We start from the raw sequence: 225,203 nt of genomic DNA on the forward strand, positions 1-225,203 counted from the left end.
AGGCGATGTCGATGGTGCCGCCGAGCAGACCCTGGATGACACCGTTATAGTCCGGCGACGGGAAAACCTGAACTTCGGAAACGCCGGTTGCAGCCTTGAGGCCATCGGCAACGCACTTGGTGTTGCGGATCTGGTCGGCTTCGTTTTCGGAACCGTCGAGACCGATGCGCAGAACCTTGACGTCCTGAGCCATGGCGGAACCGGCCAGAACGCCAAGGGCGACTGCCGAAAGAAGGACTTTCTTCAACATGGACTTTCTCCTGTTTCCCGGCAAGCCGGAGTTTGTTGTGAAGTATTCGGCCCTTGACGCGGGCGCAAACGATGCTGAGCGGTTCCTCAGAGCCCGGCGAGAGCGAGCGGTTCGGGGCCGGCAGATTGCTGCACCGGACGCGCGGCAAGCTGCGCGCCGGGAATGTTGATGCTGGTCGAGGTCATGGTCTCGTCGATGCCGGAGCCTTGAGAATCGGTTCCGTAAATCTCTGTAACGGCCGCAGCCGTCAGTTCGGCGGGCGTTCCGTCGAAGACGACGCGGCCCTGAGACATGCCGATGATGCGTTCGCAATAATTGCGCGCCGTATCCAGCGTATGCAGGTTGGTGATGACGGTGATGCCTTCGCGCTCATTGATGTCACGCAGCGCGTCCATCACGATCTTGGCGTTCAGCGGATCGAGCGAAGCAATCGGCTCATCGGCCAGCACCATCTTCGGAGACTGCATCAGCGCACGTGCAATGGCGACACGCTGCTGCTGGCCGCCGGAAAGCGTGCCCGCCGCCTGCATGGCCACATGTTCGATGCCCAGTCGCTCCAGCGCGGCGATCGCCATCAGCCGCTCTTCATGGGTGAAGATGTTGAAAAGGCTGAGCGCCGTCGAACGGTGATTGAGGCGGCCGAGCATGACATTGGTCAGCACGTCAAGGCGCGGCACCAGATTGAACTGCTGGAAGATCATGGCGCAGTCGCGCTGCCAGTTGCGGAGCGCCGCGCCCCTCAACGCCGAAACTTCCGTGTCGTTGAAATGAATGGAACCCGAGGAGGGGTCAACGAGGCGGTTGATCATGCGCAGCAGCGTCGATTTTCCCGCACCCGAGCGTCCGATCACGCCGACCATCTGACCTTGCGGTATCTCGACATCAACGGAATCGACCGCAGTGTGCTTGCCGAAACGGCGCGTGACTTGCTTCAGGTGAAAGCTCATTTCCCCGTCCAATCTTCTTTTGACGGGGTTCGACGTAACAGCGGCGCGTGAAGTGGGGATGTCAGTTTGATGAATAAAATATTACAGATTTCCCCGGGCTTGGCGTCCACCTGTTCGCCGACGAAGCTCTCGATAGGCATGTCAGGGCGTTGAAATTCGCCGGCATTTTAGAGTGTATCGACAAAAATCCCGGGGTTTCGCCCCGGGATTTGCACTTGCCTTGCCAGAGGTGAGATTTCACCCACCATATTTTGCAACGAAATCCTTGGCATCCAGGTTGCGGAAATCGTCGAGAGCGACGCGCAATGTTCCGTGATCCCAATCCCACCACTTCAGATCATCCATTTGCCGGCCCAGCTCCGTCGGGAAGCGTTCCCGGATCAGCCGTGCGGGTACGCCGCCGACAATGGTATAGGGCGCAACGTCTTTCGAGACGACCGCACCCGCCCCGATCACCGCGCCGTTCCCAACTGTGACGCCGGGCAGGATCGTTGCGCCATGGCCGATCCAGACATCGTGGCCGATCACCACGCGTTTGGCGCGGCGGGCGGCAAAGAAGTCCGTTTCATCCTCGGCGTCGTCCCAATAGCTGTGAGCGCGATAGGTGAAATGATGCAGCGTCGCCCGCTGCATCGGGTGATTGGTAGCGTTGATCCGGACGGAAGCGGCTATATTGACGAATTTGCCGATGGTGGCGCACCATATCGCACCATCCTGCATGACATAGGAGTAATCGCCCATCTCGACTTCCTCGATGCGGCAGCGTTCCGAGATTTCGGTGTAGCGGCCGATCGAGGAATTGGTGACGCGTGCGCTTTCGTGGATGACGGGTTCGAGACCGACTTTCACGCTCATGCTGCGGCCTTCCGGGGGGAGAATTGCGAAACGTCGAGAATTCGGTCGGCCACGGCTTCGCGCACTTCCTCATCATGGAAGATGCCGAGCAGCGCCGTGCCTTTTTCTTTTTTCTCCCGGATCATGTCCACCACAACGCGCCGGTTGGTGGTGTCGAGCGAAGCCGTCGGCTCATCGAGAAGCAGGATCGCATGATCGGTGATGAAACCGCGCGCGATGTTGACGCGCTGCTGCTCACCGCCTGAAAAGGTTGCCGGCGGCAGCGACCATAGTTCCCGCGGCAGGTTGAGCTTCGAAAGCAATGCCGCCGCCTGTTCGCGCGCATCCTCAGTGGCAACCTTGCGCGCCAGAAGCGGCTCGGCAACCACGTCGATGGCCGCGACACGCGGCACGGTGCGCAGGAACTGGCTGACATAACCGATGGTGCGGTGGCGGATATCGAGGATCTTGCGCGGGGAGGCATTGCCGATATCGACGATCTCACCCTCATGGCGGATGAGAATCTGCCCGCTGTCGATGGCGTAATTGCCATAGAGCATTTTCAGGATCGAGCTTTTGCCGATGCCCGAAGGACCGCCGAGCACGACACATTCGCCGCTGCAGACTGAGAAATTGACGTCGCGGACGACAGGCAGCTCGATGCCGTCGCGAAGATGCATGGTGAAGCTTTTGAAGACTTCCGAAACGATGAGAGGCGTCGTCATGGTGGGTTCTTTCTTCCTGCGCGTGATTTTATCCGAAAACCGGGGTCCACTTTTCGGAATCACGCGGCTAGACCTGCAAAATGGAGGAAACAAGCAGTTGCGTGTAGGGCTCGCGTGGATCGTCCAGCACGCGGTCGGTCAGGCCGTGCTCGATGACATCACCGCCCTTCATCACCATCATGCGGTGAGACAGCAGCCGCGCGACTGCGAGATCATGGGTGACGACGACAACGGCGAGACCGAGATCATTGACGAGGCCGCGGACCAGATCGAGCAGACGCGCCTGCACGGAGACATCGAGGCCACCGGTCGGCTCATCCATGAAGACGAGGCGTGGCGAGGTGACGAGGTTGCGGGCAATCTGCAGGCGCTGGCGCATCCCACCCGAGAAGGCGCGGGGCTGGTCGTCGATACGGTCGGTGCCGATTTCCACCCGCTCCAGCCATTCGCTGGCCGATTGCCTGATATTGCCGTAATGCCTGTTGCCGACAGCCATCAGTCGCTCGCCGACATTGGCGCCGGCCGAAACCGCCATGCGCAGTCCATCCGCCGGGTTCTGGTGCACGAAACCCCAGTCGGTCCGCATCAGAAAACGCCGTTCGGCCTCGCCCATATGGTAGAGATCACGCACCGAGCCGTCGCGCATGCGATATTCCACGCTGCCCGCCGTTGGCATGAGACGGGTGGAAATGCAGTTGAGAAGCGTGGTTTTGCCGGAGCCGGATTCGCCGACGATTGCCAGAACCTCGCCAGGATAAAGCTCAAAGGAGACGTTGCGGCAACCGGCGCGGTCGCCATAATACTTGGAAACGTCCCTGACTTTCAAAAGCGGTGCGTCGCTCATTCTGCGGCCTCCTTCACATCCGCCAGCAGATGGCCCTTGTGGCCATGGGCGCGGCGGTCCTCGCAATGGTCGGTATCGGAGCAGACGAACATCCGCCCGCCCTTGTCGTCCAGCACCACCTCGTCCAGATAGACATTCTCGCCACCGCACAGCGCGCAGGGCTTGTCAAAGCGCTGGATCTCGAACGGATGGTCCTCGAAATCGAGGCTGACGACGTCGGTATAGGGCGGCACGGCATAGATGCGTTTTTCGCGCCCGGCGCCGAACAGCTGCAATGCGTCCGAGAGATGCATTTTCGGATTATCGAATTTAGGGGTCGGGGATGGATCCATAACATAACGCCCGGCAACCTTCACCGGATAGGCGTAGGTGGTGGAGATGCGACCGTTGCGGGCGATGTCCTCGTAAAGCTTGACATGCATCAGGCCATATTCTTCCAGCGCGTGCATGACGCGGGTTTCGGTCTCGCGTGGCTCCAGGAAGCGCAAGGGCTCGGGAATCGGAACCTGATAGACCAGGACCTGGCCCGAATGCAGCTCCTCTTCTGGAATACGGTGCCGCGTCTGGATGATGGTCGCATCCTTCGTGCGGGTGGTGACGGCAACATTCGCCACCTTCTGGAAGAAGGCGCGAATGGAGACGGCGTTGGTGGTATCGTCGGCGCCCTGGTCGATGACCTTGAGTACATCGTCGGGACCGAGGATGGAGGCGGTCAGCTGCACGCCGCCGGTGCCCCAGCCATAGGGCATGGGCATTTCGCGGGAAGCGAAGGGGACCTGATAACCGGGAATGGCGATGGCTTTCAGGATCGCCCGGCGGATCATCCGCTTGGTCTGTTCGTCCAGATAGGCGAAGTTGTAGGCGGCCAGCCCGTCGTCAAATGAAACTTCTTTAAGCATTGCGCGTTAGCCTTGTGAAAAAAGGAGTACAAGCTCATGGAGATTGGAATTCTTGCAGCCGTGTTCTTTGCTGTCTTTGCAGCATCGACCGTCTTTTGCGCCCTTTGGTTTGGTGAGCAGGGCAGCCGCTGAGCTATTCGGCCGCATCGCCCATCCACTCCGCGCCATCGGCGTTGATCGCCTCGAAATCGGCACGCATTTTCCTGACCAGACCGAGTTCGGCCTGAAAATCTACGTAGTGCGGCAATTTCAGATGTTCGACGAAGCCTGTCGCCTGCACGTTGTCGGCATGTGAGATGACAAATTCCTCGTCCTGCGCGGGGGCGACGACATCCTCGCCGAATTCGCCCGCACGCAGCGCCCGGTCGACCAGCGACATGGCCATTGCCTTGCGCTCGCTCTGGCCAAACACCAGACCGTAACCGCGGGTGAATTGCGGCGGCACCTTAGCCGAGCCCTTGAACTGGTTCACCATCTGGCATTCGGTGACCTGGATGTCGCCGAGCGAAACGGAGAAGCCGAGTTCCGGCACGTCCAGTTCGATCTCCACCTCGCCGATGCGGATTTCGCCGACGAAGGGATGCGTGCGGCCGTAACCGCGTTGCGTCGAATAGGCGAGTGCGAGAAGGAAGCCCTCATCGCCGCGCGCCAGCGACTGCAGACGCAGGTCACGCGCCATCGGAAATTCCATCGGCTCCCGCGTCAGGTCGCCGGCAATATGATCATCAGGCATATCGCCGTCGCTTTCGATCAGCCCCTCCTCGGCCAGAATGTCGGAAACGCGCATGACATAATCAGGCTCGCCTTCCCGCTGGGTGGCGGTCTCGACGGCTTCGTCTTCCAAAAGAGTGGGGTCAAGCAGGCGATGGGTATAATCGAAGGTCGGCCCCAGCAATTGTCCGCCGGGCAAATCCTTGTAGGTTGCGGAAACGCGGCGCTGGACCGTCATGCCGGCGGTGTCCACCGGAACCGAATAACCGAAACGCGGTAGCGTGGTGCGGTAGGCGCGCAGCAGGAAGATGGCTTCGATCATGTCGCCGCGGGCCTGCTTGACGGCAAGGGCTGCAAGCGACTGATCATAAAGGGACGCTTCCGCCATTACACGGTCGACGGCGAGCGAAAGCTGCGAAACGATCTGCGCAACGGTCATCGCGGGCAGGTCGCGGTCTCCGCGCCGCTTGTCGGCCAGAAGCCGGTGGGCGTTGGCGATGGCGGTCTCTCCGCCTTTGACAGCAACATACATCCTATGCCTCCACGGGTTTGATGCGCGTCGTGCGCGGCAGGCAGACAAATCGGTCGGCGGATGTCAGGATGACGTCGACGCCGCGCGGGAAAGCGGCATTGTTTTCCGCCCACAGCCTCGGGAATATGTCCGGCAGGCCGGTGGGGCTGATGATGTTGACGTGGCGAATGCCGGGGCCAGAGAGCAGCAGTTCCCGTCCACCGTCCAGATCAGGCAACTCGACGATAAGCGTTGTGGAGCGGTCGGGATATTCCTGGCTGCCCTGGGCGAAGAGGCCGAAGGAGGCAATGGCGCTTCCCGCCTCGATGACGGCGAAATGCGCCGCGCTTTTTTCTTCCGTTGCCACTGCCCCGGTGTGAAATCCGATCCAGCCCGGCACCGCGGTTTTGCGCAGCGGGCCGCTCAGCCAGACCGGCGTATCATGGTCGCAAAGCGCCAGCAGAACCGCGCCTGTTGCAACGCCAAGCGGTAGCGGCGGGGCGACCGCCGTTTCGATGGTCTGCGGTGTGCCCGGACGGGCCATGCCGTCCATCAGCTTTTTGAAAATCCGTTGGGAATCGAAGACGGCGTCAGAAAAACCGCCGGTCAGTGCTTCGGCCTTGACGCTCATCAATCCTCTCCTCGAACCATGGTGAAGAAATCGACCCGGGTGGCGGCAGTTTCCTTGGTCGTGCGCTGTTTTTCCGCGGTCAGCCTTTTTTCGACCGGGGAAAGAAGCTCGGTCTCGATAAAGTCCCGCGTCGGGCTTTCCTGCCAGAGGGCGTCGAAAACGGCGGCATACCAGGCCTTCTTGCGGCCGGTGCCGAGAACATGGGCATGGCCGACGGTGCCGGATGCGAGCTTGATCGTTGCCCGGGTAACGGTGGTTTCGCCGAGATTAAAAGGTGCCCCGCCGCCGCCGATACGGCCCTTGACCATGACGAGGCCGATTTCCGGTCCGCGCACATTTTCCGTCTGGGGGCTGGCGTCCTGCCGGCTCCACACCGTTTCGAGTTCCAGAACGGTGGCGCGGGCAAGAAGGGCCGCCACTCGCTTTCTCTCCGCATGTATATTCGCAGCTTCGTTATTCATCGCTTGACCTCTAATGTCTATTGATATAGACAACTATACAATATAAGCTACAATTAACGTCGATGAATGACAAGCGTGTGACATGAGCCCTGCGGCAGCGATGAAAAGAAAGAACGGCGTGGCGCTCTGGCGGCAGATCGCCGACCGGATCAGAGGCGAGATCGCGGCAGGCGATCACGACGAAACCGGCATGTTGCCGCCGGAAATGGCGCTGGCTGAAAAATTCGGCGTCAACCGCCATACTGTGAGAAGCGCCATTGCCGCATTGGCCAGTGAAGGCATTCTCGAGCCAATGCAGGGGCGTGGCACGATGATCGCCCGCAAGGAGCGCCTGAGTTTTCCGATTTCACGGCGCACGCGATTTACGGAGGGCATTGGCGATCAGGTGAAGGAAATGGAGGCGCTGCTTCTGTCCCATACCACCGAGCCGGCCAATGCCGATCTGGCGGCGCGACTGCAAGTGCCATCAGGCGCGCCTCTCGTGCGCCTCGAAACGCTGCGCAAGGCGGATAACCGCCCTGTATCCCGCTCGACCACATGGTTCCCGGCCGACCGTTTTGCCGGAATAGGCGAGGCCTATCAGAAAAGCGGCTCGATCACGGCCGCTTTCCAGATGCTCGGCGTGGCGGATTACGTGCGCATTTCCACCGTCATCTCCGCCAGCCATGCGGATACGCAGGATCTGGCCGATCTCGAATTGTCGCCGGGCGCGATCCTGCTCGTCACCCAGGCGCTGAACGCCGATATGGATGGCGTGCCGGTGCAATACGCCATCAGCCGTTTTTCGGCCGATACGGTCGAATTCACGGTGGAAAATTGAGGTGAAAGCCGCGGCGGAAGCTTATTCCGTCTGCGATAGGCCCAGCACATCGAGCATCGAATAGAAGCCCGGCTTCTTGTCGAAGGCCCAGAGCGCTGCCACAATTGCCCCGCGTGCGAAGATGGAGCGGTCGCCGGCATAATGGGAAAGCTCCACGCGCTCTCCCTCTCCGGCGAAGATCACCGAATGTTCGCCAATTACGGAACCGCCGCGCAGCGTGGCGAAACCGATGGTGCCGGTCTCACGCGCGCCTGTATGCCCGTCGCGCACGCGAACGGAAGAGGCCGCGAGATCAACCTTGCGACCGGCCGCTGCTGCTTCGCCGAGCAGCAATGCAGTACCCGAAGGCGCATCCACCTTGTGCTTGTGGTGCATTTCAAGGATTTCGATATCCCAGTTCTGCGCATCCAGCGCCTGCGCCGCCTGCTGCGTCAAAACGCTGAGCAGGTTGACGCCGAGGCTCATATTGCCCGACTTGACGATGCGGGCATGGCGCGACGCCGCCTTGAATTTTTCCTCATCTTCCGATGAACAGCCCGTGGTTCCGATGACGTGCACGATGCGAGCCTGCGCGGCGAGGCCCGCAAAGGTGACGCTGGTTGCCGGAGAGGTGAAATCAATCACCCCTTCCGCATGCAGGAAGGCTTGCAAAGGATCGCTGGTGATCTCGACGCCGATCGGGCCAAGACCGGCGATCTCACCGGCGTCGCGGCCGACAAAAGCGGAGCCTTCGCGTGCGACGGCGGCATGCAGCTGAACGCCAGGGGTCTGGTGAATGAGGCGGATGAGCGCCTGTCCCATGCGGCCCGCCGCGCCGACCACCACAAGTTTCATGCCGCTGCTGCCCATGCTATCACTCACTTTTCATGTCGGGCGGATCGGAACCCGCCGGTATCGGATGTTGGATGTTTACGCAGCGACGTTAAAGACCGTCCGCCCGCTTCGCAAGCATCACATAAGAACAGCCCGAGCGATCAGGCTCTCCAGCGTCGCCCGTCCAGCGACAGGCCGAAATCGGATGGCGTTCTTGAATAGGTGGCGAGACCGGAAAGGGCGGCCTGCGGATGGGTGACGACGAAGGTCGGGATGGTCCGCATCAGCGCGCTGTGCGGCGCCTTGTCCTCGAAGGCGGCCCGGAACTCCGGGCTTTTCAGCGCCGGAACGATCTTCTGCGAAATGCCGCCGGCCAGATAGACGCCGCCCTTGGCCATGAAGATCAGCGCGAGATCGCCTGCCACCCGGCCGAGATAGGTGCTGAACAGCGAAAGTGTTTCTTTAGCCTGCGGGTTCTTGCCCGAAAGCCCGTGCGAGGTGATGTCGGCCGGATCGGAAAAGACGGGTTCGATGCCATCGGCTTTGCAGACGGCACGGTAAAGATTGACCAGCCCACGCCCGCAGAGGATCTGTTCGCCGGCGACGCGGCCTTCGATGGTTTCGATATGCGGGAAAACCGCATAGTCGCGCGCGCTTCTCGGGCCGATATCGATATGCCCGCCTTCGCCAGGCACCGGAAACCACATATGGCGGGCATAAACCAGTCCGGCAACACCAAGCCCTGTGCCTGGCCCAAGAACGACGCGCGAAGCCAGCACATCTTTTTTGCCGGAGCCGATGGCGTCGCGGTTATCGTCGTCCAGTGCTGCAATCGCGAGAGCCTGCGCTTCAAAGTCATTGATGACGATGACGTCCTTCAGGCCGAGATTGGCCAGCATGTCCTTCGGTTTGACAACCCAATGGCAGTTGGTGAGCGGAATCTCGTCACCTTCGATCGGGCCGGCAATCGCAAGAATGGTCGAGACCGGCTGAAGCGAGGTCTTGTCCAGAACCGCCTGCTGGATGGCGTCGTCGATCGTCGGATATTCCGCCGTCTTCACGGTGGTGAGGTGCACCGGTTCCGCAAAGGAATCGATCAGAATGGAAAAGCGGGCGTTGGTACCGCCGATGTCGCCAAGAAGGATCGGAAAGGACAGATATTCGGTATCGGACGTCTTCGGCATTGCCTGTTCCATTGTCGGAGTGTCAATTGGCGACGTGGAAGTCGATGAGGTTTTCTGCGGTGGCGCGGTTGAGCGCCATGGGAATGTCATAGACCGTGGCAAGCCGGGTCAGCGCCTTCACGTCAACATCGTGCGGCATGGCTGTCAGCGGATCGGTGAAGAAGATCAGCATGTCGACTTCGCCTGTCGCGATCATCGCGCCGATCTGCTGGTCACCGCCGAGGGGGCCGCTTTTGAGGCGAGTGACTTCAAGTCCGGGACAGGCTTCCTGTACCCGCCCGCCGGTTGTGCCGGTGGCGACGATCCTGAAACCGGCAAGCGCCTTCTGGTGATGACGGGCGAAATCCGCCATATCGTCCTTTTTCTCGTCGTGAGCGATGAGCGCGATACAGCGTTGTCCTTCCATGGTCCCAGCCTGTCCTCAAAGAATTAAATCGATTTGAAGCCTTCTATAACAGCTTGCCGCCATTTGAAAAGGGAAGCTGTTGAATGCCTCATTTCTGTTTCAGTTCAATGTCGGACGCTGGGTCGGAAGCGGAATATCCGAAGGCGGCTGCAGGGCGGGGGCGGCCTGAATGACCTGTTCCACGCTTTGCTGGCGCGCGGCCGGGGCCTGAACCGGCGCTGGAGAATAGGCCTGGGCGGCAATGCCCTGGCGGTTGGCGGAAGGGGCCGCAGCCACGGCAGCGCAGGCGGAAGGCAGGTCGGAGACCATGACCGGACGCGGTTTCACCGGCTTGGCATTGGGGTCCTTTTTCGGCGGCGCCCATGGTTCCTTGCTGAACCACCAGGCAAGCGACTTGTCGCAGCCGTCACCTTTGCCCACGGCCGCCTGCGGTTCGCAATTGGGCGCGCCGGGCGGGCATTCGAGGCGGATGTGGAAATGCTCGTCATGACCATAGATCGGCCTGATCTTGCCCATGAAGGTGCGGTCGCCGGTCCAGGTCTGGCAGAGTTTCTGCTTGATGGCCGGGTTGACGAAGACGCGCTCCACCTGCGGATAGCTTGCCGCCATCATCACCAGCCGGGCATTGAGCGGCGACCATTTGCGGTCATCGACCGTCAGGAACTTGCTCTTGTCCAGCATGGAAACGAAAGGCACCGTTTCGCGCTGCTCCACGGTCAGCCGGGGGGTGGGCATGGGTCGCCACCACACATCGACATCGAGGCCGATCTGGTGCGACGCATGGCCTGTCAGCATCGGGCCGCCACGCGGCTGGGAAATATCGCCGAGCAGCAATCCCGGCCAGCCGATCTTCTGGGCGTCCTGCGAAAATTGCTCGAGAAAAGAAATAAGCTGCGGCTGGCCCCAGCGCCGGTTGCGGGAAAGGCGCATGGCCTGCCAGCCGGGACCATCAGTCGGCATGGCGATGGCGCCGGACTGGCAGCCCTTGGCATAGGAGCCGATCGGCTGCGAGCCCGTGGCGGACGGCAGCGCCATATGGCCGAACACTTCTTTCGCGGGCCTGTCCTCGGCCGATGCGGTTTCCATCTGCAACTGCAGTGCGGAGACGACCGAAATCGCCAGCATGGCCGTCTTGAAAACTCTCGATGATCCCGCCGTCATATAGTCGTGCCCGTTCGATCAGATGATTCTCTTCCCCTCAGGATAAACTGGAACGGGATTTTGTTGAAACCATGTTTCGGCCACTGTCGCCAAAGCATGAGGATAAAGACGCCGATAAAGAGCTTGTGAGGCGGTGCATCTGTTTTTTGCCAATCTTTGTTTTATGCTCTCTCCAACAAACACGAAAACAGGGACATTCCCCCAATGATATTGGCACCACTGAAAGCCCGCTTTCTCATCGCTCTTGCGGCATCCGCCCTGCTGATACCGGCGGCGGCCTCCGCACAATCGGCCGATGTATGGCGAAAGGGGATTTCGACGGTCGGGGAACTGAAACATCCAGATGGCTTCGATCATTTTGACTATGTGAACACCAAGGCACCAAAAGGCGGCACGCTTCGCCTGTCGACGACGGGCACCTTCGACACGCTCAATCCGCTGCTCGCCAAGGGCGAGGCGGCAACGGGCCTTTCGCTGGTTTTCGATACATTGATGAAGTCGACGGAAGAGGAGCTGTCTGCCTCCTACGGCTTGCTGGCCGAGGGGGTGAGCTATCCCGACGATATTTCGAAGGCCACCTTCCGGCTGCGCGCGGAGGCCAAATGGGCTGATGGCAAGCCGGTGACGCCAGAGGATGTCGTCTTCAGCTTCGAAAAAGCGAAGGACCTCAGCCCGCAGCTTGCGACCTATTACATCCATGTCACCAAGGCAGAGGTGAGCGGCGAAAGGGACATCACCTTCACTTTCGATGAAAAGAACAATCGCGAATTGCCGCAGATCGTCGGCCAATTGCTGATCGTTCCCAAGCACTGGTGGGAAGCCGCCGGCCCGGACGGCAAGCCGCGCGACATCTCGCGCGGCACGCTGGAGCCGGTCATGGGCTCGGGCCCCTACAAGATTGCGTCAGTCTCTCCCGGCTCCACAATCACCTATGAACGCCGCGACGACTACTGGGGCAAGGACGTCAATGTGAATGTGGGGATGAATAATTTCAAAACCATCGCCTACACCTTCTTTGCCGATCAGGATGTGGACTTTCAGGCCTTCAAGTCCGGCACCGTCGATTTCCGGCAGGAAGCCTCCTCCAGCCGCTGGGTCACCGGTTATGATTTTCCGGCCGTCAAGGAGGGCCGCGTCAAGAAGGAAGAGCTGCCGAACATCTATCGTTCCGTCGGCATCATGCAGGCCTTCGTGCCGAACATGCGCAGGGAGAAGTTCCAGAACCCGAAACTGCGCAAGGCGCTCAATTACGCCTTTGATTTCGAGGAGCTGAACCGGACTCTGGCCTATGGTCAATTCCAGCGCATCAACAGCTTCTTCATGGGCAGTGAACTGGCCTCTTCCGGACTGCCGACCGGTCGCGAGCTGGAAATTCTGCAGGAGCTGAAGGATCAGGTTCCGCCGGAAGTCTTCACGACAGAATATCGCAACCCGGTCGCCGGTGATCCGGCCAAGCAGCGCGACAATCTGCGCGAGGCGGTCAAGCTGATGAAGGAGGCCGGTTACGAACTGCGCGGCAACCGCATGGTCAATGCGGCGAGCGGACAGCCGCTTGATATGGAGTTTCTGATCGATTCCGCCGGCATGGAAAGAACCATCCTGCCCTATGTCCAGAACCTGAAGAAGATCGGCATCAACGCGACGATCCGCACGGTCGACGCCTCGCAATATACCAACCGCACCCGCAGTTTCGATTATGACGTGATCGTCAAGCTCTGGGCGACCTCGGCGAACCCGGGTAACGAACAGGCGGATTTCTGGGGCTCGGCCGCCGCCGATCGGCAGGGATCCAATAATATTGCCGGAATCAAGAACCCGGCCGTTGATGCGTTGGTCAGGAAGGTCATATTCGCGCCCAACCGGGATGAGCAGGTGGCTGCGGCACGGGCGCTCGACCGGGTGCTGCTGGCCAACAGCTACGTCATACCGCAATTTTACCGTGGCGAGATGTTCATCGCTTACTGGAACACGCTCATTCGCCCGGAAAACCTGCCCGAATATGGTGTCGGTTTTCCTGATGCATGGTGGTCCAGCCAGGCCGGAAACTGACGCCGGCCTTGCTTTCGCGGCAAAGGCTTGATTCACATAGGGCGAGACGAATCGCTTAAAGCGCGCAGGCAGCGCTTTCAGGAAAGGACCGGGTTTGACAGAAACGAAAACCGCTGACGTATCGGCCGGGAGCAAGGGCTGATGGGCGCCTATATCCTCAGACGTCTGGCGCTGATGATCCCGACCATTATCGGCATTATGGGCATTTCGTTTCTTGTCATCCAGTTCGCGCCCGGCGGGCCGGTGGAACAGGTCGTCGCGCAGCTGACGGGGCAGGGCGACAGTGCTTCCGACCGTCTCTCCGGCGGCGGCGATCTTCTCGGCCAGTCCGGCGGCTTCGATGAAAGCGGCTCGAAATATCGCGGCGCGCAGGGGCTCGATCCGGAGCTGATCGCCAAGCTTGAGAAACAGTTCGGTTTCGACAAGCCGCCGCTCACCCGCTTTCTTGAGATGATGTGGAATTACATCCGCTTCGATTTCGGCGACAGCTTCTTCCGAAATTCCTCTGTCATCGATCTCATCATCGACAAGCTGCCGGTGTCGATGTCGCTCGGTTTCTGGATCCTGATCATTTCCTACATCATCTCCATTCCGCTCGGCATCAAGAAGGCCGTTTCCGATGGCTCGACTTTCGATGTCTGGACATCAGGCATCATCATCATCGGTTATGCGGTGCCGAGCTTCCTGTTCGGCATTCTTCTCATCGTTCTCTTCGCCGGCGGCTCGTTCTTCGACTGGTTCCCGCTGCGTGGTCTGGTGTCGGATAATTTCGCGCAGCTGAACTGGTGGCAGAAGATCATAGACTATTTCTGGCACCTGACCCTGCCGCTGATCGCGCTGTCGCTCTCGGCTTTTGCGACGACGACGCTTCTGACGAAGAATTCCTTCATTGACGAGATCAAGAAGCAATATGTCGTCACCGCCCGCGCCAAGGGTCTCACCGAACGCAGGGTTCTTTATGGCCATGTCTTCCGCAACGCGATGCTGATCGTGATCGCCGGTTTTCCGGGTGCCTTCATCTCGGCCTTCTTCACCGGTTCGCTGCTGATCGAGAATATCTTCTCGCTGGATGGCCTTGGCCGCCTTGGTTATCTGTCGGTCGTCAACCGTGACTATCCGATCGTGTTCGGCACACTCTTCATCTTCTCGCTGATGGGCCTCGTGGTCGGCCTGATTTCCGACCTGATCTATACATGGATCGATCCACGTATCGACTTCGAGCGGAGGGACGTGTGATGACACTTGCCCATACCGCAGAAACGGAAACGCTGGTGAAACCGAAGCGCCCGTGGTTTTCGCCAACCACCAAGCGCCGTTGGCAGAATTTCAAGGCAAACCGGCGCGGTTACTGGTCCTTCTGGCTGTTCCTGATCCTGTTTTTCCTGAGCCTGATCGCGGAATTCATCGCCAATGACAAACCCGTCCTCGCCTCCTACAAGGGTGAGATTCTGGTGCCGGTCATGGTCGATTATCCGGAGGAAAAATTCGGTGGGTTCCTGGCCCAGACCGACTACAAATCCTCCTTCATTCAGGATGAGATCAACGCCAATGGCTGGATGATCTGGCCGCCGATCCGTTATTCCTATCAGACGGTCAATTCCAATATTCCGCATTCCGCTCCCACCGCGCCCTTCTGGCTGATGGATGAAAAGGAACGGTGCTCGGCCTATCCGCAGGGCAATGCCGATCCCGGCTGCACGCTCGGCAATCTCAACTGGCTTGGAACGGACAATCAGGCGCGCGACGTCACGGCGCGGATGATCTACGGCTTCCGTATTTCCGTTCTTTTCGGCCTGACGCTCACCATCGCGTCCGCCCTCGTGGGGGTCACGGCCGGCGCCATTCAGGGTTACTTCGGCGGCTGGACGGATCTGCTTCTGCAGCGTTTCATCGAAATCTGGTCGTCAATGCCGGTGCTTTACATCCTGCTCATCATCGCGGCCATCCTGCCGCCGGGCTTCTTCGTGCTGCTCGGCATCATGCTGCTCTTTTCATGGGTTGGCTTCGTCGGCATCGTCCGGGCCGAATTCCTGCGTGCCAGAAACTTCGAATATGTCCGCGCCGCCCGCGCCCTTGGCGTCGGCAACTGGACGATCATGTTCCGGCATCTTCTGCCCAACGCCATGGTGGCAACGCTGACCTTCCTGCCCTTCATCCTGTCCGGTTCGATCACCACATTGACCTCACTCGATTTCCTCGGCTTCGGCATGCCGCCGGGATCGCCGTCGCTGGGCGAGATGATCGCGCAGGGCAAGAACAATCTTCAGGCGCCCTGGCTTGGTCTCACCGCCTTCTTCACCATGTCCATCATGCTCTCCCTCCTTATCTTCGTCGGCGAGGCGGTTAGAGACGCCTTCGACCCACGCAAGACGTTCCGGTGATCGCCATGACGGAAACAAATATTCAGCCGCTTCTCTCTGTCCGTGATCTCTCCGTCGCCTTCCATCAGGGCGGCGCGACCAGCATCGCCGTCGATCAGGTCTCCTTCGACCTGATGCCGGGCGAAGTCGTCGCCCTCGTTGGCGAATCCGGTTCCGGTAAGTCGGTCACGGCGAATTCCATCCTCAAATTGCTGCCCTATCCGGCAGCGAGCCATCCTTCGGGGAAAATCCTGTTCGACGGCAAGGATATGCTGACCCTGCCGGAACGTGCGCTTCGCGCCGTGCGCGGCAACGACATCACCATGATCTTTCAGGAACCGATGACCTCGCTCAACCCGCTCCACACCATCGAGCGGCAGATCGGTGAGATTCTGGAGCTGCATCAGGCGATTACGGGCGCGGAGGCGCGGGCGCGTACGCTGGAACTGTTGCTTCAAGTGGGCATTCGCGAACCGGAAAAGCGCCTGAAGGCCTATCCGCATGAATTGTCCGGCGGCCAGCGGCAGCGTGTGATGATCGCCATGGCGCTTGCCAACCGGCCGAAACTGCTCATCGCCGATGAACCCACGACGGCGCTTGACGTGACGGTTCAGGCCCAGATTCTCGAGCTGCTCGGTGATCTGAAAACGCAGCACGGCATGTCCATGCTGTTCATCACCCATGACCTCGGTATCGTCCGCAAATTTGCCGACCGCGTCTGCGTCATGACCAAGGGAAAGATCGTCGAGACCGGCACGGTGGAGCAGGTGTTTACCGATCCGCAACACGCCTATACCCGCCATCTTCTGGCTGCCGAACCGAAGGGTGAGCCGCCGCTTTCCGACGCCAGCAAACCCGTGGTCATGCAGGGCGACGATATCAAGGTCTGGTTCCCGATCAAGGCGGGGCTGATGCGTCGGGTGGTCGACCATGTGAAAGCGGTCGACGGTATCGATATCACCCTGCGTGCAGGCCAGACGGTGGGCGTGGTGGGCGAATCCGGCTCGGGCAAGACGACGCTCGGTTTGGCTCTCTCGCGGCTGATCGCGTCTGAGGGACGTATCAGCTTCATCGGCCAGTCGATCGACCACTATTCCTATGAAATGATGAAGCCGCTCAGAAACCGGCTGCAGGTGGTGTTTCAGGACCCTTACGGTTCGCTCAGCCCGCGCATGTCCGTAGGCGAGATCGTCGCCGAGGGCCTGAAAGTGCATGAGCGATCTCTTTCGGCCGACGAGCGCGATACCCGTGTGGCCACTGCGCTGGAAGAGGTCGGCCTCGATCCGGCCACCCGCTGGCGGTATCCGCATGAGTTTTCCGGAGGCCAGCGCCAGCGCATCGCCATTGCCCGCGCCATGGTGCTTAAACCCCGTTTCGTCATGCTGGATGAGCCGACATCCGCGCTCGACATGAGTGTGCAGGCGCAGGTGGTCGATCTCTTGCGCGATCTCCAGGCAAAGCACGAGCTGGCTTATCTCTTCATCAGCCACGATCTGAAGGTGGTGAAGGCGCTTGCCAACGACCTGATTGTCATGCGCCACGGCAAGGTGGTGGAGAGCGGTCCGGCGGCGGATATTTTCGCCAACCCGCAGCAGGACTATACCAAGGCGCTGCTGGCGGCGGCCTTCAATATCGAGGCGGTGAAAACGAAAGCGGTCAGCCAGTAGGGCGCGTCGAATTTTCCATTAAGGCAATGATTTTTCTGTTGCTTCGCGGAAAATGCCGACCCATGTTGCGATGGACGTGACATGGAAACGGATTGATTGCGATGGCAGCGGATGTGGTCGTTTTGGGAGCGGGGATCATCGGGGTCTCTGTCGCTTTGCAACTGGCCCGGAGGGGCAAATCGGTAGTGCTGGTGGACCTGCGCGGACCGGGCGAAGAGACCTCTTTCGGTAATGCGGGGCTGATCCAGAGAGAGGGCGTGGTACCTTATGGCTTCACGCACGACCTTGCGCTGCTGCTGCGCTATTCGCTGAACAACAGGATCGATGTCCGTTATAGGCCCTCTGCCCTGCCGAGAATGGCGCCTTTCCTCGGCCGTTACTGGTATAATTCCGCAGCCATGCGGCATGCCACGATCGCTCGCGCCTATACGCCGCTGATCGAACATTCAGTTTCCGAGCACAGCATCCTGATCGACGAGGCTAAGGCCGGCGATCTGATCGTGAAAAATGGCTGGATGCAGGCCTATAGGACCGCCGCAAGGCGGGACGCTGATTATGCCTTTGCCGAGCGTCTTTCGCGCGAGCACGGCATATCCCACACCAAACTCGATGCCGAAAAGCTGGCCGCGGCCGAACCGCATCTCAGCCGGGATTTCGTCGGCGGGCTGAAATGGGATGACCCGTGGTCGGTGCTTGATCCGCACGCGCTGACGCTTGCCTATGTCAAACTGTTTGAAAGCCTCGGCGGAACTTTTGTCCGGGGCGATGCCTTCACCCTCAGCCAAACGACAAGCGGCTGGACGGTGCGCACCGAGACCGGCGCAATCGAGGCCGAACATGCCGTCGTGGCGCTCGGTCCCTGGGCGGATACCGTCACGGAACGGCTGGGTTACCGTTTCCCGCTTGGCGTGAAGCGCGGCTATCACATGCATTATGCGCCCCAGGAGGGCACGAAGCTCAATAACTGGCTGATCGATGCCGAGCGTGGGTATTTCCTTGCGCCGATGCGCAAGGGTATCCGCCTGACGACGGGTGCGGAATTTGCCGAGCGCGATGCACCGAAATCTCCCGTGCAGATCGAGCGGGCGGAACGGGTGGCGCGCACCGTCTTTCCTCTTGGCGGCAGGCTGGATGCGGAACCGTGGATGGGCGCGCGGCCCTGCACGCCGGATATGATGCCGATCATCGGCAAGGCACCGCGTCATAAAACATTGTGGTTTGCTTTCGGACATGCCCATCACGGCCTCACGCTTGGGCCGATCACCGGCCGTGTGCTGGCGGAAACCATGCTGGGCGAAACGCCTGTTATCGCCATCGACGCCTATCGCCCGGAAAGGTTCAATCCCTGATAGCTAAATCCGCTGGCCTTCCGGGGACAGGCCACGTAACATGGTCAAGTGCAAAGGGGAAAAGGGGCAAACGTCATCATGGTGGCGAGGTTTCTCATCTATCAGCAGCAGGACGATTTTCGTTAGCGACCTTCGCTGCGCATGAAACGAGATGGAAACGGCTTGCTGGTGCATGATGGATGATATTGAAAACGCAAAGAAATTTTTCGCCGATAACCCCGATATCGAAATACTTGAAGCTTTCGTCATAGACGCGAATGGTGTGCCGCGCGGCAAGTGGATTCCGCGCGAACGGGCAATCGACGTTCTTGAAAAGGGAATGGCTATCCCCCGTTCCGTTTATGCGTTGGATATATGGGGGCGGGATGTGCATGCCGCAGGTCTTGCGGAGGGCACGGGCGATCCCGATGGTTTTTGCTTTCCCGTTCCCGGCACGCTGTCGCGGGTCACATGGCTTGGCAGGCCGACAGCACAGGTTCTGCTGGCGATGAAAAATCCGGATGGAACCGGTTTTTATGGCGATCCCCGGCACGTTCTGGCGCAGGTTCTGAGCGCTTATAAAAAGGCCGGCCTCACGCCGGTCGTGGCGACCGAACTCGAATTTTACCTGATCGATCCCGTCCGCTCTGCACTTGACCCGGTCCGTCCGCCGCATAGCCGCGAGGGCCGGTGGCATACGGGCCAGACACAGGTTCTGTCGATTTCCGAATTGCAGGATTTCGAGGATGTCTTCCATGACATTGCCACAGCCTGCCGGGCGCAGGGCGTTCTTGCCGATACGACGCTGCGCGAAAACGGCCCCGGACAATATGAAATCAATCTCAACCATGTGCCGGATGCCTTGCAGGCCGCCGATTTTGCCGTTTTCCTGAAGCGCATCGTCAAGGGCGTGGCGCGCCGGCACGATCTCGACGCGACCTTCATGGCCAAGCCTTACGGTTTGCAGGCCGGCAACGGCATGCATGTGCATTTTTCCGTTCTCGATAGGGACGGCAGGAACATCTACGCCGGGGAAAATGGCCCGTCGGATGCGCTGATGCATTCGGTTGGCGGCCTCTTGGAAAACATGGGGGAAAGCATGGCGATCTTCGCGCCCCATGCCAATTCCTATCGCCGGCTGACCCCCAGCGAACATGCGCCAACCTATGCCTCCTGGGGCATCGACAACCGCTCGGCGGCGGTGCGTGTCATCGTTGCCAGCAAGGCGGCGACGCGTATCGAACATCGCGTCGCCGGTGCCGATACCAATCCCTATCTCGTTGTCGCGATGATCCTGAGCGCCGCGCTTGCCGGCATGAAGGAGAAACGCCAACCCGGCGGCGCGATTGCCGGCGACAGCCACGCGATCAACCACGAGCCGCTGCCCACCAACTGGGACTATGCATTGCAGCGCTTCACGCGATCGAGCTTTGCCTATGCGACGCTCGGCCAGAAGTACCGGACGCTATTTTCCGCCTGCAAACAGCAGGAGCTTTCCGAATTTTCCCTGCGTGTAACCGACGTCGAATATGACGCCTATATCAGGACGGTGTGAGATGGCTGAGGTAACGAACATTCCCAATCCCGGCCACACATCCTCCTGGTACGCGGCCTCCGCCAATGTCAAATCCGTGCGGCCGACACTTGAAGGCGCGCTGGAAGCGGATGTCTGCGTCATCGGCGGCGGTTTCACCGGCATTTCCGCAGCGCTTGAACTCAGTGAGCGCGGCTATTCCGTCATCGTTCTTGAAGGTGTGCGGGTCGGCTTCGGCGCTTCGGGTCGCAATGGCGGCCAGATCGTCAACGGCTATAGCCGTGATCTCGAGACCATCGCCGGCCGTTACGGGCACGAAAAGGCGGTGAAGCTCGGAGAAATGTCGCTTGAAGGCGGCGCGATCATCCGCAGCCGCATCGCGAAATACGCCATCGACTGCGATCTTGTCGATGGCGGTTTCTTTGCCGCCTTTACGCCGAAACAGATCCGCGAAATGGAAGCTCACAAGGCCCATTGGGAAAAACACGGCCATGGCGGGCTCGAAATGGTCTCCAAGGCGGATGTCGGCCAGTATGTGAAGACGGACCGTTATGCCGGCGGTATGATCGACCGCCTCGGTGGCCACATCCACCCGCTCAATCTGGTGCAGGGGGAAGCGGCGGCGGCTGAAAGCCTCGGTGCTCGGATATTCGAAAATTCGCGGGTCATTGCGGTAGAGCAGGGGGAGAACCCCGTCGTGCGGACCGCGACGGGCAGTGTGAGGACGAAATATGTTCTCGTCTGCGGCAATGCCTATCTCGGCACATTGCTACCGGAAATCGGCGAGCGGATGATGCCCGTCTCAAGCCAGGTCATGGCGACGGAGCCGCTCGATGCCGACCTGATTGAGGAGCTTCTGCCCGCCGATTATTGCGTCGAGGATGCCAATTACATTCTCGATTATTACCGCCGCACCTCGGATAATCGCCTGCTCTATGGCGGCGGCATCGGTTATGGCGGCAGCGACCCTGCCGATCTGACGGGCGTGATCCGGCCGAACATGCTGAAGACCTTCCCGCAACTGGAAAAGACGAAGATCGACTTCGCCTGGAGCGGCAATTTCGCGCTGACCCTGACGCGCATCCCGCATATGGGCAGGCTCTCGGACAATATCTATTTTTCGCATGGCGACAGCGGCCATGGCGTCACGACCACGCATCTGCTTGGCAAGATATTGGGCGAGGCCGTTGCCGGTCACGCTGAACGTTTCGATATCTGGAGTTCGCTGCCGAACTATCCGTTCCCGGGCGGCAAGACGTTCCGCGTGCCGCTGACCGTGCTTGGTGCATGGTGGTACGGCATGCGCGACAGGCTCGGATTTTAGAACGTTACCGCCTTCAAACCGGAAAGTGCGTTCTTCGCAATATCCTCGGGTGTGGTGTCGATGCTGACGGTTACGACGCCCGGTTCGCCAGTCGGCACTTCCAGCGTGGCAAGCTGGGTCTGCAGCAGCGAAAGCGGCATGAAATGGCCCTTGCGTTCACCCATGCGCCGGCTGAGAAGTTCCAGGCTGCCATCCAGATAAACGAAGGCAAGCGGGCCGCCGGTAGCCTTGCGAAGCCGGTCGCGATAGATTTTCTTGAGCGCCGAGCAGGAAACGACGACACCGTTATTTTCGCTGCCCTTGCGCAGTTCCGCGCCGATCAGATCGAGCCAGGGCCAGCGATCTTCGTCAGTCAGGGGAATACCCTCGGACATTTTATCGACATTGGATTTAGGGTGAAGCTTGTCGCCCTCGATGAAGGCAATACCCAGTTTTTCCGCCAGTTCCTCTGCGACCGTGGACTTGCCAGAGCCGCTCACTCCCATCACGACAATTGCCTGTGTCACCCGAACCTCTGATATTTCTGTTTCGACGGTCAGCCCCTAACATGTGCGGCAGATATCGGGAATATAAAAATGCGGGGCTTGCCCATGTCAGTGCCCGGTTTTGCGGGCCGCGGCTTTTTCCAGCGCGGAAAAGCCGGTGTGAATCAGGATCGCCAGCGCCGCAACGATAAGCCCGCCCTGCAGAATGAAGGCGAGGTTGTTGGATTGCAGACCGGCAATGATCACTTCACCGAGCGTATGCGCCGCGACTGTCGAGCCGATGGTAGCGGTGGAAAGGCTGATGACCGCCGAAAGCCTGATGCCCGCCAGAATGGCCGGAAGGGCGAGCGGCAATTCCACTTTGAGAAGCCGTTGCCAGCCGGTCATGCCGCTGCCTCTCGCGGCATCCATCACGGTGGCGGGCAGGGTGGTCAGCCCTGTCAGCGTATTTTCGAAAACCGGCAGCAGCGCGTAGAGAAACAGCGCTATAAGCGTTGGTTTTTCGCCAAAACCGATTATCGGTACGGCAAGCGCCAGCACTGCCACGGGCGGAAAAGTCTGGCCGATATTGACGATGCTGCGCGAGAGCGGCAGGAAATCCGTCCCGAATGGCCGGGTGACGAGAACCGCAAGCGCGCCCGCCGTGAGTGTGGCGAGCCCGGTCGCAATTGCGACTGTGGTGAGATGCGACAGCGTCAGGGAAAAGAGATTTGCCTGCGTGTAGATTACCGGCGCATTGGCCTGCACGAGAGGGCGGAACAGGGGTGCGAAGATCTGCGGCACGGCAAGGAAGATGATCAGCGCCAGCGTCAGAAAACCGAGAGCAAGGAAGGATAATGCGTTTTTCATGGAATTCCGGCGGCACGCTGGAGGAGAACGTCACGCCGTACCCGGCCGGCGGGTTGCCCATTGTCTTTGACTATCGGCAAGGCGTCGCAGCCCGCCCATAACATTGCTGATAGGGCGTCGCGCTGGCTTGTATGTTCGTTGAGCGGTTCGCCCTCTGCGTTTCCCGGCTCCACGACATCGGCAACGGAGAGAACAGAAAGCAGTTTCAGGGCCCGTTCGTTTTCGCCGATCATGGTGGCGACGAAATCCGTCGCCGGTTTCAGCACGAGCTCAGCTGGTGGGCAGTCCTGCACGATCCGGCCCTTGTCCATCACGGCGATACGATCCGCCAGATGAAAAGCCTCGTCCATATCATGGGTGACAAGAACGACTGTGACGCCGAGCTTCTTCTGGATATCGAGAAGATCGTTCTGGGCCTTGGCGCGGATCACCGGGTCCAAGGCGCCGAAGGGCTCGTCCATCAGAAGAATGTTGGGTTCTGCGGCCAGCGCACGCGCCACGCCGACACGCTGCTGCTGACCGCCTGAGAGTTCATGTGGGAAACGGTCGGCATAGAGCGCGGGGTCAAGCTGGAAGAGGTGCATCAGCGCATCGATCTTGGCCGCGATGCGCTTGCGGTCCCAGCCGATCAGCTGCGGCACGGTCGCGATATTTTCGGCGACCGTCCGGTGCGGAAACAGGCCGTGGCCCTGAATGGCATAGCCTATCTGGCGGCGCAGTTTGAAGCCAGGTATCGTACTGACATCCTCTCCGTCGATCCGGATCATGCCGGAGGTTGGCTCCACCAGCCGGTTTATCATGCGCAGCAGGGTGGTTTTTCCCGACCCCGAGGTGCCGACGATGACGGTGACGGTGCGCGGCGCTACCGTTAGCGATACCTGATCCACGACGGTCGTATCGCCATATCGTTTCGTGATGGTGTCGATCTCGATCATGCCTTTTGCCTTCCGCCTGCGCTGAAGAGATTGCTGTCGATGAGGGCATCGAGGGTGATCGCGGCGGCAAAGCCGAGAAGAACGGTGGGCACGGTGCCAAGCAGCACGAGATCCATGGCCGTCTGCCCGATGCCCTGAAACACGAAAACGCCAAAACCGCCGCCGCCGATCAGGGCCGCGATCGTCGCCAGCCCGATATTCTGCACCAGCACGATGCGAATACCGGTGAGGATGACCGGCATGGCCAGCGGAAATTCCACCCGCAGCAGCCGTTGCACCGGTGTCATGCCAAGGCCGCGCGCCGCTTCCCGCACCGCCTGCGAAACCCCGGCAAGGCCGACCACCGTGTTGGAAACCACCGGCAGCAGCGAATAGAGAAACAGCGCCACGAAGGCGGGCGCCATGCCGATGCCGACAATGCCGATCTTCGCTGCACCCGGGACCGTGGCCGCGATCCATCCGAGCGGCGCGATCAGCAAACCGAAAAGGGCGATGGAGGGGATGGTCTGGACGATATTGAGGGTGTTCAGCACCCCCGCCCGCAGCCGTTCGACCTTGTAACAGAGGATGCCGAGCGGAATACCCGCGATGGTCGCCGCGATCAGCGAGCCGATGGCAAGCTCCACGTGCCGCAGGGCCTCGGTCCAGAATATATCGGCCCGGCCGGTATATTCCTTGATGATGGAGAGATCGTTCCAGAGGCCGCTTGCCAGCACCGCCGCAAGCGCGGCCATGGCCACCAGCAACAGTAAAATCCGAACGGCGGGCTTCGGCTGGAGACGCGCAATACAATCCGTGGTGAGCAGAGCCAATCCGGCAAATATCAGCCAGAAACCGCTGGCGGGCGAAACGCGGGCAAAGCCATTACCCTGCGGCGTGAGGAAAGACGCCGCCTGGCCGACAAAAACCGCCAGTGCAGCAAGGCCGGCCAGCGCGACTGTGAGCTTCAGTCGCGCGGGAAAGCGGAAAAATGCGATGAAAGCCGCAAGGAGAATGATGGTGGTGAGAACGGCGGCAGCCGCAGCCGGAAGGGCTTCGAAGACCGTTCTTGTTTCGCCCTGAACGATCCGGTTTGCGCGGAATGTCATGAAGGGCGATATAAAAAGCGCATAAAGAAGCAGGCACGAAATCAGTACGCCCACCTTGTCAGGCCATTTCGTCAAATCCAGCTTCCCTCCCCTGGGTTAGGGCGGGACCAGGAGAACGCTTCCGTTCCCGCAGCCCGCTGCAGCGCTGCGAGTGTTACTTGACGAAACCGTTCTTGGTCAGAAAGTCGAGCGCCACGGTCTTGGCCTGTTCGCCGCTCACCTGCACGCGGGCGTTCAAATCCTGCAGCGTTGCCAGATCGAGCTTTTCGAACACCGGTTTCAGCAGTTCCTCAATATTCGGGTGCTTTTTGAGAACCTCTTCGCGAATGATCGGTGCAGGCTGATAGACCGGCTGCACATGCTTGTCGTCCTCCAGCACCACAAGCCCGGAGGGGGCGATGCCGCCATCCGTGCCATAGACCATGGCTGCATTGGCGTTGTTCGTCTGGTTGGCGGCGGCGGCGATCGTGGCCGCGGTGTCGCCGCCGGAAAGCGTGATCAGCTGGTCAGGCTTCATGGTGAAGCCATAGGTGGTCTGAAATGCAGGCAGCGCAGCGGCGGAATTGACGAATTCGGAAGAAGCGGCAAGGACCACCTCGCCGCCGCCGGCAACATATTTGCCGAAGTCGGAAAGCGTCTTCAGATTGTTTTTGTCGGCGACATCCTTGCGCAGCGCAATTGCCCAGGTGTTGTTGGCCGGAGATGGTGTCAACCAGACGATCTTGTTGGCATCGTAATCGAGCGTTTTGGCCTCTTCATAACCCTTGGCGGCATCTTTCCAGAGTGGATCGTCCGCCTTGGAGAAAAAGAAGGCGGCGTTGCCGGTATATTCAGGATAAATGTCGATTTCGCCCGCGGTGATCGCTTTTCGCACAACCGGTGTGGCGCCAAGCTGGATGCGATCTGTCGTTTCGATCTTGTTCTGGTTCAGGATAGCGAGAATGATGTTGCCAAGAACGCCGCCCTCCGTGTCGATCTTCGACGACACCACCACCTGCGCCTGAGCGATGGAAACAGAAAAGGCAAGCGCAAGTCCGGCGCCCGTCAACGTCATCAAGCGGTTCATGAATGTTCCTCCGGTGGGTCAGCCTGCCGAACAGGCGAAAGATCGCCGCCGCAATTGCGGCGAAGTATCAACGACCGGAAAGAAAAAAGGTTGCACGCCATCCGCATTTTCGCGTCGATGGCTCCCGTCGGTGCCGATGGCCGCTTTCGTCAGGCTTCGTCGTCCCGCTTGCGCGCATCCTTGCCCATGACGAGCGGCATGAGAACGGAGAGGAAGAGAAGCCTGATGACGTGGTGGGAGCCGACATAGGCGGTATCGGCATGCATCATCACTGCCATCGCCGCCATGGTTTCCAGGCCACCCGGTGAATAGGCGATCATGACGGCATTGAGCGGGACGCCGGTCACACCGGAAATCATCCAGGCAATGCTGCCGGCAATCAGCATCACGGCGATTGTGACGACGAAACCCGCCAGAAAGCCTTTCCGCACGTCCATCAGCGAGACATTCGAAAAGCGTGTGCCGATAAGGCAACCGATCAGCACGTAAACCGGCAGGCTGAGCCAGGTGGGAACACCACCCTCGGTAAGGCCGGTAATGTGGGTGCTGATGGAAATGGCGACGCCGCCCAGCAGCAGTGCGGCCGGAAACTTCCAGCGCAGGAAAAGCCAGCCGGTCAGAAGCGAGGCGCCGGTGGTCAGCGCCAGCGTGAACAGGCCCATTGGCGGGTTGGTGACAAGCGGTTCCGTGCTGACGAGATCGAAATATTCCACGATCAGCGGCACGGAAAGTGTTAGCGCCAGCACCCGCACACTTTGCACGATGCTGACGGTTGCAAGGTCGCTTTTCGTCTCGGCACCAAGGCTGATGATATAGCTGAGATGACCGGGAGAGGCGCCCAGCATCGCCGTTGTCCGGTCGTAACCGAAGCCGTAATGCAGGATCCAGTAAGCGACATAGAGCATGATGACGACAGCGACGAGCACGACGACGAAGCTCACGGGCCAGGTCTTGGCGGCGTCTATCACGGAGGGCGTCACGCTCGTTCCCATCGAAATGCCGACGACGACGAAACAGGCATTGCGGATGAAAGCGGGAACGCCAAGCCTTATGCCGGCGAGCCCCGTGATCGTCACCGCAAGCGCCGGGCCGGACAGAAAGGGTGCCGGGATATCGATGAGGCTGGCGAGCAGCGCACCTATGCTGCCGATGAGCGCAGTAAGCGCAAATGTATGGAATTCAGGCTTGATGATCATTGCGACGCTGATTGGTTGCTTGAAAAAGCTCGTGACCAAATGCGCCGCTTCCGTTCGCGACGTCAACACGCGGGATCAAAAATATTATATTTCGCGCGTCTTCCATAAAAGAAAAGCCCGTGACCTCAAGGACACGGGCTATGACAATTGCCGAGGAGGAAATGGGATGATCAGGCAGCCGGAAGGGCAGCGACCTTCGGCATTTCCGTGTCCAGGCCAAGCAGGAAGTTGATCTGCGGCCGAGCCTTGACGAGATCATCGATCGAGTATTCCGCCAGAACGTCAAAAAACGCATTGAGCGCCTTGCGAAGCGCCGAGTTGAGGCCGCAGCTGTCCACAAGCGGACATTCCACAGCGCCATCTTCGAAGCATTCGGCCATGGCGAAGCTGTCTTCAGTCACTCTCACCACGTCGAACAGACTGATTTTTTCAGCGGGTTTGCCAAGGCGCACGCCGCCGTTACGGCCGCGCACGGTTTCCACCAGGCCCGCCTTGTTGAGCGGCTGCAGGATTTTGAACAGGAACAGCTCCGAAACGCCATAGGCTCTGGCGATCTCAGGAATGCGGCTCAGATGGCCTTCATTGGCGGCGCAATACATCAACATGCGAACGGCATAGTTGGTCTGTTTGGTCAAGCGCATGCTGGTCTCCTAACTCTCAATGTGGAGTTATATAGTCTCTTTTTCAGTTTAGAACAATTCCAGAAACTGAAAAAACTGGCACCCATCAGATATTTCTTAAACAGCCTTGTTGACCGTCCTGATGATTCATGAACAAACAAGTCAAGAATCGGAATGTAATGGAGGCATTCATAATGGCAAGCTTGAAATCATACTTTTCCGCTGCCGTTTTTTCAGGGCTGACGATCCTTTCCTTCGCGCCCGCCGCTCTGGCAGAGGGGGAGGTTAACGTCTATTCCTATCGCCAGCCTGAATTGATCCAGCCGCTGCTCGATGCCTTCACCAAAGAAACCGGCATAGAGGCGAATGTACTTTTCCTCGACAAGGGGCTGGTCGAACGCATCCAGGCCGAGGGTGTCAATTCACCCGCAGATGTGCTGCTGACGGTTGATATCGCCCGCCTCGTCGAGGCGAAGGAAGGCAAGGTTACCCAGCCGGTTCTGGGCGATCCCGTCATCGAAAAGGATATCCCCGCCAACCTGCGTGATCCCGAGGGCGAATGGTTTGGTCTCACGACGCGCGGTAGGGTTGTCTACGCTTCGAAGGAGCGGGTGTTCCAGAAGGACATCACCTATGAGGAACTTGCCGATCCCAAGTGGAAGGGCAAGATCTGCATTCGCGATGGCCAGCATTCTTATAATATCGCGCTGATCGCCTCGATGATCGCCCATCACGGCGTCGATTATACCCGCACGTGGCTGACGGGTCTGAAGAACAATCTCGCCCGCAAGCCTGATGGAACAGACCGCAGCCAGGCGAAATCGATCTTTTCCGGCGAGTGCGATATCGCGCTTGGCAATACCTATTATGTCGGCCTGATGTTGACCAATGATCGCGAGCCGGAAGAAAAGGAATGGGCGGGATCGGTGCGGGTGATCTTCCCCAATGCGGGTGATCGCGGCACACATGTGAATATTTCCGGCATGGCGCTGACGAAATACGCACCCAACAAGGACAACGCGCTGAAGCTCATGGAATTCCTGGCCTCTCGCGAGGCGCAGGAAATCTATGCCAAGCAGGTCTTCGAATATCCGGTGCTGCCCGGTGCCGAGCCTTCCGACGTGGTGAAGGGCTTCGGTCCCATCCATCCCGACAAGCTGCCGCTGACGGATATTGCCGCCCATCGCAAACAGGCGTCGGAGCTGGTGGATGAGGTGGGTTTCAACGACGGCCCGACCAACTGACGTCGTTTTCGCAATACCGGCGGGTCAGTTACCCGCCGGCTTGTTGTCCAGTGAAGCGTTGTAGTCGAGGATAGCCTTGCGCCTTTCCGGCGTTCCGGGATGGGTGGAGACAATGCTGGTGCCGCCCTTGTCGCCCAGTTTTTCTTCCAGCAGCGCGAAGAAGCGTTCGATGGCAGTGGGGTCAAGCCCGGCCTTGCGCATCAGTTCCACGGAGCGCTGATCCGCCTGCCGCTCGGCATCGCGCGAGTGCGATAGCGCCAGAAGGCCGCCGCCCTGGGTAAGAATGTCCTCCATGGCCGAACCGACATCGCCGGCAATCAGCATGACAAGACCGGCAACCCCGGCGGCGCGGTATAGCTGCCGCAGGCTGTGCTCATATTCGACATGGCCGATTTCATGGGCGAGAACCCCGGTGATCATCTGCCTGTCGTTGCCGGCCAGCTCCACCAGCTCGTCCGTCAATACCAGCGTGCCATCCGGCAGTGCAAAGGCATTGGGGCCGATGTAACCGCCCTTGCGGAAATTCAGCTTGTAGTCGTCAGGCGAACCTTCCGCATGGGCGGCGATCCGGGCAAATTCAGAGCGGATGGCGTCCTGCTCTTCCTGCGGAAGTTCGCTTGGAGAGAAGACTGCCTGGTCGAGGGCCTGCATGGTACTGGCAGACATGACCTGCGGAACGATCGGCGGGGTTACCGCGACCGCCAGTTCCACGAGTGCCGGAAGCGCCAGCTTGTAGGTGCCGTAAGCCAGAAGAACGGCTGCGGCGGTGATGCCGATCAGCCGCGGGCGAAACTGTTCCAGCCAGTGCACGAAACCGGATCGCTTGGTAATGTGCTGGCCAAGCAGCCGGTCCACGCCGTCATTGTCGCGGGTTTCGAACAGCGACCCGTCGGGAAAATGCAACTCCCGGGGGATGGTGCCGACCCGGTGGCTGATCTCGACCGTTTTTATCTCGGCCTGGGTTCTGACGTGGTTGTCCTTCGCATCGAGCACGAGAAGGACCGTGCCGCCAAGCTTCAGCCTGGCGGCACTGGAAAGGTTGGAGCGAGCGGCATGCCACTCGCCCGAAACGGTTTCTCCGGTGTCAGAAACCAAATTCGAAACCTTCCATATCCATATATTCGGCACTGACGGCGGCACCCGTTGCTTCCATCGAGGAGAGGACCTCGCCCACATCGCCGTTGAAACGGATTGCCGTGCGCTCCACGGTATAACGCGCTTCGCGCACCGCCGCCCACGGCCGCATCAGACCAAGGGTGAAAACGGTGACGATCAGGTTGGAGATGACGATCCAGAGATAGCGGCCGCGATGCAGGTCGCTGTGCAGGTCATGCTTTCCATCCAGCAGCATGGAGGAAATGACGACATTGCGAACGCCGGTGCGATAAACCACGCCGGCCAGGCCATAGACCAGAAATGCGCCGAAAACGCCCACATAGAGCGATGCGAGCGCCGTGGCCATGGCGGTAGTCTCGTCCTCGAGCATCGCACTGTTCGCCGCAAAGGCTGCAAGGCCGAAGAAGCCGACCACGATGCCGCCGATCACCACCATGATCGCGGGAATGATCCAGGCGCGATAGAGCTTGCCAATCTTGGGGTCGGCGCTGAAGGGGCGGTCGCCATAACGCAGGTTGCCGAAAATATAGCGGTTTGCCCAGCGGCTGGACAGCGGCGCCAGAATGCCGAAGGAGAAGAACGCAACGAGGCTGCCAAGCAGGATGGAGACAAAAGCGCCCCACGCCGTGCCGACAAAATCAAAACGCACATTGCGATAGCTCGTCACCCGCGCATTGAAACGAATGCTGCGCGTGATCAGCCATGGAAAGAAGATCATCAGCAGGATTGCCGGCACGAAGACCAGGAACGGATGGATAAGACCGATGAGCTGCGAGATGACGATGAAGGCAAAGGCGATCAGGCGGCCCTTGAAGATTTGCCCGCCGGTGGCGTGGTAGCCGAAAGCGCGGCCGGCCAGCACGGTGTTGCCGTTGAAATAACGCTTGCGGCGCACCTTCGCCCAAGCGGAATAAATGCCGATGGTGACGATCGTCAGGAGAATATTGACGATCCAGATTCCAAAATATTCCTTGGCATTTCCGCTGAACGAGCCGCGTTCGATTGCGCGCTGATCCACGCTGACAGAGATGTCACTCATAATGGTCCCTCATGGCATGCCCCTCTCCGGGCAGATTGAGTTGCAGGCTTCCCCGCTATCGTCGGTTTGGCGGCGTCCCCACGCCGCAACGGCTGTCTTACGCCATAACATCTTTAAGTGGAAATATTTTGAAGGAAAAACTTGATGATTTTGGTTTTCTTTTAATCAAAAAAGCCCCGCTGCAAAAACAGCGGGGCTTTTTTCCGATTGCCGGATTTTCGGCTTATTTCATCGTCGGCATGACGAATTCGGCACCCGACTTGATGCCCGACGGCCAGCGCGAGGTGATCGTCTTGGTCTTCGTCCAGAACTTGATCGAATCCGTGCCGTGCTGGTTGAGATCGCCGAAGCTCGAAGCCTTCCAGCCACCGAAGGAGTGATAGGCGAGCGGAACGGGGATCGGAACGTTGATGCCGATCATGCCGATGTTGACGCGGCTTGCGAAGTCGCGGGCAGCGTCGCCGTCACGGGTGTAGATCGCAACGCCGTTGCCGTACTCATGCTTCATCGGCAGTTCGAGCGCGTCTTCGTAATTCTTGGCGCGAACGACGGACAGAACCGGTCCGAAGATTTCGGTCTTGTAGATGTCCATGTCAGGGGTGACGTGGTCAAACAGGCAACCGCCGACGAAATAACCGTCTTCATAACCCTGCAGCTTGAAGTCGCGGCCATCGACCAGCAGCTTCGCGCCCTGTTCAACGCCGCTGTCAATCAGGCCCCTGACGCGCGTCTGCGCTTCCTTGGTAACGAGCGGGCCCATATCGGCCTTGTCGTCGGTATAGGGGCCGATCCTCAGGCTTTCGATCTGCGGGATGAGCTTTTCAACGAGGCGGTTTGCCGTCTCCTCGCCAACCGGAACCGCAACGGAAACAGCCATGCAGCGCTCGCCGGCCGAACCGTAACCGGCGCCCATCAATGCGTTCACGGCCTGATCGAGATCGGCATCCGGCATGATGATCATGTGGTTCTTCGCGCCGCCGAAGCACTGCGCGCGCTTGCCGTTCATGGCGGCGGTGCCGTAGACGTAACGGGCGATCGGCGTCGAGCCAACGAAGGAGACCGCGCCGATGTCAGGATCGGTCAGGATGGCGTCGACGGCACCCTTGTCACCGTTGACGACGTTGAGGATACCGGCCGGAAGACCGGCTTCGATCATCAGTTCGGCAAGGCGGATCGGCAGCGACGGATCGCGTTCAGATGGCTTCAGGATGAAGGCGTTGCCGCAGGCAATCGCCGGGGCGAACATCCACATCGGGATCATGCCGGGGAAGTTGAAGGGCGTGATGCCCGCGCCGATGCCGACCGGCTGGCGGATCGAATACATGTCGATGGCCGGGCCTGCGCCCTCGGTGAACTCACCCTTCTGCAGATGCGGAATGCCGCAGACAAATTCGCAGACTTCGAGGCCGCGGACGATATCGCCCTTGGAATCCTCGACGGTCTTGCCGTGCTCACTGGAGAGGAGCACCGCCAGCTCGTTCATGTCGCGGTTCAGAAGTTCGACGAACTTGAAGAAAACGCGGGCGCGGCGCTGCGGGTTGGTGGCGGCCCACTTGGGTTGCGCAGCCTTGGCGCTTTCCACGGCGGCGCGCAGCTCGGCTTCGCTCGCAAGTGCGACAGTCGCCTGCACTTCCCCCGTGGCCGGGTTGTAGACATTGGATGTGCGGCCGCTGGTGCCGGGCACATGCTTGCCGTTAATGAAATGACCGATTTCCTTCATGGGTTTTCCTCCAGAATGTGATGGCGCAGCATTACCTTTCGATTTGCACAAATCAATCGCCTGAAATAAGCATCCATTGTGCAAAAATGCACATAAGGAGAGTGCCGTGAACTGGGATGATGTGCGTTTGTTTCTAAGCGTGGCGCGAAGCGGGCAGTTTCTTTCCGCCGCCAGAAAGCTCGGCGTCAACCACGCCACCCTCAGCCGGCGGATTTCAGCACTTGAAGCGGCGATCGGCACGCAACTCTTCCTGCGAAGCACCAATGGCTGCGAGCTGACGGAGGAAGGCCAGCGTCTGCTTGCCGGGGCGGAGCGCATGGAAACTGAAATGCTGAACGCCCAGGCCAATCTCGGCCGCGTTGACACGGCAGTGGCGGGAACGGTGCGCATCGGCGCGCCAGATGGCCTCGGTGTTTCCTTCCTCGCGCCGCGACTTGGCCGGCTGACGGCGCGTTATCCCGATCTGAAAATCCAGCTCGTTCCGGTGCCGCGCTCTTTCTCCCTGTCACAGCGTGAGGCCGATATCGCCATCACCATCGAAAGGCCGGAGCAGGGCAGGCTGATGTTTTCAAAGCTCACCGATTATTCGCTGGGTCTCTACGCCTCGGCGGATTATCTGGCTGAATATGGAACGCCGGCGGATATTGAAGCGCTGAAGCGCCACCGGCGGATCGGTTATGTGGAAGACCTGATCTTCTCGCCCTCGCTGAATTTTACCGGCGAGATCATGCGTGACTGGGACGCCGCCTTTGAAATCTCGAGCGCTACCGGTCAGACCGAGGCAGTACGTTCAGGTGCGGGTATCGGCATCCTGCATAATTACATTGCCGGGCAATATCCCGAGCTTCTGCGGATCATGCCCCATCTCACCATCAGCCGATCCTACTGGACGGCCTATCACGAATCCGCCCGTCAATTGGTCCGGGTCCGAACGGTGGTCGATTTTCTCCAGGAACTCGTGGCCGAAGAGCGGCGCATCTTCACCTGATATCTGCATGCCGATATATTAGTACTATTAATTGTACCGACCCGGCCGTTCGGGGCTTGACAAAGGACGGCTGGTTGGACGACCAATGCAACCATTGGGAGATCGGAACTGACATGTCGACTATGATACGAAAGCTTTCGCCGACGGGCCTCGGCGTGGCCGTCATGCTGCTTGGAATGCTGCTTTTCGCGTTGAACGACGCCATGGGAAAATGGCTCGTCTCTACCTATAGTCAGGGTCAGGTGATCCTCATCCGCAGCGCCGCAGCGCTTGTCATCCTTGTTCCGATCGTCTGGAGAGCCGGCCTTTCCGGCCTCGTGAAAATCGAGCGGCCCGGCCTTCAGGTGGCGCGTGTCTTCTTCTCCACCGCAGAGCTTTTCTGTTTCTATTTCGCGGTCGCGTCTCTTCCGCTGGCCGACGTCATGACCTATTGGCTCGCGGCTCCGATTTACGTGGCGGCGCTCTCGCCGTTTCTGCTCGGAGAAAAGGTCGGCTGGCGTCGCTGGACGGCCATCGCCATCGGTTTTGTCGGTGTTCTCATCGCGCTCAAACCCAGCTCGGCAAGCCTCACCTCCGCCGCGCTCTTTTCCATCTTCGGCAGCGCCGCCTTCGCCTTCATGATGTTGTCCGGCCGCCAGCTGCGCAATACGCCCGATACGGTGCTCGCCTTCTGGCAGATCATTGGTGCGGCACTTGCGGGCATTGTCGCGGTGTTCCTCACGCCATCGGGCTGGCTGCCGGTTCAGTCCAGTTTCGATCTGGCCTTCCTCGGCCTGCTCGGTGTCGTCGCCATGGCGGCGCATGTGCTGGTCAACCGGGCGCTTAAACTCGCCGATGCCGCCACCGTCGCGCCGCTGCAATATACGCTGCTGCTCTGGGCGGTGATTTTCGGCTGGCTGTTCTTCGGTGATGTGCCGCAGACGAGTATCGTCGTCGGCGCGGGCCTGATTGTTCTTTCGGGTCTTTACATCTTCTTTCGCGAAAATACGCTCAAGCGTCGTCTTGACACCGCCGAAAGACTGGCTGCGGAGCAGGTTTGATCTTTGGTCACAATCACGGGACTTGACGAGGGCGTGATCTTCAGGGAGTAAGAAGGGGCCCTGCGATGATTTGTCTCGCAAGGGCAGAGGAAACAAAGGTGCCGGGCCCCTCTGGCGAGAGTTTTACGGCGCTCTCGCGATGTCGGTACCGCCTGCAAAAATTGGCCGGCGGATTAAAAACTATGAAAAACCTGAATGTGCTTCGCGCGCGTGCTTTCTGCGTGCGGCCTGACGCCCCGCGTCGGTCCGCAAACGCCCTCGTTTTGGGAGGTGACCGGACATGAGCGCCACCCAGAAAAAAACGCTTTCCTACTTCAAATGGGCTTTTATCGTCACCGTGGTCGGTCTGATCCTCGGCGGTTATCTCGGTTGGGAAATGACCGGAACGGTAGGCGGCACGGCGACGATCTTCTTCATCTGCGTCGTTCTGGCGGTGCTGGAAATTTCGCTCTCCTTCGACAACGCCATCGTCAACGCCAACAAGCTCAAGGATATGACGCCGGTCTGGCAGCACCGCTTCCTGACCTGGGGTATCCTGATTGCCGTTTTCGGCATGCGTATCGTCTTCCCGCTGCTCATCGTCGTCGTTGCCGCGAATGTCGGCCCGTGGACGGCAATCGTGATGGCGGCCACGCAGCCGGAACGTTACGCGGAAATCATGCAGGACGCCCATTTGCCGATTGCGGCATTCGGCGGCACCTTCCTGATGATGGTCGGCCTCAACTTCTTCTTCGACCATGAAAAGGACGTGCACTGGGTGCGCTGGATCGAAGAAAAGGCGGCGATCTATTCCTCTGTCAAGGGCATCGAGATCGCCTTCGTGCTTGTCGTCATGCTGGTCTTTTCCCGCATCATCGGCGCAAGCGATGATCCGGCGCTTGGTCCGGTCGCGGCCAACACCTTCTTCCATTCGGCGATCTGGGGTCTTTTGACCTTCCTGCTGGTGGAAGTCGTTGGCGGCATTCTCGACCGCAGCCAGGAAATGCTGGAAGGTGCAGCAAAGGGCGGCTTCGGCGCGTTTCTTTATCTCGAAGTGCTGGATGCCAGCTTCTCCTTCGATGGCGTGATCGGCGCTTTCGCGCTGACGCAAAACCTCTTCATCATCGCCATCGGTCTCGGCATCGGCGCCATGTACGTCCGTTCGATGACCATCATGCTGGTCGAGAAGGGAACACTGGCCGAATATCGCTACCTGGAACACGGCGCTTTCTACGCGATCCTTATCCTGTCCGTCATCATGTACGTGCAGACCATGGTGCATATACCCGAGGTCATCACGGGCCTTGGCGGTGCGGGCCTGATCGGTATCTCGCTCTGGTCGTCGATCCGCTATAACCGGCAGCAAAATGCCGATGCGGTCGATGCCGCACGCGGCGCGGAAATCTGATCCGCGATTGCCCTTGCCTTCCGCCGTCGTGGCGGAAGGCAGTTTTTAAGCATTAAATTCTTTTTTGCCTGTTTTTCTTGCGATTCATTCTTTGCGGAAAATTTCGCCATAATCAGAAGCTGCTCCTTAAGTCGCTGTTTTTACGAATATTTGTGCGCCGCAGCAAACTGGCACGCTTCCTGCATCTCATTCTGCAAGTCCAGAGGGGACATTATGGCTCGAAAACGGGTCAACAAACGCCGCCGCGCCGCGCGATCTTTCGGATCTGCGCCGTGCGGCGGTTTTGTTTGTGCGGGATGGTTCTTGAGTTTTTCGCTCTGTTGAATGAAAACGGTAGGACAACGACTGGAAGGGTCACGGCTTGCCTGCACAATTGTCGCCCACGGAGGCCTTGGGGCTCTGGCATCGTGTATCCACGGCGCAGGTCGTTGACGATCAGCCGGATTTGACCTTGCGTCAAACCGCCATCCTGCTGCAGATTTATCTCGTGCCGCCGCCGCACACTGTCCGGGGTCTTGCCGCCATGCTGGGGGTCACCAAGCCGGTCATTACCCGCGCGCTCGACAGTCTCGGCGCGCTCGGGCTGGTCGATCGGGTTCGGGATGAGCGGGACAGGCGCAATGTTGTGATAAAACGCACGGTGGCCGGTGCGCTTTATCTGGAAAAAATCGGCGATCTGATTATTGATCAGGCGCGCAAGATCTAACCTCTGGATGTGAAACCCATGATGCTCGACCGCCGCCTGAATGTCTTCCGCTCCGACCTCGCCGATGAAAAACTGCAGGGCGTGGTGCAGGCCGAACGTTTTGTCAGCGGCACGGCCGCCCAGATCGTGTTGCCGGTTACTGGCCTGCGGCCGACGCCCGATCTTGCCGCCGGCATCGATACCGAGTTGCTGTTTGGCGAAACCATCCGTGTTTTCGACAGGGCCAGCGGCTGGGCATGGGTGCAGGCGGATGCGGACGGGTATGCCGGTTACGTGCCGGAAACGGCGATCGGCGATGTCGTTGTCGCCACCCATAGGGTGATTGCACCGCGCACTTTTCTCTACCCAGCCGCTGAATTGCGCAAACCGCCGGTCGCAGCGCTGTCCATGGGTAGCCTGATCCGCATCGTCGGCGAAGCGGAGACGCGCGGCACCCGTTACCTGCTGACCGAAAAGGGCGAAGGCATCATCGCTGCCCATTGCCAGGTCGTCGACGCGGCGCTTGAGGAAGATTATGTGGCGGTGGCGCTGCGCTTTATCGAAACGCCCTATCTCTGGGGCGGCCGCTCCGGTTTTGGTATCGATTGTTCCGGCCTCGTGCAGCTTTCCATGGCCATGACGGGCCGGCGGGTCCTGCGCGATACCGACATGCAGGTGAAGTCGCTCGGCGTGGAAATAGAGCGGGATGAATTGCGGCGCGGCGATCTCGTCTTCTGGAAGGGTCATGTCGGCCTAATGGAAAACGAGGAAACGCTGCTCCATGCCAATGGCCATACGATGAATGTCGCACGCGAAAATCTCGATGCGGCCATCGAGCGCATTGGCTGGCTTTATGAAAAGCCAACTGCTTACCGCCGGTTGGAGGACTGAGACTGCGGCTTTCACGAAATTGTGCCTGCCACGCCCTTTGTGTGGAGGTCGCCGACAGCCTACATCGGTTGAATGATGGTACGGGACCGGCATCGATGAAGACAAGAACGGCGACACGATTGGCAGCGATCCTCACGGCGGCTTTGCTGAGCGCGTCGGCGCAGGCACAGACTGTTTTCCAGAACGGTTTTGCCCCCGCTCCGGATGCCTATGCAAACCTGCCCGGCGTCAAGGATCCGCGCACGCTGCAGCCAAAGGTCCGCTACAACTGCCATAGCGCACTCGGCGTGACCGGATATTCCCGAGGTCCCTACAGGGATGTTTTCGGCAGCCGTGGGCTTCCTGTTCAGGGATATCGCTGCACCGACGAAAACGGCATTTCCAGTTTCGGCGGCAGAAATCCCGTCTCCAAGGACTGGTATCCCGGCATAAACCCCGTAGACCCGACCTTTTGAAGCAGCATGTTTGAACACCGGACCGAAAACCCCATTGTGGTCTTCGGAAAATCGATGCGCGGGCGGTCGCGGCGGGCATTTGCCGGGCCAGTGCTCTGGACTTGTTGTCGCTTTTTCAGATAAATCTTTCCGCATGACAGGTTGATACCTGCCGGGGTGCGGAGTGACATCGGCTGTTCTGACCTTTGGCCGATATTGGGGAATGCGAGTATGACGAAGACCGATATAGCCACCCGTGTCCATAATCATACCTGGAAACTCGACCCGATCGTCCGCAGCCTGATTGATACGGATTTCTACAAGCTCTTGATGTTGCAGATGATCTGGAAGCTCTATCCGGAAGTCGACGCGACGTTTTCGCTGATCAACCGCACGAAGACAGTGCGGCTGGCGGAAGAGATCGACGAGATGGAGTTGCGCGAACAGCTGGATCATGCGCGCACCCTGCGTCTTTCCAAGAAAGAAAATATCTGGCTTGCGGGTAACACGTTTTACGGCCGCTCGCAGATTTTCGAGCCGGAATTCCTCTCCTGGCTTTCGAGCTATCAATTGCCGGAATACGAACTTTTCAAGCGCGACGGGCAATATGAGCTGAATTTTCATGGCCGCTGGATGGATACGACGCTCTGGGAAATCCCGGCGCTCGCGATCATCAACGAACTGCGCTCGCGCAGCGCCATGCGCTCGCTCGGTTATTTCACGCTTGATGTGCTTTATGCCCGCGCAAAGGCCAAGATGTGGGAGAAGGTCGAGCGGCTGCGGGAGCTGCCTGGCTTGCGCATTTCCGATTTCGGCACCCGCCGCCGCCACAGCTTCCTTTGGCAGCGCTGGTGCGTCGAGGCGCTGAAGGAAGGCATCGGGCCTGCTTTTACCGGTACGAGCAATGTTCTGCTCGCCATGGATTCCGATCTCGAAGCCGTGGGCACGAACGCGCATGAACTGCCGATGGTGGTCGCGGCGCTGGCGCAAACGAATGAGGAGCTGGCCGCAGCACCCTATCAGGTCCTGAAGGACTGGAACCGGCTGTACGGCGGCAACCTGCTGATCGTGCTGCCGGACGCCTTCGGAACCGCCGCATTCTTGCGCAATGCGCCGGAATGGGTGGCAGACTGGACGGGTTTCCGCCCCGACAGCGCGCCGCCGATCGAAGGCGGGGAAAAGATTATCGAGTGGTGGCAGAAGATGGGCCGCGACCCGCGCAAGAAGATGCTGATCTTCTCCGACGGTCTCGATGTCGACGCCATTATCGACACCTACAGGCACTTCGAAGGCCGCGTGCGCATGAGCTTCGGCTGGGGCACCAATCTGACGAATGATTTTGCCGGCTGCGCGCCGAAGACCATCGCCAGCCTCAAGCCGATCTCCATCGTCTGCAAGGTCAGCGACGCCAATGGCCGTCCGGCCGTGAAGCTCTCGGACAATCCGCAAAAGGCAACCGGCGACCCGGCCGAAGTGGAGCGTTACCTGAAGTTCTTTGGTGAAGAGGACCACAAGGAACAGAAGGTTCTGGTTTAAAGCTTTTCCAGGAAAAGTGGAGCCCGGTTTTCCGTCCGGAAAAGCTCTGAATTGAGAACGGGCGCTTCTGTTGAGGAAGCGCCCGTGGAAGCCTGACCTATCAGCAGATTACTTCGCGAACTGGTGTGCGATGTAATGGAAGAGTGCGCGGATACCCTGCGCCTCCCCACCGATCGATGAATGATGCCTCTCGCTCAGAGACCAGCCGTAAATATCGAAATGCGCCCAGCGTCTGGTATTGGTGACAAAACGCTTCAGGAACAGGGCGGCGGTGATTGATCCGCCCATGCCGCCCGAAGGCGCGTTGGTGATATCGGCCGCGCGTGAGCGGATATCCTTGTCGTAGCCCATATAAAGCGGCATGCGCCACAGCGGATCGTCCGTATCGATGCTGGCTTCGGCGATGTCATGCGCCAGATCCTCGTCATCGGTGTAGAAGGGCGGCAGATCCGGGCCGAGCGCGACGCGGGCAGCACCGGTCAGCGTCGCCATATCGATCATCAGGTCCGGCGCATCTTCGTCCGCATAGGCTAGTGTATCCGCCAGAACAAGACGGCCTTCGGCGTCGGTATTGTCGATCTGCACGGTGAGCCCTTTACGGCTGCGGTAGATGTCGCCGGGACGGAAGGCATTGGCGGAGATGGAGTTTTCGACAGCGGGCACGAGAACGCGAAGATCGACCGGCAGCTTCGCATCCATTATCATCAGCGCAAGACCGAGGACATTGGCCGCACCTCCCATATCCTTCTTCATCAGCGCCATGGAAGCGGCGGGTTTGATGTCGAGGCCGCCTGTATCGAAGCAGACGCCCTTGCCGACGAGGGTGAGGCGAGGATTGCCCTTCTTGCCCCAGTTCATCTCCAGAAGCCGCGGCGCGCTTTCGCTGGCCCGGCCGACGGCATGGATCAGTGGGAAGTTTTCCTTGAGCAGATCGTCGCCGGTGGTGACCTTCACCTTCGCCTTGTAATGGGCGGCAAGCGCACGGAAGGCGATTTCAAGCTCGTCCGGCCCCATATCGTTGGCCGGGACATTGATGAGGTCGCGCGCGAGGAAAACGCCGGCCAGAACGCGCTTGATCTCGCCGTCTTCCGCATCCTGCGGAATGAGAAGCTTTGCCCCGCTGGTCTTCGTGGTCTTGTATTTGTCGAAGCGATAGCTGCCGAGACCGAAGCCGAGAGCGAGGCGATTTGCCGTCAGCGGTGCGGTCTCGATGTGCCACTCGCCTTCCGGCAGCTCACGGGCGAGTTTCCCGGTGATGAAGGGAATTTCGGACGGATTGCTGCCGAGACCGAGAAGCACGCCGCCCAGCGAACCATCGGCGGAAGGAACGAGCAGGATGGCGCCTGCCTCTGCCTTGAAACCCGCCTTCTTTGCCCAGTCCAGCGCGACTGGGTCGATAGCACCCTGTTCGATATGGGCCGGCGTGACGGCGAAAACCGGCAATGTGCTGCCGGCCTTGGAGCTGAAGGGGGTCGGGCGTTCGATGAACTGATAGGGCGCCATTGTATGCTTCCGTAAATGTCGAGAATCGATGCGATTAACGCTCTGTTAGGGTTAACAGATTATTGCTTAAGCGAAAGTTGCGTCGTGTGAGTCTGTCGTGTGTCGGGCGCAAGATTGATCATTCTTGGGCGGGGGCGCTGCCATGACTGCATTTTCTTTAGGCAAGACGGGCCGGACAGGGTTGCTGCGGGGAGCATGTCTTGCCGCATTGGTTCTTGCGGTTTCAGGATGCGCGAGCACCAACAAGCCGGATCGCATGTCCACCGGCTCCATTCCCGCCGCCACACGCTCCTATGATCACATGAACATGGAGCAGCTTCGCCAGGCGGAAGAGAGCGCCGGCAAAGCCTATGAACGCAGCCCCAAGGATAAATCGGTGGGCATGAATTATGCCAGCGTGCTAATGATGACCGGCAAGAACACACAGGCTCTCGCCGTCATGCAGCAGATCGCCATCGCCAATCCGGCGGACCGTGATGTCCTTGCCGCCTATGGCAAGTCGCAGGCCGCCGCCGGCCAGCTGGAGCAGGCGCTTTCGACCATCCAGCGGGCACAGACGCCGGACCGGCCGGATTGGCGGCTATATTCCGCCGAGGGTGCCGTGCTTGATCAGCTTGGACGCTCGAACGAGGCACGTTCCCGATACAGGCAGGCGCTTGACCTGAAGCCGAACGATCCGAGCGTATTGTCCAACCTCGGCATGTCCTATGTCCTGTCGAGCGATCCGCGCACTGCCGAAACATATCTGCAATCGGCCATCGCCCAGCCGGGCGCCGATAGCCGTGTCCGCCAGAACCTCGCGCTCGTGGTCGGTCTTCAGGGCCGCTTTGCCGAGGCCGAACGCATCGCGGTTCAGGAACTCTCTGCGCAGCAGGCACAGGCGAACCTCACCTATCTGCGTGCGATGCTTTCGCAGCAGAACTCCTGGCAGCAGCTGGCGAAAAAAGACGGCAAACCGGCTGGTTGATGCGTTCGAGCATCCGCGTGCAGCGGCTGGCTGACAAGCAGTCGCCTCCGGGGCGCAAATATCGCCCCAAATCGCCTTGCGGTATTTTTCTATCAGAATGTGTCCAGAACGCGGATAATAGCCGGTCCAAGAATGACTGCGATCAGTACCGGCAGAAAAAAGACGATCATCGGCACAGTCAGTTTCGGTGGTAGCGCGGCAGCTTTTTTTTCGGCTTCATTCATGCGCTCATCGCGGCCTTCCTGTGCGAGAACGCGGAGCGCCTGGGCGAGCGGCGTGCCGTATCGCTCCGCCTGAATAAGCGCCTGTACCACGCTTTTGACGGTTTCGAGTTGGGTACGCGTGCCGAAATTCTCAAGAGCGACACGTCTGTCCTGAAGGAAAGATAATTCCGCCGTCGTCAACATCATTTCTTCCGCCAGTTCGGGTGACTGCTCGCCCATCTCTTCCGCCACGCGGCGCATGGCAGCTTCCATGGATACCCCGGATTCGATGCAGATCAGCATGAGGTCGAGCGCGTCCGGCCAGGCCCGCTTGATTGATGCCTGACGCTTGGTCATGCGATTTGATACGTAAATATTGGGAGCGTAAAAACCGATGTAACCGAAAAGAAGCACAGCCATTAGCCGGATGATAAACGCTTTGTCGGCGAGGTTTCCGAGAATGAAGATCCAAGTGAAGGCGATGGCCAGAAAAATAAACGGCAAGACGAACCGTGCGGCAAGGAACGTGTTGAACGCGTTTTGTGAACGAAGTCCGGCTGCCCGGAGCCGGTTCATTGTGTTCTTATCGGCCAGCGCTTCTTGCAGGTTGAATTTCTCGACGATGCGGCGGGCGGATTTGTTATTGTTGCCTCGCAGGGAGGTTTTGCCGTCTCTGGTGACGGTCGCCATGCGGTCGCGCTCGCGACTACGGATGAGGTCGCGTTCCGATGATACCGCTTTCATGCGCTTGGCGAAATCTTTCCGCTCAAAAACCGGCATAATGAGGGTATAGAAGGTCGCAAAAACAGCGAGCGTCACAAGAATAGCGATGATCGTTTGTGGGTCAGTCAGGCGAGAAAGAAGATTTCCTGTCATACCACGCCCCTAGATATCGAAATTGATCATTTGGCGCATGATGAATATTCCGATCAGCATCCAGATCGCGGATGCTCCGAGAATAATGTGGCCGCGCAAGTCGGTGAAAAGTACCGACAGATAGTCGGGCGATGTGAAATGCACCAGCAGCATGACGACGAAGGGCAGCGAGCCGATGATAACTGCGGAAGCCTTCGCCTCCATCGAAAGGGCATTTACCTTCGCGCGCATCTTCTTGCGGTCACGCAAGACCTTTGAAAGATTGGACAGCGCTTCCGAGAGGTTGCCGCCGGCTTGTGCTTGAATATTGATGACCGTGCCGAAAAAGCTTACCTCAAAAAGCGGCATGGTCAGCATCATACGCTCGATCCCCTGCGGGATCCCGATGCCGACCTGTTGCGCATCGACGACGCGCTGAAACTCCGTTTTCACCGGTTCCTGGCCGTCCGATGCGATCAGTCGTACCGCGTCGTTCAGCGGTAAGCCGGATTTGATCGACCTGCACATGACGTCAAGCGCATTTGGAAACTCTTCAAGAAATTTTTTCTGCCTGCGCTTGAGAATAAACGCCAACGCCCACCGTGGTACCCCCAGCGCCACGACAATTCCTATGAGCAGAGCGAGAAGCAACGACAGGCCGTAAAGAAGGGCCATGAGAGCGAAGAAAACAGCCGCGCCGGCGCTCAACAGATGGAATTGCCGAGCGGAAAGCACCAGCCCCGCCTGAACTAGTTTGTCGCGCAGGCCGATATTCTTCGCTTTTTTCGCCTTTTCATTCTGTTTCTTTTCCATTTCCCGCAGGTTGTCCTGCATGGATTTGCGGCGTTTGCTAAGTTCCTGGACCCGGTCTCGTGCAGCTTTGATGTTTGTATGATCCGTCTCGGCGGCCTGCACTCGCTTGAAGCGGTTGTTGGTCTTTTTTTCGACCTCTATCTGCTGGAAAAGAAAGGCATAGGCGAGCGCTCCTGCCGAGATGGCGACGAGTACGGCCAGTAATATTATTGTCGGGTCCATGGCAGTCACTTTCCCTTAGGATGTCTTTTCCATCTCATCGAGCGCGGTCGCCAGGCGTTTCTCTTCGCCGTAATAGCGTGCACGATCCCAGAAATGCGGCTTGCTGATACCGGTTGATACGTGTCTGCCGATCAGCTTACCCTGGGCATCCTCGCCTTCGATCTCGTACCGCATCAGATCCTGGGTAACGATGACGTCGCCTTCCATGCCGATCACTTCCGTGATCTGCGTTATCCGGCGCGAGCCGTCGCGAAGACGCGCGGCCTGAATGACGACATCGATTGAGCCTGAGATGATTTCGCGCACGGTCTTGGCCGGCAGGGTGAAGCCGCCCATGGCGATCATCGATTCGATACGGCTGAGGCATTCGCGCGGCGTATTGGCATGCAGCGTTCCCATCGAACCGTCATGGCCGGTGTTCATGGCCTGGAGCAGGTCAAAAACTTCCGGCCCGCGCACTTCACCGACGATGATGCGCTCAGGTCGCATGCGAAGGCAGTTCTTGACGAGATCGCGCATGGTGATCTCACCTTCCCCTTCGATATTCGGCGGACGCGTTTCGAGCCTCACCACATGCGGTTGCTGCAGCTGCAGTTCAGCGGTGTCTTCGCAGGTGATGACACGTTCATCCTTGTCGATGAAGCTCGTCAGGCAGTTAAGAAGTGTTGTCTTGCCTGAGCCGGTGCCGCCCGAGATGACGACGTTGCAGCGGACGCGACCGATGATCTTGAGCAATGTCGCGCCTTCGGGCGTGATCGCTCCGAAACGCACGAGCTGGTCGAGCGTCAGCTTGTCCCTCTTGAATTTTCGGATCGTCAGCGCCGGGCCATCGATGGCAAGCGGTGGCGCGATGACGTTGACGCGCGATCCGTCCGGCAGGCGCGCGTCGCATATCGGGCTCGACTCATCCACGCGGCGGCCGACCTGGCTGACGATGCGCTGGCAGATGGAGAGCAACTGTGCATTGTCCCGAAAGCGGATATCGGACTCGATCGTCTTGCCGCCGACTTCGATGAAGGTCTGGCCAGAGCCGTTGACCATGATATCGGCGATGTCGTCGCGTGCGAGAAGCGGCTCCAGCGGCCCGTAGCCCAGAACGTCATTGCAGATGTCTTCGAGCAATTCTTCCTGCTCGGCAATCGACATGGCGAAGTTCTTGATCGTGATGATATCGTTGACGATATCACGAATTTCCTCGCGCGCGCTTTCCGCGTCGAGCTTGGCGAGCTGCGAGAGATCGATCGTATCGATAAGGGCGGAAAATACCTGGCTCTTGGTATTATAGTAGTCTTCCGTGCGGGTGCGTTTTCTCTGCGCTGGCGGTGGGCTCGCCGCAGCCTGACGAGTGATGGGTGATTGGCCGGGCTCAAGAGTGTCAATTGCAAGAGAGCGAGGCTCAGACACCGTCGCCACCTGCATGGGCACAGGTGCAACAGGTTCCGGCTTCGTGCTTCTGGCTGGGCCTTCAGGCCCGCGTTTTCCGAACATCGGCGTTTCCGTCTAAGGACGCAGGCAGAAGACCTACTTGCGCTTGAGAATATTCTTCAGTTTTTCCAGGCCGCCGCGTTTGCTTTTGCGCAGAACGGAGCGGCCTGTGATGGTATGGGCGATCTGCGAGAAGGTTTCCGCCGTCTGGGATTTTTCATCCATCTCGCTGATCATGCGGCCGCTATTGGCGGCATTTCCGAACAATTGTGCGTCGAATGGAATGATCGCGATCGGCTCGATTTCCAGCGGCTCGAGGAAGTCCGCCGGCGCGATTTCCGGACGTTTGGGCATGCCGACCTGATTGAGAACGAGATGCGGCAATTTGTCGTTGGGTCTCAGTTTGATCAGCGCGTCGAAGAGATTCTTCGTATTGCGCAGATTTGCGAGATCGGGAACCGCCGTAATGATCACCTCGTCGGCTTCCGCAAGGACTGCCCGGGTCCAGTCGCACCATTGGTGTGGAAGATCGAGAACCGCAACGGGCGCACTGCGCTGCAAAACCTCGAGGATCGGCAGAAATGCCTGACGATCGAGATCATAGGTCCTGTCGAGAAGCGACGGTGCCGCGAGCAGCGACAGATGATCGGAACATTTGGTTAGCAGGCGGTCGAGAAACACCTCGTCCAGCCGCTCCGGCGAGAAGACCGCTTCAGCCATGCCCTGGGCCGGATCCTGATCGAAATCGATATTGGCAGTGCCATAGGCAAGATCCATATCCGCCAGAATGGTTTCGGTGGAGAAGAGGCTCGAAATACCGAAAGCGCAATTATGCGCAATGGTCGACGAACCCACGCCGCCCTTGGCGCCAATGAAAGCGATGTTGCGGCCCAGCGGCTCCGCTTCGGGATCGACGAAGATCGCGGCGATCGAAGCCAGGAGATCGGCCATATTGATCGGCGCGACGAGATATTCGGAAATGCCGTTGCGGATGAGATCGCGATAAAGTGTTATGTCGTTGTGTCGGCCGACGATGATGACACGCGTGGAGGGATCGCAAACCTCCGCCAGGGGCGCGAGATCGTTCAGCAACGAGGCGGTTGAGCTTGCCGTTTCAAGAATGATGAGATTGGGCGTGGGCGACGCGGAAAACATCGTGGCGGCCGCATTGATATCGCCCTTCGTCACCCGCAGGGTAACCTTGCTCATGCGCCGGTCGCTGGACAGTGCATCCATGACGGCCTGCATATTGTCGCTGACGCAGAAAGCGTGAACGGAAATGCGGGGCAGGGGCCGGAGGTGGTCCATATCGGCAGCGCGCAATGGCGGCTCGGCTTCGCCGCCGCCACTTGGCTTGATATCGTATTCTACAGCGCTCATGGTCTTTCCTGCCGTAACAATTGTTGGAGCCGCATCAATTCGGCGTCGCCGTTGTCTTGCCTTGTCGATAGTTGTCGATGACTACCGCGCGACGTTCCGCGTCGATTGCGCTCATACCGCGCGGACCGACCAGATCCATTGGATTGGCGATCTGCGCCGCGAGATTACTTTGGGAAGCGCACCCGAAATTGTACCAGTTCTTGTTTGCGAAGGTATTGTCTGACAGGTCCTCTGGCCATTGACCGCACTGGCCAGTCATGGCCGTAACGGCGACATAGCTCAGGCGGATAGGGGCGGCGTCGCCATTCGGGGAAGCGGCATAGCGCGTTTCCATGATCTTGCCCGGTGCCACACCCGCACCGGAAAGCGTCGAGCGAATCTGTTTCGCCATACGTGATGCGGCCGCTGAATTGGCCGATCCCGACGGGGTCTGAATATTAACGATACCAGTCGACATCGACGCATAATTCTGAGCAAAGCCGCGGACGTTATCCGTCATCGCCGTGGTCAGCCGGCTGTCGCTGGCCGAGACCGGAATGTCCAGCGAATGCTCCGCCTCCGACAGGGTGATCGGGTGGCGTGTGCGATAATCGTCGGGAATGGCGTTGGTGGTCATCGGATCGCGTGCGCAACCCTGTAACAGGCCGGCGGCAAGCGCGGCAATGACGACGAGGCCGGTCCTTCTTCCGGACTGGCAGGGGAAAAAGGAGGAATAGGTTTCCTTCATGACGTTTCCTGCCCTGACCGGGCTTACTGTGAAGAGGGGATTTTGTGTGCGTGTCGTCATTTGTAGATGAACCCCACTGACCCCTGATAGGGCGCCGCCTGAACCTGGTCCTTGCGGCCATAGACCTTGTTGACGCGGTTCATGAAATACATGGCGGCATCGTTTTCCGGGTTGAAGTTGTCATCCGGCCGGGCGATCTGGTTGCGGGCCACGGGCCGAACCAGATAAGGCGTTGCGATGATGACCAGCTCCGTTTCGTTGCGCAGGAAGTCCTTGCTGCGGAAAAGCGTGCCGAAAATCGGGATTTTTGACATACCCGGAAGCCCGGACATGGCCTGACGGATATTGTCCTGAACGAGCCCTGCGATCACGATCGAGCCACCAGAAGGAAGCTCGACCGTTGTGGATGTTTCCCGCTTGCGGACAGACATGTAGGTTGAGCCCGGAATGCCCCGACCGTAATTTCCGGTTACGACATTGCCTTCATAGGTCGGCTCGGACACATTCGTCTCGATCTTGAGACTTATCCTGCCGGGTGAAAGCACCACTGGCCTGAAGTTCAACGTGATACCGTAGTCGACTGTTTCCGTTTCGCGTTTGACGGTCGCGACGCCTGTTTCCTTGTCGAGCGAAACATCCTGTTCGGCAGCAATTCGAAAATCTCCGCCGACATAAAATTTAGCCTGCTCGCCGGAGATCGCCGTCAGGCTCGGTTCCGCCAATGTCCGCATCACCCCTGCCTGTTCCATGGCGTTGAGGTAAGAGGCAAATCTCAGTGAGCCGGAGCCTATAGCTCCGCTGGCTATGCGCGTCGCGCCGTCGATTGCGTTTCCGAGATTGGAAGGATTTGAGAACTCGAAACCGTTGTTGCTTGTCGAACTGCTGATGGAACCGTTGAAGCCCAGCTGCTTCAGCACCTGCCTGCTGACTTCGGCGACGGTCACCTTCAGTGTCACCTGATCCTCGCCCTCGATCGTCAGCATGTTGACGATCTGCGATACTTGGCGGTTTTCGGCAAAAATCGCGGCGTCACCCCCGTTGTCGCCGCCCGTCAGCGAGATATTGCGGGTGGTGGCTTCACCACCTTTCAAAAAGGCTTCGGCAAGCTGCACTGCGCGCGCGGAATCCTGCGGCGTGCGCACAGATCCGGTGAGAACGATGTTGTCGGAGACGATCTCGACTTTGATGTCGGATTCAGGAATGAAGCGACGAATATTGGCTTCAAGACCAACGATATCCCGCTCTACTTCCAGATCGAGGCTGACGATTTCACGCCCACCATCGCCGAAAATAAAGATATTTGTCTGTCCTACCGTTTTTCCGAAGAGATAGATCCGTCTGGACGTGCGCGTTACCGCATCGGCAAGGCTGGGATCGGCGACAAGAATGTCGTGCGCGTCCTCGGGCAGGTCGATGACCAGCGCCTTGTTGAGACCAAGCTTCAGGCGCTTGCGAATGCCTGATCCGCTCTCAGTAATGCGCACAATGCTCGCGCTTTGCGCCTCGGCTTCGCCGATACCCAAAAATTCGGATGAACGCTGGCCGGGAATGCCGGAAAAAGCCACGCAGAACGCAAGCCCGCCGAGCATCGACGAACGCAGGTGTTGTTTGAAACGCCTTGCCATGAACCCCTTGATCATTGTGATGCTCCTTGACCGCCCTTGACGATCGAGCCGGATTTGATCACCTGAATTTCGGGCTGCCCGGCGCCGCCATTGAGAAGATAATCAGCCGAAAGCGTGTCGTTTTCCTGCGCGTCGGCAACCGAGCGCAGAGCCAGCGTGAGACGATCCGCCATCTGTTGCGCCACGGTCATAATCTTGGCTTGGTCCGGCGTCAGTTCCAGTGTCGCGGTTGCGCCAACCACTGCCGACGTACCGTCTTCGCCTTCCTTGATCTGCTGGTCGATGGCCAGAACACGAACGTTATTCAAAACATTCTCGGTCAAAAAGTTACCGTTGTCGCCTTTGCGGACCATGATCACGTCAACACGGTCATTCGGCAGCACGAAACCGCCTGCCCCGGTTGAAACCGAAATCTCTGTCGAAACAGCGCGTTTGCCGGCGGGTAAAAGCGAGGACATGATGCGAGCGCTGGAATCGACGACTTTTTCCGGTCGGATCGGCTCACCCTCGAATAACGGGAGCCGTACGACGGCACCGGAAAGTTCGATGATTGCGTTCGGGCTTTTCGTTTCCGTTATGAAACTATCGACGACGTTGCCCTGTGGCCAGGGAGTCCAGCGCACTGAACTATCATTCAGGCGACTGCCGACCGGCAGGTTGACCGAGGAAACGAGAACGTTGACCGTCGGTTCTTTCTGGATGATCGTTTCTGCTTTTTCGATAACCTGCTTTGTGCCGGAAATTTTCATGGCGACAAGACCGGCAAGACCGGCGGCTACCAAAGCAACGGATAGAATGACGATACGCGACGGTTTCATGCTCGATCCTTGAAGGAATCAGATTCTTCTCCCCTCAGGATGACGCGCTATTGGTATAATTATGGTTAATATTGTGCGTGGATTTGTGGTTAACAGGCCTTTAATTTCGGCAATTACAGTATTCGCTCAGGAAAGACTGGCGATGGCAGCTTCTACGATCGGTGCGTTGCCATAGGTCAAAAAACCGGCGATGGCGATGCCGATCCCGTAGGGAATTTTTTTTGCTGCGAGCAAGGAATCGGGGAGGGGAATGCCGCTGGCCATGATTTCCTGCGAGCGCGACCGCAAGAGCAGAATGCCGAGAGTCAACAGGCCGCCAACGAAGGTCACCGAAAGTAAAAATTCTATGAGGGACGGGTTGAAGCCATACCATACTGCTGCGGCAGTCAATAGCTTGGCATCTCCTCCACCCATAACATTGGCTGCAAAGAGTGCGAAGCAGGCAAAAAACACGGCGGCGGCAGCTGCAAGGCTCATTGCAAAAGTCTGCCAGTCCATACCGGAAAAAGGCGCGATCAAAATGAATGACAGCAGCAAAATGAGCGATATCCGGTTGGGTATCGTCATGCTCAAGAGGTCTGTGAATGCCGCGAAGGCAAGGCAGAGCGGAAGCGTCAGAAAAATGGCGGCTATAACCACGAGGGAGACTCCCTTTTTACTCGGCCAATTCCAGGCGGATTGAAGACGAATCCGGGTATTCAGTATAATACGAAAATGCCGCTCACGGTTGAGCGGCATTCCCAATTCAGCGGTCGAAAACTATTAGAACGTCGTGTTTCGGGCCGTCTGCATCGTCGTACCGATGCCGTCAAAGAGTGCGTCGAGCTGCGTACCGACCATGCTTGCACCGCCTACGATTGCCACTGAAAGCAGAGCAGCGATCAGGCCGTATTCGATTGCAGTAGCACCGGATTCATCCTTGAGGAAACGAGCGAAAATCTTGGTCATAGGGTCTCTCCTAACTTGTGTTGGTTCAGCACGCCGACAACTGTTCTCCGTTGTTCGGTTGCGTTCAAACTACAGCCGAGCGATTTCCAAGCGCTTAAAAAAAACGATTAACTCAAAGTAAACGGCAGGATGAGTTTCTTTTGGTAAATAAAACAAAAAAGTATTGCCTGCATTTTTACATTTGCCGATAAACAAATATATTCAACTGCTGGCAGTTTGTCTTTTCCGACCAAGTTTCCTTGGGAAGAGGTGCAGATGTTCAGTTTTGAGGCGGGGCGGGGAGACGCGGCAATATCAATACATTACGCATGGTTACCATCCGCCTCGCGGATTTCTGCCATTTAACGCTTCATTCACTAAAACCGCGCATTCTGCGGAGCAATAAGTGCGGGTAGTGAGCAAGGACCAAACGCGTGTCATCCGGAAAACTGGCGAAAATTGTGGTCGGCTTGTCCGTCTTTCTATCAGGTTCGCTGCAGCCGGCTTTTGCTGAGGATGACATATTGCGTGTTTCGATGAATCACGCCCGTGTCCTTCGTCTCGACCGCGCCGTCAGCAAGGTTATTGTCGGCAACTCCAAGGTCGCCGATGCCACGGTTGCCGATGCCACCACGATTGTTCTGACGGGTCGCAGTTTCGGCACGACCAATCTCGTGCTTCTGGATGCCGACGGCAATCCAATCGTGGATGAACGCATTCTCGTCTCTATCGACGAGGGTAATACGGTGCGAGTTTTCCGCCAGACGGAGCGGACCGTTCTGTCCTGTACGCCGAACTGCGAGCAGCATTCGCAAAATAGTGGCGACAAAGACGCTCAGCCGTAACGAAGCATGTCACATCAGAGTTCTGTGCTGTAGAGAGAGGTCTTCCGAAGAGGACGAAGGCCGCTTGTCCCTGAGTGCCTGCAGCTTTTCTGGGAGTAGCTAAAAGCGAAAAAAGCAACACGCTTCCCGGCGTTTGCCGGTCGGCTATATGTTGCTGTTTTTTCGGCTAAGTTCTTGATCTGGCTAAGATCAAAAATGGAATGGTGCCCAGAAGAGGACTCGAACCTCCACACCCTTGCGAGTACCAGCACCTGAAGCTGGCGCGTCTACCAATTCCGCCATCTGGGCGACGGAGAGCGATGTACGAGGGCAGCCGCCCGGTGTCAACAGACTTTTTGAACTTTTATGACGATCATTGATTTTAAAGGGAAAAAACTTGGTTATGGCTGTTGAAACATGTCGCCGGGTCAGGTGTCGAGCCCTTCATGCTTCGTTCTGTCCACATGACCGAGGTCACGCTCCGGGTCGATGATGTCACGGATTCTCTGTTTGAGTTCTTTTGGGCCGGGAAAACCACCATCGCGTTTGCGTTCCCATATGATCGTGCCGTCCACGGAGATCTCGAACAGACCGCCGGTCGAGGGGATGAGGCTGACTTCGCCGATATCGGAAGCGAAGGTCTGCAGGATTTCCTGCGCCATCCAGCCGGCCCGAAGCAGCCAGTTGCACTGCGTGCAATAGCGGATGGTTATGCGGGGTTTGGTCTTGGTCATCCTCAGGTCTCCTTCATCGCCCGGCGACAATAATGTTCACGATAATGTCAACTATAATACTCATGTTTTTACCGGGCGCATGCTTGTTCTTATCATGCGGCTTTGCGAACAGAGAAGCTGTCGAAGGCTGAAACGTGGAGATCCTATGGCCCAGTTCGAGAATAATCGTCAGCGTCTTTTCGTTCCGGCGGTCGCACCGCTTTATAATGCGACGCATGATCTGGTAGAGACCATTCTGCGCGTCACGGCCGGGCTTCTTCTCGTCACCCATGGGTTCGGAAAGATCGTCAATCCTTTTGGTGCTGTCGGCATGGTGGAAAGCCTCGGCTTTTACCCCGGCGTCTTCTGGTCACCGCTGCTTGCCGCCACGGAATTTTTCGGCGGAATTCTGGTCGCTATCGGCCTGTTCACGCGGCCGGCATCCTTCGCGGCCATGATCGTCCTTCTGGTAACGGTTTATTTTCACGGCATCGTAAAGGCGGAAGGTCTGGGCGGGGCGGAAAAGTCGATCCTTTGGGCGGCGATTTTCCTGTTCTTCGCCGTTCGCGGCGGCAACCGGCATTCGGCAGACGCCAAGCTTGCGCGTGAATTCTAGGGCGTATCGCGTCAGATTATCCGCTATTGTCACAATGATGATGTAGCGGCTCTTGAGAATCGATTTTTCTCGTGGTGAAGCTGGATTCGATCGGCATTTCTTGCCGATTGAATCCTTTGTCGTCGCCACGAGGTTTTATGCGCGTTGCAATCATAGAAAACATGGCGGGTACGCCGCATGGGCAGCTCGGCGTCGCGCTGAAAGAAGCGGCGGCGGAAGTCCATATCATCCGCGCCTATGCGGGTGAGCCTCTCCCCAAGGATGCGGCCGATCATGATGCGCTTGTCGTTCTGGGCGGCGAACAGAACGCGCTCGATGATGCGCTTTATCCCTATCTTCCCGATCTTGCCCTTCTCATGAAAGCCTTTGGCGATGCGGGCAAGGCAGTCATGGGCGTCTGCCTTGGCAGCCAGTTGCTGGCGCGCGCCTATGGCGGAGAGAACATTCTCTCCGGCCCGCCGGAGTTCGGCTGGGAAGAGGTGTCCCTGACGGAAGAGGGCGTGTCCGATCCGCTATTGGCTGGGCTCGAAAAGACATTCCCCATTTTTCAGTGGCATTGCGATACATTTACGCTTCCGCCGGACGCCACGCGACTTGCGACCAATGGCGCGACGCGAAACCAGGCCTTTCGCATCGGCCGGGCGGTTTATGGCACACAATTCCATTTCGAAGCCTCCGCTGCCGTGGTTGACGGCTGGTGTCAGACGTTCCCCACTTCCGTCGAAAGAATGTCGCCGGGATGGCTGGAGAATTATCGCGACCATCGCAGCTTGCGCGCAGAAATGGCCGATGCAGCCGGGCTGGAAATTGCCCGAGCCTGGGTACGCCTCATCCAGAGCGGCGATTTTCCGTTGCGAAAGTGATCGAGGCCGAACAAAGTTGCAGCGGACGGACTATCGTGCGCAAGGAGGCGCAGAGATCATGTACAAATTCGAAATCTATCAGGACAAGGCCGGCGAATATCGTTTCCGCTTCAAGGCTTCCAACGGCGAAACGATGTTCTCCTCGGAAGGATACCAGGCGAAGGCATCGGCTATTCACGCGATCGAATCGATAAAGAGAAATTCTCCCGGTGCGGACACTGTCGATCTGACCGCCATGACGGCCTGAGCCGCGGCGCCGCGCGAGAACTCGAAACGTTTCGCCTGCCAGAAATGATGGGCGCATCGACAGGTGCCGACGTAAAGATAAGATTCAGTCTTTTTTGATAATCTTCCGTTAGCATTTGTATTTCGAGGTCTCCGGGCGGCATCAGAGTGCCCCCGATTTGTTTTGCGTACGGGTTCTCATGCGTTCATCGGCTGTGCCAGCACTTCTCTTCGGTTGCCTCCTGCTTGGAGGCTGCACGTCCAGTTCCGGGCCGGAAAGCCTGATGGCCGGCTTGCCTTCGAAGGAAACGACGAGTTCGGTCACGCCATCCGCGCCGGTGCCGCAGGCAGGCGTCGGCACCCAGGCCATCGCCGCCCAGCCGCGGCAGCAAGTTCTGGCATGGGGCGGGCCGGTGCCTGACGAACCCAAGGCCTTTTCCGCCGTCACCCCCAAAGCGTCCTTAACGCAGGATGCGCCTGAAATCCGTTTGCCGGTTCCGCCACAGGCGGCCGGAATGGTGCGGCCGGCGGAGCGCCCCACGATCAACCAGATGGAGCGTCCGGTGCAATTGGCCATGGCGGCGGCCCCGGCGGCAAGCGCCGGTGCTCAGATCCGTTCGCGCATTTTCCGCTCCAGCTTCAGTGATGCCAAGCCCATCAATTTCGGCAGGGTTCAGCCCCGTCATTTCCAGGTCCACGGGGTGGATGTATCCCGCTGGCAGGCCAATATAAACTGGCCGCAGCTGCGCACGCGCGGCGCGAATTTCGCCTTCATCAAGGCGACGGATGGTGGTGATCATCTTGATCCGATGTTCCGCACCAATTGGCAGCGCGCAAAGGAAGCGGGCATTCGCCGCGGCGCCTACCATTTCTTCTACTGGTGCCGCAACGCCAGCGAACAGGCGGACTGGTTCATTCGTAATGTACCGCGTGATCCGGACGCGCTGCCGCCCGTCATCGACGTGGAATATAACGGCGAATCGAGCTGCAAGATGCGCCATTCCCGCGAACGCGTGCTGGAAAAGATGCGGGTCTTCATGGACAAGCTTGAGCGCCATTACGGCCAGCGGCCGATCATTTATACGGCGCCCGATTTTTACAAGGATAACCTCCAGGGCGAATTCCAGGATTATCCCTTCTGGCTGCGCGCCGTCGCCCAGCATCCGTCGGTGGTTTATCCCGGTCGCAAGTGGCTGTTCTGGCAATATTCCGGTTCCGGCCTGTCGCATGGCGTCGATGGCCGTATCGATCTCAATGTCTTCAATGGCAGCGAAGACGCATGGCATCGCTGGGTGGATCGCCGCTCGAGCTGATGGTCAGCGCGCGAATTTTCGCGCGCCCGCAACACACAGCACCACAACCAGCGTCACGCCGATCATGGCCGGGCTCACCTCTTCGTGCAGCAGGGTGGCGGCAAGCGCGAGCCCGAAGAAGGGCTGAAGCAATTGCAGCTGCCCCACGGCGGCGATGCCGCCAAGGGCCAGCCCGCGATACCAGAAGATGAAGCCAATCAGCATGCTGAACAGGGAAACATAGGCAAGGCCAGCCCAGGCCTGCGGGTCTATGCCGGCAAGCGTTTCCGGCCCGCTGAAAAAGGCAAGCGGCAGCATCACCGGCAGGGAAAGAACCAGCGCCCAGGAAATGACCTGCCAGCCGCCCAGCTTGCGGGAAAGGGCAGCACCCTCCGCATAACCGAGCCCGCAGACGATGATTGCGCCGAGCATCAGAAGATCGCCGGCAAGCGATGCCTCGATCCCGGCGGCAAACGAATTCGAGAGCGAAAAACCCGCAACAAGCGCACTGCCGAGACAGGAAAAGAGCCAGAAGACCGGGCGTGGGCGTTCTCCGCCGCGCAGCACCGCAAAGATCGCGGTTGCGAGCGGCAGCAGCCCCACGAAAACGATGGAATGCGCCGAGGTGACGTGCCGCAGAGCAAGCGCGGTCAATAGCGGGAAACCCACCACGACACCAAGCGAGACGATGAAAAGCGATGTCAGGTCATTGCGCGCCGGGCGTTTTTGCCTGAACAGAAACAGCAGCGCCAGCGCCAGCAGGCCGGCAATGCTGGCGCGGGCGACGGTGAGGAACACGGGATCGAAACCCGTTACCGCGATGCGCGTCGCGGGCAGCGAACCGCTGAATATTACCACGCCTGTCAGGCCGCTCAGCCAGCCGCTCGTCGTCTTGTCCATCGTCAACTCCTGCGTTTTGCCTTTCATGATCCCGAATGGCTGGCGAAAACAGCGACAATCATATACAATTTCAACAAACTGTTATGGTTTCATGAGTGGTACGGTTGGAGAGAATCATGGATGGACAGGTCGCTGTTGGCACGCGCATAGAAAAGGTGATGGCAAGCGTTCGGCAACGCATCGCCTCGCGCAGCCTCGTGCCGGGCGCGCGTCTTCCATCGGTGCGGGCTCTGGCGAAGACCATGCAGGTGTCCACCTCCACCATCGTCGAGGCCTACGACCGGCTTGTGGCGGAGGGTACGATAAGCTCGCGCCCCGGCTCCGGTTTTTTCGTTTCAGGTCCGCTTGCACCCCTCTCGCTCGCCGATATCGAGCCGCAGCTCGACAGGGCGGTGGATCCCTTGTGGGTTTCGCGGCAGGCGCTGGATGAAAGTTCCGTTCTCGCCAAACCCGGTTGTGGCTGGCTTCCCGTATCGTGGATGCCGCAGGAGGCATTGAGGCGGGCCATGCGCGGGCTCGCCCGCGCCGACGCCGCCCTGCTGACGGATTATGGCAGCCCGATGGGACTGTTGCCGCTGCGCCAGCTTCTGTCGCGCCGGCTGGCCGAACACGGGGTGCAGGCGGGCGCCAGCCAGATCATGCTCACCGACTCCGGCACGCAGGCGATCGATCTTCTGTGCCGTTTCCTGCTGCAGCCGGGGGATACGGTTGTTGTTGATGACCCCTGTTATTTCAATTTCCACGCCCTCCTGCGGGCGCATCGGGTGAAGATCATCGGCGTACCCTATACGCCAACCGGACCGGATTTAGCGCTGTTCGAACAGGCGCTGAAAGACCATCAGCCCCGTCTTTATATCACCAATTCCGCGATCCATAATCCGACAGGTGCAAGGCTTTCCGCCGTTTCCGCCCATCGGATGCTGATGCTTGCCGAACAGGTGGGGCTAACCATCATCGAGGATGATATTTTTGCTGATTTCGAAACCCAGGCTGCGCCCCGGCTGGCGGCCTTCGATGGTCTGAACCGTGTCGTCCAGATAGGCAGTTTTTCAAAAACACTGTCGGCCTCCATACGGTGCGGTTTCATTGCAGCACCTGTCGCGTGGGTGGAAGCCCTGACCGATCTCAAGATCGCCACCGCTTTTGGCGGAACGCATTTTTCGGCGGCGCTGATCCTCTCGCTTTTGACCGATGGCAGTTACCGCAAGCATGTCGAGGCACTCAGGCAGCGTCTTGCGGCAGCGATGCCGGAGGTGGCGGCGCGTTTGAAATCGATCGGATGTGTGCCGTGGATCGAGCCGCAGGCGGGCATGTTTTTGTGGTGTCACCTGCCAGAGGGGAGCGATGCCGCCGATGTTGCGCGCCGGGCGCTTTCGCGGCAGGTGGTGCTAGCCCCCGGCAATGTGTTCAGCTCGTCGCAAAGTGCCTCCGGTTTCATGCGTTTCAATGTGTCGCAAATGGCAGATCCGCAGGTCATGACGGTGCTGGCGGAGGCACTTCAGCAAGGGCCCGAACCTCGTCGGTTGTAAGCGTTCTGGAAGGAATCGGAACAAAATCCCGTGAACGTCGTTTTCTCCGCAGAATGAAGAGGAGGAAATACCATGACATTCGATCCCAACAACCCGCGTCCGGACCGCGATCTTCGTCCGGAAGTGAATATCAGCAATGAACCGCGTGCCCGCACGTCGTCGTCCTGGGTGCCGTGGTTGGCGATCATCGTTGTCGTTCTGGTAGGCGTTTTCGCCTGGTCGCAGATGAGCGGCCCGACCACCGATCCGGCAACGACATCCTCCACCACGCCGCCTGCAGCAACGGATCAGGCACCGGCGCCGATGGCTCCGACCACTCCGGCAACACCGCCTGCGAACAATACCGCACCGGCAAGCCCGACTACCGGCGGCACGCAGACCCAGCCGTAATAGGCTTATTGATAGGATAAAACCGCCTGCCTCCGCGCAGGCGGTTTTTCCTTGCAAGAGTGACCGTCACCCGCCGTTAGAGCCTTTCCATCGCGGAAGGGTCGTTGGAAAGACGGGACCAGCGGCTAATGGACTCCTGTGCCAGTTGCGAGAGGGCAATGCTTCCGAAGCGCGACAGCAGAATGTTTTCCGCCTCTTTCATGGCGTCAAAAAGCGCCGTGTTGACGGCCTGTTCGATGACGCAGTTCGGATTGTCGCCTGCCAGCCCGATCGAGAACAGTTCCGGTGCGCCAAGCGCCCGGTAAATATCGAGCAGCGTGATTTCGCTGAGCGGCCGCGCCAGCACCCACCCGCCGCCATGGCCTTTTTCCGACGATACATAACCATGCTCGCGCAAGCCGGCCATGGTTCTGCGCACCACCACCGGATTGGTCTGAAGCATCGCCGCAATGCTCTCGGAGGTCGCGGCGCCCTCATGTTTTTCCATATGGATCAGAATATGCAGCACCCGTGAAAGGCGCGTGTCGTGTCTCATTGCCCAAACCCGTCTGTTTGCATCGACGCTATCACCTTCAAGATGACGTAACAATATAAGTTGCGTGACCATTGACTCTCAAAATCATGTAACAATATAAGTATCGTGAAATTAACGGGCACTTCCGCCTCCTCCTGAAACGATGGGTGCATCATGAAATTCGACGTCATCATAATCGGCGGCAGCTATGCCGGTCTCTCAGCCGCCCTGCAGCTTGGACGCGCCAGAAAAAACATTCTGATGGTGGATGCCGGTGAACGGAGAAACCGTTTCGCCAACCATTCCCACGGTTTTCTCGGCCAGGACGGCAAGGCGCCGGGCGAGATTATCGCCGAGGCGCGCCGCCAGATCGAATGTTACCCGACCATAAAATGGGCCGAAGGCAGGGTGACCGATGCCGAAGGCTCCTTTGGTGATTTTGCAATCGAGATCGATGGCAACCGCCGTGAGACTGCGGATCGGCTGATCCTCGCCATTGGTGTCACCGATGAATTGCCTGGTATCGCCGGGCTGAAGGAGCGTTGGGGCTCTTCAGTCTTCCATTGCCCCTATTGCCATGGTTACGAGCTCAATCAGGAAAAGATTGGCGTTATCGCCGCTTCACCTTTGGCCATTCACCACGCATTGATGCTTCCGGACTGGGGTGAGACGACCTTTTTCACCAACGGCATATTCGAGCCTGATGCGGACCAGCAAATGCTGTTGGCAGCGCGCGGCGTCCGGATGGAAACAACCGGCATTAGGGAAATTGCGGGGCATGCGGATGTCGTCCTGACAGATGGACGCAGCATTCCCTTGGCCGGCCTTTTCACCCAGCCGATATTGCGGATCACCGCCGACTGGATCGAAAAACTCGGCTGCGCGGTGGAGGAGGGACCGATGGGATCAACCATCGTCACAGACCCGATGAAACAGACTACCACACGCGGCATATTCGCCTGCGGCGATGTGGCAAGACCCGCCGGCTCGGTCGCCCTTGCGGTGGGTGACGGCGCGATGGCGGGCGCTGCGGCTCACCGGTCGATCCTCTTTCCGGAAATGCTCTAGGGTGAGACGAGGTTCAGCCAGCGGCCCGGAGGCATGCCGAAGGCATTTTTGAAATGCCGGGTGAAATGCGCCTGATCCGCAAAACCGCAGGCAAAGGCCGTTTCGGCAAGACCCGTACCTGCGCGCATCATGTCCTTGCATTTCTGCAGCCGCCGCATGATGAGATAACGGTGCGGGCTCGTGCCGAACAGGCAACGAAAGTGCCGGAAAAGCGTGAAGCGGTCGAGCCCGCTTATCCGTTCCAGTTCTTCAGAACCGACGGTGTCGGCGCTATTCTCCAGCAGATAGTCCCGGCATCGCAAAACCGCGATGCGGTCAATCCGCTTGATGGTTCTGGTGCTTCCGTCTGAATGTTTCCAGAGCAGATCCGCCAGTCTCGATTGCCAGTCGGTGAGAAGTAGATTGTCCGGTTCGCCTTCGAGATTGCCGAGTGCCTCGATGAGGCATTGCCGGAATTCTTCGTCCTCGATGATGGCATTTCGGGCAAAGGGCAGCGCGTTATATCCCGCCTCCGTCGTTTTTTCCGGCGGGAGGTAGAGCATTCGATAGTGCAGGCCCTCGTCAGTGCCCGCGCCGCCATCGTGAACCTCGTCGGGATGCAGGACGATGACATTTCCCGGCATGCTGAAATGCGATGTGCCACGATAGGAAAAGGTCTGGACGCCGGAAAGCGTGACGCCAATCGCATAAGTATCATGGCGATGCGGGGCATAGGCATTGCCGTGAAAACGCGCGTCTATGCGTTCGATGCCCTCGCTGGAGGGCGCCTGCACGATCCCTTCGAATTTGCACGAACGTTCAAGATCGCCGACGCCCCGAGGCGTTAGGGTCGCTTCTCTTTCGTAACCACAGCCAGATTGAGTTCGCATGTTTGATACCAAGATCGCCGTCATCCTTCGCGATGACCTTGCCGTGTGGCAAAAACTGAACGTTACCGCATTCCTCATGTCCGGGATCGTCGCCCAGACCAAGGAGATCATTGGAGAACCATACCGCGACGGGGCAGGCAACGTCTATAATCCCCTGTCCATCCAGCCTGTCGTCGTCATGGCCACGGATCAGGAGGCGCTGCGCAAAATCCACCAGCGATCCCTCGAGCGTGACGTCACGACATCGCTTTATATCGAGGAAATGTTCGCTACCGGGCACGACGTCGCCAATCGCCAGGTATTTTCGGAGTTTTCTCCTGACAACGCCAAGGTGGTCGGCATGGCGCTGAGGGCCGACAAGAAGATCGTCGACAAGATCACCAAGGGCGCGAAGCTGCACGGGTGATCGGACCCTAAAACGCAAAAGGGAGGCTGTGGGCCTCCCTTCAAGAACGATGGCAAGTGATTGCCGCTTATTCGTCGTTCATCTTCAGAGCGGCGATGAAGGCTTCCTGCGGAATTTCCACCTTGCCGAACTGGCGCATGCGCTTCTTGCCTTCCTTCTGCTTGTCCAGAAGCTTGCGTTTGCGCGTTGCGTCGCCGCCGTAGCACTTCGCCGTCACGTCCTTGCGCAGCGCGCGCACGGTTTCGCGGGCAATGACCTTGCCGCCGATGGCGGCCTGGATCGGAATCTGGAACATGTGCGGCGGAATGAGTTCCTTCAGCTTTTCGCACATGCCGCGTCCGCGCCGGTCGGCCGCCGAGCGGTGTACCAGCATGGACAGCGCATCCACCGGATCGCCGTTGACGAGGATCGACATCTTCACGAGGTCGCCTTCGCGGTAGTCGATGATGTTGTAATCGAACGAGGCGTAACCCTTGGAGATGGACTTCAGCCGGTCGTAGAAATCGAACACCACTTCGTTGAGCGGGAGTTCATAGGTGATCATCGCGCGGTTGCCGACATAGGTCAGCTCCGTCTGCAGGCCGCGCCGGTCCTGACAGAGTTTCAGGATGCCGCCGAGATATTCATCGGGCGTCAGGATCGTCGCCTTGATCCAAGGCTCGCGGATTTCCTTGATCTTCACAACGTCGGGCATGTCGGCCGGGTTGTGAAGTTCCTTTTCCGTGCCATCGGTCAGCGTCATTTCATAGACGACCGACGGGGCAGTGGCGACGAGATCGAGATTGAACTCGCGCTCGAGGCGTTCCTGAATGATTTCGAGATGCAGCAGGCCGAGGAAGCCGCAGCGGAAACCGAAGCCGAGGGCGGCGGACGATTCCATTTCGAAGGAGAAGGAGGCGTCGTTGAGACGAAGTTTGCCGACTGCTGCGCGCAGGTCTTCGAAGTCGGCCGCATCGACCGGGAAGAGACCGCAGAACACCACGGGCTGTGCTGGCTTGAAGCCGGGCAGGGCCTGCGCCGTCGGGCGCTTGTCGTCGGTGATGGTATCGCCGACGCGCGTATCGGCGACTTCCTTGATCGAGGCGGTGATGAAGCCGATCTCGCCGGGGCCGAGGCTGTCGACATTGACCATCTTCGGGGTCAGCACACCGACGCGCTCGATGCCGTATTTCGCGCCCGAACCCATCATGCGGATCTGCTGACCCTTGCTCAGCACGCCGTCGATGACGCGCACGAGAACCATGACGCCGAGATAGGTGTCGTACCAGCTATCAACCAGCAGCGCCTTCAGCGGCCCGTTTTCACCGACTTCGCTTTTCGGCGGCGGTAGGCGATTGACGATGGCTTCCAGAACATCGGGAATGCCAAGCCCGGTCTTCGCCGAAATCATCACGGCGTCGGACGCATCGATGCCGATCACCTCCTCGATCTGCTCCTTGATGCGGTCGGGTTCGGCCGCCGGCAGGTCGATCTTGTTGAGCACGGTGACCAACTCGTGATTATTGTCGATCGCCTGATAGACGTTCGCCAGCGTCTGGGCTTCGACGCCCTGCGATGCGTCGACCACCAGCAGCGAACCTTCACAGGCCGAAAGCGAGCGGGACACTTCGTAGGCGAAGTCGACGTGGCCGGGCGTGTCAATGAGGTTCAGCACATAGGTCTCACCGTTATTCGCCTTGTAGTGCAGGCGCACGGTCTGAGCCTTGATGGTGATGCCACGCTCGCGCTCGATATCCATCGAATCGAGAACCTGTTCCGACATGTCGCGTTCGGCAAGGCCGCCCGTCGACTGGATCAACCGGTCGGCCAGCGTCGATTTGCCGTGATCGATGTGGGCAACGATCGAGAAGTTGCGGATATGGTCCAGGGGCGTGCGGGTCGAATTTGTGCTCATGTCCCGCGCTATAGCAGGGGCTTCTCATGCCGCAAAGCGGGAATTTGGTTAAAAGCCTTTTAAAATGGGCTTTTTAGATCGCAAATTGCTCTGGCCAGTCGCGGCGGGTGGCAACCTGCCCTTCGGTGCGGAGCCTTGCAACGGCGGCAAGATCGATATCGGCGATGAGAAGGCTGCTTTGCGTCACCGCATCACTCTCGCTTTCCGCGATGATGCCGGATGCCGGCATGCCGTAATCCGAAGGCACATAAAGTGCGGCGCGGCCGCGATTTTCATCAACCGCAGGAGACCAAGGGGCCTCGCCCGCGGTGGGAGAGGAGAGGATGGCATATTGGTTTTCCAATGCCCGAGCCTGCGCACCAATCCGCACTCGATAGGCACCTGCCAGCGTGTCGGTGCAGCTGGGGGCGAGAACGAGTTCGACGCCAAGCTCCGCCAGCCTGCGGCCCAGCATCGGGAACTCGTTGTCGTAACAGATGAGAATGCCGAGCTTGCCGATCGGCGTCTCGAAGGCTTTCAGTCCCTCGACGCCCGCATGAATGTTCCACTGCTCCCGCTCGAAGCGGGTCATGATCTGCTTGTCCTGATAACCGATCAGCCCATCCGGGCCGAACAGCCATGCGCGGTTGCGGAACTTGTCGTCCGGGTCCTTCACTGGCGCGCTGCCCGGCTGGAAGAGGATTTGATGTTGCCGCGCCAGTTCCTCGCAAAGCTCCACCCAGGAAGGGATCAACGGCTGTATCTCTTCGATGGAACGATGCAGATCGGAACGCGCGTCGGGTGGCAATTGCCCGGTCAGCGCCATAGCCGAATATTCCGGCAACAGCAGCAGTTCGGCGCCTTTTTCCTTAGCCTCGCGGACGATGGCGGAAAGATGCGCGGCATAAGCCTCCCATGTCTCGATCAGTTCGATGGCATATTGGCTGGCGGCGAGGCGTGTCATTTGTCTCCATCTCCTGCACCGATGGTTTTCATCCAGAAGGACAGGGGTTTCGGGCTCTCGGCGCTCTCGTCGAGGTCCTGCCATGTGAAGCTGGTGCGCAGTTCAGGGTGATGGCGGTAACCGCGCTTTTCCCAGAAGGCATTGAGCGGCACGTAATCCGCCGGCCGGCGGGGATGGTCGGCAGGCCGCTCGACCGCGCAGAAGGTGCATCGGTTAAAGCCGAGCCTCTTTGCATGCGCCTCCCGCTCCTCGAAGAAGCGCACTCCAATGCCGTGACCGCGATAGCCGGGCAGCAGCACGCTTTCACCGAAATAAAATATCCGGTCCGGATCGTAGCCCGCTTCGGCAAACGGTGCTTTCACCTCATCGGTCTCTGCCGCCATCGGCATGCCGGTGGACATGCCGACCACTCTGGCGTCATCGAGCGCCAGCACGAAGACCGCGCCGTCCGTATCGGCATAGGTCGCGAGATATTTGCGCTCATAATCCAGCGAACCGTCATAGAGATAGGGAAAAGCGCGAAACACCTCGATCCGCAGGCGCGCGAGATCATCGAAATAGGGTGTGGCGTCAATGCCGGAAAGAGACTTGATTTCGACGGTCATGGGCATTTCACTTTCGGTTGCACTGGTTATACCGTCATGGAAAACCCGCGCAAGCATTGAACGGAGAAGACGATGACCGCTGCCGAGACCATCCGCGCCTATTACGAAGCCTTCAACCGTCAGGACATGGATGCCTTTCTGGCGCTTCTGCATGACGAGGTGGTGCACGACATCAATCAGGGCGAGCGCCAGACCGGCAAGGCCGCCTTCGCCTCCTTTATGGACCATATGAACCGCTGCTATAAGGAAAACCTCACCGATATGGTCATCATGGCGAGCGATGACGGCAAGCGTGTTTCCGCCGAATTCATCGTCAATGGTGAATATCTCAAGACCGATGAGGGATTGCCCGAGGCGAGTAGCCAGAAATACGTACTGCCGGCCGGCGCCTTCTTCGACCTGAAGGATGGAAAAGTTAGCCGAGTAACGAACTACTATAATCTGAACGACTGGATTGCCCAGGTCGGCGCTTAAGGCGTGATTTCTCGCCCGCAATCGGCGGGCAAGAGATAATCCTTGTTTCCATTATCATGGATATTGACTCCATCATACGAGAATGCAATTCTCGTATGATGGAAAACGAAGATCATATTCTTGAGCGCTCGATCGGTGAGCGGATCAAAACATTGCGGGCTGAAAACGGCCTAACGCTGGACAGGCTTGCGTCTGAATCCGGCGTCAGCCGCGCCATGATTTCCCGTATCGAGCGCGGGGAGGCGAGCCCAACCGCGTCGCTGCTTGCCCACATCTGCGCAGCCCTTGGTCTGTCGCTCTCAGGCTTTTTCGCCGAAAACGAAGAGGCTGTTTCCCCGCTGGTGAGAAAGCGTGACCAGCAGGTCTGGAAAGATCCCGAGACAGGCTATGTCCGCCGCGCCATTTCCCCGCCGCGTGTGGGTTCCGATGTCGATATCGTCGAGGTGGAATTTCCGGCTGGTGCGCGCGTCGGTTTCCCGCCGCATGCGGCAAGCCGTGGGATGACGCAATATGTCTGGCTTTTCGAAGGTGTGCTGGAAATGACAAGCGGCGGAGACGTTCACCGGCTGGAGCCCGGCGATTGCCTTTTCATGCCGGTGGGAGAAGGGCACGTCTTCCACAATCCTTCCGAAAAACCTGCCCGTTACGCCGTCGTGCTGGATCAAAGACAGCGCTGATTTCCCTACAGGAGTTCTTATGGCCACTATCCGCGTGTTGAACCGGGAAGGGACGATCGATGCCCTGCCTGAACTCTGCGAAGTCCTCGCCGCCTGCGTGAACGGCGGCGCGTCCGTCGGCTTCATGTTGCCCTTTTCCCCACAGGATGCTGAACCCTTCTGGCGATCCGTGGCGGAAACGACAGGCGAGGGTGCGACCATTCATGTGGCGGCGGAGGTGGATGGCAAGGTGGTGGGCACCGTGCAGGTCGGTCTTGCCTCGAAGCCCAATCAGCCGCATCGCGGTGATCTGATGAAGCTTCTCGTGCACCCATCCGCACGCGGCCTCGGACTTGCCCGTATGCTCATGCAAAAGGTGGAGGAGGAGGCGGTAAAACGTGGCCGTACCCTTCTGGTTCTGGATACGGCCACGGGTAGCGATGCCGAGGCGATTTATCCTCGCCTCGGCTGGGAACGGATCGGCGTTATTCCCGATTACGCGCTGTTTCCGGATGGTCGCTTTTGCGGCACCACCCTGTTCTACAAGCGGATCGGCTAGTTTTTTCAGACTTGCCGTCTCACTGGCCCGGCTTCAGCATACGGTTGAAGGCGGTAACAATCATCGCCTCCAATTGTGCGTGAATATCGGCGCGGTCCCGTGGTCCGGCCGGCTCGCAGATCGGGTCGCGCTCGCCGATGGATTTGAGGAACGCATCGGCATCCGGCTTGCACAGCGGCAGGAAGCTGAAATGATTGGCGTCATCCACCTGCTGGTAGGTTGCGCCGGGTACTTCGTCCGCGAGTTTATCCGCAAGCACAGCCGCGGGAATTTTGCCCTTGCTGCCGAGATTGATGAAGGTCAGCGGAATATCGATCTCTTTCAGACTGTCCGGTTTGAAGGCCAGCGCCAGGCCCGGATCGATCAGTACGGCGGAACGGATGCGGGGATCACGGTTCTGCTGCTCGAAACGGGCCTTGTCGAGGGTTCTGAGGTCAAGCTTCGGCACGTTGACCGGCTCATTATCGAGATAACCCCGGCCGCCAGCAAACCATTGGCAATCCATCATCGTGGCATGGTCTTCGCAATAGCGCGCATAGGCATCGAGATCGGCGCGCGCACCCGCAATCTCCATCGCCGCGCTGCCGCCCAGCGAAAAGCCGAGAACGCCGATCCTCTTCGTGTCGATCGCATTCGACCATTTGCCCTCTGCCGTCAAGGCCGTAACGATCGTGGAGAGATCGTCCGTTCGCTCCCAGATTTTCGGCGTATCGGCGGGCGTGGAATCGCCGCTGGTGGTGCCGGGATGGTTGGTTCCGGCGACAATGAAACCTTCGCTCGCAAGCTTTGCGGCGATCCATGCCATACCGGACACTCTTGAACCCGAGCCGTGGGACAGAAGTACAAGCGGCAGGCGACCCGGTTTCACCGCGCCATCCTTGAACACGGGCGTGCCTTGAAAAATCCGGTCCTCGCCGGAAAGCGTCTGTGTGCCCTTTCCGTCGGATGGATACCAGACAGTGACTGCAAGGTCCTTGCCGCGTGCCGGCGAATGGATGGTGGTTTCACTGGCGCCAACCACCCCGCCCGCAAAAACAGGCTGGGTGACGAGAGCGGAAAACAGTATGGTCGTGATGGTGCTGATAGGGCGCATGAAAACCTCGTGCGGTTGGGAAGAACGGGGTTCAATCTGCGCCGCCACATATTTTTCGCGTCCTTGATCACGTTAAAGGTCGTCCCGAAACGCGATCTGGTCCATGAACTGGCAATATAAGTCGTTGTGTTCCGGGGATATCATTCGTGCTGTTCATTCCGCTGCCTTTCGTCGTGGCGCTTCTGCTGGTCGTCATGTTCATCGTTTTCCTTCGAGGTGGAGACGATGTGCGGACCAACCGGGCCTTTCTGGCGCTGATCGTGCTTTGTGCCGTGCAATCCGTCCTTGTCGGCCTGCGCTGGGGGTATGGCGTCATCGAAACGCGTTATGTTCTGCCGATCCTCGCAGCCTGCCTGCCGCCGCTCGTCTACATTGCCTTTCGCGGACTGATGGGAGTGGCGGCGGAAAGCAGGAGAGTGATGCTCGCCAATCTCGTCCTGTCGCCTTTGCTCATTGTCATCATGGAATTCACCTTGCCGATGGCGATTGATCTTGCACTGATCGTCATCTTCGTCGGCCACGCCGTCGCCCTGCTTCTTCTTGGCAGAAAAGGGCCGGATGGGCTGGATGAGGCGCAATTCGCCAGCGTCGCCTCCGCGCACCGGGCGCTGATTATCGCTGCCTTAGCCCTGTGCGTTTCCGCCCTGTTCGATCTTCTGGTGTTTTTCGATTTCGAATGGGCGCACGGGCAAAATGTTGCAGCGCTCGTCAGCAATGCCAATCTTTTCGGACTGTTGTTGATTGGCCTCATGGCTGCGTTGGCCGGTGAAAGCAAAGCACCACAAACGGCCATGGATCCGGTCGCGGAATTGCCGCCGCCGCCGGAGCCATCCGAGCAGGACCGGGACATCATTGCAAGGGTCGATCGGCTGATGGCGGCGCAGGCGCTTTACCGTGATGAGAACCTCAACCTGTCGCGGCTTGCAAGACGCCTCGGGCTGCCGAGCCGGCAGATATCAGGCGCGATCAATCGCTCGCTCGGCGTCAATGTCTCGCAATATGTCAACCAGTTGCGCATCCGCGAAGCCTGCCGGCTGCTTGAGGAAACGGAGCAATCGGTAACCGCGATCATGTTGTCCTCGGGCTTTCAGACCAAATCCAACTTCAACCGCGAATTTCGCCGCGTCACCGGCATGAGCCCGGTTGACTGGCGGGAGCGTGAAGTGTGGAAACTGGTCTCACCAAACAAAACGGCCACCCGGCAGATGCCGGATGACCGTTTGAAGATCGTCGGGAAATGATGGGGATCAGAGCGTGCCGTTGCGCTGCTGGATCATCATGTAGGTGTCATAGGTATATTCGGCGATCTGCGCCCAGAGATAAGCGTCCTTCTTGAAGGCCTGCTGGCTTTCGTAGATCTTCTTGAAGCTCTCGTTCTTGGCCGAAATCTCCGCATAGGTGTCCTGCGCCGCCTTGTGGCAGACATCGAGGATTTCCTGGCTGAAGGGGCGAAGGATAGCGCCCTGCGCCACGAGTTCCTTCAGCGCCTTCGGATTGCGCGCATCGTAGCGTTCCAGCATGCTGGCGCTGCCGGCAGCGCAGGCGTCTTTCAGGATGCGCTTGTAATTTTCGGGCAGCTCATTGAACTTCTGCAGATTCACGAAGGCATGAACGGCCGGGCCGCCTTCCCACCATGCGGGGTAGTAGTAATATTTTGCGACCTTGTAGAAACCGAGCTTCTGGTCGTCATAGGGGCCGACAAATTCGGTAGCATCGATCGTGCCCTTTTCCAGCGCGGCATAGACGTCGCCGCCGGCGATCTGCTGCGGTGTCACGCCAACCTTCTGCATGACCTGGCCGGTGAGGCCGGCGATACGCATCTTCAGGCCTTTGAGGTCGTCGATGGTGTTGATTTCCTTACGGAACCAGCCGCCCATCTGGGCACCGGTATTGCCGAGCAGGATCGAGTAGATATTGTGCTGGGCAAGGAATTCATTGAGCAGCTCGTTGCCACCGGCCTGGTTGAACCAGGCATTCGTCTGGCGTGCGTTAAGGCCGAAGGGAACCGACGTTCCGAGCGCAAAGGTCGGATCCTTGCCGACGTAATAATAGGAGCAGGTATGCGCCATTTCGACGGTTCCGGCCGTCACCGCATCCGCTGCCTGCAGCGCCGGTACGATTTCACCGCCGGCGAAATGCTGAATGACGAAGTTGCCGCCGGAGGCTTCCTTGACATGATCTGCGACGATCTGGCCCGCGCCGAAAAGAATGTCGAGGCCCTTGGTGAAGGACGACGTCATGCGCCAGGTGATCTTGGGGTTTTCCTGTGCAATGGCCGGAGCGGCCAGCGCCGTTGCGGTAACACCGGCGCCAACGGCGCCCGCCTTGCGGATAAATGATCTGCGATCCATGTCGATAAGCCCTGATATGTCTGCATATTACAGGCGAACCGCACGGTACGCCTCCCGTCGGCTACTAAACATTTATCCCCGCGGCCATCAAGAGGGAATGTTTGAAACTTGCGTGATCTTACGCACGGCTTGGCAATTGTTGCTTGTACCGGCCTTTCGCTGTTCGGCGCGGCTGCGGCTAAGGCATGCTGCGCTTTAAGGCCGGGTCATCCATTGCGGGATTGTAAAACAGCGAAAGCGTCAGGCTTCTGGCGATGCGTTGCGCCGTTTCCATGAACCAGTCATGTGCCTCTTTGCTCGGCGCAATATCATCAAGCGTGGCGGAAAACAGCGTGAGCCACTGCGGAAAAAGCTCCGCCGACATGCCTTTTACCCCGAGATGGGCCTGCACGGGCTTGCCGCCATAACCGCCATTCTTGAAGGCGACGGCCGTCCAGAACTGTTTCATCCTGGCCATATGCTCCGGCCAGCGCCCGGCGAGTCGCGCATCAAAAACCGGGCCAAGCGTGGAGTGTTCAAGAACGCGGCCGTAGAATGTTTCCACCAGCAGGTCGATGAAACCGGCATCCACGCCGATTTCCGCCATGGCCTTTTCCGCCCTGTCCTGAATTTCCGCGCTGTGGGCGGCTCTCGCCGCAACGTCTTCCTGCATGGTGCTTCCTTTTCCGCGAATTTACCCCGCTGCGAGGCGGCCTGCAATGCGACCCTTTGCCTTATTAGAATTATTCTAAGATGACTTGATCTCGGCGCAGGGCGGATGTATTTAGAATTATTCTAAAAAGGTTTCAGCCATGTTTCGCAGTCTTTTTTCCCTGTCCAAACGCCCCTTTTCCTCTCTCGGCGAACAGGAAATCCTCGCACTCGCCATTTCGTCCGAAGAAGACGATTCCCGCATCTATCGTTCCTATGCCGATCACCTGCGCGCGCAATATCCGCAATCGGCCAAAGTCTTCGACGATATGGCGGAGGTCGAGCAGCAGCATCGAAATGTCCTGATCGACATGCATCGTCGCCGTTTCGGAGAGACGATCCCGCTGATCCGCCGAGAACATGTACGCGGTTTTTACGAGCGCACACCAGACTGGCTCGTGAAGAACCTGTCGCTCGAGAAAATCCGTGCCCAGGCCGAATTGATGGAAGCACAGGCGATCCGTTTTTACGATGAGGCCGTCAAGCGCACCAGCGACGCCAATACGCGCAAGTTGCTCGGCGATCTGGCCGAGGCGGAGCGGGGTCACGAAGAGATCGCGCAAATGCTGGAAGAAAAACATCTCGATGAAGATGGCAAGACCGAAGAGGCGGAAACCGCAAAGCGGCAGTTTCTTCTGACCTATGTGCAGCCGGGTCTTGCGGGATTGATGGATGGCTCCGTCTCGACGCTCGCGCCGATCTTTGCGGCCGCCTTCGCCACGCAGGATACCTGGCAGACTTTCCTGATCGGCCTTTCAGCCTCCGTCGGCGCTGGTATCTCCATGGGCTTCACCGAGGCGGCCCATGATGACGGCAAGCTTTCGGGTCGCGGTTCTCCGGTAAAGCGGGGTCTGGCCTCGGGCATCATGACGGCCATCGGCGGTCTCGGCCATGCCTTACCCTATCTCATCCCGCATTTCTGGACAGCAACGGCGATTGCGGCCGTCGTCGTTTTCGTGGAACTCTGGGCCATCGCCTTCATTCAGAACCGCTTCATGGAAACGCCGTTCCTGCGCGCGGTGTTTCAGGTGGTCCTCGGCGGCTCATTGGTGCTGGCGGCCGGCATTATCATCGGCAACGGATGAAAAAAGAAAGAGCCCGCGATGGCGGGCTCTCAATCTGTCAGACGTGGGCCAAGCGTCAGCGTAATGCGCCAACCAGAACGTCGCGACCATCTTCGATGGAGACCCAACGGCCCGTATTGAAGGACGCCTGCCGCTTCAGATAGGTATAGTTAGTATCGGTCCAGAGCTTCACATCGTCGGTGAGGTTGTCGAGAATATAGTCGCCATCAGTGGTGCGAAGCGTCAGCACCGCATGGCCTTCACCATCCGGTTTACGCACGACGGTGATCAGCAGATCGGCAACGGAAAAACCGCGCTCGACCAGTTTCTTGCGCTTCAGCAGCACGAAATCTTCGCAGTCACCGGCGGTCGTCGGATATTCCCAGACTTCGTCCTTGCCGTAGATTTCCTGGTCGGTCATCGCCACGATCGTGGTGTTGACGGACGTATTAACCTCGCGAATGACATCCCAGCCATAATCTGTGACGCGCGGGGGCGGTGTCGCCTTGCTGCGAATATTGCATTCGTCGGCGTATTTCTGACAGAACTCGTAATGTCCGATCGGCTGGGACGTGATCCCGCCCGTCACCATGGAAGGGCTTCCTTTGATTTCCGCCATGGCGGAGGCAGCAGTCATTAGCCCGGCAGCAACTGCAAACAGCAGAGCACGCGCCAGCGGTGCGTTCATCATGAAACCCGTCCCTTAATTCTTAACGAAAAGTTAAGAGGGATAGGGGGTTTGAGTCAATCTCTAGCAATCGGCGATGCGCAAGACTCGTTGAATATGGTTAAGAGCGTTGCGCAAATGCCTATATTGCAAGGGCTTTGACCGCCGCGAGCATCCGCTCGATATCCTGCGGCCGGGAAAGCCGGTGGTCTCCGTCGCGGATCAGCGTCAGCACGACGTCGTCGGCGGGAAGATGCTCGATGAGCTTCAGAGCATGCTGATAGGGAACATCGGGGTCGCGCATGCCCTGCAGAACATGAACCGGGCAGCCGGTCGTGATGATGCCGGTGAGCACCCGGTTCTGCTTTCCGTCTTCCATCAGCGCGCGGGTGAAGATGTTGGGCTCGGGGCTATACTCCGAATGTTCCTCGAAGTAACCCCGTTCTGCGAGAGAGGTCCTTTCCGCATCCGACAGGCTGGGCTCTATCAGTTCCTGCGTGAAATCCGGCGCAGGCGCAATGAGAACCAGACCGGCGACGGAGGGCGCGCCACCCGCCTTGCGCAGCTCCTCGACCATGCGCAACGCAATCCACCCGCCCATCGACGAGCCGACGAGAACGACGCGCGACGGCGCCTTTGCACGCACCACCGCAAGTGCCTCTTCGAGCCATCTCGAGATCGTGCCTTTGTTGAAATCACCGCCGGAAGCCCCGTGCCCGGAATAATCGAGCCGTAGGCAGGCAAGGCCGTTTTCCGCTGCAAAACGATCGAGCTCAACCGCCTTGGTTCCCGTCATGTCGGAGCGATAGCCGCCGAGCCAGACGAGCGTTGGTGCGTTCGGCTGGGATGTTGGGGAGCGATGGAGGAAAGCGATGTTGCGGGCGTCGTCACCCGCTCCTATATGCAGGAATTCAGCAGCTTGTTCGGTCATGTGTATGCAATTCTCCTGATTTTCGTGCAATATCGGCGGCGTATTTGCAAAAACCGTGGCAACAGGTGATCTTTTCGGGCAGATATGCTATTGACTTCGCCACGGCAATAACGACATTTCCGCCGCTTGTACCAAACAAGCTGTTTTTTGCTGACGTGATCCAGAAACAGATCAGGAGAATACGACCATTCGCAGACCTTTCAAAGCCGATGCCCCCGTCAAGGAGGGCCCGCGCTCCAACCGGGAAATTCGGGTTCCCAGAGTTCAGCTTATTGATGAAGAGGGCCAGAACCTCGGTAGCATGCCGACGGATCAGGCTTTGAAAATGGCGGAAGAGGCCGGTCTCGATCTCGTCGAGATTTCGCCGAACGCTGAACCGCCGGTATGCAAGATCCTCGATCTCGGCAAGCTTAAGTACTCGACCCAGAAAAAGGCCGCTGAAGCGCGCAAGAAACAGAAGATCGTCGAAGTTAAAGAAATCAAGATGCGCCCGAACATCGACACGCATGACTATGACGTGAAGATGAAGGCGATGGGCCGTTTCTTTGATGATGGCGACAAGGTGAAGGTAACGCTGAAGTTCCGCGGCCGCGAAATGGCCCACCAGGAACTCGGCATGAAGCTTCTCCTCCAGGTGAAGGAAGACACCCAGGCGATTGCCAAGGTTGAAGCCGAGCCGAAGCTGGAAGGCCGTCAGATGATGATGGTTCTCGCACCGAAATAATCTTTTTACGCGTTCACATCACTGGCGCGTATCCCACCGCAAGGGGAAATTCTCATTCCCCGTTGCGCTTTTAGCCGACTGCGGTTATAAGCGCGCGTCCGAACGGTCCGGCAGGGCATGCCGTGGCCGTTCCTGAATAGCTTGAAATAGGCCTCGTCTGCCTGTTTCGATACAAAAACGGAGTAGCAAAATGCCCAAGATGAAGACGAAGTCCGCTGCAAAGAAGCGGTTCAAGATCACCGCCACCGGCAAGGTTGTTGCAGCCGCCGCCGGTAAGCGCCACGGCATGATCAAGCGTACCAACAAGTTCATTCGCGACGCGCGTGGAACCATGGTTCTCGCCGAAGCTGACGGCAAGAAAGTCGTCAAGAACTACCTGCCGAACGGTCTCTGAGACTTTTCCGCACTTTTGGACACTTTAAGGAGATCATGACATGGCACGCGTAAAACGTGGCGTAACTTCCCGCGCCAAGCACACCAAGACACTCAAGGCAGCCAAGGGCTTCTACGGCCGCCGCAAGAACACCATCCGCGCAGCAAAGGCTGCCGTGGATCGTTCCAAGCAGTACGCTTACCGCGACCGCAAGGTCAACAAGCGCAACTTCCGCGCTCTGTGGATCCAGCGTATCAACGCTGCTGTTCGCGAATTCGGCCTGACCTATGGCCGCTTCATCGACGGCCTGAACAAGGCTGGCATCGAAGTCGACCGCAAGGTTCTGTCCGACATGGCTATCCATGAGCCGGCAGCATTCGGCGCGCTCGTCGAAGCAGCGAAGAAGGCGCTTGAGTACCTCAAGGATGCTGGTACGACCAACGAGTTTGAAACCGCTGTAAAGTAATTACGGCGCGGACAATCTGTTGTTCATTTGAAACCCGCGCCGGTCCTCCGGCGCGGGTTTTCGTTTTTTGGAATTCACGGCAGTTTCGGCAGAAGTGCGTAACGCTTTTACGCCGAGGTTGCCAAAAGGGTGGGGCATCCGGCTTTTGGCCGGCAGGCTCCATTGGGGGCAGAAAATGCTGGTTGCCGCAAGCGACGCGGAAAAGGCGAAGGGTTTCCACGTCCATCTGGAAGATAGCGATATCGCAGCCTTGATGCGGGCTTTGCTTAAAAGCGAGCGCCGTGTGCAGAAACTCGAACTTTCTTCGACGACCGTCTGGATCAAGCGCCAGGGCACGGAAACGCCGTCCTGGTGGATAAAGCTGCAGACCTTTCTCGCAAAGCTGCTCCCCTACACTTTTATGCGCCCGTCGCCTCCGCTCGATGGCGCCGGCCTGATGCGCCGTGAACTCGAAACGCTGCAGGCTTTCAAGGCCCGTGGTTTTCCTGTTCCGCCCATCATCTATTCTTCGCTGACGGCCGTTGTCCTGGGGGATGTCGGTCCCACCATCATGGAACGCATGGACGCGATAAAGACCGCGATGCCGGTGGAGCATGACGCCCTGCTGGTAAAATCCGCCGAGGCGCTCGGCGAACTGCATGCAGCAGGTCTTTGCCATGGACGTCCGCATGTGCGTGACTTCTTTCTCACAGAAGGCCGTGTCGGTTTCATGGATTTCGAGGAACGCCCGCAGGACGTCATGCCGCTTGAGACGGCGCAGGCCCGCGATATCTGGCTGCTGTTTCTGCAGGTCGCGACCCGCGCCTGCGATGCGCCGAAAACCTGTGATGCCGCCTTTGCCCGCTGGCGCGAAAACGCCCCGCCCAGGGCGCTGGAAGAATTGTGCCGTCTGACCGGCATTCTGGGGCGTTTTTTACCGGTTGCCCGGTTGATCGGGCGCGTGCGGATGGGTAGTGATCTGCGACGCTTTATCATGGCGACCGACTATTTGATGAATGCTGTGAACCCCGAAGCCGCTGTTAAAAATACCGGCAAGGCAGGAAAAGATGACTGAACTTGATACCTTGAAATCGCAATTGATGTCGGAGATCGCCACTGCTGCCGATGAGCCGGCCATCGAGGCCGTGCGTGTTTCCGCACTTGGCAAGAAAGGCTCGGTTTCGGAGCTTCTGAAGACGCTTGGCAGCATGACGCCGGAAGAGCGCCAGACCCGGGGCGCTGCCATCAACCAGCTCAAGACCGAAATCACCGACCTCATCGGCGAGCGTAAGAACGCGCTGAAGGACGCCGCCATTACCGCCCGGCTGAAAGCGGAAACGGTGGATGTCAGCCTGCCGGTTCGTCAGTCTCCGGCCGAGCGCGGTCGCATTCATCCCATAAGCCAGATCGTCGATGAAATTACTGCCATCTTCGCGGATATGGGGTTCTCGATCGCCGAAGGTCCTGACATCGAGACCGACTATTACAACTTCACGGCGCTGAATTTCCCCGAAGGCCATCCGGCCCGCGAAATGCACGACACCTTCTTCTTCCAGCCGGATGAAAACGGCGAGCGCAAGGTGCTGCGCACCCACACCTCGCCGGTGCAGATCCGCACCATGGAAAGTCAGAAGCCGCCGATCCGCATCGTCATTCCGGGCAAGACCTATCGTCAGGATTCCGATGCCACCCATTCGCCGATGTTCCATCAGGTCGAGGGCCTTGTCATCGACAAGAAGGCGCATGTCGGCAATCTGCGCTGGATTCTGGAAGAATTCTGCAAGACCTTCTTCGAGGTCGACAGTGTCGTCATGCGCTTTCGCCCGTCGTTCTTCCCCTTCACGGAGCCGAGCTTCGAGGTGGATATCCAGTGCGACCGTTCCGGCCCCATCGTCAAGTTCGGCGAAGGCAAGGACTGGATGGAAATCCTCGGCTGCGGCATGGTGCACCCGAACGTGCTGCGCGCCGGTGGGCTGGACCCGGATGAATATCAGGGCTTTGCCTGGGGCATGGGCCTCGACCGCATCGCCATGCTGAAATACGGCATGCCTGATCTGCGCGATTTCTTCAACGCCGATGTCCGCTGGATGAACCACTACGGCTTCCGCCCGCTCGACATGCCGACGCTGTTCGGCGGTTTGAGCGTTTAATCCGGTTAGCCAAGGAGCAAAGACATGAAATTCACTCTTTCCTGGCTGAAAGAGCATCTCGAAACGGATGCGACGCTGGACGAGATTTGCGAGCGGCTGACGGCGATTGGCCTCGAGGTCGAGGACGTCGATGACAAGGCGGCCTACAAGCCTTTCGTCATCGCCAAGGTCGTTTCCGCTGAAAAACATCCCGAGGCCGACCGCCTCAAGGTGCTGATGGTGGATGCTGGTGACGGCAAGCCGGTGCAGATCGTCTGCGGCGCGCCGAATGCACGCGCCGGCCTCGTTGGTGCGCTCGCTCGTCCCGGCATGTATGTTCCGGGCATCGATGTGACGTTGGCCGTCGGCAAGATTCGCGGCGTCGAAAGCCACGGCATGATGTGCTCCGAAAAGGAGCTCAACATTTCCGACGATCACGACGGCATCATCGATCTGCCTGAAGATGCGCCTGTCGGCACTTCCTTCGCATCCTATGCTGGCCTCGATGATCCGATCATCGAGATCAACCTCACGCCCAACCGTCCGGACTGCACTTCGATCTACGGCATCGCCCGCGATCTCGCCGCCTCCGGTCTGGGTAAGCTGAAGACGAAGCCTGCGCCGTCCTTCAAGGTTGAAGGCGCAACCCCCGTCGATGTGAAGCTGGAACTGGATGATGCGGCGCTTTGCCCCGGCTTTTCGCTGCGCATCGTGCGCGGCGTGAAGAATGGCCCCAGCCCGAAATGGATGCAGCAGCGCCTGATGGCGATCGGCCTGCGTCCTATCAATGCTCTCGTTGATATCACCAACTACATGACCTTCGATCAGGGCCGGCCGATGCACGTCTTCGACGCCGCCAAGGTCAAGGGCGATCTCACGGTTCGCCGTGCGAAAGAGGGTGAGACGATCCTCGCGCTCGACCAGCGTGAATACAAGCTCGGCCCGAACAATGTCGTCATTGCCGACGAAAAGGGCCTCGAGTCGATCGGCGGCATCATGGGCGGGGAGCATTCCGGCTGCGACGAAAACACCGTCGACGTGCTCATCGAGTCTGCTCTCTGGGATCCGATCAACATTGCCAAGACCGGCCGTTCGCTCGGCATCATCACCGATGCGCGTTATCGTTTCGAGCGTGGTGTCGATCCGGAATATATGGTTCCGGGTCTGGAGCGCACCACCGAACTGGTTCTGGCACTGTGCGGCGGCGTTGCCGGCGAAGCCCGCGTCGTTGGTTATAAGGGCCATCAGCCCAAGGTCGTCGATTTCCCGCTGGCGGAAGTCAAGCGCCTGACGGGTCTGGAAGTCTCCTCGCAGGAGAGCCTCGCCATTCTCAAGGGTCTTGGTTTCGGTGTCGAGGGAACGGGCGAGCGAGTCTCCGTGACCGTCCCCTCCTGGCGCCCTGATGTCGACGGCAAGGCCGATCTGGTTGAAGAAGTCATGCGCATCCATGGCGTCGACAATATCAAGCCGGAACCGCTTGAAAGCTTCGGCGCTGTCAACGGCCGTATCCTGACCACGCTGCAGATCCGCACCCGCACCGCGCGCCGAGCGCTGGCGAGCCGCGGCATGCTCGAAGCCGTCACCTGGTCCTTCATTCCGGAAGCGCAGGCGAAGCTTTTCGGCGGCGGTTCCCCGGCTCTGAAACTGGCCAACCCCATCGCGGCCGATATGTCGGACATGCGTCCTTCGCTGCTGCCGGGCCTTCTGACCGCAGCACAGCGCAATGCCGACAAGGGCTATGGTGACGTCGCGATCTTCGAGGTCTCCGGCACCTATGAGGGTGATACGCCGGAAACCCAGCGACGCGTGGCTGGCGGTGTTCGCCGTGGCACGGCCTCGCTCGCAGGCAGCGGCCGCATGTGGTCCAATGCTGTGAAGGGCGGCGGCAAGCCCGTGGATGTCTACGACGCCAAGGCCGATGCGCTGGCGGTGCTCGAAGCCTGCGGCCTGCCCATGGCCAATGTCCAGATTGAGGCCGGCGGCCCCGGCTGGTATCATCCCGGCCGCTCAGGCACCATCAAGATGGGTCCGAAGGTCGTGCTCGGCTATTTCGGCGAATTCCACCCGAAGACGCTGTCCGAGCTGGATGTTTCCGGCGCCTATTGCGGTTTCGAGATCTATCTCGACGCCATGCAGGAGCCGAAGAAGAAGGCGACCCGCACCAAGCCAGCACTTGAGCTTTCGCCCTTCCAGGCGGTCAAGCGTGACTTCGCCTTCGTGGTCGACAAGTCGGTAGAGGCAGGAGCCATCATCAAGGCCGCAACGAGCGCCGATCGCAAGCTGATCACCGGCGTTAATGTCTTCGATATTTTCGAAGGCGCATCGCTCGGCGAAAACCGCAAGTCGGTGGCCATCGAAGTCCAGATCCAGCCGGTCGACAAGACGCTGACCGATGAGGATTTCGAAGCGCTGACGGCCAAGATCGTCGGCAATGTCGAGAAGTCGACGGGCGGCGTTCTGCGCGCCTGAAAGCAGCTGACGAAATGATAAAAGCCGCGGCGGTTGCCGCGGCTTTTTGTTTTTAGCGATTGGCCAATCGCGTCATTCGTTCCGGATAACGTTCCCCCGCAACCTTTGTCGGAGAGAGCAATGCGCCGAGGCTGGCAACTTCGTCGGCCGTCAGCGCAACATCCGCTGCCGCCACGTTTTTCTCCAGATTGGCAATTTTCGTGGTGCCGGGGATAGGCACGATGAAATCGCCCTGCGCCATGACCCAGGCGAGCGCCAGTTGCCCTGCGGTAACGCCTTTCGCGGCCGCCATATCTTCCAGCAGCTGGATGAGGGCCAGATTGGCATCGAAGTTTTCGCTTTGGAAGCGCGGCAGGCTGCGGCGGAAATCGTCGGAGGCAAGCCCGTCGAGCGACTTCAGCGCGCCCGTCAAAGCGCCGCGCCCGAGCGGGCTGAAGGGTACGAAACCGATGCCCAGTTCGCGGCAGGTGTCCAGCACGCCATTTTCTTCGGGATCGCGGGTCCAAAGCGAATATTCGCTCTGAATGGCCGCAATCGGGTGAACGGCATGCGCCTTGCGAAGGGTCGCCGCACTCGCCTCGGAAAGGCCGAGCGCCTTCACCTTGCCTTCGCGCACCAGATCGGCCATTGCGCCGACCGTCTCTTCAATTGCCACGTCCGGATCGACGCGGTGTTGGTAATAGAGGTCGATGACATCGACACCCAGCCTTTTCAGTGAAGCTTCGGCGACGGCACGAACATTTGCCGGCGAACCGTCCACACCCTGGATCATCTCCGCCGAAGGTTTGCTGCCGTCGATGCGGAAGCCAAATTTGGTGGCGATGACCACCTGATCGCGATAGGGCTTCAAGGCCTTGCCAAGGAGGATTTCGTTTTTGAACGGCCCATAAACTTCTGCCGTATCGAACAACGTGACGCCAAGCTCGACGGCGCGATGCAACGTTGCGATAGAACTGCTTTCATCATTTGAAGGTCCATAAGCATGGCTCATGCCCATGCAGCCAAGGCCGAGTGCAGAAACGGAGAGGTCTTTTCCGAGAATTCTGTGTTTCATTTGCCTGTCCTTTGTCAGAGCGCGCCTTGAAAGCTATCCCGCAGTTTCCGACGGAGAATGTGTCCAAGACGTTTAATATACCCTTGGGAATGGGTACGGGTAAAACATACCGTCCGTCGGCGATAAAAATAATCGCTGCAAATCCGCTTGGGTTGTTCTATCATTTAGAACAATGAACCGTGTGCAACTCTCCCAACTGGCCGTTCTTGCCGCCGTTGCCGAAGGCCGCAGCTTTCGCAAGGCCGCCGCCGAATTGGCCATCGCGCCTTCTGCCGTCAGCCATGCGGTCTCGTCGCTGGAGGAAAGCCTTGGCCTGCGGCTGCTTCACCGCACCACCCGCAGCGTTTCTCCGACGGAGGAGGGTAAACTGCTGCTCGAAACGTTGGGACCGGCTCTTGCCGATATCGATACGGTCATCCAGACACTTGCCGAGCACGGCGGAAGGCCGGCGGGTCCTCTGCGTATCACCCTGCCTCGGCTTGCGGCCGAGGACCTTATCGTGCCCCGGCTGGGTGAGTTCTTGCGGCTCTATCCCGACATATCACTCGAAATCTCAACGGATGATCGCTTCGAAGATATCGTCGCGAAAGGCTTCGATGCCGGTCTGCGGCTCGGAGAGCACCTCGATGCGGATATGATTGCGGTGAAAGCGAGTGGTGCATGGCGCGGCGCGATTGTTGGCGCGCCCTCCTATTTCGCAGAAAACCCGCCGCCATCCGATCCGAGGGATCTCATCCGTCACCGCTGCATCCGCCGGCGTTTCGCGAGCGGCCTTATCTATCGCTGGGAACTGGAGAAGAATGGCAAGCCGCTGGTGGTGGATGTACAGGGACCGCTGATCCTGTCGGACCAGAGCCTCATTCGCCGGGCGGCAATAGATGGGGCAGGCCTTGCATTCGTTTTCGAACAGCGCGTAGAGGACGATATCAAAGAGGGCAGGTTAATCCGCGTGCTGGAGGATTGGTGCGCGCCCTTTGACGGTTTTTATATCTATTATCCCTCGCGCCGGCAGATGCGCCCGGCGCTGAGGGCTTTCGTAGATTTCTTCCGCTTCAGGGGTGATCAGAACTTGATGCGATAGCGGATATGGCCATCGCTTTTCACGTAGCTGTTATAGAGATTCTGGGCCCGGTGATTGTGCTCGTCCGTGTTCCAGTAAAGCCGTGACCAGCCTTTTTCGGCGCAGATGGCGATGAGATCGTCCATCAGCGCCCGACCTGTTCCCTTGCCGCGGATCGCGCCGTCGACGAACAGGTCTTCCAGATAGCAATCGGGTGTTTTGACCCAGGTGGAATCATGGAAGTGATGGATGGCGAAACCGGCCATCTTGTCACCGAGCAAAGCCACACGCATGGAAACACGCGAGGCTGGGTCGAGAATACGCGCCCAGGTATGCTCGGTCACGTCGTCGGCAAGGTGGACATCGTAGAAAGCGAGATAGTCGTTCCACAGGCGCAGCCATTCCGCCCGGTCACTCGGCTGTGCGTCACGAATTGTAAGATCCATGTCACGCACCCGCTTTATCGAGAAGAGCCATCATCTCGTCTGTCAGCTTCAGATCGACGGCGCGTTTGAAGCTCTCGAGCTGCGACAGGCTGGTGGCGCTGGCAATTGGAGCCGTCACGGCACTCTTCCGCAGCAGCCAGGCCAGTGCGATATCGGCGAGCTTGGCACCGGTTTCCACGGCAACCGCATCCATGGCCCCAAGAATGGCAAGGCCGCGTGTGTTGACGTAGTCGCCTACCCGGTAGCTGCGGGCAACGCCTTCGGTGTCGGCCTTGGCGCGATATTTGCCGGTGAGGAAACCGGCCGCAAGGCTGTAATAGTTGATCACCCCGATCTCTTGCCTGACGCAGAGATCGGCAAGCGGGCCTTCAAAGTCCGTGCGGTTGTAGAGATTATACTCCGGCTGCAGCACGTCGTAGCGTGGCAGATTGTTCTTTGCGGCCGTGTCCAGCGCGTCCTGAAGCTGGCTTGCGGAATAATTTGAGCAGCCGATGGCGCGGATTTTCCCCTGTTCCTTCAGCTTTGCGAAGGCGGCGAGCGTTTCCTCCAGCGGCACATCCGCATCCGGCTTGTGGGCGAGGTAGAGGTCGATATAGTCGGTCTGCAGCCGCTTCAGGGAAGCCTCGACGGCTTCCGCGATCCACCTGGCGCTGAGACCGGTCTTCTGGCCGCGATTGTCAAAACCGACCTTGGTGACGATCACCGCATCCTCACGCCTGACACTGGACTGCTTCAGCCATTTGCCGATGATGGCCTCGGACTCTCCGCCCACATGGCCATCCACCCAGGCGGAATAGACATCCGCCGTGTCGATGGCATTGAACCCGGCATCGAAAAAGGCGTCGAGCAGGGCAAAGGAAGTCTTCTCATCCGCTGTCCAGCCAAACACGTTGCCGCCGAAGACGATCGGGGCGATGGAGAGGCCGGTGCGGCCGAGACTTCGTTTTTCCACGGGAAATGCTCCTGTTGCTATCTTTATGGCAAGGTAGCAACTGCCTGCCGGCATAACCATTCAATTCCTTTGATGGCATTCATCAGGCAGCGGCAGGGTCTGCGAAAATCAGGCCTGAAAACCGCGATAATGGCTGGGCGGATGGCGATTGTGCTGTTGCCAGACACGCCGCAAATGCCGGGCGGAGGCAAAACCCGCCCTTTCCGCGATGGCTTCCATATCCAGGCGGCTGTTTGCGAGAATGTCGCGGGCGAGATTGACCCGCATCAGGTTGACATAGTCGATGACGCTGATGCCGGTATGCTCGCGAAACAGGCGCGACAGATGCCTTTCGCTGAGCGCGGCAATATCGGCCAGCCGCTCCAGCGACCAGTCCTGCGCCGGCTCGGCCATCACACGGTCCTGAACCCGGTGAATGGCGGGGTGGATGTGGTTGCGGCCGGTCATCCAGGGGGAGATTTGTGGATCGCTGCCGCTGCGCCTGAGATAGACCACCATGGTTTTGGCAATGCGGGCCGCAACGGCCGGGGATGTCAGCCGGGAAACCACATGCAGCATCAGGTCGATGCCGGTGGAAATACCGGCACTTGAGAAGCGGTTGCCATCCTCAACGAAAAGGCGGTTTTCGGCCACCTGCGACAGCGGCGCGATGCGGCGCAGCCCTTCAACGCAATCGGCATGAGTCGTGCAGTTTCGCCCGTCGAAAAGTCCCGCTTCCCCCGCCAGCAGCGCGCCGGAACAGATGGAAATGACTGTCGTATCGGCACGCACCGCGCGGCGCAGCCATGCCGCCAGCGCCTGCCGCTCTCGCTGTGTCTGCGGATCATTGTCGAAGCGTGACGTGCTGCCCGAGATCAGCAGGAAAGCATTTTCCGGCAAGGTCGCGGGCAAGCTCTCCAGCCCGGAAAGTCCAAGGCCGATGGAAGATTGTTGTTCGCCACTCGCAGCAATGTATCGGCAGTCGAAGTGGATGTCCCGCTGTTCCGCGTTGGCATAACGGATCACTTCGAGCGGACCGGCAATGTCCAGCAACAGCGCATGTGGCGGCACAAGCGTATAAAAGGGAATGATGCGCGTGCCGCCTCTATCCATCAGGCGGCCTCTTTGACGGTGGCCAATGCGTCATTGACGCTTACGATGCGCGCGAAGCGGCCAGCCAGCACCAGTTCGGTCCGTTTGCGGATATCGTCCGGGCTGAAGGTGGTGCCGGAAGCATGTGTCATCGGGAAAGTCAGCGTCGCTTCGGTGACGTAATCGACGCTGTAACCAAGATCGGAAGCGTGCCGCGTGGTGGTTTCGCAGCATTGCTCGGTGCGGATACCAGAGACGATCAGCCGGTTGATGCCCTTCTGTGTCAGCCAGATTTCGAGGCCGGTGCCGGCAAAAGCCGAATGGCGGTTCTTGTGAAAGGTGACATCAGGCGTGATCCGCACGCCATCCAGCGCCCGGATATAGCCACTGTCCTTTGAGAAGGCCTTGTCGCCATCGACATGGAAGATTTGAACGACTGGAATGCCCGCGGCTTTGGCGCCATCGATCAGCGCCTGCTGTTTCTCCAGATAGGCAGCCAAACCGCTTTCCTCGAAATAGGGGGCATGCCGAAAGGATTCCTGAACGTCGATGACCAGCAGTGCTGTATGGGAAGAGGACATTTCATGTATCTCCATTGGGTTCATGCATAGCATAATTACCTCTATAAAGCACGGAGAAAAGCAGATATCCCGACAAAGACAGGACAAATTCAGCCATCTTTGATCTATCGCGCACCTGCGGCTTGCCATGACGTGTGACGATGGTAAGTTTCCGTTGAATGGCAGAGCAGGAGAACGGAATGCTGCGCTTCGGAATAATCTCAACGGCGAAAATCGCTCAGGATCACGTCATTCCGGCGATACAGGATGCACAGAACTGCGTGGTCAGCGCCATAGCCAGCCGGGATCTCACCAGGGCGCGCGCGGTGGCGGATCGTTTTCCCGTGCCCCACGCCTTCGGTTCCTATGAGGAAATGCTGGCTTCCGATGTCATCGACGCGGTTTACATTCCGCTTCCGACATCGCAGCATGTGGAGTGGACCATCAAGGCCGCCGATGCCGGCAAACACGTTCTGTGCGAAAAGCCGATTGCACTGAAGGCAGAGGAGATCGACACCCTCATCGCCGCGCGCGACCGCAACCGCGTTGTCATCTCGGAGGCCTTCATGGTCACCTATGCGCCGGTCTGGGCCAAGGTGAAGGAGTTGCTGGCCTCGGGCGCGATCGGAACACTGAAGCATGTGCAGGGCGCTTTCAGCTATTTCAACCGCGATCCCGGCAATATGCGCAATATTCCCGAACTGGGTGGCGGGGCCTTGCCCGATATCGGCGTCTACCCCACCATCGTGACCCGCTTCGTCACCGGTGTGGAGCCGAGGCGCGTGCAGGCCACCGTCGAGCGCGACAAGGAATTTGGCACCGATATCTATTCCAGCGTCAGGGCCGATTTCGGCGGTTTCGAACTGAGTTTTTATCTGGCCACACAGCTTGCCGCCCGCCAGCTGATGGTTTTCCATGGCACTGACGGTTATATCGAGGTCAAATCTCCCTTCAACGCCAATCGCTGGGGTGCGGAAGAGATCGAGCTGACCAATCAGGCCCATAACCAGTCGCAAATCTTCCGGTTTCAGGATAGCCGCCAATATAAGCTGGAGGCGGAGGCCTTTGCCCGTGCTGCGAAGGGTGAGGGCGAAGTGGTCACGCTGGAAAGCTCGCGGAAGAACCAGCTTTTCATCGACGCCATTTACCGGGCGGCGGAAAAGGACGGGTGGGAAACGGTTTAATCCGACTTTTGCCGTTGCCTTTGAAGCCGCCAATAGCCGTAAAGCGCCAGCAACAGTGCTGCGAGTGCTGAAAAGGCAAGCGGGACGAGCGGCTGCACCAGCGGGTTGCGCCATTGCAGCAGGGCAAACAGCCCGACGCTGACGATACGCGAGGTAAGCGTGACGGCATTTGTCAGAAAGCTGTTCAGTGCGGCTGATGCCTCACCATTCGAACGGTTCAGCCGCCAGCTTGTTGCAAGCCCCGCTGCCGCGCCCGGCAAACGGGCGGCGAGCGGATCGACGCCGAGATAGAAAATAAGCAGACAGGTAACGGTGAGGTCAGTGGCCAGTCCGCAAATCTCGGTCAGCGCAAAGTGCGGAAGCCTCAAGGCCGTGGACTTTTAGAGGGTTGGCTGGGTGGAACGTGGGCGCTGCAGCACCAGAAGGCTGATAACGACACCCACGACACCGAAATTGTAACCGGCAAGCGCCAGAAGCAGCGACATCAGGGGCACGGCCGTGGAAGAAAGTGCAATCGCCACGCCATAGGCACCGATAATCATCATGCAGATGAAAACGATGCTGAAAACCGAACGCAACGCAACTGCGGTTACGCCGAGCACTGTGGCGGTAAGAAAAATCATGATGCCGCCTCCTCTTTGGTTGCCGGGCCTGGGACAGACGTAACGCTGTCTTCCCTAACGAACCCTTGTTTTCTCCTCCAATCCCCATTTTCCTAACTCGTTAGTTGAGGATATGGTTTCATCGCCGTTAAAATGGGCCGGGCCGGTGCCGGCATTTCCGAATCGACGGGTTTTGGTTACAAACGGGCATGAGCGATATCTTCTCCCACGCAGCATTGAGCAATCTTGCCGAGTTCTCGGTGTCCGAACTGTCGGGTTCCATCAAGCGCACGGTGGAGACGGCTTTCGAGCAGGTGCGGGTGCGCGGCGAGATTTCCGGCTATCGCGGTCCGCATTCTTCGGGTCATGCCTATTTCTCGCTGAAGGATGATCGCGCTCGCATCGATGCGGTGATCTGGAAAGGCACTTTCTCGCGGCTGAAGTTCCGTCCGGAAGAGGGCATGGAAGTCATTGCCACCGGCAAGGTCACCACCTTTCCCGGCTCCTCGAAATACCAGATCGTCATAGAAAGCCTCGAACCGGCAGGTGCCGGCGCGCTGATGGCGTTGCTCGAAGATCGCCGTCGACGTCTGGCGGCGGAAGGGTTGTTTGATGCGGAACGCAAGCGTCGCCTGCCGTTCATGCCGCGCGTCATCGGCGTCGTCACCTCGCCGACGGGTGCGGTTATTCGCGATATTCTTCACCGCATCTCGGATCGCTTTCCCGTGCATGTCGTCGTCTGGCCGGTCAAGGTGCAGGGCGAAGGTTCGGGCGAGGAAGTGGCGAACGCCATTCGCGGCTTCAATGCGCTTCAACCCGGTAGTGAAATTGCACGGCCGGATGTACTGATCGTCGCCCGTGGCGGCGGCAGTCTGGAAGACCTCTGGAGTTTCAACGACGAAATCGTCGTGCGTGCCGCTGCCGAGAGCAAAATCCCGCTGATTTCCGCCGTGGGGCATGAGACCGATACGACCTTGATCGATTATGCCGCCGATGTTCGCGCGCCGACGCCGACGGGGGCCGCCGAAATGGCTGTGCCGGTGCGGGCCGAGTTGGAAGCGCAGCTTTCCGGCCTTGCCGCGCGCCTTTCCGGCTCGGTATCGCGGCAGATGGACAATCGCCGTCAGGGCGTGCGGGCGCTGGTGCGGGCGCTGCCCTCGCTCGATCAGCTTCTCGCTTTGCCGCGCCGCCGGTTTGATGAGGCCGCGAGCGGTCTCGGGCGGGGACTGGAATTGACCACGCTGAACAAACGCCGCGCCTTCGAACGTTCAGCCTCGGGTCTCAGGCCGGAAACCCTGCTGAACGGTCTCAAACAGCACAGGCAGCGGATTACCGAGCGCATGCATCGGGCCGAGACCCTGGTTGAGCGCCGCCTGCTGCAGGGAAAAGGCCGTGTCGATGCCTTTGATTCTTCGCTGCGTTCGCTTCCCGCCCGGCTACTCGGCCAGCTGGAGCGGCAGAAGGAACGCATTGTCACTGCTGCACGCCGCGCCGATACAGCCGTGCTGCACCGCATGACGCAGAACCGCGCGGGCCTTGCCTCCCATGACCGCATTCTGCAATCGCTGTCGTATAAGAACGTGCTGAAGCGCGGTTATGCCGTCATCCGCGATGAGGAGAACCGGCCGCTGACCCGCGCTGCCACCATCGCGTCTGGTGCTGCGGTATCGATGGAATTTGCCGATGGCCGCGTTTCTGCCATCACAACGGGAGAGGGGACGCCGCCCCCGGATACGTCAACCGCGCCAAAAAAGAAGCCGGCAAAACCGGCTTCTTCTGGCCCAACGGATCAGGGCAACCTGTTCTGATCAGATCGACGCCGCATCCGAAAAGCGGCGGCTGACGGTGAAGGTCTTTTCGATATCGGGATGCAGCTCCATGCCGAGGCCGGGACCTGGCGGCACGGTGATCATGCCGTTTTTCACTTCCGGCAATGCGGTGACGAGATCGCGATACCAGGTCTTGTAGAAGGCTCGCACGCTTTCCTGCACCAGCGCATTCGGCGCATTAAGCGACAGATGCGTTGAGGCGCAGAGCACCACCGGGCCGGTGCAATCATGCGGCGCGACCGGCAGATGCCAGGCTTCCGCCATCGAAGCGATCTTGCGCGCTTCGGAAAGCCCGCCGCACCAGCTGATGTCAAGCATCACCACGCCGGCAGCACCTGTTTCCAGGAGATCGCGGAAGGCCCAGCGGGAACCGAGCGTCTCGGATGCGGAAATAGGTGCTGGCGAAACGGCGGCATAACGGGTCAGGCTTGAAAGGCTGTCCATCTTGATCGGGTCTTCATGCCAGAAGGTCTGGTAGGGGGTGAGCGCCTTGGCGATCTGCATCGCGGGCAGAAGCTGCCACATGGAGTGAAACTCCACCATGATATCCATCTTGTCGCCCACCGCCTTGCGGATTTTTTCGAAAGGCTCGAGCGCGCTTTTCAGGTCCGGCATCGAAATATATTGGCCACGTGTCTTTTCCGCCGCCGCATCGAAGGGCCAGATTTTCATGGCCGTGATGCCGTCTTCGAGCAACGAGTGGGCCAGCTCGTCGGCCCGGTGCAGGAAGCCGTTCAGATCGTCATAATCCTTGCCGCCGGAGAGGCCGTAATTGGCGGTCTGCTGGCCGGTCGCCTTCTTGATATATTCGGTGCCCGCGCAAGTATTGTAGGTGCGGATTTCCTTGCGACTGAAACCACCGAGAAGCTGGGCGATCGGCTGGTTGGTGGCCTTGCCGAAAATATCCCAGAGCGCGATATCGAAAGCGGAATTGCCGCGTACCTCCGCTCCCGACGAGCGGAAACCGAGATAACCGACGAGGTCCTGCGCCAGAAGATCGATCTGCAGCGGATCGCGGCCGATCACGCGGGGTGCGATATATTCGTGCACATAGGTTTCCACCGTCTCGGCGCCATAAAAGGTTTCGCCAAGCCCGGTAATGCCTTCATCCGTATGGACCAGAACCCAGAGCAAGTTTGCCCGTTCCGCCACGCGGACGGTCTCAAGTTTCGTAATTTTCATGAAGTGTCTCCTCCAGAGGCAAGTCGTGTTCCGTCTGGAACTGTGTTGAAAAAAATCAGGCGATGCCGGCCGCCAGAAGCGCGTGCACGCTTTCATCGAAATGCCGCGCCATCAGCGTTGAGGCCGTTTGCGGGTCTCCTGCGGCAATGGCCTGTCCGATGGCGATGTGAAGTTCACCTGCGGCATGGCGCTGCACGTCGGATGTGCGGCTTTTCCAGCCGATCGGCCACGTCTGGCGCGTCACATTCTGAAAGGCGCCGAGAATGAGTTCGAAAACCGGATTCTTGGAGGCTTTGGCAACGGCGAGGTGGAAGGCAAGATCGTGTTCCATGACCTTGTCGTTGTCGCCGAAATCCCGCTCCATATTGTTGGCATGGTCGAGAATGGTGAGCGCTTCCGCATCCGTTCGCCGCAGCGCTGCCAAAGTTACGGTTCTAACTTCGATCGTACGGCGCACATCGTAGATCTGCTGGATATTGATCTGTTCGGTGTGAATGCCATGTTCAAACATCAATGACATCGCACCATGATCCAGTGTCGCCACCGTGGCGCGCTTGCCGGCGCTGACATCGATCAGCCGCATCGCTGACAGAGACCTGAAGGCCTCGCGAACGACGGTACGGGAGACGCCGAGCTGCTGTGAGAGCGAAAGCTCGCTGGGGAGTTTCGCGCCGGGGGCAAGTTCGTTTTCCCTGATGTGGCGGGTGATCGCGCCGATCGTGCTGCTGACGAGGCCGGTTTCGTGGGAAATGGCGTTATACATTTTTCCTCCAACCTGTAGTACAGGTTTATGGAAAATTGCTTACAGGATTTTCTGGGGCGAAACAAGCGCCATCACGCGGCCATTGCGTGTTTGCCAGGCCCGGAAAACCTATTCTTCGAAATCTCGCAAAAACCGTTTCAGCAGTTGGTTCAGCGTCGCACGCTCTTCTTCGCTGAGGCCGGCAACCAGACGGTGCTGGTTTTCGACGTGAGCGCCGGCCGCTTCCTCGACAATGGCAAACCCCCGCTCCGTCAACGATATCAGGACGCTGCGCCGGTCATTCGGGTTGTGTATGCGCTCCACCAGCCCCGCTTTTTCAAGCTGGTCGATGCGGTTGGTCATGGTGCCGGAGCTTACCATCGCCATGGCAAGCAGATCGCCGGGGGAGAGCTGGTAGGGCGAACCGGAGCGCCGCAATGTCGCCAGAACATCGAAAGCGGAGGAGGAAAGCCCATGCCTCAGCAGCACCGCCTCCACCTCTCGACCGAGATGGGTGGTGAGACGGTTCAAGCGCCCGAGGAGCCCCATGGGACCGACGTCGAGATCGGGCCGCTCCCTGTGCCATTGCGCCAGAATGTGATCGACGCGGTCAAACGGTTCTTTGCTCATTCCCAAGGCATAACAACTGGTATCTTGACGTCAAGATAAAATCAGCTAGATTGCATTTATCTTGATATAGAGATTCTTGAGATGAAGAAAAATACGACCTATGCCGGCGATGTGCTGGTGACCGCCCTTGCCCCGGCCATCTGGGGAACCACCTATTTCGTCACGACGGAATTTTTACCGCAGGGATATCCCCTGCATGTCGCCATGCTGCGCGCATTGCCGGCCGGCGTGCTCCTGCTGCTTTTCGTGAGAAAGCTGCCGCAGGGCATCTGGTGGCCGCGCAGCTTCATTCTGGGGGCGCTGAATTTCTCGTTCTTCTGGGCGATGCTTTTCGTTTCAGCCTATCGGCTGCCGGGTGGCGTGGCGGCAACGGTGGGCGCGGTCCAGCCCCTGATCGTGATTGGCCTCTCCCGGCTGTTTCTCGCAGCGCCGGTTCGGCCGCTGGCCATCGCGGCCGGTTTTCTGGGTATTGTCGGTGTCGCTCTTCTGGTTCTGGCGCCGGGTGCTGCGCTGGATGGTATCGGGGTGGCAGCAGGTCTTGCCGGTGCCGTATCCATGGCTTTCGGAACGGTGCTGACCCGCAAATGGCGGCCGCCGGTGTCGAACCTCACATTTACCGCCTGGCAACTGACGGCGGGCGGTATCCTGCTGCTGCCGGTTGCCTATTTCCTGGAACCGGCCCTGCCGACACCGACAGCGGCCAATATTCTCGGCATGGCCTATCTGGGTCTTATCGGCGCCGCCTTGACCTATTTTCTGTGGTTCCGCGGGCTGACCCGTATCGAACCTCCCGCCGCCGCATCGCTCGGTTTTCTAAGCCCGGTCGTTGCAACCCTGCTCGGCTGGCTGGCGCTTGGCCAAAGCCTCACGCCAGCACAGATCGCAGGTTTCGTCGCGGTGCTTTTCAGCATCTGGCTCAGTCAGCGCAGCCAGTTGCCGAGATAGGTCCCGTCAGGCCCATTCGCCCTTGCGCATCACCGGAACCGTGGAGCCATCCGGCTTCACGCCATCAATGTCCACCTTGTCGGAGCCGATCATCCAGTCGATGTGGATCAGGCTGGAATTGCCGCCCTGCGCCGTGATCTGCTCCTGCGACAGCGAGGCGCCGTCAAGGAAGCATTTTGAATAGCACTGGCCGAGCGCGATGTGGCACGAGGCATTTTCATCGAACAGCGTGTTGTAGAACAGGATGCCGCTTGCCGAAATCGGTGAGGAATGCGGCACCAGCGCCACTTCTCCCAGACGCCGCGCGCCCTCATCGGTGTCGAGCACCTTGTTCAATACAGCTTCGCCCTTGGAAGCCTTGGCTTCGACGATGCGGCCGGCTTCGAACTTCACCTGGATATCGTCGATCAGCGTTCCCTGATGCGACAGCGGCTTGGTGCTGGAGACGTAACCATCCACGCGCAGCGCATGTGGTGTGGTGAACACTTCTTCAGTCGGGATATTCGGGTTGCAGGTCACACCATTCTTGGCGGTGGAGGCGCCGCCATGCCATTCGTGGCGGTCCGCGAGGCCTATCTTCACATCCGTGCCGGGGCCGGTGAAATGCAGCGAAGCGAAACGTTCGCCGTTCAGCCATGCCGAGCGCTTGGCGAGATTGGCGTTATGCTGCGCCCACGCCGCGACCGGATCGGCCAGATCCACCCGCGAGGCGGCGAAGATGGCGTCGGCAAGCCTGCGGACCGCTTCGTCTTCCGTCACATCAGGAAAGACCTGCTTTGCCCAAGACGGGTTGGGATAGGAGATGATGTTCCAGTTGATGTCGAAATTGGAAATCTTCTCCAGCGCCGGCTTGTAAGCCGTTGAGTTGGCCTTGTTGGCGCGCGCCACCTTGGCAGGGTCCTGTTCGGCCAGCAGCATGGGGTTGTCGCCGGCAATCGCCAGCCGCGCTGCGCCATTGGCATAAGCCTTTGCCATGCCCTCATAAAGCCAGCCGGAAGCCAGGTCGAAATTGGCGTCACTGGCGTGGCGATAGCGCGCAAGCGTGGTTTCTTCATCGGAATAAAAGGTGGTGACCAGTCCGCCACCTGCCAGATAGGCGTGTTTGGTCAAAAATCGCACCAGCGGCAGGGCTGCCAGCGGCGCTGTAATCACCAGATCCTGGTCCTTCTGCAATTGCAGGCCGACCTTGATGGCGACTTCGGCCAGTTTTTCGAGTTTGACGGGATCGATGGGAGAAACGGTCATGATCTGCCTTCGTCTATTTCAATCGGAGGCGCCGACCATAGCCCATTCCTCCCGAAAGCCAAATGCTTTCAGGCATGCCCTCCGGCACTTCAATCGGCGACCAGCGGTGCGGCGATGGCCTTCAGCGCCATTTGGGCATCGCGGGGCGAAAGCCTCACTTGCAGGCCACGCTGCCCGCCATTCATGTAGACATAATCATGCGTCATCGCCCCGGCCTCGATGGCCGTCGGCACCTGTTTTTTCTGCCCGAAAGGGCTGATGCCGCCGACATGGTAACCGGTGGCGCGCTCGGCATCGGCGGGCTTCATCATGCTGGCGGATTTACCTCCGAAGGCGGCGGCCAGCTTCTTCATGCTGACTTCACGATCCGAAGGGACGACGACGCAGACCGGCTTGCCATCCAGCTCTGCCATCAGCGTTTTCAACACCAGATGCGGTGGCTCACCGATCGCCTCGGCCGCCTGCAGACCGATGCGGTCTGCATTCGGATCGTAATCATAGGTGACAGTGGTGAAGGCAACGCCTGCCTTGGCCAGCATCTGGGTGGCGCGTGTTGTTTTGGACATGACAGGTTGCAGTCACGCAAAAAGGGTCTGGTAGGTTTCAGGCTTGAAACCGACAGTTATCTTGCCCTTCGCCTCCAGCACCGGACGCTTGATCATGGAGGGCTGCTCCAGCATCAGCGCGATAGCCTTCTCACGGTTCAGATCGGTCTTCTGGCCGTCGTCGAGTTTTTTGAAGGTTGTACCGGCGCGGTTGAGAACCGTTTCCCAGCCCGCGGCATCACACCATGTTTCCAGATGGGCGCGGTCGATGCCCGACGCCTTGTAGTCACGGAAAGAATGGTCGACGCCATGGGTCTCCAGCCAGCTTCTGGCCTTCTTCATCGTGTCGCAGTTCTTGATGCCGTAAATGATGATCGTCATGCTGCCAGCCTCTTTGCCTTCAAGCTCTCCGGCATAACAAAATATCCGCCTTATTCAACCCGCCCGCTGAAGTGCCCCTGCGCATTTGCCCCGTCGTGATGCTAAGTCATGCAAAATCGCAATGGCTGATATCCGAACGAGCGCGAGCAAAGCTGCATGGCTTCCCTGCTACATCATGAGTTGTAGAACGGGGCCGAAATGCCCATTATCTGGGCATCAAAGATGGAGAGAAAAATGCGTCAGGTTGCAAAGACATCGCGTAACTTCTTCGGTGAAACTTTCGCCGTTCTCGGTGCAGCGCTCTCGGTTTCGGCCGCTGTTCGCGCACATCGCAAGCCCGCCCGTGCCGATCTCGAAGCTCTCGGTATCGACGGTAAGGCTTTCGACAAGGTACAGCTCTAAGCTGGCCATTATCCGTTGCGAGGCGATACCGCCTCGCTTGCGCTCAGGATCGACAACCGGATCGGTTTTCGACGGGCGCGGTGGATACGCGGATGGCGCGAAAAGCGCCCCGGCTTCGCAAAACAAGGTTCCGTATAGCTTTCAACAGCGGATGCGGAAACGACTATCGGCGTGGGAAGTGCTATGCCACTTCGGGTGCATCTTACCGCATCGCCACCCTTTGCATCGGCCGTTTCGAAGGTCCGATCACTTTCCCCGGCAAATGTAACTGGCTTTCAGGCCGCTCATAACGGTCTGCTTTCGGCGAAAGTGCGAAGCGCTCGAGCAATTCATGCCGCGTTTCGCCATTGTGACTGAATACAAGTTCGAAGTTCCCCGCCAGCCAGCTATAGGGTTTCTCAACCTGCATCAGCTCGATTTTCCCGCAGCCGTAGATCATGGTGAGATGCGGTGTAAAAGACGATGCGGCGACATAGGGCAGGTTTGCTCGCCTAAGGGAGCGCTGCACTATCTTCGCCAGAGCCTTAAGCTCCTGCATCTCGCTGCCACTGCGTAGCACCAGACTGTTGCGATTGCCGAAGAGCGACGATCCATAGAATGTGATCGGAACGGGCCGCGCCTTGATTTCCCCGAGCGTCGCCTTCAGCCGATGTACCAGCCCGTGAGGCACGGTCTCAAAACATCCGACACAGAGCAGGGTTATATGCAGAAGCTCCGGCGGATAGGCCTCACGCTTCGTCCGCCCCGCAGCATGGCACGACGCATCGGCAAAAATTCGTTCCGCCAAGGCTGCCGGCGGTTTCACCATGATCAGGAGCTTGCTGCTTAATCGCGGATTGAAACGCCGTATTTTCTCCGACTCCCACCCTTCGAAGCAAAGCTGCTTTGAGCTTCCTTCCTCTGCCAACTCGAAACTCATGACGATGCTCCATGGCCTTTGCCAGGGCCGCGATATTACCATCACCGGTTAAAATTGAAAGAACAAAAAGAGAACAAAAGCTTTGTGACGTTTACCAGATACCGGGAAACAGCCGATAGCGCCTTTGACGGGCATATTCAGAATAACCGGGCAATTCGGCCTGCAGCAGGCGGTCTTCCAAGCCGGTACGGATGATTAGCAGCACGATGGCCAAAGCCGCGGGGAGCAGGGCTATCCAGGAACTCAATGCGAGCGGTATGCCAGTGAACATGCCGATTGCGGCCGTGTAACCGGGGTGGCGCACGATACGGTATGGGCCCGACGTGACCACCCGCTGCCCGCGCTCGCTTTGGATTCGGACCCCGGGCTCGAAGAACGGATTGACGGCCTGGGCCCAGGCCGTAACCGCAATACCGCCGACAAGCAGGATGTAGCCGAGCAGCACGACCCACAACGGCACGGCAGACCACTCCATCCGGCCGGCATCGAATGCCGCAACCGGGATTTCAGCAAAAAAAGCCAAAAGGATCACGGAGACCAGAATCAGGTCCCATTTCTTGGTACCCGGCTGGAACCGGCTGCGCGCGCGGAAAATGACCGGGTTCACACGCGCCAATACCAGCGCGGAAAGGCCAAAAGAAACGACGACGACCACGACGAAAATCCAGCCCGGGCACCAGTTGATCCTGCCCGCAGGCAGAAAGACTAAGGCCACCAGGCCGAGCGGCAAACTGATGGCGTACAGGATCGCGGCGGCGCGTGACATAGGCATCGGATCGGCATCGGATGTCATCGATGGGCTTCCTTCTTTTGTCCTCGATAGGACGAACGGCAGCCTGTCCTGGTGGACTGATTAACCCCTTAAAGCGGTGCGGGACCGGCGGTACTCTGCGAAAGACGGTCGAATACTGGCAAAAACGCGCAGAAAGTCAAACGCATAAGCGGTCTCGGGTCTAGCCGACCGCGCGACAGCTGCTTGCGGACCGGAATGGGCGATCCCTGTTTGGTGGTTCATTTTTTAGTCGCTTTCGGCAGTCGGTACGTCCCGTAATATCGGCCCCGCGCACATCTGGTTTCCGGCGGGATTCCGTCAGCAGCCATAAGGCAAACGGCTTCGGGTTGACATTCTACCTACTAGTTGGTAGGTAATTACTATGAAAAATCCACAAACCAAAGCGGATGAAATTCTTCGTTGCGCACGCTTCCTGATCATAAAGGGCGGCTACAACAGTTTCAGCTATGCCGATATTTCCGCTGTGGTCGGTATTCGCAATGCGAGCATTCACCACCATTTTCCCAGCAAGACCGATCTGGTCCAAAAACTGGTTGCGCAATACAGGCAGGAGGCGGAAGCCGGTATCGCCGAACTGGAACGAAACGTTTCCGACCCGCTCGAACAGCTTCGCGCCTATATCGGCTATTGGGAGGGCTGTATCGCCGAGGCCACTCATCCCTTCTGCGTCTGCGCTTTGCTCGCCAGTGAAATTCCGGTTCTGCCTGAAGCAGTCGCTCTTGAAGTGCGCGCGCATTTTCGAAGTCTCTCGGACTGGCTCACCACCGTTCTGGAACGCGGCGTTGCCCAAGGGCGCATCGCGCTGAGCGGAACTGCCAGAGCCAATGCTGAAATCTTCATGGCCACCGTGCACGGCGCGATGCTTTCCGCCCGTGCTCACGGTGATGCGACGACTTTTGGTGCAATAACCCGCCCCCTGCTGGAGCGCATGACCGCTTAAAATCGGAGCCTCGCGGGGAACGTGAAGGCGTGGCCCGGGCGGCATGCCACCGAAACAACAGACAGCATTAAGCTGGCAGATTTGTCGATGACAGTCTGCTTCCTGGACCACCCCGTCCTTTTGGACAAGAAAGGCAATCTCTCATGTTCGGAATTTCTCCGCTTGGCTGGATCCATACACTTGGAAGCCTGCCGGCCATTCCCGCCGCCATTTACATGTTTGCCCGCTACGGTCGAATCGTTCCGCGATCAGCGCCGGGCACCCTCTATCTTGTCTCCATGCTGATTGGAGCTGCGACGGTCTTCCTCGTCGCGCATCAGCCGATCAGCTATGGCGTTGGCGTCCTGACCATCCTTTTCCTGCTTGCAGGTTACGGCATCGAACGCGTTCTTGGTTCAACGCGCCTGGCCAGATATATTGAAACCATCTGTCTCAGCATCACTGCGTTTCTTTTGATGGTCCCGACGGCCAGCGAAATCCTGCGTCGTGTTCCGGACGGTCACCCTCTGGTTACGGACCTGAAATCACCGCTGCTTCTCGGTGTTCAGGCAGGGTTGCTGGCGATCCTCGTGGTCGGCCTGGCCGCCCAGATGATCTATCTCACACGACAAAACAGAAACGCCGCGAACTAGTCGCGGCGTCATCGTTTAAACTGCCTTCGACATGGCGGCGTTGCGGTAGCAACGCCACTGTGTCGATTATAGTCCTATTCCCACTCGATCGTGCCGGGCGGTTTGCTCGTCACGTCATAGACAACGCGATTGATGCCCCGCACTTCGTTGATGATGCGGGTTGCCGCGCGGCCGAGGAAATTCATGTCGTAGGGATAGAAATCCGCCGTCATGCCGTCTACCGAGGTCACGGCGCGCAGCGCGCAGACGAAGTCATAGGTGCGGTAATCGCCCATGACGCCGACGGTCTGCACCGGCAGCAGCACGGCAAAAGCCTGCCAGATGGTGTCGTAAAGACCAGCCTTGCGGATTTCATCGAGATAGATCGCATCGGCCTTGCGCAGAATATCGAGCTTCTCGCGGGTAATCGCGCCGGGGCAACGGATCGCCAGACCAGGACCTGGGAAGGGGTGGCGGCCGATGAAGCTGTCCGGCAGGCCGAGTTCACGGCCAAGCGCACGTACTTCGTCCTTGAAAAGTTCACGCAGCGGCTCCACGAGCTGCATGTTCATGCGCTCGGGAAGGCCGCCGACATTGTGGTGGCTCTTGATGGTGACAGAGGGGCCGCCGGAGAAGGAGACGCTCTCGATGACGTCAGGGTAAAGCGTGCCCTGTGCGAGGAAATTCGGAGCACCCTTGCCGTCGGCGGCGATCTTGGCCGCTTCGGCCTCGAAGACTTCGATAAACAGGCGGCCGATGGTCTTGCGCTTCGCTTCCGGATCGGAAACGCCCGAGAGTTCGCCGAGGAACAGATCGGCGGCGTCAACATGAACAAGCGGAATGTTGTAGTGGTCGCGGAACATGCCGACCACCTGCTCGCTTTCACCAAGCCGCATCAGGCCATGGTCGACGTAAACGCAGGTGAGCTGGTCACCGATCGCCTCATGGATGAGGATAGCCGCAACCGAAGAATCGACGCCGCCGGAGAGTGCGCAGAGCACGCGGCCGGTGCCGACCTGCTCGCGGATCTTGCGGATCATCTCGGCGCGATAAGCCGCCATCGTCCAGTCGGATTTAAGCCCGACGATCTTGTGCACGAAGTTGGAGAGCAGCTTGCCGCCGTCAGGGGTATGCACCACTTCCGGGTGGAACATGGTGGAGTAGTAGTGACGGGTCTCGTCCGCGGCGATGGCGAAAGGCGCGTTCTCGGAGGTTGCGATGACCTCGAAACCTTCCGGCAGCTTCGTTACACGGTCGCCATGGCTCATCCAGACGGGATAGCTCTTGCCCTGTTCCCAGAAGCCTTCAAAAAGCGGGCTTGCCTTCTTGATGTCGATATCGGCCCGGCCGAATTCCGCCGCATGGCCGCCCTCGACGACACCGCCGAGCTGCGTGCAGAGCGTCTGCTGGCCGTAGCAGATGCCGAGGATCGGAACCTTGCTGTCAAACACCGCCTGCGGCGCGCGCGGGCTTCCTTCCGCCGTCACGGATGCGGGGCCGCCGGAGAAGATCACGCCCTTGGGCTGAAGCTTCTCAAACGCCTCTGCGGCATTCTGAAACGGATGGATTTCGCAATAGACCCCGGCTTCGCGGATGCGGCGCGCAATCAGCTGCGTCACCTGGCTGCCGAAATCGATGATGAGAATGCTGTCGGGATGGGCTATCTGGGTCATGGCGAGCCTTTAAAGAAAATGGCGGCTTTAGGCAACCCGGAAGCGGGTGTCAAACAGCGGAAATTTGCGAAAATAGCAAGGTTTCACAGGGCGATCATACCGTCTTCAATGGCGCGGCAAAGCCCGTCGACGGCCTCCGCCAGCTTTTCGTCGATGATGTGCAGATATTCCATCCAGTCATCCACATGGTTCACATCCGCCTTGCCATCGGAAATACCACGCAGACCGGCGAGCGGTACGCCGAAGCGCTGGCAGGCACGGAGCACGGCGTAGGTTTCCATTTCCACCATGTCGGCGTTGATCGCCCCATAGGCCGCACCGGAAACCACGTTGGCGCCGGTAGAAAGACGTGCCTCGGCAATGCCGGGTATGAGGAAAGGCAATGGCACATCGGCCGGCAGGTCAAGAAAGGGCGTGCGACCCTTTTCGAAACCGAAGGCGGAGGCGTCCATATCGCGATACGAAACCGAAATCGCCTGATAGACGCCCGTTTGGTTCAGAGTGCGTGAACCGGCAGAGCCGAGAGAAACGACGAGGTCGGGCAAATGGTCTGCCGCATCGAGACCGGCAAGAACGGCCGTTACCGAAATCGCAGCCTCGACCGGGCCGACGCCGGTCATCAGCGGCGCAATGCGGGCCTGTAGATGGGGGCCGTATTCGGCGGAAGCCGCCATGACGAAAAGGACGGATTTATCCGCAACATGCAAAAGCCGGTAGCTCATCCGGTAATATCCTCGCGACCCTTTACCACCATCATGGTGCCGGTCATGGAGGCGATCAGCTTTGCCGGCCCGTCCGAAAGCGCATAAGCGCGGCCATCGGCGACGATCAGGTTGTTTCCGGGCTTGATGATTTCGCCACGAAACAGGAACCGTTCGCCGCGTCCGGGCGACATGAGGTTGACCTTGAACTCGATGGTCAGCAGCGAGGCCTCAGGCTCGATGATCGTATAGGCCGCATAGGTACAGGCCGTATCCAGACCGGCGGCGATGACGCCCGCATGTAATATGCCGTGCTGCTGCGTCAGCTTTTCATGAAAAGGCAGTTCGATTTCCACCAGCCGGTGTTCGATACGGGTGATCTCGGCGTTGATCGCCTGCACCACGCCCTGGCGCGCAAAGCTGCTTTCTATCCGCTGACGAAAATCGCCGGGATCCGTGATCTCCATGGCTTACCTGCCTGCCTTCTGCCCTGTCGCAGACTGACATGGCGCGTGGCGGCGGGCAAGGCAAGGGCTTGCAGCCGAATTAGTTCAGCATGCTGATGCTTGCGTTGAGCACCGTGGCAAAGGCGACCCACAGCGCATAGGGCGTAAAAAGCCACATCGATATGCGGTCACGGCGGTAGGTCAGCGCCATGAAGGCGATTATGCAGATCAGCATGGGGATGATGATGACGAGTGCGCCTGCCGGGCTCTGCATGCCGAAAAAGATCGGCGACCACAGGAAATTCAGTATCATCTGCGTGAACCAGAGGCGCATACGCGTCCCCATCGGCTTCCTGATCCAGGTGCGGGCGCCGGCAATGCCGATCAACACGTAAAGCGCCGTCCAGACCGGCCCGAAAATCCAGTTGGGTGGATTGAAGAATGGTTTCTGCAGCGATTGATACCATTCGCCCGGCACATTGTTGACGCCGATCAGCGCTCCAACGGCAACAACTGCAACTACGAAAACAATGTACACGGTAAGGTTTTTCATGACGCATCCAATGCGCCGACCATGCTTTTGTTCCCGTGCCTTTTCAGTATTTTAGCTGGAGAGACGCACGATATGCTGGTCCCATGCCACGTCGCTTCGCACGGTCTCGAAAAATCCGTCATAGGAAGAAACAGCAATGCCGTTCGCGGCAGGGGCGACGCCCGCGGCTTCCCGCACCGTCGTCTCGGATAAAACGCGCCCGGTTTTTGCATCCAGCGTCACGGCGGCGTTGCCGTTGGGCGATGTCAGGCCCACCAGCCCATCGCGCCGGTTGACGGCGATGGCCCCGACGTAATTGGCAAGGCGTATCGTCGTTTCCTGGGGCAAATCCACGAGGGACACATCCTCACCCTTCGAGAAATGACCGACAAGCGGCGGAAGGTCGTTGCGCGGCCCCTCATATTGGCAGGCAAACCAGATGCGCCCGTCATCGCCGAGATCCACATGGCGGGTGGAAAGCTGCCGCAGACGATCCGGCATTGCGTGTTTCTGAATCAACTGGCCGGTCGCCGTATCGAGAAGCACAAGAGAGGGCTGCATATTGTCGATATTGAGCTTGGTTCGTCCGAAATCCGGATGGGTCTCGATGCCGCCATTGGCGATCACCATCAGCCGCCCGTCATCGCTCACCGTCATGTCATGCGTGCCGATGCCATGCGCGTCATATTCGCCGATGCGGGCAAAGCCGTTGCGGGCGTCATAGAGCCCGATGACGCCACGATTGCCGTCGAAGTCGTTTTCGCTGGCATAAAGGATTGCGCCATCGGGTGAGAATTGCCCGTGGCCATAGAAATGACGGTTCTCCGGCGTGTGCATCACGATCGGCTCGTGACGCCGCGCGGGGTCGAAGGCCATGAAGAAGGTGCCGGGTCGGCGCGCAAAGGCCACTGTCATGCCGGTCGCGTGGCTCGTCGCCATTCCGTGGGCGCGGGCGGGAAGCGCGACGCGGTCGATGATCTCGCCGCGCTCGCTGATGGTCGCGATGCCGTAGGAGCCGTCACGGGCGCGAAAGGCTGAAGCGAAGACGGCATCGGCGCGTTCCAGCGCATGCAGCGAGCCGGGGGCAAGCGTGGCGAGGAAGGGAATGCCCGCCGCCTTGATGAAGCTTCGCCGGTCCATCAGCATCGGCTTTTTGCCTGAGATCATCGGCTCAGTCTCCGTCGGCGAAGGAAAAGCCGGAGCTGAGGCCGATTGCGCCGCCATATTGATCGTTCAGGCGGTAGATCAGGTCTTTGCCGTTGAGCAGCAGATAATCCACCTTGGCGCGCTGATCGTCCTGATCCAGCGCCTTTTGCACATCCGTATCGATGGTTCCGGCAACGCGGATCATCGATTTGGCGATGAAATCGATGGAGTTGACGATGGAGCGTTGGTCAGGCGGCACGAGTTCGACCATATCGGCGGTGTGCAGCAGGGTCTGAACCGCCTTGATGTTGGCTGAAATACTCTTCCAGGTCAGGCCGGAGCGCCAGTAAATGGCGGTGCGGGGAAATCTTGCCTTGTCCGGCCCCTTGTAGAAGGTTTCGATCCGCTGGTCGCGGATAGCCTCGGAGCCGTGGACGAGAATGCCGAGCAGGGCAACAAGCGCCTCGCGCTCGTCACGAAAGACGGGGTTGTCCGTACCGGGCTCAGTCCAGTTCTTCTGCGCGCCATCAGGCGTATTCCAGCTGTCGGAAAGTTCCGCCGCCACATTGGCGATATTGCCGGCGATGGCGGCGCCATAACGGCAGCGGAAATCACCCTTCCTGTCGAGCAGCTCTTCCGCTCCGGTTCCGTAAAGTACGAATTCGAGAGCGCCGAGCCCCTGCGCCGCAACGCTCTTGCCGCTCAGGCCTTCGGCACTGGTGACGCTTTCATCTTTTTCGGCGAGATAACGCTGCACCTGTTTCAGGCCCAGACTCTTCTTGTCGGGGTAATAAAGCACACGTTCGAAACGGTTCTTCTCGATGACAGGGCCGACACGCACGATCTCGATGGTCGACCAGCTCGAGACAGTATCGGCAAAAGCCGCCCGCGCTGCCGTCTCCGTCGTTTGGGACGGAGCGGCGCAAAACGCTTTCATACGGCCTTCCAGCGTCTCCGCCGATTGCCGGAAGTGGTCATAGCCGGGACGGATGAAACCGTTCACAGCCTTTTCCATGACACCCCGCACCTGCATGGGGTCAAGCGGCGGTGGCGGCATCAGTTCCACGTCCTGTGCCTTTGCCGGCTGATTGGCCAGAAGCAGCAGCACGGAAAAGAGGCCGGAGATTTTTCGCATGGCATTGTTCATCAAAGGGACTCCAGAAAGGCCAGCAAAGCCTGCCGGTCGGATTTTTGCAAGGCGGCAAAGGCGTCGCGCGCTTTCTGCGCTTCGCCGCCGTGCCACAATATCGCTTCCGGCAGGCTGCGCGCCCGGCCGTCGTGCAGGTAAAAACCGTTGCCATTGATCTTTTGTGTCAGGCCGATGCCCCAGAGCGGTTGGGTACGCCACTGCCGCCCGCTTGCTTCACCCACTTGCTGGCCGTCGGCAAGCTCCTCGCCCATGTCATGCACCAGAAAATCGGAATAGGGCCAGATCAGCTGGAAAGAATGCATGGGGTCGGCGGCATCGCGTCGGGTGACGAATTTCGGGGTATGGCAGGCGGTACAGCCGGAGGCATAGAAAAGCTGCTTCCCCTGCAGAACCACCCGATCATCGACATTGCGGCGGCGCGGTACGGCGAGGTTTTCGGTGTAGAAGGTCACGAGATCGAGAACCGGGTCGGGCGCTTCTACCGGCCCGAGCCTGGGCTGCACGCCGGTCGGCACGGCCAGACAGTCATTCTGGGCTTCAGTGCAATCGCCATAGGCGTTCGGCGCATCCGGCGTGGAAATGCCGATATCATGGGAGAAGGCGCTGGCGCTCTGGTCGCGCACGCTCGCATTCTGCGCTTTCCAGCCAAACCGTCCGAGTTTTATCTCGCCAGTGCGATGATCCTTGACCCATGCCGGACGCCCGGCAATGCCGTCGCCATTGTTGTCATCTGGGTCGGCGTTGGCCAGAATATCGGCCTCGGCAATGGCCTCGATCAGGCCAAGCCCAAGGGTAGGCATGGCAATGCGCGCCGAAAGCGTCGTGTCGGCGCCAAGCGGGCCATATTGCAGATTAGCCACGGCATAGTCGGGCTTGCCCAACATCACCACCTCGCCTCCCGGTAGTTGAACCGGCTTTTCCGTATAGGTGATGAGCGGTTTGCCTTCGGCGGCGAGGCCGGGAATGGCCAGGTTCTGAAGCTGCCGGCCATAGGTCTCGTCGGGAAAATTCAAGACCTGGTGGCTGGCAATGGCTTGTCGTTCGGCTTCATTGCGGGCCGGTCGCGCCAGCCGCAGGAAGAGGGAGGCGGCGTCTTCTCCGGCAAGGGGCGGTCGACCTCTGCCGTCCTTCAGATGGCAGGTCTGGCAGGAACGGGCATTAAAAAGCGGCCCCAGACCGTCCGAGGCCTGTGTGGAGGAGGGAGAAGAGACCCAGAGCTTCTGGAACAGCGCGTTGCCAAGCTTGAAATCCTGTTTCCGCTCCAGCGGCATTGTGGCGGAAGGATGCGAAAACGCGCCGCTGTCGGGTTTGCCGGTGCTGGTCGTTGCTCCGCCGGACATGGCCTCGAAAGGTTCCGGCCTGGTAAAATCCGTCGTTGGGGTGGTCACGGCCAGGACGCGGCCTCGATCTGTCTCCGTCAGATCGCTACGCAGCGGTTCGGCAAGCGCCATCGACGCCACAAGGCAGGCTGCCCCGGTTAAGAAGAACGGCTTAGGGGTCAGCGGCAGCAAAAATTGCATGACAACAGGGGCGATGGGGAGCAGCGGGCCGCAGCAATCTGCGGCCCGCTTTGCCGCTTATTTGAAGACGGCGTTCGGATTGTCGAGGCTCTCGGAGCCTTCAAGCTCGATCTTGCCGAGATCGAGCGCCGCTATGACGCGTTCGACAGTCTTCGTCTGGTCGAGAAGGCCATCGATGGCCGTCTGAACCACGGCGTTGCCTTCCTTGTTGCCTTCTCCGATCATCTGGTCATAGGCCTCAACGGTCTGGGCGCGCTTTTCCATCGCGTGCATGGCGTCGAGTGTCTTGTTCAGCTTCGCCAGCATCTCGTCGTTCAGTGCCTTGTCCTTGGCGCCGACCAGTTCAGACAGCGAGGCGCCCGTCATCTTCGTCCCGTCCACGCGGGTATAGTCGCCGGTATAGGCCGACGCGATGCCGATGGCGTCGTAAAGATGCGAATTATAGGTGTTGTCGGAGAAGCAATCATGCTCCTCTTCCGGATCATGCAGCAAAAGGCCGAGCTTCATGCGTTCGCCGGCCAGCTCACCATAGGAGAGTGAGCCCATGCCGGTGAGAATGGCGGTCAGGCCCGCTTTCGGGTCGGCTTCCACTGTCTTCGTGGCTTCGCCTTCCGGCGCCCAGACATCCACCATCTCCTGAAGATCCTTGATCAGCAGGGTCGAGGCGGATTTCAGGTAATCGGCCCGGCGGTCGCAATTGCCGTTCGTGCATTTCGCCTTGTCATAATCGGTATAGGGGCGGTTGCCCGCGCCCGGTCCGGTGCCGTTCAGGTCTTGACCCCAAAGCAGGAACTCGATGGCGTGGTAACCGGTCGTCACATTGGCTTCGACGTCGCCCGCCTCGTGCAGGCTTTCGATCAGCTCGGGGGTGATCTTGGAGGCGTCGACCTCTTCACCGCTGATCTTGATCTTCGGATTGGCGATGATGTTTGCCACGTAAAGCTCGTTCTCGTCGCTTTCCGTGCCGTAGGAACCGTCGACATAATCGATCAGGCCTTCATCCAGCGGCCAGGCGTTGACCTTGCCCTCCCAATCGTCGACGATCGGGTTGCCGAAACGATAGACTTCCGACTGCTGATAGGGAACACGCGCCTTGATCCAGGCTTCCCGGGCGGCCTTCAGGGTGTCTTCGCTCGGCGTCGCGATCAGCGCATCGATGGCCTTGTCCAGCGCCTTTGCCGTGGTCAGCGAATCCTCATATTTGGCATGCGCGACATCGGCATAATGCTTGACGACAGCGGCGGCGTCGGTCGCGGCGCGGGCGGGAAGCGCAGTGAAGGCCGCCGAGGCGGCCAGAAGCGCGAAGGACGCGCTGAGAATGGTTTTGCGGATCATGATCCCTCTCCTTCGGCAGGCGTGAAATGACTTCAGGCTGCGGCAAGCGAGTTCTGACCCAATCACAAACTTGTGTCAAACATTCTAGTTTAGAATGCTTTGAAACAAGATCGAGGGCTGTTTTTCAAGTAAAATCAGTGCTTGCAAAGATGGCGTTATGCTTTGCGTTTCATCAAGCAGAAGAAGAAGCCATCCGTATCTGTGGTTGCAGGCGTCAGCGTCACTGTCTTGCCGTCGGAAGAATGCGGCTTATTCGCATTGTCGCCAAAAATCGTCTGCCAGCGCTGCAACGCGGAGCCAATGGAGAATTCCGTATTTTCCTCGCAGAAACGTCTGACCTGCTGTTCGTTTTCTTCGGGCAGAACCGAGCAGGTAACATAAAGCAGCTCACCGCCCGGGCGCACGAAAACCTTGGCCTGCGAAAGCGCTTCGCCCTGCTGCTGCACGCGCTCTTCCAGATTGCGCGCCGTCAGCCGCCATTTGGTGTCGGGGCGACGCCGCCAGGTGCCGGTGCCGGTGCAGGGTGCATCCACCAGAACGCGGTCGAATTTTTCATGGAAGGGGACAAGTCCCGCAGCGCGGTCATGCACCTGCACATTGCGCGTGCCGGCCCGCTTCAGCCGCTCGATGATCGGCGCGAGCCGCTTGCGGTCGGCATCGAAGGCGTGGACCTGGCCCTTATTGTTCATGCTGGCGGCCATGGCCAGCGTCTTGCCGCCGCCGCCGGCGCAATAATCGAGGATCTGTTCGCCCTCATGGGCGCCGGCAAGATCGGCGACGATCTGCGATCCCTCGTCCTGCACTTCGAACCAGCCCTTCTGGAAGGACAGTTCGGCCGTCACATTCGGCAGGCGGGAAGGGCCTTCGCCAGCGGGGATGCGCACGCCCTGGCGGGCGATATGTGTGGCTTCCGCACCGCTTTCTTCCAGCGCCTTCAGCACCTTGTCGCGCGTCGCTTTCAAGGTATTGGCGCGCAGATCAAGCGTGGGCCGCTCGTTCAGCGCCTGCGCCTCGGCGAGCCAGCGCTCTCCGAAGGCCGTTTCGAGGGAAGATTGCACCCATTCGGGTATGTCGCCCTGAATATGGGCCGGTGCGTTAGCGAGGGAGCGGGAGAGAAAGGCCTGCTGCCTTTGTTCGTCCGGTGCGGCGGGGGCGAATTTGTCGCCGTCGAATTCTGTCGAAAGGTCCGAAAAGCTCTTGCCCCATTGGCGCAGCAGCACGGCGTAGCCGAGAGAGGTGGCGCTATCGTCATCCATCAGCCAGGCGTGCGACAGTTTCATGCGCAGCGCGTCATAGACGATGTTGCCGATTGCGGCCCTGTCGCCGGAACCGGCAAAACGATGGGCAAGGCCCCAATCTTTCAGAGCATCGGCGACGGGACGCCTGCGTCCCTCAATATCCGCCAATACTTCGATTGCTCCGGCCAAACGCCCGCCTAAACGCATTGTCTACCTCGTTCTTCTGATAAGCCCGGTTGGTAGACGCGAATGGCGGCGAGGGCAAGGCTCAATCGGCCTTGACGATCTCGTAGCAAACCTTGGCGGTGCCGGAGTTGATCATGCCGATGTTCTTGGCGGCCGCCTTGGAAAGATCGAGAACGCGACCCTTGATGAACGGCCCGCGGTCGTTGATGCGCACCACAACGGCCTTGCCGTTGCGGGCATTGGTCACCTTGACCTTGGTGCCGAACCGCAGCGAGCGGTGGGCGGCGGTCAGGTTGGCGGCGTTCATGCGCTCGCCAGAAGCAGTCTTGGAGGTCAACGCATACCACGATGCGCCTCCACAACCATTTGCCGCATTCGCCTGAAGAGGCGCAATGATGGAACAGGCGGCGATAGTTGCAGCGGTGAAAGTTATACGACGGATATTCAACAAACTGTGCTTCCCTGAAAATCGGCCCCGCGCCGATTGATTGTGCCCTTGCTAAACGGCCATGAACTGGCCTGAACGCCTTTTGATGCGAGATTGTAGGGCGAGGGAAAAATGGCGAAAAAAAGCTGATCTCAAATCACGAACTGTTACAGTCTGTAATATTCGTGATCGTTAGCCGGAAAGGCGTCGTCTGGCCATCCCTGTCACAATTCGGAAAAAATAATGCAGAATCAACGCTCAATGGAAATGTTGTTGCAAGTCACGGCTTCGTGAATCCACTTCACGAAATGTGAGTGAAATATTTTTCTAATGACTACGATTTTAGTGATTTTTGGATGGTTAATAAAGTCCTAATTAGCTGAAATAAGACGAAAACCATCCGCAAAAGCCGGATTGGAAGGATTTTTCATCGCTTTCGATGGGACCATTCTCAGCCTCGCCAGAGGCCGTTTTCCCACAATTGTTTCAGGGAGAGTCTGTACTCCGGAAAGCGGAAATCGAAGCCAAGATCGCGTATTCTGGCGTTCGAAACGCGCTTGTTCTCGCCATAGAAAGAGCGCGCCATCGGCGTCAGATCGGCGGTTTCAAAAGCCTGCTCGGGCGGCGGTTCCACGCCCATCAGCGTCGCTGCGAAGCTCACCACATCCTGCGGCGGGCAGGGTTCATCATCTGTCACGTTGAAGATACCGCGTTCGTTTTTTCGTGCCAGAAAGGCAAGTGCGGCACCGATATCCTCGACGCGGATGCGATTGAACACCTGGTCCTTCTTCACAAGCCGCCGCGCAGTTCCCTTTTCGAAATTCATGAAGGCATTACGTCCCGGGCCATAAATTCCGGACAGGCGCAGGACGGAAAGCGGCACATTCGCCTTTTGGGCTGCTTCAGTCCAGGCAGCCTCAGCGGCTACCCGTTCCACGGAGCGCGCGGAAACAGGGCGGCAGGGTGTCGTCTCGTCCACCCAGGCGCCGTGATGGTCGCCATAAACACCGACGGTGGAAAGATAAGCGACCCATGTCAGATTGGGCAGGAACTTTTTCAGATCGCCGCCCAGAAGCGCAAGCAACGGATCGCCATCCTTGCCCGGCGCGACGGATTGTACGAGATGCGTCACATTGCCCATGGCGGCGATGAGCTCGTCATTGAGATGGACCCCGTCAAAGAGGAACGGCGTCATGCCCGCTGTGGCGAGGCTTGCGAACTTGTCTTTGCTGCGTGTGGTGCCGGAAAGGCTTGCGGCCTCGGGTTTCAGCGCGTTTGCAATGGCCTTGCCCGAATATCCCGCGCCAAAAATCATCACATGCATGGTTCACGCCTCTGCCAGTTGCCATTCCATTTCCGCCTCCGGATCAGGCTCCGGGGCGCGACCGGCAGAGTATGTACGGAATTCGTCCCTGTCCATAAGCCGTGACAAAGCCCATGCGGCCATGCCGCGCACCTCGGGCGAAGGGTCAGTTTCCGCAAGCGCCTTGCATTGTTCCACGAATTGCCGGTCTGCGGAGTTTCCCGCCGCGATCAGCACATTGCGGATGAAGCGATTGCGGCCGATGCGCTTGACCGGTGAGCCGCTGAAGAAACTGCGAAACGCAGCGTCATCGAGCGTGAGCAGGAAGGCGATGGAAGGTTCCTTCAGATCCTCGCGCGCCTGCAGTTTCATCTCGGAGGCGCTGGCCGCGAATTTGTTCCACGGACAGGCGGCAAGGCAATCGTCGCAGCCATAGATGCGGTTGCCGATCATCGGGCGGAACTCGTGCGGGATCGGCCCCTTGTGCTCGATGGTGAGATAGGAGATGCAGCGGCGAGCGTCCAATTGATAGGGCGCGGGGAAGGCAGCCGTTGGACAGGCATCGAGACAGGCGCGGCAGGAACCGCAATGATCCTTTTCGGCCTCATCGAGACAGAGTTCGGCCGTGGTGAACATGCTGCCGAGAAACAGCCATGAGCCATGGGTGCGGCTTACTAGGTTTGTGTGCTTGCCCTGCCAGCCGAGACCGGCTGCGGCGGCGAGCGGCTTTTCCATCACAGGCGCGGTATCGACAAAGACCTTCACATCTTCGCCGGCGCGCGCGGCAAAACGGGTTGCGATCTCCTTCAACCGCCCCTTGATGATGTCGTGATAATCGCGGTTGCGGGCATAGACCGAAATGGCGGCCTTGTCCGGTTTGGAAAGCAGGTCGCGCGGATCTTCTTCCGGGCCGTAGTTCAGTCCGAACATGACGATGGAGCGCACGTCGCCCCACAGCGTTTTCGGCTCGGCACGCCGTGCTTCCGTTTCCTCCATCCACGCCATCGTGCCGTGATAGCCGTTGTCGAGAAACTGTCTCAGCCGTTCCGGCGCGAGCGGAATGCTGTCTGGGGCGGTGATGCGACAGAGATCGAAGCCGAGCGAAAGCGCTTCCTGACGAACGAAGTCCGTCAGTTTGTGCGCGCGTATCCGCTGCTTTTCGCTCGCGACGTCGATGGTCGTTTCTCCTGCGGGCTATTCTGCGGCATATATAGGCTGAGCCGCAGGCCACAGCAAACAACCAGCAGGACTGGAACTTAGAAATCCAGATCGGCGTAGTGGGAGGAGGGGGCAAGGCGCGGAATGCGCTCGCTCAGGAACGGCCGGAAGGACGGGCGCGATTTCAGCCGCTGATACCATTCTTTGGCAATCGGCGCTTCGAGCCAGTTGATCTCGCCGAGATAGTCCAGCACCGAAACGCCGGCGGCTGCGGCAAGGTCGGCATAGCTCAACCGATCGCCGGCGAGCCATGTGCGCGAACCGGCCAGCCATTCCAGATATTTGATATGCTGGCGGATATTGTTGCGGGCGGTGCGCAGCAGCTTGGAATCCGGCGGTCCGCCGCCCTGGGCCGCCGTCATCTGCAATTTATAGACCCGTTCCCGCACCAGCGGCCGGGTCACGTCATTTTCCATCTTCTGCAGAAACCACTCCGTCAGGCGGCGGATTTCCGCGCGCTGAAACGGGTCTTCCGCCAGAAGCCGGCGGTCGCGCTTCAGAACGCCATGCGTTTCGTCGAGAAATTCGGCAAGCACATAAGGCCCGCTCAGCGAGCGCATATTGTCATCGAGATAGACCGGCAGGGTGCCGGCCGGATTGAGCGCCAGAAACTCCCGCCGTCTTTCCCACGGCTGCTCCTCCACGAGATCGGTCTGGAACCCGTATTCCGCAAGGATCAGACGAACGAACCGGGATGCGGTCGACATCGGAGAGTGATAGAGAGTTGGCATCGGTACTCAATTTTTACGATTGGTTGTCATGATCGGCATTTGCCGGAAAACTTTTTCAGTTTCGCTTCATCAAGACGCTATAAGAGCTTGGCTACTTTAAAACAAGTTTAACGCAATTGCCTTCCATTGCCACTTCCCCCTGAAAAGAAGGATACCTCATGGGTGACCAATCGATCATCAGCGCGCTTCTGCTGGGCATTATCGAGGGTCTGACGGAGTTCATTCCCGTTTCCTCAACGGCACATGTGCTGCTGGCCGGGCATTTCCTCGGCTTCAAATCACCCGGCAACACCTTTGCCGTCCTCATTCAGCTCGGCGCGATCCTTGCGATTCTTCTCGTTTATTTTCAAAAGCTTATGTCTATAGCCTTGGCCCTGCCAACCAGCGCCAAGGCGCGTCGTTTCGTGCTGGCCGTCGCTCTCGCCTTTTTGCCGGCGGCGATAATCGGCGCCTTGGCGCATGATTTCATCAAGACCGTGCTGTTTGAAACGCCGATGCTCATCTGCGTGGTGCTGATCATCGGCGGCGTCATTTTGCTTGCGGTCGATCGCATGCCGCTGAAACCGAAATATACCGACATCATGGATTATCCGCCGTCGCTTGCCTTCAAGATCGGCCTCTTCCAGTGCCTTGCGATGATTCCCGGTACGTCGCGATCCGGCGCTACAATCGTCGGCTCGCTGCTGATGGGCACGGACAAGCGTTCCGCCGCCGAGTTTTCGTTCTTTCTGGCGATGCCGACCATGCTCGGCGCTTTCACGCTCGACCTTTACAAGAACCGCGATGCGCTGAGTTTTGATGACGGCGCGCTGATTGCCGTCGGTTTCATCGCCGCTTTTGTCTCGGGCCTCTTTGTTGTTCGCTCTCTGCTGGATTTTGTGTCGCGTCGGGGCTTTGCGCCCTTTGCCTGGTGGCGCATCGCCATCGGTTCGCTGGGGCTGATCGCGCTTCTGGTTTTCGGCTGAGCCGAGGACGGGAATAACCCTCGTCCGTAATGAACGAACAAAAACAGAAAAAGCGCCCCGGAGAACCGGCGGCGCTTTTTCTTTGAAACTTTTAAAGGCCGATCAGTTGGTGCTGATCGAAGCCGTTGCGCAGGGGTCGACGCCGTAGGCGGGAGCGCAACCGCTCTTGCCCGCTGCAACCGTTCCCGGCGCCATGAAAGAACCCGCCAGAACCACCAAAGCCGCACACGCAAAAAAGAGTGCGATAGATCTGCCCATTTTATTATTGCCTTTCAGACGTTCGTTCGCGCGGATCGTGCCGCCGTGTGTGAAGTGAGGGTTCGGGATATGTTTGGAATGTGGCGAATATCAATAAAGCAGCTTGTTGAATACCGGGTTAATGCGAAGTCTTTTCCACAGTTGCGCTTGTGCCACGCTTGCCTGTGGCGGCCGGACGGCCGTTAACTTTTACCCGGCTTTAGAAATCTGCCTTAGTTCATTCTACACCTCCCCTGCAGTTGAGGAGAAAATGCACGAATAGCGGTTTGGTTGCAATTGAATTGGGCAAAAACAAAAAGCGGGAATGGCTCCCGCTTTCGTTGAAATCGCTGGCGCTGCAGGCCTGAGTTTCAGGCCGCTTTACCTGCATTTGAGAACTGGCCGTGGGTGCGATATTGCACCATGTAGGATGGCAGGATGGAGGCGACGCGAACGGGGGTGATGCCGATACCCTCCAGCGTCAGGCCGTTCTTTTCCGCCTCGGCGGAGACGACATTGTCCTTTTTCAGCATGGTCACCTGATCGACCGTCAGCGGCGGCTTAATCAGCGGCACTAGCGAAGTGAGCTTGGCGATCGTTGAGGCGATACCGAAAGGCAGGTCGACAAAAGGACGCTGGCGGTACGTTGCGGCAAGAACCGCCTCAAGACAGTCGCGGAACGTCATCACGTCCTGGCCGCCGAGTTCGTAAATGGCGCCGGGCTTCAGCTTGCCATCGACGCCACGGGCGACGGCTTCGGCGACATCCTCGACATAGACCGGCTGGAATCTGGTTTTTCCGCCGCCGATCAGCGGCAGGAAGGGCATGCTGCGGGCCATCTTGGCGAATTTGTTGAAGAAATCGTCTTCCGGTCCGAAAATGATCGACGGGCGAAGGATCACGGCGCCCGGCAGGATGGAATGGATGGCGGCTTCGGCGCGGCCCTTGGTACGGCCATAACCGGTCGGCGAACCCGCTTCCGCACCGATGGCGGAAATATGCGTCAGCGTGGCGCCAGCATCGCGGGCCGCCTCGGCAATGGCTTTCGCACCGAATTCCTGAACGGCGTCAAAGGTGTTGCGACCGCTTTCGGTCAGGATGCCGACGCAATTGACCACATGATCAGCATCCTCCACGGCTTTGACGATGGAGTCGCGATAACGCAGGTTCGCCTGGGCAAAGGAAATCTGACCAACATTGCCGAGCGGCTGCAGGAAGCCGGCAAGATCAGGGCGACGTACGGCGACACGGATGCGATAACCGCGCTTCGCAAGTATCCGCACGACATGCCGCCCGACAAAACCCGAACCGCCAAAAACGGTGACGAGGGGTGGAAGGTTGGCCAAGGTCATGGGAGGCTCCTCAGAAGCTGTCGATAAAGCGTTTTTCAGTCTCTTAGCCCAAAGCCGCGCGCGCGTGAAGAGATGTTGTCGCAGGGCAGGGGCCGGTTTTGGAAATGCGGTTGACGCCCGTCAAATTCCTTCGACGATCACCATCTCCGCATCCGCGATTTCCTGGCGGATTTTGGCGGCTGCCTGATATTCGGGGGAGTTGTAGCAATCGATGGCGTGCTGAACTGACGGGAACTCTATGACGACATTGCGGGCACGGGCCTTGCCTTCCAGCTCGGTCAAGGCACCGCCACGGGCCAGGAAATTGGCACCGAACCGCTCGAAGGCGGGCTTTGCCGTCGTGACATAGTCCTTGTAGCGCTCACTGTCGCGTACATCGACGCGGGCGATCCAATATCCCTTTGCCATTTCATCTGCTCCTGTCGTTACTGATTGGCCGGAAAGCTGGCGCGCAGCATGTCATCAAGAATGGCACGGGCCGCCGCCTTCGGATCTTCCGCCCGAACGATCGGGCGGGCGACGACCAGATGGCTCGAGCCGGCCTTGATGGCGTCGTAGGGTGTCATCACCCGCTTCTGATCACCAAGATCTGCGCCGGCAGGGCGAATGCCGGGGGTAACGACGGCAAGATCCGGACCGAGAATTTCGCGCACGGCAGTCGATTCCTCTGCCGAACAGACGATGCCGCCCATGCCCGCCTCGCGCGCCTGTTCCGCCCGGCGCAGCACCAGCGAACGGGCGTCCGAGGCGTAACCGGCTTCGGCCAGATCAACGTCATCCATCGAGGTCAGCACGGTGACGCCCAGCAGGCAGAGGCCGGAACCTTCAGCAGCCTTCACTGCGGCGCGCATGGCTTTGGGGTAGGCATGCAGGGTCAGCATCGACATGCCCATGCGGGCGATGTTTTCGACACCGGAAGCGACCGTGTTGTCGATGTCGAGCAACTTCATGTCGAGAAAGACCTTCTTGCCGCTCTGCACAAGGTCACGCGCGAATTCGAGACCGCCGGCGAATACCAGCTGGTAACCGATCTTGTAGAACAGAACCTCATCGCCGATTTTCGAGACGATGTCTTCGGCCTGCTGCACAGTCGGAACATCCAGCCCGACGATGAGTTTTTCGCGCGCGGTCATTGTCTTATCCCTGCCATGTTTCCATTGCCGTCCAGTCGCATGTGGGGGACGCGGCTGCAAGTGAAAATTCGGCGATGGAAAAGTGGAAAAGATTGCCGCCGCCGGGCGGCTGGTCCTTACTGCGGCTGATGTCACGGCCTTCGATATGGCATTTCAGGAGCGTACCCACGCCACCATGACCAACAAAGGCGATCGGCTGCCGCGGATCGTGTCGCTCGAAAACGGCTTTGACGGCCCCGACAATCCGCGCCTGCGCATCGATTGCGCGCTCCCAGCCGTGAAAACTTTCTTCGGGGTTGGCGAAGAACCAGTCCGCCGCCTTCTCGAATTCCGGCGGTGGCAGGAAGCCGGTGGCAGACCGGTCATTTTCATGCATCGCCTCGACGATCTCTATCTCCGCTTGGGAGGTTTCGGCGAGGATGCGGGCGGTTTCGATCGCCTTGGTTTCGGCGCTGGAAACAATGCGGCGTAATGACCGCGCCCAGGGCAGGCGGCTCGCCTCCCGTGCCCGCTCGGCCCCTCTCTCCGAAAGCCCCCATTCGGGAACGGGAACATCCGCATCGATCTTGACCTGGGGATGGGTGATGTAGAGCGCATGCATGGCAATCGGTCCTCAAAGGCGATGGAAAGGGCAAATCAACACCCTAACTATTCGTCGCGACCGGGAAATGACGGCCTTGCCTATCCTGTCGAGCAATCAGGCCCGCGTATAGGTCCACAATTGCGCCGGCGGAATATTGCGCACGATAAAATCGAAATGGCGGATATGGTAGAGGTGCGGCTGCGCGACGATCGGGGAGATCGGACCGTAGGATATCTGCACGACGGGACGGCCGTGGGGCACGCGCTTCAGCAATTCGTCAAGAAGCTTGATACGGGCGGCCATGGGGAAATTCAGCATCGGCACGGCGGAGACGACGCTGTCGAACATCTGGCCCTTGTGCTCGCCAAGCGTCGCATCGAGATCGAAGGCGTCGCCATTGATGAAATTGACGCCCGGATAGCTCCTGAGCAGCTGATTGTAGAAATCGGTCGAATATTCGATGGCGGTCAGGTTCTCCGGCTTGATGCCGCGCGCCAGAATGGCCTTGGTGATGACGCCGGTGCCGGGGCCGAGTTCTAGAACCGGCAGGCCGGAATGGGGATTGATGACACTCGCCATTTTTTTCGCCGTGATGGACGATGTCGGCACAATGGCCCCGACTTTTTTCGGCTGGCTGACCATGCCCTTGAAAAAGCGGATTTCTTCCTCAAATTTCTGCTCAAGCCGTTGCTTCAGGTTAAGTGCCATAGTTCCCTCAGATGCTTTTGGTCATTATCAAAAAACTGTTACGTACTGTTGATCCCATTTGGCGCAAAAACAAGGCAAAATGTCGTAACTGGAAAAATTCGCTTCCGACGTGAAACCTTCTTCCACCGAATCAAAAAACGCCGGTGAAGCAGTTCCCCGGCGTTTTTGATGAAACTGATGAGAAATGCGCGTTTTCAAACGCGCATCGGCATCAGAACATAAAGCGCATCATCGCCAGCGGTATCGCGAACCAGCGTCGGCGAGCCGGCGTCGGCCAGCAGGAAAATCGCGTCTTCACCGGAAAGCTGCGAGGTGATGTCTAGGAGATATTTGGCATTGAAGCCGATTTCCATCGAATCGTTGTCATAACCGACGGCCACTTCTTCCGTCGCACTGCCCGAATCCGGGTTGTTGACGGTCAGCGTCAGCTGGCCGTTGGTGAGCGCGAGCTTGACGGCGCGGCCGCGCTCGGAAGAAATGGTCGAGACGCGGTCGACAGCCTGCGCGAAAGTCTGGCAATCGACGCGCATTTCCTTGTCATTGCCGGTCGGGATCACGCGCTGGTAATCGGGGAAGGTGCCGTCGATCAGCTTCGAGGTCAGAACGACCGAACCGATGGTCAGGCGGATTTTCGCATCCGAGACTTCGACGGTGACTTCCAGTTCCGGGTTGTCCATCAGCTTCTGCAGCTCGCCGACGGTCTTGCGCGGAATGATGATGCCAGGCATGCCTTCGGAACCGGAGGGCGCATCCACATCGGCGCGCGCCAGACGGTGACCGTCGGTGGCGACAGCGCGCAGCTTCAGGTCGCCATTGCTTTCAATGGTGTGGAAGAAAATGCCGTTCAGGTAATAACGCGTCTCTTCGGTCGAAATCGCAAACTGCGTCCGGTCGATCAGCATCTTCAGGTCGGTCGCCTTCAGTTTGAAGGTGTGGCTGAAGGTGCCGGCGGTCAGGTCGGGGAAATCCGTCTCCGGAAGGCATTGCAGCGAGAACTTCGAGCGGCCGGAGGCAACGGTCATCGAGGAGCCGTCCGGGTTGGTCGCCAGAAGCACCTCGGAACCGTCAGGCAGCTTGCGCACGATTTCATAAAGCAGGTGCGCCGGCACGGTGGTGGCGCCCGCCTGCTCCACCATGGCCGGGGTCGCTTCGGTGATTTCCAAATCGAGGTCGGTCGCCTTCATGTCCAGATTGGCGCCGGATGCGCGCAGGAGGACGTTGGACAGGATCGGGATCGTGTTGCGACGCTCGACAACCCGGTGGACGTGGTTCAGCGATTTCAGAAGGTTCGACCGCTCAAGAGTAATACGCATGGACGCTACCGCTTTCAACCGTTGCGAACCGGCCACCGCCGGATCGGCAAGAAGAGTCTTCACCGGCCGCAAAGCCGGACAATGTGGACGGGCAAAATGGCAGAGTTATTGCAGAAAATGCAAGAGCCGAGTGCGTCTGCCGCCGCTCATTTTGCTGCTATACAGCATGATCCACAGGCTTGAACCATCCATGGAGCTTGTTCGCCGGTTTTCTATTGCCCATAAAGAGGGAAAACCGGAGCGACCGGCCGGGAATGATCGGCCAGAATGATTGGAAGCCGTGTGACGGAAGAAATATCGAACAGCGACAACAGAGACAAGAAGAGCTTCAGGATCGGCACGGCCACCATTGCGGCACGACCGCTGGAGCCCGCCCTTTATCTCGTGGCCACGCCCATCGGCAATCTCGGTGATATCACCATTCGTGCGCTGGAAACGCTGGCCTCGGCCGATGTTCTCGCCTGCGAGGATACCCGCGTCACCCGCATCCTGCTCGAACGTTACGGTATCCGCACCCGCCCGCTCTCCTATCACGAGCACAATGCCAACGAAGCGGGACCGAAGCTCATCGCAGCTCTCGAGGCCGGAAAATCCGTGGCGCTGGTATCGGATGCCGGAACGCCGCTGGTTTCCGATCCCGGTTATCGCCTCGGTCAACTGGCGCTTGAAGCCGGGCATCGCGTCGTGCCGGTGCCGGGCGCTTCTGCGCCGCTTGCCGCCCTCGTCGGCTCGGGCATGCCGAGTGACGCCTTCCTGTTTGCAGGCTTTCTGCCTGTGAAAGATCGCGGCAAGCGCGACCGTTTTGCCGCGCTGGCGAAAATCCCCGCAACCCTGATCTTCTTTGAATCGCCGCATCGTATCGGTGCTTCCGTCAAAGTCGCGTCGGAGGTGCTCGGCCGCGACCGCCGCGCCGTGGTCTGCCGTGAACTGACCAAGACTTTCGAGGAATTCCGGCGTGGCACGCTCGGCGAGCTTGCGGATTATTATGATGGCGACCGGGTGGTGAAGGGCGAGATCGTGCTTCTGGTGGAGCCGCCCTCCTATGATGAGATACCCGATATCGAGGATGTCGAGAAGCTTCTGAAGGATCTCGTCGCCACCATGTCGGCCGCCAAGGCCGCGGGTGAAGCGGCGAAGCTGACGGGCCTGCCGCGCAAGGAGCTTTATCAAAGGCTGCTGGATATGAAGGAAACGGATGGCCGCTGACGGGCGAAGCAATGAAAGGCGCAAAGCCGAACGACGCGGCCATGCTGCGGAATATTGGGCGGCACTTTATCTGCTGCTGAAGGGATATCGCATCCTCGCCATTCGTTATCGCACCCGGCTGGGGGAAATAGACCTCATCGCCCGCAAGAAGGACCTCGTTGCCATCATCGAGGTCAAGGCGCGGTCCTCAGGAGCCGGTGCGGTTGATGCTGTCGGCTTCCATTCGCAGCAGCGCATCCGGGCGGCCGCCGATCTCTGGCTCGCCCGCCGCAAGGATGCCGCGCGGTTTTCACTGCGTTTCGATATTGTCGCGGTCCTGCCGCATCGCCTGCCGCAGCATTTCATCGACGCCTTTTGAGGGGAGGGAAACAATGTCCACCGAACGGGAAAAAATGGCCGCGGGCGAATGGTACAGCTGCATGGATACTGAGCTGGATATATTGCGCTGGCGGGCACGAAAGGCCGTCCACCAGCACAATACGATGCCGCCGGATGAGCGCGGGGCGATTGCACCGCTGCTGCGCACCCTCTTTAATTCTGTCGGGGAAGGCGCATTTCTTGAAGCGCCGTTTCATTGCGCTTACGGTTTCAACATTACGCTGGGCAAAAATGTTTATCTCAATGCCGGCTGCACCATTCTCGATTCCGCGAAGGTCGCGATAGGCGATGGCGCGATGCTCGGGCCTGCTGTGCAGATTTATTGTGCGGAACACCATCTGGACCCGGTGCCGCGGGCGCAAGGCATTGAAATCGCGAAGCCTGTGACGATCGGGCGAGATGTCTGGATCGGCGGCGGAGCGATCCTTCTGGCGGGCATCACCATTTGTGACGGCGCGATTGTCGGCGCCGGTTCGGTGGTGACGCGCAATGTGCCGCCGGGCGTGACGGTGGTGGGAAATCCGGCTCGGCCCATAAAGCGTATAGCCGACTGAGAGTTTCGCCAGCTGCTGTAATAAATCTGACATGGAACTGTCAAAGAGGCGTCATCGAACGCCTCTATTCGCATCCTCACCCCAATAAATGGTGGAGAGGATTTAGTAATGTTGAAGAAGATTTCCATGGCCGCAGTGGCCGTCAGCATTTCGGCGACGTCTTCCATGGCTGCTACCAACATCACCTGGTGGCATGGCATGGGCGGCCGTAACGGCGAAGTCATCAACGAAGTTTCGCAGAAGTTCAACGAAGCCCAGAAGGAATGCGCTCTGACGCCGGTTTCCAAGGGCTCCTATGAAGAAGCGCTGGCCAGCGGCATCGCTGCTTTCCGTTCGGGCGAACAGCCGAACATCCTCCAGGTTTTTGACGCTGGCGCTGCCACCATCATCAACGCCAAGGGCGCTGTCATTCCTGCCGAAGACCTCATCAATAACGCCGGCTACAAGTTCGACCGCGACGCCTTCATCAACGGCGTGCGTTATTTCTACGCTGCCGCTGACGGCAAGTTTGTCGGCATGCCGTTCAACTCCTCCGCTCCCATCATGTATGTCAACGACGAAGCCCTGAAGAAGGCCGGCGTCGAAGCCCCGAAGACCTGGGAAGAGTTCGAGAAGGTTGCGCCGAAGCTGAAGGAAGCCGGTTACATTCCTCTCGTTCAGTCGCAGCTGACCTGGCAGTTCACGGAGAACTTCTTCTCCCGTAACAACATCCAGTTCGCCACCAACAACAATGGTTACGACAGCGTCACTGACACCAAGCTCAAGGTCACCGACCCGAACCTCGTCATGATGTTCGACAAGCTGAAGGACTGGAAGGACAAGGGCCTGTTCGCCTATTATGGTGCCGGCTGGAACGACAACCAGAAGCCGTTCGAAGAAGGCAAAGTCGCTTTCTGGATCGGTTCTTCGGGCTCCTTCGGCGGCCTGCAGAAGACGGCGACCATGCCGTTCTCGGCAACCTTCCTTCCCTACTGGGGCTCCATCAAGGGCGCCGGCACCAACTCCTTCATCGGCGGTGCAGCTCTCTTTGCAATGTCGGGCAAGTCTGAAGCCGAAAATAAGTGCGTGGCTGACTTCTTCCAGTTCCTGACCTCGCCGGAAATCCAGGTCTTCTACCACAAGGCAACCGGTTACGTCGCCATCACCAAGGCCGCTTACGAAAAGGCCAAGGCTGAAGGCTACTACAAGGAAAAGCCGGTTGCGGAAGTCGGTATCCAGCAGCTGTCGCTGCCGGGCGGCGAATGGTCGAAGGGTTACCGCTTCGGTTTCTATCCGCAGATCCGCGCCGTCATGGAACGCGAATATAACCGCATCTTCTCCGGCGAAGTCACGCCGAAGGCTGCTTTCGAGATCATCGAGAAGGAAGGCAACGACATTCTCGCCCGTTTCGCCAAGACGGCCGGCTAATCGGCCCGTTTTAAACCAACGATAGTTGTCGAGCCTCCTTTCCGCCGGAAGGGAGGCTCGCTCTTGGATAAGGAAGCGAAAACGTGGCCTATACATCCTCACAACCGAGCCGATTTTCCGGCCGGTCCGCAAAGCCCGGAAAACCGCCGAAGGCTGCTGAAGCCGGCATGAAGCGCGTGCAGTTCTCCTCGTCCTTCGTGCCATATCTGTTTCTGGCGCCGCAGCTTGCGGTGATCTTCATCTTCTTCTATTGGCCGTCCGTTCAGGCCGTGCAATCTTCCTTTTTTATCGAAGACCCTTTCGGATTCGGCGCGTCCTTCGTGGGCTTCGCCAATTATTCGGATGCGATATTCAGCCCGGAATATCTCGGCATCGCTAAATTCACGGTTGTTTTCACCGTGTTGGTAACCTTCTTTTCGTTGGCGCTCGGCCTTCTGCTTGCGGTCAAGGCTGATGCGGTCATTCGCGGCAGTTCGACATACAAGACGGTGCTGATTTCCGTCTACGCCATCGCGCCGCCTGTCGCGGGTCTCATCGGCATGATGTTCTTCGATCAGCATATCGGCCCCTTCGTGAAGATGGCGGCGTTTCTCGGCTGGGACATGAAGGTCGGCCTCAATTATTTCGATACGGCGTTCGCCATGATCGTCGTCGCGGTCTGGAAGCAGATCCCCTACAACTTCATCTTCTTCCTGTCCGGTCTCCAGGGTGTGCCAGTCTCCGTGCGGGAAGCCGCCTCCATCGACTGCCGCTCCGGCTTTCGCCGGTTCTGGACGGTGATCATGCCGCTTCTGGCGCCCACGGCCTTCTTCCTGCTGATCATCAACATCACCTACGCGCTCTTCGACACATTCGGCGTCATCGACGTGATGGTGAAGGACAAGGCCGCCAACAACCCGATTACGCTGGTCTACAAGGTGTTTCTGGACGGTTTCCGCGGCAATGATATCGGCGGCTCGTCGGCCCAGTCCGTCATCCTGATGCTGGTCGTCTTTGTTCTCACCATCATCCAGTTCCGCTTCATCGAAAAGCGCATCCACTACAATTGAGGGAAAACCAATGTACAAGACAAAACCCCTCGATCATCTGGTGCTGATCATTGGCGCGCTGTTTCTGATCCTGCCTGTTATCGTTGCCTTCATGACGTCCACTCACACGGCGGCGGAAATCCACCGCAGCGGTCTGGCGATCGTTCCCGGCGACAATTTCATCGAGACCTACGAAAAGGTTCTGACCCAGAAGGGTGGTTTCACCGGACAGGTGACGGGCCTCAACATGGTGCTGAATTCGCTGATCCTCGGCATCGGTTTTGCTGTCGGCAAGATCGTCCTGTCGATGACGGCCGCCTATGCGATTGTCTATTTCCGCTTCCGTTTTGCAACGCTCGCCTTCTGGATCATTTTCACCACGCTGCTCCTTCCGCTGGAAGTGCGCATCATGCCCTCCTATGAGGTCATGAGCAAACTCGGTCTACTGAATTCCTACACCGGCCTCATCGTGCCGCTTCTGGCGTCTGCGACCGGAACCTTCTATTTCCGGCAGTTCTTCAAATCCATTCCGGAGGAATTGCTGGAAGCCGCCCGCATAGACGGTGCGGGTCCGGTCAAGTTCTTTATCGATGTGATCATCCCGCTTTCCCGTACCATGATGGCGGCGATCTTCATCATCATGTTCGTCTACGGTTGGAACCAGTATCTCTGGCCGATGCTGATGACGAATGACGAAAAATTCTTCACCCTGATGCGTGGCATCAAGTCGATCCTGCAGGTCTGGGTCGGTTCGCAAATTCCCGATTACAACGAAGCTTTCGCGCTTGCCGTTCTGGCCATGCTGCCGCCTGTGATGATCGTCGTGATCTTCCAGCGCTGGTTCATCAAGGGCCTCACCGAAAGCGACAAATAAGGAAACCGAAATGGCCGCGATAGAAATCAGTCAGGTCTGCAAAGACTATCATGGCGGCGTGCGCGCCGTGCATCACGTCGATATCGACATCAGGGACGGCGAGTTCATCGTGCTCGTCGGCCCCTCCGGCTGCGGCAAGTCCACGCTGCTGCGCATGGTCGCCGGGCTCGAGGACATCTCCGAAGGCACGGTGAAGATCGGCGACCGGGTGGTCAACCAGACCGATCCCGCCGATCGGGATATTGCCATGGTGTTCCAGAACTACGCGCTTTACCCGCATATGTCGGTGCGCGAGAACCTGGAATACGGGTTGAAGAACCGCAAGACACCGAAGGCGGAAATCGATGCGCGCGTGGCCGAAGCCGCGCGTATGCTGCAGCTTGAACCCTATCTGGAGCGCAAGCCGCGCGCCCTTTCCGGTGGCCAGCGGCAGCGTGTCGCCATGGGTCGCGCCATCGTGCGCAAACCGGCGGCTTTCCTGTTCGACGAGCCCCTGTCCAACCTCGATGCCAAGCTGCGCGTTTCCATGCGCGGCGAGATCAAGCGCCTGCAAAAGCGTCTCGGCACCACCTCTATTTACGTCACCCACGATCAGCTGGAGGCCATGACGCTGGCCGATCGTCTTGTTGTGCTGAATGGCGGCCGTATCGAACAGATCGGCGCGCCGCTTGATGTCTACCACACGCCCGCCTCCACCTTTGTCGCCAGCTTCATCGGCTCTCCCGCCATGAACCTGCTGAACGCCGAGTTGCATGGCGATAGCCTTGCCGTCGGTCCGGCACTCGTTGCGCTCAACGGTTTTGCACCCACCTCCGGCCCGATAACGGTGGGCATGCGGGCGGAAGATTTCCGCCTCGCTGCGGCAGGTGAACAGGGCTTCCCGCTTCGGGTCGATTATATCGAGGAACTGGGTTCGCAGCGTCTCATCCACGGCATGATCGGCGACCAGAGCCTGACAGTTGCTTTCCCGCCGGATGTCGAGGTTCCGTCCGCGCTCTCCGTGACGATCGCGCCGGAAAAACTGCATTTCTTCTCCAGCGAAACCGGCAAGCGCATTGCCGGCAAAGCGGAGCAGCTGGCGGCGCAGCCCGCGCAGATGGCGACGGCCTGAGCGCATCACAGAAATCGGCGCGATGAATAAAATTGCGCCGATTGTCAAAACCGCTTTGTTACGATCCCGATGATAGAAGACCTCCAATATTTCACGGGGGTTTTCTAATATGTCCTTCAAAATGATGTTCGCTGCCGCGGCAACCATGGCGGTCCGCACAATGCCGATATTGCCGGCCTATTTGCGTCGGTCAAAAGATGAGGCTGTCGTCAGCGCATCCTGCACCGATCTGCGGCTTCAGCCGGCCCCCATCAATCCGGACTGGATCATTTCCGGTAACCCCCAGGCGCGCGCGGCGGATCACTCCAGAAGCGGCGACCGTGCTTCCAGCACCGCCATGTGGGATTGCACGGCGGGGGAATTCCGCTGGTTCTTCGGCTGGGATGAAACCGTCTATATTCTGGAAGGCGAAGTGCATGTAACCGCGGAAGACGGTTCCATCAGCATCCTGCGGGTCGGCGATGTCGCCTATTTCCCTGCGGGAACATGGGCCACCTGGCGGGTGGATGATTATGTCCGCAAGGTCGCTTTCATGCGCCGCCCGTTCCCCAAGGCGCTGGCTCTCGCCTATCGCGTCAAGAACAAGCTGTTTGCCGGCCGTTCCTATAAGCTGGCGGCCTGAACCCATAAAACCTTCCGATGGGCGGGGCCGGTGCGGCGCCGCCAACGGAATTGTGAAGGTTCAATAAAACTCACACGAACCACCGCTTGCAGCAGTTGCCTTTGAATGGTCGCTGCCCTACATCTTCAGGGTTTTCTGAAGCGTTTCCGGGTCCCTCCCGGTACTGCAGGGAAGCTTGAAAAGGCGAGGCAATGGGCACGGCGGGCCGGGAAAGCGTCCGCATGCTGCAAGAGGAACATGCGCATGGCGAAGATCAAGAACGTCGCGATCCAGATGGATCATGTCTCCGGCATCAATATCGCCGGTGACTCCACCTTCGCCATGAGCCTCGAGGCGCAGGCACGCGGATACCGGCTGTTCCATTACACACCTGAGCGCCTTTCCATGCGCGATGGCAAGATTTACGCCACGGTGGAGCAGATGGAACTGCGCGACATCAAGGGCGACCATTTCTCCCTGTCGGAGCCGGAGCGTGTCGATCTCTCGACCATGGATGTCATCCATCTGCGTCAGGATCCGCCCTTCGACATGGCTTACATCACGTCCACCCACCTCTTGGAGCGCATTCACCCCAGAACGCTTGTCGTCAATGACCCCGCCTGGGTCCGTAACTCGCCGGAAAAGATTTTCGTCACCGAATTCGCCGATCTGATGCCGAAGACGTTGATCACCAAGGACGTGGAGGAAATCGCCCGCTTCCGCAATGAAATGGGCGATATCATTCTGAAGCCGCTTTATGGCAATGGCGGCGCGGGCGTCTTCCATTCCGCGCGCGACGACCGCAATTTCTCCTCGCTGCTGGAGATGTTCGGCCAGATGTTCCGCGAGCCCTACATTGCCCAGCAATATCTGCCTGACGTCCGAAAGGGCGACAAGCGAATCCTCCTGGTGGATGGCGAGCCGGTGGGCGCGATCAACCGCGTACCGGCGGAAAACGATGCCCGCTCCAACATGCATGCCGGTGGGCGGCCGGAACCGACGGAACTGACGGCGCGCGAGAAGGAAATCTGCCGCCGCATCGGTCCGGCCTTGCGCGAGCGCGGTTTCCTCTTCGTCGGCATCGACGTGATTGGCGACTATATGACAGAAATCAATGTCACCTCGCCGACCGGCATTCGTGAAGTGCGCAAATTCGGCGGCGCCGATGTCGCAAGCCTTTTGTGGGACGCGATCGAGAAAAAGCGCGAAGCTCAGGATTTCTGACGCGACCTGCTGCCGATCCAGCTTTGTTCCATGAGTGCAACTAGATACAACTAAAATACATCGTCAGCGGGAAATTGTTCGCTGGATGTTCTTGTTTTATTCTTCGCCCTGTGGCACGTTGCTTGCGGGTGGCCGCAACAGGGCATGAAGCTCTGGTGATGCGGCCGGTTTGCGGGGCAGGCCATGGTGGCAAGGGTCAATACGGTTGCATTTCAGGGCATAGAGGGTGTGCCCGTCGAGGTGCAGGTCATGGTCGCACCAGGAAAGGTCGGCATCCAGATTGTCGGCCTGCCAGACAAGGCGGTGGCCGAAAGTCGGGAGCGGGTGCAGGCCGCCCTGCATGCCTCGGGTCTGGCGCTGCCGGCGAAAAAAGTCACCGTCAATCTCGCGCCTGCGGATTTACCCAAGGAAGGATCGCATTTTGATCTTCCCATTGCGCTTGGCCTCATGGCTGCCTTGGGGGCGATACCGGCAGACGTGCTGGGACGTTATGTGGTTCTCGGCGAACTCAATCTTGATGGCACCATCGGTACGGTTTCGGGCGCCCTGCCGGCGGCTATCGGCGCCAATGCACTCGGCAAGGGGCTGATCTGCCCGGCTGAAAGCGGGCCGGAAGCGGCCTGGGCCGGAGCCAGTATCGATATTCTCGCCCCGCGCAGTCTCATTGCACTCGCCAATCATTTTCGCGGCACACAGCTTCTCGCGCGCCCGACGCCCGCCATCCGCGCCAATCCGGTTAATCTGCCTGATTTAGCTGACATCAAGGGACAGGAGAGTGCCCGGCGCGCGCTGGAGGTGGCCGCCGCTGGCGGCCATAATCTGCTGATGGTCGGCCCACCCGGTTCGGGTAAATCCATGCTCGCAGCCCGCTTGCCTTCCATCCTGCCCCCGCTGGAAGTGGCGGAGTTGCTGGAAGTGTCCATGGTCCATTCCATCGCCGGCCAATTGTCGGGTGGCAAGCTGTCGGACCGCAGGCCTTTCCGCACGCCGCACCATTCCGCCACCATGGCGGCGCTGATCGGCGGAGGGCTGCGTGCCAAACCGGGCGAAGCTTCGCTTGCCCATCACGGCGTTCTTTTTCTGGATGAGTTCCCGGAATTTTCGCCGCAGGTGCTGGATGCGCTTCGCCAGCCGCTGGAAACGGGCGAATGCATCATTGCGCGAGCCAATCACCGCGTCAGCTATCCGGCAGAAATCCAACTCGTTGCGGCCATGAACCCCTGCAGGTGCGGCATGGCGGGAGAGCCGGGTTTCAACTGCGCCCGAGGCCAGCGCTGTGTAACCGATTATCAGGCCCGCATTTCCGGACCGTTGCTAGACCGTATCGATATCCGCATCGACGTTCCCGCTGTCTCCGCCGCCGATCTCATTCGCCCCGTGGTGGCCGAGCCGAGTGCGGTGGTGGCCGCCCGGGTCGCCCGGGCACGCCTTGCGCAGCAGGAACGCTACGCGGCGGCGGGATTTGCCGCCATTCGCACGAACGCTCGCTGCACGACGACCCTGATAGAAAAATATGCCGAGCCGGATGCATCCGGGCTGCAATTGCTGCGCGATGCCGCCGAGCGGCTGAAGTTTTCCGCGCGCGGTTATCATCGCATTCTCAAGGTTGCCCGCACCCTGGCCGATCTGGATGGCAAGCAGACGGTTGGCCGCATCCATGTGGCGGAAGCTGTGTCCTATCGTATCGCAGGGGAAAGGCTTACGGCGGCGGCGTAAAAGGTCGCCCTTTGTGCTTTGCCTCAGAAACCATTGTGCCGCCAGCGGGGCCAGCGGCACATCGGGATATCCACTCACCGGATGCGGGATCGCACCGCACTCGAAAGCGTGGCTTAAAGCCCAAGGCCTTCGAAAAGCGCCGTCGAAAGGTAGCGTTCCGCAAAGGAAGGAATGATGACGACGATGTTCTTGCCGGCATTTTCCTCACGCGCACCAACCTTGATGGCCGCCGCCAGCGCCGCACCCGAGGAAATGCCGACAGGCACGCCTTCCAGCCTCGCCGCCAGACGTGCGATTTCGAAAGCCTCGTCATTGGTGACGGTGACGATCTCGTCATAAATGCCGGTGTCGAGGATGGCCGGGGCAAAACCGGCGCCGATGCCCTGAATCTTGTGGGGGCCGGGGTTGCCGCCGGAAAGAACGGGGCTGTCGGCGGGCTCGACGGCAATGACCTTCACTTCGGGCTTGCGCGATTTCAGCACCTGGCCCGTGCCGGTGATGGTGCCGCCGGTGCCAATGCCCGAGACGAGAATATCGACCGTGCCTTCGGTGTCGTTCCAGATTTCTTCCGCCGTCGTCTTGCGGTGAATATCGGGATTGGCAGGGTTTTCGAACTGCTGCGGAATGATGGCGTCGGGAAGGGTCTCGGCCAGTTCCTGCGCCTTGGCGATGGCGCCCTTCATGCCCTTCGGGCCTTCGGTCAACACCAGTTCGGCGCCGAGCAGGGCCAGCATTTTCCGGCGTTCAACCGACATGGTTTCAGGCATGGTCAGGATCAGCTTGTAGCCCTTCGCGGCGGCTGCAAAGGCGAGGGCAATGCCCGTGTTGCCGGAGGTCGGCTCCACCAGTGTGGTCTTGCCGGGGGTGATCTTGCCCTGCGCTTCCAGAGCTTCGATCATGGCGACGCCGATGCGGTCCTTCACGGAAGCGATGGGATTGAAAAATTCGAGCTTGGCGAGAAGGTTGGCCTTCACGCCCTTCTCCTTCGCCAGCTTGTCGAGCCGCACGATCGGCGTATCGCCGATTGTTTCCGTAATAGAGGAATAGACGCGTCCGCGTCCGGGCTTTCTGGCTTCGGGCATGATATTCTCCTGTGTAAAGACCGCAAGATTTGAGCGGCAGAATAGGAGCAATAGCTTTCTCAAGCTAGCGAACGTTCGTCCTAATATCCCTGAACTACAGGAATAATTTCACGATAAATCGCATAAATGCACGAATTTGTTTTACGTGCTGCGGATCGCGATCATGGTCGCCGTTCCCGCCAGAATACCCGCGGCCGTGCGGTTGAGGATCGTCAAGGCGCTCGGCCTTTTCAGGAGGTTACGCGCCTTGGCCGCAAGCAGGATATAAGGCAGGAGAACCGCCATCAGCACGACGAAGGTGATGGCGAGAAGTGTCGCATATTCCGAAGGGCCGATCATGCGGATATCGATCAGCGTCGGCACCAGCGCCACATAAAACAGCATGGTTTTCGGATTGCCAAGCGTGATCAGCAGGCCGGAGAGAAAGGACATCGGCATGCTGGTGCTTTTCTTGGCCTTGAGTTCCTGTGGCAGCAGGCCGGCGGTCCAAAGCTTCCAGGCGATATAGAGGAGATAGGCAGCGCCCGCGAATTTCAGCACCATGAAGGCTTCCTGAAAGGTTTGCGCAACGAAGGCGAGGCCCAGTATCACGCCGGTCAGGTAAATCATGTCGCCCAGCACCAGCCCGAGGCCCATGAAGAAGGTTTCCCGAAAGCCCGATCCCAGCGCCCGCGCCACGATCGCCGTCATGCCGGGGCCGGGAATGGCGGCGGCGATGAAGAGGGCTGTTGCATAGGCGAAAAGGGTCGTCAGCGTCATGATCGTGTTTCCCGGAAAATCCGCCAAATCCATAGCGAAATTGCCGGGCAAAGACAATCAGTCCACTCCCTCCGTCCTGCCGCGCCGGCAGAACACACGGTCTGATCAAGCGGGCTGCCCAGCGTGGCGGCCAAGCGGTGTGGCTAAACGCCGGTGGAGCCGAAACCGCCGGCGCCTCGCGCCGTCTCGGAGGTCTCCGTCACCTCGCTCACGATAACCTGGGTTACCGGCGCAATCACCATCTGCGCGATGCGCATGCCGCGTTCGATGACAAAAACGTCCTGGCCCAGATTGGCGAGAATGACTTTCACTTCGCCGCGATAATCGCTGTCCACCGTGCCGGGAGAGTTGAGGCAGGTGATGCCGTTCTTGATGGCGAGGCCGGAGCGGGGGCGGATTTGTGCCTCGTAGCCTTGCGGAACCTCGAAGATGAAACCGGTCGGGACCAGCGCGCGTTCACCCGGTTGCAGGGTAAGCGGTTCACCGGTGGGCACGGCAGCGCGCAGGTCCATGCCGGCGGCGCCACGGGTTTCGTAGGACGGCAATTCGAGGTCTGCGCCATTGGCGAGACGGACGAGCCGGAGAAGGGGGCTATTGTCATTTTGAACGGTCATGCGGCATTAGTTTGCCGAGATCGCGGCAAGGTCAATTGCAAATGCGGGCCTGAAACGCTAGATAGCCCGCAATTCCACAGGATTTGTCAGATGGCCGAAACACTTGCCGAGGCGGTCTCCCGCCGCCGCACCTTTGCTATTATCGCGCACCCGGACGCGGGTAAGACCACGCTTACCGAAAAACTGCTGCTGTTCGGCGGAGCGATCCAGCTTGCCGGTGAAGTGAAGGCAAAGAAGGACCGCATCCAGACCCGTTCGGACTGGATGAAGATCGAGCGCGAGCGCGGCATTTCGGTCGTCACCTCGGTCATGACCTTCGAATATAACGACCGGGTCTTCAATATTCTCGATACGCCCGGCCACGAGGACTTTGCCGACGACACCTATCGCACGCTGACGGCGGTGGATGCGGCAATCATGGTCATCGACGCCGCCAAGGGTATCGAGCCGCGCACGCTTAAGCTCTTCGAAGTCTGCCGTATGCGCGATATTCCGATCATCACCTTCATCAACAAGATGGACCGCGAAAGCCGCGACCCCTTCGAGATTCTGGATGAGGTCGAGGAGAAGCTCGCGCTCGATACCGCGCCCATCACCTGGCCGGTCGGTCGCGCCAAAACCTTCTGTGGTGCCTATAATCTCGCCGAAAATACCTTCCGCGGCAACGATACCCAGGTTGACGGACTGCCGGTCAACGGCCCGCAGGCGGTTGCCGATCGCCTGCCGGAAAATGAACGGCAGCTTTTTGTCGAGGAAACAGAGCTTGCGCTGGAAGCCTGCCGTCCTTTCGATCGTCAGGCGTTCCTCGAAGGCCACATGACGCCGGTGTTCTTCGGTTCGGCGCTGCGCAATTTCGGTGTGCGTGACCTCATCAATGCGCTCGGCGATTTCGCGCCGCCGCCGCGCGATCAGGTGGCGGATACCCGCACCGTACATGCGGCTGAAGAGAAAATGACGGCCTTTGTCTTCAAGATTCAGGCCAATATGGATCCGAACCACCGCGACCGTATCGCTTTCGCCCGCATCTGCTCCGGCAAGCTGGAGCGTGGCATGAAGGCGCGGCTTGCTCGCACCGGCAAGCAGATGGGGCTGACCGCGCCGCAATTCTTCTTCGCTTCGCAGCGCCAGCTGGCCGATACCGCCTTTGCGGGTGACGTGGTGGGCATCCCGAACCACGGCACGCTGCGCATCGGCGATACGCTGACCGAAGGTGAAAATCTTGTTTTCCAGGGCGTTCCGAACTTCTCGCCGGAAATCCTGCGGCGCGTACGTCTTGAGGACGCCATGAAGGCGAAGAAGCTGAAGGAAGCCCTGCAGCAGATGGCGGAAGAGGGCGTTGTGCAGCTCTTTTCGCCGGAAGACGGCTCTCCCGCCATCGTCGGCGTCGTCGGCGCGCTGCAGCTCGATGTGTTGAAGGAGCGCCTGATGGGCGAATACGGTCTGCCGGTCTCCTTCGAAATGTCGCGTTTTTCGGTCTGCCGCTGGATTTCTTCCGATCAGCCGGCGGAAATGGACAAGTTCCTCAACGTCAAACGCGGCGATATCGCTCGCGATCTGGACGGCGATCCGGTGTTTCTGGCGCAGGACGCCTTCTCGCTACGTTACGAATCCGAGCGTTTTCCGGCGATCAAGATGGTCGCGATCAAGGAATATCACGTCGCCAAGGCGGCGTGATATTAGCCGGATTGCACTTTGAATGCCAAGGGCTTAGTTTCCCCTGAAACGGGAAACTGGTCCGGCATCATGACGCTTTCAGGCAAACATATTCTCCTCATCATCTCCGGCGGCATCGCGGCCTATAAGAGCCTTGATCTCATCCGCCGCCTGAAAGAGCGCGGCGCGAAGGTGACGCCAGTGATGACGAAGGGCGCGCAGGAATTTGTCACCCCGCTTGCCGTCGGCGCACTGTCCGCCACCCATGTCTTCACAGAGCTCTTTTCCCGACAGGATGAACAGGATGTGGGCCATATCAGGCTGGCGCGCGACTGCGACCTCGTGCTGGTGGCTCCCGCCACAGCCGATCTGATGGCGAAGATGGCGCACGGTCTGGCAGATGATCTTGCCTCCACGATTCTTCTTGCGACGGATCGTAAGGTGCTGGTGGCTCCGGCGATGAACCCGAAAATGTGGTCTGCCAAACCGACGGTACGAAATGTCGAAACGCTGAAAAAAGACGGGGTGTTTTTCATCGGACCCATGGTCGGTGAGATGGCAGAGAAGGGCGAGGCTGGTTTTGGCCGTATGGCCGAGCCATTGCAGATCGTCGAAGCCGTCGCCGCACTGCTGGATGAGGGGCCAAAGCCCCTGAATGGCAAAACGGCGATCGTCACCTCCGGCCCCACGCACGAGCCGATCGATCCCGTGCGCTATATCGCCAACCGTTCCTCTGGCAAGCAGGGCCACGCCATTGCGGCGGCTCTGGCGGAGCTGGGAGCAAAGGTCACGCTGGTTTCCGGCCCCGTCACGATTGCGGATCCGGCAGGTGTTGAAACGGTGCATGTCGAGCGCGCCGAGGAGATGCGCGATGCGGTCATCTCGAGGCTGCCGGCGGATATCGCCGTCATGGTCGCCGCCGTCGCCGACTGGCGGGTGACGGGCTCATCGGAACAGAAGATCAAGAAGCAGCCGGGCGATGCGCCGCTGGCGCTGCAGCTGACGGAAAATCCCGATATTCTCAAAACCGTCGGCCATCATGAAAAGCGTCCGACGCTGGTGGTGGGTTTTGCCGCCGAAACGCAGGATATCGAGAAGAACGGCCGGGCGAAGCTGGAACGCAAGGGAGCGGATTATATCGTCGCTAACGATGTCTCGGCGCAAACCGGAATCATGGGCGGGGACCGCAACAGCGTGAAAATCATTTCAGCTGACGGTGTCGAGGCCTGGCCGGATCTCGACAAGACCGAAGTCGCAAAACGTCTGGCGGCACTGATCGCGGAGAAACTCGCATGAGCCTGTTCGATCGCAAGACATTCGACAGGGTGCTTGGCGAATGGCCGGGCGTCCGGTTCGTCGATCAATGGGATTCACATGTCGCCAAGGTGGGCGACAAGGTCTTTGCCGTGCTTGGTGAGCGGGAGGACTGGCGGCTGGTGGTGAAATGCTCGGAAGAGAGCTTCGAGATATTGACCTCACTCGAGGGCATCGCGCAGGCACCCTATTTTGCGAAACGCAAATGGGTGTCGATTGCCGATCATTCACCGCTCGAACAGGAGGAATTGGAGCACTATGTGCGCCGTTCCTACGAGCTTGTCGCGGCCGGCCTGACAAAAAAGCTGCGGGGCGAACTCGGCATCGTGATCGATACCGCGCCCCGTTTATAATTTACCGTCAGTTGACCTTCTTGTCCTTGCCAATGATCTGGCGGACACCTTCTTTGGTGAAAGGCTGCAGGAGCTGCGGCACAAACCCCTTTGCGATCTCACCCTTGATGCCGATATCGGTGGAAGAGGGCCGGTCGGGGTTGTGGTAGGACCCGAAAATGAGATCGAAGATGACGAGGTTTTCGCCGTAATTGGTGTTTCCTTCCGGAAGCTGCTTCGAATGGTGCCAGCGGTGCAGGCGCGGCGTGCTGAAGATATAATCGAGCAGCCCCGTTTTCATATCGACATTGCAATGGGTCAAAATACCGATGAAGGCGGTCACGGCGCCGAGCCACCAGAAAACCTGAAGCGGCGCACCCATGAAATAGAGCGGAATCTGGCTGAGCGCGATCTTGAACAGGGAGTCGGCCACATGAAACCGACCGGTATTGACGACCCAGAGCCGCACGACGCTGTGATGCAGGGCATGGAACCGCCAGAAGAATACCGTTTCATGCGCAATGCGGTGGGCCCAGTAGAGACCGAATTCGGCAATCGTCACCGCAAGCGCGACCTGGACGATCATTGGCAAATGGGAAGGCCACAGGTCGAACCGCATCGCCGCCAGCGGCTGCAGAACATTCGCGGCTACCATCGGGAAGATTGCCGCGGCGGCGGCAGCGAGTTGTACGAGCCCCTTCGTCAGAAGCGTGTGACCGATGCTGTTGATGGTCTCACCATCCCCCTCAAGCCATTCGACTTCATAGGGAATATAGCGCTCGAGGAGAAACAGGCTGAGAACCGCGCCCGCATAGACGGCGAGAAAGGCTGCGATCGGATGACTGCTCGCAAAAGCGAAATAGGACCCGACGAGGCCGCCGACGAACACCAGTGGCCAGGAGGTATAGGAAAGGGCTGCTTTTAGTACTTGCGCTTTTGCCATCAAAATCAAATCCTGTCCGGCGTATCCGTCTCTACCACCGGCGCACTTCCGCGCAGGCTTCCGAGCAACCCTTACCCGCACCAATCACCTGTCTTGGCTAGAGATCAGACCCTTATCGCTCCAATGCATTACACAAACATGGCACATAGCGGTACCGAAATGCTCAGCTCACCCTGATCGCAATATAGAGAAGCGTCAGCGCAATGACCCAGAGAGCGATCCGTCCCCATTTGGTGTGGCGCGCTTCCGCCTTGCCAATGGCTTCCGCCGTCTGCGCATCAAAACGCAGGCCATTCTCGCTCATATACATCAATTCGGAATGCAGCTTTTCCGTCTTGGCGGCAATCTCCGGTGCTGCCTCGGCAAGCTTGAGGGCGGCTTTCACGCCATCCTTCAGATCGGTGACGACACGTTTCGGTCCGAGATTGTCCCTGATCCAGCCGCCAACGACCGGGTCTGCCGCCTTCCACATGTTGAAGCGCGGATTGAGCATGCGCGACACGCCTTCCACCACCACCATGGTCTTTTGCAGCATGACGAGTTCCGGCCGCGTCTCCATGTCGAAAAGCTCGGTCACTTCGAACAGCAGGGTCAAAAGCTTGCCCATGGAGATCGTCTCGGCCGGCTGGCCGTGGATCGGTTCTCCAATGGCGCGGATCGCCTGCGCGAAACTGGCTTTGTCGTGGTGGCCCGGCACATAACCGGCCTCGAAATGCACCTCAGCCACCCGCATATAGTCGCGGGTAATGAAGCCGTAGAGGATTTCGGCAAGGAAGCGGCGTTCCTTTTTGCCAAGGCGTCCGGCAATGCCCATATCGACGGCAACGATCTCGCCCTCAGCATCCACGAAGAGATTGCCGGGATGCATGTCGGCGTGGAAGAAGCCATCGCGCAGCGTATGCCGCAGGAAGGACTGGATCAGCGTATCGGCGAGCTTGTTCAGGTCGTGGCCGGCGGCCTTCAGGCCCTCGATATCCGACATCTTGACACCGTCAATCCATTCCATGGTGACGACATCGCGACCGGTGCGCTCCCAATCCACCTCCGGAACACGGAAACCCGGATCGTCCTTGGTATTTTCGGCAAGTTCGGAAAGGGCGGCGGCCTCTAGCCGCAGATCCATCTCGATCTTGGTGGTCTGCTCCAGCGTGCGCGTCACCTCGACGGGGCGCAGGCGGCGGGCGGAGCGGACGAAACGCTGCTGCAGGTCGGCGATCAGATACATCGCCTCCAGATCGTTCTGGAAACGCTGGCGCACGCCGGGACGGATGACCTTGACGGCCATCTTGCGCGGCCCTTTTGGTGTATCCACCATTGCCGGGTGCACCTGGGCAATGGAAGCCGCGGCGATCGGATCGCCGAATTCCCTGTAGAGTTCAGACACCGACCGTCCGAGCGAGCCCTCGATATTGGCCTTCGCCGCAGCGGCCGGGAAAAAGGCCATGCGGTCCTGAAGGCTTGCGAGATCGTCGGCGAAGTCGGCGCCTACCACATCCGGCCGGGTGGCGAGAAACTGACCCATCTTCACATAGGAGGGCCCGAGCCGCTCCACAGCCACCGCCAGCCGGTCGCTGCGCTGCGCCCGTTTCGCCTTGCTGCGGGCGAATGGCTTCAGCAGCGCTTTCAATAATTGGGCGGGAGCAGGCAGGTCGTCGGACGGCAGGGCCAGCACGACGCCTTCGCGCACGAGAACCCAGCCAACCCTTGCGAGGCGGAAATATGCGCCCAAAGTACTCATGCTTATGCTTGTCTCCTGCTTTTACCGGCCATGGTCTTAAAGCTTCCAGCCGGAATGCAGGGCGGCGATGCCGCCGGTGTAATTGGTGTAGGTCACGCGGGAGAAGCCGGCGGTGCGGATCATCGTCGCGAAATCTTCCTGATTGGGGAATTTGCGGATCGATTCGACCAGATACTGATAGGGCTCGGCATCACCCGTGATCATCTTGCCGAATTGCGGAATGGCGTTGAACGACCAGGCGTCATAAACACGGTCGAGCAGCGGCATATCGACTTCGGAAAATTCCAGCACCAGCAGCCGCCCGCCACGCTTCAAGACACGGTGTGCCTCTTTCAGCGCGACATCGATGCGCGGCACATTGCGAATGCCAAACGCGATCGTATAGGCGTCGAAACTATTCGCCTCGAAGGGCAGCTCCTCGGCATTGGCCTCCACGAAGGTCAGATTGTCGGAAAGCTTCTTTTTTGCCGCGCGCTCCTCGCCGACGGCCAGCATCGAGCCGTTGATATCGAGAACGGTGGCATGCGCCAGACGGTTGGAGGCTTCGATGATACGGAAGGCGATATCGCCGGTGCCGCCCGCAACGTCCAGAATCTTGTAGGACGGGTCCTTGCGCGGCGAAAGCGAAGAGACCATCGCGTCCTTCCACAGCCGGTGCAGGCCAGCCGACATTACGTCATTCATGATGTCGTAGCGCTTGGCCACCTTATGGAAGACCTCGTTGACCAGCCCCTGCTTTTTGCCTTCGTCCACCTTGTGGAAGCCATAGGACGTTTCCATGCCGCCTTGGGCAGTGGTACGGGCGTCGGTCATCGTCTGTCTCCATATTTATTGCGTGGCGGACCATAGCGGAAACGCCATGGCAACGCTATCTGTTGCCGCATCGCCTGGGCGCGACATTTCGCGTGCACTGTATAGACCACATGGTCCTAACGATAAACTGTCGGATAAGCCAGATGCCAGAATTGCCAGAAGTCGAAACCGTCAGACGTGGCCTTGCACCTGCTATGGAAGGGGCAAGGGTCCGCAGGCTGCATCTCGGCCGCCCGGATCTGCGCTTTCCTTTCCCGGAGGATTTCGCGGGGCTGATCGAGGGCAAGACGATCATATCGCTCGGACGAAGGGCGAAATATCTTCTCATCGAGTTGGAAGACGGGCTGACGATCGTTTCCCATCTCGGCATGTCCGGTTCGTTTCGTATCGAGGCGGAAACGGATGAGGCTGACAAGACGCCCGGCGCGTTTCATCACGCCCGCTCGAAGGACGGCAAGCACGACCATGTCGTCTTTCATCTCGATCAAGGAGAAGAGCGTGTCTGCGTCATCTATAATGATCCGCGCCGCTTCGGCTTCATGCATCTGGTGGAGCGCAACAAGCTCGATCTTTACCCGGCCTTTGCCGAGCTTGGCCCGGAGCCGACAGGCAATGCGCTGAGCGCGGATTATCTGGCGAGCCGGTTTGAGGGCAAAAGCCAGCCCCTGAAAAGCACCCTGCTGGACCAGAAGGTCATCGCTGGCCTCGGCAATATCTATGTCTGTGAGGCGCTGTGGCGCGCGCATCTTTCGCCCCTGCGGGCCGCGGGAACGCTGGTGACGAAAGGTGGCAAGCCCAAAGCACAACTCGTCGATCTGACGGAGAAAATCCGCGATGTCATCGCCGACGCCATCGCCGCCGGCGGGTCCTCATTACGAGACCATATACAGACGGACGGAACGCTCGGTTATTTCCAGCATTCCTTTTCGGTCTATGATCAGGAAGGCCAGCCTTGCCGGACACCCGGCTGCGGGGGTACGGTTGAAAGGGTGGTGCAGGCCGGTCGTTCGACCTTTTATTGCGCCGCCTGCCAGAAGTAACGCTGTCGGAGTAACGGAGAAGGGGAGACTGCCGTGGAGTATGAAACGATACTGGTCGAGAAACGCGATGAGGTGGGTGTCATCACCCTCAACCGCCCCAAGGCGCTCAACGCCCTCAATTCGGTGCTTCTGAACGAGCTGCGGCACATTCTGTCTTCGTTTTCCGCCGATGATTCCATCGGTGCGATCATTATTACCGGTTCGGAAAAGGCATTTGCTGCTGGCGCCGACATCAAGGAAATGCAGGGGCTGGATTTCGTCGATGCCTATGTCGGCGATTTTCTCGGCGGCTGGGACGAGGTTGCTGCCACCCGCAAGCCTGTTATCGCCGCCGTTTCCGGTTTTGCGCTCGGCGGCGGCTGCGAACTGGCGATGATGTGCGATTTCATCATCGCTTCTGATACGGCGAAGTTCGGCCAGCCGGAAATCACCCTCGGCGTCATTCCGGGCATGGGCGGCTCGCAGCGGCTGACACGGGCAGTCGGCAAGGCAAAGGCCATGGACCTGGTTCTGACCGGCCGCATGATGGATGCAGCAGAAGCCGAGCGCGCCGGTCTCGTGTCGCGTGTTGTGCCGGCTGCAAATCTGATGGACGAGGCGGTGGAGGCGGCTACCCGCATAGCTTCCCTGTCGCGTGCCTCCGTGCTCATGGCCAAGGAAAGCGTCAATCGTTCCTTCGAGGTGCCGCTTTCAGAAGGTCTGAGATTTGAAAGACGCTCCTTCCAGTCGCTCTTTGCCACGGCGGACCAGAAGGAGGGCATGGCCGCCTTCGTGGAAAAGCGCAAACCCGCTTTCCGGAATCGCTAAGGATTCGGAATATCGGCGCTTTTAAGCGTTTTGCGCGTTGACGGGCGTAAGCTTTAGCGGTATATGCCCGCCCACGGTTAAGGAAAGCCATCCGGCTTGTCCGAAATTACTCCCGCATTCTTGGGTTACGTGAGGTCTTCTAACGACCCGATCCTATGGTTGCGGAATTTGGTTTGAATTCGAAGAGAGGCATACATGGCCAATACAACTTCGGCGAAAAAGGCGACCCGCAAGATCGCTCGCCGTACCGCAGTCAACAAGGCTCGCCGTTCGCGCGTTCGCGGCTTCATCCGCAAGGTCGAGGAAGCCATCGCTTCCGGTGATCTGGCAGTCGCCACCGAAGCTCTGAAGGCAGCTCAGCCCGAGATCCAGCGCGCCGCCACCCGGGGCGTTCTGCACGGCAACACCGCATCCCGCAAGGTGTCGCGTCTCGCACAGCGCGTTAAGGCTCTTTCCGCCTAATCCGGCTAATCACAAATAATTATTCAAAAAGCCTGGTCTTTTGACCGGGCTTTTTGTGATTCTAACTGCCCGTTAACCATTGCTGCCGTAACGTGACAAACGCATGTCAGATGGACGACAGGAAATTTGCAGTAAAAACAATAACTTGCTGGAGGTCTCTGGAAAACTCAGGGGCTTTCTCTACGGAAGTCGCGGCTAGTTTTGAGTCAAGAAGATTTTTATTTTTTTGCCAAAATCCGCTCTTAAAAATTGCCAAAATTGAATCTCATTGATTCATAAGCGATTCTGCTTCGCACCCTGTCGGTGATGCAAAACGGCCTTTGCGAGTCAATGGCCGATCTGAGTTTTTGCAGAAAAAACGCCATTGATCTCTCCCCACGATCCTGCCTAAATGCATTTCAACAAGGGGTGCGGATCTCAGTCCACAGATTATCTCGATGATCGTATCGACGATATTCACCTTCTTGCTGACGGGTCTTTCGAGGTCCGTTTTTTCAGGTCATGGAGCTTTTTGTGCCGTTTCGGTCTCCGGAACGGGCGGGGGTTTTTTGTCCTCAAGAATGCGCCTTAAGGTTGTAGCGAAAGGAGCGTTTTTAGCGTGTCGCAGGCCTCTCCATGAGGGGGAGGGAAATGGGATAACCGGCTCGCAAACAAGTAGTCGCCTTTGGCGTTCTTTCGAGGGGAACGCTTGGGGGCAGAAATAAACGAGGGGGATCCCTGACGGTCGATCTTTGATCGTCAGGCTATGATTGGCAATTTGAAAGGCGGCAATATGCAATTGAATTTGGCGATGGGTGCGGTGGCTGATGGGGACCGCGCACCAAAGACGCGTGATGCAGCTTGCTCAGATGCGGCAGGGGACAAATCGGCTATGACGCACGATGCGCTGTTTGAACGTTTTAGCGCGCGGCTCAAGGCACAGGTTGGTCCGGAGGTCTATGCAAGCTGGTTCGCACGGCTCAAACTCCATACCGTTTCGAAAAGCGTCGTCCGTTTTACCGTTCCGACGACCTTTCTGAAGTCCTGGATCAACAACCGTTACATGGACCTGATCACCAACCTCGTCCAGAGCGAGGATCCGGATGTGCTGAAGGTGGAGATTCTGGTCCGCTCGGCCAGCCGCCCGATCCGTCCGGCTCAGACCGAGGAGAGGGTGCAGCCCGTTGCGGAGGTTGGTGCGGCTCCGCGGAACAAGTCCTTTATACCGTCGCAGCCCGCCACGCCTGCCGCGCAGCCCGCGACTTCGCAGGCGACCCTGCGTCAGGGCGGTTCCGGGCCGTTGTTCGGCTCGCCGCTCGACACACGTTTCACTTTCGATACCTTTGTTGAAGGCTCATCTAACCGCGTCGCGCTTGCGGCGGCAAAGACGATCGCCGAAGCCGGTGCCGGCGCCGTGCGCTTCAACCCGCTGTTCATCCATGCGGGTGTTGGTCTCGGCAAGACGCATCTTCTGCAGGCAATCGCCAATGCCGCCATCGACAGCCCGCGCAATCCGCGCGTGGTCTATCTGACAGCTGAATATTTCATGTGGCGTTTTGCGACCGCAATCCGCGACAACGATGCCCTGACGCTGAAGGACACGCTACGCAATATCGACCTGCTCGTCATCGACGACATGCAGTTCCTGCAGGGCAAGATGATCCAGCATGAATTCTGCCACCTGCTGAACATGCTGCTCGACAGCGCCAAGCAGGTCGTGGTCGCTGCTGACCGTGCGCCATGGGAGCTGGAATCGCTCGATCCGCGTGTCCGTTCCCGTCTTCAGGGCGGCATGGCGATCGAGATCGAAGGTCCCGATTACGACATGCGCTACGAAATGCTCAACCGCCGCCTCGGCTCGGCGCGTCAGGACGATCCGTCTTTCGAGATTTCGGACGAAATCCTGACCCACGTTGCCAAAAGCGTGACGGCGAGCGGACGTGAACTGGAAGGCGCCTTTAACCAGCTGATGTTCCGTCGCTCTTTTGAGCCGAACCTCTCGGTTGACCGTGTCGATGAACTGCTGTCACATCTCGTCGGGACGGGTGAGGCCAAGCGCGTGCGCATCGAGGATATTCAGCGCATCGTCGCCAAGCACTATAATGTGTCGCGGCAGGAACTGGTGTCCAACCGTCGCACCCGCGTCATCGTCAAGCCGCGCCAGATCGCCATGTATCTGGCCAAGATGCTGACGCCGCGTTCTTTCCCCGAGATCGGTCGCCGTTTCGGCGGTCGCGATCACACCACGGTTCTGCATGCCGTGCGCAAGATCGAGGAACTGATTTCCGGTGACACCAAGCTTGGCCATGAGGTTGAGCTGCTGAAGCGCCTGATCAACGAAAACAACGCATAAAAAGAAGCGGCCTTCGGGCCGCTTCAGTCCGTTGGCAAGCCGCTCTCGTATTCGATGTCGTCCTCGGGACTGTCCCGAGGATCCAATCACGTATGGTAAAATCAATAGGTTGCAGATGCTCGGGATTGGCCAGAGCATGATGAAGGCAAGTTTTCAGACTTCGTCATCACCCTCAAGCGGCTTTCGGGCCGCTTTTTTATTGGTGTTTCGAGGCGTGTCGATGCTGTGGATCAGCAGGCGAGGTCGGCCACCACGGCATCCAGAATAAGCATGCCTGAAGGGGTGCAGCGCAGGCGGGAATTGCCGAGCCTTTCCACGAAACCATGCTGCAGAAGGAATTCCTCCTTCTCCGGGTCGAGATCGCGGCCGGAAAGGTCGCTCCAGCGGGCGAGATCGATGCCCTCGCGCAGGCGAAGGCCCATCAGCAGCAATTCGTCGGCCTGTTCGTCGACGCCGAGCAGTTCCTGATCGACCATGCCGTGGCCTTCCCGCTCAACGGTTTCGAGCCAGTTTTCCGGGTGGCGTTCGGTGGCGGTGGCGAGCTTGGAAGCGCCTCTCGTCAGGCGTCCATGCGCGCCGGGGCCAATGCCGGCGTAGTCACCATAACGCCAATAGGTGAGGTTGTGGCGGCTTTCGGCGCCGGGCCGGGCATGGTTGGAAACCTCATAGGCCGGCATGCCGTAACGCTCGGTGATTTCCTGGGTTGCCTCATAAAGCACGGCCGAATGTTCGCCATCGGGCACGATGAGCTTGCCGGCCTTGTGCAGGCCGTAAAAGGGCGTGCCTTCCTCGATTGTCAACTGGTAGAGCGACAGATGGTCGACCGCGTAGGAGACAGCCTCCTTCAGCTCCGCGTCCCATTCGGCCACCGTCTGGTTCGGGCGGGCATAGATGAGATCGAAGGACATACGCGGAAAAATCTCCCGCGCCAGCCGAATGGCTTTCAAGGCATCGGCAACATCATGCAGGCGGCCGAGGAACTTCAGGTCCCGGTCGTTGAGCGCCTGCACGCCGAGTGAGACACGATTGACGCCCGCCGCGCGATAACCGCGAAAACGTTCCGCCTCGACGCTGGAGGGATTGGCCTCCATGGTGATCTCGATACCATCGGGCACATGCCAGAAGCGCGCGACGCCATTGAGAAGTGCGCCGACCGTCTGCGGGTCCATCAGTGATGGCGTGCCACCACCCATGAAGATGCTGGTCACAACGCGCGGGCCGCTCAGCGTCCGCATATGTTCCATTTCACGGAGAAAGGCAGCCGTAAACCGTTCCTGATCCACCGGGCGGTGGCGGACATGGCTGTTGAAATCGCAATAGGGACATTTGGCCGCGCAGAAAGGCCAATGCAGATAGATCCCGAAACCGGGATCGCCCGTATCCGGCAGAAGCGATGCGCCGGGGGCAGAAAGTTGATGCTCCCCGACCATCGGGTTCATGCCTCCAGGCAGGTTTCTACGAATTTCTTGAAGGCACGGGCACGGTGCGACAGCGCAAAGGCATCGCCGTGTTTCCAGCCGTGTTTTTCATCCGAGCTCATCTCGCCGAATGTAGTGTCATAACCTTCGGGCTTAAAGATGGGATCATAACCGAAGCCGCTCGTTCCGCGCGGTGGCCAAACGACAGCGCCTTCCACCTCGCCACGGAAATATTCGACATGCCCGTCCGGCCAGGCAAGGCACAGCACACTGACAAAGCGGCCGGTGCGATCTTCCAGCTTCGATGCACCACGCTCGGCAAGCGCATCCTCGACCTTCTGCATCGCCATGGCGAAGTCGCGCGTGCCGTCGGCCGTCTCCGCCCAATTGGCGGTATAGACGCCAGGCGCACCGTCAAGCGCGTCGATGACCAGACCGGAATCGTCGGACAAAGCCGGAAGACCGGATGCCTTTGCGGAGGCAAGCGCCTTGATGGCGGCATTTTCCTCGAAGGTGGTGCCCGTCTCGTCCGGCTCCGAGAAATTCAGCTCCGCCGCCGATTTGGCGGAAAAGCCGAAAGGCCCGATCAGATCGGCGATTTCGGCGATCTTGCCCTTGTTATGGCTGGCGACGACGATCGTTCTGGTATCGAGCTTGCGCATCACGTTTTCCTGTCGGCTCAGGCGATGGCCTGTTTCTGAAGGGTGACCAGTTCGCTGCATCCGGCCTTGGCAAGACCGAGCAGCGTCAGGAATTCCTCCTCGGAGAAGGGCGCGCCTTCTGCCGTTCCCTGAACCTCGACGATGCCGCCGGAACCGGTGATGACGAAATTTGCATCGGTCTCGGCGGAGGAATCCTCGAGATAATCGAGATCGATCACCGGCTGGTTTGCGAAGATACCGCAGGAGATCGCCGCGATATGGTCCTTCAGAACCTTCTCGACCTTGATCATGTTGCGGGTTTCCATCCACTTCAGGCAATCGTGGAGCGCAATCCATGCGCCGGTGATGGAAGCGGTGCGGGTGCCGCCATCGGCCTGGATGACGTCGCAGTCGATGCTGATCTGGCGTTCGCCGAGTGCCTGCAGATCAACAACGGCGCGCAGCGAGCGGCCGATGAGGCGCTGGATTTCCTGCGTGCGGCCGCCCTGCTTGCCGGAGGCGGCTTCGCGCTTCATGCGCTCATGGGTGGAGCGCGGCAGCATGCCGTATTCGGCGGTGACCCAGCCCTTGCCGCTGTTGCGCAGCCATGGCGGCGTCTTTTCTTCCAGGCTTGCGGTGACGAGCACATGCGTGTCGCCGAATTTTACCAGACAGGAACCTTCGGCATGTTTCGAGAAATTGCGCTCGAAGGAAACCTTGCGCATCTGGTCGGTTTTTCTGCCTGAAGGCCGCATATGATCCACTCTCCATGTTGGTCCCTGCCTTCTAAGGCGCGCTCCGGGCTTTTGCAAAGCCAATTTCCATTTTGCCGCGGCGTTGCAACGCATTATATTGATGCGAGCTGGTTTGAACGACAAAGAACGGACGAAATGGGTTTTTCCGCACCGCTATCAAAAGATCAGGCATCATTGCTGGATGAACGGTCTCGGGAAATTTTCCGGCGCATCGTTGAAGGCTATCTCGATACGGGTGAGCCGCTCGGATCCCGCAGCCTGTCGCGGCTGTTGCCGATGTCGCTTTCGCCCGCCTCCGTCCGCAACGTCATGAGCGATCTTGAGGAACTCGGCCTCATCTATTCGCCGCATATCAGCGCCGGGCGCCTGCCCACCCAGACGGGGCTGCGCTTTTTCGTCGACGCCTTCATGCAGGTGGGTGATCTGCCCGCGGAAGAAAGGGCGAATATCGACCGTCAGATCGGGCCGGTCGCCGGCCACGAGCAGTCGTTGGAAGGGTTGTTGACCGAGGCAAGCCGCATGCTGTCAGGCATGTCGCGCGGCGCCGGCCTGGTGCTGACCGCCAAGAATGATGTCATCCTCAAACATGTGGAATTCATAAGGCTGGAGCCCACCAAGGCGCTCGCCGTGCTGGTCGGCGATCACAATCAGGTCGAAAACCGCATCATTGAATTGCCTGCCGGCATTTCGTCATCGCAATTGATCGAGGCGGCGAATTTCATCAATGCCCATCTGTCCGGCCAGACGCTGCAGGAATTGCGGACACAGTTCCAGAAGCAGCAGGCGGAACTGCAATCGGAACTCGGCACGCTGGCGCAGGATCTCATCGAGCGCGGTCTGGCCGTCTGGGCGGGTGACAATGAGGAGGGCAAGCTTGGCCGCCTCATCGTTCGCGGACGCTCCAACCTGCTGGAGGGTCTCGCCGGTGAAGAAGATATCGATCGGGTGCGCCTGCTGTTCGATGATCTGGAGCGCAAGGAAAACCTCATCGAAATCCTCAACCTCGCGGAAAGCGGCTCCGGGGTCAGGATTTTCATCGGCTCTGAAAACAAGCTGTTTTCGCTCTCCGGTTCTTCTCTGATCGTCGCGCCCTATCGCGATGAGGACAATCGCGTCGTGGGCGCGGTCGGCGTTATCGGCCCCACCAGGCTGAATTATGCCCGTATCGTGCCAATGGTGGATTATACTGCGCAGATCATGGCGCGCCTTTCCCGCAAGCAAAGATAGGACAAGCCCGCAAAGGTCAGAGAATGCGGCAAGCTTTTCGCCGCAAGCCTTGATTTTTGCCCGTCAAAGCTCGATATCGGGCGCAACCAACAATATTCAAATCTGGAGAACGTCATGACCGACGATACAAAAAAGCCCGGACCTGACGCGGACGTCGCGGAAGATTTTGTCGATCTTGCCCAGGCAGGTGAAGAACAGGCCGAAACGGCAGAACCCGATCCGGTCGAGCTGCTCAAGGCTGAGAACGCCGATCTGCGCGATAAATTCCTGCGACTTGCGGCCGAGATGGACAATCTTCGCCGTCGCACCGAACGCGATGTCAAGGATGCCAAGGCCTATTCCCTGGCAGGTTTTGCACGCGATATGCTCGCCGTTTCCGATAATCTTCGCCGTGCGCTCGAAGCCATTCCCGATGAGCTCAAGACCAATGGTGAAGCCGGTCTCAACGGCCTCATCGAAGGCGTCGAGATGACGGAACGTTCGATGCTGTCGACGCTGGAACGCCACGGCGTGAAGAAGATCGATGCCGAGGGCCAGAAGTTCGACCCGAATTTCCATCAGGCCATGTTCGAAATTCCGAATACGGCGGTTCCGAACAATACGGTGCTGCAGGTGGTCCAGGCTGGTTTCACCATCGGCGATCGCGTGCTGCGCCCCGCCATGGTCGGTGTCGCCAAGGGTGGCCCGAAGGTGGAGACAGCCGCCTCTGCCGAGCCGGGCACCTCGTCTCTCAATGAAAAAGACGCGTAAGGCATCTGTCTTTACGTCATAAAAAACGCGCCTTCAGGGCGCGTTTTTTATTGCCGTTAAACTGAGAGAGCCGGCCTGCGATCAAGCCGCCGTCGCCTGTTCCTGATTGAGGAAGGCGTAGATTGCCGTGTCAGAATCGGTCGCGCGCAGCTTGGCCACCAGCTCAGGGTCGCGCAGGGCGCGTGCAATTCTGGACAAAGCCTTCAGATGATCCGCGCCGGCGCCCTCGGGCGCAAGCAGCAGGAAGACCAGATCGACCGGCTGGTCGTCCAGCGCTTCGAAATCGACCGGCGTTTCAAGGCGTGCGAAAACGCCGGTGATCTGGTGAATACTGTTGAGCTTGCCATGCGGAATGGCAATGCCGTGGCCCACACCGGTGGAGCCGAGCTTCTCGCGCTGGAGGATGACGTCGAAAACTTCCCGTTCCGAGACTCCGGTAATTCTGGCTGCCTTTGCAGCCAGCTCCTGAAGCAATTGCTTTTTGGAATTCACCTTGAGGGCGGGAATAATCGCATCTTGTTGCAGCAAATCTGCCAACGCCATTCTCTTTTTCCTTCATGCCATCGAGACGATGCAGGAGGCAGATGCATTTTCGCGCTCTGCCTCCCACGTCTTGTCAGACTGTTCAGCTCTTGATCGTTTCCGCGTCGATCCAGCCAATATTGCCGTCATGACGCCGATAAACGATGTTGAGATATTCTTTGCCGGGGCTGCGGAAGAGCAGAACCGGTTCGTCGGTCATGTCGAGCGCCATCACGGCGCTGGCGACTGACATTGTCTTAATCTGTTTCGAACTCTCCGCCACAATGGTGGGTGCGTAATCTTCAGGAACCTCGTGGTCCTCATCGGGAACAGCATCCATCACCGTATAGGCGATTTCCTGCGACACGCCATTCAAACCACTGTGGTGGTCCTTCAGCTTGCGCTTGTAGCGACGCAGGCGCTTCTCGATCCGCTCGGCGGCGGCGTCGAAGCTGGCTTGCGGATCATTTGCCTGACCCGCCGCATGCAATACAACGCCCGTATCGAGATGCAGCTTGCAGTCGGCGGCAAAACGCGATCCGGACTTCTCCACGGTCACTTGGCCTGAATACCCCCCATCGAAGTATTTGGTAACTGCCAGACCTATATTGTCCTCGATCCGTTGACGGAAAGATTCACCGATCTCCATATGTTTACCAGATACACGCACACTCATGGAAATTTTCCTTTTTGTAGTGATTTGCGAGTACCAGCTTACGTCAAGCCGCGCGCGCATCCAAGCGTTTCGAAGACCTTAAAAAGCCTCCATTTGAATTTTACGCCCATGGACGGTGGAGATGAATCCGTTACAAATGACCTTGCTTACGTGTGCGGCGGGCTTCTAGCCCCTGGCGTGGCAAGAGTCAATGGTGCGGCAAAAAACCGCCCCAAACGTGAATGGGCTCGTTGCTCAGAAGGCGGAAAGCTTGGCCTGCGCCTTCTTTTCCCGACGCCTCTGCACGGAGGAGGGGATGTTCATCGCCTCGCGATATTTGGCGACCGTGCGGCGGGCGATATCGATGCCGCTCTTTTTCAGATTGTCGACGATGTCGTCGTCGGAAAGGACTGCCTCGGCGGCCTCCTGCGCGATCATGGCCTTGATGCGGTGACGCACCGCTTCCGCCGAATGGCTGTCTCCGCCTTCCACGGCGCTGATCGAGACGCTGAAGAAATATTTGAGCTCAAACAGACCGCGTGGCGTCAGCATGTATTTTTTGGACGTCACCCGGCTGACGGTGGATTCGTGCATCTTGATGGCGTCGGCCACCGTCTTGAGGTTCAGCGGGCGTAGCTGGTCGACACCATTGACGAGGAAGGCATCCTGCTGGCGCACGATTTCCGTCGCCACCTTCATGATTGTCCGGGCGCGCTGGTCTAGGCTGCGGGTCAGCCAATGGGCCGTCTGCATGCATTCGGCCAGAAAATCCTGATCCTCGCCCGCGCGCGCCTTATGTTTCGATACCTCGGCGAAGTAACTCTGGTTGATGAGCACGCGCGGCAGGGTCTCGGGGTTGATTTCCACCAGCCAGCCGCCGGTGGAGGAGGGGCGAACGATAATGTCGGGAACGATGGTCTCCGAAACCATCGAGTCGTAACCTGCGCCGGGGCGGGGGTTGAGCGTGCGGATTTCCGCCAGCATATCGAGCAGGTCTTCCTCATCGACGCCGCAGATTTTTTTCAAGGAGGCGAAGTCGCGTTTCGCCAGAAGTTCCAGATTATCGACGAAAGCCCGCATGGCCGGGTCTAGCCGATCCTTCTGGGCCAGCTGGATCGCCAGACATTCGCTCAGGGAACGGGAAAATACACCCGGTGGGTCGAAGCCCTGAAGCGTCTTCAGGACGTGCTCGACTGCCGACGGCGCCGCTCCCAGCCGTTCGGCGACATCATCGACGGCATCAGCCGCAATATAGCCGGTTTCATCGAGCTGGCCGATCAGCGCATCGGCGATCATCCGGTCCTCGGCGGCTGATATGGCGAGCGGCAATTGCTGATTGAGATGGTCGCCGAGGCTCTGTCTGGCCGCGACGAAATCATCGAGGTCATAACTTTCCCCGGACTCCTGACCGGGCATGGATTTCCATTGGCCGGCCAGTTCAGGCGCATCGGCTTTTCGGGGCTCAGCATCGTCGGGAAAGACGTTTTCGAAGCTGGTATCCAGTTGCTCGCCGAGATTTGCGGCGCGATCGCCATACCAATCGTCACTGTCTGATGTCACCGTGGCGGATCTCTCCGAGCCTTCGCTGTCCGCGTCGCCGAAACTCTCCGCCTCTACCGGGGCATCGCTGCTCAAATCGCCATCGTTTGCCGCAATTTCCAGCAATGGATTGCGCTCCACCTCCTGCGCGATGAACTGCGTCAGCTCGAAATGCGTCATCTGAAGCAGCTGGATGGACTGCATCAGTTGCGGTGTCATCACAAGAGACTGGTTTTGACGCAGCAAAAGGCTGGCAGACAATGCCATGGCGGACGCGAAACTCCCCTTACAGCTTCTCCATGGCCACAGTTTTCATAAATTTTGCGGAGGCGATGGAACTTGGCCCAAAAATTGCTTTTTTATCTTGTTTGGTCAAGCGTCAGGGCGAGGCGCGATGAAGAATCTTTCGCGCGCCGATCATGATGATTTTAGGTCGAAACGACCTAAAATCTTAAATCATGATCTAGATCATATAATTAGAGCGGGATTTCAAGCGAAAACCGCACACACTTTTCGCTATCCCGCTCTGGGTTCAAAGGCTAAAATTGTTGCCGAGATAGAGACGGCGTACATCCGGATTGTTGACGATATCGTCTGGACGCCCATGCGTCAGAACCTCGCCGGCATGGATGATGTAGGCGCGGTCGATGAGACCGAGCGTTTCACGGACGTTGTGGTCGGTCACGAGAACGCCGATGCCGCGCGCTGTCAGGTGTCTCACCAGATTCTGGATATCGCTGACAGAAATCGGATCAACGCCCGCGAAAGGTTCGTCGAGCAGCATGAAAGTCGGATCGGTCGCAAGAGCGCGCGCGATTTCCAGACGCCGCCGCTCGCCGCCCGAAAGCGCCACGGCAGGGGATTTGCGCAGCTGCGCGATGTGAAACTCTTCCAGCAGCTCATCAAGCTTGTGGTTGCGCTTGGCTGCGTCCGGCTCATGCACTTCCAGCACGGCGCGGATGTTTTCCTCAACCGTGAGGCCGCGGAAAATCGATGCTTCCTGCGGCAGATAACCGACGCCGAGACGGGCGCGACGATACATCGGCATGGTGGTGACATCATTGCCGTTGATGGCGATCTTGCCGGTATCGACAGGCACCAGGCCCGTGATCATATAAAAGCAGGTGGTTTTGCCGGCGCCGTTCGGGCCGAGCAGTCCCACGGCCTCGCCACGGCGCACGACCAGCGAAACGCCGTTGACGACGCGCCGCGTATTATAGGTCTTCGTCAGGCCATGCGCGATCAGCGTGCCCTGATAGGGGGTCTTGTCCGCCGGTGGGACCGCGTCCGCGGATCGGCTGCGTCCGCCGCCGAATATCTTTGAGATCGAGGGTATCTTCACGAGGAAAGACTACTGTTTTTTCTGGGATTTCGGATCAAGCATGATCCGAACAGGGCCGCCGCAGCTTTCGAGCTTGGCCTGTCCCGTATTCATCAGGACGGTCAGCTTGCAGCCGGTGAAGACATTCGTGCCCTCGGACAGCACGACCTGCTTGCCCGTGAGGATGAAGGTCTGCGCCGCCATGTCGAATTCGCCGTGATCGGCCGTCGCCTTCTGGGTCTCGGACGTCAGATAGACATTATTGTCGACGAAGATTTTTTCGATATTGGCGTCGCCGCTGGTGAGCGATGAACCCTCGCCCTTGTAGTTCACCGTCATCTTGCCGGCCTGAAGGGTGGTCGTTCCCTGCACCACCTTCACATTGCCGGTGAAATAGGCCTTGCGCTCCTGATCGCGAATCTCGAGCTGATCGCTTTCAATTGCGATCGGCTGGTCGCCGGAGAGCTTGACGCCCTGCATGTTGCTGGTGGTGTTCTGGGCGAAAGCCACAGTTGCAAGACACGAAAAAACAAGACCTGCGGCTGCGAGGCCGGCGGATTTGCCAAGGGAAACGGGACGGGAAATTTGCATCATCTGGACCGGGCTCTCACTTGCCTTCATTCTTGATATTGGATGCAGCGATACGTGCCCGTACCTGCCCCGAAAATGTAATTGTCTTGCCATTATCGGCGATGTCAATCGATTGCGCAACAATCGAGCCGTCGTTTGTTTTGATCGAAACCGGCTCCTGGCTGCTCATTTTCCCGGCCTTCAGATCGACATCCGCAGACTGGAACTTTGCTTGTATGCCATTGCTGAGATTGATGTCAAAAGGGGCGGTCATCTTCAGCTTGTTGGTGGCCCGGTCAAAAATGCCTTCATGGGCGATCACCTGGGCGATACCGTCATTCACCGGCACTGCGGCCAGAACCTTCTCAAGCGTCATCAGGTTGGGGTTGGCGATGTCCTGCAACGCACGGTCGGCGTTCATGGAATAATCGATCCCCTTCTCGTTGCGGCCCGCAACGGCAGGTTTTTCCATCACGATCTTGCCGTCTTCAATTCGCGCGCTCTCAAGCGAGACCTCATCGGGCGCCCAGGTTCGGATAACCGAGACGGCGATGAAGGCGAGCGAAACGATGGCTGCGCCGAGCGGCAGAATGATTTTCAGCCGTTTCACGCGCGCAGAATGCCTCAGCGCGGTGTTATAGGCACCGTTCTGGTCATTGGGCAGCGAGAATGCTGGCGCGGGTTCGCGGAGTCTTTCGAGCATAAGAGTGGGTCCGGAATGCTTCCCCGGCGCCATTCTGGCGCACAATCGAAGCTTGTGTCTCTATCTAAATGTCTTTGGCATGAGTGCTTTGTCCTGCCAATATGGTTTTTGTCTGGAGAGGTGCAAGGGAAATGCGAATTTTATCGTAATTCTGGTTTCCTTATTGTTTCCTTGCGGCTTCGCGTTAGAAGAACCATATGGCCTAAAGCGTAAAAGCGGATGACAGAGGTTTCTATGGACAATATGGCGATAGCGGATCGCAGGCGGTTGCGCCGCAAGCTGACTTTCTGGCGGATTGCGGCCGTTCTTCTGCTCGTCGCCGGCGCTTTCGGTCTCTACCGGTTTTTATGGGATGGACCGCAGCAAAGTGCGAAGCCCCATATTGCCCGCGTGGAGGTCTCCGGCCTGATCACCGATAATACCGAACTTCTCGAGCGGCTCGACAAGATCGCCAAGAGCGACAATGTCAAAGGGTTGATCGTGTCGATTTCCTCGCCAGGCGGCACCACCTATGGCGGTGAGCGCATCTTCAAGGCCATTCGAGGCGTGGCGGAAAAGAAGCCGGTTGTCTCGGATGTGCGCACGCTCGCCGCTTCCGCAGGTTACATGATCGCGTCCGCGGGTGATGTCATCGTTGCTGGCGAAACCTCGATCACCGGTTCGATCGGCGTCATCTTCCAGTATCCGCAGCTTGGCCAGCTGATGGAAAAGCTCGGCGTTTCGTTGCAGGAAATCAAGTCGTCGCCGATGAAGGCGGAGCCTTCGCCGTTCCACGAGGCGCCGGAAGAGGCAAAGTCGATGATCCGCGCCATGGTGATGGACAGCTATGGCTGGTTTGTCGACCTTGTGGCCGATCGCCGCAAGCTGCCGCGCGAAGACGTGCTGAAACTGGCGGATGGATCGATTTTCACCGGCAGACAGGCGCTCGCCAACAAGCTGGTCGATACGCTGGGCGGCGAAAAGGAAATTCGCACCTACTTCGAAACCCGTGGTGTTGCCAAGGATTTGCCGATCGTCGAATGGCGCGCGCCGTCGTCCCGTTCGCCTTTTTCGCTTTTCAGTGTTGCGCAAATAGCGAAGTTTCTGGGATATGACGATTTAATTCCCTTCGCAGGCCCCGGCCAGCTCGGTGCGGACAAGTTGTTTCTTGACGGTCTTGTTTCCGTTTGGCAGGTTGAGCCGCGTTAAAAATCCAATTCTTTCAGGGGGCAACCGTGATCAAGTCTGAACTGGTGCAGATCGTTGCTGCGCGTAACCCGCACCTTTATCACCGTGACGTGGAAAACATCGTCAATGCGGTGCTGGATGAAATCACCGATGCCCTGGCGGCAGGAAATCGTGTTGAGCTTCGTGGTTTCGGCGCATTTTCGGTCAAAAACCGTCCTTCGCGTTCCGGCCGGAACCCGCGCACGGGTGAGTCGGTTTTCGTCGAGGAAAAATGGGTGCCTTTCTTCAAGACAGGCAAGGAACTGCGTGAGCGCCTGAACCCCGGTATGGGCGACGAAGAGGACGATTGATCGTCCCTGCCGCCTGGCGACTGAAAAGGAGCCGGTGGAACGCCCGCTGCGATGGAGTATTGTCGGATGTCGAAAAAAATCATCAATCTCATCATCCTGCTTCCGCTGGCAGTCATCCTCGTCATTCTGTGCGTGGCCAACCGCCAGTCCGTGACGCTGGCGCTCAATCCGTTCCGGCCGGAAGACGGCGTTCTGTCCTTCACCGCGCCGTTTTTCGTCTTCCTGTTCCTGGCGGTGATTTTCGGCGTGTTGCTGGGATCGGCGGCCACCTGGTTTGCGCAGGGCAAACATCGCAAGCGTGCCCGTATCGAAGCCAAGGAGGCTGTGCGCTGGCATGATGAGGCGAACCGCCAGAAGGCGGCCGCCGCCGGACAGCTGCCGCAGGCGGGCCAACTCCCGGCAAAGTGATGGCGCCGACATTCGTTCCGGCTCTAGGCGAGCGGCGCATGGAATGCTATTTGCTGGCGCAATAAGACGCGGGCAAAAGCGGAAAGATTTCCATTGAAGAAAAAAGACAGCCGGCCGGGCAATCGTGTGCGAGCCGGGAACGAGAAAAAACAGGTTCATGCCGTAAAGCCGGCGCGTCGCGCGGATGCCGCGCCGAAAAAGCGCGAGCCGGATGCCGTGCGCAGCGTGCAGAAGGCCGCGCCGAAGGAAAAACCCGTCGTAGCGACCGCCGTTGAACAGGCCCCTGCGCGCGCACTTATGCAGCGCACCGGGGCGCTTCCCGCGGAACAGGTTCCGGTCATTCTGGAATCGAGCGGCGCGGGTGATTTTCATCTGATCGATAGCGGCAACGGCCTGAAGCTTGAACAATATGGCGATTACCGCATCGTCCGTCCCGAAGCGCAGGCTCTCTGGAAGCCTTCGATCCCCGACCGCGTATGGCAGAATGCCGATGCCGTCTTTACCGGCGATACCGATGAGGACGGCATGGGCCGCTGGCGCTTTCCGAAGGAAGCGCTCGGGGAGACATGGCCGCTGTCCTTGCTCGGGGTCGAATTTCTCGGCCGCTTCACGGCCTTCCGGCATGTTGGCGTCTTTCCCGAACAGATCGTGCATTGGGAATGGCTGAAACATGCCATCGAAACGGCCGACCGTCCGCTGAAAGTGCTGAACCTCTTCGGTTATACCGGTGTCGCCTCGCTGGTCGCGGCGGCTGCGGGTGCTGAAGTCACCCATGTCGACGCCTCCAAGAAAGCGATTGGCTGGGCGAAGGAGAACCAGGCGCTTGCCGGGCTCGAACAGGCACCGATCCGCTGGATTTGCGAAGACGCCATGAAGTTCATCCAGCGTGAGGAGCGCCGCGGCAACAGCTACGATATCATCCTCACCGACCCGCCGAAATTCGGCCGCGGCACCCATGGTGAAGTCTGGCAATTGTTCGACCATCTGCCGCTGATGCTGGATATCTGCCGCGAAATCCTCTCGCCCAAGGCGCTCGGCCTTGTGCTGACGGCCTATTCGATCCGGGCGAGCTTCTATTCGATGCATGAACTGATGCGCGAAACCATGCGCGGCGCCGGTGGCGTCGTCGCGTCAGGCGAGCTTGTCATTCGTGAAGCCGGGCTCGACGGCAAGACGCCGGGCCGCGTGCTTTCCACATCGCTGTTCAGCCGCTGGGAGCCGAAATGATGAAGGATATGCGTGAAAACACCGCGCGCCGGGTTGGACAGGTCAAGGAAGTGACCAGCCTTGCCAATCCCATCATCAAGGATATCAAGGCGCTCACCCAGAAAAAGGGCAGGGAAGAGACCGGCACCTTCATGGCTGAAGGCCTGAAGCTGGTCATCGACGCGCTCGAACTCGGCTGGACGATCAAGACGCTGGTTTATGCCAAGGCCGCCAAGGGCAAGCCGCTGGTGGAGCAGGCGGCGGTGAAGACGGTCGCCACGGGCGGGCTCGTGCTCGAAGTCAGCGAAAAGGTCATCGCCTCGATCACCCGCCGCGATAATCCGCAGATGGTTGTCGGCATTTTCGAACAGAAATGGAAGCCGCTGAAGGATATCCGCCCGGAAAAGGGCGAAACCTATATCGCGCTCGACCGGGTGCGTGATCCCGGCAATCTCGGCACCATTATCCGCACGGCGGATGCGGCGGGCGCTTCAGGCGTCATTCTCGTGGGTGATTGCACGGATCCGTTTTCGCTGGAAACGGTGCGCGCCACCATGGGTTCGGTCTTCGCCACGCCCGTTGCCCGCGCTTCGGTCGAAGAATTCCTGTCCTGGAAAAAATCGGCGCAGGTCAGCGTCGTCGCCACCCATCTGGCGGGTTCGGTTGATTATCGAAAGATCGATTATGCCGGAAAGCCGGTCGTGATCTTAATGGGTAACGAACAATCCGGCCTGCCGCCGGAACTCGCCGGGAAGGCCGACCAGCTGGCGCGCATTCCCCAACAGGGCCGCGCCGACAGCCTCAATCTCGCCATCGCAACCGCCGTCATGCTGTTTGAAGCACGGCGGCATCTCCTCGAACTCGCACCGGTGACGTAATGGCCAAAGCGGCATTGTTCTCGAAATTCGGTCCGGCCTTTGCGCTGATCGTTGCCGCACTGGTGCTGGACCAGATCGTCAAGCAGCTGGTCGAAGCCTATCTGCCGCTGCAGGAGATGGTTCCGGTTGCTCCGTTCCTGGCGCTGTACCGCACCTACAATCTCGGCGTGGCCTTTTCGATGCTGGAGGATATGCACGGCTGGTTCATCGTCAGCATGCGGCTCGTCATCGTGGTCTTCGTTCTTTGGCTGTGGCGCAAGACGGCGGCGGACCGCACCTTTGCCCATCTTGGTTTCGCCTTCATCATCGCAGGTGCTGCCGGCAATCTTCTCGACCGCTTTTTCTACGGTCACGTCATCGACTATATCCTGTTTTACACGCAGACATGGTCCTTCGCGGTTTTCAATCTGGCCGACAGTTTCATAACCATCGGCGCAGCCTGCGTCATTCTCGATGAGTTTTTGCACGCCCGGGCGGCTAAAAAGTAAAATTTTAAGGTTTCAGCCAAACATATCAAAACCGCTGCCGTGGTAGCGGTTGCCTATGAGCGAACTGGCAAGACTTCGACAGAAAGTTTCAGATGGCCTGGCCGCCACGGCGGCGCAGCCGGCGGATCGTGTCGATACGACAACGCACCATGCGGATGAAGAACATGTGACCGATGCCAGATCGATTGCGCTTTATGTCGCCGTTTCACTATCAGTTGGGGCTTTTTCCGCAGCCCTGATCGCGCTTGCGGTGCCCTATGCGGTTACCGTCGCGCTGGCAACCTTCTTTGGCGCAGTGCTTGTCGGTGTCCTCCTCTACGCGCTCTTCGGCGAATCCTCCCGGCATCCCGACGCACTGGTTGCAGATTCCGATCTCCGGATGCGGCAAACGCAAAACCGCTCGCTGATTGCCGAAATGCAGGAATTCATGGGCGATATCGTCGTGATCCGCGACATGAACCGGCGCATCGTTGAGGCGAACCGGGTCTTTCGTGAAATGACCGGCTGTGCGGCCCCCGAAGGGCTGAGCTGCGAGGAAATCGGCATCGCTTTCCGCCCGGGTGACAAGGTCCACGCCTATGATGTCGAGATCGCGACCCCGTTCGGTCAGCGCATCTTTTCCTGGCATGATGTCGTGACCCGCGATCTGGCAAGCAGCCGGCTTCTCATCAGCAGTATCGCCAGAGATGTGACCGAAGAGCGGCTTGCGCTCGGCGAGCGGGAAGCTGCCCGGTTGCGGGCCGAAAAGGCCGATGCCGAAAAGGCGAGGCTGCTTGCCACCGTAAGCCACGAAATCCGCCTGCCGCTTTCCGGCATGCTCGGCATGAACCATCTTCTGTCGCAGACGAAGCTCAATGAGGAGCAGCGCAATTATCTCGATGGCATGAAGCAGTCCGGCCAATCGCTGGTGCAGCTGGTCGAGGATCTGCTGGATTATTCGACGATGGAAGCGGGTCGCTTCAGGCTCAATCCGCGCGCGGAAAACCTGCGGCGGCTGATCGAGAGCATCGTTGAGATGCTGGCCCATCGGGCCCATGAAAAAGGCATAGAAATCACCTCCTTCGTTACGCCTGACGTGCCTGATCATCTCGATTTCGATCCGGCAAGGCTGCGTCAGGTCCTCTTCAATCTCCTCGGCAATGCCGTCAAATTCACGCGGGAAGGCGGCGTCGTCATCCGGGCGCGCATGGTCGACAGCGAATTGCACATCACTGTCGAAGATACCGGTCCGGGCATGAGCCAGGCCGAGCAGGCCCGTATTTTCGGTGAATTCGAACAGGCAGGCCCGCTGTCGCAGCGAAGCGCAGGCACAGGTCTCGGCCTTGCGATTTCCGCCCGTATCGTGCGGGAATTCGGCGGCAGCCTCACGGTTTCCAGCCGAAAGGGCAAGGGCAGCACTTTCAAACTGACGTTCCGGCCGGGCGGCGCACCCGCCGAAATGGCGGATCCCGGACGGCGTCATTGCCTGCGGCATACAAATGTCCTGCTCATCGCGCCAAAGGGCGTGGCGGCGGCGGTGACGATGGAGGCTATCGAAGCCTTCGGCGGTCAATGTACTCTCATCCACCAGTCTGAAGATCTTGAAAAGCTGCGGAAGGAGTCTGCCACCCGGGCGGATGATCTCACCGATATCATTGTCGACCGACGCATTTCGGCGCTGTTCAGGGACGCGCTCAAGGATTGGCCGCAACAGAATGTTCGCCGCACGCTGCTGGTCAGCCCGGAAGAACGGCCGTCGACCATGCATGTTTCCTTCGATGCCTGGTTGATCCGGCCGCTGCGCGAAAAATCGCTGATCGACGTCCTGTGCGGCCGTCTGCGCGGCATAGAGCGACGGGACGCGATCAACGACAACCATCCGGATGTGGGATTTTCGTCGCGGGTGGCGGAGGGTGCGAGCGGTATCGAGATACTCGTGGCCGAAGACGATGCCGTCAATCAGCGCATCGTCCGCGCCGTTCTGGAGAAAACCGGTTTTATCGTCCGTGTTGTCGAGAACTTTGAGGCGTTGCGGCAATCGTTGGAGCCAGGCGCATCCCGTTTGCCTGACCTCATCGTCTCCGATCTCAACATGCCGGGCGGCGAGGGGCTGGACGTGCTTCCCGACCTTCTCCATACGCTGAAGGGGGAAAGGAATATTCCCGTCATCGTGCTCAGCGGAGATACGAGTGACGCGACCGCCGAAATCCTGCTGAAGGCCGGTGCCGGCGCAGTTTTGACCAAGCCTGCCGACCCGCGACGGCTGGTAGAGGAAATCCGTCGGCTGCTCGAGGCGAAACGCCTGTTGCCATCATAACTTGACAGACTCGCGCTGGTGACATTTTGTCACTATTCTGTCGTCAATTAGTGATTTATGACAGGAAAATTCTTTGGTGGCGGAGCGATTCCCCATGGTTGCCGAAATCCTCAATCACGACATTTGTGAAAGCAATGTTGTCATTAGTCCTCGTCCCGAGACAGCTCAGGACAATGAGGGTCTTTTCGGTCGTATAGGCACGCTGGAAACACGGCTCGCCAGAAATGAACGCGAAATCGATGCGGCGCAATCCGTGCGTTACCGGGTTTTCGTCGAGGAAATGAAGGCGCGCCTTCCCGCAGATGCGATGCGCCGCAAGCGCGACATCGATGCCTGGGACAGCGTCTGCGATCATCTGCTGGTGCTCGACAAGGCGATCGAAGGCGACAGCGAAGACCAGATCGTCGGCACCTATCGTTTGCTGCGACAGGAAACGGCGCTCGCCAATAACGGCTTCTATTCCGCAAGCGAGTTCGACATTGCCGGGCTCGTTGCGCGCCATCCGGGCAAGCGCTTCATGGAGCTTGGCCGCTCCTGTGTGCTGCCGGAATATCGCACCAAGCGTACCGTCGAGCTTCTTTGGCAGGGCAATTGGGCCTATGCCGTGAAACACCGCATGGATGCCATGATCGGTTGCGCCTCCTTCCCCGGCGTGCAGCCGGAGGCCCATGCGCTTGCCTTGTCCTTCCTGCATCATAATTGCGTGGCCAAGGGCGAGTGGGCAGCTTCCGCCCTTCCCGAGCTTTATCATGAGATGGACCTCGTGCCGGCCGAGGCGCTCAACGCCCGCAAAGCGCTGAACGCCATGCCGCCGCTGATCAAGGGCTATATGCGTCTTGGCGCCATGTTCGGCTCCGGCGCGGTTGTTGACCATGCCTTCAACACGACGGACGTTCTCGTGGTCCTGCCCGTATCGTCCATCGCCGGCCGCTACATCAGCTATTATGGCGGCGAGACCGAGCGCATCAACGGCTGACCGGTTTTTGATCGGAACCTTTCGGGATGTTCCTGTGGGCAGCTGTTCGGTGCGTGTTGTGCAGGGGTGGGCATTGCCGCTAGTGTCGGCGCTCCTTTTCCGCAACACGATATGACATCGGCAGGCCATTGACGGACGTTCTGACAACCGCTTCCCTGATCTCGGAAGAGAGCCGCGCGACGGCCACTCCGATGATGGAGCAATATATCGAGATCAAGGCGAACAATCCCGGTTCGCTGCTGTTCTACCGCATGGGCGATTTTTACGAATTGTTCTTTGACGATGCGGTCGAAGCCTCCCGTTCGCTCGGCATCACGCTGACGAAACGCGGCCAGCACATGGGGCACGATATTCCCATGTGCGGCGTTCCCGTCCATGCGGCGGATGACTACCTGCAGAAGCTCATCCTGCGCGGCTATCGCGTCGCCGTCTGCGAACAGGTGGAAGACCCGGCCGAGGCGAAGAAGCGCGGATCGAAATCCGTGGTCAAACGTGATGTCGTGCGGCTTGTCACCCCCGGCACGCTGACCGAAGAAAAACTGCTGTCGCCGACGGAATCCAACTATCTGATGGCGCTCGCCCGTATTCGCGGCAGCGCCGAGGCGCAGTTTGCACTCGCCTGGATCGATATTTCCACCGGCGTCTTCCGTCTGGCGGAAACCACGCTGACCCGGCTTCTCGCCGATATCTGGCGCATTGATCCGCGGGAGTTGATTGTCGCCGACAGCCTGTTCCATGACGAGGAATTGCGACCGGTGTTTGATGTGCTCGGTCGTGTGGCCGTGCCGCAGCCGGCGATTCTTTTCGACAGCGCTACTGCGGAAGGGCGCATCGCCCGTTATTTCAACGTCTCGACGCTCGATGGTTTCGGCACGTTTTCGCGGGTGGAAATGGCCGCTGCCGCTGCGGCCGTCGCTTATGTCGAAAAAACCCAGATCGCCGAACGTCCGCCGCTTGGCGCGCCGGAGCGTGAAAGTGCGGCCTCCACCCTTTTCATCGACCCCGCCACCCGCGCCAATCTGGAACTGGTGAAGACGCTGTCAGGAGAAAGGGACGGATCGCTGCTGCATGCGCTTAACCGTACTGTCACGGGCGGCGGCGCACGGCTTCTGGCCGAGAGGCTGATGTCGCCTTTGACAGATCCGGAGAAGATCAATGCCCGCCTCGATGCGGTGGCCTATCTCATCGATGACGTGTCGCTCAGCGATGGCCTGCGCGATGCGCTGAAACAGGTTGCGGATATGCCGCGTGCGCTTTCGCGCCTTGCGCTGGAGCGCGGCGGCCCGCGCGATCTCGGTGCCATCAGGCAGGGGCTGGCTTCGGCCGAAAGGATAGCCGCGATTCTCGATCAGGGATTGTTGCCGGATGAGCTGGCGACGGCGCTCGCGGATTTGAATGCGCTGCCGAGTGGGCTGGAAGCCATGCTTGGCTCGATGCTGGCCGACGACCTGCCGCTTTTGAAGCGGGACGGCGGTTTCCTGCGCGATGGTGCCGATCCCGAACTCGATGAGGTGCGGGCGCTGCGCGACCAGTCGCGCCGTGTGATTGCCGGGCTGCAGCTGAAATATGCCGATGAGACCGGCATCAAGTCGCTCAAGATCAAGCACAACAATGTGCTTGGCTACTTCATCGAGGTCACGGCCGGCAACGCAGATGTGATGATGGCGACGGATGAGGCCAAGGCGCGCTTCATCCACCGTCAGACCATGGCAGGCGCCATGCGCTTCACCACCACCGAGCTTGCCGATCTTGAAAGCCGCATCGCCAACGCCGCAGCGCAGGCTCTGACCATGGAGCTGGAAGCCTTCGCGCGCATGGTCGAGGCTGTGGTGCAGCAGGCGGAAGCGATCAAGGCCGGTGCTTTCGCGCTCGCGACTATCGACGTCGCCTCAAGCCTTGCTTATCTCGCAACCGAACAGGCCTATTGCCGTCCGATCGTCGATGCCTCCATGACCTTCGCGATCAAGGGCGGGCGTCATCCGGTGGTGGAGCAGGCATTACGGCGGCAGTCGGCTGGACCGTTCATCGCCAACAATTGCGATCTGTCGGCCGTGAACGGCGGCAAGAATGGTGCGATCTGGCTGCTCACCGGCCCGAACATGGGCGGTAAATCGACCTTCCTGCGCCAGAATGCGCTGATCACCATCCTCGCGCAGATCGGCTCCTTCGTTCCGGCGGAGGCCGCCCATATCGGCGTCGTCGACCGGCTGTTTTCCCGCGTTGGTGCGTCAGACGATCTGGCGCGCGGCCGCTCGACCTTCATGGTGGAAATGGTGGAGACCGCCGCCATTCTCAATCAGGCGACGGATCGTTCGCTGGTCATTCTGGATGAAATCGGCCGTGGCACGGCGACCTTCGATGGACTCTCGATCGCCTGGGCGGCGGTGGAACATCTGCACGAGGTCAATCGTTGCCGTGGCCTCTTCGCCACCCATTTCCACGAGCTGACGGTGCTGTCGGAAAAGCTCGGCCGCCTTTCCAATGCCACGATGCGGGTGAAGGAGTGGGAAGGTGATGTCATCTTCCTGCACGAAGTCGGGCCGGGCGCTGCGGATCGTTCCTACGGTATTCAGGTGGCGCGGCTTGCGGGACTGCCGGCATCGGTGGTGGAGCGCGCCCGCGAGGTGCTGACGAAGCTCGAAGATGCCGACCGCAAGAACCCGGCCAGCCAGCTGATCGATGATCTGCCGCTGTTCCAGATCGCGGTTCGCCGCGAGGAAACCCGCAAGGCCGGATCATCGAAGGTGGAGGAGGCTCTGAAGGGCTTCAACCCCGACGAAATGACGCCGCGAGAGGCATTGGACGCGCTCTATGCGTTGAAGAAAGAACTTGGCAAGGCGTAAGGGATAGATTGCCTGTCCATCGCCTTTAAAACTCGCTATAGGACACTCCCATCGCAAGCGGTGGGATTATCCCACAGGACATGGATACCGGCATAAATGGCCATCAAGGACCTGGATTTTTCCGACATTCTCGATGTATCGGCGCTGAAGCGCGAATGCGACATCATCTTTAAGGAAGACGGCAAACGCACCGCCGATATCAGGTCCGACCTGTTGCCGATTTTCCGCAAGGCCAGCGCGGAAGGCCGGGAAAAGGCTAGAGAACTGCTGAAGGCCGATGGCAGCGGCATTGATTGCGCCCGGCGCATCTCCTGGCTTCAGGACCGATTGATCGAAATCCTCTATGATCTCGCCTGCCAATATGTCTATCCCAAGGATGCGCCGCAGATCGCGGTCGCGGCAGTCGGCGGTTACGGTCGCGGCACGCTGGCGCCTGGATCGGACATCGATCTCCTGTTCCTGCTGCCGGCCAAGAACACGCCTGACATGCACAAGGCCGTGGAGTTTGTGCTCTATCTCCTCTGGGACCTCGGCTTTAAGGTCGGCCACGCCACCCGCACGGTGGATGAATGCATCCGCCTGTCCAAATCCGACATGACCATTCGCACCGCCATTCTGGAAGTGCGGGCGATTTGCGGCAAGAAATCCCTGACCGATGATCTCGAAAAGCGTTTCGAGTCGGAAGTCGTCACCGGCACCGGCCCGGAATTCATCGCCGCCAAGCTTGCTGAACGCGACCAGCGCCACCGCAAGGCGGGCGATACGCGTTATCTGGTGGAACCGAACGTCAAGGAAGGCAAGGGTGGGTTGCGCGACCTGCACACGCTGTTCTGGATCGCCAAATATTATTACCACGTCCGCGATACGGCCGATCTGGTCAAGCTTGGCGTCCTGTCACGGCCGGAACTCCGGCTGTTCGAAAAGGCCGATGATTTTCTCTGGGCTGTCCGTTGCCAGATGCACTTCATCACCGGCAAGGCGGAAGAGCGCCTTTCTTTCGACATTCAGCGCGAAATCGCCGATGCGCTGGGTTACCAGCCGCGCCCGGGCCTTTCCGCCGTCGAGCGTTTCATGAAGCACTATTTCCTCGTGGCGAAAGATGTGGGCGACCTGACCCGCATTGTCTGCGCAGCACTTGAGGATCGCCAGGCGAAAGACGTGCCGGGCCTTTCCGGCGTTCTCAGCCGCTTCGCCCATCGTGTGCGCAAGATTCCCGGCTCGGTGGAATTTGTCGAGGACCGGGGGCGCATTGCGCTCGCCAAGCCTGATGTTTTCAAGAACGACCCGGTCAATCTGATCCGGCTCTTCCACATCGCCGATATCAATAATCTCGAACTGCACCCGGATGCGTTGCGCGTCGTCACCCGCTCGCTGTCGCTCATCAATGATGAGCTTCGCGAAAGCGAGGAGGCGAACCGGCTTTTCCTGTCGATCCTTACCTCGCGACGCGATCCGGCGCTGACGCTGCGGCGCATGAACGAGGCCGGCGTGCTCGGCAAGTTCATCCCCGAATTCGGCAAGATCGTCGCGATGATGCAGTTCAACATGTATCATCACTATACGGTGGACGAGCATCTGATCCGCTCCGTCGGCGTGTTATCGGAAGTGGACAAGGGAACGGCTGTCGACGCCCACCCGCTCGCCAACCAGCTGATGCCGAGCGTGGAGGAACGCGAGGCGCTTTATGTGGCCGTGCTGCTGCACGATGTCGCCAAGGGCCGGCAGGAGGATCACTCGATTGCTGGCGCGCGCGTGGCCCGCAAGCTTTGCCAGCGTTTCCGCCTCACAGGCAAGCAGACCGAAACTGTCGTCTGGCTGATCGAACAGCATCTTCTGATGTCCATGGTCGCCCAGACGCGTGACCTGCATGACCGCAAGACCATCACCGATTTCGCCGACAAGGTGCAATCCATGGAGCGGCTGAAGATGCTGCTCATCCTGACGGTCTGCGATATCCGCGCTGTTGGTCCAGGTGTCTGGAACGGCTGGAAGGGGCAGCTGCTGCGCTCGCTCTATTATGAGACCGAGTTGCTTCTGTCAGGCGGCTTCTCGGAAGTCTCCCGCAAGGAACGCGCGCAGATCGCCCGGCAGGCGCTTTACGACGCCCTTGACGACTGGGGCCAGAAGGCGCGGCGCAAATACACCAAGCTGCATTACGAGCCCTATCTGCTGACGGTGGCGCTGGAAGACCAGGTGCGACACACCCGCTTCATTCGCGAGGCCGACAAGCAGGAAAAGGCGCTGTCGACCATGGTGCGCACCCATTCCTTCCATGCCATCACGGAAATCACCGTGTTGGCGCCGGACCATCCGCGCCTGCTTTCGATCATCACCGGCGCCTGTGCGGCGGCCGGCGCCAATATCGCGGATGCGCAGATTTTCACCACCTCCGACGGGCGGGCGCTGGATACGATCCTGATCAATCGTGAATTTCCGATCGACGAAGATGAGACGCGGCGCGGCAACAATGTCGGCAAGCTTATCGAGGAGGTTCTCTCCGGCAAGCAGCGCCTTCCGGAAATGATCGCCACGCGGACCAAGAGCCGCAGGAAGAAAAGCGCTTTCACCATTCCGCCCTCGGTCATCATTTCCAACGGGCTGTCGAACAAGTTCACCGTCATCGAGGTTGAGTGCCTCGACCGGCCGGGACTTCTGGCTGATATGACGGCTGTCATTGCCGATCTGTCGCTTGATATTCACTCCGCCCGCATCACCACCTTCGGCGAAAAGGTCATCGACACCTTTTATGTGACCGATCTCTTCGGCCAGAAGGTGACGAACGACAACCGCCAGGCCAGCATTGCGCAGCGCCTGAAGGCCGTGATGAGCGAACAGGAAGACGAATTGCGTGACCGCATGCCGAACGGCATCATCGCCCATCCAGACGTGGCGGCCCTGCCTGCCGCGCGCACGGCAAAGGCTTGAAGCGCCCATGAGTCTGATCGGCAAGTTCGCCACCGTCGGCACCGCCACGCTCGGCAGCCGCATCTTCGGTTTCCTCCGCGAAACCCTGATGGCCGCCGCCGTCGGCACAGGCCCCGTGGCCGATGCCTTCAACGCCGCCTTTCGTTTTCCGAACACCTTCCGGCGACTTTTTGCCGAAGGCGCGTTCAATTCGGCCTTCGTGCCGCTTTTCGCCAAGGAAATCGAGGCAAATGGCATGGAGGGCGCAAGGCGCTTTTCCGAGGAGGTCTTCGGTGTTCTCTTCACCGTGCTCCTGGCGCTGACGATCCTGATGGAACTGTCGATGCCGTTCATCGTGCGCACCGTGATTGCACCGGGCTTCCTGGACGATCCGGTAAAATTCGACAACACCGTCCGGCTCGCGATCATCATGTTCCCCTATCTCGCCTGCATGTCTCTGGCGGCGATGATGGGCGGCATGCTGAACTCGCTGCACCGCTATTTTGCGGCCGCGATCGCGCCTGTGTTCCTCAACATCATCCTCATCGGCGTTCTCGCTCTGGCGTGGTGGAAGAATTACGATCCTCTGCAGGTGGGTTACGCCCTGTCCTGGGGTGTTATGGTGGCAGGGGTGGTGCAACTTGCCATCGTCTGGATCGCCGTGCGCAATGCCGGCATGCGCATAGGCTTCCGCAGGCCGCGGATGACCAAAAATGTGCAGCGGCTTCTGGTTCTTGCCCTGCCCGCCGCGATCACCGGCGGCATTACCCAGATCAATCTGCTGATCAACACCAATATCGCTTCTGCTGGTGAAGGGGTGATCTCCTCGCTTGCCTATGCGGACCGGATTTACCAGCTGCCGCTCGGTGTCGTCGGCATCGCGGTGGCCACCGTGCTCTTGCCGGAACTGGCGCGGGCTTTGCGTGGCGGCCATATGGTCGAGGCGGGAAGCCTGCAGAACCGCTCGGTGGAATTCGTGCTGTTTTTGACATTGCCCGCCGCCGCGGCCCTTCTCGTCATGGCGGAGCCCATCGTGCGTTTTCTTTACGAGCGCGGCAATTTCTCGCCCTCGGCCACCATCACCGTTGCGCAAATCCTCGGCATTTACGGTCTGGGCCTGCCGGCTTTCGTTCTGATCAAGGCCTTTATTCCCGGTTTCTTCGCTCGTGAGGATACCCGCACGCCGATGATCTTCGCGGCGATTTCCGTTGTCGTGAATGTCTCGCTGGCGCTGACGCTCTTCCCGCGCCTTGGCGGTCCCGGCATCGCCATTGCCGAAATCACTGCCGGCTGGGTCAATGCCGCTCTGCTGTTTGGCATGTTGTTGTGTCGCGGTCACTGGCATGTGGATATTCCACTGCTGACCCGCATTCCGCGTTTGCTGCTGGCCGCGGCCCTGATGGCCGGTTTCGTCCACTATGCGCTGACCTGGCTGACATTCGAGCTGTCTTCCGCCTCGTCCATTTTCATCCGGGCCGGCACCATTATGGCTCTCGTCTTCGCGGCCATGCTGGTTTATTTCGTGCTGGCTTTCGTTTCGGGTGGGGCCGATATCGGCATGGTGAAGAGAGCCATTCGCAAGCGCGGCAAAAAGAACGTCGAGACGGAGGCGGGCTGATGTCCTTTGCTGAAAACCGCCGCATCGCGCTCGTCACGCTTGTCGTGGATGACTACGGCCGGGCGAAGGCGTTTTATTGCGACGTTCTCGGGTTCGAATGCCTTTCCGATCAGCCGCTTGGCGACGGCAAACGGTGGCTGGTGGTGAAGCCGCAAGGGACCGAGGGCGGCGCCCTGCTGCTTGCCGAGGCGGATGGCGAGCAGCAAAGGCTTGCCATTGGCAACCAGACGGGCGGGCGTGTCGGGTTTTTCCTGCATACCGACAATTTCCAGCGCGATTACGAGACCATGCTTGCCCGTGGTGTGGGCTTTCTGGAGGAGCCGCGCCATGAGGTTTACGGCTCCGTTGCGGTCTTTGTTGACCCTTACGGAAATCGTTGGGATCTTCTGGAACCGCGCGGCTGACAAGCCCTGAAACCGCTTGATTGCGGGGGGCTGCGGGTGCATAAGCGCGCGTGCAATTCCAACCATGGGGCGGGGCCCTCCACAAGCCTTTTCGAGGACGACAATGAACGCATTCAAGCCGCTGGTTTTCTCGGGCGTCCAGCCGACCGGCAATCTGCATCTCGGCAATTATCTCGGCGCGATCCGCAAGTTCGTGGCGCTGCAGGAAGATAACGACTGCATCTATTGCGTCGTCGACATGCATGCCATCACCGCCCAGCTCGTTCACGCCGACCTGAAGGCGCAGACCCGCTCGATTGCGGCCGCCTTCATCGCAGCCGGTATCGACCCCGTGAAGCACATCGTCTTCAACCAGTCGGCCGTGCCGCAACATGCGGAACTGGCATGGGTGTTCAACTGCGTGGCGCGCATCGGCTGGATGGAGCGTATGACGCAGTTCAAGGACAAGTCCGGCAAGAATGCCGAGCAGGTCTCGCTCGGTCTGCTCGCCTATCCGAGCCTGATGGCCGCCGACATTCTCGTCTATCGCGCCACCCATGTTCCGGTCGGCGACGACCAGAAGCAGCATCTGGAACTCGCACGCGACATCGCCCAGAAATTCAACATCGATTTCAGCGATCATATCCGCAAGGCGGGGCTTGGGCTCGATATCACGGTCGGCGATGAGCCGGTGCACGCCTATTTCCCGATGGTGGAACCGCTGATCGGCGGTCCGGCACCGCGTGTGATGTCGTTGAAGGACGGCACCAAGAAGATGTCGAAGTCCGATCCCTCCGATCTGTCGCGCATTAATCTCATGGATGATGTCGATGCGATTTCGAAGAAGATCAGGAAGGCAAAGACCGACCCGGATGCGCTGCCGAGCGAAGTGGAAGGCCTGAAGGGCCGTCCCGAAGCCGAAAACCTCGTCGGTATCTATGCCGCCCTGTCCGACAGGACCAAGGCCGATGTGCTCTCGGAATTCGGCGGACAGCAGTTCTCGGCCTTCAAACCGGCCCTCGTCGAGCTTGCCGTCAATGTGCTGGCACCGGTCAATAATGAGATGCGCCGCCTTCTCGATGACCCGACCCATATCGACGCCATCCTCAGCCAAGGCGGCGAGCGGGCGCGTGCCATCGCCGAAAAGACGATGAACGAGGTGCGCGATATCATCGGCTTCCTGCGCTGACAGGTCGCTGCTGCGCGGATGCGGCGGGCGGTTTGCGCCTGCCGTGATTTGATATAATCTCCGCCCGAACCGTCGGGCGGTTTCTCGGATCACGGCGGACCTAGGGAGTGCAGAATGGTTTCAAAACGGCTGTCGCGTCTGGAAGGGCATCGTCGCAAGTTTCTCGCTGTTATCGATGACACACCGGAATGCGAAAGGGCCGTGCACTATGCCGGTCGTCGCGCCAAGAATTCCAATGGCGGGCTTGTGCTGCTCTACATGATCCCCGAAGGCGACTTCCAGCAATGGCTTGGTGTCGAGCAGATCATGCGGGCGGAAGCGCGGGAGGAGGCGGAAGCCACACTCGCCAAGATCGCCCAGAAGGTTCGTGAGACCATCGGCATCGAGCCCGAAGCTGTCATTCGTGAAGGCAGCGCCACCGAGCAGATCCACGGGCTGATCGAGGAAGACCGCGATATCGCGATTCTCGTTCTGGCGGCGGGATCGACTAAAGAAGGGCCGGGACCGCTCGTTTCCTCCATTGCCGGGCGAGGGGCAGCCTTCCCGATCCCCGTCACCGTGCTGCCGGATACGTTATCGGACGAGGAAATCGACGCACTCTGCTGACCCCGGGGCTCAGGCAAGATTTAGGGGCTGACGATTTCTTGAATGTAATTATCATGTCAGGGCTTGAAGTGAAGCTTCGCCGGGCGTATTTTTTGGAAGAATTCTAAATTACGGGGCGTGAACGGCGACCTCGAAGGAGAAGACGATGTTCATTCAGACGGAAGCCACGCCGAACCCCACCACGCTGAAGTTCCTGCCGGGCAAGGTGGTGCTGGAAAGCGGGACAGTGGAGTTTCTCAATCCTTCGCAGGCGCAGGCTTCGCCGCTGGCGGAGCGCCTCTTCACCATTCCGGGGGTTACCGGCGTTTATTTCGGTTTCGATTTCATCACCGTCACCAAGGACGGCGCGGAATGGCAGCACCTGAAGCCGGCCATTCTGGGCGCGATCATGGAGCACTTCATGTCTGGCCGCCCGATCATGGGCACGGCTATTGCGGCCGAAGTGTCGGATGAAGAAGGCGAGTTCTTCGAAGAGGGTGACGAAACCATCGTCGCGACCATCAAGGAACTGCTGGATACCCGCGTTCGCCCCGCCGTGGCGCAGGATGGCGGCGACATCACCTTCCGTGGTTTCCGCGACGGGACGGTGTTCCTGAACATGAAGGGCGCCTGCTCGGGCTGCCCGTCCTCCACCGCCACGCTGAAGCATGGCGTTCAGAACCTGCTTCGCCATTTCGTGCCGGAAGTGCGCGAAGTCGAAGCGGTATAATGCTGTAAAGCCAGGTCATGATTGTTCTCGCACTCGACACCTCAGGTGTGGATTGTTCCGCCTGCATCTATGACAGCATCTCAGACAGGGTGCTCGGAGAGGTCTGCGAAACGATCGGCAAGGGCCATGCCGAAAGGCTGATGGCCGTGATCGACGGGGCTCTGGAGCAGGCGCAACTGTCGCTCCAGAATGTCGAACGCATTGCCGTGACGATCGGGCCGGGGTCTTTCACCGGTATCCGTGTCGGTGTCGCCGCTGCGCGTGGTTTTGCCCTGTCGCTCGGCGTCGAGGCGATGGGTGTGACCACACTTGAGACGCTCGCCTTGCATCATCTGCTCGAAAATCCCGACCGGCCCGTGGCCGTCGGGCTCGATGCGAAACGCGGCGAAACCTATCTTCAGGCATTCGGCACGGACGGATCACCGCTCAACGAGGCGGCGCTTCTGTCTCTGGATGACGCCAGGGGTGTTCTTTCCGGTTTCAATGGTTCCGTCATCGGCTCCGCCGCGCCGCTGTTTGCAGGAGAGGAAAGCGGGTCCGGGCCGGATCATTTTCCGATTGCTTCCGTTGCCCGTGCTGGCGCGTGCAAGCAGGCAGGCCAGCCGAAACCCGCGCCGCTTTATCTGCGTGGACCGGATGCCCGGCCGCAGACCGGTTTTGCGCTGGCACGCCAGGACGTTGCCTGATACGGCATGCATGAGTGCATGTTTCTGATTCCCGATTTTTGTGATGTTTGACGACTATCTGACCTGGAAACCCTATTTCGAGATCGTGCCGATGCAGCATGAGGATTGCGCCGCGGTGTCGGATTTGCATGCCTTGCGCTTCCCGCGCCCGTGGAACGACGGGGAGTTCTCCGGACTATTGACGCAAGGGTCGGTTTTCGGCGCCGTCGCACGCCAGACCAACGCATTTTTCAGCAAGCCGCTTGGCGGTTTCGTGCTGGCGCGGGAAGTGGCGGGCGAGGCGGAAATCCTCACCGTTGCCGTGGCCGACAAGTTCGCACGCGCGGGTCTCGGCTGGCGTCTGATGCAGTCGGCGATCCGCGAGGCGATGATGCGTGGCGCTGAAACCATGTTTCTCGAGGTGGACAATAAGAATGTTTCCGCTCTCGGGCTCTACAGGAAGCTCGGCTTCAAAACCGTCGCGGAACGCAAGGCCTATTACACCGCCAAGGATGGAACGAAGTCGACGGCGCTTGTCATGCGTCGCGATCTTCGCTAGTTCCCTGCGACAGGCATTTTTTCGGCGAAAGCCGCAAACCGGAATTCTCAAAAGGCCAGAAGACGTGACAGACCTTTCGAAAACGCTGGAGGAGCTTTGTGCCGAGCGCGGCATGCGGATGACCGACCAACGCCGCGTCATCGCCCGTGTCCTTCAGGAATCTGCGGACCACCCCGATGTCGAGGAGCTTTACCGCCGTTCCTCCGCCGTGGATCCGCGCATCTCGATTTCCACCGTTTATAGAACGGTGAAGCTGTTCGAGGATGCCGGCATCATCGAGCGTCACGATTTTCGCGATGGCCGCTCGCGTTATGAAACCGTGCCCGAAGAGCATCACGATCATCTGATCGACCTGAAGAACGGTGTGGTCATCGAATTTCATTCGGCCGAGATCGAGGCCCTGCAGGAAAAGATCGCCCGCGAACACGGCTTCAAGCTCGTGGATCACCGGCTGGAACTTTACGGCGTGCCATTGAAGCCCGGCGAACACTGAGACGCCGGTGAGCAAGCGGGCGTTCCCATCATGATGTGGCTGCGGACAGCCTATATTGCGATCGTTCTCCTGATCGTCACGCTCGTCTTGCTGCCGCTGCAATTGCTGGGCCTTGCCTTCGACTGGCGGCTTCGCCGCCGCATTCCGCGCTTCTGGCACCGCATCGCCTGCCATGTTCTGGGCATCCGCGTTCACGTCCACGGGGATGTGGAGCGCGCGAAACCGTTGATGCTGGCGGTCAATCACGCCTCGTGGAAAGACATCCTCGTTTTGGGCAGCATTGCCGACGTGGTGTTCATCGCCAAGACGGAGGTGCGCGACTGGCCGGTCTTCGGCTGGCTAGCCCGTCTGCAGAAAAGCATCTTCGTGCAGCGCGAGCAGAAGCGCAGCACCGGCGCGCAGGTGAGCGAGATCGCCAGCCGCATGGCCGATGGCGAGATTGTCGTCCTGTTCCCCGAAGGCACCACCTCGGATGGCAACCGCATGCTCGCCGTCAAATCCTCGCTGTTCGGTGCGGCTTCCACTGCGGCTGAACAGGTTCCGGGCAAGCTCGTTTATGTGCAGCCGGTCGCCATCGCCTATACGCGGGTGCAGGGCATGGCCATGGGGCGTTACCACCGCGTCATTGCCGCCTGGCCGGGCAGCATCACGCTCGTGCCGCATCTGCTCGGCATCATCAGGGCCGGCGCCATTGATGTCGACGTGACATTCGGTGACAGCGTTGCGTTTCACAGCGCTGACAACCGCAAGCGACTGGCGACCGATGTTGCCGCCGCTATCCGCTCCATGCTGGCCTTCAGCCTGCGCGGCGGCTGGCGGAATTCGTGAGATCGTAGCTTTTCCGGCATTTTTCTGTTTAATCTGGCCGGGAAAAACACTAGATAGCCGCCATGACCCAGGAAACGCTTGGCCTTGACGCCACACCCATGATCGCCCCCGAGGGCTCGAACAACCGTAAGGTTTTCATCAAGACCTATGGCTGTCAGATGAATGTCTACGATTCCGTCCGCATGAGCGATGCGCTTGCGAAGGATGGTTACGTTCAGACGGAGGATATGGGCGAGGCGGATCTGGTTCTACTGAACACCTGTCATATCCGCGAAAAGGCGGCTGAAAAGGTCTATTCGGCGCTCGGCCGCCTGCGTGACATGAAAAAATCCCGCGAAGAGCAGGGCCGCGAATTCATGATTGGCGTTGCCGGTTGCGTGGCACAGGCGGAAGGCGAGGAAATCCTGCGCCGTGCGCCTGCCGTCGATGTCGTCATCGGCCCGCAGACCTATCATCGCCTGCCGGATGCGCTGAAGCGCGTACGCGGCGGCGAGCGCGTCATCGAAACCGAATACGCCGTCGAAGACAAGTTCGAGCATCTTCCGGTCGCCGAAAAGGCGACGCTGCGCACGCGCGGTGTCACGGCGTTTCTGACGGTGCAGGAAGGCTGCGACAAGTTCTGCACCTTCTGTGTCGTGCCCTATACGCGCGGTTCGGAAGTCTCGCGCCCCGTGCGCCAGATCGTCGATGAAGCGATGAAGCTCGTCGATGCCGGCGTGCGCGAAATCACACTGCTCGGCCAGAACGTGAATGCCTGGCAGGGCGAAGGCCCGAAGGGCGAGAAATGGGGCCTTGCCGAATTGCTGTATCGGCTGGCGGAAATTCCCGGGCTTGCGCGGCTTCGCTATACCACCAGCCATCCGCGCGACATGGATGACCGCCTGATCGGCGCGCATCGCGATCTGCGTATCCTCATGCCCTATCTGCACCTGCCGGTGCAGTCCGGTTCAGACCGCATTCTGAAAGTGATGAACCGCCGCCATACGGGTGAGGAATATATCCAGCTTATCGAAAAAATCCGCGCCGCCCGCCCTGATATTGCCATGTCGGGGGACTTTATTGTCGGTTTCCCCGGTGAGACGGATCGCGATTTCGAAGATACGATGGCGATGGTCGAGACGGTAAAATACGCGCAGGCCTTTTCGTTCAAATATTCCACCCGTCCCGGCACGCCGGGTGCCGATCTCACGGATCAGGTTGCGGAAGACGTGAAGGCTGAGCGGCTGGAGAGATTGCAGGCGCTGTTGCTGCGGCAGCAGAAGGAATTTGCGGAATCGCTGGTCGGAAAAACCATGGATGTGCTTCTGGAAAAGCCCGGCCGCATGCATGAGCAGTTGATAGGTCGCTCTCCTTGGCTGCAATCCGTGAATCTTGATGCAAAGACGTTGAAAATCGGTGACATTGTTAATGTACGAATCACCGCAACGGGTCCAAACAGCTTGTTTGCCGAGGTGGCAGGGAGTTAGAGTGGGGAGCCGACACTGATTGGGACAGGAGCCTGACCGCTTGAACGCACACGAATTGGTATCAAATTCATCGCGCCAGCCACGCCAAGCCGCGACCGACGCCAATCACTTCGTCCTCACGTTCGAGAATAACAGGATAGCGGGAGAGCTATTCGGTCAGTTCGATCAGAACCTGAAGCTCCTGGAGCAGCGCCTCAATATCGACGCCCGCCCGCGCGGCAATTCCGTTGCCATCACCGGCGATATGGTTGCTACCAACCAGGCCCGCCGGGCGCTGGATTTCCTTTACGAGCGCCTGCTCAAGGGCGGCACCGCCGAGGTTTCCGACGTGGAAGGCGCGATCCGCATGGCCATGGCCGCGGACGACCAGCTGACCTTGCCGACCATGGAGCGCAAGGCGAAGATTTCCATGGCGCAGATTTCCACCCGCAAGAAGACAATTGCTGCCCGCACCCCGACGCAGGATGTCTATATGCGGGCGCTGGAACAGTCCGAGCTGGTTTTCGGCGTCGGTCCCGCCGGCACCGGCAAGACCTATCTGGCAGTGGCGCATGCGGCCCAGCTTCTGGAGCGTGGCGCGGTCGACCGCATCATCCTCTCACGCCCCGCCGTCGAGGCAGGCGAGCGTCTGGGCTTCCTGCCCGGCGACATGAAGGAAAAGGTCGATCCGTATCTGCGCCCGCTTTATGACGCGCTTTATGACATGATGCCGGGTGACAAGGTGGAGCGCGCCATTCAGGCGGGTGTCATTGAAATCGCGCCGCTGGCCTTCATGCGCGGACGCACGCTCGCCAACGCCGCCGTCATTCTGGACGAAGCCCAAAACACCACGACGATGCAGATGAAGATGTTCCTGACCCGTCTTGGCGAAAACGGCCGCATGATCGTGACTGGTGACCCGAGCCAGGTGGATTTGCCGCGCGGCGTAAAATCCGGTCTTGTCGAGGCCCTGCAAATCCTCACCGATGTCGAAGGCGTGTCCGTCGTCCGCTTCAAGGATGTCGACGTCGTGCGTCATCCGATGGTGGCGCGCATCGTCCGGGCTTACGAATCCCACACGGCCGTGCCGGACGAAAGCCTCGTGAAGGGCGACTGACGCAAAGACAATGACAGCTCTGGATATTCAAATCAGCGTCGAGGCCGAAGGCTGGTCCTCGGAAGAGGACCTGCTTGCCTTTGCAACCAAAGTGCTGGATGCGGCGGTTGAGTTTTTGAAGCGGGAAGAGGAGCAACCCTTCCCGAAAATGCCCGTGGAACTTTCGCTGGTCTTCACCGACGATGAAAATATCCGGGAAATCAACGCCGAGTGGCGCGACAAGGACAAGGCGACCAATGTCTTGTCTTTCCCCGCTTTTCCGCTGGAACCGGGCGGTATGCCGGGCCCGATGCTGGGCGATATCGTCATCGCGCGCGAGACGGTTGAACGCGAGGCTCTTGAACTTGAGAAGAGTTTCGAGGATCATCTGACCCATCTTCTCGTCCACGGGTTCCTCCATTTGTTCGGTTATGACCACATGGACGAGGAAGAAGCGGAAGAAATGGAGTCGCTTGAGACTCGCATTTTGGCGGTGCTTGGCCTATCTGATCCCTACGCGGGTCAGGAACCGCTTTAAATATTGTCTGGAGCCATGAACGAACATTCTGCACGACCTGCCAATGAGGGCAGAGAAAACGGCGAGCAGTCCTCTTCGGAGGAGGGCAGTAGTCACTTACGTCACGACTACAATGCCAAGCCGAAATCGACCATCTGGTCACGCATCGCACGGTTGCTGAAACCATCCCAGGGCGAACGCCTGCGCGAGGATCTGACCGATGCACTGATGGACGACACCGAAATCGGTGCGGCCTTTTCGCCTGAAGAACGGGCGATGCTGAACAATATCCTCCGTTTCCGTGAGATCAGGGTCGAAGATATCATGATCCCGCGGGTCGATATCGATGGTCTCGACCAGAACATGACGATCGGCGACGCGCTGATCCTCTTCGAGGAAACCGGACGTTCCCGGATGCCGGTCTACGATGAGACGCTGGATAACCCGAAGGGTATGATCCACATTCGCGATCTGCTGGCCTATGTCGCCAAGCAGGCCCGCAACAAGCGCCGCGCCGGATCGCGAAGCGTCGCTTATGGCGAGGTGAAGGCGCCGCGCTCACCGCGGCCGAATTTCGATCTGGCTCGGGTGGATCTTGAGCAGACGGTCGCCGATGCCGGGCTGGTGCGCAAAATTCTATTCGCACCGCCCTCGATGCTCGCTTCCGATCTCTTGAAGACGATGCAGGCGCAGAGAACACAGCTTGCACTTGTTATCGACGAATATGGCGGCACGGACGGCCTCGTCAGCCACGAGGATATCGTTGAGATGGTCGTAGGCGATATCGATGACGAGCACGACAAGGACGAGGCGATGTTCTCGCGCCTTTCCGCCGATGTGCTTGTTGCCGATGCGCGTGCGGAACTCACCGAACTTGCCGAGGTGATCGGGCCGGAATTCGACGTGCGCGAACATCTCGAAGAAATCGACACGCTTGGCGGCCTCATCTTCTTTGCACTCGGCCGCATTCCGGCCAAGGGCGAGGTGGTTCGCGCGGTACCCGGTTTCGAGTTCCAGATTCTCGATGCGGATAGCCGGCGCATCAAGGGCGTTCGTATCGCCCGGGATCATGGCTCCGAAGGTGAGGATGACCGCGCTCCGGGCGAAGCCAACGGGGTCATTGCGCTGCCCGCGCCGGATGTTCGCCTCATCACGCACCAGCAGAACGCCGATTAGGAAAGGTGACGGGATGCCCCGTCACCTCCGCCACGCAGCAATTTGACAGTTCGGAGCGGCCAAAAGGCCGCACGGCGCTCTGGCTGCCATCCCTCCTGTGGACTGCGAATCTTTTTTCCTTTACGTCGAGTCTGAGGGGAAATTCCGTGGCTGCGGGCTTTTCCACATGCGCATAAACGGAGATGGCATGGAGCGTCTTGCAGGCAGGGTAATGCTGGCCGGCGGCATGAGCCGCGCAGTGATGGCGATTGCTGCAGGTGCGGTCGGGGCGCTTGCCTTGCCTCCATTCGGCTTTTTTGCGGCGCTATTTCTGTCTTTTACCCTGCTCGTCTGGCTCGTGGACGGCTGCACGGGAAAGCCCGGCGGCGGCCTCTTTAGCCGAATCCTGCCCGCTTTTGGCATCGGCTGGTGTTTCGGACTTGGCTATTTCGTGGCCGGCCTGTGGTGGTTGGGCAATGCGCTTCTGCTGGAAGCGGATGAATTCGCCTGGGCGCTGCCACTTGCCATCCTCGGTCTGCCGGCGTTTCTGGCGCTGTTTTACGGTTTTGCGGTTGCCGCCGCCAATCTCCTCTGGTCGGATGGCCTTGGCCGCATCGCGGCGCTTGCCGCCGCCTTCGGCCTTTCGGAATGGCTGCGCAGTTTTCTGGCGACCGGCTTTCCCTGGAACGCCATCGGTTACGGCATCATGCCCATCCCGATCATGATGCAGTCAGCGCATCTGCTCGGTCTTTTCAGTATCACGACGCTGGCGGTTTTCATCTTCGCTGCACCGGCGCTGATCGGTACGAAAAAAGGCATGGGACCGGGGCTGGCGCTGGCGGGTCTGCTGCTGGCCGCCCACTTCGGTTATGGCTTTTATCGCTTGCAGACGCCGGCGGAGATCCCGGCGGACGCCCTGACGGTGAGGATCGTTCAGCCTTCCATCGATCAGTCCCGCAAGATGTTGAACGACGACCGCGCCGAGATTTTCAGCGAGCATCTGCGGCTGACGGCCCTGCCGCCGGGCGCAGGGAAAAAACGCCCTGATATCATCGTCTGGCCGGAAACCTCCGTCCCGTTCATCCTGACGCAAAACCCGGATGCTCTGGCGGAAATCGCCAGAACGCTGGAGGATGGACAGGTGCTGTTCACCGGCGCTGTCAGAATGGAAGATCAGGGGGCCGGCCGACCGCCGCGTTATTATAATTCGGTCTATGCGATCGACAGCCAGGGCGAGATCATCGGTGCGACCGACAAGGTGCATCTGACCCCCTTCGGCGAATATGTCCCCTTTGAAGGCATCCTGCGGGAATTCGGTATCGACAATGTCATTGCCCTGCCGGGAGGTTTTTCCGCGGCCTCTTCGCGTACGCCGCTCACGCTGCCTTCGGGCAAGACCTTCTATCCATTGATCTGTTACGAGATCATTTTCCCGGGCGAGATGACGCCCGGGCTGGCCGGCTCGGCCGCCATCCTGAACGTGACGAATGATGGCTGGTTCGGTGATACGCCCGGCCCCTATCAGCATTTTCTGCAGGCGAGAGTACGGGCCGTTGAGACGGGCGTGCCGGTGATTCGCGGCGCCAATACCGGAATTTCTGCCGTCATCGATCCCTATGGCCGCATTATTGCAGGGCTGGACTACGGTCGGGTCGGAATTGTTGACGCCACTTTGAGTGGTGGGTCAAACGACGCATTTACCTACGACACACATCGGACGTATTTCTGGTTGATTTTTTCCATCTTGATAATCGTCGCGGTATTGCCTGCGTGGAGATTTGCGCGGCGCCAGAATTGACCGCGAACCCCCACAATTGCATAGTGAATACGTCAGTCGTAAAACAAGTTTAGCCGTTGTCGAAATACCGGCTCATTTCTTCGAATAGTACTGAAGCGAGATATCAACCCTTTCCGAGTGTCAGGACCGCATGATGACCGAGAATAAGAAAAAGCCTAACCCCATCGACATTCATGTCGGAAGCCGAATTCGCCTTCGCAGAACCATGCTCGGAATGAGTCAGGAGAAGCTGGGTGAAAGTCTTGGAATTACCTTTCAGCAAATCCAGAAATATGAAAAAGGCACCAACCGCGTCGGCGCTAGCCGCCTGCAGAATATTTCCGGGATCCTCAATGTACCGGTTTCCTTTTTTTTCGAAGATGCGCCCGGCGATCAGGTCGGCGGTACGACCGGCATGGCGGAAGCGTCGAGCTCCAATTACGTGGTCGACTTTCTGTCCTCGGCTGAAGGTTTGCAGCTGAACCGCGCATTCGTGAAGATCGCCGACCCCAAGGTTCGCCGTCGCCTCGTTGATCTCGTCAAGGCGCTCGCCGCCGAGGGCGATGCCGAGTAGAGCCTGGTCCGCACAGCGCAGAAAATTTCCGGCACGGGATGCCGGGCACTCAACGGTCCGCAAGGACCGTTTTTTTGTGCCGGATTGGAAAGGAATTCTCACATAAAGATATATTTATGTGGTTGTGTCCTTGTTTTTCGCGGCTGAAATGACTAACAAACTCCAAGACCGTTCTTTGAGGGGAATCCCGCATGCGTGCCAATTACCTGTTCACCAGCGAGTCCGTGGCCGAGGGTCATCCGGACAAGGTTTGTGATCGTATTTCTGATGAAATCGTGGATCTTATTTATCGTGAAGCGTCCAAGACGGGTGTCGATCCCTGGACCGTGCGCATCGCATGTGAAACGCTTGCGACGACCAACCGCGTTATTATTGCCGGTGAGGTTCGGGTTCCCGATACGCTTCTGAAAAAGGACAAGGACGGCAAGATCATCAAGGACGCCGCCGGCCATCCGGTCATCAACCCTTCGAAGTTCAAGTCCGCCGCCCGCAAGGCGATCCGTGACATCGGCTACGAGCAGGATGGTTTCCACTGGAAGACCGCCAAGATCGACGTTCTCCTGCACCCGCAGTCGGCAGATATCGCGCAGGGCGTGGACAATGCTTCCGACAAGCAGGGCGACGAGGGCGCCGGCGACCAGGGCATCATGTTCGGTTACGCCTGCAAGGAAACGCCGGATCTGATGCCGGCGCCGATCTATTATTCTCACCGTATCCTCCAGCTGCTCGCCACCGCCCGCAAGAGCGGCGAAGGCGAAGCGGCGAAACTTGGCCCCGACGCCAAGAGCCAGGTGACGGTTCGTTACGTCGACGGCAAGGCTTCGGAAGCCGTATCCATCGTTCTGTCCACGCAGCATCTCGATGCAAGCTGGGATTCGAAGAAGGTTCGCGCTGTTGTCGAGCCCTATATCCGCGAAGCTCTGGGCGACCTGAAGATCGCCGACGATTGCCAGTGGTATATCAACCCGACCGGTAAGTTCGTCATCGGCGGTCCCGATGGTGATGCGGGCCTCACCGGCCGCAAGATCATCGTCGACACCTATGGCGGCGCTGCCCCCCATGGTGGTGGCGCATTCTCCGGCAAGGACACGACCAAGGTTGACCGTTCCGCCGCCTATGCCGCCCGCTATCTTGCCAAGAACGTCGTGGCTGCCGGCCTTGCCGAGCGTTGCACAATCCAGATTTCCTACGCGATCGGCATCGCCCAGCCCCTGTCGATCTATGTCGATCTGCATGGCACCGGCAAGGTCAGCGAAGATCAGGTCGAGAACGCGATCCGTAAGGTCATGGACCTTTCGCCGTCGGGTATCCGCCGTCATCTCGATCTCAACAAGCCGATCTACGCCAAGACGTCCTCATACGGCCATTTCGGCCGCAAGGCCGGCCGTGACGGCTCCTTCTCCTGGGAGAAGCTCGATCTGGTGAAGCCGCTTAAGGAAGCTTTGAGCGCCTAACACTTGTTATTTGACGGCGATTGAGAGATACCGTCACCAACTTTTGTAACCCGCACAATGCCTCATGTGGCGCTGTGCGGGTTAAATCTATTTGTTCTTGAGAGTATGAGATGACGGAAGAACGGCGTTCGCGCGCAACGGAAGCGTTTTTTGGCAGACGCAAGGGCAAGCCCCTGCGCAATCAGCAAGTCGATACGATCGAGAACCTGCTGCCTTTGCTGAAAATCGATCTGGAAAGCGCTCCGCCGCAAAATCTCGCTGCTCTTTTTCCGGCGGATGTGCGATCGATCCGTCTGGAGATTGGTTTCGGCGGCGGCGAGCATCTCGCCCACCGCGCGGTTGAAAACCCTGAGACGGGTTTCATCGGGGTCGAGCCCTTCGTTAACTCCATGGCCAAACTGCTCGCCACCGTGCGCGAACGCGAGCTGATGAATATCCGGCTCTATGACGATGACGCGACGCAGCTGCTCGACTGGCTGCCGGAAGGGTCGATCGATCACATCGATCTGCTTTATCCCGATCCGTGGCCAAAGAAGAAACACTGGAAGCGCCGTTTTGTCTCGGACGTCAATCTCGCCCGTTTCCATCGCGTGTTGAAACTCGGCGGCAAATTCTGCTTTGCGTCGGATATCGATACATACGTCAACTGGACGCTGCAGCATTGCGCCCGGCATGGCGGTTTTGAGTGGACGGCGACGAGCGCTGACGACTGGCGCACGCCCTATGCCAACTGGCCGGGCACGCGTTACGAAAACAAGGCGAAAAGAGAAGGCCGCAGCTCGGCCTATCTCACCTTCATCCGTCGTTGAGCGATTGAGCCCTCAGAGGGCCGCATCCACTTCCGCTGCCAGCGGAATGGAAGGCTGGGCACCGGCACGCGTGCAGGCGAGCGAGCCTGCAACGGCGGCACGCTTCAGCGCCCTTTCGAAATCCATCCCCTGATCGAGGCTGGCGGCGAGATAACCGCAGAAGGTATCGCCCGCACCAACCGTATCGACCGGCTCGATCTTGAGGCCGGAAGCCCTGTAGACCTTGCCGTTGCGCATGGCGATCACGCCGTCTGCCCCAAGCGTCACGATCAATGTCTGGCCGGTCCTGTCGTGAAGGGTCTTGAGTTCGTTTTCCCGCTCGACGCTGGAGAGGCCATTCTTGCCGATCAGCAGCTCGAACTCGGTTTCATTGGCGATGACGATATCGGCAAGGCCAGCAAGACGCGGACCGTCTGCGGTCAGCGGCGCTGTGTTGATGACGGTGGTGATGCGCTTTGCCTTGGCGGCCGTCAGCGCCGCTTCGATGGCTGCGGCCGGTATCTCGAACTGCAGCATCAGAATATCGCCAGCGGCCATGTCGGATACGGTCTTTGCGGCATCGGAGGCGGAGACCTCGCCATTGGCGGCGGGAATGACCGAAATCATGTTCTCTCCGCCTTCACCGATCAGGATCACCGCCGTTCCCGTCGGGCCGGGCGCAGTCTTGACCAGAGACAGGTCGGTGCCAGCATCACGCAGTAATGTCAGCGCCGGTGCGGCAAAGGTATCATCGCCCGCAGCCCCTGCCATCTTGACTGCGGCGCCTGCACGCCGTGCGGCCAGCGCCTGATTGGCTCCCTTGCCGCCGGCGGCCGTGGAGAATGTCTCTCCCGTTACGGTTTCACCGGGCTTGGGCAGGCGTTTGGCGGTCGCGACGAGGTCCATGTTGATGGAGCCGAAAACAGTAATCATGGGGCGCTGGGTCCATATGAAATTTGAGCAAGGCGGCGACTTTGCCCGAGACGATCACTCGTCGTCAACTACCCGCAATTTGGCCGCACCGGCTCTGTTTTCGGCAAAGCGGCGCGCCTGCTCGATTTCACCATGCGGGGCGTCTTTTTCCGTTGGCGAGAAATCAAGTCCTTCGATCTTCTGGCCGCGTGCCAGCACCTTGTCCGAGGAGATGAGCATCATGTCGACGTCCTTCTGCGCCAGCCCGAAATGGGCCTGCAGCTTGCGCGTCCGGTCGTCCAGCCGCCGCACATCGTCCATCAGAAGGGCAACTTCACCCTGGATGAGATGCGCCTGCTCCCGCATGCGCTGATCCTTCAGCACGGACTGGATGACCTGCACCGACAGCATCAGAAGCGATGGCGAAACGATGACGACACGGGCGCGGTGAGCGCGCTGCACCAGATATTCGAAATGCTGGTGGATATCGGCGAAGATCGATTCGGACGGCACGAAGATGAAGGCGGTATCCTGTGTTTCGCCACGGATGAGGTATTTCTCGGCCACATCGCGAATATGCACTTCCATATCGCGGCGGAACTGCTGAACGGCAGCGCGTTTGGTTTCCGGTGTCTCATCCGCCTTGATGGCGTTCCATGCCTCCAGCGGAAACTTCGCGTCGATGACGAGCGGCGGCGCATTGTTCGGCATCTTGATGGTGCAGTCCGGCCGGTAACCGTTCGAAAGCGTCGGCTGAAGCTGGAAAGCGCCGGCGGGAAGGGCATCGGCGATCAGAATTTCCATGCGTGCCTGTCCAAAGGCGCCGCGCGTCTGCTTGTTGGAAAGGATGGCCTGCAGTCCGACCACGTCCTTGGCCAGATCCTGAATATTGCCCTGCGCGGCGTCGATCACCGCGAGGCGCTCCTGCAGTCGGCTCAGATTTTCATGGGTCGACCGGGTCTGTTCCGTCAGTGTTTCGCCAATGCGCTGCGACATGCCGTCGAGGCGCTGGTTGAGCGTCTGGCTCATCTCGGTCTGGCGGGTGCCGAGCGTTTCCGCCATGGCCGCGATACGGCCATGCAGTTCGGACTGTGTTTTCAGAAGATCGGAGATTTCACCGTCGGCTCCCGCTTTTTTCACGCGGTTTGTCGTGACCAGCCAGGTTGTGACCAGACCGAAAACCAGAGCCGCGAGCAGCGCGCCGAAGCTGATATCAACGGAGCCGGCCCGCAGCGCGGGATCAAGGAGAACGGAGAAATCTATACTCATGATTAAATCTAGCAGATTTCCAGTGATTCGGAAGATCAAAACAAGAACATTCCTGTGGCGGAAATGAGTCGGGCGGGGTGGATGCCCGAGGCGATTTGAACCTCGTGTTTTTTATTTCCTCCGCGCAAGAGATACGTTATGGGAAGCCATGACCATCAAACCGCTTATCATTTTGCCCGATCCCGTGCTGCGCCAGCAATCGAAGCCCATCGAAAAGGTGGATGCAGAGGTTCTGCGTCTTGCCGACGACATGCTCGAAACCATGTACGATGCGCCGGGTATCGGTCTTGCCGCTATCCAGATCGGCGTGGCGCGCCGCATGCTGGTGATCGACGTTGCGCGTGAAGGCGAGAAAAAGACCCCGATCGTCTTCATCAACCCGGAAATCCTCAAGGTGTCGGACGATGTCTCGACCTATGAGGAAGGCTGCCTCTCCATTCCCGACTACTACGCCGAGGTCGAGCGTCCCGCCTCGCTCACGGTGCAATATGTCGGCCGTGACGGCAAGCAGCAGACGGTCGAGGCGGATGGTCTGCTCGCTACCTGCCTGCAGCACGAGATCGATCACCTCAATGGTGTTCTGTTCATCGACCATATTTCGCGGCTGAAGCGCGACATGGTCATCAAGAAATTCACGAAAGCGGCCCGCGCAAAGATCTGATCCGTCCTCTCTGGACCGGAATGGACGACAGGGCAGGGGGCGATAATGGCTCTTCGCATCATATTTATGGGCACACCGGATTTTTCCGTTCCCACATTGCGTGCATTGGTGGAGGCGGGCCACGAGGTTGTCGCTGTCTACACCCAGCCGCCGCGTCCCGGTGGCCGCCGAGGTCTCGATCTGCAGAGGTCACCGGTGCATCAGGCTGCCGGACTGCTGGGGCTCCCGGTGTTTACGCCCGTGAATTTCAAGGCTGAGGAAGATCGTGAGCAGTTCCGGGAATTCAATGCTGATGTGGCGGTTGTCGTGGCTTACGGGCTGCTGCTGCCCGAAGCGATCCTCTCCGGTACGCGTCTCGGCTGTTACAATGGTCATGCCTCGCTACTGCCGCGCTGGCGCGGTGCTGCTCCCATCCAGCGGGCGATCATGGCCGGCGACCCCGAAACCGGCATGATGGTCATGAAAATGGAAAAGGGGCTCGATACCGGTCCCGTCGCGCTGACCGCGAAAGTCGCGATCGGCGATAACATGACGGCCGGCGAGCTGCATGACAGCCTGATGCTAACAGGCGCGCGGTTGATGCGGCAGGCGATGGAAAAGCTGGAAGCAGATGACCTGCCGCTCGTCACACAGGCGGAAGAGGGTGTTCTCTATGCTGCGAAGATCGACAAGGGCGAGACTCGCATCGATTTTTCTCGGCCCTCGCAGGATGTGCATAATCACATTCGCGGCCTTTCGCCGTTTCCCGGCGCATGGCTGGAAATGGACATTGGCGGCAAGACGGAGCGCGTGAAGGTTCTCGCCTCCGAACTGGCAAGCGGCATGGGAGAAGCGGGCGCAGCGCTCGACGATGCTCTGACCATTGCCTGCGGCAGCGGGGCCGTGCGGCTCACCCGCCTGCAGAAGGCGGGCGGCAAACCGATGTCGGCGGCCGATTTCGTGCGCGGCACCCCCGTTCCGGCCACAACGAGGCTCGGCTGATGCCACGTTTCCGCATGACCGTCGAATATGACGGTACGCCCTATTATGGCTGGCAGAGACAGGATAACGGCCCCTCGGTTCAGGGTGCGCTGGAGGCTGCGGTTCGCTCGCTGACGGGAGAGAGCGTCTCCATTCGCGGCGCCGGCCGCACCGATTCCGGTGTGCATGCCGTTGGGCAGGTTGTCCATGTCGATCTTTTGCGCGACTGGGAACCCTACAAGCTTCGCAACGCCCTCAATGCGCATCTCGCCATGGCGGGCGAAGCCGTGGCCGTTCTCGACGCCGCTTCCGTGACCGAGGATTTCGACGCCCGCTTTTCCGCCCTTCGTCGGCACTATCTCTACCGCATCATTTGCCGCAAGGCCCGGCTGGCGCTGGAGCACAAGCGGGCATGGTGGGTGTCGAAGGACCTCGACCATGAGCGCATGCATGAAGCCGCCCAGATGCTCGTCGGCCGGCATGATTTCACCACCTTCCGCTCGGTCCATTGCCAAGCGAACAGCCCCGTGCGCACGCTCGACCGGCTGGATGTGACGCGCAATGGCGATCTCATCGAGATACGCGCGACGGCGCAGAGCTTCCTTCATAACCAGATCCGCTCTTTCGCCGGCACGTTGAAACTGGCGGGCGAGGGCACGATGACACCGGAGGACGTGCGTGCCGCACTGGAGGCACGGGACCGCAAGGCCTGCGGCCCTGTCGCACCGCCGGACGGTCTTTATTTCATGCAGGTCGATTATCCCGACGTCATTCCGCCGCGCCGGCGCCCCGAAGTCGACGTGACCGAGGATGTGGACTGACGTTTAAGCTGTGCCAGTTCTCAGGCGGGATAGACACCGAGAAAACGCTGCAGCGCTTCCGATAGAAGCATGCCCGGCACCAGCAGCGTCATGACGATGGCCGAGACGAGCAGCGACTGATCGCGGATGAAAAACCGCACGATCCGCGAGAAGGCGAAGACCAGCGATAGAAGCAGTGCCAGCCAGAGAACGGCGATCAGTCCTTGCAGCGGCGGCAGGAAGAACGCGATCAGGATCAGAACCGCATAGGCATAGGAAAATGGCAGCGACAGCCAGTTCATGGTGGTGACGAGCGGCGCGAATTTTTCCCGAGCGCCGAAGGCGTATAGTAGCATGCCGATCAAAAGCAGCGGCACGATCCAGCAGATGGCCTCAACCATCGCCAGACGGAAGAAGAAGATGAACCCCGTTCCGGTGCCGGGCGGATAGCTGGCGAGGAAGGCTGCCCGCAGCCACAGCCAGGAAACCAGCATGGCGGGCAGGCACCAGAGGGCGGAATAGAAGGATCGCCACATGCCGCGCTCGGAGAGATCAAGATAACGCGCACCATTGTGGTCACCCAGCAGCAGAAGCCACAGGCCGGTCAGATAGAGCCTTATTTCACTTGCCGTCGGCATGGGCGAACCAGCGTTCGATAAAGGTCTCGTAAATGCGCGTCAGCGTTTCGAGATCGGCAACGGCCACGCGTTCATCGACCATATGCATGGTCTGCCCGACGAGGCCGAATTCCACGACAGGGCAATAATCCTTGATGAAGCGTGCATCGGATGTGCCGCCGGTGGTCGAAAGCTTCGGTTCCCTGCCGGTAACGGCTTCAACCGCGCCTGAGAGCGACGAGATAAGCGCATTGTTCCGCGTCAGGAAAACATGGGATGGCCGGTCGGCCCAGACGATCTCATATTTCACCGGCGCGCGGTCGGGGCGAAGCTCACCTTCGGCCGCAGCGGCGTCGAGGCGGCGGATGATCTCCGCGCGCAGGCTTTCTGCTGTCCAGGTGTCGTTGAAACGGATGTTGAAGGCCGCTGTCGCCCGCGCCGGGATCACATTGGTGGCGGCGTTGCCGGTGTCGACGGTCGTCACTTCCAGATTGGATGGCTGGAAATCATCCGTGCCGTGATCGAAGGGTGGATGCATCAGCGCATGGGTCAGCTGCAGCAGGCCGCGAATGGGGTTGTCGGCGAGATGGGGATAAGCGGCATGGCCCTGAACGCCATGGACGGTGATGCGGCCGGAAAGCGAACCCCGGCGGCCGATCTTGATCATGTCGCCAAGCTGGTCGGGATTGGTCGGCTCGCCCACCACACAGGCGTCCCACGTCTCGCCCTTGGCGGCGGCCCATTCCAGCAGCTTGGAGGTGCCGTTGATCGACGGGCCTTCCTCGTCTCCGGTGATCAGGAAGGAAACGGAACCCTTCGGCTCGCCGTGTTTTTCGATATGGCGGGCGATGGCGGCGACGAAACAGGCGATGCCGCCTTTCATGTCCACTGCACCGCGACCGAACATTTCGCCACCGGCGATTTCAGCCGAAAAGGGCGGATGGCTCCACGCCGCCTCGTCGCCCACGGGAACGACATCCGTATGGCCCGCAAACATCAGATGCGGACCCTCGGTGCCGAGCCGGGCATAGAGGTTTTCCACGTCAGGCGTTCCCGCCTCGCTTGCCACTATCTTGTCTACCTTGAAGCCGAGCGGCGAAAGCAGGGTGTCGAGCAAGGAAAGCGCGCCGCCTTCGGCAGGCGTCACCGAAGGGCAACGGATGAGGGCGGCGAGATTGGCAACGGGATCGGTCGTGGTCATGGCAGTCGCTTTATATCAGTCGCGCAGAAGCTCGTTGATGCCGGTCTTGGAGCGGGTCTTTTCATCGACGCGCTTGACGATCACGGCGCAATAGAGGCTCGGGCCCGGCTCGCCGTTCGGGAAAGGTTTGCCCGGCATGGTGCCGGCAACGACGACGGAATAGGGCGGCACTTCGCCATAGGTGATCTCGCCGGTGGCGCGATCGACGATCTTGGTGGACTTGCCGATGAAGACGCCCATGCCGAGAACCGCGCCTTCGCGCACGATGCAGCCTTCCACGACTTCCGAACGGGCGCCGATGAAGCAATTATCCTCGATGATGGTCGGGCCTGCCTGCAGCGGCTCCAGAACGCCGCCAATGCCGACGCCGCCGGAGAGATGCACATTCTTGCCGATCTGTGCGCAGGAGCCGACAGTCGCCCAGGTGTCGACCATCGTGCCTTCATCGACATAGGCGCCGAGATTGACGAAGGAGGGCATCAGAACGACGTTCTTGGCCACATAGGCGGAGCGGCGGACGACGGCGTTCGGCACGGCGCGGAAACCGGCGGCGCGGAACTGGTTTTCACCCCAGTTTTCGAACTTCGACGGCACCTTGTCCCACCAGCTGGATTCGCCCGGTCCGCCGGTGACGATCTCCATGTCGTTCAGACGGAAGGAGAGGAGCACGGCCTTTTTTAGCCACTGGTTCACCTTCCAGTTTCCATCCGCCTGCTTCTCAGCAACGCGTGCCTTGCCGCTATCGAGAAGTTGAAGAGATGTGTCCACGGCGTCGCGAACCTCGCCCTTCGTCGATACGTTCACGCTATCGCGGTTGTCGAACGCCGTTTCGATGATGGTTTCGAGGGAGGTGAGATCCGTAAGGCTCATGGAAAATTCCTTAAAGTCGCGTGGTGTTCATGGTCACGGATGGTACCGCGCCGCTGGAAGGCTTTGGTCATTTGATCTAAGGGAGTGTTGGAAAGGCGTCAATGTGATTTGGGTGATTTGGCGCGTCAGACGAAAGGCATGGAAATGACACGACTGAAAAACGGCAAGTTGCGGCGCAAGGACGGGGTATGGGACCCGTTGAAGCGCAGTGCTGTGGACAAGCAGCAGGCCGAGGTCGTTCAAAAAACACCGCAGTCGGACTCCCCGTCCTATCGCCTCGCCTATGTGGACATGGATTTTCTCTGCCGCGAGGAATTGCGCCCCGTCAGGTTGCAGCTTGAGCTTCTGAAGACGGAAATGGCACTCACCGAGCGCGGCATAAAATCCACCGTCGTCATGTTCGGCGGCGCGCGCATTCCCGAACCCGGCGGCGAAGCCTGGGCGGCGCGCAACGAGACGCAAAAGCGCAATCTGGAACAATCCTCCGTCTATTACGATGAGGCGCGCAAGTTTGCCCGTCTTTGCACCGCCTATGCCGCAAAATCGGATCACCTCGAATATGTCGTGGTCACCGGCGGCGGTCCGGGCGTCATGGAAGCGGGCAATCGTGGTGCGGCCGATGCGGGTGGCCCGTCCATCGGCCTTAATATCGTCCTGCCGCACGAGCAGGCGCCGAACCCCTATGTGACACCGGAGCTGAGCTTCAACTTCCACTATTTCGCCATTCGCAAGATGCATTTTCTGATGCGGGCGAAGGCCGTGGTGATCTTCCCCGGCGGCTTCGGCACGCTGGACGAATTGTTTGAAGCGTTGACCCTGATCCAGACGAAGCGCATGGAGCCAATTCCTCTCATCCTGTTCGGTGAGAAATTCTGGCGATCGGTGATCAATTTCGAGTTCCTGGCGGACTTCGGCACTATTGCACCTGAAGATATGAATCTTCTGCATTTTGCTGAAACGGCTGACGATGCATGGAGAATCATCTCGGCCCACTACGAACACTGATTATGCTTGGCGCGACGAAGTAATTTTAGGGCTTAATTAGCAATCTTCTTCTAATTTTGCCCCGTCGCGCTGCAGCGCACTGTCCCAAGGGGACGGGCCTCCATGACGGAGATTTATCATCCGTTGAAGTCAGCCTTTTCAGGCGGGCGATTTGATCGAGGCCAAAATGTTCAATTTCCAAGTGAAGTCGCTTGCGACCAAGCTGATCCTCGTAACCGGCTGCGCTATCACCACGGTTCTCGTTGCATCAAATTCCTTCCTCATTTCCCAGACGAGTGAGCGCGTGCACGCGCTGACCATGGATCAGGCCAATACCGAAGCGCGCGCCATCGCCAACGTCATCGCCGCTGATGTGGGTGAACTCGGCAGCGCCGCACGCTCCATGGCCGGTGTCATCGGCCGTGCGCATCAGGCGAAATCAATGGATCGCCCCGGCATCGTCAACATCCTGAAGGCCAATGTCGAGCAGAACGCCTTTGCCTTTGGCAGCTGGTTCTGTGAGCAGCTCGGCCTTTTTGACGGCCAGACGACGGAGATCGCCAACAGGCTCGATCTTGGCACCAATGCCACCGGCGCCTTCGCTCCTTACTGGTCGAAAACCCAGAAGGGCGAAATCCAGTTCTCGACGTTCAAGAATGATTATGCGGCGGAGTGGTATGCGCTTGCCGCCAAATCCGGCAAAGGCGCGATCACGCAGCCCTATCTCGCCGAAGGCACGGAAGTGCCGACGACGATGACGTCACTTGCCTATCCCGTCATGTCCGATGGCAAGATGATCGGTGTGGCTGGTGTCGATATCTCGTTGGCCTCGCTGTCGCAGAAGCTGCAGGCGCTGCATCCTTTCGAGACCGGCCGCGTGACGCTCGTTTCGCAGGGCGGCCAGTGGCTGGTGCCGCCGACACCCGAGCAGAACATGAAAGCCTATGACGGAGACGGTGCAAGCACCGTTCAGGCGGCAATCACGTCAGGCAAGCAGGGCCTCATTGAAAATCTCGGCGTTGATACGGACGCGCCCTATAACCGTCTCGTTTATCCCTTCGCCGTTCCCGGCCTCAACGCGACCTGGGTGGTGCTGGTGGATATTCCCCATCAGGCCCTGAACGCACCGGTTCAGGAACAGACCTACATGATGATCATCGGCGCGATTGTCATTCTCGCCGCGGTCATCACCGCGCTTTATTTCGCCGTGCGTTATTTTGTTCGCAATCCGCTTGCCTCGCTGGTCTCCGACGTCAGGACGCTGAGTGACGGTCGCTACGATGTGCCGGTTTCCGGACAGGAACGCCGGGATGAAACGGGCGCCGTGGCCACCGCGCTGGAAGGTTTCCGCGCGAAGCTTGCCGGCATCCGCGAGATGGAGGCTGAAGCCGATGCCCAGCGTGGTCACGCCGAGACGGAGCGCCAGCGATCCGAATTCGAGCGCAACGAGAACAGCCGCATGCAGCAGCACATTGTCGGCGTGCTGGGTGCAGGCCTCAATGCGCTTTCGCAGGGCAATCTCACCTACCGCATCGAGGACGAGTTCCCGGGCGAATATGCGAAGCTGCGCGAGGACTTCAACTCTGCGCTCGCCAGCCTCGAGGAAACCGTTTCCACGGTCAACGCAACCGTCGTCAGCATCGGCAACGGCACGGGTGAGATCACCCGCGCCGCCAGCGATCTTTCGCACCGCACGGAACAGCAGGCCGCAAGCCTGGAGGAAACCGCTGCCGCCCTCAATGAGTTGACCGCACAGGTCAATTCCAGTGCGGAAAACGCCGCACAGGCGGCCGGCGCCGTCAGCCATGCCTGCGACGACGCCGGCAAGTCGGGCGAGGTCGTGCAGCAGGCCGTGAACTCCATGGAAGGCATCGCGCAATCCTCGGCCGAAATTTCCCGTATCATCGGTGTTATCGACGAGATTGCCTTCCAGACCAACCTTCTGGCGCTGAACGCGGGCGTCGAAGCTGCCCGCGCGGGTGATGCCGGCAAGGGCTTTGCCGTCGTCGCACAGGAAGTACGCGAACTGGCACAACGGTCCGCCACCGCCGCCAAGGAGATCAAGGGCCTCATCAACACTTCGGCCACCCAGGTTGGCGAGGGCGTCCAACTGGTCGGCAAGGCCGGTGAGACGATGAAAAAGATCGCCGATCAGGTTATGCAGATCAACCAGCTGATACGGCAGATCTCCGCCTCCGCCAGCGAACAGGCAGTGGGTCTGAAGGAGATCAATTCCGCCGTTACCCAGATGGATCAGGTTACCCAGCAGAATGCGGCGATGGTGGAAGAAACTACCGCGGCGAGTGTAACGCTGAACAGCGAAGCCGAAACGCTGAAATCGCTCGTTGCCGGTTTCTCCGTTTCCGGTGGTCATTCCAGCCAGCAATTGCGCGCCACTGCCGCGGCGATGCGCGCACCCGCCGCTCCGGCGCAGGCATCGGGCCGCCCGGCCGCGCAACGCGCCCGTCCGAGAACCAGCGGCGCAAACGCGCTGGCGCAGGATGACTGGACGGAGTTCTGACGCGCCATTTCCGCCTCAAATGAAAAGGGCCGCTGGTATCGCCAGCGGCCCTTTTTTCATATCCGCTTCCGTTAGAGACGGGCGAAACGTTCCGTCAGCAACTCGAAGAAGCCGTCGGCATCCACATTGCGCATAACGCGGGCATTGGCGGGACGTTCGGTAACATTCCACCAGTCCACCACGGTCATGCCCATGGTCAGTTCCGAATGGACCTCGATTTCGACGTTGCACTCGCGACCCTGAAACAGTTCGGGTTTGACGAGATAGGCAATGACGCTCGGATCATGCAGCGGGCCGCCATCCGAACCGTATTTTTCGATGTCGAAGCGTTCGAAGAATTCCAGCATTTCCGCCATGGCGATGGCCGGCCGTGTGCCGATCTCGCGAATGCGGCTGACCCGAGCCTTGGTCGTCAGCAACTGATGGGTGACATCGAGCGGCATCATGACAACAGGCATGCCGGAGCGGAAGACGATGTCGGCGGCCTGCGGGTCGACATAGATGTTGAATTCCGCCGCCGGTGTGATGTTGCCGCCCTCGAAGAAGCCACCGCCCATCATCACCAGTTCCTTGACGCGATCGGCGATCTCAGGCGCCTTCAGGAGCGCCAGCGCCACATTAGTCAGCGCGCCGAGCGTGCAGAGCGTTACCGTGCCGGCGGGCTCGCGCATCACCGTCTCGATGATGAAATCGACCGCGTGCTGCTTTTGCGCCTCCATTGTCGGTTCGTCGAGAACCGGGCCATCAAGGCCGGTGCTGCCGTGAACATGTTCGGCGGTGATGGGCTTGCGCACCAGCGGCTTCTCGGCGCCTTCGTAGACTGGAATATCGGTACGTCCGCACAGTTCGCAGATGATGCGGATGTTGCGGCTGGTCAGCTTCAGCGGAACGTTGCCGGCGACGGCGCACAATCCGAGAATGTCGATTTCCTCCGGGCTTGCGAAAGCGAGCATGATTGCCGCCGCGTCGTCCTGGCCGGGATCGGTGTCGATGATGATTTTTCTTCGTTCTGCCATGTCTTGCCCGCCGTTGAGATGAGCGCTTTTTTCGAGCGGCGGGTGCTCACTTGTCAAGCCTCATTCCTCCGGCTCCCCTTTGCCCCGCGTCTCGTCTTGCGCATCGTGGTTCGGCTTCCCATATTGCTGGGGCCGGTGCGATTGACCGGCAAGGTTGCCGGAAGCGGGACCGCGAAACGTCGCTTGGTTGCAAGGACAGAAGAGACATGAGCCGCATGACGCCATTCACCCACCCGCTTCTGCTGGGTTTTGATGCCATGGAAAAAACGCTGGAGCGCATGGCGAAGGCCAATGACGGCTATCCTCCCTACAACATAGAGCGCCTGCCCGGCAGCGAAGATGTGCCGGAGCGCCTGCGCATCACCATCGCAGTTGCCGGGTTTTCGCAGGACGATCTGGATGTGACGACGGCCGATAACCAGCTCGTCATTCGGGGACGACAGCAGGAACAGGAGAAGCGCGATTTTCTCTATCGCGGCATCGCAGCGCGCCAGTTCCAGCGGGTTTTCGTGCTTGCCGATGGCATGCAGGTCAGGGAAGCGCGCCTGCGCAACGGCCTTCTTTCCATCGATCTGGTCCGGCCGGAAATTTCAAACGTGGTGAAGAAAATTAATATTTCCGTCTCAGAGTAGAACGTGAACGCCAGAATCCGACACGAATCGCTCGGCGTGAAGAAGGAGGCTGAAATATGCTTTTGAAAGAAGCGCATGCGCGTCTCACCCAATCCCAGCTCGCCCATATCGGCGAAGGAGAAGTGGGATATATCCGCAAGATCCGGGCGGAAGACGTCAGCCGCTGTTTCCCGGAAGCGCCTGATCTCGATCCGCAATTGGATCTTTGGGCACTGTTCGGTGCGGATGGTACGCCGATCCTGCTCACGGACAATCGTTCAAGCACGTTTTTCAAGGCTGCCGAAGACGATCTCAAGACCGTCAGCCTGCATTGAATAAAAAAGCCCGCTTTTGAGCGGGCTTTATGCTTAGTGGATCAAAGGAACGGGCGGTCCGGCATGTCGTCGATGGAGATGACGCCGTCCTTGTTCCTGTCCAGCCGTTCGAACATCTTTTCGCCGGCGGCGGTGAATTCGGCCTTGCTGACCTGACCGTTCTCGTCGGTATCGGCCATGCGGAACAGTGCGTAGGCTCCACCCTTGCCGCCATGTTTGCCCCAGCCTTGACGGCCGCCATGCTCGCGCTCGGCGCGCTTGCCCTCGGGACCCTTGCCTTCATCCGCCTTGGCTTCCTCCCGCTCCGGACGCGGATGGGCGGCGCGGAAGGCTTCCATCTTCGCCTGGCGGTATTCGCGGATTTCCTTCGGCGTAATCGAGCCGTCCTTGTCCTTGTCGATCTCTGTGAAGAGCGCGTCCTGACGGGCGGCGAACTCCTCCTTCGAAATCTTGCCGTCCTTGTTGGCGTCGGCCACCTTCAGCAGGTGAACGAAAGCCGCTTCCGGACGGATCGGCATGCGATCCTTGTGACCTTTGCCGGGCGCGGCGAAACTGGCCGTTGCGGCCGTGCTGAGCACAAGGGCTGCGCCAAGAGCAGAGAGGGCGATTTTGCGTGTGGTCATCGTCATTACCTTTCTTTGGTGTCCCTGAAGAAAAGATAGTGACGTCCAGCAAGCCTCACCACTTAAACATCCGTAAGGTGGATGAAGCTTCGGTAATGTTCGCTGCTCAGCGGGTGATGGTTTTCGTCAGGAACCCGGTCAGGTCGTCGGTGATGTAGTCGATATGCTCATCCGTCACGGCCGGAATTTCCCAGCGTTCCATGATGACGCCCTCAAGATTTGAAGGCACGAGCAACACGGTCTTCATGCCCAGCGCCTTGGGGGCGGCAAGATTGCGCGGCAGATCCTCGAACATGGCGGCTTTTTTCGTGTCGAGTTTCGCAAGTGCGGCGAATTTCTCATAGGTCGCGCTAGCTGGTTTAGGCAGATAGCCTGCGGCGACGATATCGAAAATATCCTCGAAGTGATCGAGAACACCGAGCGCGCCGGCGGCGGCCTGCGCGTGTTTCACGCTGCCATTGGTGAGGATGAACTTGCGACCGGGCAAAGCCTTGATTGCCTCACCAAGTTCCGGATGCGGTTTCAGTGCCGAATAATCTATGGCATGGGCGCGTTCCAGAAACTCGTCCGGGCTGATGCCGTAATGGATCATCAGGCCCTGCAGCGTCGTGCCGTGGTCGTGATAATACCGTTTCTGCAGCGCCCGGGCTTCCTCGGGGTCAAGCTTCAGAAGCTCCGCCACATAGGCCGTCATGTTTCGATCGATCTGCGAAAACAGATTGATGTGATGCGGATAGAGCGTGTTGTCGAGATCGAAGACCCATTCGCTCACATGGTCGAAATCGGCGGCTTCGGGCAGGTTTTTCGGCTTTGTGTCCATGGGCTGCTTTATGCCCGTTTCGAATGCCGAAGAAAATCGAAAAGACGACGATTGACCAGAAAATCGGGCTTGGCTGCGGCCTCCGGCGCATGATACCGCCAAAGCCATGGAACTCTGGATAGGCATTACTTTCGCAAGCGCGTTCTTGCAGAACCTGCGCTCGACCCTGCAAAAGCACCTCAAGGGCATGATGGGCACCACGGGCGCGACCTTTGTGCGCTTCGTGTTCGGCATGCCCTTCGCTCTCGCCTATCTCGCTTTTCTGCATTTCGGGCTCGGTCGCCCGCTCCCGGTGCCCAACATGTCCTTCGCTTTGTGGGCGACGGTCGGGGCCATGGCGCAAATTGCCGCCACGTTCCTGCTGGTGCACCTGTTCTCCTTCCGCAACTTTGCAGTGGGAACGGCCTATTCCCGCACAGAGCCGGCGCAGGCGGCACTGTTCGCGCTTATCTTCATCGGTGAAAGCGTCAATGGCGGCACATTGGCTGCTATCGCCATCTCGGTCGCCGGTGTCATGCTGATTTCGGTGGCACGCACGGAAGTCACGCCCGCTTCCTTCCTGACCTCGATCTTCAGCCGGACGGCGGTCATCGGCCTCGCCTCAGGCGCTTTCTTCGGCCTGTCGTCGGTTGCCTACCGATCGGCATCGCTCGCGCTTGCGCCGAGCCTTCCCGTTCCGGACGCGATGATGCAGGCGGGCTTCACGCTCGTCGTCGTCATCGTCATGCAGACGGTGTCGATGTTCCTGTGGATCATCTGGCGCGAGCGGGAAGAATTGCGGCGTATCGCCAAGGTTTGGAAACCGTCGCTTGCTGTCGGTTTCGTGGGCGCCACGGCCTCATTCGGCTGGTTCACGGCGATGACCCTGCAGCAGGCCGCCGTGGTGAAGGCGCTGGCGCAGGTGGAGATGCTCTTCGCCTTCGCCTCGACCGTGCTCTTCTTCAAGGAGAAGATCAACCGGCTCGAACTCTCCGGTTGCCTGCTGATTGTGGTGGGTGTGCTGTCGCTTCTGGCATTCGGTTGAAGGCCTGTCGTGGCGGACAGGCTTGCCGTCCGCCACCTGAAGCACATCAGGGCACGATGAGCGTGCCGGCGCCTTCCGTGAAGATTTCCAGAAGGACGGAATGGGGCGTCTTGCCGTTGAGGATCACCACGCCCTGAACACCGGCCTTGATGGCGTCGATGCAGGTCTCGACCTTCGGGATCATGCCACCGGAAATCGTGCCGTCCTTGATGAGCGCACGCGCCTGCGAGACGGTGAGTTCCTTGATGAGTTCCTTGTTCTTGTCGAGAACGCCGGGAACGTCGGTGAGAAACAGCAGACGCGAGGCGTGAAGCGCGCCCGCAATCGCGCCGGCGAAGGTATCGGCGTTGATATTGTAGGTGGCGCCATCGCGGCCAGGCGCGACCGGGGCGATGACCGGGATCATTTCCGACTTGGCGAGCAGGTCGAGCAGGGTGCGGTCGACTTCGGTGACTTCGCCGACGAAGCCGAGATCGAGCACACGTTCGATATTGCTGTCAGGATCGATGACGGTCTTTTTCGCCTTTTCGGCGAAGACCATGTTACCGTCCTTGCCGCACAGGCCGATCGCCCATTCACCCGTCTGGTTGATGAGGGCGACGATTTCCTTGTTGATCGATCCGGCCAGAACCATTTCGACGATCTCGACCGTCTTGGCGTCGGTAACGCGAAGGCCGCCCTCGAACTTCGATTCGATGCCCATCTTGGTCAGCATCGCGCCGATCTGCGGGCCGCCGCCATGCACGACGATCGGGTTTATGCCTGATTGCTTCAACAGCGCGATGTCTTCCGCGAAAGCCTTGCCGAGTGTGGAATCCCCCATGGCGTGGCCGCCATATTTCACCACGATGGTCTTGTTCTCGTATTTCTGCATAAAAGGCAGAGCCTGTGCGAGCAGCCGCGCCTGAGTTTCGCTTTCGGAAGACGTCATCTAAAAACCTCGGTCTGTGGTTGCGGCTGTTGAGAGCCTGTCACCGCTCTAAAGCAAGTCTTTGACGGATGAAATAACCTCTCGGCCTTATTGTGTCGGCAGCAGTCAAATTTCTTTTTTTTGGCGTTCCGGGCCCTGTAATGCGATTGACATAAAGGCCCAATGGGACCAGCCTTGCAGGGGAAAGGGGAGGGGTTAATTCAGGGCGACAGAAGATGTCGCGCGCCGCGCAAGCGATGCTGACCTGAACGACCGAGGAGCGAGAGACCACATGACGGCACCCGATCGAGACAAGCAAAGCGGTTTGCGGGACGAAGTCCTTGCGGGCGAATATGTGCTGGGTGCCTTGCCGCCGGAAAGCATGGCGGAGCTTGCCAAACGCATCAAACGTGACCGCCAGTTCGCGGCCATGGTCAGGCGCTGGCGGGACAATCTGGCGGAAACCGAATACCGCGAAAATGCGACCGTCGCCGCGCTGCTGGAACGGGATCCAAGCCGCTCCGGCCTGCCATTCAGGAGCCAGCCGCTGCGCGGTGGCAGCATGTTCGCAGCCATGCTTTCGGAGGTCTGGCATTCGGTGCGCTTCTGGCGTCTTCTGGCACTGACGGCGATGCTGTGGACCGCCGTTCTGCTTTTCACTATCGCCTGAGGGGCGAGTCTCTCAAAGGGAGATCGTTCTGACGATCTCGGCCCGCAGGCTATCCAGCCCGAATGATTTTTCCGAGGACGTGGCGAGAACTTCCGGATAGGCGGCAGGGCGCTTGCGGATTTTTTCCAGCGTTTCGCCGATCAGCCGCGGAACGCCGACATCCTTGATCTTGTCCGTCTTCGTCAGCACGATCTGGTAGGACACGGCTGCCTTGTCGAGCAGGGTCAGAACCTCCTCGTCATTCTTTTTCACGCCGTGGCGGGAATCGATCAGCACGTAAACGCGCTTCAGCGTCGCACGGCCGCGCAGATAATCGAAGACAAGCTTCGTCCAGGCGTCAACATGATCCTTGGGGGCCTGCGCATAACCGTAACCGGGCATGTCGACCAGCGCCATCGGCGGCAGGTCGCCCGCTTCGCCGGAATAACCATCCGGAACGAAGTAGTTGAGTTCCTGCGTGCGTCCGGGCGTGTTGGACGTGCGGGCAAGCCCCTTGTGGCCCACCAGCGCATTGATGAGCGAGGACTTGCCGACATTCGAACGACCGGCGAAGGCAATCTCCGGCGGGCCTTCGGGCGGCAGGAATTTCATTGCGGGAACGCCGCGAATGAAAATCCAGGGTCGCCCGAACAGGGGCTTTTCGGTTGCCGTGCCGGTCTCACTCATTTCGATTGCACCGGCTTTCGCTTGAACAGCCCCTTGATATTATCGAACAGCTCGATCTTGGCACCCTGACGCTTCATGATGACGGCCTGCTGGGTGATGGAGAGCGTATTGTTCCATGCCCAGTAGATGACCAGACCGGCCGGGAAGGACGCCAGCATGAAGGTGAAGATCAGCGGCATCCAGTTGAAGATCATTGCCTGCGTCGGATCGGGCGGCGTCGGGTTCATGCGCATCTGCAGGAACATGGTGATGCCCATGACCAGCGGCCAGACGCCGATCATCAGGAAATGCGGCACGTCGTAAGGCAGAAGGCCGAACAGGTTGAAGAGCGATGTCGGATCGGGCGCGGAAAGGTCGTGAATCCAGCCGAAGAACGGTGCATGCCGCATTTCGATGGTGACGTAGATGACCTTGTAGAGCGCGAAGAAGACCGGAATCTGCAGAAGCATCGGCCAGCAGCCGGCGACCGGATTGATCTTCTCTTCCTTGTAGAGCTGCATCATCGCCTGCTGCATGGCCATGCGGTCATCGCCATGCTTGGCCTTCAGCTCTTCCATCTTCGGCTGCACGCGCTTCATGTTCGCCATGGAAGCATATTGCTTGCTGGCGAGCGGGAAGAAGAGCGCCTTGACGACGATGGTGGTGAGCAGGATGGCCACGCCGAAATTGCCAAAATAACGGAAGAAGAAATCCATCATTTTGAACATCGGCTTGGTGATGAAGTAGAACCAGCCCCAGTCGATCAGAAGGTCGAACTTCGGGATGGAATATTCTTTTTCATAGCGGTCGACCAGCGGCACTTCCTTGGCGCCGGCGAAGACAAGGCTCTTCAGCTCGATGGACTGGCCGGGTTCGACCGTCATCGTGTCGCTCTTGAAATCCGCCTGATAGCTCGGCTGATTGCCGGTGATATGCGAAAAGCGGGTTTCGAACGGTGTTGTCTGCGGCGGAACGATGGCAGCAGCCCAATATTTGTCGGTAATGCCGAGCCAGCCGCCGGTTGCCTTGGCAATAGTTACCGGTGCTTCTTCAACATCCTTGTATTTTTCTTCCGTCAGGCTGCCGTCTTTGCCCGAAACGCCGAGAAAGCCTTCATGGATGACGAAGACGGGCGGGATCGCCGGCTTGTTGTTGCGCGTCACGCGGCCATAGGTGGCGAAGGAGACCGCAGCCTGTCCCGGGTTCTCGACCTTGTCGGCGACCGAGATCATGTAATGCTCGTCGATCGAAATCGTGCGGGAGAAAATCACGCCCTTGGAATTGGTGTAGGTGAGGGTGACCGGGGTGGTTTCCGTCAGCTTCTCGCCGCTTGCCAGCGTCCAGACGGTGGTCGGACCGGGAACGCCGCCGACTTCCTGTGCAGCAACAAAACCGAGTTCGGTGAAGTAGCCGTCCTTGGTGTCGGAGGGCGAGAACAGCGTGATGATCGGGCTCGAGTCATCGACGGTCTCATGGTAATCCTTGAGCCGGATGTCATCGAAACGGGCGCCGGCGAGATTGATCGAACCGGCGATGGCGTTGGTGTCGATGGCCACACGCTGGGTTCTTGCAATCGACTCTTCACGGGTCGCCGTTGCGGCGGTCTGCGGCGAAGAGGCGGGCGGTGTGCCTTCGACGGCTGCACCAGGCGCGGCACCCGGTGCCGGCTGCTGTTGCTGCGTCGTCTGCTGCTGCTGCTGCGCCTGGCGGGCCTCTTCGGCACGGCGCTGCTGCTCGATACGCGGATTCATGTAAAGGAATTGCCAGGCGAGGACGATGACAACCGAAAGGGCTATCGCGATGAAGTAATTGCGGTTCTTTTCCATCATTCTTTCCTGGAGCGGGTCTCCTGGGACCGTTTCGGTTTCGCCGTTCCTTCAATGCGCTCGGCAAGGAGAGACTGAAGTTTCGGGAAGGTTGTATCGAGCACATCCCTGCGGGCGACAATCACATAGTCATGACCGGGCTTCATTGCGACCCCGGCAGAAAGCCTGACGGCTTCCCTGAGACGGCGGCGCATGCGATTTCGCTCAACCGCGTTGCCTTGTCTTTTTGTTACGGTAAAACCGACGCGAGGCTCGGTTTCCGGGGCTTTCCGGTCAAGCACTTCCAGAAGAAAGGTGCTTCCCCGCCGTTTTTCCCCCGCCTGAACGGCAAGAAACTCCGACCGGTTTTTAAGCCGGCCGGGGTGTTTTTCAGTCTTGCTCATGTGCCCACGACTTTCATCGGGCCACAGGCTCGGCAATTAAGCCGACAGACGTGCGCGGCCGCGCGCACGGCGGGCTGCGAGAACCTTGCGGCCGCCGGCGGTAGCCATGCGGGCACGGAAACCATGACGACGCTTGCGAACAAGCTTGGACGGTTGGTAAGTACGCTTCGACATTTATTTAATACCGCGGTGTGCGGCCCTTCTTGAATTTGCAATTATTTGCAAGAGCGTTTCGTTTTTTGCACGGCTAACCCCGCCTGGGCGAGCTTTCAATGGCCGAGCGTGCGCGGCTTATAAGGGCATAGGCCGAGCAAAGTCAATTGCCGAAGGGGTTTTCGCGGTTCACCTTTTGCGGAAAACGCACCGCAATCTCCTTCGCCGACTGCCGATAGAGGCTGATTCCGACGCGCAATCGATAAAATCCGAAATTCTTTCTTAACGCCGCATTGATAAATCTTGTGACGCGAAAAGTTATGCCAGCTTCCCATTTTCATTGCGCGGCTGGTTTTTGTTGGGGGAACGAAATTGAGAATTCGCGGTCGTATCAATCTACTTGTCGGGCTTATGAGCCTTGTTGCCTGCACCATCGGCGGGCTGTCCATCTATGCGATCAACGAATTCCGGGTCCGGTCGCATCATTTCGAGGAAGCTGCCGAAAGGGCCTACAAGGGCGAGGCGCTTAACCGTCTGGTGACGGCGGTCGTCATGGAGGCGCGTGGTGTCTATGCGGCAGCCGATGTGGCCGCAGCCACCCCCTTTGCCGACGGCATGGTCAAAAACCTTGATGCCATGGAAAAGCTGATTGCCAGCTGGGCTCCGCTCGTGCCGGCGGAACAGCGGGCGAGTTTCGACAAGCTTGTCGGCCGGTCCAAGGAGTTCCGGACCTTCCGTCTGGAGACTGTCCGGCTTGCGAAGGAGAGCGGGCCGCAGGCAGCCGCCCAGCAGGGCAACAATGAGGCGAACCGCGCCAACCGCAAGGCCTATCAGGCGGAGATCGATGGTGTCGTGAAAAACGACATTGCCGAACTGGAAGTCGTAAAGGCAGGAATGGATTCTTTCAGCACCGCCATATTCTGGGCGATCGTCGCGGTGACGGTTGCAGGTGTCGGCGCGGGAGCCGCCTTCGGTCTCTACATCGGAACGCGGCAGCTCAGCGCGCCCATCCGCCGGGTTTCGCAGGTGATGAATGCGGTGGCCGATGGAAATCTGGACGCGGAAGTCCCCTATCTCGGCCGCAACGACGAGATCGGCGAAATGGCTGCCGCCGTCGAGGTCTTCAAGAACAACGGCCGCGAGGTGCGCCGCATGAATGCGCAGGAGACCGCCATGCGCGCCAAGAGCGACGACCTGCAGGCTGGCATGGCCGTCGTCGTCGACGCCGCGGCCCAGGGCGATTTCAGCCGCCGCATCAACAAGGATTATGGCGACGAAAACCTCAATCGTTTCGCCGCGACGATCAATTCTCTCCTCACGGGGGTCCATAACGGCGTATCCGAGACCAGCCGCGTCATTGAAGGTCTGGCGCGGGGTGATCTGACGGAGAGGATGGACGGCGAGTTCCGCGGCGTGTTCGGCGAACTCCAGGAGAACGTCAACCAGACGCTGACCAAGCTGCGCGAGACAATGAGGGAGGTGCGCGGCAGCACGGAAGGCATCAGCGGCAACGCAAGCGAACTGCGCTCGGCGGCCGACGACCTGTCGAAGCGGACGGAACAGCAGGCTGCGGCGCTGGAGGAAACCTCCGCCGCACTGGACGAAATCACCGCCGTCGTCCGCAATTCCACCGACCGTGCGCAGGAAGCCAGCGCCATGGTTGCCGAAACCAAGCAGAAGACGGAAGAATCCGCCAGTGTCGTGCGCGATGCCGTCTCCGCCATGGATCGCATCGAGCATGCCTCGCGTGAAATCAGCCAGATCATCAACGTCATTGACGAGATCGCCTTCCAGACCAACCTTCTCGCGCTGAACGCAGGCGTGGAAGCGGCACGTGCCGGCGAGGCCGGCAAGGGTTTCGCCGTCGTCGCGCAGGAAGTGCGGGAACTGGCGCAGCGTTCCGCAACGGCTGCGAAGGACATCAAGGCGCTGATCACCAAATCCGGCCAGGAGGTCGGACGCGGCGTGTCGCTGGTGCAGAAAACCGGCAGCGCACTGAGCGAGATCGAGACCCGCGTTCTGGCGATCAATGAGCACATCCATTCGATCGCCACGGCGGCCAGGGAGCAGTCCACCGGTCTGCACGAGGTGAATACCGCCATCAACCAGATGGATCAGGTGACGCAGCGCAATGCTGCCATGGTGGAGGAGACCTCGGCCGCAACCCACAAGCTGAGCAGCGAGGCGGATCATCTCGTGACGCTGGTGACCCGTTTCAATGTCGGTGCCGAAAATGCGCAGCGCAGCCACCGTTTCGAGCAGCCCGCAAGACCGGTAACGGCATCCGCCGGACCGGTTGCGGTCTCCGGCAGGACGGCTGCGGTGGCGTCCCCGGCCCGCAAATTGATGAACAGCGTCAGTCGTGCGCTCAATGCCCAGCCCGCTGCAGCACCGGCGCATGGCGACTGGCAGGAATTCTAGGCGACCTGCAGTTCCGCTTCAAACAGGCTTACGTTGCGAACGCCGCCCTTTTCGGGCGGCGTTTGTTTTCCGGCAATGAAAACGTTTGTTTTGCAGCGCATTGGAAAAATATCCATTAGGTCCTATTATCGTCGCTGCATATAAACCGAGCCGTTCCACGCAAGCAGCGGCGCGCATACAGGATCATGGCCCGGTGTTTTCTAAAGGCGTAGACAGCTTGGACCGCACGCAAGACGATCCGGTGCACTGCATGCCGGGATTGACCGCCGGTCTTTCCGGACGGCTGCTGCTGCTCACGGTCATTTTCGTGATGATCGCCGAAGTGCTGATCTTCGTGCCTTCCGTCGCCAATATGCGTCTTTCCTGGCTGCAGGACCGTCTGAATACGGCCGCCGCCGCCGGCGCGGTGATTGATGGCCTGCAGGCCGAACTGCCGCGAAGCGTGCAGAACGACACGCTGATGGCAACCGGGGCAAAGCTTATCGCGCTGCGAAAGGACGGCACCTCGCGCCTGCTCGCAGTGGCGGAAACACCGCCCGGTGTCGACGAGCAATATGATCTTTCCGATGTTTCGCAGGTGGCGGCGGTGCGGGATGCCTTCTCCACCCTGCTGTTCGGCGGCAACCGCGTCATCCGCGTCTTCGATGTGGTGGGCGACAGCGATACCATCATCGAACTGGTGCTGGGCGAAAACAAGCTGCGGGCGGCGATGCTTGCCTATGCCCGCAACGTTTTCCTGATTTCCATCGTCCTGTCGCTGATCACGGCCGGCCTGATATTCATCTCCATCAACCGCATCATGATCCGGCCGATACGCCGGCTGACGCTCGGCATGCAGAATTTCTCCGAGGATCCAGGCAATCCCGAGCGGATTTTCGTGCCCGAGGAGGGGACGGACGAACTGTCGGTTGCGGGCCGCCATCTTGCGGATATGCAGACCGAACTGCAGAAAACCCTGCGCCAGCAGAAGAACCTTGTGGATCTCGGCCTTGCGGTGTCGAAGATCAACCATGACATGCGCAACATCCTCTCCTCCGCGCAGCTGATGTCCGACCGGCTTGTGGATGCCAAGGACCCGATGGTCAGGAGCTTCGCGCCGAAACTGCTACGCACCATCGACCGCGCCGTGGCCTATACGGGCGAGGTTCTAGCCTATGGCCAGGCGACCGAAGGCGCGCCGAAACGCAAGATGGTGCAGTTGAGCCTTCTGGTGCGGGACGTACGCGACATTCTGGCGCTCGATCCCGACAGCGGTATCGAGTTTCACGACAGCGTCCCCCCGGATCTCACGATCGATGCGGATTCCGAACAGCTTTTCCGGGTCATCCATAATCTCTGTCGCAATGCCGTCCAGGCTCTGCAGTCCGATGCCACAAATGCCGCGCCGAGACACCTTTCCATCCTGGCCCAGAGAGCCGGCAGCGTCGTCAGCATCGTCATCGACGACAATGGGCCGGGAATGCCGCGCAAGGCCAAGGAGAACCTGTTTTCCGCTTTCCGGGGTTCGGCCCGCTCCGGCGGCACGGGCCTCGGGCTGGTCATTGCCCGCGAACTGGTGCTCGCCCATGGCGGCACCATCGCGCTCGTAGAAAAGCCCGGTCCCGGCACGCAGTTCCGCATTGAAATCGCCGACCGCGCCGCCTCCGTGCAGGCCGCCAGAACCGCCTGAAAAACCCGGGCCGCGACAGGCCAGCGAAATCGTTATTTCCGCCGGAATGGACATGGCCTCAGGCTGGCGGAAAATGAGGCGCATGGAATTTATAATATAATCAATAAGATACAGGAATTGCTGCGGAAAAATGACAATTTCCAAACGAAATCGCTTGCATTCGGAATGAGGACGTTTTAGAGGATCGCCACGCCACCGGAAACGACCGGAACGGCACGCACCCGTAGCTCAGCTGGATAGAGCACCAGACTACGAATCTGGGGGTCAGGAGTTCGAATCTCTTCGGGTGCGCCATTTCCTTTCCTAAAAAACAGGTCTTGAAGCACGCGATGTTTCTCGCTTGCCATGTGGCTTGAAACGGTAAATCCGTTCCGCCAGATGCTTCGGCCGCTGCGACACCCGGCAGGACCGAAGGAATTCCGAACCTTCCGAATATATGTTAAAATCATCCGGTCATCGATGGCCCGGGGTGAAAGCCATGTTGGAAGCGGACAAGGTATTTGCAGGTTCGATTCCGGAAAATTACGACCGCTATATGGTGCCGTTGATTTTTGCGCCGTTCGCCACTGATCTGGCGCGACGGGCGGCGGCTTTGATGCCGATTAATATTCTGGAGATTGCTGCGGGAACCGGTGCCGTCACGCACGAACTGGCTCCCCGATTATTGCCTGCCGCAAACTATGTGGTGACCGATCTCAATCAGCCTATGCTCGATTTTGCCGCGTCGCGGCAAGCACCGGATCACCGCATAAGATGGCAACAGGCGGACGCCCAGACCCTGCCTTTTGAAAATACGGTTTTCGACCTCGTCTTCTGTCAGTTCGGTGCGATGTTTTTCGGTGATCGTCCGTTGGCCTATCGAGAGGCAAAGCGGGTGCTGAAGCCCGGTGGGCATTATTTATTCAACGTCTGGGATCGCATCGAGGAAAACCACTTCGCGAATGATGTGACGGACGCCTTGGCACGCCTGTTCCCCGATGATCCGCCGCGCTTCATGGCCCGTACCCCGCATGGTTATCATGATGTGGCCGTGATCCGCCGTGAACTGGAGGATGCCGGGTTTTCGCGCGTGACGATCGAGACGGTGGCGGCGCAAGGCCGCGCCTCTTCGCCGCGTATTCCAGCTGTCGCTTATTGTCAGGGAACTGTTCTGCGGACGGAGATCGAGGCAAGGGCTCCGGGGAAGCTGGATGCCGCGACAGACTACGTCGCCGCGGCCATTGAAGCGCGCCATGGCGGCGGTGAGGTTGCCGCCAAAATTCAGGCGCATGTGATTCTCGCCGCCGTATAAATCGGCGTCTCAAGGCTGGTTTCTCAGTCTATAAACAAGCACCGGGAATATTCGGAAATATCCCCCAATATTAGTGGTTTTGGGTAAAGGCCTATACAGCAAGGTTTTCCGATTGCCCGACATTTCCGGGCTTTCGAGTGTCATCGAACTTTCCCCGAACCTTCGTCATATTGTCATACAATAAAAGCATATGCGCTCCAGAAAAGGAGCGCAGAATGACGCCACAATCACTTGAACTTTCGGGCATCGGCAAAGGCTTCGGGGCTGATGATGTTCTGAAAGAGATCGATCTCTCAATCCGTCCAGGCGAGTTTTTGTCCCTCGTTGGTATGTCGGGCTGCGGCAAGTCCACGCTGCTGCGTATCATTGCGGGCCTGGAAACGCCGGATCGCGGTTCGGTTTCGATCGGCGAGCAGGATGTGACAGAGGTTGATCCGAGCGATCGCAATCTGGCGATGGTTTTCCAGTCTTACGCCCTTTATCCGCATATGAGCGTGCGCCAGAACATCGCGACGCCGCTCAGGATGCGGCGCCTGCCTTTCGCTGCTCGCCTGCCACTGATCGGACGTTTTGCAGCGCCTGCTGAAACATTGAAGCAGATCGATGCCGCCGTTGAACAGGCGGCCGAGACGCTGCAGATCGCGCATCTGCTGGATCGCAAGCCGGCGCAGCTTTCCGGCGGCCAGCGTCAGCGTGTGGCGCTCGCCCGGGCGCTGGTGCGTTCGCCTGCAGCCTTCCTGATGGACGAGCCGCTTTCCAACCTCGATGCGAAACTTCGCGCCCATATGCGTGAGGAATTGGCGGGCCTTCACCGCCGGCTTGGGGCAACCTTCATCTACGTCACCCATGACCAGATCGAAGCCATGACCATGTCCGACCGTATCGCCCTGATGTCGGAAGGCCGCATCGAGCAGCTGGGCACGCCGGACGAGCTTTACCGCAAGCCCGCGACGCTGACGGTCGCGCGTTTTATCGGCACGCCATCGATCAACCTGCTGCCGGTCGAAATCGATGCGCAGGGCAAGATCACGGCTTTTGGACGCGATCTTGCTATTGAAGGTGCCGGCCGTGATGCCGGGCCGGCGACGCTCGGCCTTCGTGCCGAAGACCTGCGCCCGGGCGAAGAAGGTTTTGCCGTGCGCGTGGTGCGCAGTGAAACCCACGGCGCCGATCGTTTCGTGAGCTGCCGCCTGCTGAGCGACGAGACCGTGGCCATCACCCTGCGTCAAGTCGTGGGCGAGGCGCTGGGTGCCGATGCGAATGGCGTCATGAATCTCGGCTTTGCGCCGGAACGCGCGCATCTCTTCGCGGCCGATGGCCTGCGTCGCAAGGTGACGGTGCGCGAACGGGTGCCGGCATGACGGCGGTTGATTTCTCCTCGGCTGCACGGGCGAAGGCTCGCCCGCGGCTGTCGAAGGCGGACCGGCGGATGATCTGGCGCGGCCTGATGTTCGCAGCCCCCGCAAGCCTGCTGCTTCTGGCGATCTATATTGTTCCGATGCTCGTTCTGGCCGGTTTTTCCGTCACCGATTACCAGCTGGGTTCGCTCTCCACCCGCTTTGTCGGTCTTGGAAACTTCGTCAAGGCGTTTCAGGATCCGGTTTTTCTGCGCGCCCTAGCCAACACCGCCATCTATGCGCTCATCGTCATTCCCTTCGGCGTCTTTCTGGCGCTCGGCGTGGCTTTGCTCGTATATAACCGCAAGCGCAGCCGCGCTTTCTGGGAAGTGGCTTATTTTCTCCCCGTCACCGCAACACTCGTCGCCATGGCGACCGTGTGGCAGTTCCTGCTGCATCCCTCGCTTGGTCCGGTGAATGCGGCGATCAAATGGCTTGGTCTCGAACCGGTCGCCTTCCTCTCCAATCCCGTACTCCTCATTCCCACCATGGCGCTGATGGGCGTCTGGCAGATCCTCGGATTCAACATGGTGCTGTTCCTTGCCGGCCTCACGGCCATTTCGAAGGATCTGCACGAGGCGGCGCGGCTGGATGGCGCCAAGAACCCGGTCGACCGGTTCCTGACCGTGACTTGGCCGATGCTTGGGCCGACGACCATGTTCGTGGTGGTCACCACCTCCATTTCGGCCTTTAAGGTGTTCGAGACGGTGGCTGTGTTGACCAAGGGCCGCTTCGGATCGGAAACCCTGCTGTTCGATCTTTATCTCGAAGGTTTCGAATATTCCAACACCGGTTATGCCGCCGCGCTGACGATTATCTTCCTCGCGATCGTGCTGGTCCTGTCTATCGGCCAGACGCTGCACATGGACCGGAAGGTGCACTACTGATGGCCGCATTGCGCAAATATTTCCCGCATCTCGTGCTTGCGCTGGGCGCTTTCGTGATGCTCCTGCCGTTCTACTGGATGGTGTTGACCTCGATCCGCTCGCCGGCGGAAATCTTCGATGTCTCGCTCTGGCCGATCCCGCAAAAATTCGACGCTGTCGATAACTACGCCCGGGCGGCGGGTCAGGTGCCGATGGCGCGTTTCATGCTGAACGGCGTCATTGTCTGCGTCGGCATTCTCGTCGTGCAGGTGCTGACATCGGTTCCGGCTGCCTATGCGCTGGCAAAGCTCCGGTTCCCGGGCCGCAAGCTGCTGCTGGGCCTCGTTATTGCGGCGCTCTGCGTTCCCATTCAGGCGCTTGCATTGCCGCTTTTCGTCGGTCTGGCCAAGACGGAGCTTCTGAATACCTATTTCGCGATGATGATGCCGTTCTTCCTTTCGGTCTTCGCCATCTTCCTGTTCAACCAGTCCTTCCGCAGCTATCCGAATGAAATCATAGAGGCTGCCCGCATGGACGGGTTCTCGGAAATGGAGATTTGCTGGGGACTGGTCCTTCGCGGGTCGCTGCCTTCGCTCGCCGCCTTCTCGATCTTCTCTCTCGTTGCCCACTGGAACGACCTGTATTGGCCGATGATCGTGGTCTCCGACACCAATCTCGCCCCGCCGCCGCTTGGCATGATGCTTTTCGCGGATGTCGAATCCGGCGCGAATTATGGTGCGCTGATGGCGGGCGCCACACTGATTACCGCGCCGATGGTGCTGTGCTTCCTCCTCGCACGACGGCACTTCATCGCCGGTATTACCATGACCGGCGTCAAGTGATGCCGTTCAGACTTCCTCCTCCCAACCTCTCTGGAGACTGACATGAAACTCAACCGACGCGCTGTGATGGGCGGTCTGGCTCTCGGCATGGCTTTTGCGGGCCTCGCTCAGCCGGTTCTGGCCAATGAAATCACGCTCAACGTTCTCTACAACCTGCCGGGCTTCACCAAGTTTCATCAGCCGCTGGCCGATGAATTCATGAAGAAGAACCCTGATGTGAAGATCAACTTCCTCGCTCCGGCTGCCGGTTACAACGAAGGCCAGCAGCAGGTTCTGCGCTCTGCCGTCACTGGCAATCTGCCTGACGTTTATTTCTCGGGTTACAACCTGACGGCGGAACTCGTTCACACGCTTGCACCGCGCAACCAGATCACCGATCTCGGCCCGTTCATTCAGGCTGAAGGCGGTCAGGCTTTCCTCGACAAGAACTACAGCCCGAAGATGGCGGCACTCGGCCAGATCGGCGGCAAGCAGTACGGTCTGCCGGTCAACGCCTCCTCGCCGATCATCTACATCAACTCCGACCTCGTCACCGAGGCTGGCGGTGATCCGGACAAGATGCCGACGACCTTTGCCGAGCTCATTGCTCTTGCAAAGAAGATCAAGGCTCTCGACCCCAAATTCGCCGGCATGAGCTACGACATCAACGGCTGGCCGGATGACTGGTTGTGGCAGGCGCTCATCGTCGAACAGGGCGGCAAACTCGTTGACGAGAAGGCCAAGACCGTTGGCTTCGACAACGAGATCGGCCTTAACGCCCTGAAGATGACCCGCCAGTTCGTCACCGAAGGCGGCCAGAACCTGCTCGACTGGGATCAGTCCCGCCAGCAGTTCGGTGCAGGCCTTACCGGCTTCATCTTCTCGACGCCCGCCCACGTTCAGACGATCCAGGGTCTGGTCGGCGACCGCTTCAAACTGAAGACGGCGACCTTCCCGCTCGACAACAAGGAAAAGGGCGGCGTTCCGACCGGCGGCAACTCGGCTGTTATCCTGACCCAGGAAAAGGCCAAGCAGGACGCTGCCTGGAAGTACCTGAAGTGGATCACCGGTCCGGAAGCGCAGAACACCATCGTTCGCATCACCGGTTACCTGCCGACCAACAAGCTGGCCACCGGCCCGGACTTCCTCGCTCCTTATTATGTCGAGAACCCGAATGTGAAGACCGCTTCGCTTCAGGCTGACCGTTCTCTGCCCTGGGCCGGTTATCCGGGTGGCGATTCCGTCCGCATCTGGCGCACGCAGCGCGACATCATCGGCACGGTCATGCGCGGTGAGGTGACGCCGGAAGCCGGTCTCAAGCAGATCGTCGAGCAGACCAACGCCCTGCTGAAATAAGCAGAACGACTGAAAAGGCTGCGGGGAAATCCGTTCCCGCAGCCATTTTGTGCAGAAAGACCCGTTATGAAGATCATCCAGATTACCGACACCCATCTCGTACCGCCCGGCATTGCTGTAAACGGCGTCGACCCGGAAAAGCAGCTGCGTGCGGCGGTGGCCGATATTGTCGAAAAACACGCCGACGCTGATCTTCTTGTCATGACGGGTGATCTTTGTAATTACGGCGAGCCGGAAGCCTATGAGCTGCTTCGCGATATCCTCACACCGGTCTCCATGCCGGTGAGGCTGATGCTCGGAAATCATGACCGCCGACCGGAATTCGTGGCCGCCTTTCCCGAGCAGCCGCGCGACGATAACGGTTATATCCAGTCCTTCATCGATACGGATTTTGGCCGTTTGCTGTTTCTCGACAGCCACGAAGCCGATGTCATAGGCGGCATGTATGGCGCGGATCGTCTGGCATGGCTGGAGAGTGCGCTGGAAGGCGCAGGCGATCTGCCGGTGACGGTTTTCATTCACCATCCGCCGATGGATTGCGGCATCCGCCATTTCGAACATATCGGCATGCATGATGACGGTGCTGTCATGCGCCGCCTCTCCGCCCATCCGGCCGGCATACGTCACATCATTTTTGGCCACATCCATGTGCCGATGGCGGGCACGACGGCGGAAGGTATAGCTTACAGCTCCGGTCAGGCTTGCGCGCACCGTTTCATCACCGATATCGATGTTGTCGATCCGCTGTGGACGGGCGGCAATCCCTGTTACCGGGTCATAAGCCTCGGCGCATTTGGCCTGCGTGCCTATGATGCGGAAGTGGGGCAGGTCGTGCTCGGTCAGGCTCCTGTCTGCGAAGGCCCCTGACACCGGACGATTTCCGTGTTGCAGAGAGATGACCTCCGCCTCGTCGCCTGTTGCGGGTGGTGAGGGAGAGGTTTTTTGCAAATCACAAGGCTGCAGTGGTGAGAAGACCCCGCGGCCTGTCGCGCCGATGCGTCACTTGAGGTTTGTTGAACGGATTTGATACGCGAGAGCCATGGTTCCGTTCACACCCTTGATCTATGTCAGTTTCATCGATGAAACTGCACGCCATAGTCGCTGAGAGGTGGCCAACAAAATGCCGTGCCATCGTGATGACAGATCATGGAGAAGTGCATGCTTGAAAAGCGTATCCGCAACGCGTCCCTCTTGAACAGGATCGTCAGCGCCGAAGAGGCCGCCAGTCTCATTCAGGATGGCATGACGGTAGGCATGAGCGGCTTTACGCGGGCCGGGGAAGCGAAGGCCGTGCCGCTGGCGCTGGCCGAGCGCGCCAAGACACATCCCATGAAAATCACCCTGATGACCGGTGCGTCGCTGGGCAACGATCTCGACAAGACCATGGTCGAGGCGGGAATGCTGGCGCGCCGCATGCCGTTCCAGTCCGATCCGGCTTTGCGCAGGGCGATCAATGACGGCAAGGTGATGTTCATCGATCAGCATCTTTCCGAAACGGTCGAACAATTGCGCGGCGGCCAGATTCACGGGGTCGATATCGCCATTGTCGAGGCGGTGGCGATTACGGCGGAAGGCGGCATCATTCCTACCACCTCCGTCGGCAATTCCGCGAGCTTCGCCATTCTGGCCGACAAGGTCATCGTCGAGATCAACCTGTCGCAGCCCGAGGTGCTGGAGGGGCTGCATGACATCTTCATTCCCGCCAGGCGCCCGACCCGCATGCCCATTCCGGTGGTGGCAACGGATAGCCGTGTTGGCCTGCCCTTCATCCCGGTGCCGCCGGAAAAGATCGCCGCTATCGTTCTGAGTGATAAGAGCGACAGTTTTTCAACCGTGCTGCCGCCTGACGATGGGACCAAGGCCATTGCCGGCCATCTCACCGAGTTCCTGTTGAACGAGGTGCGTCACGGCCGCATGACCCATGAACTCCAGCCGCTTCAGGCCGGCATCGGCACCATCGCCAATGCTGTCATGCATGGTTTCATCGATACGCCGTTTCACGACCTCAAAATGTATTCGGAGGTCTTGCAGGATTCGACTTTCGAACTGTTTGATGCGGGCAAGCTGACCTTTGCCTCGGGTTCATCGATCACCCTGTCTTCCGCCATGAACGAGCAGGTCATGCCGCGATTGGCCGATTACAAGAGCAGATTGATCCTGCGCCCGCAGGAGGTCAGCAATCACCCGGAAGTCATCCGCCGCCTTGGCATTATCGGCATCAACACGGCGCTGGAATTCGATATTTACGGAAACGTCAATTCCACCCATGTCGGCGGAACGCACATGATGAACGGCATCGGCGGCTCGGGGGATTTCGCCCGCAACGCCTATATGTCCATCTTCGTCACCAAATCGATCGCCAAGGGCGGTGCCATTTCCAGCGTAGTGCCCATGGTCAGCCATGTCGATCATACCGAACATGATGTCGATATTCTCGTGACCGAGACCGGGCTTGCCGATCTGCGCGGTCTCGCACCTCGCGAGCGCGCGGCGGTTATCATCGCGAACTGTGTGCACCCCCAATATCGTGATGCGCTGACGGATTATTATCAGCGCGCGGTGGCGCGGGGAGGGCACACGCCGCATCTCATTGAAGAGGCGCTATCCTGGCATGAGGCGCTGCGCGAAAGGGGCACGATGCTGCCGCAGAAATAGGCCTGCGTTTTTTAAAGGTGCCCTCGCTGCCGGCTCAACCGCCATACAATTGGGTCCGTTTGGACACACCGGGGCGGAAATTGTCCGCTCTAGTGGTCAGGTTGCTGGCGCGGCGGTTCCGCCTCCGGTAGAAAATCCTCTCCCCCGGCTGCTTTCCGGCTGCCTCTGGGTTGTAGGAGAGTGATGTGATGCCCATTCGCTTCGTGGCCGTAATCGCCATTGTCGCCCTGCTCGCCGGTTGCGGGGGGCGTCCGATCGGGGTCATGACGCCGACGGGGCAGACCGTGGCGGGAACCACGCCGGTCAATCTTCTCGTCGCCACCACCCGCGCGCCATCGGAAAACGCCGCCGTGCTTTTTGGCGGCGAGCGTGGAACGGGTCTGAAGGTGGATGCGGTGACGGTTTCCATTCCGCCCAACGCCAACCGCAAGGTCGGGCAGGTGCAATGGCCGAAGAAGCTGCCGCCCAATCCGCTGAAGGATTTCACCACGGTGGCGGTGGAGCCCATTCGCTCCGAAGCCGAGACCAGAAGCTGGATCGGCAGACACATCCAGAAGGACCGGCGCGTGCTGGTCTTCGTTCACGGTTTCAACAACCGGTACGAGGAATCCGTTTATCGCTTCGCGCAGATCGTCCATGATTCCGGCACTGACGTCGTGCCCGTCGTCTTCACCTGGCCGTCGCGAGCGAGCATCTTTGACTATAACTACGACAAGGAAAGCACCAACTATTCGCGCGATGCGCTGGAGGAAATGTTGACCCGCCTCGCCAAGGACAGGTCCATCGGCGAGGTCACGGTCATGGCCCATTCCATGGGCACCTGGCTTGCGGTGGAGGCGCTGCGCCAGATGGCCATCCGCAATGGCCGTGTCGATCCGAAGATCGGCAATGTCATCCTCGCGGCGCCGGATCTGGATGTGGACGTGTTCAGCCGGCAATTTGCAAGCCTCGGCAAAACCCCGCCGAAATTCACGCTTTTCGTTTCGCAGGATGACCGCGCGCTCAGCCTGTCGCGCCGCATTTCTGGCAATGTCGACCGTCTCGGCCAGATCGATCCATCTGTCGAGCCCTATCGCAGCGAGCTTGAAAAAGCCGGTATCACAGTTCTCGATCTCACCAAGCTGCAATCCGGCGACCGACTGAACCATGGCAAATTTGCCGAGAGCCCCGAGGTCGTGCGTCTGATTGGCGACCGCCTTATCGCCGGGCAGACGGTAACGGATTCCGACGTCGGTCTCGGTGAAGCTCTTGGCGCTGTCAGCATTGGTGCTGCGCAAACCGTTGGGACGGCGGCCAGCGTGGTGGTCAGCGCACCGATTGCAGTCTTCGATCCGCGCACACGGGAAAATTATGGCAGGCAGGTGGAACGACTGGGCCGCTCCATGGAAAACACGGTCGGATCGGTGGGTGATACGGCCGGCTCCGTGGTGGACGATCAGGCGCTTCAATCGTCAAGGGTGAACTGCGATGCCACTGCCAATCGAAACCGGGCGGAATGCCGTAACCGCTAGACTACGATGCGAGAGAGGGGGGCGGAAACGCTAAGCGTTTTTGTCATCACGCTCCCGTAGTTTTGTATACAGCTTGTATTTTTATCTGTATGGTCCGGTTAACAGCTCAACTTCCGGAGTAAGACCCCATGCGTTGGAAACGCACTCTCCAGCTTCTCGATGTCCATTGCGAAGGCGAAATCGGCCGTGTCGTCACCGGCGGTGCGCCGAAAATTCCCGGCAATACTGTGGCTGAACAGCTTCACTGGATGAATACCGATCCGCAGGGTGAGGCTCTGCGCCGCTTTCTGACGCTGGAACCGCGCGGCACGCCCATGGGCTCGGTCAATCTTCTCCTGCCGCCGAAACATCCGGATGCGCATGCGGCTTTCGTCATTCTCCAGCCGGATCAGGCGCATGCCAGCTCGGGCTCGAATTCCATCTGCGCAACGACGGCGCTTCTGGAAAGCGGCATGGTGGAAATGCAGGAACCGGAAACCGTCATCATTCTGGAAACGGCGGCCGGTCTGGTAAAGGCCACGGCCACCTGCCGCGACGGACGCTGCGAAAAGGTCAAGCTGACCATGGTGCCGTCCTTCGTGCACGAGCTGGATGTCAGCATCGACACGCCCGAATGGGGCAAGGTGACGATGGATATCTCCTATGGCGGCATTTTTTATGCGCTGGTCGATGTCCGCCAGATTGGTCTCACGATCGAAAAGGCCAATGCCGCGAAGCTGGTCTCGGCGGGCATGATCCTGAAAGATTTGGTCAACCGCGAAATGACGGTCGTCCATCCTGAAATCCCGGCCATCTCAGGCGTCGCCTATGTGATGTTCCGGGATGTGGATGCGGACGGTTCCATCCGCACCTGCACCACCATGTGGCCGGGCCGGGCGGATCGTTCGCCCTGCGGAACCGGCAACTCCGCCAATCTTGCCACGCTTTATGCGCGCGGCAAGGTGAAGGTGGGAGATGAATATAAATCCCGCTCGATCATCGGTTCGGAATTCGATGTCGGCCTTTCCGCCGTCACCGAGGTGGCAGGCCGTCCTGCCGTCATTCCAACCATCGCCGGGCGCGGCTTCACCTTCGGTCTGCATCAGGTTGGTCTCGATCCCTTCGACCCCCTGGCTGATGGTTTCGCGATGACCGATGTCTGGGGTCCGGAGGCGGGTAACATCTGAGCCACGCCTCAAAAAAATGACATTTACAGCTGCCTGATGGACTTTGGCGGCTGTTTTCCCGCGGCAAAAGATGCTAAGCGGGCGCCAATTCCGTCATGCTCCGAGGTATCCCGATGAAGTCGCTCACCCTGCGCCGCCCTGATGACTGGCACCTGCACCTGCGTGACGGGGCAATGCTGGAAGGGGTGATCGGGGATACGAGCCGCCATTTCGCCCGCGCCATCATCATGCCGAACCTGGTGCCCCCGGTCGTCACCATGGCCGATGCCCGCGCCTATCGCGAACGCATCGTCAGGGCCATTCCGGCGGGCGATCGTTTCGAGCCGCTGATGACCCTCTATCTGACTGAAGACACGCAGGCCGACGACGTGGAAGAGGGCAAAAAAAGCGGCCTCATCACCGCCGTAAAGCTCTATCCGGCTGGCGCGACCACCAACTCCCACGGGGGTGTGCGCGATTTCAACAAGGCCATGCCGGTTCTGGAGCGCATGGCGAAGATCGGCCTGCCGCTCTGCGTGCATGGCGAGGTAACGACACCGGAAGTCGATATTTTCGACCGCGAGAAAGCCTTCATCGATACGGTTCTGGAACCCCTGCGCCAGCGTCTGCCAGAGTTGAAGGTGACCATGGAGCACATCACCACCCGCGACGGCGTGGATTATATCAAGTCGTCCAAGGCCAATCTGGCCGGCTCGATCACCACGCACCACCTCATCATCAACCGCAATGCCATTCTGGTCGGCGGTATCAAGCCGCATTATTATTGCCTGCCCGTTGCCAAGCGCGAGGAGCACCGGCTTGCGCTGCGGGCTGCTGCGACTTCGGGTGATGCCCGCTTCTTCCTCGGCACGGATTCCGCCCCGCATGTGGACCCGCTGAAAGAATGCGCCTGCGGCTGCGCCGGCATTTACACCTCCATCAACACCATGAGCTGCCTTGCCCATGTCTTCGAGGATGAAAATGCCCTCGATAAACTGGAAGCCTTCGCTTCGCTCAACGGCCCGGCCTGGTATGGTCTTGCACCGAACGAGGAGACGATCACGCTGGTCAAACGCGAGGAGCCGGTGTCGTTTCCCGCCAAGATCGAGACGGGCGCCGGGCCGGTGACCGTATTCGACCCGATGTTCCCGCTTCATTGGGATGTAAGCTGATTTTTTTGATGACCGCCGGCACTGCCGGCGGTTTTGTTATGGTCCCCAGGCATTCGCCCTTCGGTGCCGCCTGCGGATGCCTGCAATGCTGAACCGAGACGCTGTGCTTTCCGAAAACCGATCCGGGTTTTCGGAGCGATAAACCAAGGCCGAAAAAGGAGAACGCCTATGAACCATTTCACATTCACTGACCGCACCGTTGTTGCGGAACTGGTTGCGAAGATGTTGTGGGAAATCAAGGCGGTCCATTTCAATTCCGAAAGCCCCTACACCTTCGCTTCAGGCATGAAGAGCCCGGTTTACATCGATATGCGCAAGCTCATCTCCTTCCCGCGCATCCGCTCGGCGGCAATGGATTTTGCGGCGGCGGCTGTCATGCGCGAGGCCGGTTTCGAGAAGTTCGACTGTGTGGCGGGCGGTGAAACGGCCGGCATTCCCTTTGCCGCCTTCCTTGCCGAGCGCCTTGGCCTGCCGATGATCTATTGCCGCAAGAAGCCGAAAGGCCATGGCCGCAACGCCCAGATCGAAGGCCATATGCCGGAAGGCGCACGCGTTCTCGTCATCGAGGATCTGACGACGGCCGGCGGCTCGATGTTCACCTTCATCGACGCCATCCGTGCGGCGGGCGGTATCGTCGATCACGGCATTGCGCTCTTCTATTACGGCATCTTCGAAGAGGCCGAAGCGCGCTTCGCCAACGGCAATGTCAAGCTGCATTACCTGACGACCTGGCGCGACGTTCTGGCGGTCGCCCGCGCTGAAAAACTGTTTGACGAAGAGACCCTGTCCGAGGTCGAGGCCTTCCTCGATAACCCCCTGCCGTGGTCGGCAAAGCGCGGCGGTGTCAGCGAATTGCCGCAATCGTGATTTCGGATGCGGCCAGCCCGGTTTTGCGGCTGGCCTTCCGATCGATCTTCGTCTAAATCGATTTAAGTCCATTTGATTTGCTGTTTGAGGAGGACCGTAATGATCCTGTGTTGTGGTGAAGCCCTGATCGACATGCTGCCCCGGCAGACGACGCTGGGTGAGGCTGGTTTTGCCCCCTATGCAGGCGGAGCGGTCTTCAACACGGCGATTGCGCTGGGGCGTCTCGGCGTCCCATCCGCGTTCTTCACAGGTCTTTCCGACGACATGATGGGCGATATCCTGCGGACAACCCTGCGGGCGAGCAATGTGGATTTCAGCTATTGCGCAATGCTTTCGCGGCCGACCACGATCGCCTTCGTCAAGCTCATCGATGGCCATGCCACATACGCTTTTTATGACGAGAATACCGCCGGCAGGATGATTACCGAGGCCGATCTTCCGGCGCTTGGCGCGGATTGCGAGGCGCTGCATTTCGGCGCCATCAGCCTCATTCCGGAACCCTGCGGCAGTACCTATGAGGCGCTGCTGGTACGCGAGCACCAAAGCCGCGTCATTTCGCTCGATCCGAATATCCGCCCCGGTTTCATCAAGGACAAGCAGGCGCATATGGCCCGCATCCTCCGTATGGCGGCGAAGTCTGACATCGTAAAATTCTCCGACGAGGACCTTGAATGGTTCGGAGTGGAAGGCGACGAGGAGACGCTCGCACGCCACTGGTTGCATCATGGCGCAAAACTCGTCGTGGTCACCCGGGGCGCCAAGGGTGCCGTTGGTTATTCGGCCAATTTCAAGGTGGAAGTGGCGTCCGAGCGAGTAGAGGTAGTCGATACGGTCGGTGCGGGCGATACATTCGATGCCGGCATTCTCGCTTCGCTGAAAATGCAGGGCCTTCTGACCAAGGCGCAGGTTGCCTCGCTGACGGAAGAGCAGATCAGGAAGGCTTTGGCGCTGGGTGCGAAGGCTGCGGCGGTCACGGTCTCGCGGGCCGGCGCGAATCCACCCTTTGCGCATGAGATCGGTTTGTGATGGGCGCGGTTGAACCATTTTGAACAGGTGGTTCAACACTCTTCCCGCCGCTAAAGCCGTAAAAAACCGTTATTTCGATATTATGAAGCTTGTGTCCGCTGTTTTTTCACGAAACAAGCATCGCATGAGCGTTCCCAAGTCCCATCCTTTTGATTTCGACCCGACCTATGGCATGCAGCGTGAACAGTTGCTGGCCATCACCCCGCCCGAGGCGCCGCCGGGCTTCGATGATTTCTGGAAAAAGCGCCATCGCCGCGCGCTCGCCACGGATCCTCGACCGGTACTGCGCAAGAGCAGGCTCAGCGACCCCCGCTGGCATGTCCTCGATATGACCTACACCTCCACCGGCGGTTTTCGTATCGGCGGGTGGATGCTGCTGCCGCGCGAGGGGCAGGTGCGTCGCGGCCTCGTTGTGGGCCATGGTTATGGCGGTCGCGAGGCTCCTGATTTCGACGTGCCGGTGGAAGAAACAGCCGTGCTGTTTCCCTGTTTTCGCGGGCTTTCGCTGAGCGCCTGCCCGCCGATCTCGTCCGACCCGGCCCTCCATGTTCTCTATAATATCGACAGGAAAGACGATTACATCATTGGCGGCTGCGTCGATGATCTGTGGGTTGCCGTTTCCACGCTCATAAGCCTTTATCCCTGGCTGGAGGGGCAGGTGGGTTATAGCGGCATCAGTTTCGGCGGCGGCATTGGCGCCCTGGCCATCCCTTTCGACGAGCGTATTGATCGCGGCCATCTGGTGGTCCCGACATTCGGACACCGGCCGTTCTGGCTGACGCTGCCCACCGTCGGCAGCGCGGATGCGGTTCAGACGTACCAGAAGACCCATGCCAATGTGCTTGAAACGCTGCGCCTGTTCGATGCCGCCTGCGCCGCCGCCCGCATAAAAGTGCCGATGCTGGTCGCGCCTGCGCTTTTCGATCCGGCAGTGGCGCCGCCTTGCCAGTTCGCGGTGGCCAATGCGCTGCCACAATCAAAATTTAATGAAATCTTCATCCTCGACGCCGGACATTTCGATTACCCTGACAGCGCATCGCAAGATGCGGTCCATAAGGACAAGGTCAGACGGTTTTTCAAGGTGCTATGAAACGCGAATATCTCCGCTGGTATAGTCAAAGGCTCCATCGCGACATGGAGCTGTTAATATTCGGCCATTCTGGCGCCAAGGTGCTGATGTTTCCCACCCGCGATGGGCGTTTCTTCGAATATGAGGAACTGGGCCTTGTCGGCAGTCTGGCCGACAAGCTGGAGGCGGGCCACCTTCAGCTCTATTGCATAGAGGGGCTGGCCAGAGAGACCTTCTATGCGGCCGGGCATCATCCCGCCGATCGCATTCGCCGACATGCCGCTTTCGAAGAGTATATTCTGAACGAAGTGCTGCCGCTGATGGCCGAGAAAAACCCGAATAGTGACACGATCGTGCAGGGCTGCAGTCTCGGTGCGTTTCAGGCCGCCAGCCTCGTCTTTCGCCACCCGCATCTTTTTCGCAAGCTCGTCGCCTTTTCCGGTCGTTATGATCTGACGATGAAGGTGGAATCTTTCGGTGACCTGTTCGATGGTTATTACGATGACGATGTTTATTTTCACATGCCGAGCCATTTTCTGCCGGGCCTCGCCTGCCCATGGCGGCTTGATCACCTGCGCCGCATCGACATGGTCTTCACCATCGGCGATGCCGACCCGTTTCTGGACAACAATCATCATCTGAGCCGGGTCCTGTCGGATAAGCAGGTGGGGCATCAGATGCATGTCTGGGATGGCCGCGCCCACCGTGCGGGCGCGTGGCGCAAGATGGCTGCGCTTTATATTTGAGGCCGGACCCGCATCTCAGGCGAGCAGGAATTCCATCAGGGCATTCTGGGCATGTAGGAGAAATGCCTTCGCTGCCCGGCTCTGGCAGGCCGGGTGCACCATGGCGTCCGTCGTCACCTCCTCACCACGCGCGACTGGCGGGCAGGGCAAAAAGATCGCATCGGGCCGCATCCTGTCGAGAAGCGATGCGGATACGCGATAATCGGTCAGATGAAAATCCGCGCCGGCGGGCCAGGAATCGGTAATGACGACATCCGCATCCAGCAACTCTGCCATCTCAGTGCTTACCCGGAAGTTCGGATTGATGAGGGCGGCATCGGTGACGTGCCATTGATCGGGATAAACCTGCGTGACCTGAATGGGCAGGGAAATCGAGGCTTCGACCCATGAGCGTAAAATATTGGCATCCGGTGCCACACCGACGATTTTGAGGCCGTCTATCCGGCCTCTCACGCTTTTGACATAGGCCAAATCGCCAAGCGTTTCGCATGGATGATTGGACTTTGTCCGCGCGTTGATGACAGGCGCACGCATTTCGGCTGCAAGCGCCCGGAGGGTCGAGAGTTCTTTCGTGCGCACGATCAGCAGATCGAACCAATTGTCGAGATAGCCCGCCAGATCGGCAATGTCTTCGCGGCCGTTAAAGCTGATCGGAACGGTGACGCAAATGCCGCCCATCGCCTGAATGCCAAGATCGAAAGCTGCGGTATTGCGCCAGCCGGTGTCATCAACGATCAGCCCGATGCGCTTTCCCTTGAGGGTCTGTGGCATCGTGGCCTTTGACCAGTCCTCGGCCAGAGCGCACGCGCGGTCGATGATCGAGAAGACCGCATCCGCGGGCAGGTCGTGAAACTCCAGAAAGTCCTTGCCCGGCTGCAACGGCATATGCGCCTCCAAAACGATATTCGACCAACGCTGCATTGAAAAAAGCCGGAAGTCTCCTTCCGGCTTTCGTAAATTGCGGCGTGTGGGGTTTATCCCGCCAGTCCCGCCAGCGCCTTCACCAGTCCCTGCGTCGAGCTGTCATGGCCGGCAGCGCTTTCCTTGCCTTCAACGACGGGAAGCAGGCCGGTCGCCAGTTCCTTGCCAAGCTCCACGCCCCACTGGTCGAAGGAGTTGATGCGGAACAGCACGCCTTCGACGAAGACGCGATGCTCGTAGAGCGCGATCAGGCGGCCAAGCGCAAACGGCGTCAGCTTGTCGTAGACGAAGGTGATGGACGGACGATTGCCGGTGAAAACGCGGTGCGGCGCGATGAAATCGGCGAGTTTGTCTTCCATGCCCTTGGAGGTGAGCTGGGCTTTCGCTTCGGCAAGCGTGCGGCCCTTCATCAGCGCTTCCGATTGCGCCAGGCAATTGGCGATGAGAAGCTGGTGCTGGTGGCGCAGTTCTGGCTCAAAACCGTTGGCGGCGATCATGAATTCCGCCGGAATGACGCTCGTGCCCTGGTGGATGAGCTGATAGAAGGCGTGCTGGCCGTTGGTGCCGGGTTCGCCCCAGACAACCGGGCCGGACTGGCCTTCGACCGGCGTGCCGTCGATGGTCACACCCTTGCCGTTCGATTCCATGTCGAGCTGCTGCAGGTAGGCGGGGAAACGCGAGAGCCGCTGGTCATAGGGCAGGATCGCCCGGGTTGGATAATTCAGCACGTTGCGGTTATAAAAACCGATGAGGCCGAGCAGCATCGGCAGGTTTTCGCGGATCGGCGCCTCGCGGAAGTGCCTGTCCATGGCATGCGCGCCATCCAGAAACTTGCCGAAATTATCCGGCCCGATGGCGATCATCAGTGGCAGGCCGATGGCCGACCAGATCGAATAACGTCCGCCAACCCAGTCCCAGAAACCGAAGATGCGGTCGCTTTCGATACCGAAGGCAGCCACCTTGTCGAGCGCGGTCGAAACGGCGGCGAAGTGATGCTTGACGGCTGCTTCACCCAGCTTTTCGGCGATGAAACGGCGCGCCGTGGCGGCATTCGTCATGGTTTCGATGGTGGTGAAGGTTTTCGAGGCGACGATGAAAAGCGAGGTCTCGGGGTCAACCAGCTTCAGTGTGTCGGCAATATGCGCGCCATCGATGTTGGAAACGAAATGCGCGCGTGGGCCATCATGGAAAGGTGCGAGCGCCAGCGTTGCCATGACAGGGCCGAGATCGGAGCCGCCGATGCCGATATTGATGACGTCGGTAATCTTCTTGCCAGTCGCGCCCTTCAGCGAACCGGAACGGATCGCATCGGCAAACTTGCCCATGGCCGCCAGAACGGCGTTCACATCAGGCATCACGTCCTTGCCGTCAACGAGAACCGGCGTGTTGGAGCGATTGCGCAGCGCGGTATGCAGCACGGCGCGGTCTTCGGTGAAGTTGATTGCCTTGCCGGAGAACATCTCCTCGCGCTTTGCCTCGACGCCGCCTTCGCGTGCGAGCTGTTCGAGAAGCGTGACGATCTCCTCATTCACGGCGCATTTGGAATAATCCATCAGCAGGTCATCGAATTTGGCGCTGAAACGGCTGAATCTCTTGTCGTCGGCCGCAAAGGCGGCGCGAAGATCGGTTGCGGCTGTGCTGCTCGCCGTTGCTTTCAGTTTTTCGATGGTGGCCTGCATCTTGTGCTCCTCGGCTTCCGTGGAAGGATGAGGAAACTATTCTTTTTCAGGCGGCCAAATCAAGGCGACTTTGATAAAAGAAAAGGGCCGGGATGAAAGAAAGAGCCGGTCGCCCGGCTCTCCCCATTGGCTGAAACAATCAGTTCAGATTGCGCAATTCGCGCCGCAAGATTTTGCCGACATTCGATTTCGGCAACTCAGTGCGGAACTCGATGATTTTCGGCCGTTTGTAGTTCGTCAGGTTCTTGGCGCAGAACGCCTTGAGCTCCGCTTCCGTCAGGGACTGGTCCTTCTTGACCACGAAAAGTTTGACCGTTTCGCCCGAATGTTCATCCGGAACACCGATTGCCGCGCACTCCAGCACGCCCGGATGGCTGGCGGCCACTTCCTCCACCTCGTTCGGATAGACGTTGAAACCGGAAACGAGGATCATGTCCTTCTTGCGATCGACGATCTTGGTGTAACCGCGCTCGTCCATGAACCCCATGTCGCCGGATCGGAAGAAGCCGTCCGCGGTCATGGCCTTTGCGGTTTCATCCGGCCGCTGCCAGTAACCGGCCATGACCTGCGGACCGCGGATGCAGATCTCGCCGACTTCCCCTGTTGGCAGGCTGTTGCCGTCTTCGTCGCGAATATCGATTTCGGTCGAGGAAATCGGCAGGCCGATGGTGCCGCTGAATTCCGTGGAATCGAGACGATTGACCGTTGCAACGGGTGATGTCTCGGAGAGGCCGTAACCTTCGGCAATCGGGCAGCCGACGACGGAAAGCCAGCGCTCCGCAACGGGCCTTTGCACCGCCATGCCGCCGCCGAGAACCAGAATGAGGGAGGACAGATCGAGCTTGCGGAAATCCTCGTTGTTCATCAGCGCGTTGAAAAGCGTGTTAATGCCGGGGAAAACATGCGGCTGATAATGCGCCAGCTCCTTCACGAAGCCGGGAATATCGCGCGGATTGGCGATCAGCAGGTTATGGCCGCCGAGCGCAATGCCCATCAGCGAATTCACCGTCAATGCGAAGATGTGGCAGAGCGGCAGCGCGCAGATGAAGTTGAGAACCTCCGGGCGATCTTTTTTGCCATTGAAGGCCGCGTCCAGCCATAGGCTGATCTGGACCTTGTTGGCCAGAAGATTGGCATGGGTGAGAACCGCACCCTTGGATACGCCGGTTGTGCCACCGGTATATTGCAGGAAGGCGATGTCCTGCGCCGTGAGGCTGACCGGCTTCAACGAAAATCCCTGACCTTCCTTCAGCATCGCCTTGAAGCCGATGGAGCCGGGGATGGTGTAGGCGGGCACCAGTTTCTTGACCTTGCGAACCACCAGATTGACGATATGCCCCTTGAGACCAAGCAGATCGCCCATCGCCGCGACGACCACATGCCGGACGGCGGTTTTTGGCACCGCCTGCTGCGCCACATGGGCGAAGTTTTCCAGCACAAAGATCGCCTTTGCGCCGGAATCCTTAAGCTGATGTTCCAGTTCGCGCGGTGTGTAGAGCGGATTGACATTGACCACGACCATGCCAGCTCGCAGGATCCCGTATACGGCGACGGGATTTTGCAGGATATTCGGCATCATCACGGCAACCCGGTCGCCTTTTTCCAGTCCTCTGGATTGCAGCCAGGCGGCGACCGCGCGGGTTTCAGCGTCCAGTTCCCGGTAGGTCAGGGACTTTCCCATGCTGGAAAAGGCCTTGCGGTCGGCAAATTGCGCACAGCTCTTTTCGAGAAGTTCGACAAGGGAGGCATGGGCGGATGCGGGGATTTCGGAAGGTACGCCCGGCGGATAGGATGCCAGCCAGCGCTTCTG

Annotated in this window: 226 protein-coding genes and 2 tRNA genes (2 of these 228 cut by a window edge); 117 read left to right on the forward strand and 111 right to left on the reverse strand. The window is 59.2% G+C overall.

Going from position 1 to position 225,203, the window contains the following annotated elements; translation table 11 throughout:
* The 9 genes from phnD to phnG all read right to left on the reverse strand — a co-directional run.
* Nucleotides 1-250 carry the 5' end (the start) of a phosphonate ABC transporter substrate-binding protein gene (gene phnD, locus QRN60_RS00530; RefSeq protein ID WP_060722755.1) on the reverse strand. 656 nt of this gene lie to the left of the window's left edge, so only the first 250 of its 906 coding nucleotides appear in the window; its start codon is at nt 248-250; the stop codon falls past the left edge of the window.
* A gap of 86 nt (nt 251-336) precedes the next feature.
* Entirely contained in the window at nt 337-1,197 is an 861-nt protein-coding gene (gene phnC, locus QRN60_RS00535) for a phosphonate ABC transporter ATP-binding protein (RefSeq protein WP_060722756.1), read from the reverse strand.
* A gap of 237 nt (nt 1,198-1,434) precedes the next feature.
* A complete protein-coding gene (locus tag QRN60_RS00540) occupies nt 1,435-2,052 on the reverse strand; it encodes a transferase hexapeptide repeat family protein (protein ID WP_003507319.1) in 618 nt (205 codons plus the stop codon).
* Nucleotides 2,049-2,756 (reverse strand): phosphonate C-P lyase system protein PhnL, encoded by a 708-nt coding sequence (gene phnL / locus QRN60_RS00545; protein WP_112356082.1) that lies wholly within the window; start codon nt 2,754-2,756, stop codon nt 2,049-2,051. Before phnL ends, QRN60_RS00540 begins: the two co-directional genes overlap by 4 nt.
* A 67-nt stretch (nt 2,757-2,823) precedes the next feature.
* Entirely contained in the window at nt 2,824-3,600 is a 777-nt protein-coding gene (phnK, locus tag QRN60_RS00550) for a phosphonate C-P lyase system protein PhnK (RefSeq protein WP_003524419.1), read from the reverse strand.
* A complete protein-coding gene (locus tag QRN60_RS00555) occupies nt 3,597-4,499 on the reverse strand; it encodes an alpha-D-ribose 1-methylphosphonate 5-phosphate C-P-lyase PhnJ (protein ID WP_003507325.1) in 903 nt (300 codons plus the stop codon). Before QRN60_RS00555 ends, phnK begins: the two co-directional genes overlap by 4 nt.
* 133 nt (nt 4,500-4,632) lie before the next feature.
* Complete coding sequence (locus QRN60_RS00560) at nt 4,633-5,742, reverse strand: carbon-phosphorus lyase complex subunit (RefSeq protein WP_129564656.1); 1,110 nt, start codon at nt 5,740-5,742, stop codon at nt 4,633-4,635.
* Nucleotide 5,743: 1 nt separating this feature from the next.
* Nucleotides 5,744-6,352, reverse strand: a complete 609-nt coding sequence (gene phnH, locus QRN60_RS00565) for a phosphonate C-P lyase system protein PhnH (protein WP_162692534.1) — start codon at nt 6,350-6,352, stop codon at nt 5,744-5,746.
* Nucleotides 6,352-6,813 (reverse strand): phosphonate C-P lyase system protein PhnG, encoded by a 462-nt coding sequence (gene phnG / locus QRN60_RS00570; protein WP_129564655.1) that lies wholly within the window; start codon nt 6,811-6,813, stop codon nt 6,352-6,354. Before phnG ends, phnH begins: the two co-directional genes overlap by 1 nt.
* A gap of 82 nt (nt 6,814-6,895) precedes the next feature.
* On the opposite strand from phnG, the gene phnF reads away from it, so the two are divergent.
* Nucleotides 6,896-7,633: a phosphonate metabolism transcriptional regulator PhnF gene (gene phnF, locus QRN60_RS00575; protein ID WP_003507334.1), complete on the forward strand. Its 738-nt coding sequence runs from the start codon at nt 6,896-6,898 to the stop codon at nt 7,631-7,633.
* A gap of 21 nt (nt 7,634-7,654) precedes the next feature.
* Here the strand turns inward: phnF and dapB are convergent, their stop codons facing one another.
* The 4 genes from dapB to mepA form a co-directional block, all read right to left on the reverse strand.
* On the reverse strand, nt 7,655-8,482 hold the full coding sequence (gene dapB / locus QRN60_RS00580) for a 4-hydroxy-tetrahydrodipicolinate reductase (protein WP_060722760.1): 828 nt from the start codon (nt 8,480-8,482) through the stop codon (nt 7,655-7,657).
* A 125-nt stretch (nt 8,483-8,607) separates the two neighbouring features.
* Complete coding sequence (locus QRN60_RS00585) at nt 8,608-9,630, reverse strand: glucokinase (RefSeq protein ID WP_003507337.1); 1,023 nt, start codon at nt 9,628-9,630, stop codon at nt 8,608-8,610.
* A gap of 22 nt (nt 9,631-9,652) precedes the next feature.
* Nucleotides 9,653-10,036, reverse strand: a complete 384-nt coding sequence (locus tag QRN60_RS00590; protein WP_003507338.1) for a methylglyoxal synthase — start codon at nt 10,034-10,036, stop codon at nt 9,653-9,655.
* 99 nt (nt 10,037-10,135) lie between these two features.
* Nucleotides 10,136-11,197, reverse strand: coding sequence for a penicillin-insensitive murein endopeptidase (gene mepA / locus QRN60_RS00595; protein WP_129567250.1), 1,062 nt, complete (start codon nt 11,195-11,197; stop codon nt 10,136-10,138).
* A 204-nt stretch (nt 11,198-11,401) separates the two neighbouring features.
* Here mepA and QRN60_RS00600 point away from each other — a divergent pair, with 204 nt between their 5' ends.
* The 7 genes from QRN60_RS00600 to QRN60_RS00630 all read left to right on the forward strand — a co-directional run bounded on the left by QRN60_RS00600 (nt 11,402) and on the right by QRN60_RS00630 (nt 21,459).
* The gene (locus tag QRN60_RS00600; RefSeq protein WP_129564653.1) at nt 11,402-13,246 is read left to right on the forward strand and encodes an extracellular solute-binding protein; all 1,845 of its coding nucleotides are present in this window, start codon (nt 11,402-11,404) and stop codon (nt 13,244-13,246) included.
* A 141-nt stretch (nt 13,247-13,387) separates the two neighbouring features.
* A complete protein-coding gene (locus tag QRN60_RS00605; RefSeq protein WP_080865723.1) occupies nt 13,388-14,482 on the forward strand; it encodes a microcin C ABC transporter permease YejB in 1,095 nt (364 codons plus the stop codon).
* On the forward strand, nt 14,482-15,627 hold the full coding sequence (locus QRN60_RS00610) for an ABC transporter permease (RefSeq protein WP_003507348.1): 1,146 nt from the start codon (nt 14,482-14,484) through the stop codon (nt 15,625-15,627). The genes QRN60_RS00605 and QRN60_RS00610 overlap by 1 nt, the downstream gene beginning before the upstream one ends.
* Nucleotides 15,628-15,632: 5 nt before the next feature.
* Nucleotides 15,633-17,273 carry an ABC transporter ATP-binding protein gene (locus tag QRN60_RS00615; RefSeq protein WP_080866508.1) on the forward strand — a complete coding sequence of 547 codons (1,641 nt, stop codon included), beginning with the start codon at nt 15,633-15,635 and terminating at the stop codon, nt 17,271-17,273.
* Nucleotides 17,274-17,374: 101 nt separating this feature from the next.
* On the forward strand, nt 17,375-18,622 hold the full coding sequence (locus QRN60_RS00620; RefSeq protein ID WP_129564652.1) for an NAD(P)/FAD-dependent oxidoreductase: 1,248 nt from the start codon (nt 17,375-17,377) through the stop codon (nt 18,620-18,622).
* A 172-nt stretch (nt 18,623-18,794) separates the two neighbouring features.
* Nucleotides 18,795-20,156, forward strand: a complete 1,362-nt coding sequence (locus QRN60_RS00625; protein ID WP_060727103.1) for a glutamine synthetase family protein — start codon at nt 18,795-18,797, stop codon at nt 20,154-20,156.
* A 1-nt stretch (nt 20,157) separates the two neighbouring features.
* The gene (locus tag QRN60_RS00630) at nt 20,158-21,459 is read left to right on the forward strand and encodes an NAD(P)/FAD-dependent oxidoreductase (RefSeq protein ID WP_003507355.1); all 1,302 of its coding nucleotides are present in this window, start codon (nt 20,158-20,160) and stop codon (nt 21,457-21,459) included.
* Here the strand turns inward: QRN60_RS00630 and QRN60_RS00635 are convergent.
* The 7 genes from QRN60_RS00635 to rirA all read right to left on the reverse strand — a co-directional run bounded on the left by QRN60_RS00635 (nt 21,456) and on the right by rirA (nt 27,719).
* A complete protein-coding gene (locus QRN60_RS00635) occupies nt 21,456-21,944 on the reverse strand; it encodes a gluconokinase (RefSeq protein WP_003507357.1) in 489 nt (162 codons plus the stop codon). The two genes, QRN60_RS00630 and QRN60_RS00635, sit on opposite strands and share 4 nt — an antisense overlap.
* Before the next feature lie 108 nt (nt 21,945-22,052).
* Nucleotides 22,053-22,793, reverse strand: coding sequence for an ABC transporter permease (locus QRN60_RS00640; protein WP_113076048.1), 741 nt, complete (start codon nt 22,791-22,793; stop codon nt 22,053-22,055).
* The gene (locus QRN60_RS00645; RefSeq protein ID WP_113076049.1) at nt 22,790-23,728 is read right to left on the reverse strand and encodes an ABC transporter ATP-binding protein; all 939 of its coding nucleotides are present in this window, start codon (nt 23,726-23,728) and stop codon (nt 22,790-22,792) included. The genes QRN60_RS00640 and QRN60_RS00645 overlap by 4 nt, the downstream gene beginning before the upstream one ends.
* Entirely contained in the window at nt 23,725-24,891 is a 1,167-nt protein-coding gene (locus QRN60_RS00650; protein WP_165000554.1) for an ABC transporter permease, read from the reverse strand. The genes QRN60_RS00645 and QRN60_RS00650 overlap by 4 nt, the downstream gene beginning before the upstream one ends.
* A gap of 79 nt (nt 24,892-24,970) precedes the next feature.
* Nucleotides 24,971-25,882: a glycine betaine ABC transporter substrate-binding protein OsmF gene (gene osmF / locus QRN60_RS00655; RefSeq protein WP_129564651.1), complete on the reverse strand. Its 912-nt coding sequence runs from the start codon at nt 25,880-25,882 to the stop codon at nt 24,971-24,973.
* 149 nt (nt 25,883-26,031) lie between these two features.
* Nucleotides 26,032-27,078: an AbrB family transcriptional regulator gene (locus QRN60_RS00660; protein ID WP_111781480.1), complete on the reverse strand. Its 1,047-nt coding sequence runs from the start codon at nt 27,076-27,078 to the stop codon at nt 26,032-26,034.
* A 170-nt stretch (nt 27,079-27,248) separates the two neighbouring features.
* Nucleotides 27,249-27,719 carry an iron-responsive transcriptional regulator RirA gene (gene rirA, locus QRN60_RS00665; RefSeq protein WP_003507367.1) on the reverse strand — a complete coding sequence of 157 codons (471 nt, stop codon included), beginning with the start codon at nt 27,717-27,719 and terminating at the stop codon, nt 27,249-27,251.
* Between the two features lie 173 nt (nt 27,720-27,892).
* On the opposite strand from rirA, the gene QRN60_RS00670 reads away from it, so the two are divergent.
* Nucleotides 27,893-28,942: a Fe(3+) ABC transporter substrate-binding protein gene (locus QRN60_RS00670; protein WP_236773465.1), complete on the forward strand. Its 1,050-nt coding sequence runs from the start codon at nt 27,893-27,895 to the stop codon at nt 28,940-28,942.
* A gap of 24 nt (nt 28,943-28,966) precedes the next feature.
* Here the strand turns inward: QRN60_RS00670 and QRN60_RS00675 are convergent, their stop codons facing one another.
* From QRN60_RS00675 to QRN60_RS00685, 3 genes are all read right to left on the reverse strand, one after another.
* Nucleotides 28,967-30,037 (reverse strand): M48 family metallopeptidase, encoded by a 1,071-nt coding sequence (locus QRN60_RS00675; protein WP_020809674.1) that lies wholly within the window; start codon nt 30,035-30,037, stop codon nt 28,967-28,969.
* Nucleotides 30,027-31,097: a YjgN family protein gene (locus QRN60_RS00680; RefSeq protein WP_060722771.1), complete on the reverse strand. Its 1,071-nt coding sequence runs from the start codon at nt 31,095-31,097 to the stop codon at nt 30,027-30,029. Before QRN60_RS00680 ends, QRN60_RS00675 begins: the two co-directional genes overlap by 11 nt.
* 223 nt (nt 31,098-31,320) lie before the next feature.
* Nucleotides 31,321-32,817 (reverse strand): CoA-acylating methylmalonate-semialdehyde dehydrogenase, encoded by a 1,497-nt coding sequence (locus QRN60_RS00685; RefSeq protein WP_020809675.1) that lies wholly within the window; start codon nt 32,815-32,817, stop codon nt 31,321-31,323.
* 106 nt (nt 32,818-32,923) lie between these two features.
* On the opposite strand from QRN60_RS00685, the gene QRN60_RS00690 reads away from it, so the two are divergent.
* The 7 genes from QRN60_RS00690 to pncB all read left to right on the forward strand — a co-directional run bounded on the left by QRN60_RS00690 (nt 32,924) and on the right by pncB (nt 39,778).
* Nucleotides 32,924-33,805 (forward strand): LysR family transcriptional regulator, encoded by an 882-nt coding sequence (locus QRN60_RS00690; protein WP_026363820.1) that lies wholly within the window; start codon nt 32,924-32,926, stop codon nt 33,803-33,805.
* Between the two features lie 113 nt (nt 33,806-33,918).
* The gene (locus QRN60_RS00695) at nt 33,919-34,845 is read left to right on the forward strand and encodes a DMT family transporter (RefSeq protein ID WP_174054429.1); all 927 of its coding nucleotides are present in this window, start codon (nt 33,919-33,921) and stop codon (nt 34,843-34,845) included.
* A 280-nt stretch (nt 34,846-35,125) separates the two neighbouring features.
* Nucleotides 35,126-36,232 (forward strand): DUF475 domain-containing protein, encoded by a 1,107-nt coding sequence (locus tag QRN60_RS00700; protein WP_003507382.1) that lies wholly within the window; start codon nt 35,126-35,128, stop codon nt 36,230-36,232.
* Nucleotides 36,233-36,593: 361 nt separating this feature from the next.
* The gene (locus QRN60_RS00705) at nt 36,594-36,938 is read left to right on the forward strand and encodes a MarR family transcriptional regulator (RefSeq protein WP_003507384.1); all 345 of its coding nucleotides are present in this window, start codon (nt 36,594-36,596) and stop codon (nt 36,936-36,938) included.
* 18 nt (nt 36,939-36,956) lie between these two features.
* Entirely contained in the window at nt 36,957-37,808 is an 852-nt protein-coding gene (locus QRN60_RS00710; protein ID WP_111833777.1) for a C40 family peptidase, read from the forward strand.
* Nucleotides 37,809-37,903: 95 nt separating this feature from the next.
* On the forward strand, nt 37,904-38,263 hold the full coding sequence (locus tag QRN60_RS00715; protein ID WP_031233701.1) for a hypothetical protein: 360 nt from the start codon (nt 37,904-37,906) through the stop codon (nt 38,261-38,263).
* Nucleotides 38,264-38,473: 210 nt separating this feature from the next.
* Entirely contained in the window at nt 38,474-39,778 is a 1,305-nt protein-coding gene (gene pncB, locus QRN60_RS00720) for a nicotinate phosphoribosyltransferase (RefSeq protein ID WP_003507389.1), read from the forward strand.
* A gap of 108 nt (nt 39,779-39,886) precedes the next feature.
* On the opposite strand, the gene QRN60_RS00725 is transcribed toward pncB, so the two are convergent.
* On the reverse strand, nt 39,887-41,281 hold the full coding sequence (locus tag QRN60_RS00725; protein ID WP_003507391.1) for a leucyl aminopeptidase: 1,395 nt from the start codon (nt 41,279-41,281) through the stop codon (nt 39,887-39,889).
* Nucleotides 41,282-41,423: 142 nt separating this feature from the next.
* Here QRN60_RS00725 and QRN60_RS00730 point away from each other — a divergent pair, with 142 nt between their 5' ends.
* A complete protein-coding gene (locus tag QRN60_RS00730; RefSeq protein WP_087743203.1) occupies nt 41,424-42,248 on the forward strand; it encodes a tetratricopeptide repeat protein in 825 nt (274 codons plus the stop codon).
* A 92-nt stretch (nt 42,249-42,340) separates the two neighbouring features.
* Here the strand turns inward: QRN60_RS00730 and QRN60_RS00735 are convergent, their stop codons facing one another.
* From QRN60_RS00735 to QRN60_RS00775, 9 genes are all read right to left on the reverse strand, one after another.
* Nucleotides 42,341-43,327, reverse strand: a complete 987-nt coding sequence (locus QRN60_RS00735; RefSeq protein ID WP_003507395.1) for a type II secretion system F family protein — start codon at nt 43,325-43,327, stop codon at nt 42,341-42,343.
* Nucleotides 43,328-43,336: 9 nt separating this feature from the next.
* Nucleotides 43,337-44,341, reverse strand: a complete 1,005-nt coding sequence (locus tag QRN60_RS00740) for a type II secretion system F family protein (protein WP_003507398.1) — start codon at nt 44,339-44,341, stop codon at nt 43,337-43,339.
* A 15-nt stretch (nt 44,342-44,356) separates the two neighbouring features.
* A complete protein-coding gene (locus QRN60_RS00745) occupies nt 44,357-45,829 on the reverse strand; it encodes a TadA family conjugal transfer-associated ATPase (protein ID WP_003507399.1) in 1,473 nt (490 codons plus the stop codon).
* Nucleotides 45,830-45,862: 33 nt separating this feature from the next.
* Entirely contained in the window at nt 45,863-47,146 is a 1,284-nt protein-coding gene (locus QRN60_RS00750; RefSeq protein WP_020812469.1) for a CpaE/TadZ family protein, read from the reverse strand.
* Between the two features lie 34 nt (nt 47,147-47,180).
* Nucleotides 47,181-47,873: a CpaD family pilus assembly protein gene (locus QRN60_RS00755; RefSeq protein WP_031234351.1), complete on the reverse strand. Its 693-nt coding sequence runs from the start codon at nt 47,871-47,873 to the stop codon at nt 47,181-47,183.
* 56 nt (nt 47,874-47,929) lie between these two features.
* Nucleotides 47,930-49,513, reverse strand: a complete 1,584-nt coding sequence (locus tag QRN60_RS00760) for a type II and III secretion system protein family protein (protein ID WP_080865734.1) — start codon at nt 49,511-49,513, stop codon at nt 47,930-47,932.
* Entirely contained in the window at nt 49,510-50,316 is an 807-nt protein-coding gene (cpaB, locus tag QRN60_RS00765) for a Flp pilus assembly protein CpaB (RefSeq protein ID WP_003507404.1), read from the reverse strand. Before cpaB ends, QRN60_RS00760 begins: the two co-directional genes overlap by 4 nt.
* A gap of 126 nt (nt 50,317-50,442) precedes the next feature.
* Nucleotides 50,443-50,955: an A24 family peptidase gene (locus QRN60_RS00770; protein ID WP_129564650.1), complete on the reverse strand. Its 513-nt coding sequence runs from the start codon at nt 50,953-50,955 to the stop codon at nt 50,443-50,445.
* 123 nt (nt 50,956-51,078) lie between these two features.
* Nucleotides 51,079-51,264, reverse strand: a complete 186-nt coding sequence (locus tag QRN60_RS00775; protein ID WP_003507406.1) for a Flp family type IVb pilin — start codon at nt 51,262-51,264, stop codon at nt 51,079-51,081.
* Nucleotides 51,265-51,677: 413 nt separating this feature from the next.
* Here QRN60_RS00775 and QRN60_RS00780 point away from each other — a divergent pair, with 413 nt between their 5' ends.
* A complete protein-coding gene (locus QRN60_RS00780; RefSeq protein ID WP_020812471.1) occupies nt 51,678-52,088 on the forward strand; it encodes a pilus assembly protein N-terminal domain-containing protein in 411 nt (136 codons plus the stop codon).
* A gap of 201 nt (nt 52,089-52,289) precedes the next feature.
* On the opposite strand, the gene QRN60_RS00785 is transcribed toward QRN60_RS00780, so the two are convergent.
* Together QRN60_RS00785 and QRN60_RS00790 are read right to left on the reverse strand one after the other, a co-directional pair.
* Nucleotides 52,290-52,376 (reverse strand) — tRNA-Leu (locus QRN60_RS00785).
* A 119-nt stretch (nt 52,377-52,495) separates the two neighbouring features.
* Nucleotides 52,496-52,801, reverse strand: coding sequence for an Rdx family protein (locus QRN60_RS00790; RefSeq protein ID WP_003507408.1), 306 nt, complete (start codon nt 52,799-52,801; stop codon nt 52,496-52,498).
* A gap of 145 nt (nt 52,802-52,946) precedes the next feature.
* On the opposite strand from QRN60_RS00790, the gene QRN60_RS00795 reads away from it, so the two are divergent.
* The 4 genes from QRN60_RS00795 to QRN60_RS00810 all read left to right on the forward strand — a co-directional run bounded on the left by QRN60_RS00795 (nt 52,947) and on the right by QRN60_RS00810 (nt 55,797).
* Nucleotides 52,947-53,396, forward strand: coding sequence for a DoxX family protein (locus QRN60_RS00795; protein ID WP_003524478.1), 450 nt, complete (start codon nt 52,947-52,949; stop codon nt 53,394-53,396).
* Between the two features lie 137 nt (nt 53,397-53,533).
* The gene (locus tag QRN60_RS00800) at nt 53,534-54,259 is read left to right on the forward strand and encodes a type 1 glutamine amidotransferase (RefSeq protein WP_162724019.1); all 726 of its coding nucleotides are present in this window, start codon (nt 53,534-53,536) and stop codon (nt 54,257-54,259) included.
* A 58-nt stretch (nt 54,260-54,317) separates the two neighbouring features.
* Nucleotides 54,318-54,506, forward strand: coding sequence for a YegP family protein (locus tag QRN60_RS00805; RefSeq protein ID WP_003507411.1), 189 nt, complete (start codon nt 54,318-54,320; stop codon nt 54,504-54,506).
* A gap of 178 nt (nt 54,507-54,684) precedes the next feature.
* Nucleotides 54,685-55,797 carry a glycoside hydrolase family 25 protein gene (locus QRN60_RS00810; RefSeq protein ID WP_111791925.1) on the forward strand — a complete coding sequence of 371 codons (1,113 nt, stop codon included), beginning with the start codon at nt 54,685-54,687 and terminating at the stop codon, nt 55,795-55,797.
* 3 nt (nt 55,798-55,800) lie between these two features.
* Here QRN60_RS00810 and QRN60_RS00815 read toward each other — a convergent pair whose 3' ends face one another.
* Nucleotides 55,801-56,676 (reverse strand): DMT family transporter, encoded by an 876-nt coding sequence (locus tag QRN60_RS00815; protein WP_099085744.1) that lies wholly within the window; start codon nt 56,674-56,676, stop codon nt 55,801-55,803.
* Nucleotides 56,677-56,792: 116 nt separating this feature from the next.
* On the opposite strand from QRN60_RS00815, the gene QRN60_RS00820 reads away from it, so the two are divergent.
* Together QRN60_RS00820 and QRN60_RS00825 are read left to right on the forward strand one after the other, a co-directional pair.
* Nucleotides 56,793-58,205, forward strand: coding sequence for an aminotransferase-like domain-containing protein (locus tag QRN60_RS00820; protein ID WP_129564649.1), 1,413 nt, complete (start codon nt 56,793-56,795; stop codon nt 58,203-58,205).
* Nucleotides 58,206-58,277: 72 nt separating this feature from the next.
* Nucleotides 58,278-58,595, forward strand: a complete 318-nt coding sequence (locus QRN60_RS00825) for a hypothetical protein (RefSeq protein ID WP_003507415.1) — start codon at nt 58,278-58,280, stop codon at nt 58,593-58,595.
* Between the two features lie 76 nt (nt 58,596-58,671).
* On the opposite strand, the gene QRN60_RS00830 is transcribed toward QRN60_RS00825, so the two are convergent.
* Nucleotides 58,672-59,130: an Rrf2 family transcriptional regulator gene (locus tag QRN60_RS00830; protein WP_003507420.1), complete on the reverse strand. Its 459-nt coding sequence runs from the start codon at nt 59,128-59,130 to the stop codon at nt 58,672-58,674.
* A gap of 153 nt (nt 59,131-59,283) precedes the next feature.
* Between QRN60_RS00830 and QRN60_RS00835 the strand changes: the two genes are divergently transcribed.
* Entirely contained in the window at nt 59,284-60,177 is an 894-nt protein-coding gene (locus tag QRN60_RS00835; RefSeq protein ID WP_111791923.1) for an NAD(P)/FAD-dependent oxidoreductase, read from the forward strand.
* Here QRN60_RS00835 and QRN60_RS00840 read toward each other — a convergent pair.
* Nucleotides 60,174-60,950: an AraC family transcriptional regulator gene (locus tag QRN60_RS00840; RefSeq protein ID WP_003507426.1), complete on the reverse strand. Its 777-nt coding sequence runs from the start codon at nt 60,948-60,950 to the stop codon at nt 60,174-60,176. The genes QRN60_RS00835 and QRN60_RS00840 overlap by 4 nt on opposite strands.
* A 94-nt stretch (nt 60,951-61,044) precedes the next feature.
* Here QRN60_RS00840 and QRN60_RS00845 point away from each other — a divergent pair, with 94 nt between their 5' ends.
* A complete protein-coding gene (locus tag QRN60_RS00845; RefSeq protein WP_003507428.1) occupies nt 61,045-61,452 on the forward strand; it encodes a DUF2000 family protein in 408 nt (135 codons plus the stop codon).
* Between the two features lie 67 nt (nt 61,453-61,519).
* Here the strand turns inward: QRN60_RS00845 and lepA are convergent, their stop codons facing one another.
* The 3 genes from lepA to QRN60_RS00860 all read right to left on the reverse strand — a co-directional run bounded on the left by lepA (nt 61,520) and on the right by QRN60_RS00860 (nt 64,894).
* Complete coding sequence (lepA, locus tag QRN60_RS00850; protein ID WP_035213098.1) at nt 61,520-63,358, reverse strand: translation elongation factor 4; 1,839 nt, start codon at nt 63,356-63,358, stop codon at nt 61,520-61,522.
* A gap of 61 nt (nt 63,359-63,419) precedes the next feature.
* A complete protein-coding gene (locus QRN60_RS00855) occupies nt 63,420-64,289 on the reverse strand; it encodes a carbon-nitrogen hydrolase family protein (RefSeq protein WP_020812478.1) in 870 nt (289 codons plus the stop codon).
* A complete protein-coding gene (locus tag QRN60_RS00860; RefSeq protein ID WP_060722783.1) occupies nt 64,286-64,894 on the reverse strand; it encodes a GNAT family N-acetyltransferase in 609 nt (202 codons plus the stop codon). The genes QRN60_RS00855 and QRN60_RS00860 overlap by 4 nt, the downstream gene beginning before the upstream one ends.
* 72 nt (nt 64,895-64,966) lie before the next feature.
* Here QRN60_RS00860 and QRN60_RS00865 point away from each other — a divergent pair, with 72 nt between their 5' ends.
* The 3 genes from QRN60_RS00865 (at nt 64,967) to QRN60_RS00875 (ending at nt 66,583) form a co-directional block, all read left to right on the forward strand.
* Complete coding sequence (locus QRN60_RS00865; RefSeq protein WP_060722784.1) at nt 64,967-65,368, forward strand: ketosteroid isomerase-related protein; 402 nt, start codon at nt 64,967-64,969, stop codon at nt 65,366-65,368.
* A 95-nt stretch (nt 65,369-65,463) separates the two neighbouring features.
* Nucleotides 65,464-66,045, forward strand: a complete 582-nt coding sequence (locus QRN60_RS00870; RefSeq protein ID WP_129564648.1) for a helix-turn-helix domain-containing protein — start codon at nt 65,464-65,466, stop codon at nt 66,043-66,045.
* A gap of 19 nt (nt 66,046-66,064) precedes the next feature.
* Nucleotides 66,065-66,583, forward strand: a complete 519-nt coding sequence (locus QRN60_RS00875; protein ID WP_099085739.1) for a GNAT family N-acetyltransferase — start codon at nt 66,065-66,067, stop codon at nt 66,581-66,583.
* 19 nt (nt 66,584-66,602) lie between these two features.
* On the opposite strand, the gene QRN60_RS00880 is transcribed toward QRN60_RS00875, so the two are convergent.
* Entirely contained in the window at nt 66,603-67,676 is a 1,074-nt protein-coding gene (locus tag QRN60_RS00880) for an alpha/beta hydrolase family protein (RefSeq protein WP_129564647.1), read from the reverse strand.
* A 146-nt stretch (nt 67,677-67,822) separates the two neighbouring features.
* On the opposite strand from QRN60_RS00880, the gene QRN60_RS00885 reads away from it, so the two are divergent.
* The gene (locus QRN60_RS00885; protein WP_161973984.1) at nt 67,823-68,917 is read left to right on the forward strand and encodes a helix-turn-helix domain-containing protein; all 1,095 of its coding nucleotides are present in this window, start codon (nt 67,823-67,825) and stop codon (nt 68,915-68,917) included.
* Between the two features lie 6 nt (nt 68,918-68,923).
* On the opposite strand, the gene QRN60_RS00890 is transcribed toward QRN60_RS00885, so the two are convergent.
* On the reverse strand, nt 68,924-70,027 hold the full coding sequence (locus QRN60_RS00890) for a TRAP transporter substrate-binding protein (protein WP_003507447.1): 1,104 nt from the start codon (nt 70,025-70,027) through the stop codon (nt 68,924-68,926).
* A gap of 178 nt (nt 70,028-70,205) precedes the next feature.
* Nucleotides 70,206-70,679 carry a group III truncated hemoglobin gene (locus QRN60_RS00895; protein ID WP_003507455.1) on the reverse strand — a complete coding sequence of 158 codons (474 nt, stop codon included), beginning with the start codon at nt 70,677-70,679 and terminating at the stop codon, nt 70,206-70,208.
* A 139-nt stretch (nt 70,680-70,818) separates the two neighbouring features.
* On the opposite strand from QRN60_RS00895, the gene mbfA reads away from it, so the two are divergent.
* Nucleotides 70,819-71,802, forward strand: coding sequence for an iron exporter MbfA (gene mbfA, locus QRN60_RS00900; protein ID WP_129564646.1), 984 nt, complete (start codon nt 70,819-70,821; stop codon nt 71,800-71,802).
* A 55-nt stretch (nt 71,803-71,857) separates the two neighbouring features.
* On the opposite strand, the gene QRN60_RS00905 is transcribed toward mbfA, so the two are convergent.
* Both QRN60_RS00905 and QRN60_RS00910 read right to left on the reverse strand, forming a co-directional pair.
* The gene (locus QRN60_RS00905) at nt 71,858-72,472 is read right to left on the reverse strand and encodes a transglutaminase-like cysteine peptidase (protein WP_003507458.1); all 615 of its coding nucleotides are present in this window, start codon (nt 72,470-72,472) and stop codon (nt 71,858-71,860) included.
* Between the two features lie 118 nt (nt 72,473-72,590).
* Nucleotides 72,591-73,379, reverse strand: coding sequence for an alpha/beta hydrolase (locus tag QRN60_RS00910; protein WP_003507461.1), 789 nt, complete (start codon nt 73,377-73,379; stop codon nt 72,591-72,593).
* A gap of 187 nt (nt 73,380-73,566) precedes the next feature.
* Between QRN60_RS00910 and infC the strand changes: the two genes are divergently transcribed.
* The 6 genes from infC to pheT all read left to right on the forward strand — a co-directional run bounded on the left by infC (nt 73,567) and on the right by pheT (nt 79,519).
* A complete protein-coding gene (gene infC, locus QRN60_RS00915) occupies nt 73,567-74,103 on the forward strand; it encodes a translation initiation factor IF-3 (RefSeq protein WP_077767695.1) in 537 nt (178 codons plus the stop codon).
* 190 nt (nt 74,104-74,293) lie between these two features.
* Nucleotides 74,294-74,497, forward strand: coding sequence for a 50S ribosomal protein L35 (gene rpmI / locus QRN60_RS00920; RefSeq protein ID WP_003493355.1), 204 nt, complete (start codon nt 74,294-74,296; stop codon nt 74,495-74,497).
* 40 nt (nt 74,498-74,537) lie between these two features.
* Nucleotides 74,538-74,942 carry a 50S ribosomal protein L20 gene (gene rplT, locus QRN60_RS00925; RefSeq protein ID WP_003507464.1) on the forward strand — a complete coding sequence of 135 codons (405 nt, stop codon included), beginning with the start codon at nt 74,538-74,540 and terminating at the stop codon, nt 74,940-74,942.
* A 175-nt stretch (nt 74,943-75,117) separates the two neighbouring features.
* On the forward strand, nt 75,118-75,996 hold the full coding sequence (locus QRN60_RS00930) for a phosphotransferase (protein WP_080864329.1): 879 nt from the start codon (nt 75,118-75,120) through the stop codon (nt 75,994-75,996).
* A complete protein-coding gene (pheS, locus tag QRN60_RS00935; RefSeq protein ID WP_003507467.1) occupies nt 75,989-77,071 on the forward strand; it encodes a phenylalanine--tRNA ligase subunit alpha in 1,083 nt (360 codons plus the stop codon). Before QRN60_RS00930 ends, pheS begins: the two co-directional genes overlap by 8 nt.
* Nucleotides 77,072-77,095: 24 nt before the next feature.
* Complete coding sequence (gene pheT / locus QRN60_RS00940; protein WP_003507468.1) at nt 77,096-79,519, forward strand: phenylalanine--tRNA ligase subunit beta; 2,424 nt, start codon at nt 77,096-77,098, stop codon at nt 79,517-79,519.
* A gap of 52 nt (nt 79,520-79,571) precedes the next feature.
* Here the strand turns inward: pheT and QRN60_RS00945 are convergent, their stop codons facing one another.
* Nucleotides 79,572-80,573, reverse strand: a complete 1,002-nt coding sequence (locus QRN60_RS00945; protein ID WP_060727094.1) for an aldo/keto reductase — start codon at nt 80,571-80,573, stop codon at nt 79,572-79,574.
* Nucleotides 80,574-80,745: 172 nt separating this feature from the next.
* Between QRN60_RS00945 and QRN60_RS00950 the strand changes: the two genes are divergently transcribed.
* Entirely contained in the window at nt 80,746-81,654 is a 909-nt protein-coding gene (locus tag QRN60_RS00950) for a LysR family transcriptional regulator (protein ID WP_087743223.1), read from the forward strand.
* On the opposite strand, the gene QRN60_RS00955 is transcribed toward QRN60_RS00950, so the two are convergent.
* The 4 genes from QRN60_RS00955 to QRN60_RS00970 all read right to left on the reverse strand — a co-directional run bounded on the left by QRN60_RS00955 (nt 81,636) and on the right by QRN60_RS00970 (nt 84,683).
* The gene (locus QRN60_RS00955) at nt 81,636-82,079 is read right to left on the reverse strand and encodes a GNAT family N-acetyltransferase (protein ID WP_111781379.1); all 444 of its coding nucleotides are present in this window, start codon (nt 82,077-82,079) and stop codon (nt 81,636-81,638) included. The genes QRN60_RS00950 and QRN60_RS00955 overlap by 19 nt on opposite strands.
* Nucleotide 82,080: 1 nt before the next feature.
* Nucleotides 82,081-83,031, reverse strand: a complete 951-nt coding sequence (locus tag QRN60_RS00960) for an aldo/keto reductase (RefSeq protein WP_060722795.1) — start codon at nt 83,029-83,031, stop codon at nt 82,081-82,083.
* 108 nt (nt 83,032-83,139) lie between these two features.
* On the reverse strand, nt 83,140-84,123 hold the full coding sequence (locus QRN60_RS00965; protein WP_060722796.1) for a GlxA family transcriptional regulator: 984 nt from the start codon (nt 84,121-84,123) through the stop codon (nt 83,140-83,142).
* Entirely contained in the window at nt 84,123-84,683 is a 561-nt protein-coding gene (locus QRN60_RS00970; RefSeq protein ID WP_112978317.1) for a cysteine hydrolase family protein, read from the reverse strand. The genes QRN60_RS00965 and QRN60_RS00970 overlap by 1 nt, the downstream gene beginning before the upstream one ends.
* 179 nt (nt 84,684-84,862) lie before the next feature.
* On the opposite strand from QRN60_RS00970, the gene QRN60_RS00975 reads away from it, so the two are divergent.
* The gene (locus QRN60_RS00975; RefSeq protein WP_129564645.1) at nt 84,863-85,846 is read left to right on the forward strand and encodes a Gfo/Idh/MocA family protein; all 984 of its coding nucleotides are present in this window, start codon (nt 84,863-84,865) and stop codon (nt 85,844-85,846) included.
* Here QRN60_RS00975 and QRN60_RS00980 read toward each other — a convergent pair.
* Nucleotides 85,843-86,214: a GtrA domain-containing protein gene (locus tag QRN60_RS00980; RefSeq protein ID WP_112978319.1), complete on the reverse strand. Its 372-nt coding sequence runs from the start codon at nt 86,212-86,214 to the stop codon at nt 85,843-85,845. The two genes, QRN60_RS00975 and QRN60_RS00980, sit on opposite strands and share 4 nt — an antisense overlap.
* Before the next feature lie 12 nt (nt 86,215-86,226).
* Nucleotides 86,227-86,469 (reverse strand): hypothetical protein, encoded by a 243-nt coding sequence (locus QRN60_RS00985; protein WP_003507480.1) that lies wholly within the window; start codon nt 86,467-86,469, stop codon nt 86,227-86,229.
* A 188-nt stretch (nt 86,470-86,657) separates the two neighbouring features.
* Between QRN60_RS00985 and xseA the strand changes: the two genes are divergently transcribed.
* Entirely contained in the window at nt 86,658-88,256 is a 1,599-nt protein-coding gene (gene xseA, locus QRN60_RS00990) for an exodeoxyribonuclease VII large subunit (RefSeq protein ID WP_060722800.1), read from the forward strand.
* On the opposite strand, the gene QRN60_RS00995 is transcribed toward xseA, so the two are convergent.
* From QRN60_RS00995 to QRN60_RS01005, 3 genes are all read right to left on the reverse strand, one after another.
* Nucleotides 88,257-89,459, reverse strand: a complete 1,203-nt coding sequence (locus tag QRN60_RS00995) for a mandelate racemase/muconate lactonizing enzyme family protein (protein WP_060722801.1) — start codon at nt 89,457-89,459, stop codon at nt 88,257-88,259.
* Between the two features lie 55 nt (nt 89,460-89,514).
* A complete protein-coding gene (locus tag QRN60_RS01000) occupies nt 89,515-90,222 on the reverse strand; it encodes a FadR/GntR family transcriptional regulator (RefSeq protein ID WP_129564644.1) in 708 nt (235 codons plus the stop codon).
* Between the two features lie 108 nt (nt 90,223-90,330).
* Complete coding sequence (locus QRN60_RS01005; protein ID WP_060727084.1) at nt 90,331-90,831, reverse strand: MarR family winged helix-turn-helix transcriptional regulator; 501 nt, start codon at nt 90,829-90,831, stop codon at nt 90,331-90,333.
* Between the two features lie 81 nt (nt 90,832-90,912).
* On the opposite strand from QRN60_RS01005, the gene pecM reads away from it, so the two are divergent.
* The gene (gene pecM / locus QRN60_RS01010) at nt 90,913-91,776 is read left to right on the forward strand and encodes a 4-hydroxybenzaldehyde efflux transporter PecM (RefSeq protein ID WP_060727083.1); all 864 of its coding nucleotides are present in this window, start codon (nt 90,913-90,915) and stop codon (nt 91,774-91,776) included.
* 6 nt (nt 91,777-91,782) lie between these two features.
* Here pecM and QRN60_RS01015 read toward each other — a convergent pair whose 3' ends face one another.
* The 3 genes from QRN60_RS01015 to QRN60_RS01025 form a co-directional block, all read right to left on the reverse strand.
* A complete protein-coding gene (locus QRN60_RS01015) occupies nt 91,783-93,021 on the reverse strand; it encodes an aminopeptidase (protein ID WP_129564643.1) in 1,239 nt (412 codons plus the stop codon).
* 89 nt (nt 93,022-93,110) lie between these two features.
* Nucleotides 93,111-93,587 carry a Cys-tRNA(Pro) deacylase gene (gene ybaK, locus QRN60_RS01020; protein ID WP_099085731.1) on the reverse strand — a complete coding sequence of 159 codons (477 nt, stop codon included), beginning with the start codon at nt 93,585-93,587 and terminating at the stop codon, nt 93,111-93,113.
* A 12-nt stretch (nt 93,588-93,599) separates the two neighbouring features.
* Nucleotides 93,600-93,947 (reverse strand): ArsC family reductase, encoded by a 348-nt coding sequence (locus tag QRN60_RS01025; protein ID WP_129564642.1) that lies wholly within the window; start codon nt 93,945-93,947, stop codon nt 93,600-93,602.
* Between the two features lie 234 nt (nt 93,948-94,181).
* Here QRN60_RS01025 and QRN60_RS01030 point away from each other — a divergent pair, with 234 nt between their 5' ends.
* Nucleotides 94,182-94,349, forward strand: coding sequence for a hypothetical protein (locus QRN60_RS01030; RefSeq protein ID WP_003503889.1), 168 nt, complete (start codon nt 94,182-94,184; stop codon nt 94,347-94,349).
* A 202-nt stretch (nt 94,350-94,551) separates the two neighbouring features.
* On the opposite strand, the gene QRN60_RS01035 is transcribed toward QRN60_RS01030, so the two are convergent.
* Nucleotides 94,552-95,268, reverse strand: coding sequence for a 2'-5' RNA ligase family protein (locus QRN60_RS01035; protein ID WP_129564641.1), 717 nt, complete (start codon nt 95,266-95,268; stop codon nt 94,552-94,554).
* Between the two features lie 91 nt (nt 95,269-95,359).
* Nucleotides 95,360-96,061 carry a methyltransferase family protein gene (locus tag QRN60_RS01040; protein WP_174069477.1) on the reverse strand — a complete coding sequence of 234 codons (702 nt, stop codon included), beginning with the start codon at nt 96,059-96,061 and terminating at the stop codon, nt 95,360-95,362.
* Between the two features lie 361 nt (nt 96,062-96,422).
* On the opposite strand from QRN60_RS01040, the gene QRN60_RS01045 reads away from it, so the two are divergent.
* Together QRN60_RS01045 and QRN60_RS01050 are read left to right on the forward strand one after the other, a co-directional pair.
* Nucleotides 96,423-97,001, forward strand: coding sequence for a TetR/AcrR family transcriptional regulator (locus QRN60_RS01045; RefSeq protein WP_107674917.1), 579 nt, complete (start codon nt 96,423-96,425; stop codon nt 96,999-97,001).
* A gap of 143 nt (nt 97,002-97,144) precedes the next feature.
* A complete protein-coding gene (locus tag QRN60_RS01050) occupies nt 97,145-97,633 on the forward strand; it encodes a hypothetical protein (RefSeq protein ID WP_003503881.1) in 489 nt (162 codons plus the stop codon).
* A 74-nt stretch (nt 97,634-97,707) separates the two neighbouring features.
* Here QRN60_RS01050 and guaA read toward each other — a convergent pair whose 3' ends face one another.
* The 13 genes from guaA to QRN60_RS01115 all read right to left on the reverse strand — a co-directional run bounded on the left by guaA (nt 97,708) and on the right by QRN60_RS01115 (nt 111,218).
* Nucleotides 97,708-99,285: a glutamine-hydrolyzing GMP synthase gene (guaA, locus tag QRN60_RS01055; RefSeq protein ID WP_003503879.1), complete on the reverse strand. Its 1,578-nt coding sequence runs from the start codon at nt 99,283-99,285 to the stop codon at nt 97,708-97,710.
* A gap of 83 nt (nt 99,286-99,368) precedes the next feature.
* Nucleotides 99,369-100,007: a 5'-methylthioadenosine/S-adenosylhomocysteine nucleosidase gene (locus tag QRN60_RS01060; RefSeq protein WP_111794247.1), complete on the reverse strand. Its 639-nt coding sequence runs from the start codon at nt 100,005-100,007 to the stop codon at nt 99,369-99,371.
* A complete protein-coding gene (locus tag QRN60_RS01065) occupies nt 100,004-100,453 on the reverse strand; it encodes a PaaI family thioesterase (RefSeq protein WP_087743243.1) in 450 nt (149 codons plus the stop codon). The genes QRN60_RS01060 and QRN60_RS01065 overlap by 4 nt, the downstream gene beginning before the upstream one ends.
* A 79-nt stretch (nt 100,454-100,532) precedes the next feature.
* Entirely contained in the window at nt 100,533-100,985 is a 453-nt protein-coding gene (locus QRN60_RS01070; protein ID WP_003503873.1) for a TspO/MBR family protein, read from the reverse strand.
* A gap of 51 nt (nt 100,986-101,036) precedes the next feature.
* Nucleotides 101,037-102,131: a DUF1513 domain-containing protein gene (locus QRN60_RS01075; protein ID WP_111781366.1), complete on the reverse strand. Its 1,095-nt coding sequence runs from the start codon at nt 102,129-102,131 to the stop codon at nt 101,037-101,039.
* Nucleotides 102,132-102,135: 4 nt separating this feature from the next.
* Nucleotides 102,136-103,257: an imelysin family protein gene (locus QRN60_RS01080; protein WP_111833760.1), complete on the reverse strand. Its 1,122-nt coding sequence runs from the start codon at nt 103,255-103,257 to the stop codon at nt 102,136-102,138.
* Nucleotides 103,257-104,711, reverse strand: coding sequence for a di-heme oxidoreductase family protein (locus QRN60_RS01085; protein ID WP_284764895.1), 1,455 nt, complete (start codon nt 104,709-104,711; stop codon nt 103,257-103,259). The genes QRN60_RS01080 and QRN60_RS01085 overlap by 1 nt, the downstream gene beginning before the upstream one ends.
* 126 nt (nt 104,712-104,837) lie before the next feature.
* The gene (locus tag QRN60_RS01090) at nt 104,838-106,115 is read right to left on the reverse strand and encodes an imelysin family protein (protein ID WP_129564639.1); all 1,278 of its coding nucleotides are present in this window, start codon (nt 106,113-106,115) and stop codon (nt 104,838-104,840) included.
* Between the two features lie 155 nt (nt 106,116-106,270).
* On the reverse strand, nt 106,271-107,560 hold the full coding sequence (locus tag QRN60_RS01095) for an RsmB/NOP family class I SAM-dependent RNA methyltransferase (protein WP_129564638.1): 1,290 nt from the start codon (nt 107,558-107,560) through the stop codon (nt 106,271-106,273).
* A 61-nt stretch (nt 107,561-107,621) separates the two neighbouring features.
* Complete coding sequence (locus QRN60_RS01100; RefSeq protein WP_003503862.1) at nt 107,622-107,990, reverse strand: septal ring lytic transglycosylase RlpA family protein; 369 nt, start codon at nt 107,988-107,990, stop codon at nt 107,622-107,624.
* A gap of 427 nt (nt 107,991-108,417) precedes the next feature.
* The gene (locus tag QRN60_RS01105) at nt 108,418-109,290 is read right to left on the reverse strand and encodes an SDR family oxidoreductase (RefSeq protein WP_060722812.1); all 873 of its coding nucleotides are present in this window, start codon (nt 109,288-109,290) and stop codon (nt 108,418-108,420) included.
* A gap of 3 nt (nt 109,291-109,293) precedes the next feature.
* Entirely contained in the window at nt 109,294-110,445 is a 1,152-nt protein-coding gene (gene queG, locus QRN60_RS01110; RefSeq protein ID WP_026363808.1) for a tRNA epoxyqueuosine(34) reductase QueG, read from the reverse strand.
* Nucleotides 110,446-110,525: 80 nt separating this feature from the next.
* Nucleotides 110,526-111,218: a glutathione S-transferase family protein gene (locus QRN60_RS01115; protein WP_003503856.1), complete on the reverse strand. Its 693-nt coding sequence runs from the start codon at nt 111,216-111,218 to the stop codon at nt 110,526-110,528.
* A 158-nt stretch (nt 111,219-111,376) separates the two neighbouring features.
* On the opposite strand from QRN60_RS01115, the gene QRN60_RS01120 reads away from it, so the two are divergent.
* Nucleotides 111,377-112,183, forward strand: a complete 807-nt coding sequence (locus QRN60_RS01120) for an undecaprenyl-diphosphate phosphatase (protein WP_060727073.1) — start codon at nt 111,377-111,379, stop codon at nt 112,181-112,183.
* Between the two features lie 608 nt (nt 112,184-112,791).
* Here the strand turns inward: QRN60_RS01120 and QRN60_RS01125 are convergent.
* From QRN60_RS01125 to dnaN, 6 genes are all read right to left on the reverse strand, one after another.
* A complete protein-coding gene (locus QRN60_RS01125; protein WP_003503853.1) occupies nt 112,792-113,772 on the reverse strand; it encodes a complex I NDUFA9 subunit family protein in 981 nt (326 codons plus the stop codon).
* A 120-nt stretch (nt 113,773-113,892) separates the two neighbouring features.
* Entirely contained in the window at nt 113,893-114,180 is a 288-nt protein-coding gene (locus QRN60_RS01130) for a DUF1330 domain-containing protein (protein ID WP_060722813.1), read from the reverse strand.
* Between the two features lie 17 nt (nt 114,181-114,197).
* The gene (gene pyrF, locus QRN60_RS01135; protein ID WP_003503850.1) at nt 114,198-114,905 is read right to left on the reverse strand and encodes an orotidine-5'-phosphate decarboxylase; all 708 of its coding nucleotides are present in this window, start codon (nt 114,903-114,905) and stop codon (nt 114,198-114,200) included.
* 4 nt (nt 114,906-114,909) lie between these two features.
* Nucleotides 114,910-115,506, reverse strand: a complete 597-nt coding sequence (locus tag QRN60_RS01140; RefSeq protein ID WP_099085722.1) for a histidine phosphatase family protein — start codon at nt 115,504-115,506, stop codon at nt 114,910-114,912.
* A gap of 96 nt (nt 115,507-115,602) precedes the next feature.
* Complete coding sequence (gene pmtA / locus QRN60_RS01145) at nt 115,603-116,196, reverse strand: phospholipid N-methyltransferase PmtA (RefSeq protein ID WP_003503844.1); 594 nt, start codon at nt 116,194-116,196, stop codon at nt 115,603-115,605.
* A 194-nt stretch (nt 116,197-116,390) separates the two neighbouring features.
* Nucleotides 116,391-117,509 (reverse strand): DNA polymerase III subunit beta, encoded by a 1,119-nt coding sequence (gene dnaN, locus QRN60_RS01150; RefSeq protein ID WP_003503841.1) that lies wholly within the window; start codon nt 117,507-117,509, stop codon nt 116,391-116,393.
* Nucleotides 117,510-117,776: 267 nt separating this feature from the next.
* On the opposite strand from dnaN, the gene rsmI reads away from it, so the two are divergent.
* The 10 genes from rsmI (at nt 117,777) to QRN60_RS01200 (ending at nt 127,608) form a co-directional block, all read left to right on the forward strand.
* Nucleotides 117,777-118,715 carry a 16S rRNA (cytidine(1402)-2'-O)-methyltransferase gene (rsmI, locus tag QRN60_RS01155; protein ID WP_003503840.1) on the forward strand — a complete coding sequence of 313 codons (939 nt, stop codon included), beginning with the start codon at nt 117,777-117,779 and terminating at the stop codon, nt 118,713-118,715.
* On the forward strand, nt 118,705-119,073 hold the full coding sequence (locus tag QRN60_RS01160; protein ID WP_003503837.1) for a YraN family protein: 369 nt from the start codon (nt 118,705-118,707) through the stop codon (nt 119,071-119,073). Before rsmI ends, QRN60_RS01160 begins: the two co-directional genes overlap by 11 nt.
* A gap of 13 nt (nt 119,074-119,086) precedes the next feature.
* Nucleotides 119,087-119,647, forward strand: coding sequence for a sugar O-acetyltransferase (locus QRN60_RS01165; RefSeq protein WP_129564637.1), 561 nt, complete (start codon nt 119,087-119,089; stop codon nt 119,645-119,647).
* Between the two features lie 108 nt (nt 119,648-119,755).
* Entirely contained in the window at nt 119,756-121,054 is a 1,299-nt protein-coding gene (locus QRN60_RS01170) for an extracellular solute-binding protein (protein WP_129564636.1), read from the forward strand.
* Between the two features lie 83 nt (nt 121,055-121,137).
* On the forward strand, nt 121,138-122,103 hold the full coding sequence (locus QRN60_RS01175; RefSeq protein ID WP_003503830.1) for an ABC transporter permease: 966 nt from the start codon (nt 121,138-121,140) through the stop codon (nt 122,101-122,103).
* A 10-nt stretch (nt 122,104-122,113) separates the two neighbouring features.
* Nucleotides 122,114-122,956, forward strand: coding sequence for a sn-glycerol-3-phosphate ABC transporter permease UgpE (gene ugpE, locus QRN60_RS01180; RefSeq protein WP_003503828.1), 843 nt, complete (start codon nt 122,114-122,116; stop codon nt 122,954-122,956).
* A gap of 10 nt (nt 122,957-122,966) precedes the next feature.
* The gene (locus QRN60_RS01185; RefSeq protein WP_111781360.1) at nt 122,967-124,067 is read left to right on the forward strand and encodes a sn-glycerol-3-phosphate import ATP-binding protein UgpC; all 1,101 of its coding nucleotides are present in this window, start codon (nt 122,967-122,969) and stop codon (nt 124,065-124,067) included.
* 109 nt (nt 124,068-124,176) lie between these two features.
* Complete coding sequence (locus QRN60_RS01190; protein ID WP_003503825.1) at nt 124,177-124,689, forward strand: cupin domain-containing protein; 513 nt, start codon at nt 124,177-124,179, stop codon at nt 124,687-124,689.
* A 243-nt stretch (nt 124,690-124,932) separates the two neighbouring features.
* Nucleotides 124,933-125,892, forward strand: coding sequence for a glutathione synthase (gene gshB / locus QRN60_RS01195; RefSeq protein WP_107675127.1), 960 nt, complete (start codon nt 124,933-124,935; stop codon nt 125,890-125,892).
* A gap of 183 nt (nt 125,893-126,075) precedes the next feature.
* Nucleotides 126,076-127,608, forward strand: coding sequence for a YifB family Mg chelatase-like AAA ATPase (locus QRN60_RS01200; RefSeq protein ID WP_129564635.1), 1,533 nt, complete (start codon nt 126,076-126,078; stop codon nt 127,606-127,608).
* A gap of 113 nt (nt 127,609-127,721) precedes the next feature.
* Here QRN60_RS01200 and cysK read toward each other — a convergent pair whose 3' ends face one another.
* The 3 genes from cysK to dut all read right to left on the reverse strand — a co-directional run bounded on the left by cysK (nt 127,722) and on the right by dut (nt 130,063).
* The gene (gene cysK / locus QRN60_RS01205; protein WP_003503821.1) at nt 127,722-128,690 is read right to left on the reverse strand and encodes a cysteine synthase A; all 969 of its coding nucleotides are present in this window, start codon (nt 128,688-128,690) and stop codon (nt 127,722-127,724) included.
* Between the two features lie 141 nt (nt 128,691-128,831).
* Nucleotides 128,832-129,449 carry a LysE family translocator gene (locus QRN60_RS01210; RefSeq protein WP_035212607.1) on the reverse strand — a complete coding sequence of 206 codons (618 nt, stop codon included), beginning with the start codon at nt 129,447-129,449 and terminating at the stop codon, nt 128,832-128,834.
* A gap of 143 nt (nt 129,450-129,592) precedes the next feature.
* On the reverse strand, nt 129,593-130,063 hold the full coding sequence (dut, locus tag QRN60_RS01215; protein WP_003503819.1) for a dUTP diphosphatase: 471 nt from the start codon (nt 130,061-130,063) through the stop codon (nt 129,593-129,595).
* A 90-nt stretch (nt 130,064-130,153) separates the two neighbouring features.
* Between dut and QRN60_RS01220 the strand changes: the two genes are divergently transcribed.
* The 3 genes from QRN60_RS01220 (at nt 130,154) to QRN60_RS01230 (ending at nt 133,383) form a co-directional block, all read left to right on the forward strand.
* Nucleotides 130,154-131,737, forward strand: coding sequence for a peptide chain release factor 3 (locus tag QRN60_RS01220; protein ID WP_003503817.1), 1,584 nt, complete (start codon nt 130,154-130,156; stop codon nt 131,735-131,737).
* A gap of 69 nt (nt 131,738-131,806) precedes the next feature.
* Complete coding sequence (coaBC, locus tag QRN60_RS01225; RefSeq protein ID WP_003503815.1) at nt 131,807-133,012, forward strand: bifunctional phosphopantothenoylcysteine decarboxylase/phosphopantothenate--cysteine ligase CoaBC; 1,206 nt, start codon at nt 131,807-131,809, stop codon at nt 133,010-133,012.
* Nucleotides 133,009-133,383 carry an MmcQ/YjbR family DNA-binding protein gene (locus QRN60_RS01230; RefSeq protein ID WP_003503813.1) on the forward strand — a complete coding sequence of 125 codons (375 nt, stop codon included), beginning with the start codon at nt 133,009-133,011 and terminating at the stop codon, nt 133,381-133,383. The genes coaBC and QRN60_RS01230 overlap by 4 nt, the downstream gene beginning before the upstream one ends.
* Nucleotides 133,384-133,390: 7 nt before the next feature.
* Here QRN60_RS01230 and olsE read toward each other — a convergent pair whose 3' ends face one another.
* From olsE to ubiE, 3 genes are all read right to left on the reverse strand, one after another.
* On the reverse strand, nt 133,391-134,305 hold the full coding sequence (olsE, locus tag QRN60_RS01235) for an ornithine lipid hydroxylase OlsE (RefSeq protein WP_003503811.1): 915 nt from the start codon (nt 134,303-134,305) through the stop codon (nt 133,391-133,393).
* A gap of 163 nt (nt 134,306-134,468) precedes the next feature.
* On the reverse strand, nt 134,469-136,043 hold the full coding sequence (gene ubiB / locus QRN60_RS01240) for a 2-polyprenylphenol 6-hydroxylase (protein ID WP_020811191.1): 1,575 nt from the start codon (nt 136,041-136,043) through the stop codon (nt 134,469-134,471).
* A gap of 36 nt (nt 136,044-136,079) precedes the next feature.
* Nucleotides 136,080-136,856: a bifunctional demethylmenaquinone methyltransferase/2-methoxy-6-polyprenyl-1,4-benzoquinol methylase UbiE gene (gene ubiE, locus QRN60_RS01245; RefSeq protein WP_003503808.1), complete on the reverse strand. Its 777-nt coding sequence runs from the start codon at nt 136,854-136,856 to the stop codon at nt 136,080-136,082.
* 143 nt (nt 136,857-136,999) lie between these two features.
* Here ubiE and mutM point away from each other — a divergent pair, with 143 nt between their 5' ends.
* The 4 genes from mutM to dnaA all read left to right on the forward strand — a co-directional run bounded on the left by mutM (nt 137,000) and on the right by dnaA (nt 141,497).
* Nucleotides 137,000-137,896 carry a bifunctional DNA-formamidopyrimidine glycosylase/DNA-(apurinic or apyrimidinic site) lyase gene (gene mutM / locus QRN60_RS01250; RefSeq protein ID WP_087743273.1) on the forward strand — a complete coding sequence of 299 codons (897 nt, stop codon included), beginning with the start codon at nt 137,000-137,002 and terminating at the stop codon, nt 137,894-137,896.
* Nucleotides 137,897-137,929: 33 nt separating this feature from the next.
* Complete coding sequence (locus tag QRN60_RS01255; protein ID WP_129564634.1) at nt 137,930-138,703, forward strand: enoyl-CoA hydratase; 774 nt, start codon at nt 137,930-137,932, stop codon at nt 138,701-138,703.
* A 195-nt stretch (nt 138,704-138,898) separates the two neighbouring features.
* Entirely contained in the window at nt 138,899-139,165 is a 267-nt protein-coding gene (gene rpsT / locus QRN60_RS01260) for a 30S ribosomal protein S20 (RefSeq protein WP_003493474.1), read from the forward strand.
* 871 nt (nt 139,166-140,036) lie between these two features.
* A complete protein-coding gene (gene dnaA / locus QRN60_RS01265) occupies nt 140,037-141,497 on the forward strand; it encodes a chromosomal replication initiator protein DnaA (RefSeq protein WP_236775428.1) in 1,461 nt (486 codons plus the stop codon).
* 230 nt (nt 141,498-141,727) lie between these two features.
* Here dnaA and hemW read toward each other — a convergent pair whose 3' ends face one another.
* From hemW to rph, 3 genes are read right to left on the reverse strand one after another with little or no spacing between them, the layout of a single operon-like run.
* The gene (gene hemW, locus QRN60_RS01270) at nt 141,728-142,927 is read right to left on the reverse strand and encodes a radical SAM family heme chaperone HemW (RefSeq protein WP_111833822.1); all 1,200 of its coding nucleotides are present in this window, start codon (nt 142,925-142,927) and stop codon (nt 141,728-141,730) included.
* 5 nt (nt 142,928-142,932) lie between these two features.
* Nucleotides 142,933-143,577, reverse strand: a complete 645-nt coding sequence (gene rdgB / locus QRN60_RS01275) for an RdgB/HAM1 family non-canonical purine NTP pyrophosphatase (RefSeq protein ID WP_003503799.1) — start codon at nt 143,575-143,577, stop codon at nt 142,933-142,935.
* A 17-nt stretch (nt 143,578-143,594) separates the two neighbouring features.
* A complete protein-coding gene (gene rph, locus QRN60_RS01280) occupies nt 143,595-144,311 on the reverse strand; it encodes a ribonuclease PH (RefSeq protein WP_060722824.1) in 717 nt (238 codons plus the stop codon).
* 135 nt (nt 144,312-144,446) lie between these two features.
* On the opposite strand from rph, the gene hrcA reads away from it, so the two are divergent.
* Together hrcA and grpE are read left to right on the forward strand one after the other, a co-directional pair.
* Nucleotides 144,447-145,538, forward strand: a complete 1,092-nt coding sequence (gene hrcA, locus QRN60_RS01285) for a heat-inducible transcriptional repressor HrcA (RefSeq protein ID WP_003503796.1) — start codon at nt 144,447-144,449, stop codon at nt 145,536-145,538.
* Between the two features lie 114 nt (nt 145,539-145,652).
* Complete coding sequence (grpE, locus tag QRN60_RS01290) at nt 145,653-146,288, forward strand: nucleotide exchange factor GrpE (RefSeq protein ID WP_003503794.1); 636 nt, start codon at nt 145,653-145,655, stop codon at nt 146,286-146,288.
* A gap of 81 nt (nt 146,289-146,369) precedes the next feature.
* Here grpE and ptsN read toward each other — a convergent pair whose 3' ends face one another.
* The 6 genes from ptsN to lptC form a co-directional block, all read right to left on the reverse strand.
* The gene (ptsN, locus tag QRN60_RS01295) at nt 146,370-146,831 is read right to left on the reverse strand and encodes a PTS IIA-like nitrogen regulatory protein PtsN (protein ID WP_003503792.1); all 462 of its coding nucleotides are present in this window, start codon (nt 146,829-146,831) and stop codon (nt 146,370-146,372) included.
* An 82-nt stretch (nt 146,832-146,913) separates the two neighbouring features.
* Nucleotides 146,914-147,486 carry a ribosome hibernation-promoting factor, HPF/YfiA family gene (gene hpf / locus QRN60_RS01300; protein WP_003503790.1) on the reverse strand — a complete coding sequence of 191 codons (573 nt, stop codon included), beginning with the start codon at nt 147,484-147,486 and terminating at the stop codon, nt 146,914-146,916.
* A gap of 234 nt (nt 147,487-147,720) precedes the next feature.
* Complete coding sequence (rpoN, locus tag QRN60_RS01305; protein ID WP_060722825.1) at nt 147,721-149,271, reverse strand: RNA polymerase factor sigma-54; 1,551 nt, start codon at nt 149,269-149,271, stop codon at nt 147,721-147,723.
* A 265-nt stretch (nt 149,272-149,536) separates the two neighbouring features.
* A complete protein-coding gene (gene lptB, locus QRN60_RS01310; protein WP_003503786.1) occupies nt 149,537-150,346 on the reverse strand; it encodes an LPS export ABC transporter ATP-binding protein in 810 nt (269 codons plus the stop codon).
* A 9-nt stretch (nt 150,347-150,355) separates the two neighbouring features.
* A complete protein-coding gene (locus QRN60_RS01315; protein ID WP_003503784.1) occupies nt 150,356-150,919 on the reverse strand; it encodes an LptA/OstA family protein in 564 nt (187 codons plus the stop codon).
* A gap of 13 nt (nt 150,920-150,932) precedes the next feature.
* The gene (gene lptC / locus QRN60_RS01320) at nt 150,933-151,598 is read right to left on the reverse strand and encodes an LPS export ABC transporter periplasmic protein LptC (RefSeq protein ID WP_111791904.1); all 666 of its coding nucleotides are present in this window, start codon (nt 151,596-151,598) and stop codon (nt 150,933-150,935) included.
* A gap of 234 nt (nt 151,599-151,832) precedes the next feature.
* Between lptC and sppA the strand changes: the two genes are divergently transcribed.
* From sppA to trmB, 27 genes are all read left to right on the forward strand, one after another.
* A complete protein-coding gene (gene sppA / locus QRN60_RS01325) occupies nt 151,833-152,786 on the forward strand; it encodes a signal peptide peptidase SppA (RefSeq protein WP_111791903.1) in 954 nt (317 codons plus the stop codon).
* 2 nt (nt 152,787-152,788) lie between these two features.
* On the forward strand, nt 152,789-153,115 hold the full coding sequence (locus QRN60_RS01330) for an integration host factor subunit beta (RefSeq protein ID WP_219256707.1): 327 nt from the start codon (nt 152,789-152,791) through the stop codon (nt 153,113-153,115).
* A 66-nt stretch (nt 153,116-153,181) separates the two neighbouring features.
* Nucleotides 153,182-153,523: a LapA family protein gene (locus QRN60_RS01335; RefSeq protein ID WP_060722827.1), complete on the forward strand. Its 342-nt coding sequence runs from the start codon at nt 153,182-153,184 to the stop codon at nt 153,521-153,523.
* Between the two features lie 93 nt (nt 153,524-153,616).
* On the forward strand, nt 153,617-154,750 hold the full coding sequence (locus QRN60_RS01340) for a class I SAM-dependent methyltransferase (RefSeq protein WP_060722828.1): 1,134 nt from the start codon (nt 153,617-153,619) through the stop codon (nt 154,748-154,750).
* The gene (locus tag QRN60_RS01345) at nt 154,747-155,607 is read left to right on the forward strand and encodes a TrmH family RNA methyltransferase (protein WP_020011063.1); all 861 of its coding nucleotides are present in this window, start codon (nt 154,747-154,749) and stop codon (nt 155,605-155,607) included. Before QRN60_RS01340 ends, QRN60_RS01345 begins: the two co-directional genes overlap by 4 nt.
* Nucleotides 155,607-156,095: a signal peptidase II gene (gene lspA, locus QRN60_RS01350; RefSeq protein WP_003503773.1), complete on the forward strand. Its 489-nt coding sequence runs from the start codon at nt 155,607-155,609 to the stop codon at nt 156,093-156,095. Before QRN60_RS01345 ends, lspA begins: the two co-directional genes overlap by 1 nt.
* A gap of 55 nt (nt 156,096-156,150) precedes the next feature.
* The gene (locus QRN60_RS01355) at nt 156,151-158,391 is read left to right on the forward strand and encodes a hybrid sensor histidine kinase/response regulator (protein WP_129564633.1); all 2,241 of its coding nucleotides are present in this window, start codon (nt 156,151-156,153) and stop codon (nt 158,389-158,391) included.
* Nucleotides 158,392-158,485: 94 nt separating this feature from the next.
* A complete protein-coding gene (gene olsB, locus QRN60_RS01360; RefSeq protein ID WP_003503769.1) occupies nt 158,486-159,367 on the forward strand; it encodes a l-ornithine N(alpha)-acyltransferase in 882 nt (293 codons plus the stop codon).
* A gap of 191 nt (nt 159,368-159,558) precedes the next feature.
* Nucleotides 159,559-162,210 (forward strand): DNA mismatch repair protein MutS, encoded by a 2,652-nt coding sequence (gene mutS, locus QRN60_RS01365; protein ID WP_129564690.1) that lies wholly within the window; start codon nt 159,559-159,561, stop codon nt 162,208-162,210.
* Nucleotides 162,211-162,306: 96 nt separating this feature from the next.
* Nucleotides 162,307-165,135: a [protein-PII] uridylyltransferase gene (locus QRN60_RS01370; protein ID WP_111791900.1), complete on the forward strand. Its 2,829-nt coding sequence runs from the start codon at nt 162,307-162,309 to the stop codon at nt 165,133-165,135.
* A 7-nt stretch (nt 165,136-165,142) separates the two neighbouring features.
* Entirely contained in the window at nt 165,143-166,732 is a 1,590-nt protein-coding gene (gene murJ, locus QRN60_RS01375) for a murein biosynthesis integral membrane protein MurJ (RefSeq protein ID WP_129564632.1), read from the forward strand.
* Entirely contained in the window at nt 166,732-167,136 is a 405-nt protein-coding gene (locus tag QRN60_RS01380; RefSeq protein ID WP_087743285.1) for a VOC family protein, read from the forward strand. Before murJ ends, QRN60_RS01380 begins: the two co-directional genes overlap by 1 nt.
* A gap of 103 nt (nt 167,137-167,239) precedes the next feature.
* Entirely contained in the window at nt 167,240-168,304 is a 1,065-nt protein-coding gene (gene trpS / locus QRN60_RS01385) for a tryptophan--tRNA ligase (protein WP_111791897.1), read from the forward strand.
* 114 nt (nt 168,305-168,418) lie between these two features.
* The gene (locus tag QRN60_RS01390) at nt 168,419-168,910 is read left to right on the forward strand and encodes a universal stress protein (RefSeq protein WP_003503758.1); all 492 of its coding nucleotides are present in this window, start codon (nt 168,419-168,421) and stop codon (nt 168,908-168,910) included.
* Nucleotides 168,911-169,055: 145 nt separating this feature from the next.
* On the forward strand, nt 169,056-169,619 hold the full coding sequence (locus tag QRN60_RS01395) for a NifU family protein (protein ID WP_003503755.1): 564 nt from the start codon (nt 169,056-169,058) through the stop codon (nt 169,617-169,619).
* Between the two features lie 17 nt (nt 169,620-169,636).
* Complete coding sequence (gene tsaB, locus QRN60_RS01400; protein WP_111791896.1) at nt 169,637-170,305, forward strand: tRNA (adenosine(37)-N6)-threonylcarbamoyltransferase complex dimerization subunit type 1 TsaB; 669 nt, start codon at nt 169,637-169,639, stop codon at nt 170,303-170,305.
* A 43-nt stretch (nt 170,306-170,348) separates the two neighbouring features.
* Nucleotides 170,349-170,843, forward strand: coding sequence for a GNAT family N-acetyltransferase (locus tag QRN60_RS01405; RefSeq protein ID WP_003503751.1), 495 nt, complete (start codon nt 170,349-170,351; stop codon nt 170,841-170,843).
* 64 nt (nt 170,844-170,907) lie between these two features.
* Nucleotides 170,908-171,336, forward strand: coding sequence for a Fur family transcriptional regulator (locus tag QRN60_RS01410; protein ID WP_003503749.1), 429 nt, complete (start codon nt 170,908-170,910; stop codon nt 171,334-171,336).
* Between the two features lie 30 nt (nt 171,337-171,366).
* Nucleotides 171,367-172,164 (forward strand): lyso-ornithine lipid O-acyltransferase, encoded by a 798-nt coding sequence (gene olsA, locus QRN60_RS01415; RefSeq protein WP_129564631.1) that lies wholly within the window; start codon nt 171,367-171,369, stop codon nt 172,162-172,164.
* Nucleotides 172,165-172,226: 62 nt separating this feature from the next.
* On the forward strand, nt 172,227-173,630 hold the full coding sequence (gene miaB, locus QRN60_RS01420) for a tRNA (N6-isopentenyl adenosine(37)-C2)-methylthiotransferase MiaB (RefSeq protein ID WP_165000556.1): 1,404 nt from the start codon (nt 172,227-172,229) through the stop codon (nt 173,628-173,630).
* A gap of 40 nt (nt 173,631-173,670) precedes the next feature.
* On the forward strand, nt 173,671-174,726 hold the full coding sequence (locus QRN60_RS01425) for a PhoH family protein (RefSeq protein ID WP_003503744.1): 1,056 nt from the start codon (nt 173,671-173,673) through the stop codon (nt 174,724-174,726).
* A 10-nt stretch (nt 174,727-174,736) separates the two neighbouring features.
* A complete protein-coding gene (ybeY, locus tag QRN60_RS01430; RefSeq protein WP_003503742.1) occupies nt 174,737-175,243 on the forward strand; it encodes an rRNA maturation RNase YbeY in 507 nt (168 codons plus the stop codon).
* Between the two features lie 15 nt (nt 175,244-175,258).
* Nucleotides 175,259-176,398 carry a hemolysin family protein gene (locus QRN60_RS01435; RefSeq protein WP_020011047.1) on the forward strand — a complete coding sequence of 380 codons (1,140 nt, stop codon included), beginning with the start codon at nt 175,259-175,261 and terminating at the stop codon, nt 176,396-176,398.
* A gap of 187 nt (nt 176,399-176,585) precedes the next feature.
* Nucleotides 176,586-178,175 carry an apolipoprotein N-acyltransferase gene (gene lnt / locus QRN60_RS01440; RefSeq protein ID WP_060722836.1) on the forward strand — a complete coding sequence of 530 codons (1,590 nt, stop codon included), beginning with the start codon at nt 176,586-176,588 and terminating at the stop codon, nt 178,173-178,175.
* A gap of 133 nt (nt 178,176-178,308) precedes the next feature.
* Entirely contained in the window at nt 178,309-178,728 is a 420-nt protein-coding gene (locus QRN60_RS01445; RefSeq protein ID WP_003503735.1) for a helix-turn-helix domain-containing protein, read from the forward strand.
* Nucleotides 178,729-178,919: 191 nt separating this feature from the next.
* Nucleotides 178,920-180,182, forward strand: a complete 1,263-nt coding sequence (gene metK / locus QRN60_RS01450; RefSeq protein ID WP_003503733.1) for a methionine adenosyltransferase — start codon at nt 178,920-178,922, stop codon at nt 180,180-180,182.
* Nucleotides 180,183-180,292: 110 nt separating this feature from the next.
* Nucleotides 180,293-180,991 carry a tRNA (guanosine(46)-N7)-methyltransferase TrmB gene (gene trmB, locus QRN60_RS01455; protein WP_129564630.1) on the forward strand — a complete coding sequence of 233 codons (699 nt, stop codon included), beginning with the start codon at nt 180,293-180,295 and terminating at the stop codon, nt 180,989-180,991.
* 12 nt (nt 180,992-181,003) lie between these two features.
* Here trmB and QRN60_RS01460 read toward each other — a convergent pair whose 3' ends face one another.
* Both QRN60_RS01460 and QRN60_RS01465 read right to left on the reverse strand, forming a co-directional pair.
* Nucleotides 181,004-181,903 (reverse strand): ribokinase, encoded by a 900-nt coding sequence (locus tag QRN60_RS01460; protein ID WP_003503729.1) that lies wholly within the window; start codon nt 181,901-181,903, stop codon nt 181,004-181,006.
* Nucleotides 181,904-181,957: 54 nt separating this feature from the next.
* A complete protein-coding gene (locus QRN60_RS01465; protein ID WP_003503726.1) occupies nt 181,958-183,151 on the reverse strand; it encodes a DNA recombination protein RmuC in 1,194 nt (397 codons plus the stop codon).
* A gap of 148 nt (nt 183,152-183,299) precedes the next feature.
* Between QRN60_RS01465 and def the strand changes: the two genes are divergently transcribed.
* Genes def through truA form a run of 3 tightly spaced genes read left to right on the forward strand, consistent with a single transcriptional unit; the run spans nt 183,300 to nt 185,593 of the window.
* A complete protein-coding gene (def, locus tag QRN60_RS01470; RefSeq protein ID WP_129564629.1) occupies nt 183,300-183,812 on the forward strand; it encodes a peptide deformylase in 513 nt (170 codons plus the stop codon).
* A gap of 45 nt (nt 183,813-183,857) precedes the next feature.
* On the forward strand, nt 183,858-184,793 hold the full coding sequence (gene fmt, locus QRN60_RS01475; RefSeq protein WP_111791893.1) for a methionyl-tRNA formyltransferase: 936 nt from the start codon (nt 183,858-183,860) through the stop codon (nt 184,791-184,793).
* Entirely contained in the window at nt 184,793-185,593 is an 801-nt protein-coding gene (gene truA, locus QRN60_RS01480) for a tRNA pseudouridine(38-40) synthase TruA (RefSeq protein WP_087743294.1), read from the forward strand. The genes fmt and truA overlap by 1 nt, the downstream gene beginning before the upstream one ends.
* A gap of 20 nt (nt 185,594-185,613) precedes the next feature.
* On the opposite strand, the gene QRN60_RS01485 is transcribed toward truA, so the two are convergent.
* From QRN60_RS01485 to dapD, 3 genes are read right to left on the reverse strand one after another with little or no spacing between them, the layout of a single operon-like run.
* A complete protein-coding gene (locus tag QRN60_RS01485; RefSeq protein WP_003503718.1) occupies nt 185,614-186,210 on the reverse strand; it encodes a hypothetical protein in 597 nt (198 codons plus the stop codon).
* A complete protein-coding gene (gene dapE / locus QRN60_RS01490) occupies nt 186,194-187,390 on the reverse strand; it encodes a succinyl-diaminopimelate desuccinylase (protein ID WP_111791892.1) in 1,197 nt (398 codons plus the stop codon). Before dapE ends, QRN60_RS01485 begins: the two co-directional genes overlap by 17 nt.
* A gap of 15 nt (nt 187,391-187,405) precedes the next feature.
* Nucleotides 187,406-188,260, reverse strand: coding sequence for a 2,3,4,5-tetrahydropyridine-2,6-dicarboxylate N-succinyltransferase (gene dapD / locus QRN60_RS01495; RefSeq protein ID WP_020811938.1), 855 nt, complete (start codon nt 188,258-188,260; stop codon nt 187,406-187,408).
* Between the two features lie 138 nt (nt 188,261-188,398).
* On the opposite strand from dapD, the gene QRN60_RS01500 reads away from it, so the two are divergent.
* Both QRN60_RS01500 and QRN60_RS01505 read left to right on the forward strand, forming a co-directional pair.
* A complete protein-coding gene (locus tag QRN60_RS01500; RefSeq protein WP_373426345.1) occupies nt 188,399-189,265 on the forward strand; it encodes an LOG family protein in 867 nt (288 codons plus the stop codon).
* Nucleotides 189,266-189,431: 166 nt separating this feature from the next.
* Nucleotides 189,432-191,765: a methyl-accepting chemotaxis protein gene (locus QRN60_RS01505; RefSeq protein WP_060727138.1), complete on the forward strand. Its 2,334-nt coding sequence runs from the start codon at nt 189,432-189,434 to the stop codon at nt 191,763-191,765.
* A 71-nt stretch (nt 191,766-191,836) separates the two neighbouring features.
* On the opposite strand, the gene QRN60_RS01510 is transcribed toward QRN60_RS01505, so the two are convergent.
* Complete coding sequence (locus QRN60_RS01510; protein ID WP_003503709.1) at nt 191,837-192,781, reverse strand: nucleoside hydrolase; 945 nt, start codon at nt 192,779-192,781, stop codon at nt 191,837-191,839.
* A 206-nt stretch (nt 192,782-192,987) separates the two neighbouring features.
* Here QRN60_RS01510 and QRN60_RS01515 point away from each other — a divergent pair, with 206 nt between their 5' ends.
* The gene (locus tag QRN60_RS01515; RefSeq protein ID WP_060722839.1) at nt 192,988-193,413 is read left to right on the forward strand and encodes an Hsp20 family protein; all 426 of its coding nucleotides are present in this window, start codon (nt 192,988-192,990) and stop codon (nt 193,411-193,413) included.
* A 56-nt stretch (nt 193,414-193,469) separates the two neighbouring features.
* Entirely contained in the window at nt 193,470-193,727 is a 258-nt protein-coding gene (locus tag QRN60_RS01520; protein WP_003503706.1) for a BQ00720 family protein, read from the forward strand.
* A 41-nt stretch (nt 193,728-193,768) separates the two neighbouring features.
* Here QRN60_RS01520 and QRN60_RS01525 read toward each other — a convergent pair whose 3' ends face one another.
* Both QRN60_RS01525 and QRN60_RS01530 read right to left on the reverse strand, forming a co-directional pair.
* Complete coding sequence (locus tag QRN60_RS01525; protein ID WP_003503704.1) at nt 193,769-194,356, reverse strand: EF-hand domain-containing protein; 588 nt, start codon at nt 194,354-194,356, stop codon at nt 193,769-193,771.
* Nucleotides 194,357-194,456: 100 nt separating this feature from the next.
* Nucleotides 194,457-195,170 (reverse strand): pyrimidine 5'-nucleotidase, encoded by a 714-nt coding sequence (locus QRN60_RS01530; protein ID WP_060722841.1) that lies wholly within the window; start codon nt 195,168-195,170, stop codon nt 194,457-194,459.
* A gap of 106 nt (nt 195,171-195,276) precedes the next feature.
* Between QRN60_RS01530 and QRN60_RS01535 the strand changes: the two genes are divergently transcribed.
* Nucleotides 195,277-196,194 (forward strand): EamA family transporter, encoded by a 918-nt coding sequence (locus QRN60_RS01535; RefSeq protein ID WP_031234219.1) that lies wholly within the window; start codon nt 195,277-195,279, stop codon nt 196,192-196,194.
* Between the two features lie 46 nt (nt 196,195-196,240).
* Here the strand turns inward: QRN60_RS01535 and argB are convergent, their stop codons facing one another.
* Nucleotides 196,241-197,125: an acetylglutamate kinase gene (gene argB / locus QRN60_RS01540; RefSeq protein ID WP_003503698.1), complete on the reverse strand. Its 885-nt coding sequence runs from the start codon at nt 197,123-197,125 to the stop codon at nt 196,241-196,243.
* 271 nt (nt 197,126-197,396) lie between these two features.
* Between argB and QRN60_RS01545 the strand changes: the two genes are divergently transcribed.
* Nucleotides 197,397-197,774 carry a hypothetical protein gene (locus QRN60_RS01545; RefSeq protein ID WP_003503696.1) on the forward strand — a complete coding sequence of 126 codons (378 nt, stop codon included), beginning with the start codon at nt 197,397-197,399 and terminating at the stop codon, nt 197,772-197,774.
* A 12-nt stretch (nt 197,775-197,786) separates the two neighbouring features.
* Here QRN60_RS01545 and yihA read toward each other — a convergent pair whose 3' ends face one another.
* From yihA to rpmH, 4 genes are read right to left on the reverse strand one after another with little or no spacing between them, the layout of a single operon-like run.
* Complete coding sequence (gene yihA / locus QRN60_RS01550) at nt 197,787-198,440, reverse strand: ribosome biogenesis GTP-binding protein YihA/YsxC (RefSeq protein WP_003503694.1); 654 nt, start codon at nt 198,438-198,440, stop codon at nt 197,787-197,789.
* A complete protein-coding gene (gene yidC / locus QRN60_RS01555) occupies nt 198,437-200,245 on the reverse strand; it encodes a membrane protein insertase YidC (protein ID WP_099085704.1) in 1,809 nt (602 codons plus the stop codon). Before yidC ends, yihA begins: the two co-directional genes overlap by 4 nt.
* Nucleotides 200,245-200,628, reverse strand: coding sequence for a ribonuclease P protein component (gene rnpA / locus QRN60_RS01560; RefSeq protein ID WP_080865779.1), 384 nt, complete (start codon nt 200,626-200,628; stop codon nt 200,245-200,247). Before rnpA ends, yidC begins: the two co-directional genes overlap by 1 nt.
* Nucleotides 200,629-200,664: 36 nt before the next feature.
* Nucleotides 200,665-200,802: a 50S ribosomal protein L34 gene (gene rpmH / locus QRN60_RS01565; protein ID WP_003493611.1), complete on the reverse strand. Its 138-nt coding sequence runs from the start codon at nt 200,800-200,802 to the stop codon at nt 200,665-200,667.
* A gap of 351 nt (nt 200,803-201,153) precedes the next feature.
* On the opposite strand from rpmH, the gene QRN60_RS01570 reads away from it, so the two are divergent.
* The 17 genes from QRN60_RS01570 to QRN60_RS01650 all read left to right on the forward strand — a co-directional run bounded on the left by QRN60_RS01570 (nt 201,154) and on the right by QRN60_RS01650 (nt 220,793).
* The gene (locus QRN60_RS01570; RefSeq protein WP_003503687.1) at nt 201,154-203,202 is read left to right on the forward strand and encodes a methyl-accepting chemotaxis protein; all 2,049 of its coding nucleotides are present in this window, start codon (nt 201,154-201,156) and stop codon (nt 203,200-203,202) included.
* 250 nt (nt 203,203-203,452) lie between these two features.
* Entirely contained in the window at nt 203,453-204,871 is a 1,419-nt protein-coding gene (locus QRN60_RS01575; protein ID WP_035212580.1) for an ATP-binding protein, read from the forward strand.
* 217 nt (nt 204,872-205,088) lie between these two features.
* Nucleotides 205,089-205,165 (forward strand) — tRNA-Arg (locus QRN60_RS01580).
* 184 nt (nt 205,166-205,349) lie between these two features.
* A complete protein-coding gene (locus QRN60_RS01585) occupies nt 205,350-206,162 on the forward strand; it encodes a class I SAM-dependent methyltransferase (protein ID WP_129564628.1) in 813 nt (270 codons plus the stop codon).
* Between the two features lie 215 nt (nt 206,163-206,377).
* Nucleotides 206,378-207,523: an ABC transporter ATP-binding protein gene (locus tag QRN60_RS01590; protein ID WP_162724016.1), complete on the forward strand. Its 1,146-nt coding sequence runs from the start codon at nt 206,378-206,380 to the stop codon at nt 207,521-207,523.
* Entirely contained in the window at nt 207,520-208,446 is a 927-nt protein-coding gene (locus tag QRN60_RS01595) for a carbohydrate ABC transporter permease (RefSeq protein ID WP_003503653.1), read from the forward strand. The genes QRN60_RS01590 and QRN60_RS01595 overlap by 4 nt, the downstream gene beginning before the upstream one ends.
* Nucleotides 208,446-209,267 (forward strand): carbohydrate ABC transporter permease, encoded by an 822-nt coding sequence (locus QRN60_RS01600; protein WP_003503652.1) that lies wholly within the window; start codon nt 208,446-208,448, stop codon nt 209,265-209,267. The genes QRN60_RS01595 and QRN60_RS01600 overlap by 1 nt, the downstream gene beginning before the upstream one ends.
* A 42-nt stretch (nt 209,268-209,309) precedes the next feature.
* The gene (locus tag QRN60_RS01605) at nt 209,310-210,602 is read left to right on the forward strand and encodes an ABC transporter substrate-binding protein (protein ID WP_129564627.1); all 1,293 of its coding nucleotides are present in this window, start codon (nt 209,310-209,312) and stop codon (nt 210,600-210,602) included.
* 66 nt (nt 210,603-210,668) lie between these two features.
* Complete coding sequence (locus QRN60_RS01610) at nt 210,669-211,469, forward strand: phosphodiesterase (protein ID WP_060722845.1); 801 nt, start codon at nt 210,669-210,671, stop codon at nt 211,467-211,469.
* A 291-nt stretch (nt 211,470-211,760) separates the two neighbouring features.
* The gene (gene scpC, locus QRN60_RS01615; RefSeq protein ID WP_060722846.1) at nt 211,761-213,257 is read left to right on the forward strand and encodes a succinyl-CoA:acetate CoA-transferase ScpC; all 1,497 of its coding nucleotides are present in this window, start codon (nt 211,761-211,763) and stop codon (nt 213,255-213,257) included.
* Between the two features lie 188 nt (nt 213,258-213,445).
* Nucleotides 213,446-214,768: an alpha/beta hydrolase gene (locus QRN60_RS01620; protein WP_112356030.1), complete on the forward strand. Its 1,323-nt coding sequence runs from the start codon at nt 213,446-213,448 to the stop codon at nt 214,766-214,768.
* Between the two features lie 128 nt (nt 214,769-214,896).
* Nucleotides 214,897-215,934 carry a 4-hydroxyproline epimerase gene (locus QRN60_RS01625; RefSeq protein WP_003503625.1) on the forward strand — a complete coding sequence of 346 codons (1,038 nt, stop codon included), beginning with the start codon at nt 214,897-214,899 and terminating at the stop codon, nt 215,932-215,934.
* Nucleotides 215,935-216,047: 113 nt separating this feature from the next.
* Nucleotides 216,048-217,085: a dihydroorotase gene (pyrC, locus tag QRN60_RS01630; RefSeq protein ID WP_112292914.1), complete on the forward strand. Its 1,038-nt coding sequence runs from the start codon at nt 216,048-216,050 to the stop codon at nt 217,083-217,085.
* 168 nt (nt 217,086-217,253) lie between these two features.
* Nucleotides 217,254-217,952 carry an orotate phosphoribosyltransferase gene (locus QRN60_RS01635; protein ID WP_003503621.1) on the forward strand — a complete coding sequence of 233 codons (699 nt, stop codon included), beginning with the start codon at nt 217,254-217,256 and terminating at the stop codon, nt 217,950-217,952.
* Nucleotides 217,953-218,051: 99 nt separating this feature from the next.
* On the forward strand, nt 218,052-218,978 hold the full coding sequence (locus QRN60_RS01640) for a carbohydrate kinase family protein (RefSeq protein WP_003503619.1): 927 nt from the start codon (nt 218,052-218,054) through the stop codon (nt 218,976-218,978).
* Between the two features lie 124 nt (nt 218,979-219,102).
* On the forward strand, nt 219,103-220,068 hold the full coding sequence (locus QRN60_RS01645) for an acetylxylan esterase (protein WP_080866516.1): 966 nt from the start codon (nt 219,103-219,105) through the stop codon (nt 220,066-220,068).
* A complete protein-coding gene (locus tag QRN60_RS01650) occupies nt 220,065-220,793 on the forward strand; it encodes an esterase family protein (protein ID WP_080865788.1) in 729 nt (242 codons plus the stop codon). Before QRN60_RS01645 ends, QRN60_RS01650 begins: the two co-directional genes overlap by 4 nt.
* A 15-nt stretch (nt 220,794-220,808) precedes the next feature.
* Here QRN60_RS01650 and QRN60_RS01655 read toward each other — a convergent pair whose 3' ends face one another.
* From QRN60_RS01655 to QRN60_RS01665, 3 genes are all read right to left on the reverse strand, one after another.
* Entirely contained in the window at nt 220,809-221,678 is an 870-nt protein-coding gene (locus QRN60_RS01655) for an ornithine carbamoyltransferase (protein ID WP_080866517.1), read from the reverse strand.
* A gap of 89 nt (nt 221,679-221,767) precedes the next feature.
* Complete coding sequence (gene pgi, locus QRN60_RS01660; RefSeq protein ID WP_080865790.1) at nt 221,768-223,393, reverse strand: glucose-6-phosphate isomerase; 1,626 nt, start codon at nt 223,391-223,393, stop codon at nt 221,768-221,770.
* 139 nt (nt 223,394-223,532) lie between these two features.
* On the reverse strand, nt 223,533-225,203 hold the 3' portion of the coding sequence (locus tag QRN60_RS01665; protein WP_107674983.1) for a long-chain fatty acid--CoA ligase. 42 nt of this gene lie beyond the right edge of the window; 1,671 of the gene's 1,713 nt are visible here — the last part of the coding sequence; its start codon lies off the right edge, out of view; its stop codon occupies nt 223,533-223,535.

Origin of the sequence: Agrobacterium sp. CFBP2214, assembly GCF_030209895.1 — a bacterium.
In the GTDB taxonomy this organism is placed as follows: Bacteria; Pseudomonadota; Alphaproteobacteria; order Rhizobiales; family Rhizobiaceae; genus Agrobacterium; species Agrobacterium radiobacter.

Bases quoted from the DNA above. Each gene is read 5' to 3' on its own strand.
- phnC (WP_060722756.1), bottom strand. From the start codon at position 1,197: ATGAGCTTTCACCTGAAGCAAGTCACGCGCCGTTTCGGCAAGCACACT.
- QRN60_RS00540 (WP_003507319.1), bottom strand. From the start codon at position 2,052: ATGAGCGTGAAAGTCGGTCTCGAACCCGTCATCCACGAAAGCGCACGC.
- phnL (WP_112356082.1), bottom strand. From the start codon at position 2,756: ATGACGACGCCTCTCATCGTTTCGGAAGTCTTCAAAAGCTTCACCATG.
- phnK (WP_003524419.1), bottom strand. From the start codon at position 3,600: ATGAGCGACGCACCGCTTTTGAAAGTCAGGGACGTTTCCAAGTATTAT.
- QRN60_RS00555 (WP_003507325.1), bottom strand. From the start codon at position 4,499: ATGCTTAAAGAAGTTTCATTTGACGACGGGCTGGCCGCCTACAACTTC.
- QRN60_RS00560 (WP_129564656.1), bottom strand. From the start codon at position 5,742: ATGTATGTTGCTGTCAAAGGCGGAGAGACCGCCATCGCCAACGCCCAC.
- phnH (WP_162692534.1), bottom strand. From the start codon at position 6,352: ATGAGCGTCAAGGCCGAAGCACTGACCGGCGGTTTTTCTGACGCCGTC.
- phnG (WP_129564655.1), bottom strand. From the start codon at position 6,813: ATGAATAACGAAGCTGCGAATATACATGCGGAGAGAAAGCGAGTGGCG.
- phnF (WP_003507334.1), top strand. From the start codon at position 6,896: ATGAGCCCTGCGGCAGCGATGAAAAGAAAGAACGGCGTGGCGCTCTGG.
- dapB (WP_060722760.1), bottom strand. From the start codon at position 8,482: ATGGGCAGCAGCGGCATGAAACTTGTGGTGGTCGGCGCGGCGGGCCGC.
- QRN60_RS00585 (WP_003507337.1), bottom strand. From the start codon at position 9,630: ATGCCGAAGACGTCCGATACCGAATATCTGTCCTTTCCGATCCTTCTT.
- QRN60_RS00590 (WP_003507338.1), bottom strand. From the start codon at position 10,036: ATGGAAGGACAACGCTGTATCGCGCTCATCGCTCACGACGAGAAAAAG.
- mepA (WP_129567250.1), bottom strand. From the start codon at position 11,197: ATGACGGCGGGATCATCGAGAGTTTTCAAGACGGCCATGCTGGCGATT.
- QRN60_RS00600 (WP_129564653.1), top strand. From the start codon at position 11,402: ATGATATTGGCACCACTGAAAGCCCGCTTTCTCATCGCTCTTGCGGCA.
- QRN60_RS00605 (WP_080865723.1), top strand. From the start codon at position 13,388: ATGGGCGCCTATATCCTCAGACGTCTGGCGCTGATGATCCCGACCATT.
- QRN60_RS00610 (WP_003507348.1), top strand. From the start codon at position 14,482: ATGACACTTGCCCATACCGCAGAAACGGAAACGCTGGTGAAACCGAAG.
- QRN60_RS00615 (WP_080866508.1), top strand. From the start codon at position 15,633: ATGACGGAAACAAATATTCAGCCGCTTCTCTCTGTCCGTGATCTCTCC.
- QRN60_RS00620 (WP_129564652.1), top strand. From the start codon at position 17,375: ATGGCAGCGGATGTGGTCGTTTTGGGAGCGGGGATCATCGGGGTCTCT.
- QRN60_RS00625 (WP_060727103.1), top strand. From the start codon at position 18,795: ATGATGGATGATATTGAAAACGCAAAGAAATTTTTCGCCGATAACCCC.
- QRN60_RS00630 (WP_003507355.1), top strand. From the start codon at position 20,158: ATGGCTGAGGTAACGAACATTCCCAATCCCGGCCACACATCCTCCTGG.
- QRN60_RS00635 (WP_003507357.1), bottom strand. From the start codon at position 21,944: ATGGGAGTGAGCGGCTCTGGCAAGTCCACGGTCGCAGAGGAACTGGCG.
- QRN60_RS00640 (WP_113076048.1), bottom strand. From the start codon at position 22,793: ATGAAAAACGCATTATCCTTCCTTGCTCTCGGTTTTCTGACGCTGGCG.
- QRN60_RS00645 (WP_113076049.1), bottom strand. From the start codon at position 23,728: ATGATCGAGATCGACACCATCACGAAACGATATGGCGATACGACCGTC.
- osmF (WP_129564651.1), bottom strand. From the start codon at position 25,882: ATGAACCGCTTGATGACGTTGACGGGCGCCGGACTTGCGCTTGCCTTT.
- QRN60_RS00660 (WP_111781480.1), bottom strand. From the start codon at position 27,078: ATGATCATCAAGCCTGAATTCCATACATTTGCGCTTACTGCGCTCATC.
- rirA (WP_003507367.1), bottom strand. From the start codon at position 27,719: ATGCGCTTGACCAAACAGACCAACTATGCCGTTCGCATGTTGATGTAT.
- QRN60_RS00670 (WP_236773465.1), top strand. From the start codon at position 27,893: ATGGCAAGCTTGAAATCATACTTTTCCGCTGCCGTTTTTTCAGGGCTG.
- QRN60_RS00680 (WP_060722771.1), bottom strand. From the start codon at position 31,097: ATGAGTGACATCTCTGTCAGCGTGGATCAGCGCGCAATCGAACGCGGC.
- QRN60_RS00685 (WP_020809675.1), bottom strand. From the start codon at position 32,817: ATGAAGGAAATCGGTCATTTCATTAACGGCAAGCATGTGCCCGGCACC.
- QRN60_RS00695 (WP_174054429.1), top strand. From the start codon at position 33,919: ATGTCGACTATGATACGAAAGCTTTCGCCGACGGGCCTCGGCGTGGCC.
- QRN60_RS00700 (WP_003507382.1), top strand. From the start codon at position 35,126: ATGAGCGCCACCCAGAAAAAAACGCTTTCCTACTTCAAATGGGCTTTT.
- QRN60_RS00710 (WP_111833777.1), top strand. From the start codon at position 36,957: ATGATGCTCGACCGCCGCCTGAATGTCTTCCGCTCCGACCTCGCCGAT.
- QRN60_RS00715 (WP_031233701.1), top strand. From the start codon at position 37,904: ATGAAGACAAGAACGGCGACACGATTGGCAGCGATCCTCACGGCGGCT.
- pncB (WP_003507389.1), top strand. From the start codon at position 38,474: ATGACGAAGACCGATATAGCCACCCGTGTCCATAATCATACCTGGAAA.
- QRN60_RS00725 (WP_003507391.1), bottom strand. From the start codon at position 41,281: ATGGCGCCCTATCAGTTCATCGAACGCCCGACCCCCTTCAGCTCCAAG.
- QRN60_RS00730 (WP_087743203.1), top strand. From the start codon at position 41,424: ATGACTGCATTTTCTTTAGGCAAGACGGGCCGGACAGGGTTGCTGCGG.
- QRN60_RS00735 (WP_003507395.1), bottom strand. From the start codon at position 43,327: ATGACAGGAAATCTTCTTTCTCGCCTGACTGACCCACAAACGATCATC.
- QRN60_RS00740 (WP_003507398.1), bottom strand. From the start codon at position 44,341: ATGGACCCGACAATAATATTACTGGCCGTACTCGTCGCCATCTCGGCA.
- QRN60_RS00745 (WP_003507399.1), bottom strand. From the start codon at position 45,829: ATGTTCGGAAAACGCGGGCCTGAAGGCCCAGCCAGAAGCACGAAGCCG.
- QRN60_RS00750 (WP_020812469.1), bottom strand. From the start codon at position 47,146: ATGAGCGCTGTAGAATACGATATCAAGCCAAGTGGCGGCGGCGAAGCC.
- QRN60_RS00755 (WP_031234351.1), bottom strand. From the start codon at position 47,873: ATGAAGGAAACCTATTCCTCCTTTTTCCCCTGCCAGTCCGGAAGAAGG.
- QRN60_RS00760 (WP_080865734.1), bottom strand. From the start codon at position 49,513: ATGATCAAGGGGTTCATGGCAAGGCGTTTCAAACAACACCTGCGTTCG.
- cpaB (WP_003507404.1), bottom strand. From the start codon at position 50,316: ATGAAACCGTCGCGTATCGTCATTCTATCCGTTGCTTTGGTAGCCGCC.
- QRN60_RS00775 (WP_003507406.1), bottom strand. From the start codon at position 51,264: ATGACCAAGATTTTCGCTCGTTTCCTCAAGGATGAATCCGGTGCTACT.
- QRN60_RS00790 (WP_003507408.1), bottom strand. From the start codon at position 52,801: ATGACCAAGACCAAACCCCGCATAACCATCCGCTATTGCACGCAGTGC.
- QRN60_RS00795 (WP_003524478.1), top strand. From the start codon at position 52,947: ATGGCCCAGTTCGAGAATAATCGTCAGCGTCTTTTCGTTCCGGCGGTC.
- QRN60_RS00800 (WP_162724019.1), top strand. From the start codon at position 53,534: ATGCGCGTTGCAATCATAGAAAACATGGCGGGTACGCCGCATGGGCAG.
- QRN60_RS00805 (WP_003507411.1), top strand. From the start codon at position 54,318: ATGTACAAATTCGAAATCTATCAGGACAAGGCCGGCGAATATCGTTTC.
- QRN60_RS00810 (WP_111791925.1), top strand. From the start codon at position 54,685: ATGCGTTCATCGGCTGTGCCAGCACTTCTCTTCGGTTGCCTCCTGCTT.
- QRN60_RS00815 (WP_099085744.1), bottom strand. From the start codon at position 56,676: ATGGACAAGACGACGAGCGGCTGGCTGAGCGGCCTGACAGGCGTGGTA.
- QRN60_RS00820 (WP_129564649.1), top strand. From the start codon at position 56,793: ATGGATGGACAGGTCGCTGTTGGCACGCGCATAGAAAAGGTGATGGCA.
- QRN60_RS00825 (WP_003507415.1), top strand. From the start codon at position 58,278: ATGACATTCGATCCCAACAACCCGCGTCCGGACCGCGATCTTCGTCCG.
- QRN60_RS00830 (WP_003507420.1), bottom strand. From the start codon at position 59,130: ATGAGACACGACACGCGCCTTTCACGGGTGCTGCATATTCTGATCCAT.
- QRN60_RS00835 (WP_111791923.1), top strand. From the start codon at position 59,284: ATGAAATTCGACGTCATCATAATCGGCGGCAGCTATGCCGGTCTCTCA.
- QRN60_RS00845 (WP_003507428.1), top strand. From the start codon at position 61,045: ATGTTTGATACCAAGATCGCCGTCATCCTTCGCGATGACCTTGCCGTG.
- QRN60_RS00855 (WP_020812478.1), bottom strand. From the start codon at position 64,289: ATGACACGCCTCGCCGCCAGCCAATATGCCATCGAACTGATCGAGACA.
- QRN60_RS00860 (WP_060722783.1), bottom strand. From the start codon at position 64,894: ATGACCGTCGAAATCAAGTCTCTTTCCGGCATTGACGCCACACCCTAT.
- QRN60_RS00865 (WP_060722784.1), top strand. From the start codon at position 64,967: ATGACCGCTGCCGAGACCATCCGCGCCTATTACGAAGCCTTCAACCGT.
- QRN60_RS00870 (WP_129564648.1), top strand. From the start codon at position 65,464: ATGATGGAAAACGAAGATCATATTCTTGAGCGCTCGATCGGTGAGCGG.
- QRN60_RS00875 (WP_099085739.1), top strand. From the start codon at position 66,065: ATGGCCACTATCCGCGTGTTGAACCGGGAAGGGACGATCGATGCCCTG.
- QRN60_RS00880 (WP_129564647.1), bottom strand. From the start codon at position 67,676: ATGCGCCCTATCAGCACCATCACGACCATACTGTTTTCCGCTCTCGTC.
- QRN60_RS00890 (WP_003507447.1), bottom strand. From the start codon at position 70,027: ATGGATCGCAGATCATTTATCCGCAAGGCGGGCGCCGTTGGCGCCGGT.
- QRN60_RS00895 (WP_003507455.1), bottom strand. From the start codon at position 70,679: ATGCAGGAAGACGTTGCGGCGAGAGCCGCCCACAGCGCGGAAATTCAG.
- mbfA (WP_129564646.1), top strand. From the start codon at position 70,819: ATGTTTCGCAGTCTTTTTTCCCTGTCCAAACGCCCCTTTTCCTCTCTC.
- QRN60_RS00905 (WP_003507458.1), bottom strand. From the start codon at position 72,472: ATGATGAACGCACCGCTGGCGCGTGCTCTGCTGTTTGCAGTTGCTGCC.
- QRN60_RS00910 (WP_003507461.1), bottom strand. From the start codon at position 73,379: ATGACCGAACAAGCTGCTGAATTCCTGCATATAGGAGCGGGTGACGAC.
- rpmI (WP_003493355.1), top strand. From the start codon at position 74,294: ATGCCCAAGATGAAGACGAAGTCCGCTGCAAAGAAGCGGTTCAAGATC.
- rplT (WP_003507464.1), top strand. From the start codon at position 74,538: ATGGCACGCGTAAAACGTGGCGTAACTTCCCGCGCCAAGCACACCAAG.
- QRN60_RS00930 (WP_080864329.1), top strand. From the start codon at position 75,118: ATGCTGGTTGCCGCAAGCGACGCGGAAAAGGCGAAGGGTTTCCACGTC.
- pheS (WP_003507467.1), top strand. From the start codon at position 75,989: ATGACTGAACTTGATACCTTGAAATCGCAATTGATGTCGGAGATCGCC.
- pheT (WP_003507468.1), top strand. From the start codon at position 77,096: ATGAAATTCACTCTTTCCTGGCTGAAAGAGCATCTCGAAACGGATGCG.
- QRN60_RS00945 (WP_060727094.1), bottom strand. From the start codon at position 80,573: ATGAAACACAGAATTCTCGGAAAAGACCTCTCCGTTTCTGCACTCGGC.
- QRN60_RS00950 (WP_087743223.1), top strand. From the start codon at position 80,746: ATGAACCGTGTGCAACTCTCCCAACTGGCCGTTCTTGCCGCCGTTGCC.
- QRN60_RS00955 (WP_111781379.1), bottom strand. From the start codon at position 82,079: ATGGATCTTACAATTCGTGACGCACAGCCGAGTGACCGGGCGGAATGG.
- QRN60_RS00965 (WP_060722796.1), bottom strand. From the start codon at position 84,123: ATGGATAGAGGCGGCACGCGCATCATTCCCTTTTATACGCTTGTGCCG.
- QRN60_RS00970 (WP_112978317.1), bottom strand. From the start codon at position 84,683: ATGTCCTCTTCCCATACAGCACTGCTGGTCATCGACGTTCAGGAATCC.
- QRN60_RS00975 (WP_129564645.1), top strand. From the start codon at position 84,863: ATGCTGCGCTTCGGAATAATCTCAACGGCGAAAATCGCTCAGGATCAC.
- QRN60_RS00985 (WP_003507480.1), bottom strand. From the start codon at position 86,469: ATGATTTTTCTTACCGCCACAGTGCTCGGCGTAACCGCAGTTGCGTTG.
- xseA (WP_060722800.1), top strand. From the start codon at position 86,658: ATGAGCGATATCTTCTCCCACGCAGCATTGAGCAATCTTGCCGAGTTC.
- QRN60_RS00995 (WP_060722801.1), bottom strand. From the start codon at position 89,459: ATGAAAATTACGAAACTTGAGACCGTCCGCGTGGCGGAACGGGCAAAC.
- QRN60_RS01000 (WP_129564644.1), bottom strand. From the start codon at position 90,222: ATGTATAACGCCATTTCCCACGAAACCGGCCTCGTCAGCAGCACGATC.
- QRN60_RS01005 (WP_060727084.1), bottom strand. From the start codon at position 90,831: ATGAGCAAAGAACCGTTTGACCGCGTCGATCACATTCTGGCGCAATGG.
- pecM (WP_060727083.1), top strand. From the start codon at position 90,913: ATGAAGAAAAATACGACCTATGCCGGCGATGTGCTGGTGACCGCCCTT.
- QRN60_RS01015 (WP_129564643.1), bottom strand. From the start codon at position 93,021: ATGACCGTTTCTCCCATCGATCCCGTCAAACTCGAAAAACTGGCCGAA.
- ybaK (WP_099085731.1), bottom strand. From the start codon at position 93,587: ATGTCCAAAACAACACGCGCCACCCAGATGCTGGCCAAGGCAGGCGTT.
- QRN60_RS01025 (WP_129564642.1), bottom strand. From the start codon at position 93,947: ATGACGATCATCATTTACGGCATCAAGAACTGCGACACGATGAAGAAG.
- QRN60_RS01030 (WP_003503889.1), top strand. From the start codon at position 94,182: ATGCGTCAGGTTGCAAAGACATCGCGTAACTTCTTCGGTGAAACTTTC.
- QRN60_RS01035 (WP_129564641.1), bottom strand. From the start codon at position 95,268: ATGAGTTTCGAGTTGGCAGAGGAAGGAAGCTCAAAGCAGCTTTGCTTC.
- QRN60_RS01040 (WP_174069477.1), bottom strand. From the start codon at position 96,061: ATGACATCCGATGCCGATCCGATGCCTATGTCACGCGCCGCCGCGATC.
- QRN60_RS01045 (WP_107674917.1), top strand. From the start codon at position 96,423: ATGAAAAATCCACAAACCAAAGCGGATGAAATTCTTCGTTGCGCACGC.
- QRN60_RS01050 (WP_003503881.1), top strand. From the start codon at position 97,145: ATGTTCGGAATTTCTCCGCTTGGCTGGATCCATACACTTGGAAGCCTG.
- guaA (WP_003503879.1), bottom strand. From the start codon at position 99,285: ATGACCCAGATAGCCCATCCCGACAGCATTCTCATCATCGATTTCGGC.
- QRN60_RS01060 (WP_111794247.1), bottom strand. From the start codon at position 100,007: ATGAGCTACCGGCTTTTGCATGTTGCGGATAAATCCGTCCTTTTCGTC.
- QRN60_RS01065 (WP_087743243.1), bottom strand. From the start codon at position 100,453: ATGGAGATCACGGATCCCGGCGATTTTCGTCAGCGGATAGAAAGCAGC.
- QRN60_RS01070 (WP_003503873.1), bottom strand. From the start codon at position 100,985: ATGAAAAACCTTACCGTGTACATTGTTTTCGTAGTTGCAGTTGTTGCC.
- QRN60_RS01075 (WP_111781366.1), bottom strand. From the start codon at position 102,131: ATGATCTCAGGCAAAAAGCCGATGCTGATGGACCGGCGAAGCTTCATC.
- QRN60_RS01080 (WP_111833760.1), bottom strand. From the start codon at position 103,257: ATGAACAATGCCATGCGAAAAATCTCCGGCCTCTTTTCCGTGCTGCTG.
- QRN60_RS01085 (WP_284764895.1), bottom strand. From the start codon at position 104,711: ATGGCGCTTGCCGAACCGCTGCGTAGCGATCTGACGGAGACAGATCGA.
- QRN60_RS01090 (WP_129564639.1), bottom strand. From the start codon at position 106,115: ATGATCCGCAAAACCATTCTCAGCGCGTCCTTCGCGCTTCTGGCCGCC.
- QRN60_RS01095 (WP_129564638.1), bottom strand. From the start codon at position 107,560: ATGCGTTTAGGCGGGCGTTTGGCCGGAGCAATCGAAGTATTGGCGGAT.
- QRN60_RS01105 (WP_060722812.1), bottom strand. From the start codon at position 109,290: ATGCATGTGATGATTTTTGGCGCGGGATATTCGGGCAAGGCCATTGCA.
- QRN60_RS01115 (WP_003503856.1), bottom strand. From the start codon at position 111,218: ATGCCAACTCTCTATCACTCTCCGATGTCGACCGCATCCCGGTTCGTT.
- QRN60_RS01120 (WP_060727073.1), top strand. From the start codon at position 111,377: ATGGGTGACCAATCGATCATCAGCGCGCTTCTGCTGGGCATTATCGAG.
- QRN60_RS01125 (WP_003503853.1), bottom strand. From the start codon at position 113,772: ATGACCTTGGCCAACCTTCCACCCCTCGTCACCGTTTTTGGCGGTTCG.
- QRN60_RS01130 (WP_060722813.1), bottom strand. From the start codon at position 114,180: ATGGCAAAGGGATATTGGATCGCCCGCGTCGATGTACGCGACAGTGAG.
- pyrF (WP_003503850.1), bottom strand. From the start codon at position 114,905: ATGACCGCGCGCGAAAAACTCATCGTCGGGCTGGATGTTCCGACTGTG.
- QRN60_RS01140 (WP_099085722.1), bottom strand. From the start codon at position 115,506: ATGCATGCGCTCTACATCACCCATCCCCAGGTCAAGATCGATGCGGAT.
- pmtA (WP_003503844.1), bottom strand. From the start codon at position 116,196: ATGGCACTTAACCTGAAGCAACGGCTTGAGCAGAAATTTGAGGAAGAA.
- dnaN (WP_003503841.1), bottom strand. From the start codon at position 117,509: ATGCGTATTACTCTTGAGCGGTCGAACCTTCTGAAATCGCTGAACCAC.
- rsmI (WP_003503840.1), top strand. From the start codon at position 117,777: ATGATTGGAAGCCGTGTGACGGAAGAAATATCGAACAGCGACAACAGA.
- QRN60_RS01160 (WP_003503837.1), top strand. From the start codon at position 118,705: ATGGCCGCTGACGGGCGAAGCAATGAAAGGCGCAAAGCCGAACGACGC.
- QRN60_RS01165 (WP_129564637.1), top strand. From the start codon at position 119,087: ATGTCCACCGAACGGGAAAAAATGGCCGCGGGCGAATGGTACAGCTGC.
- QRN60_RS01170 (WP_129564636.1), top strand. From the start codon at position 119,756: ATGTTGAAGAAGATTTCCATGGCCGCAGTGGCCGTCAGCATTTCGGCG.
- ugpE (WP_003503828.1), top strand. From the start codon at position 122,114: ATGTACAAGACAAAACCCCTCGATCATCTGGTGCTGATCATTGGCGCG.
- QRN60_RS01185 (WP_111781360.1), top strand. From the start codon at position 122,967: ATGGCCGCGATAGAAATCAGTCAGGTCTGCAAAGACTATCATGGCGGC.
- QRN60_RS01190 (WP_003503825.1), top strand. From the start codon at position 124,177: ATGTCCTTCAAAATGATGTTCGCTGCCGCGGCAACCATGGCGGTCCGC.
- gshB (WP_107675127.1), top strand. From the start codon at position 124,933: ATGGCGAAGATCAAGAACGTCGCGATCCAGATGGATCATGTCTCCGGC.
- QRN60_RS01200 (WP_129564635.1), top strand. From the start codon at position 126,076: ATGGTGGCAAGGGTCAATACGGTTGCATTTCAGGGCATAGAGGGTGTG.
- cysK (WP_003503821.1), bottom strand. From the start codon at position 128,690: ATGCCCGAAGCCAGAAAGCCCGGACGCGGACGCGTCTATTCCTCTATT.
- QRN60_RS01210 (WP_035212607.1), bottom strand. From the start codon at position 129,449: ATGACGCTGACGACCCTTTTCGCCTATGCAACAGCCCTCTTCATCGCC.
- dut (WP_003503819.1), bottom strand. From the start codon at position 130,063: ATGACCGTTCAAAATGACAATAGCCCCCTTCTCCGGCTCGTCCGTCTC.
- QRN60_RS01220 (WP_003503817.1), top strand. From the start codon at position 130,154: ATGGCCGAAACACTTGCCGAGGCGGTCTCCCGCCGCCGCACCTTTGCT.
- coaBC (WP_003503815.1), top strand. From the start codon at position 131,807: ATGACGCTTTCAGGCAAACATATTCTCCTCATCATCTCCGGCGGCATC.
- QRN60_RS01230 (WP_003503813.1), top strand. From the start codon at position 133,009: ATGAGCCTGTTCGATCGCAAGACATTCGACAGGGTGCTTGGCGAATGG.
- olsE (WP_003503811.1), bottom strand. From the start codon at position 134,305: ATGGCAAAAGCGCAAGTACTAAAAGCAGCCCTTTCCTATACCTCCTGG.
- ubiB (WP_020811191.1), bottom strand. From the start codon at position 136,043: ATGAGTACTTTGGGCGCATATTTCCGCCTCGCAAGGGTTGGCTGGGTT.
- ubiE (WP_003503808.1), bottom strand. From the start codon at position 136,856: ATGACCGACGCCCGTACCACTGCCCAAGGCGGCATGGAAACGTCCTAT.
- mutM (WP_087743273.1), top strand. From the start codon at position 137,000: ATGCCAGAATTGCCAGAAGTCGAAACCGTCAGACGTGGCCTTGCACCT.
- rpsT (WP_003493474.1), top strand. From the start codon at position 138,899: ATGGCCAATACAACTTCGGCGAAAAAGGCGACCCGCAAGATCGCTCGC.
- dnaA (WP_236775428.1), top strand. From the start codon at position 140,037: ATGACGCACGATGCGCTGTTTGAACGTTTTAGCGCGCGGCTCAAGGCA.
- hemW (WP_111833822.1), bottom strand. From the start codon at position 142,927: ATGGTCGGGGAGCATCAACTTTCTGCCCCCGGCGCATCGCTTCTGCCG.
- rdgB (WP_003503799.1), bottom strand. From the start codon at position 143,577: ATGCGCAAGCTCGATACCAGAACGATCGTCGTCGCCAGCCATAACAAG.
- rph (WP_060722824.1), bottom strand. From the start codon at position 144,311: ATGCGGCCTTCAGGCAGAAAAACCGACCAGATGCGCAAGGTTTCCTTC.
- hrcA (WP_003503796.1), top strand. From the start codon at position 144,447: ATGGGTTTTTCCGCACCGCTATCAAAAGATCAGGCATCATTGCTGGAT.
- grpE (WP_003503794.1), top strand. From the start codon at position 145,653: ATGACCGACGATACAAAAAAGCCCGGACCTGACGCGGACGTCGCGGAA.
- ptsN (WP_003503792.1), bottom strand. From the start codon at position 146,831: ATGGCGTTGGCAGATTTGCTGCAACAAGATGCGATTATTCCCGCCCTC.
- hpf (WP_003503790.1), bottom strand. From the start codon at position 147,486: ATGAGTGTGCGTGTATCTGGTAAACATATGGAGATCGGTGAATCTTTC.
- rpoN (WP_060722825.1), bottom strand. From the start codon at position 149,271: ATGGCATTGTCTGCCAGCCTTTTGCTGCGTCAAAACCAGTCTCTTGTG.
- QRN60_RS01315 (WP_003503784.1), bottom strand. From the start codon at position 150,919: ATGATGCAAATTTCCCGTCCCGTTTCCCTTGGCAAATCCGCCGGCCTC.
- lptC (WP_111791904.1), bottom strand. From the start codon at position 151,598: ATGCTCGAAAGACTCCGCGAACCCGCGCCAGCATTCTCGCTGCCCAAT.
- sppA (WP_111791903.1), top strand. From the start codon at position 151,833: ATGGACAATATGGCGATAGCGGATCGCAGGCGGTTGCGCCGCAAGCTG.
- QRN60_RS01335 (WP_060722827.1), top strand. From the start codon at position 153,182: ATGTCGAAAAAAATCATCAATCTCATCATCCTGCTTCCGCTGGCAGTC.
- QRN60_RS01345 (WP_020011063.1), top strand. From the start codon at position 154,747: ATGATGAAGGATATGCGTGAAAACACCGCGCGCCGGGTTGGACAGGTC.
- lspA (WP_003503773.1), top strand. From the start codon at position 155,607: ATGGCCAAAGCGGCATTGTTCTCGAAATTCGGTCCGGCCTTTGCGCTG.
- QRN60_RS01355 (WP_129564633.1), top strand. From the start codon at position 156,151: ATGAGCGAACTGGCAAGACTTCGACAGAAAGTTTCAGATGGCCTGGCC.
- olsB (WP_003503769.1), top strand. From the start codon at position 158,486: ATGGTTGCCGAAATCCTCAATCACGACATTTGTGAAAGCAATGTTGTC.
- mutS (WP_129564690.1), top strand. From the start codon at position 159,559: ATGATGGAGCAATATATCGAGATCAAGGCGAACAATCCCGGTTCGCTG.
- QRN60_RS01370 (WP_111791900.1), top strand. From the start codon at position 162,307: ATGGCCATCAAGGACCTGGATTTTTCCGACATTCTCGATGTATCGGCG.
- murJ (WP_129564632.1), top strand. From the start codon at position 165,143: ATGAGTCTGATCGGCAAGTTCGCCACCGTCGGCACCGCCACGCTCGGC.
- QRN60_RS01380 (WP_087743285.1), top strand. From the start codon at position 166,732: ATGTCCTTTGCTGAAAACCGCCGCATCGCGCTCGTCACGCTTGTCGTG.
- trpS (WP_111791897.1), top strand. From the start codon at position 167,240: ATGAACGCATTCAAGCCGCTGGTTTTCTCGGGCGTCCAGCCGACCGGC.
- QRN60_RS01390 (WP_003503758.1), top strand. From the start codon at position 168,419: ATGGTTTCAAAACGGCTGTCGCGTCTGGAAGGGCATCGTCGCAAGTTT.
- QRN60_RS01395 (WP_003503755.1), top strand. From the start codon at position 169,056: ATGTTCATTCAGACGGAAGCCACGCCGAACCCCACCACGCTGAAGTTC.
- tsaB (WP_111791896.1), top strand. From the start codon at position 169,637: ATGATTGTTCTCGCACTCGACACCTCAGGTGTGGATTGTTCCGCCTGC.
- QRN60_RS01405 (WP_003503751.1), top strand. From the start codon at position 170,349: ATGTTTGACGACTATCTGACCTGGAAACCCTATTTCGAGATCGTGCCG.
- olsA (WP_129564631.1), top strand. From the start codon at position 171,367: ATGATGTGGCTGCGGACAGCCTATATTGCGATCGTTCTCCTGATCGTC.
- miaB (WP_165000556.1), top strand. From the start codon at position 172,227: ATGACCCAGGAAACGCTTGGCCTTGACGCCACACCCATGATCGCCCCC.
- ybeY (WP_003503742.1), top strand. From the start codon at position 174,737: ATGACAGCTCTGGATATTCAAATCAGCGTCGAGGCCGAAGGCTGGTCC.
- QRN60_RS01435 (WP_020011047.1), top strand. From the start codon at position 175,259: ATGAACGAACATTCTGCACGACCTGCCAATGAGGGCAGAGAAAACGGC.
- lnt (WP_060722836.1), top strand. From the start codon at position 176,586: ATGGAGCGTCTTGCAGGCAGGGTAATGCTGGCCGGCGGCATGAGCCGC.
- QRN60_RS01445 (WP_003503735.1), top strand. From the start codon at position 178,309: ATGACCGAGAATAAGAAAAAGCCTAACCCCATCGACATTCATGTCGGA.
- metK (WP_003503733.1), top strand. From the start codon at position 178,920: ATGCGTGCCAATTACCTGTTCACCAGCGAGTCCGTGGCCGAGGGTCAT.
- trmB (WP_129564630.1), top strand. From the start codon at position 180,293: ATGACGGAAGAACGGCGTTCGCGCGCAACGGAAGCGTTTTTTGGCAGA.
- QRN60_RS01460 (WP_003503729.1), bottom strand. From the start codon at position 181,903: ATGATTACTGTTTTCGGCTCCATCAACATGGACCTCGTCGCGACCGCC.
- QRN60_RS01465 (WP_003503726.1), bottom strand. From the start codon at position 183,151: ATGAGTATAGATTTCTCCGTTCTCCTTGATCCCGCGCTGCGGGCCGGC.
- def (WP_129564629.1), top strand. From the start codon at position 183,300: ATGACCATCAAACCGCTTATCATTTTGCCCGATCCCGTGCTGCGCCAG.
- fmt (WP_111791893.1), top strand. From the start codon at position 183,858: ATGGCTCTTCGCATCATATTTATGGGCACACCGGATTTTTCCGTTCCC.
- truA (WP_087743294.1), top strand. From the start codon at position 184,793: ATGCCACGTTTCCGCATGACCGTCGAATATGACGGTACGCCCTATTAT.
- QRN60_RS01485 (WP_003503718.1), bottom strand. From the start codon at position 186,210: ATGCCGACGGCAAGTGAAATAAGGCTCTATCTGACCGGCCTGTGGCTT.
- dapE (WP_111791892.1), bottom strand. From the start codon at position 187,390: ATGACCACGACCGATCCCGTTGCCAATCTCGCCGCCCTCATCCGTTGC.
- dapD (WP_020811938.1), bottom strand. From the start codon at position 188,260: ATGAGCCTTACGGATCTCACCTCCCTCGAAACCATCATCGAAACGGCG.
- QRN60_RS01500 (WP_373426345.1), top strand. From the start codon at position 188,399: ATGGAAATGACACGACTGAAAAACGGCAAGTTGCGGCGCAAGGACGGG.
- QRN60_RS01505 (WP_060727138.1), top strand. From the start codon at position 189,432: ATGTTCAATTTCCAAGTGAAGTCGCTTGCGACCAAGCTGATCCTCGTA.
- QRN60_RS01510 (WP_003503709.1), bottom strand. From the start codon at position 192,781: ATGGCAGAACGAAGAAAAATCATCATCGACACCGATCCCGGCCAGGAC.
- QRN60_RS01515 (WP_060722839.1), top strand. From the start codon at position 192,988: ATGAGCCGCATGACGCCATTCACCCACCCGCTTCTGCTGGGTTTTGAT.
- QRN60_RS01520 (WP_003503706.1), top strand. From the start codon at position 193,470: ATGCTTTTGAAAGAAGCGCATGCGCGTCTCACCCAATCCCAGCTCGCC.
- QRN60_RS01525 (WP_003503704.1), bottom strand. From the start codon at position 194,356: ATGACGATGACCACACGCAAAATCGCCCTCTCTGCTCTTGGCGCAGCC.
- QRN60_RS01530 (WP_060722841.1), bottom strand. From the start codon at position 195,170: ATGGACACAAAGCCGAAAAACCTGCCCGAAGCCGCCGATTTCGACCAT.
- QRN60_RS01535 (WP_031234219.1), top strand. From the start codon at position 195,277: ATGGAACTCTGGATAGGCATTACTTTCGCAAGCGCGTTCTTGCAGAAC.
- argB (WP_003503698.1), bottom strand. From the start codon at position 197,125: ATGACGTCTTCCGAAAGCGAAACTCAGGCGCGGCTGCTCGCACAGGCT.
- QRN60_RS01545 (WP_003503696.1), top strand. From the start codon at position 197,397: ATGACGGCACCCGATCGAGACAAGCAAAGCGGTTTGCGGGACGAAGTC.
- yihA (WP_003503694.1), bottom strand. From the start codon at position 198,440: ATGAGTGAGACCGGCACGGCAACCGAAAAGCCCCTGTTCGGGCGACCC.
- yidC (WP_099085704.1), bottom strand. From the start codon at position 200,245: ATGGAAAAGAACCGCAATTACTTCATCGCGATAGCCCTTTCGGTTGTC.
- rnpA (WP_080865779.1), bottom strand. From the start codon at position 200,628: ATGAGCAAGACTGAAAAACACCCCGGCCGGCTTAAAAACCGGTCGGAG.
- rpmH (WP_003493611.1), bottom strand. From the start codon at position 200,802: ATGTCGAAGCGTACTTACCAACCGTCCAAGCTTGTTCGCAAGCGTCGT.
- QRN60_RS01575 (WP_035212580.1), top strand. From the start codon at position 203,453: ATGCCGGGATTGACCGCCGGTCTTTCCGGACGGCTGCTGCTGCTCACG.
- QRN60_RS01585 (WP_129564628.1), top strand. From the start codon at position 205,350: ATGTTGGAAGCGGACAAGGTATTTGCAGGTTCGATTCCGGAAAATTAC.
- QRN60_RS01590 (WP_162724016.1), top strand. From the start codon at position 206,378: ATGACGCCACAATCACTTGAACTTTCGGGCATCGGCAAAGGCTTCGGG.
- QRN60_RS01595 (WP_003503653.1), top strand. From the start codon at position 207,520: ATGACGGCGGTTGATTTCTCCTCGGCTGCACGGGCGAAGGCTCGCCCG.
- QRN60_RS01600 (WP_003503652.1), top strand. From the start codon at position 208,446: ATGGCCGCATTGCGCAAATATTTCCCGCATCTCGTGCTTGCGCTGGGC.
- QRN60_RS01605 (WP_129564627.1), top strand. From the start codon at position 209,310: ATGAAACTCAACCGACGCGCTGTGATGGGCGGTCTGGCTCTCGGCATG.
- QRN60_RS01610 (WP_060722845.1), top strand. From the start codon at position 210,669: ATGAAGATCATCCAGATTACCGACACCCATCTCGTACCGCCCGGCATT.
- scpC (WP_060722846.1), top strand. From the start codon at position 211,761: ATGCTTGAAAAGCGTATCCGCAACGCGTCCCTCTTGAACAGGATCGTC.
- QRN60_RS01620 (WP_112356030.1), top strand. From the start codon at position 213,446: ATGCCCATTCGCTTCGTGGCCGTAATCGCCATTGTCGCCCTGCTCGCC.
- QRN60_RS01625 (WP_003503625.1), top strand. From the start codon at position 214,897: ATGCGTTGGAAACGCACTCTCCAGCTTCTCGATGTCCATTGCGAAGGC.
- pyrC (WP_112292914.1), top strand. From the start codon at position 216,048: ATGAAGTCGCTCACCCTGCGCCGCCCTGATGACTGGCACCTGCACCTG.
- QRN60_RS01635 (WP_003503621.1), top strand. From the start codon at position 217,254: ATGAACCATTTCACATTCACTGACCGCACCGTTGTTGCGGAACTGGTT.
- QRN60_RS01640 (WP_003503619.1), top strand. From the start codon at position 218,052: ATGATCCTGTGTTGTGGTGAAGCCCTGATCGACATGCTGCCCCGGCAG.
- QRN60_RS01645 (WP_080866516.1), top strand. From the start codon at position 219,103: ATGAGCGTTCCCAAGTCCCATCCTTTTGATTTCGACCCGACCTATGGC.
- QRN60_RS01650 (WP_080865788.1), top strand. From the start codon at position 220,065: ATGAAACGCGAATATCTCCGCTGGTATAGTCAAAGGCTCCATCGCGAC.
- QRN60_RS01655 (WP_080866517.1), bottom strand. From the start codon at position 221,678: ATGCCGTTGCAGCCGGGCAAGGACTTTCTGGAGTTTCACGACCTGCCC.
- pgi (WP_080865790.1), bottom strand. From the start codon at position 223,393: ATGCAGGCCACCATCGAAAAACTGAAAGCAACGGCGAGCAGCACAGCC.